Below are 230,686 nucleotides of genomic sequence, written 5' to 3'. Positions count from 1 at the left end.
GCGGGTTGTTCTTCTCGCCGTAATCTACGCTCAAATCAAACATTGGGTCATAAACCGTACGGTACTGCTCTGGTTTCACCGCTGTTTTCACAATTGCATCGATTTCTTCATCGCTCGGCCAGATATCTTTTAACGTCACTGGGTTGCCATTTTTGTCCAACCCAAGCACATCTTTTTCAATATCAAAGCGAATCGAACCTGCTATTGCGTAAGCAACAACTAACGGTGGTGACGCTAAGAATGCTTGTTTGGCGTGCGGATGAATACGGCCGTCAAAGTTTCGGTTACCCGAAAGTACTGCCGTGGCGTATAAATCGCGCTTGATAATTTCATCTTTAATTTTCGGGTCTAATGCACCGCTCATGCCGTTACAGGTAGTACAGGCAAAGCCAACCACGCCAAATCCTAAGGTTTCTAGTTCAGGCAATAACTCGGCATCTTCCAGATACATTTTTACCGTTTTCGAACCCGGCGCCAGCGACGTTTTCACCCATGGCTTGCGCGTCAAACCTAACTTGTTTGCATTGCGTGCAATCAAGCCTGCCGCAATCATATTGCGCGGGTTACTGGTGTTGGTACAGCTGGTAATTGCAGCAATAATAACCGCACCGTCAGGCATGGTGCCGTCCGTCGGCTTATCATAATCGGCAGCAATACCACGCGAGCTAAGCTCTGAAGCGGGTAATAACGCATGCGGGTTTGATGGGCCTGCCAGGTTACGTTCAACTTTTGACAAATCAAACGTTAGCACGCGTTCGTATTTGGCCCCAGTCATGCTGTCAGCCCATAATCCGGTGTGCTTCGCATACTTCTCAACCAGCTCAACCTGCTTGTCATCACGACCGGTGAGTTTCAAATAGTCGATGGTTTGCTGGTCAATGTAGAACATCGCAGCCGTTGCGCCATATTCCGGCGTCATGTTGGAGATAGTTGCTCTATCACCCACTGACAAGGCATCGGCGCCCGCACCGTAAAACTCGAGGTAGGCACCAACAACGCGCTCTTTACGCAAGAAATGGGTAATCGCAAGCACTAAATCGGTACTTGTAATACCTGGCTTCAGTTTGCCAGTTAGTTCAACGCCAATGATATCTGGTAAGCGCATGTATGACGCACGGCCAAGCATGACGCTTTCGGCTTCTAAACCGCCTACACCCACAGAAATAACGCCCAAGGCGTCAACCATTGGGGTGTGGCTATCGGTACCTACACAGGTGTCTGGAAAGGCCACGTTGTCACGTATTTGCACCACCGGCGACATTTTTTCCAAATTAATTTGGTGCATAATGCCGTTGCCTGGAGGTATCACATCTACGTTTTTAAAGGCTGTTTTAGTCCAGTTGATAAAGTGAAAACGGTCGTCATTGCGACGGTCTTCAATTTCGCGGTTCTTTTCGAATGCATCTTTATCAAAACCAGCATGTTCAACCGCCAACGAGTGATCAACGATTAACTGAGTTGGTACCACTGGGTTTACTTTGGCAGGGTCACCACCTTTGTCCGCAATGGCGTCACGTAAACCGGCTAAGTCAACTAAAGCGGTTTGGCCTAAAATGTCATGGCATACCACACGGGCTGGGTACCATGGGAAATCAAGGTCACTGCGACGCTCAATAATTTGCGTTAAGCTAGCAGTTAAATCTTCAGGGTTGCAACGACGTACAAGCTGCTCTGCTAGAACTTTTGATGTGTATGGCAGGCCGTCATAAGCACCTGGTTTAATGGCTTCTACCGCGGCACGTGTATCAAAATACTCAAGTGTGGTGCCCGGGAGCTGTTTACGAAATTCAGAATTCATAACTGTCCCCTTCTATTCATTAACAAAGAGGCACCGAAGTGCCTCTTTTTCATCTGCTTAACGGTCTTCTAAAGCAGGTACAGGACGCGGTTCTGGGCCTGTATAATCCGCGCTTGGGCGAATAATACGGTTATTTGCACGTTGCTCTTTAACGTGCGCTGTCCAACCGCTAACACGTGACATCACGAAAATTGGGGTAAACAATTTGGTCGGAATGCCCATGTAGTGATACGCCGATGCATGGAAGAAATCCGCATTTGGGAATAATTTCTTCTCGCGCCACATGACTTCTTCACAACGTACAGATACATCATACAAACGGCTGTCGCCAAATTCTTGACCGAGCTTTTCAGACCAAGCTTTGATGATGTCATTGCGTGGGTCGAATTCACGATACACAGCATGACCAAAGCCCATGATTTTTTCTTTACGCTCAAGCATGCTCATTAAGGTCTGCTCAGCATCGTCGGCGTCTTTCATGTTTTCAATCAATTCCATCGCCGCTTCATTTGCGCCGCCATGCAATGGCCCACGCAACGAGCCAATCGCGCCAGTTACGCATGAGAAAATGTCTGACAGCGTTGACGCACAAACACGCGCCGTAAACGTTGACGCATTGAACTCGTGCTCTGCATATAAAATCAGTGATGTATTCATCACGTCAGTGTGCAGCTTAGACGGTGCTTTATCATGCAACAAATGCAAGAAGTGTGCGCCAATTGAATCATCATCAGTTTGCGTTTCAATACGCTTACCGTCATGAGTAAAGCGGTACCAGTACAACAAGATGCTTGGGAATGCAGCGAGCATGCGCTCAATTTTTGCATCCGCTTGGCTAAAGTCTTCTTCTGGCTCAAGGTTACCTAAGAACGAACAGCCGGTACGCATCACATCCATTGGGTGCGCGTCAGCTGGAATGCGCTCTAAAACATCTTTTAATTCTTGTGGTAAGCCACGCTGTTGCTTCAGGCGCGCTTTAAACTGCGCTAACTGATCTTTGGTTGGTAATTCGCCTTGCGCTAATAAATATGCAACTTCTTCAAAGCTTACTTTGTCGGCTAACTCTTTGATGTCATACCCTGAATAGGTTAAGCCAGAACCGCTTTTACCTACTGTACATAATGCTGTTTCGCCAGCTACTTGTCCGCGTAAACCCGCGCCTGTTAATTTCTTATCCGACATATTAACTCCTAGTCATTAAAACCCGTGTTTCGTGCGCTTCGCTTTTCGTCCGCGATGCTGATAGTACGCTGCGCTATTCGAACAGTGCGAAGCACGCACGAACAGCGTAGCGAACGAATAACGAAAAACGCTCTTATTTTTTAAACAATTGATCAAGCTTATCTTCAAATGCGTGGTAATTCAGAAAATCGTACAATTCCGCACGCGTTTGCATACTATCGACCACATCTTTTTGATGCCCTTTCGTTAGAATGCTTTCATAAACATTGAGTGCTGCTTTATTCATGGCACGGAATGCGCTCAACGGGTACAACACCAATTCGATGCCCACTTCGGCAAGCTCATCTTTGCTAAATAATGGTGTAGCACCAAACTCAGTAATGTTAGCAAGCACTGGTACATTCAAGGCATCGGTAAACGCTTTATAGTCTTCCAGGGTGTGCACAGCTTCTGCGAAAATGGCATCAGCACCCGCGTCAACACAAGCCTGAGCACGCGCGATTGCAGCTTCCAGACCTTCCTGTTGAAATGCATCAGTGCGCGCCATGATAAAAAATTGGTCATCAATACGAGCATCTACTGCAGCCTTAACACGGTCGACCATTTCTACTTGAGAAACAATTTCTTTGTTCGGACGGTGGCCGCAACGCTTTTGCGCGACCTGATCTTCAATATGGAAACCTGCGGCGCCAGCACGGGTCATTTCTTTGACTGTGCGCGCAATGTTAAACGCCCCACCCCAGCCCGTATCGGCATCAACCAGCAAAGGCACATCGGTAGCGGCGGTAATGCGACGAATGTCTTCACACACGTCATTCAAAGATGTCATGCCTAAATCAGGCAAGCCAAACGAGGCATTGGCAACGCCGGCACCTGACAAGTATAGCGCTTGATGCCCTACACGATCAGCCATCATGGCGGTGTAGGCATTGATTGTACCCACTATTTGCAAAGGCTTATTGTCGGCAATGGCCTGGCGAAACTTTGCGCCAGCACTATGAATTTGTGTCATGTTACTTCCCCAATTGTTGCAGTTTTAATTCAATATTGCCGCGCGACGCAGCAATGTGACGGCGCATCAACAGATCCGCCAATTCACCATCACGGCTCGCGATGGCATTAATAATTGCTTTGTGTTCGTCAAATGCACGCGACACTCGCGGCCCATTCATTCCCAATTGCACGCGGTACATGCGCACCAAAAAATACAGCTCGTCGCACAACATATTAATCAGATAGGGATTTTTACTACCTAGAATGATTCGGTAATGAAAATCTAAATCCCCGGCTTCTTGATAATAACTCTCGCCTTCACGCACGCGTTGTGAGGTTAAATGTTGGTCCAGCAACTCCCGCAACTGGTTAACTTCATGCTCATCCATGTTCTCAGCGGCTAATCGACACGCTAATCCCTCCAGTTCCTCACGGATCTGATATAATGCTTTTAAACCGTCAGCCGATAGTGTTACAACACGCGCGCCAGCATTTGGAATGCGCTCAATTAAGTGACAACGTTCTAAGCGTGCCATGGCCTCACGCAATGGCGCACGGCTTACATCAAATTTGCGCGCAAGCTCAGGCTCACTGATTTTGCTGCCCGCCGCAATTTCGCCCTCGACAATGGCGCGTTGCATTTCAAGCAATAGGCGGTCGGACGATGTTACCGGCGAGCGCCATAAAGGGCTCTGAAGTATTTCTGCCATGATTGTCGACATGTTTAAGTGATAAACAGCATTTTACGAGGAATATAACCAAATTCCAAGCGCCAAACGGATTTTATTGTCGACAATCAATAAATGAACCGCTTGACATGTCCCAACGTACTCATAAAAAAACACCTTTAAGGCGCGTATGACCGAGCTGCTCAATACATTTCTTGACTTTGGCCAAGCACATCAAAGCTTGGTTGCAGGCCATCATAATTTTGCATTAGTACTACTTTCATACCTTGTCGCCTTACTGGGCGTTTACACCTCGTTACTCACCCTCACACGAGCAAGTTCTTATCGCCAGCCAAAATTTCGAAGAATTTGGATATTCGTAAGCGCGTGCATTGCCGGCATTACGGTTTGGAGTATGCACTTTATTGGTATGATTGCTTTTCAGATTCCCGTGACTATCAAACATCATATTGGCATAACACTGGTTTCTGTGCTGCCAGCTATTCTTGCAAATTGGTATGCCTTGGGCACTCAGGTGAAAGTGGATGCCCCTTTTCAGGCTGGTTTAATCAAGACAGTTTTCGCCGGCTTAATCCTAGGCCTCGGCATTGGCGCTATGCATTACATTGGCATGGCTGCTATGCAATTTAATGGCGTGCTGTTATACGATGTGCGCTGGTTTATTAAGTCGATTATTGTCGCGTTATTACTTGGCACCATAGCCATGCTCACCTATCGTGCTATGGCACAGTGGGCGCAACGCACAGAGCTTGAGCGACTGTTCAGCAGACTATTTCCTGCTGCTGTTATCGCACTTGCCATCAGTGCGATGCACTACACCGCGATGTTTGCCGCGCGCTTTTATGCCACACCCAATACCAACGCAGCCCATCAGCACGATGATTGGCTCGCCTATATCATTGGTATGGCCGCTATGCTGGCTGCAGTCACCGCTGTGATAGGTACCATGGTCGATAAACGCCTCTACACGCAGGCTAAATCGCAAAAAGCCGCCGATAAAATAATCCATAATCTGGCGACCCAAGACAATTTAACAGGCTTAGCAAACAGGCAAATGTTACTCGACCGATTACAGCAACTTACCGGTTACTATTTCGCGTTGGCAATTTTTGATCTAGATAAGTTTAAGGCGCTAAATAATACCTATGGTGCAAGCTACGGCGACTTAATGCTGCAACAAGTAGCAAAACGCCTGCGTAATGTATTAGCCACCGAAACCAGCTCATCAAGTTTCGTTTCACGTCTTGGGGGGAATGAGTTTGCCGTCATTTTGCCTTGCTCACATGAAACTGATGTCGCCGCCTCAGAAAATACAATTTTGCTATTGATAAAAGATATCCAAAGGCAATTGGAACAATCTTATCAGTTGGGTCACTTCACCCATCTTTCTACGGTTTCAGTAGGAATCACACGATTTAGTGCAGGCTCCGATGCAGACACCATTTTAGGCCAAGCTAGCTTGGCACTGGCCCACGCAAAAAACGATCATCATCACAGTGGCATTGAAATTTTCCGCACTGAATTTGCTGAGCAGGCGACACAACGCATAAGCTTAGAGCAAGATCTTCGGCTGGCGATTGAGAAACAAGAACTGCAGCTTTACGTGCAGGTTCAAGTAAATAGCGCCGATCAGGTGGTCGGTGCTGAAGCCCTACTACGGTGGCAACACCCCAAACATGGATTCATTTCGCCAGCCGAATTTATTCCGTTAGCCGAAGAAACTGGCTTGATTATTCCGTTGGGGCATTTAATCATTGAACAAGCCTGCGAAATATTAAATAACTGGCAACAGCAACCAGAAACTCAACAGCTTACCTTGGCGGTGAACGTTAGCGGGCGTCAATTCCAACAACCCGACTTTGTTCAAGGGCTGCTCGCACAAATCAAGTATCACGGTATTCAACCTCATTTACTGAAGTTGGAAGTCACAGAGAGTGTCATGTTGCACGATGTTGATTTAGTCGCTGATAAAATGAATGAACTGCAAAAAATTGGGGTGCATTTTGCGATTGATGATTTCGGTACCGGTTACTCGTCAATGGCTTACTTGGCAGAACTTCCGTTCGAAACGTTAAAAATCGACTTGAGCTTCATACGCGACATGCTCACGCAACCATCCATGGCATCTATTGTGCGCGCAATGATTCAATTGGCGCATAGTCTTGATTTGAAGATTATTGCTGAAGGTGTCGAAACGCAGGCGCAACGCGACTATTTATCTGCGCATGGCTGTGACCTTTATCAAGGCTACCTATTTGGACGCCCCTTACCCGCCCACGATTTTCTTAGCAGTATCAGTTAGCACCGTAAACACTCACGTGCAGCTGATTTTGGCCGTCATACTGCACGTTAAATCCAATCGTTGATTTTTCCTTATTGGCGAATATGTCAGTGGTAACCACGGTTGCAGCACAGAGCACCTCGCCAGTTACGTAATTGGTTCGCAACGTACTGATATGCTCTATGTGAATCGCTTTGTTTGCCACGGCTCTAGCCCCAATGGCCTGCATAAGCGCTGAGCGTGCCTGACTCGTTTCGCAGGCAGGGTGTATGTCACCGCAGCCGGCAAGCAAGATACTGTTAGCGCATGCAAATAGAACAACTGAACGATGCAATAGAACCTCCGTGATACCCGTAACTCAAGTAAAAGAGGAGTCCCTTCCTGACCACCTTTCCCTGACTTATCTATCGGGAGATAGATAACTTTTGGTTAACATTTGATTATGAACATTGACTTTAGGCAAGAATAGGACTCTTCTCGCCGAAACGCAATATAACATTCGCTTATGCAGGTTAATTTAAATCGTCAGGTTCGATCAGCTGTCTGGATTTTTTTGTTCCAATTCTTTAACTGCAGTGCTGGTGAAATCATTATTCAAAAACACATCATTCAGAATGGTTTGTTCCATGAAGCTGCGGGTGCCTGACTTTGTGGGGAACCGCACAATTAAGTGAATTTCACCGGCGGCGGGCACCGAGATGGTCACACGAGGATCAGCCGATGGCACATCAATACCTCGGTGATCACTCATGCGCTGCATATAGCGCCGTGCTTGCTCAACATAATCGGAGCAGTGGCGATTGGCAGCTTCCAGAAGGGCTTGTTGCGCTGCATGCCAGTTGTCTTCTCGCTTAAACGGCACAGTAAATACGTGCAACACAAAGTCATGCGTATAACTTTCGTTGGTCACAGGCTCGGATACAAATAGCGAATTGGGTATCGAGATCATGCGTCCCGTGCGCTGATGCGAATGTTTGCCCGGCCCTACTTCCAATATCGTTGTTGTTAGTAAATTTTGGTCAATCACATCACCGCGAAAGTCTTTAATTTGGATTCGGTCACCAATACTAAATGCGCTGCCGCTTGATTTAACAAGGCTACCGGTTAAGCACATGATGAGTTCTTTCGTGGCAACGACGAATGCCACCGCAATGGCAACAATTCCCAGTGCTAATGTACGCAGTTCTTCTGCCCAGATGAGCATGAGACCAACCACCATCAGCAATAACAATGCATTACGAGTGTGAACAAACCAACGCCGACGCAAATCAGTTGAACGGACACTTTTACGAATAAATTTGGCAAGAATTGCACGCGCGATAACAATCGCAGCAATCAAGATCAGGGTCGAGATAACGGGTCGCAACAATTGCTCCGAAAATTGAAACTCGCTGAACAAATTCGTGAGTGAATCCGTATACATAGTTATATTTGTTCCCTATTCAATGCGTGGTGACTCATCATACATCAGATTACAAATTATGGTGCCCGCTGCTCGAGTAAATTTGATGTATATGCTATCTTTTATAGCCCAACAAGAGGAGTAACTGTATGTCTCTAAAAAATATTTTAGTAAGTAGTTTTATTTCAGCTGGTCTTATCATGAGTGTCGCACACGCTGACACTTGGCAGCTTGACAGTGACAACTCGGAACTCAACTTTGTTTCAGTTAAGAATGATCATGTTGCTGAAGTGCATCGTTTTACTGAACTTCAGGGTGAATGGAAAAACAACACCGTTACCATCGAAATTCCAGTTGTAAGTTTAGACACGCAAATTCCTATTCGTAACGAACGTATGCTTGAGCACCTGTTTAACTCAAACGAATATCCTATTGTAAGTGCGAAAGCAACACTTGAAGACACCGTACTACTCGACATGCCAGTTGGTGGAACCATGCCACTGTCAGCCGATATGATGGTTTACATTGCTGGCGACTCTGACACGGTAAGCGCACACATGCAGGTAACGCGCATTAGCGAAAATCGTTTTTTGGCCACCACAACACAACCGATCATTATCAACACAAGTGCGTTCAGCTTAGTTAGCGGTATTGATAAGTTGCGTGAAATTGCAGGGTTAGCGCGGATTGATTATGCAGTTCCGGTTACCTTTAGTGTGCAGTTTAGCCGTTAATGCAAACTGATTTGACTATTCGCCAGGCACGAGCGGCTGACGTGCCTCAGCTTGAAGCTCTTGAGCGCGAAACGTACGCGCTTGAGGGCTACCCGACTGCGCTATTTTACCAAGCCATCGCACAGTGGCCCGAGTTTACTACTGTTGCAACTCAAACGAATCGCGTGTTGGGGTATTTATTGGCTGCACCTGGCACCAACGATGAGCTTTGGATCATGTCGTTACTGATTGACACAAGGGCTCGCGGTCAAGGTATAGGTGCACTGTTGGTCAGGCATCTGATAGACCACATCAATCAATCGCCGAATCAGTTTAAACACCTAAAGCTAAGCGTTTCACCAACCAATCTGGCAGCGATAGCGCTGTATAAAAAAATGGGGTTTTCGAAACAGAGTCTAATCGATGACTTCTTGGGCCCTGGTGAACCTAGATTGATCATGCGTTACTAAGTGTGTTGACCTTGTAAATACATCTCCCCTATAGTGTCCCGACAGAAATTCGTGAAAATTAACCAGGACATTATTTCAATTGTCGAAGGTTCGGATTAATCCACTCGTTGTTTCCGCAACGCTTTTTACTGCACTAGTCGCTACTTTAACGATTGGTGTTTTAGGCTTGTTGATGAACGCCGTGGTTGAACCGCAAAGTCTATTCGACCAAATGTTATCCAACAATTCGTCCCTTATTTGTATTGCCATAAGCTTTGCTATTGCTGGGCTCTTATTTAAAAAACGAGTGCTACAATTTATCGGTAGTGGCGTTATTATTGTGGCAGCGTTACACAGTTTGTTGGTAGCTACGGACCTTTATAAAATACTCTTCATGCCCTGGCTCGCTGAGCTTGAGGCTGCTATTTATCCCGCCATGATCGTATTATTTATCGTTCTTGGCATCATGCTCGCATTAAATCCACAACACCCTATTCAACGCATTTGGTTGCGCGTTACAGCCGCACTTGTAACCATATCGGCGCTAGTCATGCTAGCTGTCCATACCAGCCCGAACGGCTTCATGTGGTTGGGTCCGCACCCTGATATAACCAGCGTTGCAGCGGTACTTATTTTCATTCTGGGTGGTGGCTACAGCTTACTTGCCCAGCAAGATAATCCGGTAGCAGTACTACCGAGTAAACAAGCGATGATCATTGGCTTTGTCGCGGTATTTCTTACCAGTTCTGTTTGGTACCTGATGGGTTACTCAAGCCTGAAAAATATTCAGGCTCAAGCGGAAATCGAAGTAACACGGCTCGCTTCAGCCCGTGCCACTATGGCTATGGTCAATGTCCAATTAATGGAAAGGATGACAGAACGCTGGGAAGTTGCCGCAGAGAATGGGTTCGATTTTGATCGCCGAGCCGATGTGCAGGCTTACCTACGCGATATTCCGCATTTACTGAGTCTCTCTGCATTGGATAGCAATAAAGGTACAATATGGCAAGAGCACCGCGCTGACAGCAAAATACCGAGTTTACAGGTGTTGGCTGATCCTGAGGTACAGCAATGGCTTGAGCAGCATCATATTGACACCAACTTTATCATTCCTGAATTGCACTTTGTGCACACTGATCTATCCGCTGTAGCATTAATGATTCTCCCAGTTGCTGACGTGGTAGATAACGTACGTTACCTAATTGCAGTGTTTGACTTAGATACGATGCTGAATCCGGCAACTCGACTCACCAACGATCGAATCAAAGTTTATACCCGTTTATCACCCCATGCCGAACGTAGTTTCGACATCAATAAACCGCCACATGAGAACGAATTAATCTTAGCGAGCAGTGAACTGCAAATATCCCATGGCCCACGGTTAGAGTTAACCGCAACGTTATATGATTTTTCGGAGTTATCCTGGGCCGCCAACATGCGAACTGCGATTGTTGCCTTAGGGCTATTGTTTAGTTTAGCTTTCGTTTTAATGTTTGAGCAAAATAAAGCATTACGCCATCACAGTCAGCGCATTGCGCTCAGTCAGCGTAAAATTCGCAAACAGCGTCAAGCACTTTCGATTAACGAGCAACGCTACAAAAGCTTGTTTAGTCACCACCCAGATCCGGTGTTTTCACTGGACCGAGACGGTCACTTTACACACGTCAATGATGCCTTCTGTAAACAGTTGGAGGTAACGCGCAAAGATGTTCTTAACATGCACTTCAATGCATTTTTAAGCGATGAGCAGTGTACCCGCATACAACCTATTTTTGAGCAGGTTATTACTGAGTTAAGTAGTCAGCGTTACGATGCGATTGTCACCACACATACATCTCATACACCAAAAGTATTTAATATCACCAATTTGCCAATCGTTATTGGTGGTGAAGTGATCGGTACCTTTGGCATCGGCAAAGACATCACGCAAGTACAGCAGCAAGCTGAACAATTAGCCTATCAAGCAAATCATGACGGTTTAACGGGTCTGTTTAATCGTGCAGCATTTGAGCGTGGACTCAGCACTATGCTTGCTCAACAACGGCAATTGAACGACGATAACCTGCTTGCCGTTCTATTTGTTGATTTGGACGGTTTTAAACCGGTTAACGACAGTTTAGGCCTAAAAATTGGTGATGAGATTTTGCAGCACGTTGCCGCGAGACTTCAAGCCTGTATCAAGGAACCGAACATATTAGCGCGCTTTAGCGGCGATGAATTTGTCATAGCGGTTAACCATTTAACCAACCAAGCGCAGGTTGAAGGCTTTATACAGCAAATTATGGCGTCGATTGATGAACCTTATACTGTTGGCGAACACAAGATTTATTTAACCGCTAGTATTGGCGTGACATTGTCTAAACGAACAGTAAAAAATGCCCTGTCATTGATTCAGCAAGCTGATATTGCAATGTCTCAAGCTAAGCTACAAGGTCGCAACCATTATCAGTTTTACACCGAGCAGCGGAAATCCATGTCGCAATCGGACATATTACTGCGCAGCCAACTGCAACAAGCTATCGATGCCGAAAGTCTTAAATTGTATTACCAGCCCATCGTTGATTTATCCAACGACAAAATCGTTGCAGTTGAAGCACTGATGCGTTGGACATTGGAAGACGGTACCGCTATTTCACCGGTTGAGTTTATTCCTTTGGCCGAGGCTACTGGACAAATCATTCCAGCCGGGCGCTGGGCTTTAAAGCAAGCTTGTAAAGATATTCACGAACTGCATGCCTTAGGCATAGAACGTGTTGCCGTAAACTTATCGGCGTTACAATTTCACCGTGCTAACTTCTTTGAACAAGTAGAAGCTACCTTAGCTGAAACCGACACCCCTACCGATATGATCGAGCTCGAATTAACTGAAAGTATCTTGATGGAGAATACCTCGAACGCCATCACTGTGCTGGAACGGATGCGTGAAATCGGTATCGGTGTATCCATTGACGACTTTGGTACGGGCTTCTCGGGGCTGAGTTATTTAAAAACCTTACCGGTAAGTAAATTAAAAATAGACCGCGCCTTTATCAAGGAGCTGTCAGATTCTTCAAGTGACCGTGCAATCACTCAAGGCATTATTAATATGGCTCGCCAGGTTGGCTTGGAAGTTGTCGCTGAAGGTGTCGAAACACCTGAACAGCTTGCTCTTTTGAAAGACTTCGGCTGTGGCTTCGGGCAAGGCTTTTACTTTGCCCGTCCGATGCCACTTGCCGATTTAATCCAGTTCTTAAAAACGCGCGGTTAGTTCAAGCGTTGCTTTAACTCGAAGGTTTTAAATCCTCGTCATGCTGTTCAAGATCCCACGGTAAACTCCCTGGAGATATATGCATGAACTGCAAGTAATTTTCAAACTGGTTAATCACGTCGTTGATAATATCATTCGGTTCATAACCATAGAGATCATAAGCCTGCCCGCCCTGCCGCAAGAAAACTTCCGCACGGTAATATTCCGCGTCCGATTTATCACGCTTATCGTTTATCGCAAACTGCGGACGCTGATAAGCGCGCATGCGAACTTCATAACTGAACTCAACTTCATCTTGACGACGAATCGTAAGCACCGCACGAACATGATCAGGCTCATAGTCTGCTGTCGCGTCCCATTTATTTCCACCTAGTTCTTTCGACACGTCGTTTAAACAGTCCATAACGGTGTGTTCGATAAAGTCGCGAACCTCTTTTTGACGCGGAAAATCAACGACGCCCGCCAAACGTTTTTTCCAATACGAAGGCCCTGCATGAACTCCGCGTCGATGTGTACGCATCGCCGTTTTTAAGCTGGCGTATTGGTGCCCTTCAATGACCAAAGCGCGCCACATACCGAATGCGGCGATCAAAATTATTACCGCAAACGGCAATGCACTTGCTATGGATGCCGTCTGCAAGGCGCCTAAGCCGCCAGCTAATAACAGAACGCCGGCAACAACACCCTCGGCAGTGGCCCAAAATACGCGTTGCCATACAGGCGTTTCCGACACTCCACCAGAGGCCAACGAGTCAATCACCAATGAGCCTGAATCTGATGAGGTTACAAAGAAGGTCACAATTAGAATAACCGTTGCAATGGAAAGGAAGTTGGTCCATGGCAAGCGTTCGTACAACTTAAATAATGCAATGGCTTCATCATTTTGAACTTCACTGATTAACGCGGTATAGCCTTCATTCATAATGAGACTCAAGGCCGTATCACCAAACACACTAAACCAAAAGAATGTAAACATGGTGGGTACGAACATGACGCCAAATACGAACTGGCGAATGGTGCGCCCACGGCTTATTTTGGCGATAAACAAACCAACAAACGGCGCCCAAGCAATCGTCCAACCAAAAATGAATAGTGTCCAGTTACCAATCCAGTCACTGCGTGAGTACGCCTGCAGATTAAACGTGCGCTCAACAATGTTATTTAGGTACGAGCCAGTATTTTGAAGAAATGTTTCAAGTATATGAACAGTCGGCCCCGCGAAAAATACAAAAAATAGCAATAACAACACTAACGTCATGTTTACGTAGGATAATCGCTTTATACCCTTATCCAAGCCTGCCACAACAGACATGATGGCAAATACCGTAATAACCGCAATGGCAATAATCTGAACTGTGCTGCTTATTGGTATTTCTGGCCACAGATAATGCAAGCCAGCGTTAATCTGGATAACTGAAAGCCCAAGCGTTGTGGCGATACCAAACATGGTGCCCAAAATAGCAAAGGTATCTACCGCATGCCCAGCTGGGCCATGTATTTTCTCACCGATAAGCGGATACAAAGTTGAGCGCATCGACAAGGGTAAGCCATGACGGAAGGAGAAATATGCCAGCACTAAACCGACCAAGCCGTAAATAGCCCAAATATGGAAGCCCCAATGAAAATAAGCAATCTGCATGGCCTGTTTAGCTGAGTCGACCGTTTCGGCAGCACCAACAGGTGGGCTTGCATAATGCAGTACGGGCTCAGCAACGCCAAAAAATAACAACGCAATACCGTAGCCCGCAGAAAATAGCATCGCAAACCAAGCGGGAAAACTGTATTCAGGTTCCGCATGATCAGGCCCTAGTTTTATTCGCCCCCATTTGGATACCGCAACACCGACAATAAAAACGAGGAAAATTGCTACGGCCAACATATAAAACCAACCAAAGTCTTTGGTTATCCATGCTAAGACCTGACTGAACAACTCCCCTGCTAGCTCAGGATTGCTTAAAGTACCAATAACAAGTAGCGCAATAACCGCCACGGCCGGAAAGAAAACCGGTGCCAATATGGCGGAGTTCCATTTCGCTTTTTCGCTCGACATGCGTGCTCACTCCTTTATAAATTGTTATTTAACCCTATGCGTTAAGAGGAAAAATTTCAAATTAGCGGCAACTCTGGTAGCCTGTTTTCAAATCAATCGGAGCAACTACCCCCATGTTTCACCGTATCGCTGGCCCAGCTGCCGCTGTTTGTGTTTATTTCCTCACGCATTCTATTTTTGCAATGCCCGCTGCAGCTGCATGGACATTAGCGACAACCGTATGGGTTGCATGGTGGTGGATTTCTGAAACCATTGCCCTACCGGCTACCTCGCTATTGCCCTTCGTATTGTTACCTTTAGGCGGTATTTCCAGTGTAAACGAAGTGTCCGGCGCCCTCGGCAACCCGATAATCTTGCTGTTTATGGCCGCCTTCATGTTAGCTAAAGCCGTTGAAATGAGTGGTGTTCATAAACGTATTGCGCTGGGTTTAGTGCGAAAACTGGGTAACAGTAGCGCCAGGCGCATGGTTTTTGCCTTTATGATTGCTACTGCTTTTTTGTCGATGTGGATCTCAAATACCGCGGCGGTTTTAGCCTTATTACCCGTAGCTTTAGCCTTGGCTGATGCCAGTACTGATCAAAAATTCCAACGTGCACTCCTGCTCGGACTCGCTTATTCGGCGTCGGTTGGCGGTATTGCCACGTTAATCGGCACACCGCCTAATTTAATCTTCGCATCGGTGTATGAAAGTTATACTGGAGCAAGCTTTGGCTTTACCCGCTGGATGCAAGTGGGACTACCATTGGTTGTGGTGGGTATTCCTTTGATGGCGTGGTGGTTAACCCGTGGTCTTAAAACTCAAGAAATGCTAAAAATAGCCGAAAGTGGCCCAATACGCAGCGCTGAAAAGCGTGTCTTGATGGTTTTTGGTACGGTGATTGTGCTGTGGATGACCCGCACCGCGCCATTTGGCGGCTGGTCTGAAGTTTTAGGCTTAGGTGGTATGGGCGACGCCACCGTTGCTTTTATTGGCGTGCTGGCTTTATTTGTATGGCGTGATGCCGAGGGGACGCCATTGCTTGAATGGCGTGATGCGGTAAATATTCCCTGGGGCATTCTGTTATTGTTTGCCGGCGGTATTGCCCTTGCACAAGGATTTGTTAGTAGTGGTTTAAGCAACATTATCGGCGACGCCCTGGTTGGACTTGGTGGCTTACCAACGTGGTTGTTGGTATTTTGCTTAGCTATCTCAGTAAGCCTGTTAACTGAAGTGACCTCGAACACGGCAACAGCAACCTTGCTGATGCCCGTTCTGGCCGCGGCTGCCGGAGCGCTTGAGTTACCACCGGAAATGCTCATGATTCCAGCGGCTATCGCCTGCAGCTGTGCTTTCTGTCTACCGGTAGCAACACCACCGAACTCAATCGTCTTTGCCGCTGAGCGCATTACCATCAAAACTATGGTGCGTGAAGGCATGGTGCTCAACCTGCTCATGGCAGTGGTTACCACCGTGATTGTTATGCTGTTTGTTTAACGTCTTTTACACGTTATCCAAATGCAACACGCCCATGTAGGCCGCAATATTTACGTCATATGAGGTGGTTTGCTTCAAATAGTCCGACATAGCCTCTAGCGCATCAGGTTCACCATGCACTAAATGCACTTGAAGGTCTGGTGGTAGCTTCGAACTCGCCAACCAATCACCAATTTCTTTGTAATCAGCATGCCCGGAAAGTCCATCTAAGCGACGGATACGGGCTTTAACGGGTAACCATTCACCATGCACTTTAATGTGCTCCACACCCTGCTCCATTTTCGCACCGCGCGTACCGCCAGCCTGATGGCCGGAAAATAGTACTGTGGCCCGATGATCACCCAACCAGTGTTTAAAATGGTGCAAAATACGCCCCCCGGTAGCCATGCCGCTTCCGGCAATAATAATATGAGGCCCAGTTTGCTTGGCGATTGCTTTTGAGTCTTCAACATGTGACGTATAGATAACAGCTTTTTCCGCAGCCTGACATTGGGCATCTGAAAGCCGATGAAACTCATGATAGTCGGCATAAATGTCCGAGGCTTTTATTGCCATGGGGCTATCGAGAAAAATCGGCATTCGCGGTACCTTGCGTTCCGCCATTAATGTCACCAGCATGTGCTGCAACAGTTGCGCTCGCCCCACCGCAAAACTCGGTATCAGCAATACACCACCGCCTGCTGCGGTTTCATTCACCACATCAGCTAATTGTTCCCAAGGGTCGTCTTCAACGTGACGCCGGTCGCCATAGGTAGACTCCAGCAAGAGCACATCAACTGCCGGCAATGGCGCAGGTGGCTTCATCAATATGTCATGGGGTCGGCCAATATCGCCACTAAAACCAATACGCTGGCCCTTGTGCTCCGCTATAACACTGGCAGCCCCTAAAATATGGCCAACAGGATTAAGATAGAAGGTAATATCGCCAACTTTGAATTGTTTATTAAAATCAATAGTTTGAATCAATTTTAGCGCCGCTACCGCAGTTGCTTCATCATACAAAGCTTCCGGATTCTCATGTCGGCTGAGTTTATGCCGGTAGTAAAATTTCGCGTCTTCTTCCTGAATTTTTCCGCTGTCCGGCCACAGTAACCCGCACAGCCTGGCCGTTGCATGATGTGTAAACACAGGGCCGCGGTACCCATGGCGATACAACACTGGAATAAATCCAGAATGATCAAGGTGAGCATGTGTCAGAACAACAGCGTCAACATCCTGTATGCCCATGGGTAAGGGTTGCCAATTGCGGCGGCGCAACCACTTATAACCTTGGAATAAACCACAATCCACCAACACCCGCGTGGTATCAGTTTCAAGCAAATATTTTGATCCTGTAACGGTTTCACAACCGCCTAAAAATGTCAGATGCATGAACAGCTCCTTGTGCTTTGTCCATTAAAGCAGCCAGTCGATAGGGAGTAACGCTAACGTACGCATGCCTAAGCGTCGCCACCACGATACACCGGGTTCCTTGTTATACCGGGTAATTCTTGGGCCTAATCGTTCTTCCCAGTATAGCTTGTCATTCTCATCAAGCTGCACACGGTACGCGTAATTTGGTATGGTGTTTTCAAAGGCCTGATCAATTTGCTTGGCCAGCGCCTCGTTATGAATAACGAAGCCCAGTTCAGTATTTAGCTTTAGAGACCGCGGGTCGAAGTTGAATGAGCCGAAAAATACGCGCTCTTTATCCACGCTGAAGGTTTTGGCATGCAAACTTGACGCCGCCCCGCCAAATCGTTCTTTACCTTTTAGACGCTGCCGCCGCAACTTTCGCTCTTGTTTACGCGCCAACGGTGAAACCTTTTGCACCTCATAGAGCGTAATACCTGCTTTGAGTAATGTCTTCCGCCATTTCGCATAGCCCGCATGCACAACGGCCACATCCGTAGCTTCCAATGCGTTGGTTAGAATCGTGATTGCAACCCCACGCTGAGCCATTGCACACAAATGTGCAACGCCAGCTTGAGTTGGCACAAAATAAGGCGATACCAGCCGCACACAACTTTGAGGATCACCGATAACTTGCTGCAACTGATAGCCAAGCAGCTGTTTTTGTTGCGCAAGCCCCAAGGTTTTATTGGGGTTATCAGTAACCAGCTGCACATCGGCCCAGACGAATTTTATTTGCTGATTTAGGAAATTTTGTACGAAGGGTAATTTACGTACGGCTTCAATATAACGCTGCGCGTTCGGATCAGATTCTAGCGCGCTGGCTCTGTCTTCAAGTGCAGTAAGACTTTGCGGCGTTGAAAGCGTAAATAATTCCGACAAGGGCGTTGCTGACACACTATTCCAATAATTTTCAAATTCTGTATTCGCATCGTCAACTACGGGACCAATCATCAACGCGTCTAGATCTGCAAAAATTATAGCGTCGTGGGCGCCAAAATATTCATCGCCAATATTTCGCCCGCCGCTAATTAACATCTGCTTATCAGCGATGAATACTTTGTTGTGCATGCGTTTATTAATGCGAGTGAAATCAGCAAGATAATTGATAAACCGAGGCCAACGAAGTCGCAGTGGGTTATAAAGCCGAACATCAATATTAGGGTGGCTTTGCAGCCCAATTAGCGCAGCATCGAGGCCCTCAGTATTGTGGTCATCCAGTAGCAAGCGTACTTGAACGCCCCGCTCCGCCGCCTCACGCAGCGCCTCAAACAGCAAGGTACCGGTACGATCATTGCGCCAAATATAATATTGAATATCTAAACTGAATTGAGCATGGCGCGCCATCACCACGCGCGCCGCAAAAGCTTCTCGGGCGTTGATTAATGGTAGCACACCACTTTGCTGCGGATGCTGCGCTAACAGTGGGGTGATGACATCAGAAAATTGACCTTCTGGCACCTCGGTCATGAGTTATCGGTATCTTCCTTGTTGCTATCGTTTTGTTCCGGTTCATTGTCTTCGGGACTCAATGCACCTACACACAGCCGACAGTCTCCGGTATCTGCAACTGAGCTTTCAACATAGCGTAGCTTATGCCGCGACCGACCGCGATTTGCTGACACCTGATACACCCGCTGACGTTCTTCTTCAGGAGTTAACTTCGTATCTTTATCATCGGCGTTGCTCATGCTCACTCTCCTAAAGCTTTGGCTCGCTCAGCACGCTCTGATTCAGTATGTTCAAGGGTCCAACCATGTAACTGCTCCTGAACAATCTGAGCGAGCACATCAATATGACCGGGCTCAGCATTTAACGCTGGAATATACGCGTAGTCTTTGCCACCCGCTTCCATAAAGTATTCCCGGTTTTCTTCACCAATCTCTTCGATAGTTTCCAAACAATCAGAACTAAACCCTGGGCAGACCACCTGAATACGTTTCACACCCTGCCCAGGCAGCGCCTTCAGAGTTGCGTCCGTATAAGGCTGCAACCATTCTTCACGGCCGAAACGTGACTGAAAGGTAGTGACGTATTCATGTTTTTGCAAGCCCAACTGCTCGGCAATCAAACGTGACGTTTTGTGACACTCGCAGTGATACGGGTCGCCTTGATGCAAGTATCGAAGTGGTACGCCATGATACGAAAGAATCAGCTTCTCTGGCTTACCGTGGGTTTCCCAGAATTGTTTAATACTTTGTGCTACGGCCGCAATATACGCAGAATGATCATGGTAATGACTAACAAACCGGAAGTCTGGTAACCAACGGCGTTTATTGAAATCGGCACTGATTGCATCAAAGGTTGACCCGGTGGTTGCGGCTGAATATTGCGGATAGAGCGGCAATACCACAAGCTTGCGTGCACCCGCATCAAATAATTCTTGCAAGCCCGAAGCAATAGACGGGTTACCATAACGCATTGCATATTTCACCACCACATCGTCGCCATAACGTTCAGCGAGTTTGGCCTGAAGTGCTTGCTGCTGATCTTTGGTATGAAACTGCAATGGTGATCCACGTTCAGTCCAAACCGTTTTATATGCAGCAGCTGAACGGCGTGGGCGAATGCGCAAAATAACCCCATTCAAAATCAACCACCAAAGCAATCGCGGCACTTCAACCACGCGTGGATCAGATAAAAACTCCCTTAAATACCTACGCAACGCCGGTGTTTCTGGGGCATCTGGTGTACCTAGGTTGGTAATCAAAACACCAATTCGATCCGTTTGAGCATGGCTAAATTTGGGGCTACCTTGATAGCGCATCGATATCTACTCCATTAAGTGACGCCCTATTTCGGGGCTTTTATGTCCACAACGTTATCTTATTGCGAATTTCGCCAGTTGCGACCCATTCGCGCAACTGATCGGCCATCCGTTGACCCTGATCAACGGCTTGCTGCCAATATTTAAAGCGCTCGGCAACACTGAGTTTGGAAAAGTCGGTTCGATCTGGAATTTTTCCATATGGCAACGACGCTATAAATTCGGGTGAAGGTGATATTAAGATCACATTTGGCCATTTCGTACCATTGGTTCTGCGCCATTTGAGACTTTTATCGAACCAACCCGGCACCACTTGATGATAAAAATGTGGATAGAGCACCAGACCATTCACTTGTGATAAATCCACATCAAAATGATAATCCGTGATACCGCCGTCACGATACATGCCTGCCGGTGCACCAGGTATATCACGAACCCCCTCTAGCACCATAGGAATAGACCCCGTTGCTAACAACGCAGACTTAAAGTTCTCAGCGGTTAATGTGGCTTTTAACGTGGGAATATCAACCCAGTTCTTAGCGAATCCCACATCCGAGTTCGGATGATGGAAAATGACGCGATCATAAAAATGGCCTAACCATCTGCGATTCACCGCATTCATCGCGGCCGCCCCCAGCAACCCAGCAAGTTGACGTTTTCCATTCACTGCGGATAGCCCGCGACAACGCGTCACTATCCAATGATGGCGAAACTTATCCTGCTCTAATATCGTCGGCACTACGTTATCGGGAATGTATTCGTGCAGTAACTTGATTGCTTCATCAGTAATCTCGCGCACATCCGGTTTTTCGCTGTAGGTTTGTTTGCGATACAAACGACAAAAAAGGTCACTCGCCGCCACCGGATCAGCTTGCCCGAGGCTGGCAAATCGCCAAGCTCCAGCCGAAGTTCCTAGCAGATCTAAGGGTTGCTTACGCTGCGTAAAAAAATCGCCGAACAAGTACCGATCAAGGCCCTGCAAGACAAACCATTTAGGCCCACCGGAAGCACCCAGCAACAAACCGATATCATCCGCATTTAAGCCATTTTCTTGAACATGAAGCCAAGCTTGGCGCCCAGCCTTGATCCTCAACCAATCGGTTGTCATTGTCGTCATAATCCCTGTCGGTACCAAGTGTTACATACTTTGAGTATATCGAAAAAGCAGCTCTGAAACAGCTGTTGTCGCCTCGATTGTACCAATCTGATATGCTTGCGCACTATACATTATGAACAGGCAATTGAGAGACAAAATGAAAGTCATTTCCTTCAATATTAATGGCATCCGCGCTCGCCTTCATCAGCTTGAAGCGCTTATCGAAAAACATAACCCTGACGTTATCGGCTTGCAGGAAACCAAAGTTCATGATGAGCAGTTTCCTCTCGCTGATGTGCAAGCCTTGGGTTACCACGTTATCTTTCACGGTCAAAAAGGTCATTACGGCGTCGCATTGTTGAGTAAAAAGCCTTTGGAAAACCCAACATTTGGCTTCCCCAACGATGGCGAAGAAGCCCAGCGCCGCATGATTATGGGTGACTTTGTTACCGATGCGGGCGAACGGATTCGTGTACTTAATGGTTATTTTCCACAAGGTGAAAGTCGTGACCATCCGTTAAAATTTCCAGCCAAAGAAAAGTTTTACGCTGATTTAATGAATTATCTGAATAGCGAGCTGGATAGCGAACAACCGGTAATCGTCATGGGCGATGTAAATATTTCCCATCAAGACTGCGATATTGGTATTGGTGAAGACAACGCAAAACGCTGGCTGCGCACTGGTAAATGCAGCTTTCTGCCCGAGGAGCGTGTTTGGTTAAATACCCTACTCGACTGGGGCTTGGTGGATACTTACCGCCAACATTATCCAGAGGTGACGGACAGATTTAGTTGGTTTGACTACCGTTCACGTGGTTTTGATGACAACCGTGGACTACGAATTGATTTAATTCTAGCCACACCGAAGCTCGCGACACTCTGTACTGATACCGGTATTGATTATGACCTACGGGGCATTGAAAAACCTTCTGATCATGCGCCAATTTGGAGCACCTTCTCAATTTAATAGTCTTAGCTAACAACCTTTGCCGCCCGACATTAGTGCTCGTCTGGCGGCAATTCCTTCAATGCTTTTCTTAATATCTTACCCAAGTGCATATAAGTAGGCTGCGGATGCGGCTGCACCTTTAGTTTGGAAGCTAAATCACTATACCAGTGCTTAAGTCGCGCATCGAGCTTGGTATTAGCGCGCCGCCCCAACCAAAACCAGCCCTGAAATGGCAACGATAACAGAAATAAAGATGTTACCAGAGCCTGCGGCAACATCACTGTTCCCTGCCATTGCCATTGCACAGCTAAATTCAACACCGCTATGACAGGCATCCACCGCGCTGCGAATGCAACGGCTGGAATAACGCGTGTTTCTGTCATTGCGGCAACCACTGCGTGCCGTGGCCAAACGTGCGCATAGTGTTGACCGTCTTTCAAAAGCTTCCAAAAACTCATAAATTTACGACTCGTTGTTCGTTATTCAACCAAGAATGTTTGTTTATACTTTTCAATACCTTACCGACTTCACGGCAGCTAACCCACAGAGTTATCCACATAAATTGTGGAGAATTCACAGCAGCTTTGACACAATGTTTAAATAAACTGAACAGACCAAGAGAATTCAAACTTTATGACTATCGCTGTATATGGCATTCCAAATTGCGACACGGTGCGCAAAGCACGTAAGTGGCTTGAGCAACAGCAAGTTGATTTTACCTTCCATGATGTTCGCACAACCCCAGTACCACCAGAGACATTGTTTGCTTGGCTGACTCAGTTAGGACAAGATACTGTGATTAACAAGCGCAGTACAGCATGGCGTCAATTAAGCGAAGCTCAACAACAAATTTCGAATGCGGATCAGGCTGTTAAACTGTTGCAGCTACATCCGACGTTGATGAAACGGCCTTTATTAGATGTGCACGGCCAATTCATTGCAGGATTCAATGAAACGAAGTGGCAAAACGCTTTGGAGCAACGTTAGTGGAAACGATTGAACTGGCTTGTGAGCTCATCAAACGCCCGTCGGTAACCCCCAATGATGAAGGTTGTCAGCAATTGCTTGGGGAACGCCTTGCTAAGATAGGCTTTAAGCTGGAAAGCTTGGTCTTTGACGACACCACCAACCTGTGGGCGCGACGCGGCGACAGTGGGCCAGTTTTTTGCTTTGCCGGCCATACCGATGTGGTTCCTGCGGGCGCTGAACATGCCTGGATCTACCCGCCATTTTCAGCCACACGCAAAGATGGCTATATTTTCGGGCGTGGCGCCGCCGATATGAAAGGTAGCTTGGCGGCTATGGTCGTTGCCACTGAACGATTTGTCGCAAATCATCCGGATCATCAGGGCAGCATTGCATTTTTAATCACCAGTGATGAAGAAGGCCCCTTCATCAATGGCACACCGAAAGTTATCGAAACGCTCGAAGCACGCGAAGAAAAAATCACTTGGTGCCTCGTGGGCGAACCTTCTAGCACGGCCGAACTTGGCGATGTGGTAAAAATAGGCCGACGCGGAAGCCTTACCGGCGATTTGACCGTGTTTGGTATACAAGGTCACGTTGCTTATCCACATTTAGCTGAGAACCCTGTCCACAATGCGGCACCAGCATTAGCTGAGCTAGCACAACAAAGCTGGGATGAAGGCAATAGTTCGTTTCCGCCAACCAGCTTTCAAATTTCAAACGTTCAGGCCGGCACAGGTGCCGGCAATGTGATTCCGGGTGAAATGCATGTGCAATTTAATTTTCGATTTAGCACCGAATCAACCGCGGAACAGTTAAAGCAGCGGGTGGTAACAGTACTGGACAACCATCAGTTAGACTACTCGGTGCAGTGGAAGCTTAACGGCGATCCGTTTTTAACTCAATCTGGCGCACTGGTAGAAGCAACTGTGAACGCAATTGCGGAGTACACCGGAAGGCTGCCAGAATTATCAACTGCGGGCGGCACCTCGGACGGCCGTTTTATTGCTCCCACGGGCGCACAGGTCATTGAACTGGGGCCGATAAATGCAACCATCCATAAAGTTAACGAATGCGTCAGCGAAGCTGACCTCGAAACGCTAACTCGGATGTACGAAAAGGTGCTTGAAAACTTACTATGTTAAAACCAGCAGAATTGTGTGGTATTGCTAACAGCCATGTAAAACAAGTAACGGGCGAACGCGAAGGCGTTTGCTTGCAACCGAGCGTGGCTGACGCATACCTCGCAATGCGCGACGCGGCTTCGGCCGATGGGATACATCTAGCAATTGCCTCTGCTTTTCGTGATTTTGAACGCCAACGCGCTATTTGGAATCGCAAGTTTAATGGCGACGCCCCTTTGTATAATGACCGAGGTGAATTATTAGACACGAATCAACTCTCAACCGGTGAAAAAATTGAGGCTATTTTAACCTGGTCAGCGCTACCGGGAGCGAGCCGACATCATTGGGGAACTGATTTTGATGTTTACGACCCTACACCTTTTAGTAGTGGCGAGCGAAAACTCGAACTGATTCCGGCTGAATATGACCTTAATGGTCCGTGTTATTCGCTTCACCAGTGGCTAATAAAGCATGCACGTGACTTTGGCTTTTTCTTTCCGTATGCACGCTATCAAGGAGGGGTTGCAGCAGAGCCGTGGCATCTGAGTCATCAAACGCTTGCAAGTGAAGCTCAAGGCGCTTTAAACACTGAAGTATTGCATCAACTCATCGACCAGCACGATATTGCCGGTAAAGCCTATCTACAAGAGCAGCTTAGTGATATAAAGGCGCGATTCATCGATGCAATTTGTAGCGCTGACATTACCGCAGGTGACATATGGTTTGGTTAATGATTTTACTGGGTGTAGGCATCATTATTGGCAATTTGATGTTACTTAAACATACCGCACATATAAAAATGCCGTCGCTGAAAGATCATCAGCAACGGCACCAAGAACAAGAAGAAAAAGACAAAGATAAATGGTCAGACGATTAAAGTGGCACACCTAAACGTGCAGCCACTTCTTCGTACGCTTCAACCACACCGCCTAAGCCTTGACGGAAACGATCTTTATCAAGCTTCTTACGTGTTTCTTTATCCCATAAACGGCATCCGTCTGGGCTAAATTCATCGCCAAGTACAATATTACCGTCGCCATCCACACCAAATTCAAGTTTGAAATCGACCAATAACATACCCGCATCATCGAACAGCTTGAGTAGCACATCGTTAACTTTAAACGTCAGCGCTTTCATTTGTGCTAACTGTTCAGCGGTCGCCCACCCAAAACTAATCGCTAATGATTCATTAATAAGTGGATCATGCAGTGCATCATTCTTTAAAAACTGCTCAAACGTTGGCGGATTGAGTGCCTGCCCTTCGGTAACACCAAGGCGACGCACCAAAGAACCCGCTGCAAAGTTACGAATCACACATTCGACTGGAATCATATCCAGCTTTTTGACTAAGGTTTCAGTTTCGCTTAACACTTGATCAAGTTGAGTTGGGATGCCTGCTGCCTCCAGCTTGGCCATAATAAAGTTGTTAAACTTATTATTCACCATACCTTTGCGTTCCAGCTGCTCAACTTTTTCGCCATCAAATGCCGACGTATCGTTGCGGAACTGAAGAATTAACCGCTCGGGGTTGTCCGTGGTAAACACGGTTTTGGCTTTTCCCCGATATAATTCAGTACGTTTTTCCATGAGCAGCGTTATCTCCGAACAGTTAGCGATTAAAAGTGCGTCTATTATAAGCCACTTTGGGTGCGAATTTCAGCAGCAAATGGTGCAAAAATTTCCAGTACCTTATCTGCTTCGATAGCTTTGTTATCACGGAATAACGTGATTGACGTGCGGCTACGATCGCCTGTTACTTTCACTTCATAGTCGCCATTAGGTAACGCAAGCTTGCCTTCAGAGCTATTACCCCAAAATAAGAAGCCTGATTCTTCTGAATTGTACGTTGTATAGTAGCGCCCAGTTTGCTGGTTAAAGTCATTTACCTCAAAACCAAGTTCTGGCAGCACTTCTTGCATCAGTGCCCATGTGTAACTAAAGCTTGCACCAATCATGATGCTGGCATAACCATCTTCATCGAAGCCCATATCAATCACTACAGAGCCATCATCGTCAATATCCGCAACACCTTTTTGTTGCGTAATACCGATTTCGCTGATCACTGTGTTGAGTACTTTGGCAGCGGCTTCGCGATCCTGAAAATTTAAATAATTAGCACTGATAGTTACGTCGTTATTACTCACAATTTTGCGATCACTAACAGTACTGACTAACGCCGTAGTACGGCCATGCTCAGCTGTGTCCAATGCAATTTTAACTTTACGGCTAACCGCGACTTCAATTTCTTCTTCGCCGTAGGTAAATGAGTCGGTTAACCAATCCGTAACCACGAATTGCTTTTCAACCTGTTGATCAAGACTCACACCGCGTGTGCGAAGAGCTTGCAAAACACCCTGCCAAACATATTGCTCAACGTCTGACATGCCTTCTAACTCATCGAAAAATACCCGAACCTGGGTTTCATTTTCTTCAACCCGGCTGCCTTCTGCCACCGGCCATACCAACGTTGGTGCTAAAATAGGTACATTCTTACCAATCGGAGCTTTTTTCTCGGCATCCGGAATCGCATAGCGGTTCGTTAACGCAGGTAATTGCTTGTTTGGCGCAGGTTGAATTTGAGTATCTGTTTGTAATTTCGTGTAGTCGAATTTACCTTCAGCTTGCTCTTTGGGCGTAAAACTACAAGCACTAACCAGCACTGTTGTGGCGCCGGCTAGTACAATTAAATTAAATTTCATTATGACTCCGCTCTAGATTAAACCTGCTTGTTTTAATGTTTGTTCGATGTGTTGTTGCTGCGGAAGTTCCGGCTCAAGCATCGGTAATCGATAATTAGCTTCTAATTTCCCCATCAGAGCGAGTGCCCATTTCACCGGAATCGGATTCGATTGCACGAACATAGCTTCGTGAATACTGGCTATTTCAGCATCAAGTGCTTTCGCAGTTGAAGCATCTCCAGCGGTCGCCGCAGCGACCATAGCTTTCATTTTCTCTGGAACAACGTTGGCTGTTACACTAATCACACCGTGACCACCCTGCAGCATGAATTCGCAACCAGTGGGATCATCGCCACTCAGTAAAATAAAATCGTCACCGCATAGCTTTTTCAACTGAATAATCCGTGACACTTCGCCAGTAGCTTCTTTAATGCCGACGATATTTGGTATTTCAGCTAGCTCTGCGACTTGTTCGGGCAAAATATCCGACGCTGTTCGTCCCGGTACATTATACAACAACTGCGGCAAGTCAGACGCCTCGGCACACGCGCGATAATGTGCTATCAGGCCGCGTTGCGAAGGTTTATTGTAATAAGGGTTTACATTAAGAAAGCCTTGTATCGGAAGTGTGCTCATTCGCTCTGTCAAGAACACCGCTTCAGCAGTCGCGTTCGAGCCATTTCCGGCAATCACACCAATGCGGCCCGCAGCGATTTCTGCAACTGCCGACACCACCATAATATGCTCGTCGTGACTCATTGTTGCCGACTCACCGGTGGTACCCATCGCCACAATTGCATCAGTTCCGGCTTCACAATGCCAGTTTACCAACGCCTCAAGCGCGTTAAAGTCGACATTGCCTTGTTGGGTAAAGGGTGTCACTAACGCGACAATACTACCTGTTAACATACTGCCCCCAAAATTAATCTCTGTTCCAATGGTACTTTTACCGTCCGGCAATGACAAGGCTGTCAGTATCTTTGCTTCCAACCAGCGCTTCTTTTATGATGGCTGCCTTGTAGTTATTTATTCACACGCGTTGTATGGAGCGATTATGAATACATTAAAAGCTGGCGATAAAGCACCACAATTTACCTTACCCGATGCCAATAATAACGACGTGGCATTGGCAACCTTGTTGCAACAAGGCCGAGTACTCGTTTATTTCTATCCTAAAGCAATGACGCCTGGTTGCACTGTACAAGCACAACAACTGCGCGATCATCAGCAGCAATTGAGTGACCATGGTGTTCAAGTTGTCGGTATAAGTACTGACGAACCCAAGCGCCTCGCTAAATTTACTGAACGCGACCAGCTCAATTTCACTTTACTAGGCGATGTCGATCATCAAGTCGCTGAAGCTTTTGGTGTCTGGGGCCTCAAAAAATTCATGGGCCGCGAATATGATGGCTTGCACCGCATTAGCTTTTTAATCAACCAAGACGGTAGCATTGCCCATGTATTCGACAAATTTAAGACCAAAGACCATCATCAGGTGGTACTTGATTATCTAGCACAAGCTTAATCTGTTATTTGTTGCGGTTCCGTTGGTGTAGGCGGTAACTCTGGTTTTGACGATAAAGCTGTAAACACAGCCTTGACCAAACTTGCCAACGGAATCGCGAAAAATACGCCCCAGAACCCCCATATACCACCAAAAACGAGCACCGCGCCAATAATATAGACAGGGTTCAAGTTAACTACTTCAGAAAATAATAGCGGAACCAAGAGGTTTCCATCCAATGCTTGAATGATTAAATAAACGATCATCACCCAAGCGAACATGCCGGTCCAACCGAATTGAAATAACGCGACCAAAAACACGGGTATCGTCACAACCGCAGCGCCAATGTAAGGAATAAGTACTGAAAAGCCGACCAATACAGCTAGCAGCACCGCGTAGCGCAAATCAAAAAATGCAAAACATAAGTAGGTAAATACGCCAACCACGAATACTTCAACCGCTTTGCCGCGAATGTAATTCATGATTTGCATATTCATTTCATCACTAACTTGAGCAATTAAACGTCGATTGGTGGGTAAAATTCGATTGAGATGCCGCAGTAACTGCTGTTTATCTTTCAACATGAAAAACACCAACAGCGGTACAATAATTAAATAAATCAATAACGCCATGATGCCAATTATGCGACTAACTGACTGACTCAAAAGATTTTCGCCAAACAGGAGCGCCCGGTCCGTGGTGGTTTGAATAAAGTGATTTATGTTGTCCTGACTGATGTATTCAGGAAACATTTCAGGCAATCGGTTCAGCAGAACTTTCACCTGTGCAAACATTTGCGGTAACTCCGCCACCAAAGCAACCGACTGTTGCCAAATAACTGGCATTAGGAACAGCATCAACACTACGATGAGCGCAACAAAGCTCATGAAAGCTATACCTACTGCGCTTAACCGCGGTAAGCCAGCTCTGACCATACGTTGTACAGGCCACTCCAGCAGATAGGCCAGTACCAAGGCAACTAAAATCGGCGCCAAAATATCGCTAAACAAGATAATTAGCGCGAACGTCAGAAGTAGCAATAAAAACAACGTTACCGCATCAGGGTCTGAAAATTTGCGGTTGTACCATTGTTTTAAATAATCAAACATACGCGGCGGCTCCAAGAAGTTGGGTAAAAACATTGCATGCTACCCATAGATACCACATCATAGCTTTGAACGTAGAAGAGTTACAGTGTTGCACCATTAAAACGGGAACCTTTTCACAATTTTATACTCTTAGCATCAGGTTATTTAGGCGCGAACGATGAAGCAGTTATTGGGAAAATTTGCCGCAGTTGCACTCGGTGTAAGTATTGCACTTAGTTCAAGCAGTTATGCTCAGGAGCGCTTACCAGAAATTGGTACAGCCGGTGCTTCGGTCATGACTATTGAACGTGAACGCATATATGGCGATATGTATATGCGTCAATTGCGCGCTATGGCGCCACTCGTTAATGATCCAGTGCTTGACGAATACTTACGCGATCTGGGTTCACGCATGGTTCGTGAAGCTGACGGCGTGCGTTTCCCGTTCAACTTTTTCTGGGTTAACCAAAGTGAAATCAATGCCTTTGCTTTTTTTGGTGGCTACGTTGGTGTTCATACTGGTTTAATTTCTGAAGCGCGTACCGAATCTGAACTTGCCGCCGTGCTTGCGCATGAAGTTGCACACGTATCTCAACGGCACCTGGTGCGCAATATGGAGCGCATGTCGAATTCCTCGCCCACAACCATGGCTGCAATGCTCGGTGCCGTTATTCTTGCTGTGATTAATCCTCAGCTCGGCATGGCTGCATTAACAGGCACCATAGGCGTTTCGCAGCAGATGCAAATTAATTACACGCGCCAGTTTGAACAAGAAGCGGATCGTGTTGGTCTGAGCATCCTTGCGCGTTCAGGCTTTGACCCGATGGGTTCGCCCGACTTTTTCGGTCGTTTGACCGAAAAGTATCGCTATATGTCGCGCCCACCCGAAATTTTACTAACCCACCCGTACAGTGAAAATCGACTGGCCGATATGCGCACCCGCGCTGAGTCTATGCCGACCCCCGTAGTACGCGACCCAACGTCATTTTTATTAGCAAAATACCGAATTGAAGCGCGGTACATAAAATCGCTCAGTGAAGTTGAGCTGCGCCGACAAATTGATGATGCCGAAAACCCACTAATCAAGAAGGCAGCCCAATATGCGCTCGCTATTGTACTGCTCGATAATCGACGTGCTGAAGAGGCAGAAACAATATTGGCCCCTTTATTAAAGGCTGAGCCCCTCAATACATTTTACATCGACGTACAAACCGATGTTCTATTGGCGCAGTCGCGTAACGATGACGCGTTAGCGCTGCTTGAGAATGCCTACATACGGCAACCAAACGAACAGACCATTACGATAAACTTTGCCAATGCGGCGGTGGAAAGTAAGAAATATGAATTAGCGATTGCTTTATTGCGTGATTATTTACAAAAAAATGAAAACCATGTGCTCGCACTTGATCTGCTTGGTACCGCATACCGACTAAATGGAAACATCAGTGCCATGCATGAAACCCAAGCTGAATTGGCAGCCTTGCATGGCGCCTTTGATCAGGCTATTGATCACCTACACAAGGCGCACAAACAAAGTGGTCTGGAGCTCGAGCGGCGGCGGTTACAAGCGCGTATTGAGCAGCTCATGTCACAAAAGCAACTGTTACAAAGCCTCAATTCTTAACTTTGATTCGCTTCTACTCGTGTTCAAGTTTGGTTGCTGCAGCTAAGCTCGATATCGTTTGTTCGCCCAACAGTGGCCCTTTTACTTCACCTTCCGGCGTTATCACATAAGTTGCTGGAAGCATATTCGGCTGTGGGAAAGGCAGTGCTGGTAACGGCTCGTTTTGAATTAGCGGAAACTGTATTTCGTATTCTTCGCGAAGCTTGGCTAATGCTGCGTTATCTAAACCATCAAAACTCACACCAAACAATTTAACCTTGTCGCCGTACTCCTCATGGAATTCATTCAGTTCAGGCAACTCACGTAAACAAGGCGCGCACCATTCTGCAAAATAGTTCACCACTACATAGTTACCCTGCAGCTGTTCCCACGAATGTGCACCGGCCGTATCTGTGTGGAAGTCTGGCGCAGGCTGACAACCAACTACAAACACCACCGAGGCTAGTAAAACAACTGGCAAAAATCGACAACGCATAGACTTTCCCTTAAGCTATTGCTTTATTTTCTGGAGGATTCTAAGCCATGGCATCGGTAACGATTTACCACAACCCACGCTGCTCAAAAAGCCGCCAAACATTGCAATTACTGGAACAACACAACATTCAACCAACCATTGTTGAATATCTCAAATCTCCACCTAGTTTGACAGAATTACAAACCTTGGTAAAACAGTTAGGCTGTGTTTCTGCGCGAGAATTGATTCGTTCCAAAGAAGAGGCTTATAAAGCGCTAGATTTAGCTAATGAAACGGATGAAGCCAAGCTACTGCAGGCTATGGTAGACAATCCAAAGTTAATTGAGCGTCCAATTGTTGTGGTTGGTGATCAAGCGCGTTTGGGCCGTCCACCCGAGGCTGTTCTTGAGATTATCGAAGCATGACGCCTAAAGTTTTAATTCTCTATTACAGCCGCAATGGTGCGACACAACAGTTGGCGGACGCTATCGCCACTGGGGTGCAACAGGCACGAGGCGACGCTCTATTGCGAACTGTCTCCGGTGGTGGTGAACCAGCGAGCAGTCGCGACCTAAACATTGAGGTCGACGACCTCACCCTGTGTGATGGTTTGATTATGGGTAGCCCCGTGCGCTTCGGCCACATGGCCAGTAGCCTTCAACAATTTTGGGAACAAACTAGCGCCACGTGGCTCAAGGGCCAATTGCAAGGTAAGCCCGCTGCAGTATTTACATCAGGTAGCAGTATGCACAGCGGTCAAGAATCAACCTTGCTGGCAATGGGTGTTCCTTTACTGCATCACGGCATGATGTTATGCGGTATCCCCTACACTGAACCGGCTATTCAGCAAACTACAACGGGCGGCTCACCCTATGGTGCAAGTCATGTTGAACACGGGCAAGGTATTAAGTTAAGTACGCACGAATATCAAGCGGCAGTGGCACTTGGCAAGCGCGTCACGCACGCTGCGCGCGCACTAATTACTGAACGCGAGCAAGGAAATTTATGAACCCTGAAGAGTCCACCAAGAACATTCGATTTTTAGCGTTGGCAAGCTACATTGGTTTGTTAGTTCTTATGATTATCTGGCAAGTTTGGTGTCAAACTGACAGTGAATTCAGTTTAGGTTTTCGCGTAGGTCTTTGGGTTGTGCCATTGCTTTTTGCACTGCCTGGCATGTTGCGTGGTAAACCCTACACCTATGCTTGGGCCAACTTCATTCTGATGTGGTATTACCTGCATAGCTTAACGGTTCTTTATGTTGCGCCAGCAGATAGAGGCTTTGCTATTGCAGAACTTGTATTAACTACAGGCGCCTTCGTAGGTTGCACCTGGTATGCGCGTCGTCAAGGTCGCGCACTCGGCCTAGGCCTGAAGAAGCTTAAAAAAGAAGATTAAATAGCCAATACATCTTTGACAAACGGAATCGTCAGGCGGCGTTTTGCTGCAATTGAGGCCCGATCTAATCGGGCCAAGCAGTTCATCAGTCCACGCATGTCGCGACCAAGTCGTTGCACCATAAATTGCGCTGTTTCATCACCTAAGTTCAAACCAAAAGTCTTAGCGCGACGTTGCAAGGCCTGTGCTTTATTTTCGTCGCTTAATGGTTTGACCTGCAATGCAACCCCCCACTGTAAGCGCGAATGCACATCAGCGATAGCAACGTGCAATGCGCTTGGCGCACTATGCGCAGTCACTATAATAACGCCTGTGCCGTAATCTTTGACGCGGTTTAGTAACGCAAACAATTCCAAACACCAGTTTTCGTTATCTGCAATCGCATCCACGTCATCCAAACACAACAGCGGGTAATGTTCTAAACCGTGTAACACCTGCGGCTGCATCTGATGTTTGAGTTCAGCAAGCGGCAGGTACATTGCCGGTTGGGTGGTTTGCGCACACAATGCGTGCAGTAAATGGCTTTTGCCAACGCCAGCACCACCCCACAAGTAAATTAAGCCCTGCTGTTGCTGCTGCAGCACCTGAACTAACTCAACATTGTCGCCGCACACATAGGTTGCAAACGTTTCGTCATCAGGTAACTGCACCGCCAACGGCAGTTGCGCTATCGAACTCAAGATTTGCTCCATCGATACACTGGCGTTTCGAATTCTGCGCGTTGGTCCATATTGATAGGCTCAAATGCCCTATTAATATCAATGGCCTGCATGATCTGGGCAGCATCGGTTTGAATGAACAGCTCAAACTCAGCTTCATGCGCACCATATTCGAGCAATTGCACGCGTGTCACAGATGGCAATGCAAGTAGCAGCTCTTCGGCCTTCAGCACATCCATAAACTGAGTGAGTTCACGAACCTTGATTCGCCATTGCCCTGCCATCGCGGCATTTGTACCAATACGATAGCGTTTTGAAATTTGCTGGGTAATATCAGCAACCACTAAGTGCCCGAGTTCACTCTTGTTCATCGCTGAAACCACACCGCGCCAGCGAATATCACCTAATTTAAGTGTCCAATCGAGCATCCACGTGTCATCGGTAACCGCCCGGTCTGCCTGATATGCGCGCGCCACAACCACACCATCGGTATCATATCGGCTACTTGCGAAATCAATACGGTCATCAAACCTTGCCCATACGTCAACGACCGACAAGCTCATGGTATCGTTTAAGTCCAACAATGGAAGCTTAATTGGTAAACCTCGGTTTTCTGCTGTTTTTCGCAGCGTATCAATTAATGCACGCGCGTCTCCGGCACCGAGAAGATTGCGCTGCAAATCTTCATTTTCTTCCACAATCCAAAATAATAATTCTGGGCGTAAGCTACTCCAAATGCCCGAGCCAGCCTCTTGAATTACGCGATCAATTTGGGGTTGATCAAACTGCACCCATAAGTGCAATGCTTCGCCTTCTTGTTGATAACCGTACTGAACAACAAAATTACGCACATTTTGCAATGCAAGCTCCACTGACGAGTGCTCAAGTACAGTATCGTCGCCTGAAACCTTCAATAAAGTGTCAGTGAGAGCCTGGCGCAAGCCTTCGCTACGCTCACCCACAGTTTGGCTGGTTACAGGCACTCGGGCTTGATACAACTGTTTAAGGTCCACTGCAGCCTGCACGGGTTTCAACGCACACGCAAGCAGCAGAGCACTGATTAAAATTACAACTTTTGGCGTTCGCATAGCCACCTCATAGCAACATCTTGTGCTCATCATAAACAGCCGTTTGCAGCGTAGCAAGTAACAAGCTGTGGATAACCTCTTGGCGTTTCCGTATTTCTGGCAACGTGATAAACTTGCGCGTAAACATACCGCATAAATTCAAGGATTGCTCATTATGCTGAAGCAACAATTGCGAGCCATCAGTTCATTGCTCACCAGTATTACACTTATTGGTATCTGCACCGGCATGACCAGCACCTTGTTGAGTTTACGTGCGACAATTGAGAATTTCGGCACGCTGACGACTGGTATTATCATGTCAGCGTACTTCATCGGCTTTTTGTTTGGTACCAGCCGCGCCCCGAAAGACATTCGCCGCGTAGGTTATATTCGAGCATTTGGTGGCCTTGCAGCGCTCGCGGCAGCATCCATTTTAATTCAAGCGATTTGGGTTGACCCTATTGTTTGGTTCGTTATGCGGTTTTTAACGGGCTTTGCCATTTCAGCAATATTCGTGATTGTTGAAAGTTGGCTAAATACCATGGCTGACAACAAAAACCGGGGTACCTTGCTCTCCGTTTATCTGGTTCTAATATATGGCGGTTTGGTTGCTGGGCAACTTATTCTGGGTATTACCGATCCGGCTGGGTTTGTTGCTTTCGCCTTGGTGGCACTACTCATCAACTTCGCACTTATTCCTATTTTAATTAGTGTTACCGTTGAACCAACCACCCATGAATCGCGCAAAGTACCAATTCGCAGCTTATTGCAGTTGGTGCCTTTAGGCATGGTCAACGCATTCATCATGCAGGCTTGTTACGCCATGTTTTACGGTATTGGCCCCATGTACGCCACGTATATTGGGTTGTCGGTGGCCCAAGTATCTTACTTCATGGCCGCCTTTATTCTTGGTGGTATGTTAGCTCAAGCGCCAATCGGTCTGCTGTCTGATCGCATTGACCGGCGCATTATGATGGCAGGCTGTGCTGGCACTGCTGCAATTATGGCCTTTATCCTGTCACAGCTTGATGCTTCTGGCGCTTGGCTGATATATGTCTGTGTCACCTTATTCGGCGCCTGTGCTTTGCCCTTGTACTCACTGGGCATGGCACATACCAATGACTATCTGGAAAAAGACCAAATGGTTGGCGCCACCGGTGCCATCATAAAGGTTGGCGGCATCGGTTCAATAATTGGTGCGCCAGCGGTTGCAGCACTCATGCAGTTTGGTGCAGTAAACTACTTCTTCTTGCTGATTATGGTTATGACCAGCTTTGTGTGCGCCTACTCACTGTATCGGATTACCAAACGCCCCAAAGCCGGCGACCAGTCACACAGTGCATACGCCATGTTGGGGCCAACACAGACTTCCGATGAGCTACTAACAACCCTTGCGGATGAGCAGGCTCACATAATCGAGGAAGAAGAGGCTGAAGCGGAATCGCAACAGCCTAATGCAAGTGCCTAAGCCTGCAGCCAACTAGTAACCAGTTGCTGCGCTTGTTCGGCAAGTTCATCAAGATGGGCTTCACTGACAAAGCTTTCACAATAAATTTTATAAACCGGCTCTGTCCCTGAAGGGCGAGCCGCAAACCACCCGTTAGCAGTCGTCACTTTAACACCACCAATAATGGCGTCATTGGCCGGCGCTTTCGTCATTATTGCGGTCACTTCATCACCCGCTAATTCAGTCAATTTAAGTTTATAACCACGAATGCCGGCAAATCCTGCATTCATTTCGGGCGACGACGTGACATCAATTCGGCGATAATAAGCGGTGCCATATTGCTCGCACAAACCATCATAATATTGGCTTGGATTCTTACCTGATTTGGCACAAATTTCAGCGGCCAACAAGGCCATAATAATGCCGTCTTTATCGGTCGACCACGGCTGCCCTTTTTTATCAAGGAAACTGGCTCCGGCACTTTCTTCGCCACCAAATGCAGTGGTTCCAGCAAAAAGTTCTGGCGCGAACCATTTAAATCCAACAGGCATTTCACGCAGTGGACGCTGGTAGTTATTTACCACCCGATCAATCATTGCACTTGAAACCAAGGTTTTACCAATTGCTAAATCTTGTGACCACTGCCGATGACTGCATAAATAATCAATGGCCACTGCGAGATAATGGTTTGGATTCATCAAGCCATGTGTCGGGGTAACAATGCCATGGCGATCATAATCAGGATCGTTGCCTAACGCGATGTCATAATCATTTCTTAATTTCACCAAGCTCGCCATAGCGTATGGCGATGAGCAATCCATACGAATTTTGCCGTCTTTGTCGAGCGTCATGAATCTAAAACTGGCATCAACATCAGCATTATGAACGTCAATATTTAACTTATAATGTTCAGCAATTAGCGCCCAGTAACTGGCCCCTGCACCGCCCATAGCATCGACACCGATACGTAGGTTCGCTGCGGCTATCGCAGACATATCAATTACGTCATCCAGACTCTCGATATAGTCCTTACGCCAATCGACTTGCTTCAGTTTGTCGCTGGCTCGTGCTTCTGCGTACGTCACCGCGTTAACACCCATCAACTGCGATGATAACAGCGCGTTGGCGTATTTTTCGATAGTTCGCGTTGCGCTTGTATCGGCTGGCCCCCCATGCGGTGGGTTGTATTTGAAGCCACCGTCAGTAGGCGGGTTATGAGACGGTGTTATGACCACTCCATCACACAAGCCTTCGCTTCGGTTGCGGTTATAGCGCAATATCGCATGGCTGATCACAGGGGTCGGCGTATAACCATCATCAGTTTGAATGTGTACTTCAATGCCGTTGCCAATAAAAACTTCCAGCGCTGTCATATAAGCAGCTTCTGACAATGCATGGGTATCACGCCCCAGCAACAAGGGCCCAGTAATACCTTGTTCCTCACGATAGGCAACCAAAGCTTGGCTAATTGCTAGAATGTGAGCTTCGTTAAACGAACTATCAAAAGCACAGCCACGATGACCTGAAGTTCCAAACTTCACTTTCTGAGCGCGGTTGCGCGGGTCAACTTCATTCACGAAATAGGCGCTTACTAGCTGCGCAATGTTGGTTAAATCAGTGGCAACAGCCGGTTGTCCGGCACGTGGATGCAAAGCCATTATAGAAAGTCCCTTATTTTTTCAGCTTGTTCCTGCGAATAGCCCAATTCCTGCGCAACTTGCGTCAGCATCGATTTTTTCCGCGTGGTATTGTTATTCGTCACAACGAAATATGGTGCATCAGGAATTTGTTTTGGATTTGTACTTGTGCCAGAAGCCTCAAGTTCGGCTTCCGTTTTGGCAAAATACTGACGATCACGTCCGCTAATGTGCAGTACGCTGTCAAATTGATTGGCGTGGCATTTGTACAGCATGCTCAAAATGTAGAGAAAGCGTGCCACAATACTGCGTTGCCCAGCAAGGTCTGCACGGGTCATCACATCAAAGATAGTGCGGCCGGTTATTCCTGAACTGGTTTCTTCATCCATTGCCTCTGGAATTGCTATCACCGGTTGCCCCGTAGCAACTTCAGCAGCAGACAAGCCAAGCAAGCGGCGTAATATGGCCGAAGCACTTTCACCGATATGTTGTGTGTGGCTAGCAATATAGCGGTATAATTCGTCATCTATTTCAATGCGTTTGGTCATCACCCGATCACTTTTTGTTAGCGTTTAGTTTAGCTTTTGATTTAAACAAGGGTTGGTGCTTTAAGACACATGTTCTGCACGCTATTATACCCAAGCACACGCTAGGGTACAGGAAATCAATATGAGCACAGCACAGATTCTTAACTATGAAGTTCTTGGCAGCGGCGAGCCAGTAGTTTTATTGCACGGATTATTCGGCGATTTGGATAACCTTAAAGGGCTAGGTCGCGATTTAAGCGCTGATTTTCAAGTCATCCTAGTTGATGCACGTAATCATGGCGATTCATTTCATAGTGACCACATGAATTACGCCGATATGGCGAAGGATTTGGCGGCAACGCTCGATGCGCTAAAGATTAAATCTGCGCATATTGTCGGGCATTCCATGGGCGGTAAAGTTGCGATGGAGTTCGCACTAACCTACCCTGACCGTGCGCGTAGTGTTATTGCGGCAGATATTTCGCCCGTGGCTTACGATCCAAAACATCGACACATACTCGATGCTTTGAAAGCAATCGATTTGAGTAAGGTTAGCAATCGCGCGGATGCCGATAAGCAACTAGCGCAGCACATTGACACGCGCGGTGTTCGGCAATTTCTATTAAAAAACCTTAACCGAGAAGATGGCCACTACACATGGCGCATTAATTTGGACACCCTAAACAGCTGTTATGAAGAAATATCGGGAGCGGTACGGCAAGGCAACTATGATGGCCCGATATTGTTTATTAAAGGTGGCGATTCGGACTATTTAGCCACATCCCATACCGATGAAATTAAGGGGCGATTTAATAACGTAGACGTAAAAATTATTGAAGGAACAGGCCATTGGCTTCACGCCGAAAAACCACGCATTTTCAACCGGCTGGCGCGCGCCTTCATTGAGAATCATTCTCGCACCTAAGCACGCAGCATGCTATACTCTGCGTTCTTTTGAAATCATATAAACAACCTTACATCGGGTGTTGCTGTTATGCTGTCAGAACATTATGAATTGATTGAAACCTTAGGTACCAACTTTGCTATTGCAATATTATTTGTACTTATTGGGTTAGCAATTCAAGATGTTTTAATAAAAGGCGATGTTCCCAAGTTTGGTCGTTGGTTTGTTTGGTTAGTTCTATTTTTAGGATGCGCTGGCTTTATTGCGAAAGGCATTATTCAAGCATTCTGGGAAGCAGGTCTTTAATTCTCTAGAGCAGGTAGTACGATTCTATGGCAAGTGTAGGTATATTTTTCGGTAGCGACACGGGAAACACTGAAGCTGTCGCGCAGATGATCCAAAAAGATTTAGGCAAGCATCTAATCGACGTATTTGATATCGCAAAATCAAGCAAAGAAGACATCGCGTCGTATGATTTGCTCATGTTTGGCATCCCTACTTGGTATTACGGTGAAGCCCAATGTGACTGGGATGATTTTTTCCCTGAACTCGAAGAAATAGACTTCAATAACAAATTGATTGCTATCTTCGGTTGCGGTGATCAAGAAGATTACTCTGAATACTTTTTAGATGCCATGGGCACTATCCGTGATATTGTTGAAGCACGTGGCGGTATCATCATTGGTCACTGGCCAACAGATGGCTATGAGTTTGACGCATCACGCGCTTTAGTAGATGACAACCATTTTGTAGGCTTGGGAATTGATGAAGACCGTCAACCTGAGTTAACCAAAGAACGTGTACAGAAGTGGTGTGCACAAATTCGTGATGAAATGGGCTTAGACCAGTTAGGCTAAGCGTTAATAAACCACTCACAGCGAAGATATCATGAGCAGCAAAGACGAATTACAACTAAAAAAAGCAGGCCTTAAGGTCACGTCGCCGCGGATTAAGGTTCTCGAGATTTTGAAGAACCCAAACAATCAGCATATTAGTGCTGAAGACGTGTATAAAATCTTACTTGAGAACAACGAAGAAATTGGTCTTGCAACAGTTTATCGTGTACTCAACCAATTTGATGACGCTGGAATTGTAAGTCGGCACCATTTTGAAGGCGGTCGTTCCGTGTTCGAATTAAGCGCGAAAGATCACCATGATCATCTCGTTTGCTTAACTTGTGGCCACGTATTTGAGTTTGAAGACGACGTCATCGAGCAGCGCCAGTTGCAGGTTGCCGAAGCCAATAATATCAAACTTACCAATCACAGTTTGTACCTTTACGGCGAATGCAAAACCCCTGAAACCTGTGTCAATAATTTAGAAGCTGACTAGTTAATAAACGCGATCATCATGTCGCGTTTTAGTCTACTTCTGACCACACCACACAGTTTCGCCCGTCCCGTTTACCGCGATACAACGCTTCATCAGCACGGTGTAACACATCATCGCGGGTGTCTTGCGGGGTTAGCATTGTCATGCCAATCGTTGCAGTTACTTGGTAGCTTTCACCGTTATAGCAAAAAGCCAGCTCACTAATTAGCTGACGAATTGCGTTCAAGCGGCGTTTCGCATCTGCACCTTCAACACGATGCAGCAATAACGCGAACTCTTCTCCACCGATACGCGCAAACACATCACCAGGTCGTAACTGTTGGTTAATAAACGCAGATACAGTTTTCAACACCAAATCGCCCTCAGCGTGGCCGTATTGATCGTTGATAATTTTAAAGTAATCGATATCGACAATCGCGACGCAGATTCGAGATGCGGATACAATTGATTTTAGCTCACGCTCTAGGCTGGCAATAAAGAACCGACGATTGTTCACTTTTGTCAATTCATCGGTCATGTTCAAGCGCTCCAGCTCACGCTGGTAAAGCTTTTGCTCGGTCACGTCACGAACGGTCCCGATCATCACATCCTGACTGTCATCACCCCGAAAACCGGCTAATTCATGCACCCATCGAACTTCACCATCGGGCCGCACAATACGATGTTCCACGTCATGAACACCGGTATCACGCGCACGTTCCATACTGGCTGTTACTGCTTGAAGGTCATCTGGATAGATAGCGCGATCAAACACCTCAATCGTTGGCTTTACCTTATCCTTATCCAAACCATAGATACGATAAATTTCATCGGACCAAGCCAAGTCTCCATTTGTAAGGTCGGCACGCCAGTAACCAATCTTGCCAAGCTCCTGCGCTTTTTCTAAGGTGATTTTACTTTCCAGTAGCTCCAGCTCAAGCTCTTTATCTGAAGTCGTATCAACAATCTGCCCATACCATCGAACCACGCCTGACACATCATCGCGCTCAGGAACGGCATAACCCGTTAACCAGCGCTCACTATCCTCTTTCATCAAACGGTATTCGCAGAACCAATCATTGAGCGACTTAGCCGACTCTAAGATGCTGTGTTGAACTTTGCTTATATCATCTGGATGGATCAGGCTAAAGAGCACACTCGCATCATCACGAATTTGTTCTGGCGAAACACCTGCGATATCGGTGATTCCTTCACTGGAATAGGGAAAGCGCATGCTGCCGTCTGGATAAAGCTCAAATTCATAGATAACGCCGGGAATGGTGCGGGTTATCTTGCGCAGCCGTTGACTTGATTCAACCATGTCGTTCACATCAAGCCAAGATCCAACAATTTTTTTTGCATCTCCATCGGCTTTTATACTCACTACGGTGCCGATGTCACGAATCCAATGCCAACTGCCGTCGGCAAATCGAACTCGAAACTCCACTTCAAAATAGCGGTTTTTACCAGCGAGATATTGTTTGAACTGCTTTTTAGCACTCTGGCGATCGTCAGGGTGTATAATCTTGAGTACTTCATCGAAAGTCAGCGTTAGTTCAGGATTCCATTTAAGCCCAAGTAATGCAGCAAAATATTGATTCACTGAAAGCTTACCGGTAGCTACGCACAGTTCCCAAACGCCAATATTCGACTTCTCAACCACGGTCTCTAAGCAATATAGCCGCTCTCGCAGTTGGGCTGCGGTGAGTTTACTATAGCGTTCAGTCACATCCTTCGTTGACATTAAAAAATCCCTAGTAGCATTGCACTACGAGGGATTTTGTCATGCTCACTATGGGTAAAGCAACCTTGCACGTCTTCGTTAACACTGTTATGCAGCTGCTTCACTTTCAGACCAAGTATCGCGCAAGCCAACGGTTTGATTGAATACGAGGTTGCCTTCATGGCTATCCTGACTGTCCGCACAAAAATAACCAATACGCTCAAACTGATACGCTTTTTCAGGCACCGCAGTGGCTAAACTTGGCTCAACAAAGCCATGTTTAATTTGCAATGAATCTGGGTTCAACGTGCTGAAAAAATCTTCTTCAGCACCAGGATTAGGCACTTGGAATAAACGATCGTACAAGCGGAATTCACATGGCACAGCATGCGCTGCTGCAACCCAATGAATCACGCCTTTTACTTTACGGCCATCAGCTGGGTCAGTTCCCAAGGTTTCCGGATCATAGGTGCAGTAAATGGCGGTAATGTTGCCTTCAGCGTCTTTATCAACACGTTCGGCTTTAATTACATACGCATTGCGTAAGCGCACTTCTTTACCGAGTACTAAACGCTTGTATTTTTTATTAGCTTCTTCACGAAAATCTTCACGTTCAATCAAAATTTCGCGAGCGAACGGCACTTGGCGCGTACCCATGGCTTCATTATTCGGATGGTTTGGCGCATTGAGCTGTTGCTCATGCTCTTCCGGATAATTTTCAATGACCAAACGCACAGGATCGAGAACTGCCATCGCACGCGGCGCATCTTGGTTGAGTTCATCGCGAATACAGGCTTCAAGCATACTCATTTCAACCTGATTATCCATTTTGGTTACGCCAATGCGGTGGCAAAACTCACGCACCGATGCCGGCGTATACCCGCGACGACGCATGCCCGCAATAGTTGGCATACGCGGATCGTCCCAGCCACTCACCTTGCCTTCTTCCACCAGTAAATGAAGCTTACGCTTACTCATCACAGTGTACTGCAAGTTTAAACGTGAAAATTCAATTTGCTGTGGATGACAGTCAATGCTGATGTTATCCAGTACCCAGTCATACAAACGACGGTTGTCCTGGAACTCAAGCGTACACAATGAATGCGTGATACCTTCAATCGCATCCGAAATACAGTGCGTGAAGTCATACATGGGGTATACACACCATTTATCACCCGTTTGATGATGGTGTGCAAAACGTACACGGTAAATTACCGGATCACGCATACACATGAATGGTGAACTCATATCAATCTTGGCACGCAAACACACTTCACCTTCTTGGTATTTGCCCGCTGTCATGTCAGCAAATATCTTAAGGTTCTCTTCTATTGCAGTGTCACGGTATGGGCTGTTCTTGCCCGGCTCTTTTAAGGTGCCGCGCAGTTCGCGCATTGTTTCCTGACTTGAAAAGTCGCAGTACGCCAAGCCTTTTTCAATCAACTCAACTGCGTAGGCGTGCAACCGGTCAAAGTAATCCGACGAATAACGCGGCTTACCTTCCCAGCTATAACCTAACCATTTCACATCGGCTTGAATTGAATTTACATAGTCGACTTTTTCTTTCAGTGGATTGGTATCGTCGAAGCGCAGATTGCACGTTCCATGGTAGTCTTGCGCAATACCGAAGTTCAGCACAATGGACTTAGCATGACCTATATGCAAAAAACCATTTGGCTCTGGTGGAAAGCGCGTGTGCACCATTTGATGCTTACCATTGGCAAGATCTTGGTCGATAATTTGGCGGATAAAATTACTGCGCGGCGCGTTTGCTGCCATGTCTGCGGCCATGGATACCTGTACTCCAATTCTAATTCGATAAAGTGGTCGCTATGATCGCAGTTTCTGCCAGACTGCGCAAGGCCTATACGCTCAGGTTAAAAAACCGATAGGCTTGCTTCACTTCCTCTTGGGCGTCGCTTAATTCGGTGCGTACAAAGCGAATTTGAGTGCCTGCAGTTGCTTGCGCAAGTGCCATTCGCGCGGACCAACTCAACACACCTATTTTCGGATAGCCACCAAGTGTCTGGCAATCATTGAGCATAATGATTGGCTGTCCATCTGGCGGAACCTGAATAGCCCCAATAGGCAGTGGTTCAGAAATGATTTCGCCATGCGACCAGTTTAGCGGCTGTTCAGTATGTAACCGAACACCCATACGGTCTTGCTTGGCAGTAACCGCAAAAGTTTGCTCGAAGAACTTTGCTATTTCGGTGTCAGAAAATTGCTCATGCTGAGCAATCGGAATGACTCCAAGTTCAAGGATTGAGGTGGCCGATATGCGCGGAATAAGCACGTGTTTGGGGCGTCGGTGGGCAATCACTTGCTGCGGTGCAAACTCGCCAACACTTAACGTGTCGCCGCATTTTAAGGGCTGTCCATCACCTTGTAAGCCCCCTAACCCATCACGCATCACTGTCGCGACCGAGCCAAGCACCTGTTTAGCTCGAATACCACCAGCTACCGCCAAGTAACTTCGCAGCCCGCGCGGAGGTGCCGCAATGGTCACTGTATCGCCTTTTGCAACAGGGAATACCTGCCAGGTAGGTTGCGGCTGATGGTTTTTGGTCACCACAACTGGCGCACCGCACACCACCCAAAAGCCAGCGTTCAACGCGGTTGCGGTTAAGTCGCCTAGCGTGATTTCTAGCTGCGCGGCAGTCGGTTTATTGCTGAGCAACTTATTGCCCCACAAAAATGCGCGCTCATCAATTGGACCACCACGCGTGATGCCTTGTGCAAGTTGCCCAAGCCGCCCCCAGTCTTGCAGCGTCGTCAGTAGGCCAGGCTGATCAATTTGCAGGCCAGGTTTCGATGACGTAAGCCACTTATCCATGTCAGTCATTCGTACGCTCTCTCGCCTGTTGTTCAAGCTGGTCGTACTCAGCGCGACTAATCGGTATAAATTTCACTTGATCACCCGCTTGCATGGCCAATCCAGTCTCAAACTGCCAACCGGCAACCCGACCAATGAGGTTCCAGCCGCCAGGCGACTGACGCGGATAAATCGCCGTTTGCTGATTAGCCATGGCAACACTGCCGGCCGGCACTTTCGTTCGCGGTGTACTTTGGCGCGGCACCTGCAAGCCTTCAGCAACATCGCCGAGGTACGCAAACCCCGGTGCAAATCCGATGGTATAAACATGGTAGGTAGGCGCACTATGGCGTTCGATAATTACCGATGGGCTCAGACCAGTTAATTCACTTACGCGAGGTAAGTCCATCCCGAGCTCAGCATCGTAGCAGACTTTAAACTCATGCAAAGTGCCTGTGTGCGCAAGTTCCTGATCAGAGGCCCCATGCAATTGTTTATTCAGAAAACGTTCAACAGCTGCATACTCGGTCGTTTGCACATCGTAGACAACCATTAATGTATGATAAGCGGCAACCACATCAACGAGCCACGGAGGATTGCTGGCCAAAATGCTTGCACGCAAGGCGTGCACACGTTGATTAATGGTTTTATCTACGTGAGCTTCAAATACCACCATCGCCGCATCAACTGCGGCCACTTCGACACGGGCTTGCACCTTCACGCCTCTAACAACGCTTGGCGGATTGCCACCACAGTTGCAATAGACTCTGGATTGTCTCCGTGCACACAGAGTGTATCGGGCACCAATGTTAATGCTGAACCATCTGCAGCGGTAATTGACTGTCCGCGCGCGAACTTAATCGCTTGCGCAAGAATCTCATCACGCTTCGTAAGAACTGCATCAGCATAGTTGCGCGAGCGTAAACTACCATCCGCTTCATAACGTCTATCCGCGAAAGCTTCAAAACATAAACTCACCTGATGCTCTGCGGCAATCCGTTGCTGAACACTGTTATCAGCCTTGGCTAGTGTTAGTAAATACAACGCACGTTGCTGTGACTTCTCAAATCGGCTTTGATTGACTTCTGCCATCACGCGGCACACCAACTCAAACAATTCTTGATCGCGCTGCATATCGTTATACAGCGCGCCATGGGGCTTCACATAGCTCAGCTCAGCGCCAGCATGGTCGCAGAGCGCCTGCATTGCCCCAATTTGATAATGCAAAATAGCCTTTAATTCCGGGGCACTGAAATGCAAGGTGCGGCGCCCGAAGCCTGCTAAATCAGGATAGGCAGGGTGCGCCCCTATAGTTACATCGTGCTCTAGGGCTAAGTTAATGGTTTGGGCCATAATTGCTGGCCCGCCAGCATGAAATCCACAGGCGATATTAGCCATATCAATATGCGGCATCACGGCGCTATCATCGCCCATGGTCCAAGCCGCAAAGCTCTCGCCCATGTCACAATTCAGTTTAATCATGGCTTCTTATCGACCGCTTCCTTTGCCTTTTCGCTTGAGCGAGCTCCAGTAAACCGTGCGTAGCTGTATGCAAACAAATACATGCCAACACCAATACTACTTATCGAGAGCGGCACAATCACTAACCCGGACACTTGATGTGCACCATACACAGCCGCACTGCCCGTTAAGCCGAGCGTAACCAGTGAAGCTGCCACGAAAGTCATCGGCTCCAACCACTTGATCAAGACCGTACCACCTAACAGGTTCACCAATGCGCCTAAAATAACTCCCCACGCAAGCGGTACGCCAAGTTTGTACCAACCCAACTGCCAATCGATAATAACTGTCCACAACTGTTGTTCCGTTGCATTGTAAAACAATAAGCCGACAAGGCCGGCCAAAATAACTAATCGTGTCGTTACTGACATAGTGTTTCCTTAGCTCCAAGGGCTATAGCATTAACCACGATAGCAAGGCGATAATGGCCGCAATTACAGGCACCCAAAAAATCGGCGATTGATACCATTTTAATACAGGTTGTTGAAACGGTTGTTGGCTAGCTTCTCGTTGCGGCTCTGGCCGCTTTTGCCGAAGTAACCACACCGCGCCAACAATCAGCAAAACGACACCTAATTGACGATAACTTGACACCGTTTCGCCCGCTGGTGCTAAAACGGCTAATAAAACCCCCGCTATGATTATTGCGAGAGCACTGATTCGTGTTGCACTAGTTGTTTTCATTTTTGTGCGTTTGCCCCTGTTTTTTTTCTTTTCGCCAGGCTATGAAAAACCATACCCAGCCCACTAATTGCATGACGACTCCCACCAAAATGGTGGTAAGATTTTGTTCCCAAACGCCGCTTAACATGGCGGCGAAGCCAATCACAGCTAACAGCAAAGGATAAATCATTTTTATCTCCTTGAGGTGTACATACACCTTACTGAAATCTCTCGCGCTACGGAAGTACTCTTCTATTATATTCGACTATTGTATGGGGCGATGCCATACTGCTTGCAAGCATGTATGCGTCTTTTAAAATAGCGGAATCATGAGGTGGCTATGACCCGATCAGCTCAGGAAACAACCATTGAAACCTGTGAGTCTGAACACTTGCAACACGACGCAAGTGTACATTCATCGCTGCAGCGCCAACTCACACCGCAACTATTGATTCATCGGATACTGCCACAGCGTGCCATCCGCATGATTGGTCCCTGGTGCTTTTTGGACCATTTCGGCCCAGTTGCTCCGGCCGACTATCGCAAATTTGATATTCCACCACATCCGCATATTGGCTTGCAAACTATTACCTGGCTATTCTCAGGTCAATTGTTGCACCAAGATAGTCTAGGTTACGAACAGCCATTACGCAGCGGTCAACTCAACTTAATGACCGCAGGGCGCGGAATTAGTCATGCTGAAGTTGCTGATCATAATCCCGATCAACCGCTGCATGGGCTGCAATTATGGTGCGCGCTTCCTCCAGAGCATGAACAAACGGAGCCGCGATTTGACCATTATCAGCAGGTGCCAAAATTCAGTATTGGCGACTGTACTGCAACCCTTATTATTGGGTCCTATGTGGCGAATGATAGACGCTGGACCAGCCCTGCATTAAGTTTTAGCCCAGCACTTGCGCTGATGCTCAGTACACCGCGCGTCACCGCTGTTGAAGTTCACCTTGATCGTGACTTTGAGTACGGAATTTATGTCGTTCGAGGACAAATTGAATTGCTTGATAAAACAGTTCGGGCGCATCAACTTATCAGTCTAGGCAGCAGTCGACGCCATCTTGTCATTGAGCTGAGCGCCGATACAGAAATTCTTATGCTTGGCGGTGAAGCGTTCGAACAGCCGGTTAAAATGTGGTGGAATTTTGTCAGTGCATCGCAACAACGGGTTGAACAAGCTCAAAGTGATTGGGACGCAGGCCACGAACGCTTCGGGCAAGTCAGCCACTACACAAGTAAAAAGGCTACGTAATGGGACTTATTCGCGCAATACGAAATTTTACACGCCGCCTTGGTTTGTGGTTTTTAGCAGCTGGAATTACGCTCGCTGTGCTGTTTACGGCAGTTTTAATTTACAAGTTCACAGTGTTTGAGCCTGATCCACCAACGGTTGCCAATTGCCAGTCCATACAATTAATGACTACGGCCGACAATGCTGCGGAAATTCAAGTGCATCAGTGTCAACGAGGGTCGAACAAAGCGGCTTGGAAAGGCTACGAGGTATGGTTATACGAGCCATCAACCAATGATTGGCTACGTATCGCTACTGCAGAACAGCGGGATTGTTTAAGTGTGTCGTGGCAGCGTCCAGGCGAACTGGTGATTCATCACGGTCATAGCCGCGGCGATTTAAATATCGCGAAAAGCTCGGTTATCTATCGTGACGCTAACAGTATGCCAAATACCATTAGCGTCACCACACAACGCGAAGATGACTGCCCGCTTTAACCGAGCTTCATCACCCACTTCAATGGTAAACGCTTCATCAAAAATCCGATTAAAGCCCACGGCCAAGTCGGTACGTACGCTTGCACCGGTTCCTTTTCGATAGCTTTGACTAATTTTCGGCAACCGGTTTCGGTGTCAATCATAAACGGTGTATTTTTAACTTTCTCATTAATTTCTGACCGTATGTAGCCCGGCAGAATCGCGCTAACTTTAATCGGTGACTTGGATTTAATCAAATCAGCCCGAATACCTTCGGTTAATGCTAACAACCCGGCTTTGGTTGCTGCATAAACGGTCATTGCACGCGGCATACCGCGTAGCGCACTAATGGAGCTAATGGTAACCAAATGGCCACTATTTTGGGCACGAAAAATTTCCAAAGCAGCTTCGCATTGGGCAAGTGCTGCCACAAAATTGGTTTGCGCCGTTTGCACGTTGGCATGAAAATAACCGGTGCCTAGTGATGCTCCCTTGCCCATACCCGCGTTAACGATAACCCGGTCGAGCGTTCCGAATTCGGCTTGAAATTCCTTAAAAACCCGGAATACCTCTTCGTGTTGATTCACATCCAGCGCTTTTACGCTGATTTGTATGTCTGGGTAGCGTTGTTCGAGTTCTTGTTTGAGCGCATCGAGCCGCTCGGTGCGCCGCGCGCACAGCGCCAGATTACGGCCATGCTTGGCAAACTCACGCGCCATTCCCTCACCGAGACCTGAACTCGCGCCTGTTATAAGAATAGTTTTGCGCATTGGGTTATCCTTGTTTCATTAATTTACGGGCTCGCCACTGCAAGTAATTCACCAAAAACCAAAAGTTCTTAAAGGCTGGATTACGAGTTTGCTTGTGGTAATAACGGTAATAGATTTGCTGCGCAATAGCGCTAAGACGGAACAGCCCAAAAACTTCGTAAAAGCGAAAGTCTGCCACATTAACGCCCATTTTCTCGCAGTAATAATCAATCACTTGTTGGCGTGTCAACATGCCCGGCAAATGCGTGGGTTGACGCCGTGTCGAACGCGCTATTCGGTCATCGTCTGCTTGTATCCAGTAGGCTAGGCTATTGCCTAAATCCATTAACGGATTGCCTAGTGTTGCCAACTCCCAATCCAATACACCAATAATTCGGGTCGGATCATCAGCATCCAACACAAGGTTATCGAATCGAAAATCATTATGTGTCATACAGATGGATTCTTGCTTTGGCATATTTTTGGCAAGCCAACGAATAATTTTCTTTCCGGACGGCACGTTCCAGGTCTTAGCTTTTACATAACGTTCACTCCAACCCGTTACCTGACGCTCTGTATAACCCGCCCCTTTGGCTAAATTAGTTAATCCAGCCGCTTCAATATCAACCTGATGCAATTCAATCAGCACATTCAGCGCATTTAAACAAAGCTGCCGTGTTTGTGGTTCGTTTAGCTTTAGGTCTCGCGGCATATTCTTACGCGGAATAATGCCAGCCACCCTATCCATGATGTAAAACTCAGCACCAATGACGGATTCATCGTCGGTGTAAAGGTGCATCTTGGGTACGTAGGGGAAAACTGGCTTTAACGCCTTCTGCAGTCGGTACTCCCGCCCCATGTCGTGAGCTGATTTGGCCTTAGTACCTGCCGGTGGTCGGCGTAAAATAAGATCGGCGTTGTCAAATTCCAGCCGATAGGTCCAATTAGACGCGCCACCACTATATTGGGTGACCCTCATGGTGCCCTTTAACTCGGGTAACTGTTCACGCAGCCACTGGCTGAGTTGTTGTTCAGGCAGTTGTTCGCCAGCACGTACTGCACCAGCCTTATCTTCAAATCTTGCTCCCGCGTTCGCCACCTAAGCCTCCCGATACTTGGCTAGTTCAACTTTAGCAATAGTGGCGCGGTGAACTGCGTCTGGGCCATCAGCAATACGGAGCGCGCGAGCCATCGCATACAATGCGGTTAACGGCGTATCTTGGCTCATGCCAGCACCACCATAGAGTTGAATGGCTTCATCAACAACTTTCTGCAAGACGTTCGGTGCGGCAACCTTAATTGCCGAAATTTCGGCCAACGCCTTCATCGCACCAACTTGATCAATTTTCCACGCTGCATAAAAAGTCAGTAAGCGCGCCTGATCGATTGCAATACGCATGTCGGCTACACGCTCAAGGTTACCGTGCAATTGTAATAATGGTTTGCCAAACGCGATACGATCCTGTCCTCTGCGCATGTAGAGTTGCAAAGCTTTCTCTGCGGCTCCCAAAGCTCGCATACAATGATGAATACGACCCGGCCCAAGCCGCCCTTGCGCAATTTTAAACCCATCACCTAAAGCACCAATCACATTGGTTTTTGGTACCCGAACATTTTCAAACAACACCTCACCATGACCATAGGGTGCATCGTACTCGCCAAATGCAGGCAACATACGTTCTATTGTTACACCTGGCGTATCCAATGGTACCAGCACCATGGAGTGACGTTGATGTTTCGGTGCATCAGCATCAGTAAGCCCCATAACTATCGCGAACTTTGCATTGGGATGCCCTAATCCTGTTGACCACCACTTACGGCCGCAAATAACGACATCATCGCCGTCCGCCACAATACTCGCTTGCATGTTGGTCGCATCAGATGATGCAACATCTGGTTCCGTCATACAGAAAACAGAGCGGATTTCTCCGTTTAAAAGCGGCGTCAGCCATGTCTGTTTCTGGTGTGCACTACCAAAATGGTACAGCACTTCCATGTTCCCCGTATCCGGTGCATTACAATTGAATATTTCCGGTGCAATGATGCTGTGCCCCATAACTTCAGCAAGCGGCGCATAGTCGAGTGTGGACAAGCCAGCACCAAGTTCAGCATCGGGCAGAAATAGATTCCACAGGCCTGCTTCTTTTGCTTTCTCTTTTAAGTCTTCAATAAGTGGCGCCACCTGCCAGTCGCGCCAATTGCCATCAGGATTCAGCCGACGGTTTTCCTTGTGGTAATTCGCTTCTACCGGCTCAATATGCTCGTGCATAAAAGCAATAAGCTGCTTGCGGAATTTCAGTGTATTGTCACTTGGGGTAAAATCCATAACGGTGCCCTACTTAAGTCGCGGTTGCGAAATTATTTAAACAACTGTTTGAATGATTGTAGTGAGTTAGCTTGAAAATAAAAGCCTTTATATCGTATTTAACGAACGTTGTGCCGTAGCAGGCAAGCGCTCTGCAAGAAAATCAATGAATACGCGAACAGCAGGAAGCAATCCCCGCCGATATGGATACACCATGTGCATAATTCCCATCGGTAGTGACCAGTCTGGAAGAACACGTTCTAGCAAGCCGTCTTCGACCGCTTGTTTACCCAAGTAGTTGGGCAGTGAGACAATACCTAAGCCATCTATCGCGGCTTCACGTAAAACGATCATGTCGTCTGTGATTAGCCGCGGGCGAAAACTAACTGTTAACTTTTCTCCGTGCTGAGAAGTCATATCATACCTGTAACGACCGCTGGTGTAGTGCAAGCTCAAATGGGGAAAATTAACCAAATCAAGAGGATGTCGAAGAGGTTTTGTGATCTTGGCTACGTCACCTCGATTGGGGCTACGATAAAGCGTACCAGGAGCGTCAGCAAGCGGCCGCGCTATCAATGATGAGTCCTCGATAAATGGCCGCACTCGCAAGGCAACATCAACGCCTTCATCGATTAAATTAACTGGGCGATTGGTGACCATTAAATTGATTCGTACGTCCGGGTAGAGCGACATGAACTCGGGCAGCAGGTGTACCAACATGCTCTGGCTAATCGCATAGGGCGAACTTACATGAATATCACCACGGGGAGTTTCCTGAACCATTTGCGTCACCTGTTGAGCCGCTTCTGCTGCGGCTACCATAGTTTCGCAATGCACCAAGAAGGCCTGCCCAATATCAGTTAACTTCAGTCCGCGGGTGCTCCGATGCAATAATCGCACCCCCTGCTGATCTTCAAGTTCAGTCAACCGCCGGCTTACCGTTGATTTCGGCATATTTAATTCCCGGGCACCAGCACTGACACTTCCTGCCGCAATCACCCGTGCAAAAATTAAGTAATTGGTTAAATCTGGTATCGCCATAGTCACCTCACAATCGTTCCATATATGGAACATCAGTTCCCAATATAACCATCTACCGACATAAATGGAACACTCGTACAATGTGTCTATGAAATTGAATAGCACAGCGCACCCATTTTGAGAGGTTTTTATGAATATCTTGCATCTTGATTCAGGTATTTTTGTCGACCAATCGGTCAGTCGTAAACTCAGTCGTGATATTGTCACGCACTTAAGCCAAAGTAGCAGCGTCAAAGTTACGCATCGTGATCTGGTAACCAATGCGGTACCACACCTTGATGCGGAAACATTAATGGACGGTGAGAATTTACTAAGCGCCGAGCTTATTAAAGAAATCCAAGTCGCAGATATCTTAGTTATTGGCGCACCTATGTATAATTTCACCATACCAACTCAACTCAAAGCTTGGCTGGATCGCGTGCTCAAAGCAGGTGTTACCTTCAAATACACTGAGCAAGGCGCAGTTGGACTTTTAACTGGAAAAACCGCTTACATTGCATCAGGTCGAGGTGGCATTTATAGCCAAGGTGACGCCGCAGCACTTGATCATCAAGAAAGCTACTTGCGCAACGCCTTAGCATTTATTGGCATCACAGATGTGCATGTTGTTCGTGCTGAAGGCCTCAACATGGGTGATGAACCGCGCCAAAAAGCATTGTCTGAAGCTGAGGAAGCTATTGCTCAGTTGTAGTAAACCGTTATCCTTTCTTTGACCATCCCGACGGTCTTTGGCGCACCTCTTCGGTGCGCTTTTTTTTATTCTTGCTGCAAATAGCGTAGCAGTGCTGCTTGCCTATCAACCGTGGATTGCCGCAGGGCCCCTTCGTAAAGCGCAATGATCGCGCTGCATAATAAACGTGGTGAGTTAATGTACTGTTCGGGAGCATCAAGAACCGAAAGATATTCTGGATTGCGTTGCTCAAGCTGTATAAGTACCGATTCAAACAGTATAGGTGCCGTATCGGTTGGGCTGCGGTAGTCTGGTCGCAACTGAGTACGCTCAATGAGTTTTATCACGGCATTTTCATGTGCATCAATCAGGTTAGTTGGCAACATACTCTCCACGTCAGCGCCCTCTTCACCATCTGCACGCCACTGCGGATAAATATACTTCACGCAATGCCGTGGTTCTAGATAATTTAAATAATTGAGAATATCAACCGTCGCCTGCCAATAGCCCACTAACTCAGTATCAGGCGCTTGCTGTAAATGCTCGGGTTGCCAATTAGTCTTAACATCACCAAACGCATTGGTTGACGCAAATCGCTCGCTAGGCACCAATTCATCCACCACCCGCGCATCCAATAACTCTAACTGGCCCGGATACCAAATATCAGCGCCGGCCACTCTCACTGCTTGCCTGATAAAACTTTCCGATACACCATGGCGCCGATAAATTCGTTTAAACTCGTCATTCAACTGAGCCACATCGTTGCCATCAACCGACTGTAATGAGGCACTATGAAAGCCCAGAATGCCGCGCTTGCCTAAGTATCGCTTCGCGCCCCCCATAAAAGCTATGGTGCATGCACTAGAGCACTCACTGGGACTATACGTATTTAGATTGTGCTGCTGAATCAGTTGATACAACCGCACACCTTCACTAATTCGTCCGCCTTTTGAATTTAAATGAATCACTTCAACGTTTGGGTAGCGTTCAAGTAAGGCCTGCACACTATCCGCAGTACCAAACGGTAAACTGCCTATTAGCTCTAATTCAGTACCCTGATTTAATATACGCAATTCAAACGTACCGAGTGACTCCCCGTTTGCTAATAAGCCGAACCCTTCTTGCAGTTGCCCAACACCAAACTGATTAAAGTCGAAAACGGCTCTTACAGTAGCAATAACCACCATAATGCGCGCCGCATTAGCCCATATAGTGCGCCCACCACGTGACGTGTGATACCGCGCTGAGCGCCAAATACCAACAAGTTGCCAGAGCGTAACGAGCAGAGCAAGACCGCAGAGCAGTATTAACACACCACCATAAAAACTGGTATTAACTGAAAGTATCGTCAGTAATTTATCGACAAGAAAGATGACCAACGAAAGCAGTAATGTGACACCAACGCCGATAACCCAATAAGCAAAGCCTAGTGAAAAGTCTCCCTGCCAATGCTCTTTAATAAGGTTTCTTATCGGTGCCAGCATAATTACCAAGTCCTTAACGCCTAAAAGCGAGAATCATTCTCGCAAGGAATACCATTGTGGTTGTCATCAAGTTCGGTGTTGGGGCAAAAGTGCATAAAATATTCAGCCTCCTCGCGAGAGGTCATTTGGGGGCAATAACGACGACCATCACAATGGAATTCAGGCTTTTTGTGGAGTACCTGACCTTGCACGGATTGTACAAGTTCACCCAACAGGCCCGACCGATTTTCCGGTTGCGGTTTCTGGGCTTCGTAATAATTCCATACAGCAAGGACTAGCGCAGCAAGTAGTATTATTTTTTTCATGGGGAGCACCTTATTGATTTAACACTCACACCACTTTTGTTATGAAGTAATACTAGACAACTGTTTTATAATTTACAATTTTATAATAATCATAGAGCAAATTAGATATTTTTGTATCGACATTATATCAAATAATATATCTAGCGGGGTTTGTTTTTCCAAGACACGATTAAGATGCCGCCAATAATTAGCGATGCGGCTATAACTAACTGACGTGTAAACAGTTCACCTGCGAATAGTACACCACCATAGGCTGCAATAAGCGGAACAGAAAGTTGACCTATCGCCGCTGTGGTAACGGATAGACGCGGCAAAACCAAATACCACACCGCATACCCCAAGCCTGAAGTCACCGCGCCCGACAAAACGGCTAACAGAATGCCCTCTGAAGTAACCGCAGCATAGGGTAAGGTAAATAATAACGCGACAATCACAATGGGAGCCGCACGCACAAAGTTATAGGTTGTGTCGGCTAACGGGTTAGCACGACCACGGCCATGCAATGAATAAAACCCCCATGCACTACCCGCCATGATCATGGTTACAGACGCCAATAATGAGTCGGGGACGCTGATTGTCGGGGCAACCAAATACGCCAGCCCACCAAACGCAATAATGCAACCGACCCATTCAGTCTTCGTCAGCAAAACCCCACGGCTTATATTGACGCCCAGCATGGTCAACTGTACAGCCGCAAACAATACCAAAGCGCCGAACCCCGTTTGCAACTCAACATATGCGTATGAAAATGCGATGGCGTAGACACTTAGCATGAGTGCGCCCCACCAACTGCCTTTCGTCGTCATGGTGCGTTCGGATTTTGCGGTGCGCCTTCGTAGCACTGTGAGTAGTAACCACAAGGTGATGGCACCACTTAAAATTCGAATGATGATAAACGAAGCAGGATCAATAGCCGGTTCCAATAGTGCGTAGCGTGCAATAACCGAATTTCCTGCAAACGCAAATAAAGCAATTAAGAATAGCGCAGCTGTTTTCATCATTGACCTTTCGAGGTTGCGATAATTGGACTGTAGATACAAAAAAGCCGCTCAACTTGAGCGGCTTTCATCGTATCAAAACTGAGCTTACCAGCCAGTTTTTTCGCGCAATGCTTTACCGATATCGGCCAAGCTACGCACAGTTTTCACACCAGCAGCTTCAAGGGCAGCAAACTTTTCGTCTGCAGTACCTTTACCACCAGAAATGATGGCACCAGCGTGGCCCATGCGTTTACCTGGAGGAGCTGTAACACCTGCAATGTAAGAAACAACAGGCTTAGTGACGTGATCTTTGATGTATTCCGCAGCTTCTTCTTCTGCAGTACCACCAATTTCACCAATCATCACGATCGCTTCAGTTTCAGGATCTTTTTCGAATAATTCGAGAATATCGATGAAGTTAGAACCTGGGATTGGATCGCCACCGATACCAACACAGCTTGACTGACCAAAACCTTCGTCAGTAGTCTGCTTCACGGCTTCATACGTCAAAGTACCTGAACGCGACACGATACCCACTTTACCTTTCTTATGGATATGGCCTGGCATGATACCAATTTTGCACTCGTCAGGTGTGATAACGCCTGGGCAGTTTGGACCGATCATGCGCACGCCTTTGTGCGTTAGATATTCTTTCACATACAGCATGTCCAAAGTAGGAATGCCTTCAGTGATACAAACGATAAGCTCGATACCTGAATCTGCAGCTTCAATGATTGAATCTTTACAGAAAGGTGCTGGAACGTAGATAACTGATGCAGTAGCACCTGTTGCTTCTACAGCTTCACGCACAGTGTTGAATACTGGTAAACCAAGGTGCGTTTGACCGCCTTTACCTGGAGTTACACCGCCAACCATTTGCGTGCCGTATGCAATCGCTTGCTCAGAGTGAAAAGTACCCTGGCCACCAGTGAAACCCTGGCAGATTACTTTGGTATTTTTATCGATCAAGATAGACATTATTGACCTCCTGCCGCAGCAACCACTTTATCAGCAGCGTCAGACAAGCTCTCTGCTGCGATAATGTTCAGGCCACTTTCTGCTAATTTCTGACGACCTAATTCAGCATTGTTACCTTCAAGGCGAACAACCACTGGAACTTTCACGCCAACTTCTTCTACTGCGCCCATAATACCTTCTGCGATCATGTCGCAACGTACAATGCCGCCGAAAATGTTAACGAGCACAGCTTTTACCGCGCTGTCAGACAGGATGATTTTGAACGCTTCAGTAACACGTTCTTTGGTTGCGCCGCCGCCAACATCAAGGAAGTTAGCTGGTTCGCCACCGGCAAGTTTAACGATATCCATAGTACCCATCGCCAAACCTGCACCGTTAACCATACAACCGATGTTGCCATCAAGTGCTACGTAGTTCAGTTCCCACTTAGCAGCTTGCGCTTCGCGCTCGTCTTCTTGCGAAGGATCGTGCATTTCACGGATTTTTGGCTGACGGTATAACGCGTTGCTATCGATATTGATTTTACCGTCTAGGCAATGCAAGTTGCCTTCGTCAGTAATAACTAGCGGGTTGATTTCTAACAGTGCGAAATCATACTGTTCGAACATTTTCGCTAAGCCCAAAAAGATTTTAGTAAATTGTTTAACTTGGTCTGGGTTCAAACCCAATTTAAAACCAAGCTCACGACCTTGATATGGCTGAGCGCCTACAGTTGGGTCGATAATTGCCTTAAGAATCTTTTCAGGGGTTTCTTCAGCAACTTTTTCGATTTCAACACCACCTTCGGTTGACGCCATGAACACGATTTTACGCGTTGCACGGTCAACAACTGCGCCTAAGTACAGTTCTGAAGCGATATCAGTAAGGCTTTCTACCAAGATTTTAGCAACCGGCTGACCGTTTGCATCTGTTTGATAGGTAACCAAGTTTTTACCTAACCAATTGTTCGCGAAATCGCGAACTTCATCGTGGCTAGATACGAGTTTAACACCGCCCGCTTTACCGCGACCGCCTGCGTGTACTTGAGCCTTAACAACCCAACGATCACCGCCAATTTTTTTGGCAGCTTCAACGGCTTCGTCTGCAGTGTCTACTGCAAAGCCTTCAGATACTGGCAATCCGAACTCTCTAAAGAGTTGTTTAGCCTGATACTCATGCAAATTCATGATGATCTTCCGATTCGTTTGAACAACAAAAGCAGCTTCGTGCTGCTTACCCGAAAATTCGCGCGTATTTTACAGTTTTGCGCGCAAAAAAGACAGCTGCCGGTACAATTGTTACCCAATTGCAACACAGCAGCTGTGCAATATGTTAAAGGTCCAGCAACAAACGCTGCGGATCTTCTAACAACTCTTTGATGGTAACCAAGAAACCAACAGATTCTTTACCATCAACGATGCGGTGGTCATAAGACAACGCTAAATACATCATTGGTAGAATCTCAACTTTTCCGTCCACGGCCATTGGGCGATCTTGGATTTTATGCATGCCCAAGATAGCGCTTTGTGGTGGATTCAAAATTGGTGTTGAAAGCAATGAACCAAATACACCACCGTTGGTGATAGTGAAGTTGCCACCTTGCATATCGTCCATGGTCAATTTGCCGTCACGGCCTTTAATAGCCAAGTCACGGATACCATTTTCAATTTCAGCGATGCTCATCTTGTCTGAGTCACGCAATACTGGCGTTACCAGTCCACGTGGCGTAGAAACTGCAATGCTGATATCGAAATAGTTGTGATAAACAATGTCATCACCGTCAATTGACGCATTCACTTCTGGGAACCGCTTCAGCGCTTCAGTTACGGCTTTCACGTAGAAGCCCATAAAACCTAAACGCGTGTCATGACGTTTTTCAAATTCGTCTTTGTACTTCGAACGCAAATCCATGATTGGCTTCATGTTCACTTCATTGAACGTGGTCAACATGGCTGTTGCGTTTTTAGCTTCAAGCAAACGCTTAGCGATTGTTTTACGTAACCGCGTCATTGGTACACGTTTCTGATCACGGTCACCCGCTACAGGCGCTGGTGCACTTGCAGCTTTCGCCGGCTCAGCTTTCTTAGAACCTTCCTTCAGATGCTTTTCTACATCTTCTTTGGTGACGCGACCGCCTTTACCAGTGCCTTTTACGTCAGACACTTTCAAACTGTTTTCAGCCAGCATACGGCGTACCGCTGGGCCTGCAACTTCACTGTCGCCTTCATCACTTGATTCTTCTTTGCTTTCGCTTGACGACTCTTTTGCCGACTCGCTTGAATCAGCAGAAGCACCCGCTTCAACAATACCGATAACGTCATCAGCACCAACATTGGCGCCTTCTTCATGCTTGATTTCAACCAGCACACCGTCAGCAGGAGCAACAACTTCGAGCACAACTTTGTCGGTTTCGATATCAACTAAGTTTTGATCACGTGTTACAGCATCACCGGCTTTTACGTGCCAAGTCGCAATTGTTGCATCAGCAACAGACTCCGGTAACTGCGGCACCTTAACTTCAAGCTTTTCGCCTGAACCTGAGGCTTTCTTCGCAGCCGGCTTATCGGCTTTCTTGCTGTCTTCTTTATCATCAGCTTTTGCTTCTGACTTTTTGTCTGACTTGTCGTCTGACTTCTTGTCTTCGGCTTTGTCCGCGCCTGCACCGTCACCTTTTTCAAGTTTACCGATAACTTCTTCAGCACCTACTGTTGCGCCTTCTTCCGCGATGATTTCGCCGATTACGCCATCATCAGGAGCAACCACTTCCAACACCACTTTGTCGGTTTCGATATCAACCAGATTTTGGTCGCGCGATACTTTGTCACCTGGCTTCACATGCCAAGTAGCAACTGTTGCATCAGCAACAGATTCAGGGAGTTGTGGAACTTTAATATCAATAGCCATGGTCAATTATCACCTATTTAATGGTTAGCGCGTCATCGACTAATTTTTGTTGCTGTTTGTTATGCTCAGACAAATAACCCACTGCCGGTGCCGCCGAAGCTTCGCGACCTGCATAAGTTAAATCTGCGCCTTTCGGAAGGGCCGCACGGAAGTTGTGCTGACTGCTGTACCAAGCTCCTTGGTTCTGCGGTTCTTCCTGACACCAAACAAAATCTTTCACATGCTGATAATCTTTCATGATTTCAGCAACTTCATCCGCAGGGAACGGATACAATTGTTCAATACGAATAATTGCAACGTCCTCTTGCTCACGTTTACGCCGCTCTTGCAGCAAGTCGTAATAGACCTTACCCGAGCAGATTATCACGCGTTTTACCTTCTTCGGCGTTAGCGAATCGACTTCTGCAATCGCATTCTGGAAGACGCCTGTGGTCAACTCATCAAGGTTTGAAACCGCTAATGGGTGACGTAACAGTGATTTCGGAGTCATAACAATGAGCGGACGACGAACCGGACGCAAATGTTGACGACGAATCATATGAAATACTTGCGCCGGGGTGGTTGGCACACACACTGACCAGTTATGGTCAGCTGACAACTGCAGGAACCGCTCTAAGCGCGCAGAACTGTGTTCAGGCCCTTGCCCTTCATAACCATGCGGCAGTAACAGGGTTAAGCCACACAGCCGGCCCCACTTCTGTTCGCCAGAACTTAAGAACTGATCGATGACAACCTGGGCGCCGTTGACGAAGTCACCAAACTGCGCTTCCCACATCACCATCGAGTTTGGTTCAGCAGTCGCATAGCCATACTCAAATGCAACCACAGCGGCTTCTGACAATACCGAGTCATACAATTCGATTTGGCCTTGGCCTTCTCGAATATTGTTTAACGGCATGTAGGTCGCTGCATCTTTTTGGTTGTGTAACACCGCGTGACGATGGAAAAAGGTACCACGACCGCTGTCTTGACCGGTAAGGCGAATGTGCACACCCTCGTCAACCAAACTTGCGTAGGCGAGGTTTTCCGCAAAGCCCCAATCAGCAGCTTTGTCGCCTTTCGCCATTTTCATACGCTCATCGTATACTTTTTGTACACGCGAGTGCAATTTATGCTCTTTAGGCACAGTGCTCATTGCTTTACCGAGCTTTTCAACTTCTTGTCGACTAATTTTCGCGTCGTAGGCTACATCCCAATCTTGCCCAATGTATGGCGACCAGTCAGACGAGTGGCTCTTCATTTCACGCCATTCGTCCACCACAATTTCGCCTTTATCGAGCGCATCGCGATAATCACTGACAAAAGTTTCAATATCTGATTCAGCAACAACATTCGCTTGCTGCAAGCGTTCAGCATAGATAGCACGCGCTACAGGGCGTTTCTTAACCTTGCTATACATAAGTGGCTGCGTTGCACTTGGCTCGTCAGCTTCGTTGTGGCCGTGACGACGGTAACAAACCAAATCAATCATTACGTCGCGCTTAAATGTATTGCGATAGTCCAATGCCAATTGAGTGACGAAGACAACCGCTTCTGGATCATCAGCGTTAACGTGGAAAATTGGCGCCTGTACCATTTTAGCAATATCAGTACAGTACTGAGTCGAGCGCGTATCTTCACGTTTCGACGTGGTAAAACCAACTTGGTTGTTGATAACGATACGAATCGAACCACCAACTTGATAGGCACGCGTCTGTGACATGTTAAAGGTTTCTTGCACGATACCTTGTCCGGCAATCGCTGAATCGCCATGAATGGTTATCGGTAAAACCTTAGCGCCTGTTTTATCCCCAAGACGATCCATACGAGCGCGCACAGAGCCCATAACTACTGGGTTAACAATCTCTAAATGCGATGGGTTAAAGGCTAACGCCAAATGCACATCGCCACCTGAAGTGGCGAAATCTGACGAGAAACCCGAATGATATTTCACATCACCCGAGCCTTTATTATTAATGTGTTTACCGGCAAACTCGTCGAACAAGTCCTGTGGTTTTTTACCCAGAACGTTGACCAAAACATTCAATCGGCCACGGTGTGCCATACCGATAACGACTTCTTTACCACCTTGCTCGCCAGCGCGGCTAATTAGCGCCTTAAGCATAGGTATTAAGCTATCACCACCTTCCAACGAGAATCGTTTGGCGCCCGGGAATTTCGACCCTAAATACTTTTCAAGGCCATCCGCCGCAACAAGCTCTTTTAAAATCTTCTTCTGCTGATCAGATTTAAATTCTGGACGACCACGTACGCCCTCAAGACGTTCCTGGATCCAACGTTTTTCTTCAGTCGAAACAATGTGCATGTACTCTGCACCGATTGAGCCACAGTAAATGCTGTTTAGCAGCTCATATATTTCGCCCAACTTCATGTTCTCTTGGCCGACAGCCAAGGAACCGACGTTGAATTCTTTATCGAATTCGTCTTTAGAAAGCTCGTGATGTTCAAGCGACAAATCAGGTACTGATTCTTGCTTCCATAAATCGAGTGGATCAAGGTTTGCGTGCTGATGACCACGGAAGCGGTACGCGTTAATCAGCTGCAAGACTTTTACTTGTTTTTGATCGGGAGCTCCCGCAGTTACTGTACCTGCTTGCTTTAACTTGTTTTTTGCAAGCGTACGGAACTGTTCACGAACTGCGCTATGCTTCGTGTCCGTACCAGCGCCTTCGCGCGGCAGTTGATCAAAGAAGTTGCGCCACTCATCACTGACCGCTGTCGGATCGTCGAGATATAACTCGAACAATTCCTCAACATAGGCCATGTTACCACCAGCCAGGTGGGAGGATTCTAGCCAGGCTTGCATTACGCCATCTTGCATCGCTGTTCCTTCACACTCGTTTTATAAAAAAATAGCCATCCAAGCTGGATGGCTATTTCGATACAGCTCGGCCACTACTATAGCAAATCTGCGCGACTTAATTAAATCGCGCGATTCAATAGCATGGATTTGATGTTACCAATAGCCTTCGTCGGGTTCAGCCCTTTCGGACATACGTTGACACAGTTCATGATGCCATGGCAGCGGAAAACACTGAACGCATCATCAAGCTCATCAAGACGCTCTTCTGTGGCTGTATCGCGGCTATCGATAAGGAATCGATAAGCGTTCAACAAACCAGCAGGGCCAATGAACTTGTCTGGGTTCCACCAGAACGAAGGGCATGATGTTGAACAGCATGCACAAAGAATACACTCGTACAATCCATCCAACTTCGCGCGATCTTCCGTCGACTGCAAACGCTCACGTGCTGGTGGCGTTTTGTCGTCGTTGATCAAGTACGGTTTAATTTTTTCGTACTGCGTGTAGAACTGACTCATATCAACAATCAAGTCACGAATAACAGGAAGGCCTGGCAACGGGCGTACCACAATCTTCTTGTCACCACCTTTGAGGGCTGACAAAGGCGTGATACAAGCCAAGCCATTTTTGCCATTCATGTTCAGACCATCCGAACCACACACGCCTTCGCGGCATGAGCGACGGAATGCCAGAGTTGGGTCTTGTTCTTTTAACAGCAATAACAAGTCCAGCACCATCATGTCGCGATTTTTTTCCACCTCAACGGTGTACTCTTTCATGTAGGGTGCGTTATCAACATCTGGGTTGTAACGATAAACTGAAATATTCAACTTCTTCATCGTTGTCACCTAACCTTAGTAAGTCCGCGCTTTCGGCGGGAATGCTTCACGCAGTTTTGGCTGCATATTCACTTCGCGTTTTACCACTGAATCATCTTCTGGACGATACACAGAGTGCACCAACCAGTTTTCATCATCACGGTCTGGGAAATCTGCACGGCTATGCGCGCCACGACTCTCAGTACGGAAGTTCGCTGCTACTGCAGTTGAATACGCAGTTTCCATCAAGTTATCTAACTCTAAACACTCAATACGCTGCGTGTTGAATTCTTTACTGGTGTCGTCCAAACGTGCATTTTGCAGGCGTTCACGGATTTTCTTCAGTTCTTCCAAACCTTCCGCCATCGCTTTACCTTCACGGAATACCGAGAAGTTTAGCTGCATGCACTTCTGTAAATCTTTCTTGATTTGAACTGGGTCTTCACCGTCTTTATTATTTTCCCAACGGCGAACACGAGCCAGAGCAGCATCGATGTCGTCTTGACGCGCTTCTTTAGCATCACCAAGTGCAGCCATTGCGTCAGCTAAATGCAGACCTGTTGCACGACCAAACACCACCAAATCAAGCAGTGAGTTACCGCCAAGTCGGTTCGCACCGTGAACAGATACACAAGCGATTTCACCACAAGCAAATAAGCCGTGAATTGGCGTTGCATTGCCGTCAGCATCTATTTGTAACGCCTGACCATTTACGTCAGTCGGAATACCACCCATCATATAGTGACAGGTTGGGATAACTGGAATTGGTTCTTCAGCTGGATCAACGTGAGCAAAGGTTTTCGCCAAGTCACAAACGCCAGGTAAGCGACTTTCAAGAACGTCACGACCTAAGTGATCAAGTTTCAGTTTCAAGTGTGGCCCAAGTGGACCATCGCAACCACGGCCTTCGCGGATTTCGGTCATCATTGAACGCGCAACAACGTCACGCGATGCTAAGTCTTTCGCGTTCGGTGCATAACGTTCCATGAAGCGCTCACCATCTTTATTTAAGAGGTAACCACCTTCACCACGGCAACCTTCGGTGACCAAAGTACCCGCACCAGCGATACCGGTTGGGTGGAATTGCCACATTTCCATATCTTGTACTGGCACGCCAGCACGCAACGCCATACCAACGCCGTCGCCGGTATTAATGTGTGCGTTTGTGGTTGATGCGAAGATACGACCAGCACCGCCAGTAGCAAGAACAACGGCTTTCGCTTTTACGTAAAAGATTTCGCCGGTTTCAATGTTCAGTGTTGTTACACCAACAATTGCGCCGTCTTCGTTTTTAACCAAATCGAGTGCATACCACTCAGAGAATACGGTGGTTTTGTTCTTCACGTTTTGCTGATACAGCAAATGCAACAAAGCATGACCGGTACGGTCGGCTGCGGCAGCTGTACGTGCTGCTTGCTCGCCGCCAAATGCTTTTGATTGACCGCCAAATGGACGTTGATAAACGCGGCCGTCTTCAAAACGAGAAAATGGCAAACCCATATTTTCCAGTTCTAAAATAGCTTCAGGACCGGTCTTACACATATACTCGATGGCGTCTTGGTCACCGATGTAGTCTGACCCTTTTACAGTGTCAAACATGTGCCATTCCCAGTTATCTTCATGGGCATTGCCCAAAGCAACGGTGATACCACCTTGCGCAGAAACTGTATGAGAACGGGTTGGGAATACTTTAGACATCAAGGCACACGTCATGCCTGATTGAGAGATTTGTAAGGCCGCGCGCATACCAGCGCCACCAGCGCCGATTACAACGGCGTCAAATTCAAGTGTTTGTACGCTCACTTAGACACCCTCCACCGGCCACACAACCAGTAAACCGGCTAACCAGTAAACGATTAATGCGACACATACTGCATATTGAAGAAAAGCTCGTAAGCCAGTTTTTTTGACGTAGTCAGTCAGCACTTGGAAGATTCCGATCCAGCCGTGAATCAAAATAGCTGTTAACGCCAACATGGTGAAAATCTTCATACCCAAATGCGCAAACAGATTGGTCCATGAAGCGTAAGTTATTACGTCGGCAGAAACCAAAAAGCTCACCATGAAAATGCTATATAAAGCTAAAATAATGGCGGACGCGCGTAGCAAAATAAAGTCGTGGCTACCGCTACGGCCGAATGTTGAAGCTGCCTTTACCATAACCATACCCCTGCTAATACCGAAAGAATGATTGCTAGCGCGAACACCACTTTTGCACTAACTCGACCTGAGTCAAGTTCTTCAAAGTAGCCCATGTCCATAAACATGTGACGTACCCCAGCGAGTAAGTGATAGCCGAGTGCGCTCATGATGCCCCAGGCAATAAACTTAGCGATAAAGCCAGTTAATAAGCCATGCACCAAGTCGAAACCTTCAGCGGATTTAAGTGAGATAGCTAGTGCCCACACCAAAAATCCAACGCCAACCAACATAATGACGCCGGAAATACGGTGAAGAATTGAGCTAATGGCTGCAGCCGGGAAGCTGATAGTATTTAAGTCTAAATTTACAGGTCTTTGTTTTTTCACGATTGTTGTGCCTTAACGAAAAGCATTGTTAACATGCTCGGAACTTCAAACATCCTCGTCTATTCCTGACGGCGAGAGGACCCTGTGAGATCGCCGCCAAAGTATATAAGCCATAGTAATGAATTACAATTCCTTAGCGGCCTGTTTCGATTAAAAACGTAAATTAATTATCAATAGATCAAGCCAATAAAATCCAGCGTTGAATAACAATTCTACCTTAGTCGCATACAACGGGGTCGTATAAGCGCGTATAACACTGATTGGCTAATTTTTAATTCCGAACTATGTCATCCAACTTTAACGAAATTTCGTAAAGCTGATGTGTTAAACTGACTAGCTCGATCAATAAAATGATTGATGTGTGTCAGCACATTCGATCGGTTTAAACAGCCGTTTGAATTGACATTAACGGTTAAGATCAAGTAAATTCTATCGCCCTTTTAGTGATGAAGCAGACTCAAACAAGGAGATTTCCTTATGGCTGATCGTAAAGCCACCCTGCAGATTGACGGCCAATCCATTGAATTGCCAGTATTATCTGGTACAGCCGGCTATGATGTAATTGACGTGCGTACTTTAGGCAAGCATGGTTTCTTCACCTTTGACCCTGGTTTCTTAGCCACTGGCTCATGCGAATCAAAGATTACCTACATTGATGGTGAAAACGGCGTTCTTCTGCATCGCGGATATCCAATTGATCAGCTTGCGACTCAAGCGGATTATCTCGAAGTATGTTATATGCTGCTGCATGGCGAAGCGCCAAACGAAGAAGAATACGCAAAATTCAAGCAAACAATCACCAAGCACACCATGGTGCATCAAGGCTTGCATAACTTCTTTAACGGTTTCCGCCGCGACGCGCACCCAATGGCAATGCTGTGTGCTGTCACTGGTGCTTTATCGTCGTTTTATCACGATGATTTAGACATTCATGATGAAAAACAGCGCTTACGTAGCGGCTATCGCCTGATTGCGAAAATGCCAACTATTGCTGCCATGGCTTATAAATTCAGCATCGGTCAGCCATTTGTGTATCCGCGTAACGACTTAAGTTACTCAGAAAACTTCCTGAACATGATGTTCTCAGTACCTGCTGAAAACTATAAGATTAGTCCAACTGTTGCGAAAGCCATGGATCGTATCTTTACCTTACATGCTGACCACGAGCAAAATGCATCCACATCAACAGTTCGCTTAGCCGGTTCTTCGGGTGCCAACCCTTATGCCTGTATTGCTGCTGGTGTTGCGTCTTTATGGGGTCCTGCTCACGGCGGCGCGAACGAAGCTTGTTTGCGTATGCTGAAAGAAATCGGTTCAGTTGAAAACATTCCTAAGTACATCGACAAAGCAAAAGACAAAAACGATCCGTTCCGTCTTATGGGCTTCGGTCACCGTGTTTACAAGAACTTTGACCCACGTGCAACCGTGATGCGTGACAGCGCGCATGAAGTGTTGAAAGAACTTAAAATCAACGACCCATTACTTGATGTGGCAATGGAACTTGAGCGTATTGCGCTTGAAGACCCATACTTTGTTGAGAAGAAACTCTATCCAAACGTTGATTTCTACTCAGGTATCATTTTGAAAGCAATTGGTATTCCAACCAACATGTTTACGGTAATCTTCGCATTATCGCGTACTGTTGGCTGGATTTCACATTGGCACGAAATGATGGGCGAATCGAACCAGAAAATTGGTCGCCCACGTCAGCTATATACCGGTGAGTCAAAACGCGACTTCAAACCATTGAAGCGTTAATTTCACCAATAATTAGCAAAAAGCACTCTTCGGAGTGCTTTTTTTTTTATTTTTTTCACCACTCAACTTTTCCTCTTCTGTGCACATCTAAAACACATACCTCTCATATAAGTCTTTAAATTAAGGGGTTTATCGTTACTTTTTATACACAGGTTAGTTTTGGCACGAAAGCTGCATAAGCTATGGGTACTATAAATTAATAACTAACGTTTGATGACTATCGGGATCACACACATGAACACGCAAATTTCGATTACACGCCCACTCACTGCCACCGTTTTGGTAGCTTGGTTAGCTTTAACTACAGCAGCTTGCAGCGATGCTGGAGCCGCTAGCGAGCAATCCGAAAAACCTGAGGTTGCGCGTATACCTGTCGCAACTCAAATGGTTAAAACTGGCGACATCACCTCCAGCTTTAAGACCACCGCGACCTTGGAAGCACGCGATGAAGCCGACGTGACTAGCAAGGCCAACGGTATTGTCGAAACTATTCTGGTTGAAGAAGGTGATTACGTAGAGCAAGGACAATTGCTAGCTCGTATCCGTGACGACGAATACCGCATTCACGTTGCGCAAGCACGTGCAGAGCTTAGCTCTATTCAACAAGAACTGAAACGCGTTAAGGATATGGCCGAGCGCGACATGATTAGCGCCGATGCGTATGACAAACTACGCTTTCAAGCAGATATGCTGCAAGCAAAATATGACATGGCGGCGCTCAACTTGGCTGAAACTGATATCCGTGCCCCAATTAGTGGTTACATTGCGAAACGCTATGTAAAACCCGGCAACCTTGTGCGTCAATACGAACAACAAAAGCTATTTCATGTGGTGGCACTTGATCAATTGCAAGGTAACGTCTATTTGCCTGAGCGCGAATTACAACACGTAAAAGTGGGCCAAACTGCGCAGTTGCAATTAAGTGCACTTCCTAACTCCACTGTAAATGCCGTAGTCGCTCGGATAAGTCCTGTCATCGATACGCAGTCTGGCACCTTTAAAGTTGTACTGAACGTTGCAAACCCTGATAACACACTCAAAGCTGGCATGTTTGCGCATGTAAATCTAAATTATGCGACCCACAGCAACACGCTCACCGTGCCAAGGTATGCCGTACAAAGCCTTGATAATCAGCACAGTGTATTTACCGTTGATGCGGAAGGTGTGGCTCACAAAGTTGACGTAAAAATTGGCTTTGAAGACGAGTCAAACTTAGAGATTATTAGTGGTTTAAAAGCAGGTGACGCCATAGTCATTAGCGGCCAAGCGAACTTAAAAGACGCGGCCTTGGTTGAAGTTATTCGTAGCGAACAGCAATCATGAGTATGGTACGTTTAGCCGTGAAGCGGCCTGTCACAATCGCCATGCTTACCTTGGCAGTCATTCTATTCGGAATGGTATCACTGGGGCGTATTCCAGTCACTTTGCTGCCTGATTTAGCCTATCCAACACTCACTGTGCGTACCGATTATCCCGGCGGTGCGCCAAATGAAGTGGAGCAATTGGTAAGTAAACCCATTGAAGAAAACCTTGGCACCGTAAAGGGTATTCGTCGCATTGAGTCGATTTCTCGTGCAGGACAAAGCGACGTATTGTTGGAATTTAGCTGGGGCACGGATATGGACATGGCGAGCTTAGACGTTCGCGAAAAGCTCGACTGGGTGGAGCTGCCTTTAGATCTGGAAAAGCCGGTGTTGTTGCGTTTTAATCCCAGTGAAGAACCGGTCTATCGGTTAGCGCTTGGCTTCACTGACGGTAATCAATCGATTGAGTCATTAAAGCGGTTACGTACCTACGCCGAAGAAGAATTAAAACGTCAACTAGAGAGTATTGAAGGTGTTGCTTCTGTGCGCCTTGGTGGCGGGCTTGAAGACGAAATTCAAGTTTTAGTCAACGAGCGCCAAGCGGCTGCATTAAAAATTCCAATGACGCTCATTATGGAGCGCTTACGTGAAGAAAATATTAATTTGTCGGGTGGCCGAATTGAAGCCGACCGCGCCGAATTTTTAGTCCGCACATTAAATCAATTCGAAAACCTCGATGACATTCGCAATATCTATTTAACCACACGCAATGACCGCCCTATTGTTTTAAAAGACATTGCTGTCGTTGAGAATAGTTATAAGGAACGTGATTCGATTAGTCGTATTGCCGGAATGGAGGCAGTTGAAGTATCGCTCTATAAAGAAGGTGATGCCAACACGGTTCATGTTTCGAAAGCCATTCAGGCGCATCTGCACCAGCTGCAGCAAGCCAAACTGATTCCCGATGAATATTCTATCAAACCCATATACGACCAAGCTGTATTTATTAGCGCTGCGATAGCTGAAGTGCGCGATGCCGCTATTATGGGCGGGCTGCTAGCAATGGTTATCATTTACTTGTTCTTACAGCGGGTATGGCCAACTGTCATTATTAGTTTGGCAATTCCAATTTCAATTATTGCCACCTTCAATCTGCTGTATGGCTATCAAGTATCGCTGAATATGATGTCGCTGGGCGGTATTGCACTGGCCGTAGGTATGCTGGTCGATAACGCTATTGTGGTGCTTGAGAATATTGCGCGCCATAATCAGGATAAATCGGCGGATGTTGCTGCAGAGCTTGGCACAACGGAAGTAGCAGGTGCGATTACAGCTTCTACTTTAACCACCATGGCAGTATTCTTCCCGTTAGTTTTCGTTGAAGGCATTGCTGGACAGTTATTTCGTGATCAAGCACTCACGGTAACTTTCGCCCTTGCGGCGTCATTGGTGGTGGCGCTGACCTTAATTCCGATGCTTTCGAGTCGCACCAAAAGCACTGCAGCGCTTTCGCCGATACCCGCGCAACCCTACGCAACCGGCTGGCGATTCTGGGCTCGTGTGCCCGTTTACTTGGTATTTCGGTGGATACCGCTGGCGTTAGCGACTGTCTTTATCGGTCTATGGCGCCTGCTAGCTAAGCTATTTTACTTAGTCACTAATCCATTATTACGCGCCTTTGATAAGCTCTATACGCTATTAGCAAGCGGCTACGAACGGTTATTGGCCATAGCACTGCGTCGCGCAGCCGCCACCCTCAGCGTGATTTTACTGGTTGCTGCAGGCTGTTATGCCTTGCTACCACAATTGCCGGTCGCCCTGCTGCCTAACATGGCTCAAGGTGAATTTTATGTGGAAGTTGAACTCCAGCCAGGCGCAACCATTTTCGAAACTGATTCAGTACTGAATGCACTCGGTGATGTGATTGCCAGCAATGACGAACTCAATGCGAATGTTGATCGCTATTACACCATTGCCGGCACTGGCAGCTTGCTCAATGCCGCACCAGGTCAAAGCGGCAACCAATGGGGCCGACTCAATATCGTAATGGCGTCGAGCGCAACAGCGGAACAACAACAGGCACTTCAGTCTGAGTTGCGTTCAGCCGTGCAAAAGATGCCCGGCGTTATGGCGAAATTCGGCACCCCCGAATTATTCAGCTTTGCTAGCCCGGTAACAATTGAACTTACCGGTTACGACCTAAACCTGTTACAGCAAGCGGCCCAGCAATTAGGTAACGAGTTTGAACAACACCCCCGCTTTACCGACATCCGCGTGAATATGACCGACGGACAACCGGAATTAGCGATTTATTTTGACCATGCGAAATTGAGCCAATACGGCTTAACCAGCGCCGAGGTTTCCGAGTTGATCGCAACCAAAATTGGCGGCCGCGTAGCAAGTCAGTTTAGCCTTGATGACCGTAAAATTGACATTTTGGTACGTAGTCAGGCCACTGACAGAAATTCGTTGCGCGACTTACAGCAACTCATCATTAATCCGGGTGCTGGCCGCGAGATATCATTACGGGCGGTTGCTGACGTGGTACCTGTGGTTGGGCCCAGTGAAATCACTCGCGTTGATCAGCAACGCACTGCTGTTGTGGAAGCTAATTTAAGCTATGGCGACCTTGGTGCGGCAGTTGCGGAAGCCCAGCAGATTTTGGATGACACGCAGTTGCCTCTCACCATTAGCGGCCGTGTGGCTGGTCAAAATGAAGACATGCAGCGCTCATTTACCTCATTGCAGTTTGCTTTAGTACTGGCGGTATTTTTAGTCTATTTAGTTATGGCCTCTCAGTTTGAGTCGTTACTACACCCATTGTTCATTTTATTCACAGTGCCTTTGGCAGGTGCGGGCTCTATTCTTGGCCTCTATCTTGTTGGCACCGAGCTCAGCATTATAGTATTTATTGGGCTTATCATGCTGGCAGGTATCGTGGTGAACAACGCTATTGTGTTGGTCGATAGAATCAACCAGTTGCGCAGCGAAGGCCGCGACCGTTATGAAGCAATTTATACCGCCGCACAGCAGCGCTTACGACCTATTCTAATGACCATGCTTACCACCGTACTTGGCTTATTGCCGCTGGCTATTGGCCTCGGTGAAGGTGCAGAGATAAGAGCACCAATGGCCATTAGTGTTATTGCTGGTCTATTGTTCTCAACCTTGTTGACCCTGTTGTTTATCCCATGCTTGTACCTACTCGTTGATCGCAAGCAGATAGCGCATAACAATCCGGAGAACGCTGCATGAACGCTGCACAGATAGGTTCGGTGTTAGCGCGGTTTGCGCTGCGCCGCCCCGTTACAACCTGCATGGTATTTTTGTCAATGCTGCTGCTAGGTGCAATTAGCTCGCGCTTACTGCCACTGGAAAAATTTCCTGGCATCGAAATTCCTGAAATTGTTGTTCAGGTTGCCTACCCTAACTCAACGCCAGCGGAAGTAGAACGCCTCATTACACGGCCACTTGAAGAGGCGCTGGCGACTTTAAGCAATGTTAGCCGCATGCGCTCAACCTCTACCTCAGATAATGCTCAGGTTTTATTGCAGTTTGAATGGGGCCAAGATATCAAAACTAAGAGCATTGAAGCGCGTGAAAAAGTGGATGCCGTAAAGCATTTACTGCCGGACGATGTTGACCGAATTGTGGTGTTTCAGTTCAATACCGAAGATATGCCGGTTTTTCAGTTACGCATAAGTAGCCAACGTGATTTATCGAACGCATACGACCTACTGGATCGCAGCCTGCGTAGGCCTATCGAACGCGTTGAGGGCGTGTCAAGGGTAACGCTATACGGTGTTGAACCACAACAAATTGTGATTCGGCTTGACCAAGCAGCGCTACTCGCCCACCAACTTGCCGCAGCCGACATTACCAAGCTGTTGCAACAAGCTAATTTTTCATTAACCGCAGGCTTCATTGAAAACGAGCATGAGCGAATTCTGGTAAACCCAGTCGGTGAATTTCAAGACGAATATTCTATCGGTAACTTTCCACTTCGACCCGGTTTGAAGTTGCGAGATATCGCTACTATTGGACGTGAGATGCCGCGTAAAATTGACGGCCGCCATTTGGATCAGCGTTATGCGATTGGCATGGAGGTATTTAAGGAATCAAGCGCCAATCTTGTTGACGTGTCAGCGCGTGTCATGAAAGTGGTGGAGCAAATTCGCACCGACCCGCAGTTTAACGGCATCAATCTCTACATTATGGACGATACCGCTGACGGTGTAACCACATCACTGAGTGACTTAGTTAGTGCTGGGTTACTCGGTGCCTTTCTATCGTTTTTAGTCTTGTATGGATTCTTGCGTAATTTAACCACCACACTTGTGGTCGTGCTCAGTGTACCTATTGCTATATGCATTGCGTTGGGTGGTATGTACTTCCTGGGCTATTCGCTTAACGTACTATCGCTCATGGGGCTCATGCTGGCGGTCGGTATGCTCGTGGATAACGCTGTAGTTATCACCGAAAGCATTCAACACGAACGCGAGCAAGGGGCTGATGGTGAATCCGCAACCATTCAGGGTGTCGGTAATGTGTCACTTGCTGTTATCGCGGGCACGCTCACCACGGCAATTGTGTTTTTACCGAATATTTTTGGTAAAAAGACTGACATAACAATCTTCCTCGAGCATACCGCCGTTGCAATTTGTTTGTCGTTGTTGGCATCGCTATTGCTCTCACAAACGCTGGTGCCACTACTAATTACCCGCTTAAGTAAGTTTACGAAAGGCAAATTAAAGCCGGTAAAACAACCCAAGCGCTATCGTAAGATTCTAGAATGGAGCTGGCGTCATCCAAACTGGACGGGGGTTATTGCACTGTTGTTACTGGGAAGTATTGTGATTCCATTTGCTGGTGTTAGCGGCGACGAGGGCCCACAAGGTTTTAATGATCGTTTATTTATTTCCTACAACCTTCACACGCAGTACAGTCTCAGCGAAGTTGAAGATGAAGTGACACAACTCGAAAATTATTTATACAAAAATAAAGATAACTTCGATATCGACGCCGTTTACAGCTATTACACGCCAAATTACGCAATTTCGACGCTTCTCCTTAAAGGGGATCGGAACGAGAAGATAGCGGATCTCATGGAGCGAATCCGCAAAGACATGCCGACCTTACTGCGCAGTGATCCCAAGTTTGGGTTCGGTGGCGGTCGTGAAGGCGTGCGCGTTAGTTTGAGTGGTCAGTCAACAGATGTATTGCAACGTATAGCAGTGGACTTATTGCCGAAGCTTGCCGCTATTGAAGGGCTCACCGACGTTCAAACCGAGATGGATACAGGTCAATTCGAATTAGTCATTAAAATTGACCGTCAACGCGTGCATCAACTCGGCTTAAGTTCAGCAGACGTTGCGCGCACGGTTGCCACAGCATTGCGCGGCCAACGTCTACGTTCGTATCGTGGCGATCCGAATGGTGAGATTGATCTGCGTGTCGCGTTTGATAAAGATCTTGAAACGTCGATCACTGCCCTTGAGAACCTGCCTATCTTACAAAGCAATGGACGCGTGATTGCATTAAAAGATGTGGCCCGGTTAACCAAGCAACCGCGGTTGAGTCAAATCCGTCGTACCGATCGCAGAACCTCGTTAAATATCGACGCCAACCTAAACGAGTTAACAACCAGCGAGGCACGCGAAGTAATCACCAAGGTTATGGATCAAGTTGAACTGCCACAGGGATACTTGTGGAGCCTAGATGGTAGTTTCCAACGGCAACAAGAGAACGAAAGCGTTATGCTCGTCAATACGTTGCTGGCGGTAGCGCTTATCTATATTGTAATGGCCGCATTGTTTGAGTCATTGCTGTTACCCACCGCCGTCATCACGTCGTTGCTGTTCTCGATTGTTGGGGTGTTCTGGGCGCTGTTACTCACGGGCCAGTCGATTTCCATTATGGCCATGATTGGTATCTTAATTTTGATGGGAATTGTAGTGAACAACGGTATTGTGCTCGTTGATCGCATCAACCAGCTGTTGGACCAAGGCGCTAGCTTAGAGCGAGCAATTATTGATGGCAGTGTAAGCCGTTTGCGGCCAATACTCATGACCGTAGCAACCACGGTTCTTGGCCTATTACCGTTAGCCTTCGGCACCACGCAAATTGGTGGCGATGGCCCACCCTACGCACCGATGGCTATTTCCATTATTGGCGGGTTACTATTTTCAACACTAACCAGTTTGTTCTTAGTACCTTATGCATATGCCCGACTACTCGGAATGCGGCAGCGCTGGAGCAATTTGCGCCAGCGCGCCAGCCAACAAGTTAGTCGGATACTGCCAAGTTAGCACGTTCAAGGTCGGCTGGCGTATCAATGCCAGCCGGCGGCAACGCTATAGCTTCGGCCACATGAATGCGTTCGCCGTACCATAATACGCGTAATTGCTCGAGTGATTCGATTTTCTCAAGCGGGCTTGGTTCCCACTCGATATACCGCCACACAAATCCGGCTCGATAAGCATAGATACCAATGTGGCGCCGATAGTCAGCAAACTCACCTAAGCGGTTCTGGGCAAGACCATCGCGCTCATAAGGTATCGGCGCGCGGCTGAAGTATAATGCATAGCCATTCACATCGGTTACAACCTTCACTGCGTGCGGACTTTGCACTTCGTCAAGTGATTCAATTGGCACTGCCAGTGTGGCCATCTGTGCCACTTTTTGGTTAGCAAGGTTGTCGGCAACTTGACGGATAATCTCGGGTGGAATAAACGGTTCGTCACCTTGCACGTTTACTACCACCTGATCATCTGCAATCGCAAGATAGTCAATAACCTCAGCGATGCGTTCGGTGCCCGAGTTATGATGGGCTGAGGTCATCATTGCCCGCCCACCAAAAGCTTCAACTGCATCAATAATACGCTGGTCATCAGTTGCAACAATAACTTCGGCAGCGCCCGCTGCCGCTGCACGTTCGTACACCCGTTGAATCATGGTTTTGTTACCAATCATCGCCAACGGCTTACCGGGCAAGCGCGACGATGCATAGCGCGCTGGAATAACTACCGTAAAGCTCATGAGGGTATTTTCTCCAACTCTTCATGACTTATTTCACGTGCTTCGTGACTCAACAACATAGGTATGTCATTGCGCACAGGAAACGCCAATCGATCACCTCGGCACACTAACTCACTCTGGTCGCGTACCCAAACTAGTTTTCCCTTACACAATGGGCAGGCCAAAATCGCGAGCGTTCGTTCATCAACTGCCATAATTACTCCTTGTTGGACACATTTTGCAGACAAGTCTGAAATTGTTGCCAAAAACCATCTTCAAAATTAGCTGAAACTGGCAAATAGAACCAGTTATCTTGGGCAAAGGCTTGGCATTTAGCCGCGTCTTTTTCTGTCATAAGAACATTGTTCGCAGGGTCTATACCGGCGAAATCGGCGGCACTAAACGGATGGTGATCGGCATATTCATAGGTTTCAGTTACAGTCACTCCAGCTTGCTTCAGCGTATTAAAGAAACGTTGCGGATTGCCGATACCGGCGACGGCAATGGATTCACCTTGCGGCACGGACACTTCCTGTTGATCGCGCACCCGTCGCCAATTGCCTGGTTGTAATAAAAAACGCCAACCATATCGCGTTTCAGAACCACCGTTTTGCACCACAATATCGGCTTGCGTTAAGCGCTGTTTGGGTTCACGAAGCGGCCCCAACGGCAGTCTCCAGCCATTACCCAAACCGCGTTCGCCATCAATAACGATAATTTCAATGTCTCGGGCTAAGCGGTAATGCTGCAATCCATCATCACTAATTATTAGATTAACCTGCGGGGTGTTTTTTAACAGCGTGGTAATGGCTTGTTCACGATTCGGGCTAACAACTATAGGCACGCCGGTGCGTTGCGCTAGCAACTTAGGCTCATCGCCCACAACTTCAGCCCGTGACGTAGCTGTTACCTGCTGCGGAAATGGGCCTTGACCGCCATAGCCACGCGAAATAATTGCCGGTGAATAGCCATTTTGCTGGGCCCATTTCACCACAGTTTCGGTAACTGGAGTTTTGCCCGTGCCGCCGACACTAATATTGCCAATTATAACCACAGGCACCGGAGCTCGGTATGTTGGTAGAACGCCAATGCGGTATAACGCTCGGCGTAGCCAGCTCAAAGCAATGAAAACAATCATTAACGGCCATAAAATAATCAACCGAAAATCGAGACCAGAACGATACCAGGCTCGCTGCCAGAACATTAGAGATCGGCTCCACTAAACTGCAAACTGTAGAGTTGGTAATAGGCACCTTGCTTTTCGAGTAAGGTTTGATGGTCACCGCGTTCCAGTATTTTGCCCTCTTCCATCACCAATATTTCGTCAGCACTTTCAATAGTGGACAAGCGGTGGGCAATCACTATCGACGTGCGATTCTGTTGCAATTGGCTCAATGCCTTTTGAATGTGGCGCTCTGACTCTGTATCCAGCGCTGAAGTTGCTTCATCAAGAATCAAAATTGGTGCGTCACGCAACAAAGCTCTTGCAATGGCTATCCGCTGCCGTTGTCCGCCCGATAACATCACCCCGTTTTCACCCACCATAGTGTCCAAACCCAAGGGCAGATTGTCAGTAAATTCGGTAATAAATGCTTGCTCAGCAACCTCGCGAATGCGCGCGTCACTAACATCGCCATGCGCACCATAAGCAATATTGTTAGCAATACTGTCATTAAACAAGGTGACATGCTGCGAAACGAGAGCAAATTGACGGCGCAAACATTTTAGTTTGTAGTCATAAATATCAACACCATCGAGGTAAATCTTGCCCCCCTGTGGTGCATAAAACCGAGTAAGAAGATTAGAAATTGTGGACTTACCGCTACCTGAGCGGCCAACTAACGCAAGAATTTTACCCGGTTTCACTTCAAAGTTAACATGGTCAAGCGCTGGCGATTCAGCTTCGTCATATGTAAAGGTGACATCTTCGAAGCGAATATTGCCCTGCGCTTTCTCCACAGAATAGGTTCCAGCATTCGGTTCAGGCTCTTCATCAAGCACTTCAAAAATACTTTGTGCCGCAGCAATACCTCGTTGAAAGTCACTGTTCACGGTTGTCAGTTGTTTTAGTGGTCGCAGCAACATAATCATAGAGGTTAATAAGGTGGTAAATGCACCCGCTGACAGTTGTTCCAGCATATCGGGGAAGCTGGCTAAAATAAGCACCATGGACAAGCTAAACGACGCAATCAGCTGAATAATCGAGGTGCTTACTGTCTGTGCATTAATCAGTTTCATATTTTGATTGCGGGTGACATTATTAATGTCGCGAAAACGTTTCGATTCACGCTTCTGCCCTTCATACATCACGACAACTTTATGGCCATTGAGCATCTGCTCGGCCGTGGTCGTCACATTTCCCATAGCGGTTTGAATGCGCCGCGAAACCTGACGAAAGCGCTTCGACACAACCGAAACCACTTTCGCAATTAGCGGGCCGACAACCAAGAACACTAACGACAATTCCCAACTGATGTAAAACATCAAACCCAACAAACCAATGACGAATGCACCTTCGCGAATCAACACTAGAATGGCACGCGAACTTGCTTCGGCGACTTGTTGTGTGGTGTAGGTGATTTTTGAGAGTAAATCACCGGTTGAATGCCGGTCATGGAATGACACCGGCAGCTTCATCATGTGGTCAAACAACTGTTGCCTTAATGTGGTAATGACACGAAAGCCTACCCAATTCAGCAAATAGGTTGAGATGAAGTTAAACGCCCCACGCGTGATAAATACCAAGGGCACGAAAATAGCGCCGTAAATAAGAATGGTCGGGTCTTGTTCCGTTAAACCATCATCAATCAGAGTTTCTATTTGCGAGAAGAAGAATGTATCAACTGCCGCGTAGCCAATCATGGCAAACACTGAAAAGATAAAGGCCGCACGATACGGTTTTATGTAACCTATTAAGCGGCGAAACGTTCGCTTCTTTAGGGTTTCAGAGATGTTTTCAGAAATGGTTTCAGAGCTCATGCAAGTCTTAATAAGTTCAACAATAACTGCATTCTAACCGTTTTAATGGGCTACTGGCTAGTTATCCGCGTCAAACCATGCTCGATGTGCTGCTGCCCAAGGTTGTACCACCTGCCACCCGGACTTACTCAGCGCGATATTCACTTGACCACCTGCCGCTGTATCAAAGAGTTTGACACCCAAATCCCGCAGCCGCTTTCTAACCGGTTCGGCAACCATGCCATAGGCATTATTTCGACCACGACTTGCCACGGCGATATAGGGCTGCACAGCGCGCAAAAAATAATCCTCACTGGAGCTGTTGCTGCCATGATGCGCCAACACTAAAATATCGGCGCTCACGTCTGCCGCATGTGCGAGCAACTGTCGTTCAGCGCGCTTACTGATATCACCCGGTATCAGAATCCGTGTTCCGTTTACTTCCAATAGGAGAACGCATGAGTCATCGTTGTTCACGTTCTCAGTGACTTCGCGTGGATGCAACGTGGACCAACGCACTTTCCCCCAAATTCCAGTTTGCCCGGCGGCGCACGGAGTGCCTTGCCCGCTTCCGTACCAACGTAGGTGCGGGAATATAGCGCGAATTGCTTTGGCGCCACCTTGATGATCGTTATCGGTATGGCTTACAAATGCGAGTTCTGGAGTCAGTCGGTGGTGGCGCAAAAATGGTAAAATAGCACGTTCCGCCATGTTACCGCCCAGCTCCCAATCAGCGCCAGTGTCAACCAACAGAGCGCGACTACCTTGGGCAACAACAATGGCGGAACCTTGATCAACATCCAAAACATAAAAATTTACCGCAGTATCTAAAGCGTGTAACTGCCGCGCAATGAGCAATCCAGCAATGAATACAGAGCTTGCCACAAGTTTCCAACGGTTACGCCACGGCAATAGCCAAGCAATCAGTAATACCGCTAACCAACTTATTGAGCCACTCATATGATCGGGTAGCCACTGCCAAGGCGATCGTGCAATAGTCTCTAGAGTCGGCTCTGCCAGGTTTAACGGCCATTCCGCCAACCGAAATAGCCAAACAGCAACAATATCTTGCTGTAATGAAAGCACCAGTAATGCCAATAGACTCAAGGGCAACATCCACATAGCAATTACCGGAACCATCACCATGTTGGTTAGCGGCGCAAGTACCGGCAAGCCGCCAAACCACAACGCTGTTAACGGCCACAGGGCCAAGGTTAGTACCACTTCTAATCGCCACAATGCGCGTATCGCGTGCCATCGTCCACGAATGATAGGCCAGCGCCAATGCATCAATAAAATTGTGGCCACGGCACCAACACTCAACCAAAAGCCGGGTTGCAGTATCGCCATGGGTTCAACGACAACAACAACTGCTGCAGCGCGCAGCAATACCCGTGACGGTGGGGTGTGTAGCGCATGGTATTTATGCAGCATCACCACCGAAAACATCGCAAATGCACGCAGTGTTGCCGTGGCAAAACCAGCTAGCCACGCATATGCGAAGGCAGCCAACAGCGCCAAAACGGTACCTGCGACCCAACTGTTATGACGTTCTCGCCGGCTTCTGCTGCGCCCCAAGCGCGCGCTAAACCGTCTACTGAAAAGTAATATGCCACCAGCCACCAAGCTTAAGTGTAAACCGGAAATGGCTATGAGATGAGCCAACCCGGTACGTTGATAAGTTAGCCATTGATCGGGCGAAAGTGCTTGACGTTCCCCCAGGGTAAGAGCGAGTAAAATACCAAACTGCTGGAATTGTTCGCGGTATGTGTTCAGTTGATTAAACAGCCGCTGCCTGTAGCTTGGTTCGCCTTGCACATAGTGACCGCTTCGAATACTTCCCAATGCGTGAATACCGCGACTCACTAAATAGCGATGATAAAGAAAACTACCGTCATTGCGAATACCTTGCGGATGTTTTAGGCGCGCTTGAAAACGCCAGACCGTACCAGCCTGTGGCGGAGTAACAGCGTCTGCAGGAGGCTCATACCAGTTGAGCCGTATCGAGGGGGTTCGAAAGAGTTTTGCCGGTAATGCTGCACCCTCTATGTGAACAACATCCCCCTCCACACGCCAGAATTTATCGCGGACTTGCGTTATACCCGTTATCGCGACCTCAACGGACAATGTTTTGCCAAAATTAGCTGGCAAAATTTGTGCTGATTGATGCAAATAAGCGTTGCCACTGCCCCACCCAATGCCGCACAATACACAGCCTATAACTGTCGCATAACGTCGTATTGACTGAAATTGCCAAGCAATGAGCACGACTAAAGTCGCAGCGACCAGCCATTGCTCGATAGCCAATGGCTTGCTAAAACTAAATGATAGGGCATAGCCTAACAGTGCTGCGCACAACCACCTATCCATGGACGTTGTACCTGTTTTGATGAATTAAATTCGACCAGAACTAAACGGATAAAACATGCCACGAAAGTTTATTCAACGCATCATGCCAAATCATGAAACTGTGAGAAACAGCCGTAGCCTTCAGGTTTTCGGTAAGTTGCTGCACGATGCAAACTTGTGGCATCTTAATCGGCGCTCTGCAGCAGGTGGTTTCGCTGTTGGTTTGTTTTGTGCCTTTATTCCAGTGCCCTTTCAAATGGTACTGGCGGCAGCGGCCGCAATTCCCTTTCGCGTTAACTTACCGCTTTCGGTAGCCTTGGTGTGGGTCTCGAACCCTATCACCATGCCAGTGCTTTTTTACTTTTGCTATCTTATTGGCACATGGCTACTCGGGCAGCCCTCACAAGCTTTTGCCTTTGAGCTGTCTTGGCAGTGGCTTGGACATAGTATCACCACCATCGGGCCCGCATTCTTACTAGGCTGCCTGATTATGGCCATTGTCAGCAGCTTAGTTGGTTATTTCACCATAAGCTTGCTGTGGCGCCAGTCGGTTGTCAGCGCATGGCGCGAGCGCGCGCAACGAATGCTTGAAAAGGCCAAGCAGCATAACTCAAAGCATTAATTTAGCCGCTAACTGCTTGCACTATTTCGGTTTTTGCCGCACGCCATGCTGGATACAGCGTTGCTAAAACGCTCATCAACACGGCCACCGCCGCAACCAAAAGCACATCAAACCATTGCAGTTGCACCGGAATTTGATTGATAAAATACACGTCGCTTGCCAGCAACGTTTCACCACTAAACCATTGCACCAAACTCATTAAATCAGGCAAGGCAATAGTGAGTAATAAGCCGGCAATTACGCCCAGCACTACACCAAACAAACCGTTCTGCACCCCCTGCCAAACAAATACTTGCATGATTTTCTTCGAGCGTAAGCCCATGGTAGCCAATATACCAATATGCCGCTGTTTTTCCTGAACTGTCATAATCAGGGTCGACACAATATTAAAGCAAGCCACAGCTAACACTAAAACCAACACCAAATACATGACCACCCTTACCAATTGAATATCGCGATATAAATGCCCTTGCGCGCGCATCCAACTGTCTAAATAAACGTATTCTTGTATCTGACTGCCTAATTCGTTCGCAACACGCTGCGCCTGGAGCACATTCGTCAAACTTAATTCAACGGCGGTTGTTCCTGTCTTGATACCAACCATTTCCCGTGCGGTATCCAGCGCCACATAAGCAAATTGATGATCAACTTGACCGCCAAAATTAAAGAAACCGAGCACCTGTAAACGCGTTCGTTTGGGCTCGCGGAAGTTACCATTTTGGGCGACCAACAAAATAATCGAATCGCCAGCCTCAACCTTAAGTTTTTTACCGAGCTGGGACCCCAGTATGACGCCTTTCGGAGTGCTTTGTAAGGCTTGCCACGTTGACTCATCCGTATAACTTTCTATTGATTGAGGTTGGCTGGTATCAATGCCTTGCACCTGCACACCGGTGAATTGGGCGCCTTGTTGAACCATGCCTTGCGTACGAATAACGCGTTTTGCGCTAATCACCTGTGGATGTGCCAAGCTGATATCAATGATTTTCTGAGCATCGTCAAGCTGACTATCAACGGCGGTAAATTCAACGTGCGGGATGAGACTCAAAAAACGCTCTTGCAACACCTTCTCAAAACCATTCATCACGCTTAACCCGGCAATAAAGACCATGCAGCCGAGTGCAATTCCAAGCGTTGACGATGCTGAAATAAATGACACAAAACCGCTGCGCTCTCTGCGTTTGCGAAAGCGTCTTGCCAATTGCCATGTGAGATTCCATGGCTGCATCATTTGCTTTGTTCCGGAGGCACAAGCTGCCCATGATGCAACGTTAATGTACGTGGCAATTGCGCTGCCAAAGACTGATCATGCGTAACAATGACAAACGCTGTGGTTAATTCACGGTTTAATTCTTGTAACAGCTCAACGATTTGAATGGCTGTTGTATCATCAAGATTACCTGTCGGTTCATCGGCGAGCACTAACCGCGGCCCATTGACCAGCGCCCGCGCGATGGCTACGCGTTGACGCTCACCACCAGATAACTCTGCTGGGCGATGATTCATTCGCTCGCTTAACCCGACGCGCTGAAGCAATTCCTGCGCCCGCGCTTCTGCAGCAGCCCCACTAACGCCCGCAATCAATTGCGGCATGGCAACATTTTCCAAGGCTGAAAACTCGGGTAACAAATGATGGAATTGGTAGATAAAACCCAATTCTTGATTGCGCCAGTCTGCAAGCGTATTTGCGGACCAATTCTGAATCGGTTCGCCTGCAAATAACACGTCGCCAGAAGTGGGTTTATCAAGCCCCCCCATACAATGCAATAAGGTACTTTTCCCCGAGCCAGAACTGCCAACAATGGCCAGCATTTCACCTGATTCAATAGCAAGATCAACGTGTTGTAACACCCGCAATTCGCGGTCACCGTCTTGATAAACACGGGATAATTGGCGGCATTCCATCAACATTCTGTGCAATCCTTGTATTATTCGTAGCGTAACGCTTCGGCAGGCAATATTTGACTCGCTCGCCAAGCAGGATAAAAGGTCGCCAACAAGGTCAGCAACATCGCTGCCAGTACAATTGTAATAATTTGCTCTGACTGCATCAGCACCGGGAGGCCTGCTTGCCCGGTAAAGCTCAGGTCAACGTGCAACGCTGACAGAATTTCATTCACGTAACTCGCGCCCGTAACCCCGAGTAGCAAGCCCACTAACGCACCTACCACACCGTTAGCTAACCCTTGAATCATAAACATTAAATACAAATGACCGCGGCGCATCCCCATAGTTTGCAAAATAGCGATATCGGAGCGTTTGTCTTGAATCACCATCATTAATGCGGAAACTATATTGAACGCCGCCACAGCTATAATGAGACCTAACATGAGTCCGACCATTCGCTTTTCCATGCTTACCGCATCAAACAACTCACCATACTGTTCACGCCAGGTATGCGTCGTTAATGTACTGTCTAAATGGGCTTTTAGCTGCGGCTCAGCGGTCAGTGCGTTAAATGGGTCGTTAAAGTAGAAGCGTAACGCAGAAACATGCCCTTGCGGTAATCTCAAAAGTCGTGCGGCATCGGCACCATGCATGATAAGCAATTGTCTATCGGCTTCTGATTGCATCGCGACAATACCGGCCACGGAAAACTGACGTTGCGCAGGCATCAGCCCCAATGGCGTATAAATGCCGCCAGCAGCAGCGATAACGCGTATCGAATCGCCCGGCCAAACGTCAAGTTGTTGTGCCAGGGTTTGCCCTAGCACCACACTGTAACTGCCCTCTTGAAGCGCGTTCAAGCTGCCATAAAGAATATTATCATTGAGCGGCTGAAATTGTTCACGCGCGTCGGCAGCATCGGGAAACAAGCCTTGAATGTATACTGGTCGTAACTGACCACTGCTTTGCACCACACCGGCGCTGCCCACCTGAGGCACCAAAGCACGCTGGCCGGGTAACATCGGAATCCTGGCGGCCAATTGCTGCCAATCCGAAATACCAGCACTACTCTTTGAGGTAATTGTTAATTGGGGTACAACGCCTAAAATACGTTGCTTGAGCTGAGCTTCAAAGCCATTCATAACCGAACTAACAATAATTAACGCTGCAACACCGATAAGAATTCCAGCAAGGGCAAATCGATTAATAAATCGAGTAAACCGATTCCCATGACGGGCTCGGCTATATCGTATTCCCAAAAATAAAGCAGCTGGCTTAAACATGTGTGTCCTAAATAACTCATTGCTAAATAGCTCGCGCAGCAAGCATAAAGAAAACTGACGACTGATCCAAGCGTCAAGTTGCGGTATACTTCAATGCATACAATGAAACGCAGTAGAGAATTCAAAAACTCATGACCAAAGCGTCTATTCTAACGCCACCAAAACCCGCGAATGCAACTCGAGACATAACCTGGCAAAACCTTGCTGGAAGCAGTGTTGCGCTTGCGCTTGGGCAACTCATTGAACAACATGACGGGCCGGTACTGGTCGTCACGCCGGACGCTCCGCAAGCCCATCGTCTCGAACATGAAGTGCAATATTTCACGCCAACCTGGCGCCAGCAAGTAATGGTGTTTCCTGATTGGGAAACGTTGCCCTACGACAGTTTTTCACCGCATCAGGATATTATTTCAGAGCGTTTGAGTGTGCTTGCACGCCTGCCGGATATGCAACGTGGCGCACTGATTGTGTCGTTAAATACATTAATGCACCGTATTGCTCCCACTAACTATGTTGCGGGGCAAGCTGTTCAGGTTAATAAGGGGCAAAAACTGGACATCCATGGCCTGCGTCAGCGCCTTGAACGCGCCGGCTATCGGCACGTTGCCCAGGTAATGGAACATGGTGAATTCTGCGTACGCGGTTCCTTGCTAGATTTATTTCCAATGGGGAGTTCGCAGCCCTATCGCATTGATTTTTTTGACGACGAAGTTGATTCAATTCGCATATTTGACCCAGACACACAGTTATCCTCGGCAGAAATTGACGCAATCAACTTATTGCCGGCGCACGAATTCCCGACCTCGCCAGCAGCGATTGATGCGTTCCGCGCGCGTTACCGCGACATGTTTGACGCGTCGAACTCCCGTGACTCAGTTTATTATCAAGTTTCGAATCAACAGTTCCCAGGCGGCGTCGAATATTACTTGCCGCTATTTTTTGAACAAACTGCAAGCTTGTTTGATTACTTACCGGATAACACCCTGCTGGTTTCGTTTGGCGATCTACAAGGCAGCCTTGACCAACTCTGGCACGATATCAATCAACGCTATGAGCAACGTCGCTATGACCCGCTGCGGCCATTAGTTCCGCCCGCACAACTGTTTTTATCCGCTGATCAGGTACACGGTGCATTTAAGGCCATGCCACGTATTCGTGCCATGGTACCCGATGGAAAACCGCAGCCTGGCCCGCAGCATTTCAAAACTGATAGTTTGGGCGAAATTGCAGTTAATCATCAATTAAAAAACCCTCTCGAGAGTTTACAAAAGCGCTTGCAACAAGCGTTCGCTGAGAAACAGCGCGTGCTGTTTTTGGTGGAGTCGGCTGGACGCCGCGAAACCTTAAGGGAATTATTGGCGCCGCTGCAGTTGCGCTTAGCTGAATTTGACCAGTTTGATGACTTTATAGCGAGCACAGACACCTGCGGCATTAGTGTTAGCCCAATTATTAATTCGTTTGCTCTGCTTGACCAAAAATTACTGGTCATTACCGAAACCGAATTATTAGGTCAACGCATTGCCCAGCGCCGTCGTCGTGACCAAAAAGCAACTGTCAGTGCTGAAAATATGGTGCGTAACTTAGCAGAGTTGCGCATTGGCCAACCGGTTGTTCATATTGATCATGGCGTTGGCCGGTATCAAGGTTTGCAAACCTTGGACACAGGAGGCGTCACTACCGAGTTTGTGACTATCGAATATGCCAGTGGCAGTAAGCTTTATGTGCCGGTAGCAGCGCTGCATGTATTGAGCCGCTACAGTGGTGGTGAGGAAGCCTCAGCGCCACTGCACAAACTGGGCAATGACCAATGGGAGAAAGCGAAGCGCAAAGCGGCTGAAAAAATTCGCGATGTTGCAGCAGAACTGCTCGATGTGTATGCCCGACGCGAAGCTAAACCCGGTTACGCCTATCATCTTGATACTGAAGAATACCAGCGCTTTGCTAATAGTTTCCCGTTTGAAGAAACCGATGATCAGCAAGCGGCAATTACTGGCGTACTTGCCGATATGCAGTCTGACCGAGCAATGGACCGTTTGGTGTGTGGTGACGTAGGTTTCGGTAAAACCGAGGTTGCCATGCGTGCCGCTTTTGTGGCGGTTAGTGATGCGAAACAAGTCGCTGTATTAGTACCCACAACCTTATTAGCGCAACAGCATTTTGAAAACTTTAAAGACCGTTTCGCAGATTGGCCGATTCGCGTTGAAGTTTTATCACGATTTAAAACTGGCAAGCAAACACAAAAGATTTTAGAAGATCTCGCGCAAGGCAAAATTGATTTGGTGATTGGTACGCATAAACTGCTGAGCGCCGACGTAAAGTTCAAAGATCTTGGTCTGTTAATTGTTGACGAGGAACACCGCTTTGGGGTGCGCCAAAAAGAAGCCGTAAAACGCTTACGTGCGGACATTGATATTTTAACGCTTACTGCAACCCCAATTCCACGCACATTAAATATGGCCATGCATGGCGTGCGCGATTTATCCATTATCGCCACCCCACCTGCCAAGCGCTTAGCAGTTAAAACCTTTGTACGTGAGTATGATGAACCAACAATTCGTGAGGCCGTGTTGCGTGAAATACTACGTGGCGGGCAAGTTTACTTCCTGCACAATAATGTTGAAACCATCGAGAAAACTGCGGCGACCATAGCAGCCTTAGTTCCTGAAGCGCGAGTGACTGTGGCGCACGGGCAAATGCGTGAACGCGATCTTGAGCGCATTATGTCCGATTTTTACCATCAACGTTATAACGTACTGGTTTGCACAACGATTGTGGAAACCGGCATTGATGTGCCAACCGCCAATACCATCATTATGGATCGCGCGGATCATCTGGGCCTTGCACAAATGCATCAACTGCGCGGCCGAGTTGGCCGTTCGCACCATCAAGCATACGCATACCTGTTAACGCCAAATCCGAAACGCATGACTAAAGACGCTATGAAACGCCTAGAAGCGATTTCCCAACTTGAAGACCTAGGAGCAGGTTTCATGTTGGCGACGCACGACCTGGAAATTCGTGGTGCTGGTGAATTACTTGGTGATGACCAAAGTGGACAAATTGAAACCATTGGCTTCACGCTCTATATGGAAATGCTGGAACAAGCAGTGAAAGCATTACGTGAAGGGAAGCAGCCCGCTCTTGATCAGTTACTTAAAGCACAAACAGAAATTGATCTTCGCGTGCCAGCATTATTACCGGAAACCTACATCGCCGATGTAAATACGCGCTTAAGCCTCTATAAACGCATTGCGAGTAGTGACGATGTGCAAAGCTTGCATGAAATTCAGGTTGAACTGATTGACCGCTTTGGCCTTCTACCCGATGCAGTTAAAAACCTGGTACGGGTAACTGAACTGCGTAATCGAGCCGGCACGCTGGGAATTCGAAAAATAGACGGTGGCCCGCAGAGTATTAACATCGAGTTTGCCGATGACACGCGCGTTTCACCGCAAATTTTGATTGGTTTAATTCAATCTCAACCGGATGAATACCGCCTTGACGGCCCTAATCGTTTACGTATTCTTCGTAAAATAGAAGATACTCAAGGTCGTCTGAAACTGGTAGAGTCGTTATTAGACGAGTTTGCACGAGGATAATTATGACTGCTTGGTTGCGTACGAGCCTAATCGCATTTGGTTTAGCTATTCCTGCCGCCGGTTTCGCTCAGGAAAACCCTGAAGATTGGCGTTGGTTTGAGGTTGAGGTGTTGGTGTTTAAGCACACCGAAGTTCCTGATATCGAAGAATTCCCTTGGCACCCTCCTCGCCAGGTGGAAGTAGCCAATGACCCTCTTTCAGAGTTTTATGCACCAAATTTTTACGGCATGCTTCATGATATTCCAAAGTGCCCTGATTTGGAGCAGGAACTTCAAGTACGCCCCGTGTTCTGTGCCCAAGCCAAAGAGCTCGATCCGTTCGCTGAACCTTGGTATCAACCAGCGCGAATTTTAAGTGGATTTAAACATGCGCCGGCAACTGTAATTAACGGTTTTGGTGGCGACATGACGCAGTCGACCGGTCCGTATCTCATGGCGGAAACTGCGCACACCTTTAATGATTTTCGTGAACAGCTAGAACGTCGAAATGTTGGCACGCCGTTGCTGCATTTAACCTATCGAATTCCGGTTTTTAACCGCAGCGCCAATAATAAAGTTCGCTTATTCGGTGGCCGTAACTTTGGCCAAAGCTTCTTACCAAGCGGATACGAACAGCCACCTTTAGCTCACCTTGAAGCCATTGATGATAATAGCGACCGTGAACCACAGTTATTTGAAGAGCTCGAAATACTGTTAGATCAGGTTAATCAGAACGCGCTGAATTTGAGTTATCGTGATCACCGCACTCCAAATCCACCACCACTGCTGCCAGAACGAGAGCACTCTGAGCGCCCAACACCGGTATGGGAACTGGATGGTACTTTGCATATCTACTTGGTTGGTAACTATTTGCATATCGACAGTGACCTAGAATTGCGATCCCCTCAAAAAGTGCGTTTCAATCAACGCGAACTGCCAGCGCAGCTCGAACAAGCATTGCAAGTGGAACGAATCACTTCACAATTTTTGCGTAGCTATCGACTGAACCAGTTACGTCGCGTGATCAGCCATGAAACCCATTACTTTGATCACCCGCAACTCGGTTTGGTGGTCCAAATTCGCCGCACTGACTTATCGGCGCGACGCTAGCTACGCTAAGTACAAGCATAGGAATTGCTATGGAAAAGTACGAAGAACTGCTGCTTGCACTGAGAAAGGTAATACGTGCAACAGATTTGTACTCAAAACAGTTGAACAAATTAACGGGGCTAACTGCCCCGCAATTATTGATTCTAAGAGAAATTGCGGCAGCGCCGGGCGGTATTACAGCCAGTTCAGTTGCCCAAAATATTACCTTGAGTCCGGCTACGGTGAGCAATGTGATCGATCGGTTAGAGCATCGCGAACTGATTCACCGCGAGCGCAGCACGCAGGATAGACGCCGCGTTGTTTTATCACTAACGCCAACGGGCCGAGCGCGTCTTGCCGAAGCGCCGCGCCCGCTACAAGAAGATTTTATTCATAAATTTCAGGCGCTCGCTGATTGGGAACAATCGCAGTTAGTGGCTGGAATGCAACGAATAGCTGCCATGATGGATGCGGAGCGACTCGATGCCGCAAACGTACTTGAAGTAGGAACCTATGAACAAAAAAAATATCGTACGCGCAAGCCTAAGTAGCCTCTCGATACTGGTACTTGCCAGTTGCGCTCAAGTAGCGCCATCACCAATTTGCTTAAGCGACGTTACCCCGATTAATCAAATACAAGGTACCAGTGCAACATCAAACTTAGTTGGCCAGCAAGTCACTACCCGAGGCGTGGTAAGCGCTGCATGGCAGAGTTCCGACGCGCTGGGTGGCTACTTTATTCAAAGCTTAGCAACTGACACTGATGACAATAAAATGACATCCGAAGGCCTGTTCGTGTCGGCTGAGAATACCTCATTGTCTATGGATATTGGGCAATTGGCGTATGTCACCGGCACCATTCGCGAACACAACGGTCTCACGCAAATTGACGCTGTCACTGACTTCGCTGCTTGCGACAGCAACCTAACGGTAGAACCCACTCAGTTTGAATTGCCGGTTGCCAATTTTGAGCAGTTCGAAGCGCTTGAAGGCATGCTGCTGTCGTTAACGCAGTCATTAACGGTAAATGGACATTATCAATTGCTTCGTCATGGTCAGTTCGATGTTGCACCGCATCGTTTGTACACCCCAACCCAACATGTTGAACCGGGTGAGCCTGCTCGTAAGCGTGCGCTGGAGAATAAACTAGCTCGGCTTATTATCGATGACAACCAAGCACCAAACCCTGATGAAATCAAAATTCCAGCACCTAGGCTTAGTGCTGACAATAGCTTACGCAGTGGTGATACCATCGGGCCAGTATCAGGTATATTAAGCGAGTTTCGTGGCGATTATCGGCTACAACCCACTTCAACCATCGAAGTGATTAAAACCAACAGTCGACCGCAACCACCGCAAAACCCAGCAACGAATACTATAAGAGTGGCAGCATTCAATGTGCTTAATTATTTTAACGGCGAGGGCCGTGAAAAATCATTTCCAACTGAACGAGGGGCAAAAACTGCGGAAGAATTTGCTCGTCAGCATCAAAAGATTATCGCGGCGCTCAGTCAATTAAATGCCGATGTGATTGGCTTAATGGAAATTGAAAACGACGGCTACGACAGTCGCAGTGCAATTCACGAGCTAACCGATGCCTTAGTAAAGGCCACGGGGCACCCATGGCGTTTTATTCAGGCCGACCAAGACCGCTTCGGTAGTGACGCAATTACTAACGGCTTAATTTACCGTAGCGACAAGGTTCGCCCTGAAGGACAGCCGCTAACAATTAATCAAGCACCTTTTGGGCAACGTAGTCGGCTTCCGCTCATTCAACGTTTCGTGCCCTACAACACCGTCGAAAATCTAGTGATTGCGGTCAATCATTTTAAGTCTAAAGGCAGCTGCCCAAGTGATCGTAACGATGCTAACGCGAATCAGAACGACGGCCAGGCGTGTTGGAATCAAGCGCGCACAGCGTCATCGCAACTGCTAGCTGACTTCATGGATAATCATCCCGATTTAAAACGCCATTCGTTGCGGGTGCTCATGGGCGATTTCAATGCTTATGCACAAGAAGATCCGATTCAGACATTATTAAAACGTGGTTATTACAATCGGATAGATTACTTTAACCCACAAGGTTACAGCTATGTCTATGACGCTCAAGCCGGCAGCCTTGACCATCTATTGGTTTCGTCCGGTCTCACCGCGCGTGTGGTCAATCAAGCTATTTGGTCGATAAATGCTGATGAGCCGACTCTATTGCAATACAATAACGCGAATAAAAATCCAAACTGGTATGCCCCGTCGCCGTATCGTGCATCAGACCATGACCCGGTATATGCGGACATCCAGTTTTAAATCTAACTAATTAAACTATTGGCAGCGGGATGAACCGTCATACCGCTGTCATTTTTGCCGCGTAAAATATCAAAAACTTATAATTAAATGGATAACATTTATGTTGTTACGTGTAACTACGGTCATGACGATGGCCACGCTCGTATTATCAGGTTGTGCCGCTAACTCAAATCCCGATAAACAAGAAGCCTCTGCGCAACCCAATTCAGCACCAAATATTATCTTTATGATTGGTGACGGCATGGGGTTTGAATATATTTCCGCTTATCGTTACGCCATGAGCGAGATTGGTTCTGAACATTTAGCATCGACGCCTTTTGACGACCTCTTGGTTGGCGCTGCAACTACCTATCCGGACGATAGCACTTGGGTTACCGATTCAGCCGCGAGTGCGACAGCGCTAGCCACTGGCCATAAGAGCTACAATGGTGCAATTGGCATCGATGCACAAAAACTACCGCAACAAACGCTCATGGAGCTAGCGCGTAGTAAAGGCTGGTCGACTGGCGCGGTTGCCACGGTGCAAGTTAACCACGCAACACCGGCAAGTTTCTTTACCCATCATCCATCGCGCAGCCTCTACAATGCCATTGCGGATTCCTATGCCCAGCAAGTCGCTGACGGCGGATGGAGTTTCGATGTCTTACTTGGCGGTGGTTACGACTATTTTAATCGTGACGACATGAATTGGCTGCCGCAGTTAGAGCAACAAGGCATGACTGTGGTCACGGAAATGGATCAGCTCGATGCGGTTCAAACAACACCCGTGCTAGGCTTGTTCGCCCCCACTGCACTGCCTTTTGCTATTGATGACGAACCAGAGCGCTTAGCCAACATGACCCAACACGCGCTTCGCACGCTAACGCACAAATCAGCACAAACCGGTAAACCGTTCGCATTGATGGTTGAAGGCAGTATGATTGATTGGTGTGGGCATGCGAATGATATTGCCTGTGCGGTGCATGAAATGGCTGACTTTGCCGCGGCCGTGCAAGTGGTGCGTGATTATATGCAGCAACATCCGAATACTTTGTTGGTGATTACAGCTGATCATTCCACCGGTGGCCTAACACTTGGGCAAGGTGGTGAGTATGCGTGGTATTCCGAGAAGGTGATGGGCATCAACCAGTCACTTGAAGTGATGGCGACTGCCCTGCTCGATTTACCCAAGTCGCAGTGGCGCGAATATTTAGCACCACGTTTAAACCTTGAGTTAACCGAGCAACAATGGCAACAAATCGAGGCAATTACCGTTAGCTCCGAATTGAAAGGTCGAAGCCGACTCGCTCCAATTCGTAACGTGTTGGTTCATATAATCAGCGAACACACCCGCACCGGGTGGACCACTACCGGACACACCGCTGTAGATGTTCCGGTAATGGCATCAGGCCCGGGCGCTGACGCGTTTAAAGGTTATATCGATAACACCGATATCGCCCAAGCCCTATTAAAGCTGGTGCGTTAAGCGCACCAGCCAAGCTCATTGGCCCGTTGTTGGGCCAATGCAGGCACATCGGTTTTAACAAAATGATGATGCAATATCTGCACGCCAAGCATATGGTTAATTACTGCATCGAGCTGCACTTTTTCATCAATCGGCACAGCATCAGACTCATGTTTTTCAAACGTACGCTGCACTTCAGCATAGTCCAGCAAACCCGCTTCTTTAACTGCTTTTTCTGACAAAAACTGTTCAGCCAGTTTTAACACTGCCTGCCATTTTTTCGGATCGGTATGCGCTGGAGGCGCCATAAACGCAAACTTCTCACGTTTGTACAAAATTTCCGGCAACAAGCCTTTCATGGCTTCACGTAGCACATATTTTTCCTTGTTGCCTTTAATGCGCAAGTGCGGTGGCACGGTAAAGGCATACTCGGCTAGGTGATGATCCAAAAATGGCGGCCGAGCTTCCATCGAATTCGCCATATCGACACGATCGCCGCCCCAGGTCAAAATCTGCCCTTCAAGCATGGTCTTTATCCAAACATATTGCGCTCTATCTAGCGGATGACGCCCTTTTAGCATCGCTTCATCCAAGGTGTCCGCAATTGCTTTACCCGCATCATAGTCATCGAGTTCCGCACGGCGTTCCTCATTGATTAACGGCAATGCTGTATCAGCACACGACAACCAAGGCTGCACGCAGCTCGGGGTAAAGCCCATCTTTGCGTTAAACGCGGCACTCACAAACTCTTCACGGGCCAACATGGCGCCCTTAAACAGCTTGTTATTTTTCTCCAGCAATTCCTGCCAGGCTTTACGTTCACTGTCGGGCAGATGATCGAGGCCATGTAAAAACATGTCTTTACGAAAAGCCGGATAGCCTGCAAACAGTTCGTCCGAACCTTCGCCCGTTAAAACTACTTTATAGCCCACATCATGCACCTGCTGGCTCATGAGGTACTTTGCCACGCCAAGCGTGTTGTAGATGGTGCGCTCCGTATGCCATATCGTTTTAACAAAGTGGTCATACAAATCATCAGCTTTCAATCGCATGATGTGATGATCAGCCCCGGTTGCTTCAGCCATTTCTTGCGCTATGGGGGTTTCATCATAGTCATTGGAATCAAAGCCGATGGTAAACGCTTTTACTGAGGTTTGCGTAGCCGCTGCCGATAGGCCCAAAATAGCGCAAGAATCAATTCCTCCGGACAAATAGCATCCTACGGGTACATCTGCGGTTAAACGGTGTTGAACCGCTTCTAGAAGGTGTTTACGCACACCGTCAATGTATTGCTGTTCATCAACATCATCACCGGGGTATTCATGTTCAAGTGGAAAGTTAACATCCCAGTATTTTTGCTCGCTGAGTTCAAGCTGGTCTGCCTTACGCACAACTTTCACCACATGCCCTGGCGCAACTTGTTTGATCCCTTCAAATGCGGTTGAGCCCGGCACCATCACTTGAATAAGTTGATGGTACAAACCTTCGGATGAAAACTTACGCTGCACCGCCGGATGCGCAAACAGCACCTTCAGCTCAGAACCAAATACCACACCCTCAGGTGTTTCGGTGTAATAAAGAGGTTTGATACCGAAGCGGTCACGCACCAAGTACATGGCATCTTGTTGGGTATCGTATAAGCCAAATGCGAACTCTCCACGTAAGTGCTTTAAAGTTTCGTCCAAGCCTTCACGTTCATACAAATGCAAAACGATTTCTGAATCGCTTTTGGTGCGAAACCGTGCGCCTCGCGCCGTCAAGTCAGCTCGGATTCGCTTGAAGTCATAAAATTCACCATTATGCGCTAGCAATAAGTTGCCGCTATCGTTCACAAATGGTTGGCGCGCACGATCTTCATCCAAATCAATAATCGATAAGCGCGCATGACTAAATCCAACACCGGAGTTTGGCATTACATGGTAACCAAACCCATCAGGGCCGCGATGGTGCATAATCGCTGCCATATTCACTAAGGTTTGCGGATCAGGCTGTTGGCCTGTATTACGATTAAAAATTCCTGCAATTCCACACATACTTCTGGGTCCTTGTTCTATACGACGTCAATGACACGCTCTGCACGTTCTACCATGCATGTCAGTAGGGCCATGCGTAAAAATACCGCACCGCGCGCTTGGCTGAAATACCAGTTGTGCGCAGTATGGTCGAGGTCTGTTGCGAGTTCTTCGCCCCGCGCTAGCGGGTGCAAAATAATTGCATTTTCTTTTAACGGTGAATTCGCGGTCAGGTGAAATGCACTGCCGTAGGTATTGAACGTATCGCCTTCCCAAGAAATCGCATTGATGTACACAACGTCAAGCGTCGGGAGTATCGACTCAAGTTCGGTACTGGTTGTGATTTTAATACCCCGCGCTTCCAATTTTTCGCGCTGCCCCGCACCAAATAAATCGGCCGTGCTCGCTTCATCATGAATAATCACCAACTCGTCAACTGCATGGGGAAACACTGACAAGCACTTTAAAAAACTGCGTACGGTACGCATTTTATTCGGAACCCCGATAACACCTATACGAATCTTGCTGTTATTGGCTGGGTCGACCAGTTCCGGTCGCCATTTAAAAATAGCGTACATATCTGACAACGCCTGCGTCGGATGCTCATCGGCGCCGTTGCCAGCATTAATAATTGGAATGCGTAAAGCGTCCATCATTTCAAATAGCGAACTTTCATGATTGTCGCGCAACACGACGCAGTCGCCGTAGTTGTTGAACATTTCTGCCACGTCAGCCAGGCATTCACCTTTAGCTATACCCGTGGTTGAGCGATCAGTAATCGACATAATGTCACCACCCAACCGATGCCACGCACTTTCAAACGAAAGTCGTGTGCGGGTACTTGGCTCATAAAAAGCACTAATTAAAATCTTATTTTGTAACGGAGAACTAAACCGCTTTGGATTGCTTTCGATTTTCGCCGCTAACCGAAACAGTTGTTTCATTGTGTCTTGATCAAATTGATCACCCGAAACAATATGCTGGTTCGCCAACTTAACCAAAAAGTCGCCGTCTTCCTGGATAACGCGTAGCAAGGCTTTCGGATGGGCATCGCCATACACGTCGGGCCGCTCACGTTCAAATGAGACATCATTCACATTCATAAGTGTGTTACCAAAGTTGTTTAGAAAATAAATCTTTAAGCCATAGCGTAAGTAAAATTACTGGCGCTATCGCTGCTAAAATTAAGCAAATCATCACCAAGGCACTAAAGCCGGTTAAACCAAGCATTACGATGACTCCTGTAATAACTGCCAGTCAAAACGCTGTTTACTGCGCCATAGTCCAACAGCGCAGACGATTGCAGAAATGATGCAAGACGTTAGTGCAGCAACGTAGAACCCAATCGCAAAGTAACCCACTAGGCCCAACACTGTGCCGCTCGCCATTGCCAACGCCGCGTAACGACCGCATAACTTCGGTTGGTATAACCCCAGCACAATTGGAAAGATCGTGCTGGCAACAAAAGCGCCGGCAAAATTTAAAAGCGCGCCCAACGTTGCAATCTGAGGCAAACAGAACACCCAAGTAACAACACCAATTCCGGCAATGCAGTACCGATTAAAACGGAATAAATCGCGATCTTTCGCAGTTGGACGTAATTTCTTATGGTAAATGTCGCGTGTTACCAAGTCAGATGTCGCAGCCAGCAATGAATCAAGGCTAGACGCTAACGCGGAAAAAACCACAATAAAGACAACAATAGCACCAACCTTACCGAGCACTTCAGCGGCCACCATGGGTCCCACCATATCGGCACTGGGCGGGAAAATTCCAAGTTGGGGAGCAGCTAAGGCAATGAACCCAGTTACAATAGGTATGGGCAACCATAAAAAGCCACCCAGTAAGAATGCTTTGAATGCTACTTTACCCTTAAACGCAAGTGCCCGTGACCACCAGACGTTTGAATGAAAAATTTCACCCAAGCCAAAGAAAATATTGTTGAAAAGAAACATCACCGCGGCTGGAAATAACAAATCCAAAAGTTTCGGGTGATTATTTGTCAGTTCGCCGTGGATGCTTTCTAAGCTAACCGTATCAATTAAGAACCACGCAATAGCCACTACACCAACAATAATAATCAAGGCTTGAATAAAGTCGGTGGCGATAACGGCACGTAACCCGCCAAACAAGGTATACCCAACGCAGATGATAAGAATTGCGGTCATGCCAATATGGTAATCAAGCCCACTTAACGCTTGCAGTAGAATACCGCCAGCCATGCCTAAGCTGATTAACCAGCCAAACGCATAAACCACCGAGATAATGATAAACACCCACCATGCACCTTGACCAAAGCGTAAGCGGATAAAATCACCCGAGGTGTAACCATTGGGCATTAACCGCTTTATTCGCGCAGCCAGCGGCGCAAATAAGATTAATCCAAGCGCGGCAAAGGAATAGCCAACCATACCCCAAATGCCAAATTGATAAGTTAGTTGCGGTGCTACTAGGGTGGTATTACTGGTCACCCAAGTTGCCATTGCGGTTGCGGCAGCAAGAGCAAAACCAACATTACGCCCCGCTAGAGCAAAGTCTTCATGAGTTTTATTCGAGCGCCCTAAGTACCACCCAAACACAATCCAAATTAGGCCAAAAATAACCACCAAGGCCAATCCGAGCGAACTATTGAGGGCAAAGTCTGTTGTTTCAGTCATCGTTGCGACTCCGTTGATGGTTGGTCCATATGAGTCCAGCAAGAAAAATGAATACGACTAATCCGACCGAAAATAGTCCAATGGCTTGCCATAACGGATAGTGATCCACGCGCACTTTTACAACGTTACTTAACTGAGTTGAGTTAGCTTGGGGATGGCTGTCACTGCGTAAACGGAAAAAATGTTCGCCGTTACTAAACCCTGACAAGGTCATGCGATCAAAATCACCGAACCACGGATAGGTCCGCACTACCTTGGTGAATTTGGGGTCAGTCGAATACTCGACCCATAAAGCTTGGCGTGGTGCGTCAGAGAGTTTTAATACAAAATAGCCTTCGCGACTTTCAGAGGGGGCTGACAGCACCGGCAATTCGCCTTGTGCCGATAAAACATAGGCAGAGGCGGGTCGCGCATTCAGCGTGATCAACAAAAACAGAGCGATGTATACTGCGAACCTAATTAGGTTTGGCACTATTCCTTCCTGTAGCCCTTTGTGTCTAGGCTACCAAGTGAGGAAAATCATTTCAACTTAAGGTATGCTCACAATCACTGCAGTTTAGGGAATGTTATGCCTCAAATTTATTTGTGTACGATGGGTGCAAACCTCGCGCCCGAAACAAACTTTGCCAAAGCGCGTGAACAAATCGCACGATATGGCCGCGCGCATTATTCGCGTGCGATATATACGCGCCCAGTGGCGATGAAAAGTGATTTAGATTTCTTAAACGCATTGTTTTTGCTTGAGACTGACCTTGATTCTGATACTTTAAAACTGCACTTTAACGCCATAGAAATTAATCTAGGCCGCGACCGAAAAGACCCCTTAAGTAGCCAAAAAGACCGCCCAATGGATATAGATATTTTGGGGAGTCTTACGCATAAAGATATCTGGCAGCTCGTGCCAAGTTACCTTGAATCAGTTATTCCAACGTTAAAACCTATGGCAAACAATCTGCAGCAACAATTGGACTTCCAGCATGACTAATTCTACAAAAACAGTTCTTATTACTGGCGCAGGCCGTCGCTTTGGACTTGCACTCGCGCACGCCATGCTGGATGAAGGTTATCAAGTCATTGCGCACTACAACACGTCAAAAGACGGTGTTGCTGAATTAGAAAGCCGTGGTGCTGTTTCCGTGCAGGCTAACCTAGCCGACCTAGCGCAAGTACATCAGCTCATTGATTCAGTGCAACAGCGCGTTTCGCAACTCGATTTATTGGTAAACAACGCGTCGTGTTTTTTCGAAAACGCGCGCATTGACGCAAGTGACGAAAACTTAACGGCCGTGTTGAATGTGCACACGGCAGCGCCCTACTTGCTGATCAATCGTCTCCACAAACAATTAGCTGCGACAAATGGCAATGTCATTAATATTACAGATATTTATGTAGACAGCCCGTCGACTGATTATGTTGCTTACTGTGCGGCAAAAGCCGGTCTTGCCAGCCTTACATTGTCCTTTGCCAAAAAATTAGCCCCAGCTGTGCGCGTTAACGCAATTCAGCCAGGGCCTATTCTTTTTCTACCAGAGCACGACAGCGCTCACCGCCAAAAAGTGTTAGCTGAGACGCCGCTCAACATTGAAGGCGGATTGGAGCCAATGATTGCAACGGTGCGTTTTTTACGCGACAACCCGTTCATCACTGGCGAATCCATCAAAGTCGACGGCGGCCGAGCACTAACAATTTAGGCCGCTAACATCTGCCGCAGCACATAGTGCAAGATACCACCGCTGCGGTAGTACTCCAGTTCATTACCAGTATCAATACGGCATTTCACGTCGAACGTAACGGTTGAACCGTCTGCCTTTTTGGCATGCACCTTCAGCAACTGCCCAGGTTTCAGGTCATCGTTAAGTCCGGTGATACTAATTTGCTCATCACCTGTTAAGCCATGAGCTTGCACGCCTTCACCATCGGTAAATTGCAGCGGTAAGACGCCCATACCTACCAAGTTTGAGCGATGAATACGTTCAAAACTTTCAGCAATCACCGCTTTTACGCCCAATAGTGTAGTGCCCTTAGCAGCCCAGTCACGACTTGAACCCGTGCCATATTCCTTACCCGCAAGCACCACCAATGGCATGCCTTCTTGCTGATACTGCATGGCGGCATCATAAATAGGCATTTCTTTGCCGCTTGGTACATGGCGCGTAAAGCCACCTTCAACACCATCTAACATTTGGTTTTTAATACGAATATTGGCGAAAGTACCACGCATCATAACTTCATGATTACCGCGTCGTGAACCGTAGGAGTTGAATTCGTCAACGGGCACACCATTTTCTTGCAGATATTTGCCTGCTGGCGAGTCCGGCTTAATGGAGCCCGCTGGCGAAATGTGATCCGTCGTGATCGAGTCCGCAAATACCGCCAGCACACGGGCATCTTTTAAGTCACTCAAAGCAGGCAGTGGCTTGTCGATACCGATGAAATATGGTGGATTCTTGACGTAGGTCGAATCATCGCTCCAGCTATAGGTTTCTCCTTCACCAACTGGAATCGCACGCCATTCTTCGTCACCTTTAAATACTTCGCCGTACTCCTTGCTGAACATTGCGCCGTCAACAAACCGCACCGCATCTGCAATTTCTTTATTGCTTGGCCAAATATCTTTCAGAAACACTGGATTGCCTTGCTTGTCAGTGCCAATCGCATCTTTAGTCAGGTCAATACGTGTGGTACCGGCCAAGGCATAAGCAACAACTAAAGGCGGCGACGCAAGCCAGTTGGCTTTTACGTCCTGATGAATACGGCCTTCAAAGTTGCGGTTACCAGAGAGCACCGATGACACGGTGAGATTACCCTCGCGAATTGCATCAGTGATTTCATCAGGCAAAGGTCCCGAGTTGCCAATACACGTGGTGCAACCGTACCCAACCAAGTTAAATCCTAATTTATCTAAATACTGGGTTAACTCCGCTTTGGCTAAGTAATCTGTGACAACCTTGGAGCCTGGTGCCAATGACGATTTTACCCAAGGTTTTCGGTTTAGGCCCTTTTCAAGAGCTTTTTTAGCAATTAAACCAGCAGCCATCATGACGCTTGGGTTCGACGTGTTGGTACACGACGTAATTGCAGCAATGACCACATCGCCATGCGATAACTCAAAGTCCTTGCCCTTCACAGCAATACTTTTTTCTTTTTCATCTGACTGACCGTTGGTTTCTAAAAACAAATCAAAGGCCGAACCTAATTGTGCCATCGCCACGCGGTCTTGCGGGCGCTTCGGACCTGCCAGTGATGCTTCCACTGTGCTCAAATCAAGTTCCAACGAATCTGTAAACACTGGCTCTTGGTCAGAGTCACGCCACATACCTTGGGCTTTCGAATAGGCTTCAACCAAATCGATTGTATCTTGGTCACGACCTGACAGCTCAAGATAACGAAGTGTTTCTTGGTCAACAGGGAAGAAGCCGCAAGTAGCACCGTATTCTGGTGCCATGTTACCGATAGTTGCCCTGTCCGCTAATGGCAAGTTATCGAGACCTGGGCCATAGAACTCAACGAATTTACCAACCACACCATGCTTACGCAGCATCTGAGTTACCGTTAGTACTAAGTCGGTAGCTGTTAGCCCTTCAGCCAGCTTGCCTGTCATACGGAAACCAACCACTTCAGGAATCAGCATCGAAACTGGCTGACCCAACATGGCCGCTTCAGCTTCAATGCCGCCAACACCCCAACCCAATACACCCAAACCGTTAATCATGGTGGTGTGCGAATCGGTACCTACCAAGGTGTCAGGCATCACATAGGTTTTACCGTCTTGATCTTTAGTCCACGCCACTTTGGCTAAGTATTCTAAATTCACTTGGTGACAAATACCGGTGCCAGGCGGTACCACGCGGAAGTTTTCAAAGGCATTTTGGCCCCAACGCAAAAATTGGTAGCGCTCAAAATTGCGCTCCATTTCAATTTTAACATTCTGTTTAAACGCTTCCGGCGTGGCGTATTTATCCACCATAACCGAGTGGTCAATGACCAAATCGACGGCTGACAGCGGGTTGATTTGATTTGGGTTCTGCCCTGCTTTTGCAACGGCATCGCGCATTGCGGCTAAATCAACCACCGCAGGTACCCCAGTAAAGTCCTGCATCAGTACACGCGCAGGACGGTATTGAATTTCACGATCAGATTTTTTGTGTTTAAGCCATTTAGCGACGGCTTCAATATCCGTGTGGGTTACGGTACTGCCATCTTCGTTGCGCAGCAGATTTTCGAGTAATACTTTCATCGATGTCGGCAATTTATTAACGTCACCGATACCTTTCAAATGCTCGGCAGCTTTAGGGAGGCTGTGATAATGATAGGTTTTGCCATTTACTTCTAATGTGCTTAACGTTTTCAAGCTGTCGGTGCTCGACATAGCTTAACTCCTTTTTCAAACGATACATGCTCTAAGCTTAGACACAAAATAGTGGTTCAGCCATAGCGCCAATTTATATTCACTATGGGTATTGTGGAAGCAAAGATCAACCAAGTAACGTATTGATACATCATAATATTGATCAGAAAAACTGACATTTGAATGCCACTATTCGTAAATTTCGTCTGGCATGGTATAACAGAGTGTCTACTGTAATGGGAACCACAAATCAGCATGCCACATCGAAAACTAGAGGCCTTTGAGGCGCTTGGACAATACATGGATTTACTGTTGGACGCCATTTGTGTGGTTAATCCCGACGGCGAATTTATTTACGTCAGCGCTGGTGCTGAACGTGTTTTCGGTTACAAGCCTGAAGAAATGATCGGTCAATCGATGTTTGCGTTCATGCACCCAGATGACCACGAGCGCACCCGTTTAACCGCCGCCGAAATTATGAGTGGTGCCGGTAAAGTTGATTTTGAAAATCGTTACATTCGTAAAAATGGCGACTTAGCGACCATATTGTGGTCTGCTCGTTACTCGCCTAATGACGATATTCGTATTGCTGTTGCGCGCGACATCACGGCGCAACGGCGCGTTGAAATTGAACGGCAGCAATTGTTTGACCGTTTGGAGCGTCTTGCGTTGTACGATCCTCTGACCCAACTACCGAACCGCAATTACTTTTACCAACGAACCATTCAGGCGCTAACACTGCATAGCGATATTGGTGTTGTGTACATTGATTTGAACCATTTCAAAGAAATCAACGACCAATATGGGCATGCCATTGGCGATCAGGTATTACATGCGGCTGCCCAACGCCTACTCAAATCGGTACGCAGTCATGATACGGTTGCTCGCATTGGCGGTGATGAGTTTGTCCTGTTACTTGAGCGGGTGCAAACTGCTGAGGACGCTCATAAAATCGCAGAAAAGATTTTGGCGGCCTTCGATGCTCCCATCGAACTAACGAGCTGTTCCAACCAGTTTCAAGTTGGTGCCAGTATTGGCATTGCACTCTCCACTCGTCATGGCTGCGATATTGAGCTGTTATTGCTGCAAGCAGACAATGCGATGTACAAAGCCAAGCAGCAGCGCGATAAAAACATTGTTATCGCCTCGTAAAGTGACTCTTGTGTACGTCAAACGAGGCCTTATAATAGCGCTGATCAGACCAGATAGGGTCGTTAAGTGATGAATGATTCGAAGGAACAACAATGAGCCAGGTATTGGACGATCTACTCAACTTATTAAAGCTAGAAACCATTGAACAGGGCCTTTATCGCGGCCAAAGCCAAGACTTAGGTTTTGGTGCTGTGTTTGGCGGGCAGGTTATTGGACAGGCTCTATCTGCAGCAAAAGAAACCTTACCCGAAGACCGCAAAGTGCATTCACTGCACACCTACTTTTTGCGACCTGGTGATGCGCATAAACCAATTGTTTATGATGTCGAAAACATTCGCGACGGCAAGAGCTTCTCTACGCGCCGTGTGCAAGCCATTCAATTCGGCAAGCCCATCTTTTATATGACCGCGTCATTTCAAATTGAAGAACCTGGCTTTGAGCATCAAGACACCATGCCGGACGTTCCAGGGCCTGAAGGTTTAGTTTCTGATATTGATATCTATCGCGAGCACGCTGAACTTATTCCGGAATCAATCCGCAATAAGTTTATTTCTGAAAAGCCCATAGAAATGCGCTTTGTAACGGCTAATAATCCATTTAAACCAAAGATTGATGCGCCGCGACGCTATGTTTGGTTACGCGCCAACGGCGACATGCCCAATGACTCGCGCGTGCATAAATATTTGTTGGCTTATGCGTCAGACTTCAATTTCTTGCCAACAGCCTTGCAGCCGCATGGATTCAGCTTTGCGCAACCTAACATCCAAATGGCAACCATTGACCATTCCATGTGGTTTCATAAAGATTTCCGCATGGACGATTGGTTGCTCTATGCGATTGATAGCCCAGTGGCAACGGGTGCGCGCGGCTTGGTGCGCGGCCAAATATTTAGCCGCGACGGCACGTTAGTTGCGTCCACCATGCAAGAAGGTGTGGTACGCAAACACGAACGTTTAACCAAGTGAGAAAAAGAAGCCCGCGATAGCCGCACTCATCATGTTCGCAAGGGTTGCAGCAAGTAATGCTTTCATCCCTAAACGCGCAATATCATGACGGCGGCTAGGCGCCATTCCACCGAGTCCACCCAGTAAAATAGCAATCGACGAGAAGTTCGCAAAGCCACACAGCACAAAGGTTATAATTACTTGACTATGCATACTCAATTGGTCTTTGTAGTTAACGAAGTCGAGATACGCCACAAATTCGTTAATAACCAGTTTTTGACCAATAAAACTACCCGCCAGTTGTGCTTCATCCCAACTTACACCTAAGACATAAGCAACCGGCTGAAAGATATAACCGAACAATTGTTGTAAGGATAAATCCGGATAGCCAAACCAGCCCCCAACCCAACCAAATAAACCGTTAATCAATGCAATTAAAGCAACAAAGGCAATCAACATGGCGCCAACATTTATAGCCAGCTGAACACCGCTTGAAGCGCCCGAAGCTGCCGCATCAATAACGTTAACTGCACGGTCTTCAACTTCTACAGCATCATTATTATCACCGGTTGAACCGGCGATAATATTTTCAATATCTTCACGCGGCTTTTCAATTTCAGGGATAATCATTTTAGCCATGAGCAGGCCCGCTGGAGCCGCCATGAAGCTTGCTGCAATCAGGTACTTCAACTCAACGCCTACACCCGCATAACCGGCAAGTACTGAGCCTGATACCGAAGCCATACCGCCAACCATTACCGCGAACAGCTCAGAACGCGTCATACTCGCAATAAACGGGCGAACCATCATTGGCGCTTCAGTTTGACCAACAAATACGTTCGCAGCAGCGGACATCGACTCTGGACGACTGCTGCCGATAATTTTTTGTAGCGAGCCACCGAGAATCCGAATAATCCATTTCATAATGCCGAGGTAATAAAGTACGGAGATTAATGATGAGAAAAAAACAATAACGCTAAGCACCTGAATAGCAAATACAAAGCCAAATTCAGCGGAGGCTAAGCCACCGAACATGAATTGGATACCTGCATTGGTAAAGGCAATAATCTTTGCGACGCCAGATGCCACAGCAAACAAAACGTCTTGCCCGAAAGGCACATACAACACAAAAGCCCCAAGAATAACTTGAAAGGCAAAAGCGCCGCCTACGGTTCGCCATCGAATCTGCTTGCGATTGGATGAAAAGGCATAAGCAACCAATAAAATGATGGCGATTCCAAGAAAACTATTCATAAATTATAAGCCGTTATTGTTTTTGTTATTCCGCCAATAATTGACGAATTTTCGATTTGATCAAGTCGATTGCAATTTCATTCTGACCACCTCGTGTTACCACAAGATCAGCAAATTGCTTCGACGGAAGAATAAATTCAAAAAATGCCGGACGCACAGTTTCTTGATATTGCTCAGCAACAGATTGAATGGTACGCCCCCGCTCTTCAACATCCCGGGTCATACGCCGCAATAAGCAAACGTCCAACGGTGTATCCATAAATACTGAAATATCGAATAACTGTCGTAATTTTGGATCGTGGAGCAGCAATATGCCTTCCACCATAATCACTTTGCCGGGGTTAATTTTTATCGTGTCTTGCAATCGCGTATGCGTTTTATAGCTATATTGCGGCATTTCAACAGGCTCGCCACGGCGTAATTGCTCTAAATGTTGTACCAGCAATTCATGTTCAAAAGCCGACGGGTGATCATAGTTTGTTAACTGACGCTGTTCAAAGCTCATATGACTTTGATCGCGGTAATAAGCATCTTCTGCAAGAATCGCAATACCATGCCCGCCTAACTCAGCGACCAATTCCTGATAAACGGTTGATGCGAATAAGCTCTTACCTGATGCTGATGCGCCAGCAATGGCGATTATGGTTGTTTTTCCCACACTTAACTTCTTTCAGTTGCCCGACAACAGGCGGCAATTATCATCGATTAGGCGGCTAATTGGAAGTATTGTAAACCCCTGACCAATCTTGTTACATTTTGTCACTAACAAAACATGTTCCTATTTCACAAGCTTCGCTATGATGACTTTCGTTACAATTTCATAACGCAATAAAAAATACGGGAACATGAATATGTTATTTCGTCACACTCTTACGGCAGTTGCCGTTGCCTCTGTTCTACTTGCGGGTTGTCAAAGCACCGCTGAACAAACAAGCCAATCAACAATAGCTGCGCAACAGCTGCCTGCAGTTAACATTGATTATCAAAGTTTCACGCTCGACAATGGCTTACGTGTTGTTGTGCATGAAGATCGCAAAGCACCAATCGTTGCAGTTAACGTTTGGTATGCGGTCGGTTCTAAAGATGAGAGCGAAGGCCAAACTGGTTTCGCACATCTATTTGAACATTTGATGTTTAACGGTACTGAGAACTACGACGACGAATATTTCGGCCCGTTTGAGCGCGCTGGCGCAACGGATATGAACGGCACCACCAATAGCGATCGTACTAATTACTTCCAAAACGTCCCAACGCCGGCTCTCGACATGGCTTTGTGGATGGAATCTGACCGCATGGGCCACTTGCTTGGTGCAGTGACTCAAGAGAAACTTGATGAGCAGCGCGGCGTTGTGCAAAACGAAAAACGTCAAGGCGAAGCGCAACCGTACGGTCGTGTATTTGGCTATTTAGCTGAACAAACCTTCCCTGAAGGTCACCCATATTCGTGGTCGGTTATTGGCTCAATGGAAGATTTGAATGCAGCGTCACTAGACGACGTGCATCAGTGGTTTAACGATTATTATGGTGCAGCGAATGCCGTTGTTGTTTTAGCTGGTGATATCGATGTAGAAACTGCCAAGGCAAAAATGGAAAAGTACTTCGGTCACATAGCTCCAGGCAAACCATTACAGAAACTGGAAAGCTGGGTTGCTAAGCGCACTGGCACGAAGCGTGCAACCATGGAAGACAATGTTCCTGCCTCGCGTGTTTATAAATTATGGAACACCGCGGAAATGGGCACGGCTGATTCTACTTACTTACAACTGCTAACCAATATTTTAGCCAGCGGCAAGAACTCACGTTTGTATCAGCGGTTAGTGCACGAAGAACAGATTGCCAGCATGGTGTCAGGCTTCCAGTACGAACGTACCTTGGCAGGCCAGTTCTTTGTCATTGCGGACGCGAAGCCAGGTGTTGAACTGGAGCGTATCGAGGCAGTTATTGATGAAGAGCTTGCTAAAATTATTGCTGAGGGCCCTACTGCCGAAGAATTAGCGCGCGTTAAATTCTCTGAAGTTGCAAATTACATCCGTGGTATTGAGCGTATTGGCGGCTTTGGTGGTAAATCAGATTTACTTGCTGCTGGTGAAGTTTATCAGGGCGATCCAGGCTTTTATGAAACCGCTTTTGAGCAACTCCGCAACGCAACACCACGTGATCTGCAAGCTGTTGCACAGCGCTGGTTAAGCGACGGTGCTTTTGTTTTGAACGTAGTTCCGCAACCGAAATTCACCACAGCCGAAGCGCAAGCTGACCGCTCTGAGTTACCTAAGGTTGGCGACTTACCGAAACTAGAGCTACCAGCTCTTAGCACGTTCACCTTGTCTAACGGCCTTGAAGTTGCTTTGGCTGAACGTCATGACGTTCCAACAGTGCAAATGGCACTGGTGTTTGACAGTGGCTATGCGTCAGATTTCGGTGGTAAAGTCGGTACTGCCAGCTTTGCGATGAGCATGTTACGTGAAGGCACCAGTAGCCGCACGTCGCAAGATATAGCTGAACAATTGGAAAGCTTAGGCACCAATCTATCAACCAGCGCTAGCATTGATTCTTCGCGGGTTTCTATGGACAGCTTAGTTTCAAACTTAGCACCAAGCCTTGATATCTTTGCAGACGTTATCGAAAATGCAGCATTTGCAACCGACGAAATTGAGCGTAAGCGTGGCAACTGGATAGAAAGCATCAAGAAAGAAAAAGCGTCACCGACCAGCCAAGCAATTCGTATTTTGCCTGGACTAATCTTCGGTGAAAAACACGCCTATGGCGTTCCATTGACAGGTTCAGGTACCGAACAGTCAATTACCTCGCTTTCGCGCGAAGACTTAATCAGCTACCGCGATACTTGGTTACGTCCAGATAACGCTCGCTTAGTGATTGTTGGTGCAACAACCGAGGCAGAAATTAAACCTCTGCTTGAGGAAGCTTTGAATGATTGGCAAGCACCTGCCACACCAAAGCCCACCAAGCAATTCACTACTTTAGCCAAGCAAGAAAGCCCACGTGTGTTTATCATTGATCAGCCAGGAACCCCTCAGTCAACAATTCTAGCGGGCCATTTAGCACCGTCTGATCGTGTTGAAAATGCAGACGTTCTGGATGTAACCAATACCATTTTAGGTGGCAGTTTCACTAGCCGTATGAACATGAACCTGCGTGAAGATAAAGGTTGGTCATACGGTGCTCGCACCATTTGGGCTGGTTACGATCAAGCCGGTATGTTCTTTACTTTGGCGCCAGTACAAACTGATAAAACCAAAGAATCCATTCAAGAAATCTTGAAAGAATTGAACCAATACCAGACTAATAAACCGGCAACGGCTGCTGAACTTGAAAAAGTTCAAATGAACAAGACCGCTAAATTGCCAGGCGCTTACGAAACCAAAGCAGCGTTGTTAAGCGCGGTTGTGGATACGTTAGGCAAAGGCAAAGATATGCAGTGGCTGGAAACCTATGGTGAACGTGTCAATGCAATCGATGTCGAAGATGTGCAAAATACCGCAACATCATTCATTGATACCGAAAGCTTAACTTGGGTCATCATTGGTGATGCAGCCCAAATAGCTGACGACGTGCGTTCACTAAACCTCGGTGAAGTGACCATGCTCGACAGCGATGGTAACCCACTGTAATTGTTTATTCTGCATGTAAGTGTATTAGCCGCTCTTAGGAGCGGCTTTTTTTTGAGCTTTTTCCAATTTATGTGCGTAGCAGTTACACTAAGCTCTCAACACTGAACCATAAAGGAAGTAACTATGGAAATGATCAAAACACGTGCGGCAGTTGCATGGGCTCCAGGCGAGCCGCTATCAATTGAAGAAGTTGATCTGATGCCACCCCAGAAAGGTGAAGTTTTGGTGCGCATCGTCGCAACGGGTGTTTGTCATACAGATGCCTACACATTATCAGGCGCTGACCCTGAAGGCGTATTCCCCGCCATTCTCGGGCATGAAGGCGGTGGTATTGTAGAAGCGGTCGGTGAAGGTGTTACTTCAGTGGAAGTTGGCGACCATGTTATTCCTCTTTACACACCAGAATGTGGTGAGTGTAAATTTTGCACATCAGGTAAAACAAACCTCTGCCAAGCGATTCGTAGCACCCAAGGCAAAGGCCTGATGCCAGATGGCACCACCCGCTTTTCTAAGAATGGCAAACCCATTTACCATTACATGGGTACCTCAACTTTTGCAGAACATACGGTTGTGCCAGAAATAGCTCTTGCTAAAGTGAGCAAAGAAGCCCCACTCGAAGAAGTGTGTCTATTAGGTTGTGGTGTCACCACCGGTATGGGTGCAGTCATGAATACTGCCAAAGTACAGCCGGGTGACACTGTTGCCGTTTTCGGGTTAGGAGGTATCGGGCTTTCAGTCATCATTGGTGCCGTTATGGCCAAAGCCAGCCGTATTATCGCAGTCGATATTAATGAATCTAAGTTTGATATTGCCAAGCAGCTGGGTGCAACTGAGTGCATCAACCCCAACGATTATGACAAGCCCATTCAAGAAGTTATTGTCGACATGACCGACGGTGGCGTCGATTTTTCTTTTGAATGTATTGGCAACGTAAAAGTAATGCGCTCAGCTTTAGAGTGCTGTCACAAAGGCTGGGGCGAATCGGTAATCATTGGTGTTGCCGGTGCCGGTGAAGAAATTTCAACCCGTCCATTCCAATTGGTCACAGGCCGTGTATGGCGTGGCAGTGCGTTTGGTGGCGTTAAAGGCCGCAGCCAATTACCCGATTACGTGCAACGCTACCTTGACGGTGAATTTAAATTGAGTACGTTTATTACCCACACTATGGGCTTAGACGATATTAACAAGGCGTTTGACCTCATGCATGAAGGTAAATCGATTCGTTCGGTTATTCATTATGATAAATAAGATTAACGAAACCAAGGCATTTGGCGGGCGCCAAATTCGTTTTGAGCACAGTTCAAACACGCTGAATTGCACCATGCAGTTCAGTGTGTTTTTACCACCTCAGGCGGAAACCAGCAAAGTTCCGGCCCTTTATTGGCTATCAGGCTTAACCTGTACCGATGAGAACTTTAGCAGCAAAGCTGGTGCCCAACGCGTTGCCGCTGAGTTGGGTATTGCGCTAATTATTCCAGACACAAGCCCCCGCGGTGAAGATGTTCCTGATGACAGCGATGGCGCCTATGACTTTGGCCTCGGGGCTGGCTTCTATGTCAATGCAACCCAGCAACCGTGGGCCAAAAATTATCGCATGTATGACTACATCGTTGATGAACTGCGAGAACTGGTCGAAAGTGAGCTGCCATTAAGCAATGAACGCAGTATCAGTGGTCATTCAATGGGTGGACACGGTGCCTTAGTCATGGCACTACGCAACCCCAGCCTTTATCGCAGTGTGTCAGCATTTTCTCCTATTTGTCACCCTAGTCAGTGCCCGTGGGGAGAAAAGGCTTTCAGTGGCTATTTAGGCAATGATAAGCAAGCGTGGTTGGACTATGACGCCACCGAACTATTGCTTAAGCTAAAACAGTCACCTCCACTACTTGTATCCCAAGGCGAGGCTGATAATTTCCTAGCGGAACAGTTGCGCCCAGATGATCTGGCCGCGGCTATTCGTCAAACCGGTGTGCACGGAACCATTAAGCGCGTTGAAGGATATGACCATAGCTATTATTTCATCGCCAGCTTTATTGAAGAACACGTGCGTTTTCACGCCAAGTATCTCGTTAACTCATTAAACTAAAACGAAAATAAAACTGGTCAAAAAATCTGCTCCTTGCTAAGGTGAAATTTACCCATTTCGGTCGTTTACCGAATACTATGCGAGTTAACCCGACAAGGAGCAGTTTATGTCACCACGTCGAACTGCCGCCGCCATTGCATTTCTCTATCTCATACTTGGCTATGTCTGGATTAGTTTTTCAGATCGCTTTGTCTTAACCTTGGCTGCTGAGTCGCATTATCTAACCGAGCTACAAACCTACAAAGGTTGGGCTTACGTTACCGTGACAGCAATTTTGCTGTATCTACTTGCACACAGGGCGCTGCAGCGCGAGCGTAACTTATCGGAACGCGATGGCTTAACTTTATTGTTAAATCGCCACATGTTCGAACGTGAACTTCAAAGCGAACTAACCTACGCCGATGACAACGAACAAAATTTAATTGTTATTATTTTCAACATTGATGGATTCAAACAAATCAACAGCCATGTGAATCTAGAGGCCGGTGATAAGTTCCTGATTGCGGTTGCTGGTGTCTTAAAGGAATCGTGCCATCAGCAGCAGGCATTAATTGCGCGCTTTGGCGGCGACGAATTTGCCCTCGCCCTGCCAGACGCCCGTTGGCCGGATGCTGCGCTGCCGTTGTTGCAAAAAATACAGCACCGAATTAATCAACTGCGTGTTGCGGAAATTCCCGAACTTAGTTTCACATCCAGCGCAGGTATTGCATTGTATCCGCGCGATGGGCTTAGCGCTGAAAAGTTAATTGATGCATCAACTCTCGCACTGGATGAGGCTAAAACAAACGAACGTGGAAGTTATAAGCTTTTTAATGCGGAGCTAAGCCAAGTAATGTCAAGCCGAGCTCGGCTGTTGCTTGACTTAAAATTGGCCCTTGATCACAACGAGCTAACCGTTGTCTATCAACCTCAATTTTGTAGTCGAGAAAACCGCATGACGGGTGTCGAGGTTCTCGTTCGGTGGCATCATCCTGAGCGTGGAATGATTCCGCCGAGTGAATTTATCCCGTTAGCTGAGCAACATGGCTTAATTTGCGGTATTACGGACTTTGTAATGCGCACCGCGATACATGAGCTGACACAAACCGGCCTCTTATATCGTGATATCCAACGCGTATCCTTTAATGTTTCCGCAGCTGATTTTAACGGCGAAGAAAGCTGTGAGCGCTTTATTGCAAACCTTTCTGAACTACCTGGTGATTGGTCCGTCATTGAATTGGAGCTGACTGAAAGCGCAGCCTTGTTGAATTTGGAAGGGGTTAAACAGGTTCTGAGTGTACTAAATCAAAGAGGTGTGCAGGTATCACTGGATGATTTTGGTACAGGCTATTCTTCGTTGAACACCTTGCGCTTGCTGCCAATTCAAGAAGTAAAAATCGATCAAAGCTTTGTCCGAGATATCATGCAAAATAAGCAGGATGCCAAGCTGGTTCGCACTATTCTGGCTATGGCAAAGGCTTTAGACTTAAGGGTAGTTGCTGAAGGTGTTGAAACGCACGCACAAGCGAATTACTTAATGAGTGCCGGTTGCGAAGAGCTGCAGGGGTTTCTGTATGCCCGCCCAATGGCGATTGATAATTTAATTACCTTTATTGGTAATCTCAAACAGCAGAAACGTGCGCAATCTTAATCTGATTTTTGCCCTTCTGCTTCGCTTCGTACATGGCCTTATCTGCAACCCGCAATATGCTGGCTACATCATAACTAAGATTGGCATCGCCGCAATGGCATACCCCCATCGAAAGCGTAACAGGCCAATGATGTTCTGCAAATTCCTGCACTAGCATTTTGCGCACGCGTTCCAGCACATGCATAGCGTCTTCGAGCGAAGCGCCAGGATGGATCGTAGCAAACTCATCGCCGCCAACGCGTGCGACCAAATCGCTCGCGCGGCAACCGGCCTTAACCACGTGGGCAACTTGTTGCAACACCTCATCACCGATTTCGTGACCATAGGTGTCATTAATGATTTTAAAATCGTCTAAATCAATGAAACAAACAGCAAACTGTCGCTCTTGGGTACGCAATAATTCAATATCGCGCTCTAATTCTTCTACAAATGCACGGCGATTGGCGAGCCCGGTCAGGTGATCAGTAAGCGCCAACACGCGTTCTTGCTCCAATTCACGGCGAATCTTATCCTCTGTCAGTTTACTTGACGTGGAATCACGTACAAAAGCAATGGCGAATGGTTCGCCGTCAAACTCGACATGGCTTAACATGATTTCCACGTGAAGCATGGTGCCGTCATTGCGCCGGCCCAAAAACTCAAAACCTTTACCCATCGGCCGATTTTCAGCACGACTAAAAAAGCCTGCAACGTGCTTTTCATGAGTGACATGAGACGATTCGGGTAACAAAATATCCAGTTTTTTCCCTACTAGCTCACGGCGTTGCTGATAGCCAAACATAGTCACAAGCATACTGTTGACCAGAACCAATTCACTGGAACGATTGATAATAAGCGCGGCATCAGGGATTACTTCAAGCAATTCGGCTATGGTGCGGTGTGTCTTCATGATTTCCGTTTATTTTTATACATCTTACTATCAGCACTGTGAATCAGTGCATCTAATGTTTTTCCGTTGGCTGGGAACAGCGCATAACCTAAACTCGCGGATACATTGATGTCCTCTGACTTATAACGAATTGGCGCCGCGATAACTTCAGCTAATTTTTCACATTGCTGTGCAACAACTTGTTCATTGTCGATACCCATCAACACAACCAAAAATTCATCACCACCAATACGGGCCACAGTGTCCGTTGCGCGGGTGTGAGTCAGCATGCGTTGTGCCAACGATTTTAACACCAAATCCCCTGCTTGATGACCAAAATCATCATTAATTCGTTTAAACCGATCGATATCAATCACAACTACTGCAAACGGCGTCGGATGCCGATCATACAGTTGAACTAAGGTTTGCAGTCGCTCCATAACCATGCGGCGATTGGAAACATTGGTCAGTGGATCAAGCATCGCTTCGCCGTATGATGTTCGGTACCAAACAAACAATGTAAAAAGCATAATATATAAAGCGATAACATAAGGGTATCCGATTAATCGAACTCGCTGACGTTCCCATAGGCCACCTTTTTGGCTGGCTTCCGCAGCCAAAGCAATTATCCAGTAACCATTTGGAAAACGTACCCGTTCCTTAAAATCAGCATTATCGAAAACACCTTGTGTGCCCAAGAACACGTCGCCATCAGCGCCTTTACCGTCGCGCCCTTGCAACGCGATTTTGTACTTTTCCATGAGCGCATCAATACCAACTGCTTGAAACAATACATTGATATCAATTACGACGGCAACCACTCCCCAGTATTTATCGATACCATTTTCGTGACTGAAAATTGGAATTCGATAGATAACACCCTGCCCGCCTTGCAGCAAGTTAACGGGGCCAGCCAAGATAGCTTTTTGGGTTTCCTGAGCAAGCTGAACAACTTCACGCTGTTCTGGAATTTCGTCATAGTTATACCCGATAATGATCTCATTGCCAGTTAACGGATAAACGAAAGAAATAATATTATTGGGTGCTATGGCAAGGTTACGTATGATGGGATTGTCGTCAACTACGGTTTGAGCAGGACCATGCCAGTCTGCACTATCGCTGTTTGGATGAGATGTTAGATAACTTGCTACGCCCCAAGCGCCGTAGATTGCGGCATTAAGTTCAGATTCAAGGTCGGCTCGCAGTGCCGTAAACTCAGATTGTAATTCGCTAAGCTGTTGATCTCGCACGCGATCTTTATTAAGAGCGTGAAAGTACTCAACTGCAATTAAAGCCAGCAGTAACGAACTGAGCACCGCAATAATAAAAGCAATTCTTCGCGCTTTCGTGGTGAACACATAGACTCCAAAAAAAAATCACTGACACCCCACTAAACATATACGAATGGAGATTATTCGCAACTTAAAACTTACAATACAAAGTAGCCGTGACTGGAATAATTCATTTAGCGACTTTACACTGAATGCATTCAAATTTTTTAGGAAACTACATGGAACTCAAAGATGCAACGTTTATTGCATTGATATTAGTTGGCATTCCTGGCTGTGCTACATATGGTTCTATCGATAATCAATCTCAGACTGAGCACGTTACGCCACATAATTACTCCCTAGCCAATTATACTGCGGAACACTCTCGTTCAGATGACATCACTATTGTACTGGCATTTTCAGGCGGCGGCAGCCGTGCTGCTGCATTGTCCTACGGGGTTCTGGAAGGTTTGCGCGATACGAAGTTGCATTTAGGCAACCGCGAAGTCCGGCTCCTAGACGAGGTTGACCTTATTACATCTGTGTCAGGTGGAAGCTTTACAGCTGCCTATTACGGCTTATATGGTGATGAAATATTCACCAATTTTGAAGGCGATTTTCTGCGCCGCGATTACGTTTCGGAATGGCTTGATGGTATTGCCAGCCCACTACTTTGGTTTTCTAATCAGGGGCGAACTGACATCGCCACCCGTATTTATGAGGAACGCCTATTTAAAGGAGCAACCTTTTCTGACTTAAATCAGCGTAACGGCCCTTTAGTACTCATCAATGCGTCAGACCTTGGCGGCGGAGTGCGTTTTTCGTTTGTACAAGAATATTTCGATTTACTCTGTTCTAATATTGCTTCATATCCAATCGCTCGGGCTGTAACAGCGTCTTCAGCCGTGCCTGTAATGCTCAATCCCGTTGTTTTGAAAAATCATAAAGGCTGCTATAACCCAGCCCAGAACTACTTGGAAAAATTGGATGAAAAACAAATTAAAGAAGCAAAATTGTCACCGCACTTAATCGACACCTTGCAAGCACTTCGCAGTTATAAAGACCGAGACGAGCGTAAATTTATTCATCTCGTTGACGGTGGCATTACAGATAACCTTGGGTTGATGGCGTTTTATGAATTAGTCGAAATTGGCGGTGGTATCGCTAACTTTATGGAAACTATTGGCAGTAGACCTTCAAAGCGTCTTGTCATTATTTCTATCAACGCATCGACCAAGCCACGTTATAACATTGAACACACCAACCGAATAGCAGATATTGAGCCGATAATCAGCGCCGTCACCGACACACAATTACATCGCTATAATTCGGCAACTATCAGTTTAATACGCCGTAGCATGGAACGCTGGTCAGAAGAGCTTTCGACGTATTGGGAACCAATCGAGCCATTCTTTATAGAAATAAGCTTTGACGGTATTAAAGAAGAGCAGCGCCGCGTGTTTTTTAATCAAATACCGACGAACTTATCGTTAAGTAAAGAGCAAGCAGACGAGTTGATTAGAGCAGGTGTTGAGCTCTTGCAGCACAACACCGAGTTCCAACGTCTATTGAATGACCTTGAGGGCGACGAGTAGTAAATGCCAACAAATCTACTGATTACTTAATCGTTTGCCAAACGAAATTGCATAAGCTGCTGAGCGAATCGGTAACACCGGATCGTCGCTGGGCTGAATTCCTGGCGCAACGCGGTTGGGATCAAAATTAATCGGCGTACAGGCATCGCCACCAACCTGAGTAATTGTTACGCGACCTACATTTACTTTTTCACGATCGTTCGGCCACAGTATTGATGGGTCATTGGTTGGGTCATTCTCTTGACCAATTGTCCATTCCCAAGCAAAACTTATCTGTCCCTCTTCCTCCAAACGCTTCTCAAGACGTTCAACGAGAAAACTTGACGGCAGCGACTCAATATCATGCTCGGTTAAGTACTCGTGACCACCATCAGGAACTAGCTGCCACCGAAACTTTTCACGTTGTTGGTCATGTGTATTTGCCCAAAACGCATGAATGCCATAATAATCAGTACTGGTGTATTCCGCCGAAGGCGTGCGTCCTTTATTCCATTCTATTGAGCGCAGCATTGACGGATTTGCTTGAAAATACTTTTCTAAATCTTCACGCGTGGCTTCGCCGCGCATCAGTTTGACATTCCATTGTAGTAAGCCCAAAAAGTGATTCGGTGTGCTCCCGGAAAATAACGGTGACGTTAAACCTGCGAGTGTATGTTTCTGATTGTTAGCAAGATCAAATTGAATACCAATCCCGCGTGGGCCCTTACGCTCATCAGCTTCAGGATTGCCTCCTCCCATCGAAAACCGGATTGTTACGGGCAACGACACGTTATCGAATAATGGCGACGCGAAACGCTTCTGTGCTTCATCCGTTGGCGTAAAAATACCTGCCGCGCAAACACCTCTAGCATGCCCCTTGCGAACACCGGGGTGTTCGCCATTCAACTCTTTAAATACCGCAATAAAGTCTTGTGCGGTTGCCGATGCAGGCACTGCGTAGCGATTTTCATCTTGTTGGAATGCCAGCACTGATGTGCTCGTTAATGCGGTCATTACAGACAATAGAGCAGTGAGTCGATATTTCATGGGTTATCTCAATTATTAAAATGGAAAAATTCTAACCCAATGTTACGTGCGCTATCACTCTGTCGATCAACGTGATTACTGATTTTGATTGGATTCTTCTGCTGTTGCCTTTTTTATAAAGAAAACAGCATAGAAAACACACATTCCAATCACGATTGCTAATCCGCTGAACGAAAAAAAGATAACTGGGTCAGTAAAGAGCTCGCGTAACAGGTTCATAACCTTACTCCGTATATGGTTTATGGGAGTATGTTAGTAAATCTGTAGCTTTGAATATTGATTTAAATCAATATTTAGCTTTCTGCGAGGGGGCTAAATATAAACGGGTTGTCGTTATGTAGCCATTTATGAATTGCAGCATAAAAACATCACCATAGTCCTGTTCGCTAAGCTCGACGTGGTTGCCGCCAGCTAATCTTACAAGTTCCGGCACGGTATTACTATGCCCAACAATCAACGCATTTTGCTGCTGTTCAAGTACACTCTTTATTAGGGCTTCACTATCGCCAGCAGCATAAGTTGTGATAGCAACATCTAACATCTCGGCCGTGGGTTTTGCAGTTTGTTGCGCACGCTGATATTTGGTGGCATAGACATGTTCCAAATCAACATGCTTTAGTAAATGGGCTAAATGAATCGCGCGCTGTTGCCCCTGCACAGACAATTCTGGGTCAGGCTTATCAGGCACTTTTTCCGCGTGCCGAACAATGAATAAGGTCATAACTTTGGTGGGCTCCGCCATAACTGGGCCTCCAAGACAAAACAATAAAACGGCGAGACAGACATTCTTCATATTTAATCTGACGCTTTCTTTTCAAGTTGCATGGCGACAATTGCTACTACGGTAAATAATTCATCATTTAAGTCTTCCGTTTGCATCTCTACCTGGTGTTTGTCGCGAATGGAAATCAACTTTTCCGAAGCTTTCGCAAGCAACTTGTCATTGTGATGAATCGTAAACGCTAAATCGAGTAAATTGCCTTTAAACTCAGCGCCATCATAAGGCCCGCCGATTACCCAGTATTCGCGCTTAAGCGAGAAGAACTTGCGCTGCAAAACCATATCTCCAAGTTGCCCACTCACCAAAAATGTAGGGCGAATGGCTAATCGTTTATGGCGTATTTGCATGAGCTCCTGATCAGCATTGTTGTAAATTCGCCAGCGGCGCCGTAGCAATGCAAACTCACCTTTTGCGTAGTAACACAGAGCACCGTTCGTGTCCGTAATATCAATACGGCCGAAGAGCGAAACAATTCGTGTGGAAACAATCAAACCCCGAACCATGGTTGCCTCTTTCTTATTGTTTTTGTAATTATTTGACAAAGAGTGCCATATATTTAGTTATTTAGGTAGCGGTACAGCTTTAACCGCTCATGTTCCGGTGTACTTATGTCACCAATTTTCGTGAAGTTTAGCTTTGATAACAAGTTGATGGATGCTTGGTTGTTCGGATTGACAATTGCATCGACAATTCTCACCCCTTTTTGTCCGGTTAAATAACTAAGCATCAGGAATGCCGCCTGCCTAGCTATCCCCCTTCCCCTAGCACTTTTTAATAAGGCATAACCCAAATCAATGTTTTCCAGAAATTCGCGTTTTAAAACACTAATAACACCCATCGAGCGACCGTCATCCAAAGCACGAATCACCCAAAGCCCCAAATAATCAGGCTGCTTGAGCACCCCATTCTCAAGATAGGCTTGTGTTTGCGCTTCAGTACGAACGCCACGATCGCCAATGTTGGTAATAAAATCTGGATCATTGAGCAGCTCTAATAGAAAGCCAACATCGTTCAAAGATACTTTTTGCAAAATGATTTTATCGCTTTTTAGCGTCAATAAATCAGAATTAAGCCCCATACCACTCCCATTAATACCAATGCAAAAAACACGGCCGCCGAAGCAATGTCTTTGGCGCGCCCACTTAGCTCATGAAGCTCAGGCCCAACACGATCAACAACAGCCTCGATTGCTGAGTTTAACAGCTCCGTAATCACCAAAATAAACAAGGTTAGTATCAGTACAAGACGTTCAATCAACGTTGCATCAATGACCAGCGCAATTGGCACCAATATTAAGCACAACAGCGCCTCTTGCCTAAAAGCAGCTTCGTATGTCCATGCCAACCTTATTCCACGCATTGAATTAAATGTGGCATGAATTATTCGGTCAATTCCTGTTTTATTCGCTTTCATATAAACCCTCTGTGCACAATAAAACTTTAATTTATCAGCTCTTTCTTAAGCCTTCCTTAAGGTTTCACTGATAGCTTGTACCGAGTAGAGCTTTGAGGTTTAAGTTAATGGTACGAGCAATAAAACAAGGTACAACAAATTTTATCCCCGTGGCGCTGTTTGTTGTGAGCAGCTTGCTTATGCTAAGTCTATTTCGCTTCGGTTATTTTATTTTATACACCGAACGCGTTCTTGAAGCGATGAATCCACTTGAATTTTTCTTGTTGGGAATACGTGCCGACTTTATTCAAATTGGCTACTACACGCTTATTCCATTGTTACTCTTCCCGTTCTGTAATTTCCCTAAAATACATCAAATTTGGCTCAAGTTTTCAGTGGTGTGGTTTAGTGTCTGCTTTGTTTTGCTATTTTTTATGGAAATTTCTACGCCCGCGTTTTTGGCACAATACGATACGCGCCCGAACCGCCTGTATTTTGAATACCTGCTGTATCCTAAAGAAGTATTTTCCACGCTTTGGAATGGTTTTCGTGGTTGGCTAATTCTAGGCGTTATCGCCAGTGGCTTGGTCATCTATACCGTTTATAAGTTATCAAAAACGATGCATAAACGGTTAGCTCAACAAACCACCCACCACGGTATGGCCTGGTTAATCCTGCCTGTTCTTCTGGTTTTTACCGTTATGGGAATACGTTCAACATTAGCGCACCGGCCTGCCAACCCTGCATTCTTTGCGGTTTCGAGTGACGCTATGGTGAACGCGTTAATATTAAACTCGAGCTATACACTGGCTTATGCAGTGTATAACTTAAAACATGAAGACAAGGCCAACCGAGTATATGGGCAGTTAAGCGATGCTGAAGTGATAGCAACAATTACTGCAGAAGAGTACCTAAAATCAACCAATTTCCCGTTCGAAAAATATCCAACGGTGCACTTCCAAACAGCCTCGAACAAACACGAAAAACCACTCAATATCGTCATTATTTTAGAAGAAAGTTTAGGTGCAACCTTCGTGGAGTCGCTTGGCGGATTGCCAGTTACACCAAATATCGAACGGTTAAAAACCCAAGGCTGGTGGTTTGAAAACCTCTACGCTACAGGTACCCGATCGGTTCGTGGCATCGAAGCCGTCGTGTCTGGTTTTTTACCATCGCGCGCACGCAGCACGGTTAAACTGTCGGATTCACAGCGTTATTTCTTTACGATCGCAGATGCTCTGAAGCGCCAAGGCTACACCACCGAATTTATTTACGGCGGTGAATCGCATTTCGACAACATGGCTGCGTTTTTCACCGGCAATGGGTTTTCTAACATTATTGATCAAGATGAATTCAGCAATCCTGTATTTGAGGGCAGTTGGGGCGTTAGCGATCAAGACTTACTTACCATGCTGCATGAGCGACTCATTGTGCAACAGAATTCATCGCAACCTTCTTTCACCTTGGCGTTCACCTCGTCCAATCATGAACCCTTTGAGTTCCCTGATAACCAAATAGCCCTGACTGAACAACCCAAACAAACCGTCAATAATGCGGTTAAATATGCTGATTATGCATTGGGCCAGTTCTTCGATACCGCCATGCGCAGCGACTATTGGAAAAATACGTTATTTTTGGTGGTTGCTGACCATGACACGCGTGTTTATGGGAATGATTTAGTTCCCATTCAGAAATTTCATATTCCTGGCCTCATCCTTGGTGGTGACATAAACCCACGGGTTATCGATACCGTAACCAGCCAAATCGATTTAACGCCAACACTGCTCTCATTAGCTGGTGTAAGTGCTTATGTGCCAACTCTGGGTCAGGACTTGAGCAACCCTGAAATTCCTCCAGCGAATCGTGCCATGATGCAATTTGGCGACAGTTATGGCTGGCTGCAGGGTGATCAGCTAACCGTTCTAACAACCAACGGCGAGCGGCATCAATATAAGTATCAAAGAGACAGCAAAGAGTTACTGCCCTCGCATCAACCTCTTGCCGATAAGCAGATTAGACGTATTCAAGCATTTGCTATGGCGCCTTCGGTGCTCTATCAAAGTCACGCTTACTATGTTCCTACTACCGATTAATTTCATTAGAAAATTGCTTTTACAGAAGGTTATGCCATTCTAAACCAATGACTTAACTAATGAGTGGCAGCGGAATGGCAACGTGCTGGCAGCGTTTAATCGTCAGTTTTCTTGTGTGCTGTGGGGGATTACCCCTCGCACCCTTTGCTGCACCGGCAGAATTAACTTTTGTTGGGTCGAAATTTTATCCGCCGCTGCAATGGCTTGATGAAAACAATCAGCCGCAAGGTTTTATTGTTGAACTCGAGCAGTCACTTGCCAAAGAGGGTGGTTTTTTACTTACGCAAACCCTATTACCTTGGAACGAAGCGCTGCAGGCAGTGCGAACGGGACGAGCCCATGCAGTTGCTCTGATTCCCTCCGAACCCCGCAGTGAATATTTCGATTTTTCTGAACCCTTTTATTACGTTGCCCACGGCATTTTCTCGCGAGTAGGTGATATTCAATATGGTAACTACATGCAGCTTGAAGGTAAAAAGGTTGCCGTAGCGGCCGGTGCTTTTGCCGAACAGCAACTCCGCGACAGTGGGTATCACTTTGAACTGATAAGCGCTGATGATGAGTTGCATTGTTTACAATTGGTCGACAACCAAACCGCAGACGCTTGTATTGAGGTGACCACAACATCGCGCCATTTAATTACCAATAACGATTTAAACGTTGCACTTTCAAGCCCACCTTTTTGGCCGCAGTCTTACGCATTCGGTGTGCGTAAGGGAGACAAAGAACTATTAGCGCTTATCAACAAGCAGCTTGCAATGATTCAAGTCAACGGCACTTATCAGAACGTTTATCAAAGGTGGGTTGCTCAACTTGAATGGCAAGAACGCACCTTTGCAAGTAACCTCAAAGCACTCGGCTGGCTGCTGTTTGGGGTTGTTAGCATTGCTGCGGTGGGCTTTGGTTGGAGTTATGCTTTAAAAAAGCAAGTTGCGCTGAAAACCTTCCGCATTCATCAAGAGCTTAGAGCGCGCAAGGTATTGCAAAAACGTCTTCACTTCTTGGCCAAACATGAAGTAATCACAGGACTATATAATCGACCTGCTTTCACCGAGTTGTTAGATAAACAAATTAAAACACACCCCGAAGACCATCCTACGGTGGTGGTTATACGCATCGTAAATATAGACTCTATTACGTCGGTATTTGGTTATGACATTACCACCGACTTACTGATTGAATTCTCGGAACGACTCAATAAACAAGGGTTCAAATATGCAGCCCATTTCGGCGTTGGCTTATTCGCTGCTGTCGCGAACGCTGAATTAAGCACCGAGGCAATCATTGATCTCGCTTCGCAACCACTTGAATTCAAGTCTATTGATTTCGAGCCATTGCTCGCTTTTGGACTTATCCGAAACTCACATGTTGATACAATACAATCAAGAGATGCACAAGAGCTATTGCGTCAGGCTTTAACTGCCGTTTCAGTGTCACAAAAAGAACATAAGCTCTGGGTTGAGTACTCACCCGGTTTAGAGCCTAACGCTGATGATTTGCGGTTGTTAAAAGACTTTCACCAGTATGGTACCCGGGATTTTTTCCTACATTATCAACCTAAGCTAACGCTCAAAACAAACACCGTTCTCGGTGCAGAAGCCCTGGTACGTTGGCAACACCCGACTCTAGGGGTTGTTTCGCCAAGTAAATTTATTCCATTAATGGAAGAATCGGGTCTTGTTACACAAGTTACCCGTTGGGTTATTACCGAAACGATTGCCATGATGAAACGCCATCAGTTATGTCAAAAAGGTATAGTTATCAGTGTTAATGTATCAACACGTGACTTAACCGAACTTGGTTTTGTGCGGTTTGTACAAGATATCGTGACCGATATTGATCCGAAATGCCTGCAATTTGAAATCACAGAAACAGGCTTAATTGATGATTCAGAGCGCGCATTGTACGTACTGAGTAAAATGAACGAGCTTGGAATTAGCTGTTCAGTCGATGACTTCGGCACGGGTAACTCCTCGCTTTCTTATTTGAGCAAATTCCCGGTTGCCGAAATAAAACTCGACCGAAGCTATGTATTTGATATCGCAGAAAACGACCGTAACTATCAGATAGTGCGTTCATCGATAGAACTGGCACACATGTTGGGAATATCGGTCACTGCGGAAGGGGTTGAGGACATTGCCACCATTGATGTGCTGCGCGAATTAAATTGTGAAACCATTCAAGGTTTTGTTATTTCGCGTCCAATATCCGAAGATGAAATTGTCGAAATGTTTTTAAGAGAAATTAAGATTTAATTACGTACGAAGACTAACTGCCAACCAAGCCCCAGTGTTTTGCAGTACGCTTCAAAGCTTCCACATTTTCTGAAGCTAACAGCTGAATCGGCGTTTGAGAAAAATGATTGGTTAGCCCAAGTTCCTGCTTAAGCCACGCAACCATCGCTTCGCCTGAATGTATCGTTTTAGCCCCATCGAAATAATCTGAAATCTGCTGGGCAATCAACGGAAAATGCGTGCAACCCAGCAGCACAACATCTGGTTTTTCTAATGCTGAAAAATAATGATGCATTGTTTCCCGCAATATTGGGCCATCAAATAAAGCTTCTTCAACAATGGGTACAAACAATGGCGTGGCAATTGCGTCAACACAGTTAAACCCCAACGCGTGAATTCGTTGCTGGTAAGCGTCCGAGTTAATCGTTGAACGTGTCGCGATAATTAATATACGTGCATCTTTATCAATGCCTTCAAGCTGTTGCAAGGCCAGCACGCCGGGTTCGAGTACCCCGTAAACGGGCTTGTTCGACTGTTGCTGCATTGCCGCCAGTGCAGTCACACTCACGGTGTTACAGGCCACGACTAAACAATCAACATCGGTACCATTAAAGAACTCAACCGCTTCAAGCGCATAGCGTGTGACAGTATTCTTATCTTTGTTGCCATAGGGCACACGCGCAGTATCGCCATAATAGAGCAGCTCACTAAAACAGCCACTTTGCTGTAACGAACGCGCTACGGTTAAACCGCCAACTCCACTATCAAACACCCCTACTTTCACGCATTTACTCCCCATTTTATGCGGCAGATAAAATACGTGTCTTCGCGCGCAAACTCAACCTCTATAGCGAGTTGTTGGGCAAGATTTTGCACAATACTTAAACCAAGGCCTGAACCGTCAATGTCCAGTTGTTTACCACGGTAAAAACGCTCAGTGAGGCGCTCCAATTCTAATGGATGATCAGTAGGCAGTTTATTTTTTACCTCAAGTATCTGAGCAGAATATGAGATTGAAATGGTTGTATTCGGTGGCGAATACTTAACGGCATTGTCGATTATGTTAGCAAGTAAGACGCGCCAGTAACTTGGGTGACTTTCATGCATGATCCGATCAGGCAGGTTAACGCCAAAGGTGATTCCCTTTTGTTCAGCAAGTTGATAACTGTCGGCGATAATTTGCCGCACTTCACGGGCAATGTTGACGGGTTCAGAACCAACTTGGGTTAATTCAGCTTTTGAGAGCATCAATAAACTCTCAACTAATTTCACCAACCGCTCAGTACTTATTAGTAAGCGCTCTATTTGCTGTTTTTCTATTGCGTCCTTACTGACCAATAGATTCTGCAAACTTGCTTTCAAAGCGGCTAACGGCGTGCGCAATTCGTGGGCGGCGTCAGCGGAAAAACGCTTCTCACGAACAAAGGTTTGCTCTATCCGCGCTAAATAATGATTCAGTGCCTGTTTAACCAGCACCACTTCTTCATCTTCGTTGCTTTGTTCAAATGGGCTATAGTCATCGGTACGACGGTGACGAAGCGCGGCAGCTAAACGCCTAAAGCTAGCGAAACTCTGATTAATCGTCCACCAGCCTAACCACAACATCAACGGCAACAGCAACAGCACCGGAACCAATGTATCCACCGCCAAATCGGTTCTCAATTCAGACCGAAAACTATCCTCTTGCAGCAGCAATATCTGATAGTTGCCGTCTGGCGTTTGCATCCCGAAGCTGTGCCAAAGCGTTGCAGCTATTACGAATTCATTAAAGCCGGACTGATACGGTAATGCCCTGTGGTCTGGCGCGCCTTGCGTGCGCATGCTCCAGTCTTGGTTGATGCGTTCAATTCGATACGCAAGTTTTTCTTCGTATTCATGTTCGCTAACCGACTGCAAAACTTGATGCGCCGGCTGGGTAAGCTCAGTGCGATTCACTGGCAATAATGCCGCAAGTGTTTTTGCTTGCTGGACCATTTCAGCATCAAACAACTCATCAACTTCATGACTTACTTCATAATAAATCCACGTGGCTGAGAGGCCTGAACTGACTAAGTAAACAACGGAAACGGTAATCAATATTCGTCGTCGTATCGATTTGAATTTTGCACCAAACGCCTTAATTATTTGCATGTTAAGCGGTATCCAACGCCACGAATGGTTTCAATCCATTCTTTATGGCCCAGCTTTTTACGTAGGTTTGATACATGCACTTCCAACGCATTGCTTTCAACTTCAGTCTCAGCTTGAAACACCGCAGATTCTAGGCGATCACGGCTATGCACGCGCTCAGGTGCTGACATCAATGCTTTTAAAAGCTCAAACTCACGACGCGATAAATTGATTGTCTGGCCTTCAGCTTCAACCTCACGCGTATTGATATTGAGCTTTAATGCGCCCACCACCAAATCTGACGACACATAACCACGCTGACGCCTCACCAAAGCGCGTAGTCGTGCGGCTAGTTCGTTCATATCAAACGGCTTGGTCATGTAGTCATCGGCACCCAAATCTAAATGAGTGACTTTGTCATGGGCCTGATCACGCGCAGTTAAAATCAGAATAGGCAGCACTACTCCCCGCTTTCGGCTCCCCGCTAATATCCGTGAGCCTTCTAAATCCGGCAGCCCGAGATCAAGTACCATGGCATCATATTGATGATGATTCAGCTCGCTGATTGCCGCGGCACCAGTGCGCACCCAATGCACACTGAACTCGCGGTCTGCTAAGCCAAGCTGTACCGCTTGCCCAAGCAATGAATCATCTTCAACCAATAACACCTGCATCTAGTTCACCTTAGTGGCAATTTTTTCCATTAAAGCCTGAATTTCTTGCCGACGCTTTTCATCAGCCAGCGGACGTTCAGGGCGCGGCGGCGCTTGCAATGCATGCTCTGCCGCAATTTTAGCGCCTTGATAATCGCCCTGCTCATATAGATAGTCGGCGTAAAAGTAGTTCGGGTCAATACCATCCGGATTGATTGCTAAAGCTTTCATCAGCAACTCCCCTGCTTTCTTATCATCGCCAAATCCTAACGGCCAACCTGGCACTTTGTAGTACAGTGTTCCTAAGCTACCGTACGCCGAACCATCCAAGGCTTCAGGGTTAAGTTTTAGAGCATGCTCCAGTGACTTACGAGCTTTTTTTGCCAGCCCAAGCGCACCTAAGCCGCCTTTGGCGCCAGCATAAGTACTTTGAATGATTCCGCGCCAAACATAAGCTTCTGCATTATCGGGCTCTTTTTCTATCCAGGCATTGGCTTCAGCCAGAAGCGCGTCAAAAGCTTTCTCTTGCTCATCATCTTGCAAGGTATAATTTACCTCAGCCCAGCGTTTTTGAATGTGCAAAAGCTGCTCAGAGTCAGTTGCCAAGGCCTGGGCGCTGCCCAGAGCAGAAAACGATAATGCGATAGATAAAATTAAAGTGTGTGCTTTCATTGCGGATACTCCTGAGATAGTTTCTTCAATATTGCGCGAGGCTTCTTCATACTGCTGTCGACCATGCTCGGCAATAATCCATTCATTCGTGCGAACAGCTTTTCCGGCCAGCCCAAGGTTTGATTGCGGCGACCCGTTGCAATTTGGTTGATAATTTGGCGCGCGACCCACGCCGGTGAATCTTCTTTGGTTTTCAATAGTTTGTTCATCGCACTCATCAAACCTTGATTCATGGATGTACGTATTGCGCGCGGCGCACAGTAAAACACCTTAATTCCGTGTTCGCCAAGTTCACGCTGCAACGCTTGGGTAAAGCCGCGCAGACCAAATTTGGATGCGCTGTACAGAGCTTGGCCTGGGTAACCAATAGCGCCAAACACAGAACCAATATTCATAATCCAGCCGTCAACATCAGGCAGTAACGGCATAATTGTCCGGCAACTCAGCATAGGAACAATCAAGTTGGTTTGAACCACCCGCTCAATGCTCTCGCTGGTTGTTTGAGAAAACAGTCCAACCTGCGTGATAGCAGCATTATTGATCAGGCCAGTTACAGGATGCTGATGTTGTGCTTGCACATAAGTCGCAAGCTTTTCGGTAAAGTCTGGGGCAAGTAAATCAACAGCCAGAGAGGGCTGCTGCAAGTGTTCTGCAAGTGCACTAAGTGTTTCCTGATTGCGCCCGATCAAGGTAACGCGCGCACCCATAGCGCTGAGTTGACGTGCAAGTTCAGCCCCCAAACCGCCGGTAGCACCGGTCAGTACTACATGTTGTTTGGCCCATGAAAAATGTTTCATGAGGCTAACTCCGGTATCGCACGGAACATATCGCCGTACAGACGGTAAACGTGCCGCGCCGTGCTAATAATTGCCCGCTGTGACGCTTCATCGCTCACCTTGTTCATAAGCAATTCAAAGAACTGCACATGGTCTTGGTCAAGGTCACCATGTGAAAGCAGGTAGCTAAAGGCCGAATCAGGCAGTTTCAACTTGGTTTGAATCTGCCGTGCAGCTTGGGTTGCCAGTTTTACGCTAGTTCCTTCAAGCACGTGCGCCATCCCGAAGAATGCCGTAGCGTGTACATCGTCAATTTGATGATAAACCAACGCGACCATTGCCGCGGTTGTTGTGTGTGGCTCACTTTCTACAATGGCTTGTGGGTCAATTCCGGTGGTCTTTAAGTCATTTAATATCCAACGTTCGTGGCCGTATTCTTCATTAATGTATTCAATTATCGCTTTACGCAGCCATTCCTGATTGCCGGCAATACGACTGCCTGAGCGCATGAGCAACGGCGTTGTGTGCTTCACATGATGATAAGCTTGCGTTAGAAACGCTTGATACTCGGCCAGCGTAATATCACCTGATAGCGCGCGCTGTATGATGGGTGCACCTAATAAGTAGCGCTGCTCGCGTTCAGTTTCACTGCAAAGCTGATCGAAAAAAGTCATAGTTATTACCTCAAACACATGAATTGATAGGGGTTAATAAATGCTGATAGGCTTGCGCGATGGTATTACGGCGCAACCGACCTGTTCCTGTAAGCTGTTCATTATCCAAACTGAATTCATCATAAATTAGATGCCAAGCTTGCAACTGTGCATAATCTGGAAGTTGCTGATTAACAGCAGCAACAACCTCTGCTATACGTTCCGCTGCTGTTGCACTCGGTTTTCGGCTCACGATTAACGCAGTCAACAAGCGCTCCTCACCACCAAACACTGCAGCCTGGAGCACTTCTGGGTGCATCATTAGCAGGCCTTCAAGCCACTCTGGATCAACATTGCGACCAAAACTAGTTACAATAGTATTCTTCTTACGGCCTAAAATTTTTAAGTTGCCCACGGGGTCAATTTCGCCAAAGTCGCCGGTTAATATCTCTTGTGGATACCAAGAACTTGGTTGGTTGAGGTAACCCAGCATGCAGTTACCTTTAACGACAACCTCGCCATTTCGAATTGCAACATCAGCGTGACTAAGAGGCTGCCCTACAGTGCCCATTACTGGAGCTTTTGGTTGGTTAAAGGCCACCACAGAGCCGAATTCAGACAAGCCGTAGCCTTGCACCAACGGCAAATTCAGTAATTGCGCAGCATGCTCAAGTGTGTCTGGCAATCGCGCCCCACCTACTGCCAGCAACTTAAACTGATTGGCTGAAATTGCCCCCATTTGGCTGCCTGCAACAATCGCTGCAGCTAACCCCGGTGTTAAAATTAAACTCTCAGGCTGAAATGTATTTAGCGCTTGAAAGAAAACAGGTAAGTCGAGTGACGATGAGCCACTTAGCCCAAGCACGCGGTTTGCAGCAAGCTGCACTTCATGGCCCAACCAGAGGCTCAAATAAACCCCAGCGACATTCTCGAGTAACACCGCTAATGGCATAATTGTCAGGTGCCTTGTTACCGCAACTTCGCTGAGTCGATCAGCCAGCGCCGTTACCGTATTCAGTAGGTTGTCAGCCGACAAACAAACGCCTTTGGGTGAACCGGTACTGCCCGAGGTGTAAGTGATTTTCACCGTGCCATTCGGTAATTCGGGACTATTATCTGAAGCTAAAATAATACTATCGGTTTCATTGATGAGTACTTGCGCCCCGCTATCTCGCAACAAATCACTGCGCTGCTGCGCCGTGAAGAATGGCGGTACCGGAACCACAACACGCCCCGCAAACAGCAATGCAAGATCATGAACCACCCACCGAATACTATTTGATGCCTCTAAAGCAAAGCGCTGCTCAGGTTGTTGTTTATAGTGCTCAATGAGTTCGTCCAGCACGGCGATAAGTTCGCTGTAACTGAGAGATTGCTCATGCTCGTGCAAAGCTACTTGGTCTGGATTCAGGATGGCATGCTGGTGTAAGCGCTGATAGAAACGTATCAACATGCCATTGCCTTTATGTGTGTTTGCCCCTGATGGGTCCAACCGGCCAATACGCGTGGTTGATGTTGGTTGTAATCGCCCCACAGGTCGTGCAGCTCAATTGGTAACGCAGACTGCGTAGCATCGGCCAAATAGCTCAAGGCTATACCTGAGCGTTCGAGTTTTAGCTGAAGATAACGGGTTGCGGTAAATACCACGGCGCTACGCTGATGCACTTCAAGCGCGTGAACGATTGCGGCAAATAACGTGGGTAAATAAACCGCCGAGATTGCCGCCATAGAGCCAACCTCAGCAATTTCATCCCGCTTTGGCATGGGCAGACCAGCAATATCATGTGAAGTAAGGGGTTTATTTAAATAGCACTCAGAGAATAGCGTGCGTTGCTCAGCAAATTGTAAGCCACATGCAGCAACCAATTGATTGTGGTCGCTAACGGCTATAAGCGTATCGGGCAACTGACTTAGGCATGCTTTGAAGCTCAACCAATAGCGCTCGCAAATAAATTGCTCCACTTGAGCACGCCGCGGATGGCTCTTGGTTATCAATTCATACTGCATGATACGTTCCTTCAGCGGCAGTTACCGCGTTTAGTTTTCATGCAGCTAAGATAGTTTTAATTACTTAAGGAAAGCTTAACGTACTGAGGGAATATCTGTAGTAGCGAGAACTTGAAAAGTTCCCGCTACTATCATTCAGGCGAGTAATAGTGGACTATTTTTCCATTGCCGCGAGAACATCGCGTACAAAATCATGCTCACTAAACCCTTGCTGTCCGGCCATATCATAACCACGACGCACAACAACAAGATTTTTACTCGGGATAATCACGAGGTATTGGCCGCGATTGCCACGCGCGGCAATGGTGTCATTCGGGAGTTCAGGAAAGCGTTCATTGTACAGCCACCACTGCGCACCATAACCGGGCGCACCTTCATTCGGTTGTGCCGGCGCAGGTGTACTAATATAGGCTAACCAGTTTTCCGGTAATAAGCGCTCACCTTGCCAGATACCGTTTTGTAGATGGAGCACCCCCAGTCGCGCTAGATCACGCGCGGTTGTCCATACCTGTGATGACATAATAAAATCATCATTCCAATCGGTCTCAAGAAATGTATGTTGCATACCAATCTTGTTAAGCAACGCTTCATAGGGGAATTTTAGAAAGTCTTCGCTATTGCCAAAACTCTCTCGCACCGCCCGCATCGCTAACATCGTATCGTTATTCGCATACTTCCAACGCGAACCTGGTTGCACTTCAAGTGCCGTCGTTACAGCCGTATCGACGACACGTCCACCACCCATATATACACGATCGGTACGATTGCCGGCAGCGTTACTATCTAAGCCTGAAGCCATGTGCAGCAAATGTTCAAGCGTAATATGGCGGCGCGGATCAAGTGTTGATTGCCAATTTGCGATGGTTGCCGGTGCGTTGACCTTCACATCACGATGCAATACTGCTGCACCAACAACGCTTGCCGCTATACTCTTGGCAACCGACCAAGTTCTCTGCGAAGTTTCTGGCGAAAAGCCGTCAAGGTAATGCTCAGCTATGATTTTATCGGAGGTTGCAATCAATATGGCTGTGGTACGCGCGCCGGAACCATAATGCTTTGAAAATCCTTTTATTATCACGTCATCAAGATCTAAATTACCAGTGACCTCATTGACCGGTTGGCGAGTCTGCCACGGTTCGCCATTGTCTTTCTCCAGCGCGGTTTCTGCGAACGGACGCGATACCTTATTGGCATCCGCTAACGTTGCTCCGACCGGAAGATCGACACAGCCTAAACGTGCTCGCCATACTGAAATTCGCTCACGCTGACCATCATCGTACGCCACACGCACCAGTTTGTTTTCACGATCAATATCTGCCTTCATTGCCGCAACTTTACCGGCCACCAATGGATAAATACCAGAGAGCTCGTGCTCGCGTATCGCGTCCTCAGACTTGTTGGCATTAAATATGGCACTGCAGGTGTATCCTGCAACATAACCTGCCGCATAACTATTGATAGTTGTTTCATCTTCTTGCCCTTGCGCTGCCCCAACGACCAACGTTAAGGGAAGAACAAACGAAGATAGGATGCGCTTGCGCATAAGCATTCCTCTTTATCTATTTACTCTGCGTGAATATGTCCGCGACCGAATTTATAGTCAATGGTTAAAATAAAGTGTTGCAGCACATCATAACCAATTAAGCCATCAACACGCACGCTACCAACACGGGTATTTAACTCAGCTTCGGCTTCGCCGAACTTCGCATTAACGCCGGCTTCAGGTACCGTAATACCCACATTCTCGAGTAAAAATGGACCAAAACCTAACGTTGGAATGCGGAAAAACTCGACATTCCCTGTTGTATTCACACCTTGTGAAATACCCTGTGTTAACGGGAACTGTGTTAGCCAACCGTTATTTTCTGCCACTTCACGACTCAAATAAACGCCGCTGGTACTGCCGGTATCGAGAATCAGCCACACCTCAGTGTCGCCGTTTAAATCGACTTTCACAATCGGATCACCAATGCCACGTCGAGGCCGCATGGGTAGATTTTTAACCTTGTCCATACCAATCGAGTCATGATCAATAAACCGCATACGACTATTTGGGTAATCGAACTGCAACACGAATTGCTCAAGTACAGGCGAACCTAAAATAATCGCCGTATCTTCGCCGCCAAAATTGAGCCCAACATAATCTAATGCCAGGCTTTGACCGAACATATCGGTTTTAACGTCACGGTAAGCAATGCGCTCTTTCGTACCGTGTGCGCCTTGAACTTTAATTTTACCGCGGTGCTTCTTTGGATTAAGCCCATGCTTTTCTATAAACGCCTGATTAATCCCATTAATATTGGCACCTGAATCCATAATGGCCCAGCCTTCAACACCTTCAACTTGAACTTTGACACGAATATGGCCGCTGTCATGTTCGAAAGGTATCCATGCTGAAACACCAGCCATTGCCGACGCTGAAAATATGAAACTGATTATGATTAGTAGCTTACGCACAATACAACTCCTTTTGTTATTTGAATATCTTGGGGCTTGTTAATAAAAAATCAGCGCGAAAATAGTTTGTCTTTTAAGCGACGGTTTGCGGTACGTAAGCGCGCTGACAGAGTATCTTTTTTATAACGCCCTTTTTCTTCGTGCCGAATTATCGAAACCTGTTTTATCGGGCGTGGTGTGCCATGCGTACCCAATATCCAACGGAAAGCTCGGTCTTCATAAGTTTTCACCCAGCGTTCTTGCGGCTGTTGATAGCAATTAATCTGCTCGCAGTAACCATATTTACGGGCGGCATCGCCATGTACAATTTGAACGGCACCGGTGGCTTTTTCGAAGGTGTGGTGCTTAAACTTTTGTGGAACCAGCACCGACAAATCAACCCCAAACTTTTTCACCTTGCTTTTACACGAGTTCAGCAACGCATCGTTTTTACATAGCAATGCCGTGCGCCGGACATGTTCAGGAAACACCAAAATAGAACGTTCTTTTGAAAGTTGTTTCTGCAACGAACTGCAGGTTTCCGGGCCGAAAATAACATCGCAATCCGTAAACCAAATCCAGTCAGCGCGCGTGCTTTTAGCAGCTTGATTGCGTCCAATGGCGCGGCGTAACAAACTTGTTTTGGGTAATGGTTGGAAATTCCAGCGAATATTATTTACGTCAAGCTGCTTATAGTGTGCAATCAGTTCCACCGTTTTAGTGTCTGACTCGTTGTAGAACCCTGTGTAAATTATTTCGAAGTCTTCGGGCGGATAGTCGACCAATGATTGCAATTGAAAGGCCAGTAGATGAGAGTATTGCCAACAGTGGGAAACAACTTCAAAGGTATTTAGCGGCTTCGGGTTATGATTTATGAATGGGTCATTTGGTGTTGGGTAGAACCACCGCGCCGGCACATAGCCGGATGCCGCGAAGCGAAGGAAAAATTCCAAGCTCGAGTTCATCATTGTTGGTAAGCTCATAACGTCAGCCCTATTTTAATTATTATTATTGTAATAGTGATAGTTTGCTTAGAAATTTAACCCTAGAGTAACTCGCCGTACCTGAAAAGAAAAAGTTTGTTAAAAATACGAAATTCAACTTAAGGCTCTCTTGCAACCATGTCAATTGTTAAAGTAATTCAGTATCATCTACTTCGTAAATACAAATCACTGGCTGGTATCTACCTCAAACGTAATGCCGACAAATTAATTGCCGCGCGTTGGAAGCAACAGCAGGGACACTTTCAGCGCACTCCGAACGGCATCAATGAAACCTTAATGCTGAATCTAACTTCTTTTCCAGCGCGCTTCGCTACGTTGCATCTAACTTTGAAGTCGCTGCTATTACAGAATACCCAGTTTGACCAACTGAACTTATGGCTCTATCAGGAAGACATCGCTCAGCTACCCAGTTCCGTTACAGAGTTAACCCAACACGGTTTAACCATACTCCCTGTAGCTAAAGACATACGTTCGTATAAAAAGCTTATTCCCGCGTTGCAACAGTTTCCGGATGCATTTCATGTTACCGCCGACGATGACATCTACTACCGCGAAAACTGGCTGCACGAGCTGACGCGTAATTATCACGGCGACAACTCTGAAATTCTCTGCTGGCGTGCGCACCGCATTATGATCGATAAACGCACCAAGCAAGTGCTGCCCTACCGTAAGTGGGAACCTAAAACAGAAGTGCGCGGGCCTGACCCTTTGTTATTTTTCACCAGTGGCGGTGGTGTGTTGTTTCCGCCGGGGTGTCTTGGCGAGCAAGCCATCAATAGTGAACTAGCCCACCAACTCGCGCCCTACGCCGATGACTTGTGGTGGTATTTTATGGCTAGAATTAATGAATGCACTATTCGCCGTGTGGGTGACAACCCCAAGTTAATCACTTGGAAAGGTAGTAAAGGCGAATCATTGTGGACCTTCAATAAGCAAGAAACTGGCGGCAACGACCACCAGTTCGCACAGTTAAATGCATATTTTGGCGTGTTTAAGTAATCGCGCCTTATAGCCGCGCAATCTAGTATATAACGTTTTGAAATTGCTCATTGGGTACCTTCTGCGTTGTAATACGGCCTCACAACGACTCATCGAGAGGTTCATATGCGCGAGATTGTCATTATTCACGAAAACGAAGAATGGTTGGTGCCGTTGCGCGAAGAATTCAAGCAACGCGGCGTTAGCGCAACCGAATGGTTTTTAGATACCGGCGTGGTGCCATTTACTGAGCAACCTCAAGACGCTGTTTACTACAATCGCATGAGTGCCTCATCGCATACCCGTGGACACCGTTTCGCGCCGGAATACACCCGTGCTGTGCTGACTTGGCTGGAAAGCCACAACCGCAAAGTTGTCAACGACACCCGCGCATTAGCACTGGAAGTTTGCAAGCTTTCGCAATACGCAGCCTTGCAACGGGCGGGCCTTCGTGTTCCCCAAACCCACGCAGTCATTGGTCAGCAACATCTTGTCAGCGCCGCCAAAGCATTCAATCAATGGCCATTAATACTTAAACCAAATCGCGGCGGCAAAGGGTTAGGCGTTCAACGCTTTAATTCACTGGACGAACTGGCGCGTTACCTAGATAACAATGCGCTTGAAGCACCACTCGATGGCACTTGGCTGTTACAGGAATACATTCAGCCCAAACAACCATTTATTACGCGCGCTGAATTTGTCGGCCAAAAATTTGTTTATACGGTTCAGGTAAATACCGAAGATGGCTTTGAACTCTGCCCAGCCGACAGCTGCAGCATTGAAGATCAGTTTTGCCCAACCGATCAACAGTCACAGAAGTTTTCGATAACCCAGCGTTTTGAAGACCATGCAATTATTGCACAGCTCGAGCGGTTCTTACGCGACAGCGGTATTGATGTGGCTGGTATCGAGTTTATTGAAAATGATCAGGGTGAGCTTTTCGTTTACGACGTAAATACCAACACCAATTACAACCAAGGGGCCGAACAACGCGCTGAGGTTTCGCACTCCGGTATGGGTGCATTGGCTGAATATCTAATTGGATTGGCACAAACCAGTTAACTCGTGCTCGAAACGATGCCGACTTAGCGAGCGCTAAGTCGGCACACGTGGAATCAGTCGTCTTGACCGCCCTGGCGCTTCACAAACTGTGACTTCAACATCATGTCGCCTGCACCATCGACTTTACAATCGATGTCATGATCACCATCAACAAAGCGCTTAATCACCGCCTTTGTGCCTACTTTCAATACCAATGACGAGCCTTTCACCTTCAGGTCTTTAATCAAGGTTACCTTATCGCCTTCTGCCAACGGCGTGCCATTGGCGTCTTTCACCTGAACAGCATCGTCTTCAACAACTTCATTCGGGTTCCACTCATGGCCGCATTCAGGACAAATCAACAGCGCTTGGTCTTCGTACACATAGCTTGAATCACATTTGGGGCAATTAGGTAGGCTCATGATTTCACTTCTTAATTATAAATAGCGGTTAACAATGGCGTGATCATAGCGTTTTAGCGCAGAAAATAGAATCCTTACGCGGCAGCCAACCTGTTACGCGATGGAAAACTGGCCAATCTGAACTAGACTTAATACTACCTAGGATATGAAATTCAAATGCAACTCAATCGAGTTGAGGAGGCGCTATGAACTTAGACGCTATATTAAGAGATCCATCGGCTGCCTACGAAAAACCTGACGACATTTTGAACGACAGCAATCTGAGCTACGATGAGAAGCTAGAAGTTCTAGAGCAATGGGAATATGACGCACTTGAGCTTCAAGTTGCCACCGATGAAAATATGCCCGGCGCGAAAGAAGTGCCCTTAGATGACATTCTTGCAGCCAAGAAAAAGCTGACAACAAAAAAGCCGCTCAAATGAGCGGCTTTTTATTGGTATTGGTGGAGCTGGCGTTAGCCAATAGAAACATGTAAATATATGTTTTTTTTTATGTTTATATAAACACATTATAAAAAATCCCCCCTTAATACCCCCATGCTTCCCGAACTATCTTTAATGAGTGTTATCCGTTATTCGACCTTATGTATCAGTCAAAACCTATGATAGATTGTTTCATGCTTATTAAATATTTTGAGTTTAAAGTTTAACAGGGAAAATCACATGAGCGATAGTACTCAGGAAACAAGATCAATAAACGACCTTATCAAACTCATTGAAGGCGGTAAGTTAGTTCTACCCGAATTTCAAAGAGATTTTAAGTGGCCGGAAGACAAAACCTGTACTCTTTTCGACTCTATTAATAAGAACCTTTTCATAGGCTCATTAATTCTGTCCAAACCAAAATTCGATTTAGCTTGCAAAGGGTTTGACCTTAGACCACGAGGCTCAAAAAAGCACAAACCAAAACCTGAAGAGTATCAGCAAGGTAGATTTGACAGAGATGATGTCTACACTTTGCTTGATGGGCAACAACGCACCACTTCAATTTACAGAGCGATCAAAGGCATAGATAAAGTCTATTACTGCTTTCAAGACATAGATACTCTGATGTCAGGTGATCTCTATGAAACAGAGCCAAGACTAAAAATAACAGCTGGAATTGAGGAGTACATAGACTTTGTGGATTTGAAAGAGCCGAAGGATGAACGCCTTTCTGTCTGCTTATCAGATCTTTACGAACACGTTGACTCAGCGGAAGAAGACTTCTTAATTGAACTTATCGAACCTCAACTTGAAGCACTTGCTTGGGATAGTGAACAGAAGAAGATAGCAAAGCGGTTTGCGGTAAAACTTTTTAGTGACTTTAAAACTGATATCCTGAAAAAAGAAAAGCTCCTTTCTGTGCAACTACTTGATATGCCTTTAGAAAAGTTCTGCCTTTTCTTCGAGCGAAGTAATTCTCAGGGTATGAACCTGTCGTTTGTTGATATCGTGAATGCTAAAGTATATATCGATTTTAAGCTCTCTGAAGCCATATCTGAAGCACAAGCTAACAATCAATTTTTCCACGAAAAGTTGGTTGATCCGCTCGTTAGATATATAAACTACCTTGCGGTAGGAGAAGTTACAAAGGATTCAATATTAAGGAACATCAAAGGCACTAATTTCAATGACCATTGGAAAACGTGTGTAGACGATATCGAGTATATCCAGAAGTGGCTTAGTGATAATAGATGGGTTTTCAAAGTGAAAACAATGCCTTATGTGACAATGCTTTTACCGTTCTTAAGCTTTTACCAAAATCTACCTAACAAGGAGTTTTCACAAGCGAGTGAAAAACAAATGGAACAGCTCAAATTTTGGTTTTTTGGCTCACTTCTAGATAATCGGTACGCTGGAGGAGGACACGGCTCTACAAACGTAGTGATAAAGAAAGACTGTGACCTCCTCAAAAAACTAGCGCGGGGCGTTGATATAGATAAAGATTATTGGTCTCGTTTCAAAATTGATACTGACTTTGAAACGTACAAAAGAATGGACAATGCGAGAAGCGCGGCATTCACGGGGCTCCTGTTTTATATTTGGCATAAATCTCCGTTTAAAAGTTTAGAGAACAGCACTACTGTTTCGTTAACTAACAAAGTAGATGTCCACCACATATTCCCAATCAAGTATGTTAAAAGTCAATTTGGCCCTAGTAGCGACGAGTTCGATTTTCTAGATTCTGTTCTGAACAAGATTTTAATAAATAAAATTTCTAATATAAAAATCGGTGGTAAATCGCCAAGCGAGTACCTATCAGAGATAAAACAAACGTCAAACGCCAATGTTGAGAAATCACTTGATAGCCACGCGGTACCATTAGGAGCTGAGCTTGTTTCCGGCCAATACGACGGTAAATACCTAGAGTTTTTAGAAGAGCGTTTTTCAGCATTAAGCAAGCACCTGAATGAAATTAAACAAGCCGGAGTAAGATTATCTAAAGGTAAGTATGAAAATGTTTGGCAAAACCAATAAGACTACAATCGGTCCATCCTTTGCCATGTTTCGATAGCTAAGTCGACTTTTTGATACTGGGGGCATTCCATTTTTCTCCAAATAATCAAAGCTAAAAACTCTGAAATAAAAGCAAACTGGGGCATACAACCCTTATGAGTTCAACTCAGCAAAATTTCTATTCATATCTTTTTAAGTACCCAGCGTTACTACCTTAGCGCTATGACGCTACCTAACGATGCCGTTGGTGTTCTTGTAAAGGCGGCAACCTCGAGCCTTTCACAGTGCATTAGTTCCGATCTTAATACCAATGTCCTAACCAATTTTAGTGCCGCCGAAACATACAGGCGGATAAAAGGAGCTTCGCCAAAAATTTCCCCCTTGGTTTCGGTAGAATTGAAACACGTAAATATGACCGGGGTGCAATTCTCTAATACGATTAATAATCAACCTCGCTTTCTTGCTCAATTTAGTGATTTCTCGTTTCTACGTATTCCTTTCAAGTATAGACAGACACGCTTGTTTATGTTTTCAAACCTGATGAAGAGGAAATCTAAGGTCCGCGGTGCCAAGTCCAAGCCTGACCCTTAACGGCGACAATCCGCTCCAAGGTATCAGATATTTGACCGCTAGTGTTTCGGGCCATGATAAAACTCTTTTTTCTTGCAAAACGTGATTTTGAGTAGTTAAGAGGGTATAAAGGGGGAAATTCGCCGTTTTTGTTTGCGGGCTTGCGTGTTTCCATTATTGTATTTTGAGAACGTGTTTACTCTTGTACGGTGCTACTCATGCACAATGACGTAATTGTCAGAATTAAATGAATCTGTATTTGGGTAGCTTTAAGTTACAAAGTTGGCACAATAAAAAATAGGGATGTTTTTATAATGAGTCGTTGGCAAGATAAATTTAATAGTCACCCTTTCCAGACAATCTGGGCGCAAATTTCGGATAAAACCGATAACCTTACAGTGGACGATGATTCTATCGAGTCAAACGTGGAAGAAATAGCTAGACTAAAAAAGGTTGTTTCCTTTATTTCGAGTCTTCTTAACGCAATAGACCCCGACCTTGTCCCACTCAAAACTTGGCAGAATTTTCACGGACAGTGCCAACCTTGTCTTAATGAAATCACGGCTTATGAGTCAAACCGCAACATTCAGCACATCACAAATGCAAATGACAACCATTTAGATAACTTGCTAACATACCTGCGCCCTTATGTCGTAAGTCCTGACAAAGCAACAATAGCCGCAACTAAGGCATTGAAGGATTATTCAAAGACGATTTCTAGCGGCTTGACTGAGTTCAAAAATCATTCACTTCAATATTACAAAGAATTCAAAGCCTATTCCGACGAGCTTAGAGACCTTAAAATCGGATTTATAAAGCAATTTGAAAGTCTAGATGCTACTCATCAAAAAGTTGACTCTCTCAGAGTAAAATATTTCGATGGCACAGAAGAAGAAGAAGCGATCGACTCAAAGGTTAACGAAATGGTCTCAAATTTAGAGGACTATTACACCGAAATTAGTGAGTATTATAAGGAATTACTGGAAAGTGGTAGTGACTCCATTTCAAATAAAATTAAAGTCACTAAAGATATCGCTAGTGAATCTTCAGAAAAAATATCAGAGTTACTATTGCAAACTGAAAAACAACTCAAAGAACTAAAATCATTCTATACTCGCGTTGTTGGTGCTGAGGATGAGGATGGAAATGTATCAGGTGGTCTGCAAGAAGAATTAAACAGTCGTAAAGAAGCCCTCGATAACTTCAAAAAAGAACAAGAAATTAAATATAAGACTCTTAACGAACAAATAGAAAGCTTATTACCTGGAGCAACAAGTGCTGGCTTAGCGACAGCATATAGAGCTATGCGAAAGTCCTTTAGCCAACCAATTAAACAGTACTCAAATCTTTTTTACGTATCTGTTGCGATTCTTACAGTCATCGCTTTTATCTCGACCGTTGATACTTTTTGGACAGATACCGAAATATTTAAATTTGTTGATGTCTCGAATATGAGTAACTTACTTAGTAATTTAACCTACAAGTTACCTATAATTTTACCTGTATTGTGGCTCGCTTTGTTTGCCTCAAGACGCAGGAATGAAGCTCAGCGCTTGCAGCAAGAATATGCTCATAAAGAAGCTCTCGCAAAATCTTATCAAAGTTTTAAAGACCAAATCGATAACCTAAAAGACGGTAAAAAAGAAGAGCTACTTGAACAGCTTTTAGCTGCAGCTATAGGTGCGGTTGCAGCTAATGCTTCTGAATCGTTGGATCGTAAACACAACGAGGAAACACCAATTCATCTGGGCCTCGATACAACTGTTAGCCAGTTAGAAAAGTTAAGAGGAATTTTTAAATGAATTACCTAGTGTTTTGAAAGTTATTTGTAGTTAATTATCAGCGTCTAAAATAGAATTCTTAGTGTAAATTCAGAGTCCATCTTCTTACATGTGGTAAAAAATAATTGCAGGAAAGTTTGCAGAATACATTCAATTTTGTAACTTCCTTATTGCCAGAGTTCGTAGTATGCCCTTTTGTAGGGAACAATTATTCGTAGGATTAATAAAGTGCTTACGTTAATTTTGGGGGGGGGATTGCGAAATAATGCCTCTATCACTAAAGACTGTCGAACGTAATAACACATATCAAGGTTAGTTGAAGTATTAAAAAACTAGACTAGATTTCAAGCTGACCAGAGCAATTTAGCTCGGGTTGCACGTAGCCTGATTGCGAGGAATACCAAATGAGCATTAAAACGGGTCCAAAGCCCAAAGCAGAATCTACTGGCAAGACTGATAAACGACAACGAGTCACACCTGAAAATAAAACTAAGCATCCGTCTTTAAAGAAACATGAGCATAAAAAGTAACGAGTATGCTGGAAACAAAAAAGCCGCTCAAATGAGCGGCTTTTTATTGGTATTGGTGGAGCTGGCGGGAGTTGAACCCGCGTCCGTAATACCTACATCCTCGGTCCTACATGCTTAGTCAGTCTTTTAATTAATCACCAAGTCGCCGACAGACAGGCTACTTAAGGTGACGATCCCGATTGGTTTTAACGCTTTGGCTACGGGCGAAGCCTCCACGCGAGTTTGCTTTAGGGTGAACCGACTGATCCTAGTCTCACAAACAAAGCGCTAGGGGTCGGGCACAGCGGGTTATTAAGCCGCTAGAGCGTAGTTGTCGTCGTTTGCAACTATTAGGTTGAGGCTTTTTACGAGGCCAGCCTCACCTCGGCATGCACCTTGGGTTTCGTGTATCCCGTCGAATCCAAATCAGCCCCAAGTACTGTTTCAGTCTACACCTATATGGTGCCGTTGTCAGCTATTTCAAGCACAACACAAATAATAATTACTAACCACAACAACCGGAAATATCCGTCAACTCGCCCCGCTTCACCTTGCGTGCGTCGCCAATAATGCGTGTTGCGGAGTGCGCTACAAACAAAGCTATCACCAGTGCAATCAGCAGGTCAGGCCAAGCTTGTTGCTGCGAGCTAACCAGCAACGCAGAGAAAATCACACCGGCATTCATTAGCATGTCATTACGAGAACAAATCCAGCTGGCACGAATGTTAATATCGCCGTTACGCGAACTATACAGCAAAAGAAAACATGCAACATTTACCACCAAGGCCAAGGTGGCAATCGACAACATAGTGTCAGCATCGGGGTTACTTCCCACAACATAACGTTTTATAACATCAATAATCACAAGGCTGGCTAAAGACAGTTGTAGAATACCATTTAGTAACGCGGCATTGGCTTTATAACGTAACGCTTTACCCACAGCATATAGGCTAACTGAATAAACCAAAGCGTCGGCTAACATATCAAGAGAATCTGCGATGAGACCGCTTGATTCAGCTATCCAGCCTGCCACAAATTCCACCACAAACATAATGGCGTTCAAAACCAACACGGTCCACAATAACTGGCGCTGTTTCTTATCTAACTTTTGTTGTTCTGATGAGATACCACAACATTCCGTCATGCCAAACCCCGCCTAAAAATTTAAAGCAGAATTCTACCACAAACGTCGTACCGCAAAAAATCTACGCCATAAAAAAGCCCGCGTTAAAACGCGGGCTTTCGTGCGACAAGAGCATTGGTTATTGCCACTCAACCAACAAGTCGACACCTGAATAGGCCTGGTAGCCCTGAATACTTACGTACCAGCGCCCGCTGCCAGGATTATCAATGGCACAGGTTTCGTTGTTGCCTGAACGGTACGGACGGCAGTCATAGCTTGACTCAGTTGGCTGTGAGCCCTGACGAACATACAAGTCAGCATCACCAGTACCGCCTGACATGGTCACATTCAAACTTGTCATGCCTGCTGGCAAATCAACATAGTAATGTGTCCATGAGCCGGTTGCACCAGATAGGTCGGTTGCTGAAGCAGAACCTCCTTCACCGCCACCACTAGTTGGCTCGGTAAACGACCCAGTCAGGTTCACGCCTGAGAAGCTTGAATAAGCGCGTACCATCACATGGTAGGTACCTGCTTGTACGTTCGAAATGGTACAGGTTTCAGTATTACCACCAAGATAAGGTCGGCAGTCATAGGTTGATGTAGTTGGCTGTGAGCCAAAGCGCACATACAAATCGGCATCGCCCGAACCGCCGTTCATATTAAAGCTTAAGTCAGTTGCGCCCGCAGGAACATCTAAAGTGTAGTAAAGCGCGTCACCCGTTGATGCGGCTAGGTTAGAAACCGTTGCGCCATTACTCAACTCATTGTTAGCGGGTGGTTCTTGGCCACCGCCGCCGGCACAACCATTTGCTGCAATGTAATCAACAGCATCTTTTGTTTGCACCAAACCGTAACCGAAGCGCACGTCGCGCCCTGCAGCCCCTAAATCTTCTGCTGTGGCATTTAATGCATCACGAATTTGCTGCGCACTACAACTTGGATGGTGTGACCATACTAATGCTGCAACACCCGCTACGTGAGGCGATGCCATAGAAGTTCCGCTCATGGTGCCATAGTTGCCTTGGCTTCCGGTACCTTCTGGGTATGTAGATAAAACATCAACACCCGGCGCAGCAATCTCAACTTGGCTATTTTTCTGTGAGAATGACGCCAGAGACTTACTGCTATCAAGTGCCGCAACCGACATAACCGCATTGTAAGAAGCTGGGTAAGACAATGCATCCGTAGAGCTGTAGGCAGAACCGTCGTTACCAGCAGCAGCTATTAATAGCACGCCTTGGTTAAACAGGTTCTGCATAGCATTGGCCTCGGTTTGACTTGCGCCACCGCCGCCTAAGCTCATATTCACTACATCTGAGCCGTTGTCAGCACAGGTTTCAATCGCTGCGACCAATGAAGACGAGTAACCCCACCCGCTTGAATTAAACACTTTCACAATGTGCATGTTTGGATTACTACCAATCACACCACGAACGCCTAATCCGTTGTTTAATGCTGCAATGGTACCCGCAACATGGGTGCCGTGTGGGCCGCCTTGGTCGTACCAATTGCCAGTGCCACTGTCGTTTGTACCATTGATGGTATCAAAACGTGTACCCATGTCTTCGTGCGGCAGGTCTAGCCCCGAGTCAATCACACAGATTTTCTTACCACCAGCGGCCGCTGATGCGACACTGTCGTCAACTTGATCAGCTTGAACCATACCAATACCGTAAGGTACGGTTTGCGCCATTAACCGGCGTTTCTGGTCCACTTCAATGTATTCAACGTTCGGATTCTTTTCGAATCGTTTCTTGTCTTTCTCGCTCATTTCCGCGGCAATAGCCAAGTTATGACGCATGCTCACTTTAACTTTACCACCAGCCTTCTCAACCATACTACGCGCATGAGCCAAAGCTAGCTCAGAGCGACCACGACTGTTGGCTTTATTCACAGCTTTGCTATTTTCTTTAAATTTTATTATATAGCGCTGTGATTGCACTGAATCAGCTTGTTGAACTGCTTGTAATGGTTGAGCTTTAGAGTGGTCAGGAGGCTGCGCTACGGCTGCAGAAATAGACACTGCCAACGCGGACAGCGTAAGGATACTTAGTTTTTTCATGCTGTATTATCTCTTTTAGTTTTTATTCATTGGCTTGTTGCAAGCCAGTGATACACAGCAGCGGCGGGATACAACGTTTGGCTGCAAGAACTGGTGGTTAAAAACACACCAGTTATCACAATCTAACAAAGCTTCAGGAGCTTACGAATACATACAAAGTTAAGCAAGTGTAAAGGTAAGTAAATCAATCAATTAGTGTTTTGGCCGGCTCAATACAACAGCAGCCTTTTGCTTACGCTTGCCGAAGCCAAACGCGCGGCGAAAGGTGGCTAATGGAATCGGTAAATATTGCCGTTCAGCAGCCGATTGCCACGGTAAACTATCTTGGTCTGGGTCATTAATGTACACATAGTGATCGTCAGCGGCGCAAATAAGTACCCAATGCGGCGCTTTGCTTTCGTCAAAAACGTAGGTACTAATCAAGGCGACCACTAATTTACCTTCGCCAAGATCACGCAGCAGCTTCGCTAATGGATAATCACCGACAATAATTGGCACATTAGCTGCCTTTAGCGCAGCTATGTCGGACTCTTGAATGCGCGCCATAATTTGCTTTTTATCGGCGCTGCGCACTGAATCTAATAGCAAGGGGCCTTTTTCACTCACATGCAACTGAACCGTTAAACCACGTTTGAATGCAGCACGCGCTAAGCCATGTGGGCCGCAACCACCATGTCCCGAGGTCATAAAAATGGTGGTGGCTTCCCGCCAAATCTCGAGCTCTTCATGATGTGGGTCATGGCAAGGAATATCAAAATAGGCCATGGCCATTAATAAGCTGGCTGGGCCACAGGTAAATTCCGTGGTTTGAGTACGGTACGGCACCAGGCGCTGATTTTCGTTATCAAGCTCGTTAAATTCAAAGCGCGGCAACAACTTTTGCAGCACCAATGCGTCACTGTCGTCCTCGTAGTATTCAGGCCGAATCTCCATGTCGTAATAACCAGCATGGTGATACATTTTTAACGCCGCAAAGTTATCAATTTTTACTTCTAGACGCATAAACAGGCAGTGCTTTTCATCGGCTGCCGTTTCAGCTGCATCAAGCAACATTCGGCCGATGCCACAGCGCCGAAACTCAGGGTCAACAGCAAGTGAATAAAGGCGTGCCAGCTCGGTTGCTTGACGATACAGCACAATAAAATAGCCAACCACGCGCCCTTCAAATTTGGCAACTCTGAAATCGCCAATGTGTTGATCAATAAAGCGTTTGAAGCTACGACGGCTTATTCGGTCGGTTACGAAGCTACGAATTTCTAACTGTTCGAGCTCGTCCAAATCATTACGATTCGCGGCAACGAGTTCAATTTGGTTCAAGCTAAGTTGCATTGCACTGCCATAGCGTGGCTTTCACGCAAATAAGAAATGAACGTCTATTATAATCTTAAATGTGAATGAAAAAACAACTATCTGCAATCAATACGCTATCGCGCAAAGCGACCGAAAGTGTTAAACTTGCGCGCAAATTTTTTGCCCGAGCTGAGGACCCACCCGTGAGCAATGATAAACCATCTTTAAGTTACAAAGACGCTGGTGTCGATATCGACGCAGGTAATGCCCTAGTTGAACGTATCAAAGGTGTTACCAAACGCACCAAGCGCCCCGAAGTAATGGGTAGCATTGGCGGATTCGGTGCATTGTGTGAGTTGCCAACCAAGTACAAACAGCCTGTTTTAGTTTCTGGTACGGATGGCGTGGGTACCAAATTACGTTTGGCAATCGACTTGAAAAAGCACGATACCGTGGGCATCGACTTGGTTGCCATGTGTGTGAATGACCTCATTGTGCAAGGCGCAGAGCCGTTGTTTTTCCTCGACTACTACGCTACCGGCAAACTCGACATTGATGTTGCTGCAGATGTAGTAACCGGCATTGGCGAAGGCTGTGTGCAAGCTGGCTGCGCTTTAATAGGTGGTGAAACTGCTGAAATGCCAGGCATGTACGAGCATGGCGATTATGACATTGCTGGTTTTTGTGTCGGCGTTGTTGAAAAAGAACAAATCATTGACGGCACCAAAGTTGCTCCGGGTGATGCCTTGGTAGCCCTTGGTTCTTCTGGCCCGCATTCAAACGGTTATTCGTTGGTTCGCAAAATTCTTGAAGTAAGCGGCGTTAACCCAAGCGAAGAAATGCTTGATGGTAAGCCACTTGCTGAACACCTGTTAGCACCGACCAAGATTTACGTGAAGTCAGTACTGGCGTTACTGGAACAGTGTGACGTGCATGCCATTTCCCACATTACCGGTGGTGGCTTCTGGGAAAACATTCCACGCGTACTGCCTGAATCAGCCAAAGCCGTTGTTGATGATAGCAGCTGGGAGTGGCCGTTGGTGTTTAACTGGTTACAACACAACGGTAACGTCACCACCAAAGAAATGTACCGCACTTTCAATTGCGGCGTTGGCTTAATCATTGCCATGCCGAATGAACAAGCTGAACGCGCGGTTGCCCTATTGCGTGAACATGGTGAAGACGCATGGGTTATTGGCCAAGTGGCAGCACGTAGCGGCGATGAAGCGCAGGTTGAAATTCATTCATGAAGCGTATTGTCGTTTTAATCAGTGGTTCTGGCACCAACATGCAGGCAATTATTGACGCCTGCCAAGCCGGTAAAATTGCTGGTGAAGTGGTTGCTGTTATCAGTAACAAAGCTGGTGTAGCTGGGCTTGAGAAAGCCCAAGCTGCAGGCGTACCAACCGCTGTGCTCTCGCACAAAGACTTCGATTCGCGTGAAGCCTATGACCAAGAACTGCAACAGCTGATTGACGGCTATACGCCAGATTTGATTGTGTTGGCAGGCTTTATGCGCATTCTTACACCTGACTTTACCCGCCATTACCATGGTCGGATGCTCAACATCCACCCTTCGCTACTGCCTAAATACAAAGGGATAAACACCCACCAACGCGCTTTAGATGCGGGCGACACTGAACACGGTGTCAGTGTCCACTTTGTGACTGAAGAGCTTGACGGTGGCCCGGTGATTCTGCAAGCCACCATTCCGGTATTTGACGGTGACACGGCAGCGGACTTGCAGGCGCGTGTACACACGCAAGAGCACGCCATTTATCCACTGGTAGTAAGTTGGTTCTGCAAAGGCCGTTTGCGTTTAACCACAAACGGCGCTGAGTTGGATGAGCAACCGTTAGGGCCGTCAGGTTACGCGGCTGACTAATTAATATGGCTTAGCTGGAGTGTGGCAACCTCGTCACCGTCTTCACGCTGAGCCATTTTCACTAATACGTAGTCTAAATCTGGCGCAAACCAATAATCGGTTTCGCGACTGGAGTTTTCGCGCACCCGCCCAACTTTAATCGCTTCAACAGCGCCATAAGGCAATTGCAGCTGTTCGGTTCCGGTTCGACGAAAGGTTAGCTCTTCAGCCTGCCCTTTTTCATCAAGCACAAAATAAACAAATGAATCATTTTTTGAATGCTGCAAATCAAGGCGCAATTGTTCAATACTCGCCGCTTCATCCATGACGTACTTACTGGCGTCAATCGGCAAAGTTTGCTTGGATTCATTGTTTATGATCACCTTATTGGCATGATCAAAAGTCCCACTAAAGCCTTTATTGCGCCCAGTTCCTGAGCGTTTATAGTCAAATGTATGTGACTTTACCTGGCCATTATCCACGGTGAATTCAGACCAAAACCGGCGCCGATCAGATAAAAATAATAACGAAATTTCAGTTTCTGTGTACAAACTGTAGGTACCATCGTTTAAAGACACACGACGCAGCGCTTCACCATAATTGCTGCCTCCACGTTGCACTTCGTAGCGTGTTTCATAGGTGCTCAACTCAGCTGCCTGCACGGCACTCGTTGCTGCAACCAATACACACACAAAACCAATAAACTGAATAACTTTCATAGATATTCCTATCGTTGTTCATAATCCAGAATGGATTCTATTTCGTTAAGACATACAACACGAAGTAAAGTTTAAACATTTTGATAAAGAATAGTCGTTCGCTCACCGCTTTTTCCCTTGAAAAATGTGATCAAACCGACTACCCTCAACGTAACTATTACTGGTCAGACCTGTTATTGAAACAACGGAGTTAAGTAACATGAGTATTGCCTTATGGGTTATCGCTACCCTACTCGTTTTGGGTGGTTTTTTGTATTATCGCAGTTCGCTGCTCATTACGAGCATCGGCCTAGTTGGTCTATTCGCCATTGGTAGCTGGTTCGACATTGTCGGCCCTGTACTGTGGGTACTGTTGGCGGTGGTTTTGCTGCCACTAAATATTACTGCTTTTCGTCGTGGCGTTTTAACAAAAGGAATTTTGGGTGCATACCGTAAAGTTATGCCAGAAATTTCAGAAACTGAGAAAGACGCAATTGACGCGGGTACCACATGGTGGGAAGGCGAATTATTCCGTGGTGCACCTGCTTGGAAAAAACTTCACAGCATTCAAAAAGCAGAATTAAGCGCTGAAGAAAAAGCATTCTTAGAAGGACCATGTGAAGAACTCTGCAAAATGATGAACGATTGGGAAGCTACCCATGAACTTGCAGACATGCCTGAGCACGTGTGGCAATACCTTAAAGATCATAAGTTCTTCGCCATGATCATTAAGAAAGAATACGGTGGCTTAGAATTCTCAGCTTATGCGCAATCGCGTGTGCTGCAGAAAGTTGCTGGGGTCAGCACAATTTTAGCATCAACCATTGGTGTGCCAAATTCTTTAGGCCCAGGTGAGTTGCTGCAACATTACGGCACCAAAGAACAAAAAGACCATTACCTGCCTCGTTTGGCCAAGGGTTTGGAAATTCCATGTTTTGCCCTGACTAGCCCAGAAGCTGGTTCAGATGCAGGCTCAATTCCAGATACTGGTGTGATCTGCAAAGGCGAATGGGAAGGCAAGGAAATTGTCGGTATCCGATTAAACTTTGACAAGCGCTATATTACCCTCGCGCCTGTCGCGACTGTACTTGGTTTGGCATTTAAATTGTCTGACCCAGATAAATTACTCGGTGACAAAGAAGAATTAGGCATTACAGCGGCACTGATTCCGCACGATACCAAAGGCGTTGAAACCGGCCGTCGTCATTTCCCGCTAAATGTACCGTTCCAAAATGGTCCAGTACGCGGAAAAGATGTATTTGTGCCGCTCGACTACATTATTGGCGGCCCGAAAATGGCCGGTAAAGGCTGGCGTATGCTGGTTGAATGTTTATCGGTTGGCCGTGCTATCACCTTGCCTTCAAACAGCGCGGGCGGTGTTAAATCAATCGCGTTAGCAACTGGCGCATATTCATACATTCGCCGTCAATTCCGCTTACCTATTGGTAAAATGGAAGGTGTGCAAGAAGCATTAGCACGATTGGGCGGCAATGCTTATTTAATGGATGCGGTAACCAGCTTCTCCACCAAAGGCATCGATCTTGGAGAAAAACCATCAGTAATTTCTGCAATCGCCAAATACCACATGACCGAAAAACTTCGTCAGTGCATGGACGACGCCATGGACATTCATGGTGGTAAAGGTATTTGTTTAGGCCCAAACAACTATTTAGGCCGTGGCTACCAAGGCGTGCCCGTTGCAATCACCGTAGAAGGCGCGAATATTTTAACGCGTAACCTGATGATTTATGGTCAAGGCGCGATTCGTTGTCACCCTTATGTTCTTGAAGAAATGCTGTCTTCGGCAGAAACCAATGCTGCAGGCTTGAAGCGTTTTGATAAAGCAATTTGGGGCCATATTGGCTTCGGTATGAGTAACTTTGTGCGCTCACTGGTGCTTGGTTTAGGCTTTTGGCGCTTCACCAGCTCACCATACAGCGACAGCACAGCGCAATACTACAAGCAAATGAACCGCTTCAGCGCCAACTTGGCATTGTTGTCAGACGTTGCCATGGGCGTACTTGGTGGGTCACTGAAGCGTAAGCAGCGTATTTCTGCGCGCCTCGGCGACATGTTGAGCTACTTGTTCATTGCTTCGGCAACCCTAAAACGCTTCGAAGACGAAGGCCGTCAGAAAGACGACTTGCCGTTGCTGCATTGGGCCCTGCAAGACACCTTGTACAAACTACAAGAGAGTCAGCTTGCATTGCTGGACAACTTTGGCGCCGTGGGCACCACCATGAAAGTTGTGATGTATCCGTTTGGTCGAATTGTGAAACGTCCTTCTGATCGTCTAGACAGTAAAGTAGCTAAAATCTTACTTAAACCAAACGCCAGCCGTGAACGTTTAGGTCAAGGTCAATTCTTATCACCGGAAGGTCAATTCGGTTATTTAGAGCAAACACTGCGTGACATCATCGAAGCAGAGCCGCTGTTCGACCGAGTCCGTAAAGCTGCTGATGACCGTCGCATGCCGTTCATGTTCCTTGACCAGGTTGCCGCGAAAGGCAAAGAACTTGGTGTACTGAGTGACGATGAAATTGAATTACTTCGCCGCGCAGAACAAGGCCGGTTGCGTGTGATTAACGTGGACGATTTCGCCCATGAAGATCTGATTGCAGGCAAGCATGCACGTGAGGTGGCTCTAGCAAGCGTTAAAAAGCAAGATAGCGCGGCATAACAGCCAGTTATCCTGAATCAAAGGCCAATCCTCGCGATTGGCCTTTTTTATGTGTACAATCCTGCCCTTGTCCGACTAAAACGATACTAAAAACAGGAGCTGGAATTGCATGACGCAAGCCTCATCATCAGCTGAAAAGCGCGGCGCATTTACGCGTTTTCTCGATACCGTCGAATGGCTCGGTAACCTACTGCCTCACCCCATTACCTTATTCGCTCTGTTCGCGTTAGGTATTATATTTTTAAGTGGCGTAGCCGGATATTTCGGTTTAAGCGCCCAAGACCCTCGTCCAGGTGGCGAATTGATTGAAGTCGTCAGCCTACTAAATGCCGAAGGCCTACAACGCATCGTTACTGGCTTAGTGACCAACTTCACCGGGTTCACGCCGTTAGGTACCGTGTTGGTAGCCTTACTGGGTGTGGGTATTGCTGAACGCTCTGGTATGCTTTCTGCCGCCATGCGTGGTTTGGTTATGAACGCACACCCACGCGCAGTAACCGTTGCGGTTGTGTTCGCAGGTGTCGTGTCCAACACTGCTGCTGAACTTGGCTACGTGGTTTTGGTGCCACTTTCGGCAATGATTTTCCATTCCTTAGGGCGTCACCCATTGGCCGGCCTTGCTGCTGCATTCTCCGGCGTATCGGCTGGCTACAGTGCCAACTTGCTTATCGGAACCGTTGACCCATTATTGGCCGGTATCACCACCAAAGCTGCCAATATCATTGACCCTGAATATTATGTTGGGCCTGAAGCGAACTGGTATTTCATGTTCATTTCAACGTTCCTGATTGCCATAATGGGTACCTTCGTAACTGAAAAAATCGTAGAGCCAAAACTTGGTAAATACGATCCCAAAGAAGCCAGCATCAACCTCAGCGAGCAAAAAATTGAATCACTCAGTTCAATTGAGAAGAAGGGCTTAATTGGCGCCGGTTTGAGCTTTTTATTACTGGGTATTTTACTGGCCCTCACCATAGTTCCAGAATGGGGTATTTTACGTAACCCTGAAACCGGAGAAGTTGCTGGCTCCCCATTCCTAAAAGGTATTGTGGCGTTTATTTTTATTACCTTTGCTGTTCCGGGCTATGTATATGGCCGTATCACCAAGGTAATGCGTAGCGACCGTGATGTAATTGACGCCATGTCGGAAAGCATGAGCACCATGGGCATGTACATTGTGTTGGTGTTCTTTGCGGCGCAATTCGTTGCATTCTTTGGCTGGACCAACTTTGGCAGTATTTTAGCGATAAAAGGCGCAACCTTTTTGCAGGAAGTGGGCCTCACCGGACCATCGGTATTCATCCTGTTTATTCTGATGTGCGCTTTTGTAAACCTCATGCTGGGGTCTGCGTCGGCACAATGGGCCATTACCGCACCAATTTTTGTGCCTATGTTAATGCTGATCGGTTATGCCCCAGAAGTGATTCAAGCGGCATATCGTATTGGTGACTCAGTGACCAATATCATTACCCCAATGATGAGTTATTTCGGCTTAATCTTGGCGGTGGCGGTACGCTATAAGAAAGACACAGGCATAGGCACCATGATTGCCATGATGCTGCCATACTCAATCATGTTCTTACTGGGTTGGGCGAGCTTGTTCTTCTTGTGGGTGTTCGCATTTGATATGCCGGTTGGTATCAACACACCAACCTATTACACCCCTTAAGAATCATTAAAGATCAGCGGCCAATGGCTCTTCTCGTCGAAGCAGGCGGTAAATAATTACCGCCGTCAGGCCGCATGATCCCATAACAAATAACATCGCAAGCGGGTGATAGTGCCCAAACACACTGACTAGTGCAGAAATAATCCCCGCAATCAGGAACTGTAAACTACCTGTCACTGCAGATGCTGAGCCAGCGCGTTCTTGCTGCTCAGCAAGCGCGCCTGCCATAGCATTTGGAAAAACCATACCCAAGGTACTTACGTATAAGAATAATGGCACCAGCACGCCAATAAGCCCAAAATCATTCCAGCCTGCGGTTATCAGCATCAACGAAATAATGCCCAGAATCGGGAGTGACTTGTTCAGTATCTTGCGTGAATCACGGCGGCGTAGAATCCATGCATTAAATTGTGCCATACCGATAATCCCAACCGCATTAGCGCCAAATAACCAACTGTAATGGGTTGGTGAGAGGCCAAAATGCTCAATAAACACAAGCGGTGACGCGGTAATGTAGGCAAACAACCCCGACTGCGCGATACCGCCACTTAGGGAGTAACGCAAAAAGCTTGGGTCTTTCAATACGCTCCAATAAATCGGTAGGCTGGAGCGAATGCGAACTGCAGTATTGGGTAACCGTGTTTCAGGTAAACGCACATGCACAATTGCAAGGCAAGCGACGGCTAAAGCCGCAACAATCACGAATATTGCCTGCCAGCCGAAGGCCGCGGTGACATACGCGCCAGCCAGCGGCGCTAAAATAGGCGCAATCCCCATCACGAGAATCAAAAAGCTAAATACCTGCGCCGATGCTTGTGGCGTGTAGAGATCGCGCACCATAGCGCGGGCTATAACCAACCCCGCACACGAGCCAATAGCTTGCAAAAATCGCAGAACAATGAGGCTTTCAAGGTTCGGCGCAAAAGCACAGGCAATGGAGGTAATAATATAAAGCACCAGCCCGAAATAGAGCGGCGGCTTGCGGCCAAATCGGTCTGAGGCGGTGCCGTACAGCAACTGGCCGATGAATAAACCAAGGAAGAATGATGTTAACGACAGTTCAACCCGATTTGATTCAATTGAGAAGCTTTCCGCAATATCGCCGAACGCAGGCAAGTACATATCAATCGACAGTGGCCCGAACGCCGTTAGCAGCGCCAGAACAACCACGGTTAAATCAAATCGTGCGGTATCCGAAATCTTGTATATTGTCATTACTCGGCCGCTGTATAGCTAATTGTGCTATGCGCATCTGGCCGTTTTATTGTTTTTATTTTGCGGGCCCAATCCACAAACGATTGCGCATAGTTGACGTAGGTATCGGTACTACGGCCGTCAGCGGAAATGTCCGCTAACAACGCCCATCCGTCGTTACCAGCAGCCAAAAAGCTATTGGTTACCATGGTATACGTCTGTGACATTTGTATAGGTTGCCAACCGGTTGGTGTTTCTACCTCAAGTTGACTCACACGTTCACCATTAACGGCTGCCATATTCACGGCGAAGCGAATGCCTGCGCCATGCGGATACGCACCATCGGAACCGCCCGCAGAAATGGCATAAGCAAGCGCTTGCTCCAGCACCTGCTTCACTTCCTGGCCTGTGATCTGCATTTCAACCAAGGTGTTCGCAAACGGCAGCAAACTGTATACGTCCGCCACCGTGAGCTCACCGGTAATTATTTCACGACGCACGCCGCCGCCGTTTTGCAATGCAAAATCAGCTTGAGGTGCGCTCGCCAGAAAGGCTTCTGCAACAACCCGGTGCGCATCAGACTGCCGACCGGCACCGCACTCAGGGTTCGTCAACGGCCCCATGCGGCGCAAGCAAAGGCGTTCCTCTACTTGTGCAATGACTTGCTGGGTCAACACATCAATTTCTTCTTGGTAATGCTCTAATTGCTCTAAAACTGCAGGATGCTCAGCAACCGCCGCAAACTGCGCTAACGAGCCAACTTGGTCTGGCGCATTCTCGGCAACCAGAAAGTGTGACTGGCCGCCACAATCAGCAACGCTATTGCCATCAAACGACACCGTTAGCTCGCCGACAACTTGGCTGTATTGCCATGCGTGCGCCACACAGACCAGATCCCCTTCAGCATTGGTTACTTGCATTGGGTACGGGCCAACACTTGGTAATCCATATCGACTGTAGTCACCCATTAGCGTGTGGGAATCACCACCAATAATAAAGTCTACTGCAGGTAGCTTTTCAGCAAGTTTAAGGTCATTTCGATATTGAATGTGTGTGAGTAAGCCAATCTTCTCAATACCAAGCCCACGCAATTCGTCAATGTAGTATTTGGCCGTTTCATATTCGTCAGCAAACAACGTGGTTTTATCGGGCTGCGATGAATTTTTGGTTTTAACGGCAATGTCCAAGCCAATCAAACCAATGCGTTCGCCACCAACTTTATACACCGCATACGGCTTAAAGCTGTCCCAACGGGTTTTGGGAGTCAGTGGCGAAGCCCCAACTTCCGGCTCAACGTTCGCGCCTAATACCACGGTGCCACAGGCACTCATGCTTAACGCTTCCAGAAACCGCTTCAGGCCAGCGTCGCCGTTATCAAATTCATGATTCCCTAATGCCAGCGCATCGAAACACACAAGATTCATCAGTGCCGCGTCTGCCGCGCCATCAAACAACGTGTAAAATAACGTGCCAGTAATCGCGTCACCGGCATGCAGCGTTAATACGTTTTCCTGGCGTGTTCGAATCGCTTCAATTTGAGTGGCTACACGGGCAAATCCGCCCGTTTCAACAGCGAACGTTTCGCCGTTGACATTAATGGCCGTACGTTGCATCGGTAATAAGTGCGAATGGTGATCATTAATGTGAGCAACCGTTAGTTGAAACGGCTGCGGTTCTGAAAGTTGCGCGCAACTCGCCAGTATAATACTGCTTAAAAGGGTTAACGCTAAACGTTTCATCACCATTCCTTCACCTAGTTATTCGTTACTTCACTAAACCAATTTCGCGCAATCGCTCCATCAGGTAATCATCGGAACTAATGGGATCAAATTTTTGCGGGTTAGCATCTGTTATACAGCTTTCCAATGGCGTTATCATGACATCTGGATTGAAATGCAAGAAAAACGGAATGGAATAGCGTGATTTATGACTATAGGGTTCTGGCGGATTTACCACGCGGTGCGTAGTCGACGGCAACACGCCATTGGTCATGCGCTGCAACATATCGCCCACATTACAGATGATTGCGCCCTCAATGATGGTTACTGGAATCCATGAACCGTCTTTTGCGAGTACTTCGAGGCCGGGTTCACGTGAGCCAACCAACAATGTCAGTACATTAATGTCCTCATGCGCTCCAGCGCGCACTGACGGTGTACCTTCATCAATAATTGGTGGGTAATGCAATGGGCGTAAAATCGAGTTACCCAAGTTCACTTTATCGTTGAAGAAGTCTCGTGGCTGCTTCAAATAAACCGCTAACGCTTCAAGCACCTGCAAACCCAGCGCATCGAGTGCTTCGTAGAGTTTTAAGATTTTACCTTTGAATTCAGGGAGCTCCTGCGGCCAAATATTCGGCTTAAGTTGAGAAAATGGCGGCTCGCCCTCAATTTCACGGCCAACATGCCAAAATTCCTTCAAATCCACGTGTTTGGCATCTTTGGCAATCTCGGTTCCAAATGGCGTATAGCCTCGCGCACCGCCGCCACCAGGTATGTGATATTGCTTTTTGACTGATTCGGGCAACGCAAACAATTCACGACAAATATCTAATGCATTATCGATAAGCTGCTGATCAATACCGTGCTTTGTCAAAGCAACAAAACCATTGCTTTCATAGCCTTCGCCTACATGTTGTGCAAAAGCATTAAAGTCTTCGCCATACAGGCTCATATCAATATGCGGAATGGATTTCATGGATGTTGTTTCCCAAGGAATGAATTCATACAAAATAGGCGCATATGCTAAGTAGTTTAGCTTGTCTAAACAAGGGTAAATCTTGCGTAAACCGCCTTTTGCTTACAATTTTAAGTTGCTACCGTCTCATGCAGATTCTAGCAAAAAGTGAGGGAAATCACGATGAAATTGCAACAAAGCGTTCTTTGCGCGACTCTGTTTGCGTCAAGCTTAGTCTTAACCGGCACCGCAGCAGCTCAAAGTCAGCAAAATCAAACACAACAACACCGTTACTCTGCATACAATTATGCCAGCGTCGGCGTTGCTGATCATGATGGCGGCGATAGCATTGTGGTTGAGGGTTCTTATGAATTTAAAAGCCCATATTTTGTCAGCGGTTACTATCGCAATTTCGATAATAACGCAGGTAGCAGCGCAGATTCACTGAGTGTGAAGCTCGGTCGCTACTTTTGGCTTAACAACGGTTTGACGGCCGATGTCGGCGCGCGTGTCGGTCGTGTTGACTTTGGTCCTGTCGACAGCAACTTCTGGGGCGTTGAAGCGAACCTGCGTCAACGCGTTGATCAATTTGAGTTTTATGGCGGTCTCGGTTGGGTTGATTACACCGATGCAGGCTCAGACAATCAATACCAGTTTGGCGTTAATTACTACATCGACTCCAACCTTTCGGTAGGGGTTGGGTATCAAGACAGTGAATATGGCGATGGTGTTCGCTTCCGTGGTAGTTATCACTTCTAATTAATTCAGGTATGCTGTGGCTCATTGACGGTTGTGTTGGAGACCTGTGATGCCACAGCTACCTAGTTTTATCCAAATGTATCGCGATTTAGTCGCGATACCATCTGTTTCATGTCTGGATCCCAGCTGGGATACCAGCAATAAAGAAGTTATCGAAAAGCTTGCCGGATGGCTGGAAAGTCTCGGGTTTCAAATCGACGTGCATGAACTCGACCGCCAACCCGGTAAATACAATCTGCTTGCGCACTATGTGCCAGACGGCATGACACAAGGCGGTTTATTGCTAGCAGGGCACACCGACACCGTGCCATGGGATGAAGGCCGCTGGACACATGACCCATTTAAGCTACGCGAAGAAAACGGCCGCTTATATGGCCTAGGCACTGCCGATATGAAAGGCTTTTTCGCGTTTGTGATTGAAGCGCTGCGTCGTATCGACCTGCGCACGTTAAAAAAGCCACTGTATATTTTGGCAACAGCCGATGAAGAGACAACCATGGCTGGCGCCCGCGAGCTTGACGCCTTTGGCCATCTCAAACCTGATTTTGCAATCATTGGTGAACCCACATCAATGACACCCGTGATCATGCATAAGGGTCATCTAACCGAGTCAGTTCGCGTTACTGGCAAGTCAGGACACAGCTCAAACCCTGCTGCAGGTATAAATGCAATTGAAGTTATGCATGATGTCATTACGCAACTGCGCAGCGTGCAAAACGATTTCCGTAAGCGTTATCAGGATGATTCGTTCGAAGTACCCTACCCAACACTTAACTTCGGCGCAATTCACGGTGGCGATGCCGCCAACAGAATCTGTGCTTGTTGCGAACTGCATCTCGACATGCGCCCGTTGCCAGGCATGAACATCGACGAACTCTATGGCGTGATTGACGAGCGCTTAATTGAAGTGAAGGCGAAATACCCTGGCGCTATCTGTTTAGAACATATGCATGAGCCCATTCCAGGCTATCGCTGTGACCCTGAATCTGAAATAGTACAGTTAGCCCAAGGCTTAACGGGTAATCCTCCAGAGCCTGCCAATTACTGCACTGAGGCGCCTTTCGTGCAGGCGTTAGGTTGCCAAACTATCATTATGGGTCCCGGCAATATCGCCCAAGCCCACCAACCCGATGAATTTATTCAAATCGACGAAATTGCGCCAGCCCAAAGTCAGTTGCGCGACCTTATTCGTTCGGTGTGCTTGTAGCGGCCAGCAACCGCGCTACCGGCCCAAAACTTTTTCGGTGAATGCTACAAGGCCCATGAACTTGCAAAGCTTCTAAGTGGGCCTTGGTTGGGTACGCTTTATGTTTGGCGAAGTCATAATCGGGATACAGGGCATGCCATTCAAACATTTGCCGATCGCGCTCAACCTTGGCCAATATCGATGCGGCACCAATACAGGCCTCTAAAGCATCACCACCCACTATAGCCTCGGCAGGCACGTTTAAGTTCGGTAGCTTATTGCCATCCACTAAGACTTTACTGGGTGCAACAGGCAAAGCTTCTACGGCACGCTTCATCGCCAACAATGAGGCCTGCAGAATATTTATCTGGTCAATTTCGTCCGCATCACATTGCGCAATCGACCAATACAACGCCTTTTCTTTAATTTCCAGACTCAACGCTTCACGCTTTTTCTCTGAAAGTTTTTTAGAATCCGTTATGCCGTCAATAGGTTGAGCTGGGTCTAAAATCACCGCTGCTGCAACCACAGGACCGGCTATAGGCCCCCGCCCTGCTTCATCTGTTCCACAAATCATCTGTTTCATCTTGTAGTTGTTGTGTATTGTTACCTTATGATACTTTCGTCTTAATCATAATAACAATACAACAAGGGGTTTCCTCATGAGTGGTTCGCAAGAATCGTCCACTTTGCTTAATCGCATACTCGATAAAGTCGAGAAGGTGGGTAACAAACTTCCTGATCCAGCGGTGATGTTTTTTGGTCTTCTAATTATCGTTTGGATATTCAGCTTTTTACTATCTGGTGTTCAATTTGATGCTATACACCCGTTAACCGGCGAAAATGTGGGTATCAATAACCTACTTGCTGGCGATGAAATGGCCGACTTCTTGGCTAATATGGTGGGCACTTTTATGGGGTTTGCGCCACTTGGCGTGGTCTTAGTCGCTATGCTCGGTGTTGGTGTAGCCGAGCGCAGTGGCTTTATTAATGTCGCCATTAAGCTCATGTTGAATGTCACCCCTAAATTGTTACTAACGCCGGTACTTATTCTGGTTGCCATTGTTAGTCACACCGCAGTTGATGCTGGCTATGTGCTGGTTATTCCATTGGGTGGCGTTATATTCTTTGCCGCTGGCCGGCATCCTTTGGCGGGTATCGCAGCTGCATTCGCGGGTGTATCGGGTGGTTTTAGTGCCAACTTTGTACCCTCAGCAATCGACCCCTTACTGCAAGGGTTTACGCAAAGCGCTGCACAAATTCTAGACCCTGCCATACAGCTCAATCCGCTTAATAACTATTTCTTCACTGCGGCCTCGTCAATTGTGGTTGTGCTAGTTGGTTGGTACCTAACTGACCGTGTCATAGAGCCACGTTTGCAGAAAAATGCCACCATTGATGGCGATCAAGAAGATATGCCGGTACTTGATGACGTTACATCGCGTGACCGCAAAGCATTCTATGCGGGCGTTTTGACCATGGTTGTTGGCTTGGTTGCATTGTATTTTGCTGCAACGACTGAAAACACTCCGTTGGCTGATCCAACCGGCGAACTGGCATCGTTTACAGCACCTCTGATGCAAATGATTGTGCCGCTAATTTTCCTGCTGTTTATTATTCCAGGCATTGTGCACGGCTTCATTTCGGGTAGCTTCAAGAATTCACAAGACGTGATTAGCGCAATGACCAAGTCGATGTCAGATATGTCGTACTACATGGTTATGGCGTTCTTCTGTGCCCTGTTTATTAAAGCTTTTGGTGATTCGAACTTAGGCACTTTGCTGTCAATTAAAGGCGCACAGTTCTTAAGCTCGTTGCAGTTAACGGGCGGCGTAACCATGGTCGGAATGATCATCCTCGTTGCCTTCATTAACTTATTCGTTGGTTCTGCCTCAGCAAAATGGGCGCTTATCTCACCAATTTTCGTACCTATGCTTATGCAACTCGGTTATTCACCTGATTTAACCCAAGCGGCCTACCGTGTCGGTGATTCAATCAGTAATATCATTACCCCCTTGTTGCCATACTTCCCACTCGTTGTGCTGTATTGCCAGCGGTATGTGAAAGGCACAGGTATTGGTTCGTTGGTCGCAATGATGTTGCCATTTACCTTTAGCTTATTAATTATTTGGTCAGCATTTTTAATTATCTACTGGATGATTGGTATTCCGTTGGGCTTCCAATCAAACTACATGTATCCAGCGGGTTAATTCGATGACCTACTTTCAAGGTAAAACCGTATGGTTAACCGGTGCTTCTTCTGGCATCGGTTTAGCCATGGCTCAGCAGCTTGCCGCTGCGGGTGCACATTTAATTCTCACTTCGCGTCGTCACGACGCTTTAGAGCAGGTGCGCAAAGAACTTGCTCACCCGGAGCGTCATCAAGTTTTGGCGTTGGATTTAAGTCAGCCTGAACTGGCTGCGCAAACCGCCGAACAAGCATTGGGCGATCAAGTCATCGATATCTTGATCAACAATGCAGGTGTATCGCAGCGCTCGCTTATTCTAGACACAGACATGGCCGTTTATCGTCAACTCATGGAAATCGATTATTTCGGTGTCATTGCACTGACCAAATTAGTTCTACCACGCATGGTAGAACGCCGAGCTGGGCAGATTGTTACGGTTTCCAGTGTAGCGGGTAAAGTCGGCACCAAGCTGCGTAGCGGGTATAACGGTGCGAAATTTGGTGTTATCGGCTTTATGGATGCCTTACGCGCTGAGATGACCCAATATGGATTGATTGCCACCTCCATTTTACCGGGATTCATCAACACGCAAGTTGCTCACAACTCGCTAACGGGTGACGGTTCGGCATTAGGGCACGGAGACCCCGATAATGCGGGCGGTATTTCGGCTGAAGAGTGCGCCCGTAAATCACTTGAGGCTATCGCCAAAGGTAAAGCGGAAGTGGTGGTAGGTTCCGGGATGTCAAAACTTGCACCATTTTTGCAACGATTTTTCCCAGGCTTGGTGCGTAGAATTATTGCTAATCGCTAATTCGTCGCAGCACTCAGCTCTCACCGTAGCCGCGAACAATGCGGTTACGGCCCTGACTTTTCGCTTCATAAAGAGCACGATCGGCCTGTTTAAGTAGTTGTGCAGCGCTTATTTTCGGTAATAATTCTGTGATACCAATACTCACCGTAACACGTGCGCTGGCGTCCACGTTATTGAAGCGCATCGCCTCAATACCTGCACGAATGCGTTCAACAACCTGATTCGCTTCTTCTATCGAAGTTTGCGGGAAGATAATTGCAAATTCCTCACCACCCCATCGTGCAACGTGGTCAACTTCACGCACAGAGTCGGCGATGAAATGAGCTACTTGCTTCAGAATGATATCGCCTCCCGCATGCAAAAACTGATCATTAATTTGTTTGAAAAAGTCCAAATCAAGCAAGGCTATCGTTAACGGTGTATCGTGACGCTCGCTATTTCGCACTTCGCGGTCAAGTTGCTGATCAAACGCTCGTCGGTTTGCTAGGCCCGTTAATGAGTCCTGCAATGCCAGCGCTTCCAATTCTTTGGTTTGTTCTCGTACCATCGTCTGCAAACGTGCGCGTGTGTTCTTTAAACTGCGAATGCGAATATGCACCAAAGTGCTCGTTAACGTCATCATTGCGAGAACCGAGATAAACCAGAACCAGGGCTTCTGGTAAAAATAGGCGGCTTTAGTAAATTTAAAATCCGTTGCGGCCGACCAATCTCCGCCGGGATAACGGGTGCGCACTGAAAAAGTGTATTGGCCCGGCGGTAGCGCAGTATATTCAGTCTGTAAGGTATCTCCGCGGTCAATCCAACGCTGGTCAAATCCTATCATTCGCACCTGGTATTCAATATGCTCAGGCATGTGATAACCCAAACCTACGTATTGAAACGCTATCCGCGTATTATCTGGAGCAAGGGTATCGTTCCAAGCAAGTTTGCCTGCGTCTGAACTCACCGACTCAATAACTGCTGCGGGCGATACAACCGCATGTTCTTCTACCAATTCAGGGTTTACTTTAATAGCGCCCATTGCCGACGCAAACCAAATGTGACCGTTGCCATCAATCGTTGAAGCAGGACCTCCGGTAGTTAACTGCCGACTTACCATACCGTCGGCTTCGGTAAATAACTTATAGCTCACCTGCTCTAGCTCTTGGTTTAACCACGCACTTAACTCCCCGTGGGATATGCGCAGTACGCCTCGAGAGCCGCCCAGCCAGAGGTTGTTTTGAGCATCAAAGTCGATAGTGAAATGCTTATCGAAGGGTAAGCCTTGGTCGCGGGATAGCCAACGCCAGTCGTTCTCTTGAATCGATCGTGTAATTACGCCATGAGCGGTTGCCAACCATATTCGGTTAGCATGAACAGTACCCGCGAAAATATTTCGTGCCTCGGTGAACAATGCGAGATCAATAGGTTCGGGCTGCCACTTAGCTTCAACCTCTAACGGCGCGAAGTAGCTTAACGCATTGGTTGAGCCTACCCATAATCCACCATCGCGGTCTTCGGTGATGGACGTTACAAAATCTGACGCCATACCATCTGCTTTGGTATAGCGCTTTACAACCCGCAACGCATTTTTTGTTTCTTCTGCAACGAAAAGCCCGTCAGGAGTGCCCACTAAAATGTAGGGGCTATTTGCTAAAGGCTTAACGACACGAATCTCGTTACCAATTAAGCCATTTTTACGACTTAATTGGGCCGTTACATTGCCGTCTGTAAGTTGCAGAACCCCTTCTGTATAAGAGCCGATATAAACAACCGACGGGTTCGTAGTTGCAGGAACAATACTTAATACCGAAAGCGCTTCTAGTAATGGGTGGGAGTTTACGGGTTCGAAACCATTTGATGTTTGTCGGCTAAGTCCGTCATTTGTGCCGACCCAAATATTGCCTTGAGCATCGGTGTTAACTGAACGTACATACGCGCCATGTAATCCATGGTTCGGCGTATAGCTGGTAAATAGCGCTTTTCGTAACTGAGCAAAACCACCATGTGTAGAAACCCAAATATTGTCTTCCCGATCACGGAAGATATCCAGCACGTGCGAGTTAGGTAGTCCATCCTGAATACTTATCCATTCCTGGGTCGTATTACAAATGCGTCCTAAACCGTATTCAAAGGTTCCTACCCATAAACAGCCGTCCGCCCCTTCTTTAATTTCGGTAATCGGCCCACGAATAGGTTGCGGCCAAACATTGAAGTTTTTCTCCTGTGGGCGTTGGTAGAATAAACCGTCGTCGCTTGCAACTAACATCACTCCATTCGAAATCATTCGTATGGCACGTACCTGCGAGCTTGGAATAGAGCTTTCTTGAATAAATCGATCAGTTTCGGCGTCCCAATATGCCAAACCCTCGCGCGTGCCAACCCAAATTCTAGCCGCGCGATTCGCGGTTTTTTCTGAGCGATACAGGCGAAAAGCGGCAACATCAGGTAAACCATCAGCGACGGTATAGTGCCGGTGATTACCATCAGCACTGACACGATAAACACCCGCTCCAGTTGCTGTCCACATTTGATTATTGCTATCAACCACAGTTTCAAAAACGTATGCTGAACCAACCTTATAAGGCTGCCAGGTGTCACCGTCAAAGGTCACTAAGCCACCGCGAGGGCCAGCTACAATGATATCGTTGGTATTCGGATTAATCGTAATATCAAGTGCACCAGCTTCCGGCATTTTGGTTACATCGATATCGTCAAATACCGTAAAATCACGGCCGTTGTAACGAACAGGACCTTCCCAAGTCGCCAGCCATAAATACCCTTCTTCAGATTGTGTAATACGATTTACCGAGTTGTGTGGTAAGCCATCGCGCGTTGTCCATGAGCGCAATGCATATTCGTTCAAAGGTTTTTCGGGTATGGGGCGAGCGAGTATGTCGTTTACATTTTGGGCAAACGATGCAGGATAAAAAAACAGGCAATAGTACGCAATAACTGCATACATTGAAGTAGGCCATCTAAACCAAGTTAATGCGCTAGTCATTGCCATATTTTTATAATTATAGGTTAGTCACATTCAGCTAGAAGTTTCTCAAAAGGTACTACTGCTAACGCCTCGAGCTCCGGCTTGGCAAAATAATAGCCTTGGAATAAATTCAAGCCAAGACCCCGTAAACAATCAAGTTCTTCTTTCGTTTCTACACCCTCGGCAAGCACTTGGGTGCCTTGCAGGCGACACTGTTGCATGACCTCGACAATAACATCTTGCTTTGCTCGGTGTTGCTCAATATTACGAACAAGTTCCATGTCGAGCTTCAATATGTCCGGCCTCAAATCAGTTAGCCAATCAAGCCGGGCAAAACCAGAACCATAATCATCAATCGCTGTTTTGAAGCCACGTTTTGCGTAGCTGCTAAAAATGTCTTGTAAATGATCTTTATCGAGTATTTGTTCGCTTTCAGTTACTTCGAAGACTAACTTCGTCATATCAAATTGGTACAAATCGGCGGCTTCAATAGTCGCTTTAATACAGGTTTCAGGATTATAAACAGCATTGGGTAAGAAGTTGATATTTAAATAAGTATCACAGCCTAAACGGGCTGCCGTTTCAATCGCTTTAACCCGACAAGCTTGATCAAAATAGTAACGGTTATCTTCGTTGATACGCTCAAACACCCAGCCCGCACCTTGCCCTTCAGGGCCCCGCACCAAAGCTTCGTATGAAATCACCCGCTTTTTATCGAAATCAACGATAGGCTGAAAGGCCATGCGAATTTCAAAACCTAGTGACTGGCCGCTGAGACAGTCCATGCAAGTTTGCTGTTTGATTGAATCCGGAAAATCCATGTGTTACCTATTTCGAAATTTAAACCAGTATTCAATTATCGACATAAAGACGCAAGCCTTTAGTAAAAACATACAAAAAAACATAAAAAAAAGGTCAGCAATGCTGACCTTTTTTTAGCTCAAATTTAACCATCAAAAAATTAGCTCATATGCACTAACATGCTGGTTGGGTCTTCCAAAAACTCTTGCCACAGTTTATTAAAGCGGGCGATGGTGCCACCATCAATAATACGATGGTCGCCCGACCAGCTTGCCGTCATCATTTTGCGCGCCACAACATTACCTTGCGCGTCAAAACGTGGCAGTTCTTGCACTTTACCCAGTGCAACAATCGCTGCCTCTGGCTTGTTGATAATTGGTGTAGCAACGGTTCCGCCAATAACTCCGATGTTCGAGATAGAAATTGTTCCACCTTTCATATCTTCTTGGGCAACGCGCCCTTCACGAGCCGCTTGCGTTAACCGCGTCACTTCCTGCGCTACCTCGATGATACTCTTATTTTGTACCTGTTTTACATTAGGCACCAACAATCCAATTTTGGTATCAACTGCCATACCAATATTGTGGTCATCGAAGTACGTAATTTCAGTGCAGTCATCATTAACCTGCGCATTCATAACAGGGAATTCTTTGAGTGCCAACGATAACGCTTTGATAAAGAATGGCATCATGGTGATGCGAATCCCCTTATCGGCATAGCGTTCTTTCAATTGCTTCTGTAGCGCAATAACGTTGGTTAAATCGAATTCATCAGCATAAGTAAAGTGCGGAATGGTGCTTACCGACTTCATCATTTGCTTCGCCATGGCAGCCTTCACACCACGAATCGGTTCCACACGAGTATTGCCCGTTGCAGACGTGGTGCTCGATGTTGCCGCTGAGTCTGCTTTGCGCGTTACGGTTTCGCTTGATTGTTCGCCACTGGCAAAAGCTTCAACGTCTTCTTTCATGACGCGGCCTTTAGCTCCAGATCCTGCCACCTTGCTCAAATCAACGTCCAATTCGCGCGCACGGCGCCGCACTGCTGGACTAGCAATGGCCTTACCCTGACGCGCAGGCTCAGGCGCTTCTGTCGAACCTGTGGCTGGTTTACTAACCGCGACTTCAGATGAATCCTGTTTAGCGTTTACAGCGCCAGAAGACGACGTATCTGAACTCGCCCCACCCGCTACTCGAACCGCAAACAATGGCTCATGCACTTTGGCAATGTCACCTTGCTTGTAATAAAGCTTTTCAACCACGCCTGTTTCTTTGGCTGGAATTTGCACCAAGGCTTTATCAGTCATCACATCAACCACAGCCTGGTCTTCTTCAACGGTGTCGCCTTCTTTCACCTGCCATTCAACAATTTCACATTCAACAATACCCTCGCCAATGTCTGGCAGAATAAAGTCTGTAACCGTTGAACCTGAGGCTTCGGTTTTAGCTTCCGGTTGCTCTTTTTGCGCGGTTTCTTTCGCGCCTTCAGTAGCGACAGTACCAGCGTTGTCACTACCAGAGTCAATCGCAAATAATGGCTCATGCACCTTGGCAATGTCACCTTTTGCATAGTACAACTTGGCAACAACACCATCTTCTTTCGCTGGAATCTGCACCAACGCTTTGTCGGTCATGACATCAACTACGGCCTGGTCTTCCTTAATGGTGTCGCCTTCTTTGACCAACCACTCGACGATTTCGCATTCGACAATACCTTCGCCGATGTCTGGTAAGATAAAATCTTTACTCATGTCATGGGCCTCTTAGTAGGTCATCGAAGCTTTAATCGCTTCGTAAACTTTCAGGTGATCAACAAAATATTCTTTTTCGTGGCTTAATGGATACGGAGTATCTAAGCCGCACACCCGGGCAATCGGCGACTCAAGGTACAAGAAGCATTCTTCTTGGATTGTTGAGGCCACTTCGCTGGCAAAACCGGCGGTAATTGGTGCTTCTTGCGTGACAACTAAACGCCCTGTTTTGCGCACAGACGCGGCAACGGTTTCAACATCCCAAGGCAAAATACTGACTAAGTCGATAATTTCACAATCAATGCCGTCTTTCGCTGCAAGTTCCGCGGCTTTCTCGGCCATTTCAACCTGAGCACCCCACGCCAGCAAGGTAATGTCTTTACCTTCTTTAACGATATCCGCTTTACCAAGCTCTAGCGTGTACTCTTCTTCTGGCACTTCGCCAACCGATGCACGGTAAAGGCGTTTTGGCTCCATAAATAACACTGGATTCTTATCAAAAACTGCACTGAGCAATAACCCTTTAGCCATGTATGGGTTGCGTGGCATGACAATTTTCAAGCCTGGTGTATGCGCAAAATAGGCTTCTGGAGATTGCGAGTGGTAGTGTCCCCCCGCTATGCCGCCGCCGTAAGGCGTACGAATCGTCAATCCACCCACGTTAAACTCGTTACCTGAGCGGTAACGGAATTTTGCAGACTCATTTACGATTTGGTCAAACGCCGGGAAGATATAATCGCCGAACTGAATTTCTGCAACTGCATAGCTACCTTGCGAAGCTAAACCATTGGCAAAGCCAATAATACCTTGCTCAACTAGCGGCGTATTAAAGTTACGGTGGCGCCCATACTTTTCGGTCAACCCTGACGTAGCGCGAAACACACCACCAAAGGAACCGGTATCTTCACCAAAGCTGTAAACTTTTTCACTTTTTGCCATCGCAATATCAAGTGCATTATTGATGGCTTGTAACAGGTTCATCTTGGCCATTACTTCTCACCTCCGTCAATACGCGACGCTGTTTTCGGATAAGCATCCGGGTATTTGCGAATATGCGCTTTAAGCGCCTCAAGTTGTTGCTTGAGGTGTTTCGGAGGCGTGTCGTATACGTCATTGATAATTTCATCAATATGCGGCACAGGAACCGTTTCAGCTGACTTCAAAGCTGCCAATACGGCTGCTTTTTTACTGTCGTAATTTTCTTGCGCTTGCGCTTCGGTGATCCACTCTTGCTTCTGCAACCACTTCTGGAAGCGAACAACAGGATCTTTTGCACGCCACGCATCTTCTTCTTCACGAGTACGGTAACCGGTTGGGTCGTCTGACGTGGAATGCCCTGCCATACGGTAGCTCATACCCTCAATTAGCACGGGCTCATTCTCTTCAACAGCAAGTTTACGTGCCAACAACGTAGCTTGATAAACTGCAAACAAGTCGTTGCCATCAACGCGAATCGTTTTCATGCCATAGGCAACTCCGCGCGGAGCAATGCCGTCGCCAGCATATTGCTCGCCTTGTGAAGGCGTAGAAATTGCATAGCCGTTATTACGGCAGAAGAATATTGCTGGAACCTTATAAACTGCTGCCATGTTTAATGCTGCATGGAAGTCGCCCTCTGAGGCGGCGCCTTCACCGAAATAGCAGATGGTGCATTTACCTGACTTTTCCATTTTCTGGCCATATGCGTAGCCAGTCGCTTGTGGAATTTGCGTTGCCAAAGGCGATGCAATGGTCATGAAGTTTAAATCCGCACAACCATAATGCACAGGCATCTGACGGCCTTTACCGAGGTCGCGCTCATTAGAGAACAACTGGTTCATGAACTGCTCAACCGTGAACCCACGGAACGCTAATGCGCCCTGCTCACGATATTGGCCCATGATCATGTCGCCATCATCAAGTGCTGCTGCAGAGCCGATACTCGCAGCTTCTTCACCGAGTGAAGACAAATAGAAGCTGATACGCCCTTGGCGCTGCGCTGCAATCATGCGCTCGTCAAGAATGCGGATAAATTGCATCGTGTCGAAAATCTTTAACGCTAAGTCTTTGTCCATTGCTGGAGCTTCAGCGCCTTTACGAATCGTGCCATCCTCTGCGAGGATTTGGAACATTGGAATTTTCAACGCCGAACCGTCTAAAAACTCCGGTTTGGTCACGATGTCCAACTGATGTTGTTTATCTTTCGCCATAACTTTCTCGTTCTAAGAAAAATTGCGCACACTTTACCTTTACGTCAACTGACATGCAAACAGCGTGCATCATAAAAACACAAAATCAGACCAGTTCTAATTTATCGAGAGGCACCGGAACAACAGTCAACAAAGCACGTTGTCCAATTGCCACATCGGCATTTGGAAATATAATTCGCTCGCCTGCCTGCTCAACCCTATATTCGGTGTCGCCGTCGGTTGCTAGCAGGTACCCTTGCTCAAACTCTGTGAAATTCGCGACATCGTCTGGGAAGTTTAAACGAAAGTTTTGCTGAGTCCGATCAATGGTACGGCATACATCGTACACATGATGGCGCGCGCCATTAAATGCCGGCAGTTCAAGTTCATTTGTACTAATAAGTTTACGGAACATAGCGTCCGCAGCAGCAAATCGCGTCATATCATTTTCGCCAAACGGGCGAACCTTTCCTAACTCAACTGTAAACGCATCCGCATTGTGCGCGCGAACGCTGTAATAACTGAATGTTGTTGTCGGAGCTTGATTCAACAAGATGGTGTCGATACCGCATTGCGCCAAAAAGGTTAATTGCTCCTTTTTGTAAGGTGCCCCATGGGAAAATGGGTAAACCGCAAATTTTTCATGAGCAGAGTCTCGAATCGCCGTATGAAGATCATAATGGAATCGTTGCTTTTGCTTATAAAAACGCGTTACGTACTGCTCGATCTTTTCCGCGCGCTGATGCTCTTGCGTGGAGCCTTTGCGGTGCGCTCCGCTAAACAGTCGATTCATATTTATATCGACAAAGCGTGTGCCATTCACAATAGCAGCAGGGTTTGCAATCAGAAATAATGTGCGCTGTTTAACCTGAAATTTGCCCGCAAAAATGTCATGCAACATATCTCGGACCATTTCAATTGGCGCCGTCTCGTCACCATGCACGGCGCACGAAATAATCACGTCCTTGCCCTGTGGTTCGTCTGGCTCAATCACCACCACACCCGCATCCCAAAACTCAACATGCCCACCAATAACTGGCTGCTGAGTGCCTATGAGACACTCACCTTCGTAGGGGCCTAAGACGGGCGGCAGATCATTAATTTGCTGACCTAACTCGTTAAAATATGTGGCGATTGTCCACTTCAATACATCAAGTGTCACTGCGAATCTCCATTTTCTTTAATCGGACCTGGCTCCCACCCTTTCGTGGCCAGCAATGCGCGTAAAACCTTTGAACGGTATTCACGGCGATATAACACAAGCACTACAATTGCGGTGGAGCAAATAAATAGATACGGATGAATGAACCAACAGAAAAAGGCTAAAGCGAAATAGTACGCGCGCAAGCCATTATTATACTCATGCCCTGCTTGATCGATGACTTTGGCCGTTTGCCGCGCGAACACTTCGCGTTGCTCATCATCAAAGTCAGTTGACCGGTATTGGGGGGCTGCCCCCATAAGCACTGAAACAAAGCCAAACTGACGAATAGACCAAGTGAATTTAAAAAAAGCAAACACAAACATCAACGCCAACACTGCTAGCTTAAACTGCACTTTGTCAGGCGATGTATCCGCTGTATAAGGAATAGAGCGCAGTACTTCCACAACTTTATCGGCTGACGCCAACAGTGTTAGCACACCGGCTAACACCAGTACGGTAGACGAGGCAAAGAATGTTACTGTGCGCTCCACATTACCTAGTAGAGCAGCATCAGCAATTTGGTGTTCTTTGCGCGTTAACGTGCGCATCCAGTCGATACGAAGTTGGCGCAAAATATGGGATAGACTATAGGTAGAACGGGCTCGGATTCGAGCAAACTGCGTGTAGGTGAACCACACAGTCACGAAAAACACTAATGCGACAATGTCGATGAGCGCCAAATTCATGTATGACCTTCCTATGCATACAAGGCTAGCAGCACAATTGCTGCTAGCTCATATTAGTTTAAGGTCAATAGTTTAACATTATGTGACGGAATTGTGTTGTTCTGATTTCGGTTCAGGTGGCTTCGCGAGACCATACCAACTCAACATGGTTTTCATGCCCCGGCGCGTATCGTTAAGTATCAGGTACAAGCATGGCACCAGCAATAATGTAATAACTGTTGCGAACAAAATACCGAACGCTAACGAAATCGCCATTGGAATAACGATTTTGGCTTGTAAGCTCTTTTCCAACACGATGGGCAGTAAGCCAAAGAACGTGGTTAACGAGGTCAGTATAATGGCCCGAAACCGCGCAACCCCAGCCTCGGCAACCGCTTTACGTAGGCTTTCACCTTCCGAACGGGCTCGGTTCACGTAGTCCACCATAACCAGTGAGTCGTTAACCACAACCCCCGCCAACGCTATGATACCGAACAAACTCAAAATCGATATCGGCATGCCTAAAACCCAGTGCCCAACAACCGCACCAATCATACCGAATGGTATAACCGACATAATGATGAGTGGCTGGCTGTAGGACTTCAACGGAATTGCCATCAATGCGTAAATCGCAAACAACGCCAACAGGAACCCAATCGCAAGTGAGTTTGTTGCTTCAGCTTCATCTTGCGATGCGCCTTCGAGCTGGAAACCAACCGAAGGATAGCGATCTAAAATTGGTTGAATTTTGTCCTCACGAACCTGCCGTACAATATCAAATGGTTGAACTTTATCCTTGTCGACACGGGCTCGAACGTTTACCGAACGTTCCCGATTGATACGGGTTATGGTGTTATAGCCTTTCGCAAAACGTATATCGGCAAGTTCTGTAAATGGTATCAGTGAACCGTCAGCAGTGCGTAATTTCATGTCTTCGAGGTTACCGACCGACTGACGCTCCGATAACGGATAGCGAACCATAACCTTCACTTCTTCGTCATCACGCTGAAGACGCTGCGCCTCGGCACCATAGAACGCATAGCGAACTTGATTCGCGAGCTCTTGTAGGGTGATACCCATTGCGGTTGCCAGAGGTTTTAGCTCAAGAATAATTTCATCATTCCCTTCGCCAAAGGTGTCTTCAATGTCGAACACACCATCGAATTGCCCCAAGTCTTGCTTCAGTATGGTTGCTGCAGCGGCCAGCTCTTCCAGGTTATCACCTGTCAGTTGGAATTCGACGTCAAAACCGCCGCCGCCACCAATGCTACCTTGAAAATTCAACGCCTTAACACCAGCCATATCCGGCGTCGATTCACGCCAATTATTAATTATGGCGAAACCGTCCAAGTTTCTATTTTCACCTTTTTCTAATTCGGCAAAAACTGTTCCGCTGGTGGTACCGTTCATCCAAATATTGGTGTGCTTAACGATATTATCGCCATTATCAGCTTCTGCTTCAGCGTCAACGTTCATCAACGACTCTTCAATACGCTGCAAAGTACGAATGGTTGATTCTTCTGAAGCGCCAGGCTGCATTTCAACGCGTGCCTGAATAAAGTCACTTGGAATGTTCGGGAAGAACACCCAACGCACCGTTCCGCCAGCGATGAGGCCAACGGCAAGAATGAACAAACCAACAAAAGAGGCAAGTGTGGTATAGCGGTAATGCAAACACTTCTTCAAAAATGGTTGATAGTAAGTTTTTGCAAAGTAAAGCAAACCACCAGATATCTTATTTCGAACTCGCTGAAAGCCATTTTGTTTCTGCAATTTGTCTTTCGAAAACTTCATCTTGGCGATGTGCGCCGGCAAAATAAATTTGGACTCAATCAACGAGAAGGCCAAGCAAAGAATAACCACCCAAGCGATCGACTCCCAAATTGCCCCCATACCACCTTCAACCATTAGCATCGGAATAAAGGCGACCATAGTGGTCAACACCCCGAACGTGGCTGGCATAGCAACTTTCTTAGCGCCAATAACAACGTTATCAACTGACTTGCCATTCTTTTCAATTTCCGAATACGCACTCTCGCCGATGACTATGGCATCGTCGACCACTATCCCCAGTACTAATATGAAGCCGAACAAAGAAATCATATTAATCGAGATATCGAACATAGGTAATGGCATCAGCGCAATGGTTCCTAAGAAACAAAGCGGAATACCAATCATGACCCAAAATGCCAATCGTAACTGGAGGAACAAGGCCAGCATAATAAATACCAGCGCACCACCGAACAACATGTTGTCGATCATCAAGTCCAGACGGTCATTCAAGTAGTAGGAAGAATCCCCCCAGTGCGCTATCTCAACCTGTGGTGGCAACTCCTTTTGTTTACGTTCAACGTAGCTGCGAACCACTTCGGCTATTTTTAAATCATTCTGATCGCCGACCGAATCAACCCGAACAAAGGTTGCTGATGCACCATCGAAACGCGTAAAGCGGCGGCGCTCAATAAATGCATCCTGCACTTTAGCAATATCACCAAGCGTTAAACGCGTTCCATCCGGCCGGTTAATCAGAACTATTTTTTCAAATTCGTCACCCACATAAGCTTGATTGTTCGCGCGTAGTAAAATATCACCATTCGGAGTACGGATTGAGCCACCCGCAACGTCAAGCGAAGTGCCGCGAACTGCGGCCACAATTTCTTGGAAGGTTAAATTGTAACGCTGTAAATCCGCTTCAGAAATTTCGACCGAAATTTCGTAATCACGCGCCCCAACCACCTCGACTTTGGTGATACCACCAATATTTTTCAGGTCGTCTCGAATCGTTTTAGCAAGTTCTTTTTGCGGCCCTTCTTCGAGCTCACCAAAAACACTAATCCAGATAACTTGTCGCTGCGGACGTATCCGATAAATATTCGGCTTTTCAATCTGCTGTGGAAAGCTAGGGATAGCATCGATGAGCATCTTCACCTCATCCATCACCACCTGCACGTCGTAGCCGCTTTCCACTTCGATGGAAACGGAACCATTGCCTTCTCGCGCCGTTGAGGTAACTCGCTCAATACCGTTTACATCTTCAATCGCATCTTCTATACGAACCAAGACGCCTTGCTCAACTTCTTGTGGCGCAGCGCCCGGGAACGGAACTTGCACACTAATAATATTCAATTCAATCTCTGGGAACATTTGCTTGCGCACCTGCCCCGTCATGAAAATACCGGTAATAATTATCAACGCCATCAGCAGGTTGGCAGCAACAGTATTATTTGCCCACCACGCGATGATGCCCTTTTTGGGATCGATATCGTATTGGCTCATTCGTTGCTTCCTGTTACTTCAGCGGTTTTTGAATCTGGTGTTTCTTGCTGTTCGATAATAGGATCACCCGGAATACGAACCTTCATGCTCGGCAGCGCATTGGATAGCTGAGTTAATACGACAATATCGCCCGCGTTTAAGCCCTCGTTGATGACCACGTAATTCGCTTCAGCGCGCATAACATTTACGTCGCGTTTTTGAATTCGACGCTCTTCGTCCACCACCCATAATTTGTCATCTATTGATAACGCGTAGCGCGGTACACGATACACTTGTTGCGCTTCGATACCATCGATAACCAATTGAACAAAACGCCCAAATCGCAATGGCACTTCATGAATTTCTGACTCTTGGTTGTACGGGTCTTCAACCTCGACAACGCCATAAATGACGCGGCTATTACTATCTAAGATGCCTTCGCTGCGAACCAAACTTCCGCGCCAAGTATAGGCCGTTCCAGCAACATCGCTGGTCAGCATAACTTGCGGGTAAGCGCCTTCATGACCCGATTCAGGCAAGTCTATGTATGCAAGATCGCGATCACTCAGCGGTACTCGAACCTCAGCCACTTCTGAACCGTACAGCAAACCCACTTGGGTGTTCACTGACACAAACTGACCAATATCGACATTTTTATTCTGCAAAATACCATCGTATGGCGCACGAACAGTAGTTCGATCAAGATCACGTTCTGCCTTTGCGACTGCGGCTTCTGCGGACTGAACTGCCGCAACAGCACTTGCTACCTGAGGTTCACGAATACCCAGTGCAGGAATCTCGCCCATTTGCAACGATTCCCACTCTTCTTTCGCAACTTGAGCGCGAGCACTCTCTTCGGCGAGTCCAGCCTTCGCTTGTGCTAAAGAGGCTTTGGCAGTTTGCAGCGCAACGCGATAGTCAGCGGTATCAATCTGTAATAACACTTCACCTTTTTTGAAAAAGCCCCCGTTCACGAAATTATCGGCAACCTCGGTGATTTGACCGCTTACCTGTGTAACTAGGTTGGTCATATGCTTAGGTTTCACGTTACCCTGACCTGACACCTTAAAACGCACTGTCTCAGGTTGCACTTCTAATACGTCGACAAGCACTGGTGGTCGTTCATTGGAGCGCTCAGGAGGTTGCGGGCGCAAGGTGATCATCGCCACCAACAAGAGAATAGCGACAAAAAGAATAAGAGGTGGTAATAAAGCGCGTTTTTTAAATGCCATGACGTCTCGGTTCCATGAATGAGTCTTTCGCAAAAAATAAATTTTTCAGTCTCTAGTATGACGAAGTCTGCAGTAATCCGTTAGTAACAATGTGTTAGCAGTTGTAAACAAACTTAGTTATCCGTTTAATAAATAACTCTCACCAGCCTCAATAGCTCTTGGCCCACCGGCAAGCAGCACCACATCGTCGTGTTGTAACGCAAAGTCACCGTGTACCTCGGAGAACTCTTGATCGCCACGGCGTACTGACTTGATCTGCAAGTTTAGGTCGTCAAGAGCCAGATCAATTAGTTTTTTACCGCACGCAAACGCATTTTGAGGCAACGCAACAGCGTGTAAGAACTGCAGCCGGTCGAGCTTCTCCGGGTCCATATCCGTAGTTTCACCTGGGTAGAAGCCATGCATGTCACCATAATGTGACCGACGTGCTTGATCTAAACGGGACAGAATTTTTCGTATTGGAATACCAGAACGACTTAAAATTTGGGACACCAACATCAGGCTCGCTTCTAAAGTATCCGGAACAACCTGCGTTGCTCCCGCGTCCATCATCGCTTTTAGGCGCATATCGTCGCGACTACGTACGATAATCTCGGCATGCTCATTGATATGACGAATTGCTTTTAACACATCGAGTGCTCGCTCATCATCAGCGAAACTAATAATGATCAATTCAGCTTCATCTGCATGCACGGCTTGCAGAATATCGCGCCTTACGGCATTACCAAAAAACACTTTTGAGCCGCCCGCAACAGCTTCTTGCACACGTTTCGCGTCGTGATCGATAGCGAGATAATCAATCCCTTCGTTGGTGAGAAAGCGCGCAACGGTCTGGCCGACACGACCGAAGCCCAAAATGAGTACGCGTGAGCGCTCATCGTGTGGCTGCGGCAACCCCACGCCATCGTCTTCTTCCTTTTTACGTAAGATGAAATCGACGACATTACGGCATCGTTGAATAACCAGCGGCGTAAGCGCCATACCAAACACACCTACCCCAACCAGCATCGATGCGACGCTCGCTTCGAGCAATTGGAAACTTAATGCCAACGATGCGAGAACAAAGCCAAACTCGCCCATCTGGAACAACATTAAACCGGCGCCCCACGCATCTTCTTTGCGCTCATCCATAAACCCAGCTAACGCGCGCACCACAACCAACTTTATAAGGCCAACAGCAATAACGATTGCGATAATCCAATGCAAGTTCGCGACAAACACATTAAAGTCTAACTGCATGCCCACGGTAATAAAAAATAACCCCATCAGGATATCTCTAAAGGGTCGGATATCTGCTTCCAGCTGATGCTTATACTTGCTCTCGCCCAACATCATTCCCGCCAAAAACGCACCGAGAGCCATCGATAAACCAAATAAATGCGTCATCCCCCCTGCAACAAGGGCTACTAACAGCGTTGCCAGAACAAACAACTCGTCAGTTCGTAACTTTGCTATCTCTCGAAAAACATGCGGTAACACCCATTTACCAATGGCCATCAGCACAATAACAACACCCGTGCCTTTTAGTAGTGCATAGCCAAGACTCTCCCACATTGATATATCGCTGTTTGAGGCGAGTAGCGGAATAATAATCAACATAGGTACTACGGCAATATCCTGAAACAACAGCACCGCAACCGTCAGTTGGCCCTTCTTTGAGGTTAATTGCGACGACTCGCCAAGTTGTTTGATAACAACAGCTGTTGAAGACAGGGCCAAGGTACAGCCAACAATAAACGCTGTGCTCCAGTCGTTAACAAAGAAAACAGCTAAAAAGGCGAATAACGCAGTACACAGCACAACTTGTCCGGCCCCAAGGCCAAATACTTGGCCACGCATGGCAATCATTTTTGGCAGAGAGAATTCAAGGCCAAGAGAAAATAGCAACAACACCACACCGAGCTCGGCGACAAAATGATACTCATCAGGATCGGATATCCAAGCCAGTACATCTGGCCCCGCAACAATACCGGCAACAAGGTAGGCCAAAATAGCTGGCAGTTTGATTTTTCGAAATGCCCAAACCAGCAAAACGGCTATTGCGAGTAGTAAGAGTATGTCCGTAAATCCGCTATTCACTGTTATTCCCTTAGCCGATAAAGCCCAACACAAATCAATGATAAGCCTATCAGAGTGGTTACTTGAATGGTTTCACCAAGTATAAAATAGATTAAGATCAAAGATATGAAAGGGCTCAAAAATATTAAGGTAGAAATTTGAGCTGTTTTGGTGGCTAATCGCATGGCTGTAAGCCACAAAAAGAAGGTCACCCCCATCTCAAACAGCCCCACATAGACTCCTGCCCAAAGCCCAGCCCACGGGATAGACCAATTGGTTGATGTGTCAAAAATCAATGCGTTAGCACCATTAAATAGAACCAACCAAATGCTGCCCCAAAAAAAACACCAAAACAACGCGGGTATGGGTTTATCTGTATTTTTGGTATTCATTAACCAGTAGCTGGCCCACAACAAGGTACTGAATAGAGCAAGGCCAATACCCGTCCAGTTCGTTTGACTAAAATCCCAAGCGCCGCCGGTGGCAATTAAAAATACCCCAGCATACGCCAGTAACATGGCCAGTAATTCTTTGCGTGTTAGCGATTGCTTCAAAAATGGCACGGCTAACAACGACATGGTAATCGCCCAAGTATAGTTGATAGCCTGAGCTTGCTGTGCTGGCAACTGATCGTAAGCAGCAAATAGAACCCAATAGTACGCGGCGGGATTAATAAATCCTTGGCAAATATAGAACCCTGCACGCGAGCGCCCTACGTGAATGGCCTCACGCCAACGCTGCTGTATGGTCAGAATTATTGCAAAGGTTATTAGGCTGGTAAGGGCAGCAATGCTAAGTAATTGCAACGGGCTCAGGTAACGCAGCGCCAGCTTGAATGCTGTCGCCACTGTTGACCACAGCAACACTGCGGCCAATGCATAGAGAATCGCTTTGCGCTGATCCATGGTCTTCCTTGCAAGCGTTAAACCGAGCTAGCTAGGTTGCTCAGTTAAAGTTAATAAACGATCTTTATTATCGGCGGTGTGCCGAGTCACCTTGCAATGCCCCCACCGAACTTCTGGGCGCGCGTCATTTGTGGTCAGTAGCATTTGCGTGCGTAATTGCTCAAGCTGCGCATAAGACGGGATTTGTGCACCACAAACCTGCAACCAATAACGCAAGGCACCGCGTTGAAGGTCGGCTGAAGCGTTTTGCAGCCAATGCGTAGCTAACCGGTGTTCAGCATCAATGTGCGGCGCGACCCGATCACGCAACAATTGCTCAAGCAAATGCTGAGTTTCGGCACATAACTGTGCGCTTCGCAAAACCGAATTACCAAACTGGGGCCAGCGTTTTTCTAATTTAGGAATCACTTCATGGCGCAAATAATTCCGCTCAATACTGATATCGTAATTGGTATCGTCTTCAATCCAGTGCAACTGCTGAGCACGGGCGTAAGCATAGATATCTTGTTTACTGATATCCAACAACGGACGAAACCAAGTCTGTTCATTTTTTCGGCTAACCGCTGCCATTGCAGCCAGTCCTTTGGGTCCGGCGCCGCGTTTTAGTTGCAATAGAAAAGTTTCGATTTGATCATTCCGGTGCTGGCCTAGCAAGAATATAGCGTTAGCATCGCCAAGCGCTTCTAAACGTCGATAGCGCGCCTCGCGCCCAGCAGCCTCTTTACTTACCCGAGCTCCGGTTGCTACCGGCAGTAGTTCGCAAATCATCGGGAACTCTCGGCGCTCACAGTCGGCTTGAAGTCCTTTAGCCCAGGTTGCCGAGCTAGGATGGAATGAATGATCAAGATGAATCGCTAAGTAGCGGTAATTTGGAAACTCTTGTCGAAATCGATCAAGCAAATCCAACACCGTCTGTGAGTCCGCGCCGCCACCTAAACAGGCTACAACTTGCTGGTTAGCGGCTAAATTTAAGGCCAATAATCGTTCTTTAAATAACGAATAAAGGGGAGCAGTGTCAGCACTGTCCCCTTTATTTATTTGGCGAGTTGTCGCATTGTTCAACGCGAATCACTCCACTTAACAGTAACCAAATGACATCAACTTTTGGTAACGTTGCTCAAGGCGAGCTGCACTATCTAAATTAACCAGTGCGTCCAAATCGGCAATCAATTGCTTCTTCAAACGTCGCGCCATTTCTTCGTGATCACGGTGCGCGCCGCCAATTGGCTCAGCAATGATGGAATCGATCAAACCCAATTCCTTCGAACGCTGAGCGGTAACACCCATAGCTTCCGCCGCTAACGGCGCTTTTTCTGCACTCTTCCAGAGAATTGACGCACAGCCCTCTGGTGAAATCACCGAGTAGGTTGAGTACTGCAGCATGTTAACGCGGTCGCCAACACCTATCGCTAATGCACCACCGGAACCGCCTTCACCAATTACAGTACAGACAATTGGCGTATTTAAACGCGACATAACCTTTAAATTACGAGCAATAGCTTCAGACTGGCCGCGTTCTTCGGCACCGATACCCGGATATGCCCCTGGCGTATCAATAAAGGTAATAATTGGCATTTTAAAGCGCTCTGCCATTTCCATCAGACGCATCGCTTTGCGATACCCTTCAGGTTTAGGCATGCCAAAATTGCGGCGAATTTTTTCTTTTGTTTCACGCCCTTTTTGATGCCCGATAATCATCACCGGAGTGCCATCAAGGCGCGCTGTACCAGCTACGATTGCTTCATCGTTGGCAAAAGTTCTGTCACCGGCTAACTCATCAAAATCATCAAAAATGTACTTGATGTAGTCAAGTGTGTATGGACGTAACGGATGGCGTGCCAATTGCGCGACTTGCCATGCACCCAAATCACCGAAGATTTTTTCGACGAGTTGTTCACGTTTCTCTTGCAGCTTCGTAATTTCCTCTTCGAGTGAAATATCAAAGTTGCCTTTTGCGCCAACTGCTTTTAATTCTTCGATTTGCGCCTGCAGTTCTGCGATAGGCTGCTCAAAATCTAAAAATTTAAGACTCATTATGGCTCCCATTTGCCACTAAAATTCGAGTTCAACCGCTTTATTTCCAAAGCGCTGTTGCAACTCATACAACAATTCATCGGTTGGGGTCACATACCATTCTGTGGCCGCCACATATTCTGCCGTTAAATCCGGGCGCACATAACGGATGTGCAGCGGGCATGAGCCCTGCTTGAATGGTTCTAACAACTGTGTAAGTTGCGTTAAACCATGCCCTTCTAATTGCTCTTGTCGAAGTGTGAGGCGAAGCGTTTTTGCGTATTGCTCACGCATTCCGACAATGGTCATCACTTCACGTGCCGTCATTGTATTGGCAGAGGAGTAATCATCAAAGCTGACCTCTCCTTTTACCACTAAAATTTGGTCTTTTTCGAGCAAGTGCTGAAAATTTTCATAATCTTTAGCAAAAAATCGTACATCAAACCGCGCTGTTTTATCATGCAGCGTCACAATAGCCCAGCGATGATTTTGTCGGTTTAACATGGTACGTACGTCAACAACTAACCCTGCTACCGTTGTTGTTTGATCACGCCCCGTTGGCCGCACATTCGCTAACACCGCTGGCACATAGTTTTTTAATTCAGCACGATACCGATTTACCGGATGTCCCGTTAAGTATAGCCCAAGCGTTTCACGTTCGCCTTCTAACCACATTCCTTCGGGCCAAGGGGCAACCTGAACGAACTCATGTTCAATTTGAACATCATCGGAGGCCGTGGTCAGTACGCCAAACAAATCGCTCTGTCCGATCGCTTCAGCACGTGCATGTTGCTCTGCCTGGCGCATGGCTTTTTCTAGTGTAGCCATAATGGTAGCCCGATGTGGGCCCAACGAGTCCATCGCGCCAGCTTTTATAAGCTTTTCCAAGACACGTCGGTTGAGCTTTTTGAGGTCAACACGGCAACAGAAATCGAATAAATCGGTGAACGGCCCTTCTTCACGTGCGGCCAGTATTGCCTCAATCGGGCCTTCGCCAACACCTTTTATCGCGCCAATTCCATACACAATCGACTGTTCTGCATCAACGGTAAACTTATACTGGCCCCGGTTCACGTCCGGAGGAAGTAATTTAATCCCCATATTTTCGCATTCATCAACCAAGGTGACGATTTTATCCGTGTTATCCATATCTGCGGACATAACCGCTGCCATAAACTCAGCTGGATAATGTGTTTTCATCCACAAGGTTTGATACGAAACTAACGCATAAGCTGCGGAATGCGATTTGTTAAAGCCGTAACCGGCAAACTTTTCGACCAAGTCGAATATCTTAATTGCCAACTCACCGTCAATGCCATTTTTACGCGCACCTTCCTCAAAGACCGCACGCTGTTTCGCCATTTCTTCGGGCTTCTTTTTACCCATTGCTCGGCGCAACAAGTCAGCGCCGCCCAACGAATAGCCAGCGAGTACCTGTGCAATCTGCATGACCTGTTCTTGGTATAAAATAACGCCGTAGGTTGGCTCCAGAATAGGCTTTAGTAATTCGTGCTGATAGTCTTTATCAGGATACGAAATTGCTTCGCGGCCGTGCTTACGGTCAATGAAGTTGTCAACCATGCCCGATTGCAGTGGACCCGGACGAAACAGAGCCACCAATGCGATAATGTCTTCAAAACTATCAGGCAACAGCTTTTTAATCAGTTGCTTCATGCCGGCGGATTCAAGCTGGAATACTGCTGTAGTTGCACCCTTTTTAAGTAACGAGAAACAACGTGGATCATCCAAAGGAATGTGATTAATGTCGATGGACTCTTGACCATCACGCTGGCGATTGGCATTCACCATATCTAGGGCCCACTGAATAATAGTCAGTGTACGTAGCCCCAAAAAGTCAAATTTCACTAGCCCTGCAGCTTCAACATCGTTCTTATCGAATTGTGTAACCGGTTGCTTGCCTTCGTCATCACAGTAAAGCGGGGAAAAGTCTGTGATACGTTCCGGTGCTATAACAACACCGCCCGCATGTTTACCTGCATTACGCGTAACCCCTTCGAGAATACGAGCCATGTCGATGATTTCACGCACGTCATCATCTTGCTCATACATTTCGACGATGCGAGGTTCTATTTCAAAGGCTTTTTCAAGTGTCATACCCGGATCTCCGGGGACTAACTTGGTGATTTTATCAACAAAGCCGTAGGGGTGGCCCAGCACGCGACCAACATCACGAATTGAGGCTTTTGCTGCCATCGTTCCAAACGTGATGATTTGCGACACAGCTTCACGACCGTAAAGCTCGGCAACATGGTCAATCACTTCATCGCGACGATCCATACAAAAATCGATATCGAAATCGGGCATCGATACCCGCTCAGGGTTCAAGAACCGTTCGAAAAGCAAATCAAGTTCTAATGGGTCAAGATCGGTAATTTTAAGCGCGTAGGCAACCAATGAGCCTGCACCGGAACCACGCCCCGGACCCACTGGAATATTATTATCTTTTGACCACTGAATGAATTCCATGACGATCAAGAAATAACCGGGAAAACCCATTTGGTTAATAACATCCAGTTCAATCTTAAGGCGTTCATCGTAAGGAGCACGATTCAGCTGGCGTTGTTCCGGGTCAGGAAATAAAACCTGTAAGCGTTGCTCCAAACCTTCAATAGATTTTTTAACCAGAAAGTCTTCGGTGGTCATACCGCCAGTTGGGAATTCAGGCAATACGTGCTTATCGAGAGTGACCGTGACATTACATCGCTTAGCTATTTCGACAGTGTTTGCTAATGCTTCTGGAATGTCGCTAAACAACTCAAGCATTTCGTCGGCGCTTTTTAAGTACTGCTCAGGGCTGTATTTTTTCGGGCGACGCTTGTCATCCAGGGTATAACCGTCAGATACAGCAACACGCACCTCATGCGCATTGAAGTCTTCAGCGCGCAAGAACATGACTTCATTGGTCGCAACAACCGGCACGTCACTTTCCGCTGCTAACGCAACCGCTGCATGCAAATATTCGTCTTCACCGGGGCGACCGGTTCGCAGTAACTCAAGATAGAAACGATCGGTAAAGTGTTGTTGATAGAACGCTAACAGCTCACGCGCTTCGTCCGCTCGATTTTGTAGTAACTTACGGCCAATGTCGCCTTCGCGGCCACCTGACAGAAGCAACAAACCACGCTGATGATCAACAAGCCATTCTTTATTGACACAAGGCTTGCCAGCACGATGCCCCGCTAAATAGCCGCGGCTAATCAATTGCGTCAATTGTTGATAGCCGTCATTGTTCATTGCTAAAGCAGTTAACCGAAAAGGCTCATCTTGTGAGTCCGCGGTCCAGCCTTCTGGCAGCACCCAGAGATCGCAGCCGACAATTGGCTTTAACCCCTGGTCATGGGTCGTCCGATAAAAACGAACTAAGCCACACATATTCATTTGGTCAGTTAATGCCAACGCAGGCATGCCCTTCGCTGCGGTGGCTTCACAAATAGGCTTAACCTTTGCGAGACCATCCATCATCGAAAAGTCACTGTGGACACGTAGATGAATAAATTGGGGCTGTTTGCTCACTTCGCTCATGCGTTTATTTCATACACTCATAAATGATTATCTGGTTATTGTGCCGCATGCATCACGCTATGTCATGTAGTGATTGTGACCTTTTGAATTGGCTGTAAAATTTGCGTGAAAACTGACTAAATGTTCAATAGTTGTTATAGTATTTTTCTAGGCTAGCCACTACGTCGGGGTTTTATGTCACGCGCAGGGTTTATTCACTACGATAATACCGAAAAGCTACTGCAAGTAGGTGGTGAGTGGACACTTGAGCACTACATCGCGCTTAACCGCGCAATTCAACAACTACCACCCGCGCCTGAAACCACAACGCTAGATTGTTCTGAGTTAAGTAAAATCGACTTCAACACAGCCAGCTTATTAGCCGATTACCTTGGCAGTCCGCAACTTGGTAAACTACTGCAGCTCGCGCAAGGACTCACAACTGACCAACGGGATATTTTTACCAGCGCAGTACAAGCAGCCCAAACCACCGAGCTCTATGCCGCAAAACCATCATTTTCCGCGGTCGGTTTGATAGCCCAACTTGGCCAAAACGTGAGCAATCAAATTCATCAACTGCTACTACTCCTTAACTTTATTGGTGATTTAGTACTCACGTGTTTAACGGTTCTAGTTCGCCCATCCCGATGGCGCATCACCGCATGGTTTTACCACATGCAGCAGGCAGGCTTAGCGGCTATTCCTATTGTCAGTTTGATGGCTTTTTTAGTGGGTGCCGTGGTTGCTTTTTTAGGGGCAACGGTACTGACTGAGTTTGGCGCCACCATTTATACCGTCGATCTCGTTGCCTTCGGTTTTATGCGTGAACTGGGTGTATTACTTGCAGCTATCTTGCTGGCAGGCCGAACGGCGAGCTCTTTTACTGCCCAGATTGGCGCTATGAAAGTTAATGAAGAGCTCGATGCCATGCGCGTGGAGCAGTTGGACCCCATTGAGCTACTCGTTATACCACGTCTATTGGCTCTGCTGGTTATGTTGCCGCTGTTAGGTTTTGTTTCGATTTTAGCCGGCTTAGTCGGTGGTGCGGCTGTTGCGGTTGGCAGTCTGGATATTTCGTGGAACCAATACCTGTCCATTCTAAATGAAGTGCCGATACGCCACTTTTGGGTAGGTATGAGCAAAGCCCCGTTTTTTGCCGTGGTGATTGCAATTATTGGTTGCTTAGAGGGGTTTAAAGTTGGCAATAGTGCGCGCTCTATCGGTCAGCACACAACGTCAAGCGTAGTACAGGCACTGTTTGCTGTAATCCTGCTCGACGCCATTGCGGCCTTATTCTTCATGGAGATGAATTGGTGATTAAGTCAGCCGAGACAATTTTATCCATGCGCCAAATCTGCAACCGATTTGGCGATCAGGTGGTGCATGAAAATCTTGATCTCGACGTACACCGAGGTGAAATAATCGGCCTAGTGGGTGGCTCTGGTGCCGGCAAGTCCGTCTTGCTGCGAACTGCTATTGGTCTGCATAAACCGAACTCCGGTAAAATTGTACTTAATGCGTCACCCATTGGGGTGTTGTTCCAACATGGCGCCTTGTTTTCTTCAATGACCGTTGCAGAAAATGTCGCCCTACCTTTGATAGAGCACACGCGTTTGAGTCGAGCACAAGCATTGCATCTGGCGCAAATTAAACTGGCCTTGGTTGGGCTCAATCAACACGCTGGCGAACAATATCCCGCCGAATTGTCCGGCGGCATGGTAAAACGCGCAGCACTAGCACGTGCTTTAATTCGCGAGCCTGACATTGTATTTTTAGATGAACCGACAGCCGGGCTCGACCCGCTCAATGCCGCTGCATTTGATAGTTTGATAAAAACGCTATCAAAAGCACTTGGCTTAACGGTTGTTCTGGTTACGCATGATCTCGACACACTTTATGCAATTTGTGACCGTATTGCGGTGCTTGCTGATAAACGTATCGTCGCCATAGATACCGTTGCAAAGGTGGCAGCGAACCCTGATTCATGGATTCAGTCCTATTTCCATGGTCCACGTGGACGCGCTGCGGCGCACGCCGCTCGCAAGGAGGATTAACCGATGGAAACTAAAGCACACCATATTATCGTTGGCGTGTTAACACTCACCCTACTGCTAGGTGCACTTGCATTTGTACTCTGGCTAACTAAGGCTGACTCCGAGCACGCTTACAAGGAATACGACGTACTTTTCAAGGAGCCTGTTTCAGGGCTAACCATTGCCAGTCCAGTGCAATTCAACGGGATTAACGTTGGTGAAGTTACCCGCCTTAGCTTAGATAAAAACGATGCGCGGGTGGTGCGTGCCCGTATTCAAATCAATGCCGAAACGCCTGTAACTCAGGCAACTGTAGCGAGCTTGTCGCTGTTAAATATTACCGGCGCCAGCGGCATTGCTTTAGAACAAAGTGTCGCACAAAGCCCACCAATTTATAACGGTGAAGGTATACCAGAAATCATTGCCGAGCCTTCGCAGTTGACGCAATTGCGGCTTAGCACCGAGGAGCTCTTTGTTAACGTAAGCCAAATGATCAGCAACGCAAATCGATTGTTTTCAGACACCAATATGCAATCGATCGAGTCTATCCTTACCAATGTCGATACCTTCAGTACCGAATTGGCACAACAGTCCAGCAGTATCGCCAGCGTTCTTGATAACTTGCAGGCCAGTACCAAACAATTAAACGATTCATTGGTTTCACTTGAAGAAGAAGTTTCAAAGCGCAGCGAACCCTTATTTGATAAGGCCGATCAGACGTTAAATAATCTGGCCAGTGCGAGTGCTGAACTCAATCAGTTAATCAGCCAGAATCGAGGGAATATTGATGCTGGAATGGCGGGCATTGCCGAAGTGGGTCCAACGCTAATAGAGCTGCAACGCACCTTGCAGCGTTTAAATGCCATCGCCGCCAAGTTTGAAGGCGAACAAGTGCGGGAGTATCAACCATGAATAAAAAATTTGGTTTCGCCATTATCGCAGTTATTTTGCTTACGCCAGGTTGCAGTATTTTACCTGAGTCTAAGCCCATTGATTTTTATAGGTTACAGCCAGCACAAGTGAGTAATTCTACTACCGTGTTAAAGCGAAAAATCAGCGTAGCAGAGCCTGAGCTAGCTGATATGCTGCAACTTGAACGTATTTTACGCGTGGCTAATAACGGTAGTATTGTGGCTTACTCCGACGCTCGGTGGAGCGCACCTATTGCGTTAGTGTGGCAAAATTGGCTGCTTGATGCCTTGTGGCGTGACGCACGCTTTGACGACATCAGTTCACGGCAACAGGGTTTAGATGCGCAATGGCAAGTAGCTGGTCGCCTGCAAGCCTTCCACATCATCGAATCAACGGCAGGCGCGCGCGCTACGGTGCGATTCGATGCACAACTTATCGATATAAAGAATCGCCAATTAACCGCGAGCAAAAGTTTTCAAGCTGAGGTGACGTTGAATGATTCTTCTGCATCCAGTGCTGTAGAGGCTTTAGGGCGCGCCAGCGAACAAGTCGGTGTGGATTTATTGAGTTGGCTCGCTGAGCCCCATTGAATTGGGCTCAGCAAGTTATTTGAGTTATTCGAAACTGCCTACAAAGGCTTGTATACCTTCTTGTTTTAGCGCATCCAGTGCTTCATCGAGAGCTTCTTGATCGGTTTCAAATTTATCTTCCCACACCGTCGAGTTATTACCTTCGTCAACAATTTCAAGAACCCAACCACTGTCTTCAGTACGGTAGATATCAATTTCAACTTTATGTCCGTCATCCGTGTATTCGCGGCACAATGGGCTCTGAATATATTCTACTTGGTCAGTCATATTTATTCCTCAAAAGGGTAAGTACCGCAGCGTCGTGTAATAGTCTATCACCTCACGATTACGCTTACCCATCGTTTAGCTATAAAAAAACCGAGGCAAACAGCCTCGGTTTTTCACATTCTACTTAAACAGACTTACAAACTAGCCAATGTGCTGTTCAAAGTCGCTGACGGACGCATGGCCTTATCAACTAACTCTGGGTTTGGCTGGAAGTATCCGCCGATTTCAACAGGGTGACCATGCACACTGTTAAGCTCTTCAACAATTTTCGCTTCGTTTTCATTGAGCAGTTTAGCCAACTTACCAAAACGCTCAGCCAACGCCTTATCTTTGCTTTGCGCCGCCAATGCTTCTGCCCAGTACATGCCCAGATAGAAGTGGCTGCCACGGTTATCGATTTGGCCTAGCTTGCGTGCTGGCGATTTGTTGTTTTCAAGGAATTTTGACGTTGCAGCATCCAGAGCATCCGCTAAAATCTGCGCACGGTCATTGTTATTACGCTGAGCTAAGTGCTCCAACGACGCCGCTAATGCTAAGAATTCGCCAAGTGAATCCCAACGTAAGTAATTTTCTTCAACGAATTGCTGTACGTGCTTCGGTGCGGAACCCCCCGCACCCGTCTCGAACAAACCACCACCGTTCATCAATGGCACAATTGACAACATCTTCGCCGACGTACCCAGTTCTAAAATTGGGAACAAATCAGTTAAGTAGTCACGCAATACGTTACCAGTAACTGAAATGGTGTCTTTGCCTTCTTTGACGCGTGCTAGCGTATGCGTAGTCGCTTCAGTTGGAGCCATAATACGAAGGTCAAGACCCTCAGTATCATGATCTTTCAGATACGCATTAACTTTCTTGATCAATTCAGCGTCGTGTGCGCGGTTCTCATCTAGCCAGAACACAGCAGGCATACCGCTTAAACGTGAACGATTAACCGCCAGCTTCACCCAGTCACGAATTGGTGCATCTTTAACCTGGCACATACGCCAGATATCACCTTTTTCGACATCGTGTGAAAATACTGTTTCGCCAGCTTTGTTTAACACAACAACTGTACCTTCAGCTGGAATTTCAAACGTTTTATCGTGCGAGCCGTATTCTTCAGCTTTTTGCGCCATCAAACCGACATTTGGTACGGTGCCCATGGTTGCCGGATCAAACGCACCATTGTCTTTACAAAAGTCGATAGTGGCTTGATAAACACCTGCATAGCAACGATCTGGAATCATGGCTTTAGTTTCTTGGGTTTTGCCCTGGCGATCCCACATGGTGCCGCCATCGCGAATCATTGCAGGCATTGATGCATCAATAATTACGTCGCTAGGCACGTGCAAGTTGGTAATGCCTTTGTCTGAATTAACCATCGCTAATTCAGGCTGTTTGTCATAAACCGCTTGAATATCTGCTTCAATTTCAGCGCGCTGATCTGCTGGAAGGTCGGCAATTTTCGTCAACACATCACCGAAACCATTGGTTGCGTCAACGCCGAGCTTATTAAATACATCTGCGTGTTTTGTGAAAACGTCAGCGAAGTAAACTTTGACTGCATGACCAAACATGATTGGGTCAGAAACCTTCATCATGGTTGCTTTTAAGTGCAGTGATAACAAAATCCCCTGCTCTTTAGCCGCTGCAGTTTCTTTGGCAAAGAATGCCTGGAGCTGCGATGCACTCATGCGCGCAGCATCAACAACTTCACCTGCTAATACTTTGACGGAGTCTTTAAGTATGGTTTGGCCTGCCGGTGTGTTTAACACAACTTTTAAGTCATCGGCTTGTGCAAACGTTGCCGATTGTTCGCTGCTGTAGAAATCGCCGTCGCTCATGTGTGCAACGTGCGTTCGTGAGTCTTTACTCCAAGCACCCATACGGTGTGGATGTTTCTTTGCGAAGTTTTTCACTGAAGTTGGCGCGCGACGATCAGAGTTACCTTCGCGCAACACAGGGTTTACTGCAGAACCTTTGATTTTGTCATAACGAGATTTAACATCACGCTCTTCGTCGGTTTTTGCTTCCATAGGATAATTTGGAAGTTTATAACCTTGTTCCTGCAACTCCTTTATCGCAGCCATCAGCTGCGGAATAGATGCACTGATGTTCGGCAACTTAATGATATTAGCTTCAGGTGTTTTCGCCAACTCGCCCAGTTCGGCAAGGGCATCATTGATGCGCTGCTCTTGCGTTAAATACTCCGGGAAACTCGCAATAATACGACCCGCTAAACTGATGTCGCGGGTTTCCACGGACACGCCTGCCGCATCGGTAAAAGCACGAATAATTGGCAACAACGAATACGTCGCTAAACGCGGAGCTTCATCAGTTTCAGTGTAAATAATCTTTGAACTATCAGTCGACATAGTGATTCCTATTCATTAGTTCAGGACAGAAAAAAGTGGCCCGAATTATAGCAGGATATGGCCTGAATCACTAGCGCTTGGTGGTTAATCGATCACAATGTTGTTAAGCAATTCATCAACTAAGAAGTGACACTGCTGATAAATATCAAACAAATCGCCATGCCCTTCTAGCGGTTTTTTCATCGCTAAATCATATTCAAATTGTTGCACTTCTTGCAGGTATTTCCCCAGCTCGCCTTCGTCATTCAATACTGCAGAGCGAACCGATTCAGAAACATTTAAGTCAGCAAGAAATGTTTGTTTTTCAATACCTAAAAGAACCTCGGAGCCTGACAAAAGGCCAACTAAGAAGGCCGGCCCTGGTAACCGATTGAACGGGTCTTTCTTACGTGCCAATTCGCTACACATGTAAGCGCGGGTCAGTATTAACTTCGTTTTTTCCGGTGCCTGCCCTTTTACCGCCACAATTAACAACACCCACTTACGCAGCGGTTCAAGGCCTAATAACATAACCACTTCTTTTAACGACTCAATTTTGCGAGTCAATCCGTAATATGGGCTGTTAGCGATTCGCAAGAGGTTAACCACCAATACGGGGTCGGTTTGCAGCGCAGCAACTATCTCATAAAGTTCAGGGTCTTCTGCAAATAACTGATTGATAACCAGCGTGAGTTGCGTTGCAGCTGCGGATGGCACGCGCCGGCCTTCAACAGCTGTTGGTCGGGCAAGAAAGTAGCCTTGAAAGAGGTCAAAGCCTAATTCCTGATATTTTTGCAGTGTTGTTTCATCTTCAATGCGTTCGGCAAGCCATAGTACATCAAGATGTTGGAGTTCTTGATAGCGCTGCTTAGCTACATCAAATGGGGTTCTTTCAATATCAACTTTGATGATCGTGGCGAGATCGAGTAAGGGTTTCCAACCTTCTTGAAATTCAAAATCATCCAGTGCAAATCGAAATCCTTTCGCTACCCAACGCTTAATTGCTTCAACAATTTCATCATTTGGTTCAATCCGCTCAACCAGTTCGACAATTACATGTTCTGGCGCTAAAGGTAGAAATAGCCCAGATAGTAGAAATTCAGTTGAAACATTCACACACACCGGTAATTTGATGTGCTCAACGTACTCTAAGAGACCTGTGCACAGGTTATAAAGTACTTCACTTGTCGCGACACTATCACCGACTTCAAATGCCGTAATCCCCGTTTCATGACGATAAAGAAGCTCATGCGCATAAATATGACCGTCGCAATCGTAAATGGGTTGTGAAGCAAACAAAATCTCTGGCATCCCTGTACTCTCTGTCGCACAAATTTTACCACCCTGTATATCAAAAAAAGGGGGACAGAGCTAGCTCTGTCCCCCTTTAACAGTGTAATCACGTATTAATCGATTTTAGGTGTCGTCAAACCGCGACGCTCGAGTAATGCCTCGCCAGTTGGCTCTTGGCCACGGAAGTCAATGTACTGTTGCATTGGGTCTTTGCTGTTCCCTTTCGACAAAATAGTGTCACGGAATTTCTGACCATTTTCTAAAGTTAAACCGCCCTGCTCTTGCATGTATTTAAACGCGTCTGCAGCAAGAATTTCTGACCACATGTACGCGTAATAACCGGCTGAATAACCGCCAGCAAATACGTGTGCAAAGAAGGTTGATTTGTAACGCGGTGGAACTGCGTCAATAGCCACACCGTTACGCTCGAGTGCAGCAGCTTCAAATGCCGCAACATCTTCAATGCTGGCTGCAGCTTCTGGCGATAAGGTATGATACTCAAAATCAAGCAATGCTGAAGCTATATACTCTAACGTGTCATAACCCATGTTAAAGTTCTTCGCCGCTAACACTTTATCCAATAATTCTTTTGGCATTTTTTCGCCAGTTTCATAATGCTTCGCAAAGTTATTTAAAACTTTTTCATTCAGCATCCAGTCTTCCTGGAAGGTTGACGGGAACTCAACATAGTCGCGCGATACTGATGTACCAGCAAGTGACGGGTACATTACGTCTGAGAACATGCCGTGCAAGCCATGGCCCATTTCATGGAACATGGTGCTTACTTCATCAAAGCTCAGGAAGGTTGGACCTTCAGCGGCCAATTTGATGTTTTGATTGTTCAGAATCACTGGTTTTTTGTCGAGTAAGTTAGACTGGCTTACAAACGAGCTCATCCAAGCGCCACCGCGTTTTCCGTCACGTGTGAACCAGTCACCGTAAAACAGACCAAGCGTTTCGCCGTCGATATCTTTTACTTCATAAACGCGAATGTTATCGGCATATGTTGGAATATCATCACGTTGTTCAAAAGTGATACCGAACAATTGGTTCATGGCGAAGAACACACCATCTTCAACAACACGATTAAATTCGAAGTATTTTTTAACTTCTTCAGAATCTAGCGCGTATTTCTCGGCACGAACTTTCTCAGCGTAATACGCCCAATCCCAAGGTTGCACGTCAAAATCACCGCCTTCGCGGTCAATCATGGCTTGGATTTCTGCTTTTTCGGCTTCAACGTTGCTGACCACTGCTGGAACCAAGTCGCGCAACATGTCTTGTGCTGCTTCAGGGCTGCCAGCCATGCTGTTCTCAAGCACGTAGTCACCCCAGCTGTCATAGCCAAGCAACTGTGCTTTTTCGGCACGCAACTGTGCTAAACGTTTCACCAAAGGACGGTTGTCGGTTTCGGTGTTACCTGTGCCACGGTATGCAGAAGCTTCCCAAACGCGTTGGCGAAGTTCACGATTTTCCAGTGACGAAAGAATCGGTTGACGGGTGGTATTGGTAATAGAAATTGCATATTTACCATCATGGCCGGCTGAAGTCGCTGCGTCTGCAAGCTGCTGAATTTCAGCATCGCTCAAACCAGCTAGTTGTGCTTTATCATCGACAACAATCATGTTTTCTTTTGCCAAAGCCATCAGGTTACGCTGAAACTCTGTGGTCAAAGACGAAACTTCGGAGTTAATCTCACGAATTTTGCCTTTCGCTTCTTCGTTTAATTGGGCACCAGCTCGAACAAAACCTTTGTAGGTATCTTCAACCAAACGGAGTGCTTCGCCGTCAAGACCTTCACGGTTGTCATATACCGCTTTCACACGAGCAAATAGCTCAGGGTTCAACGAGATATTATCGCTATGCGCGGCCATTTTTGGTGCTAACTCACCCTGTAAGGCGCGGGTATCGTCATTACCATTTGAACCAGCTACGTTATAGAAAACTGATGCAACACGGCTTAGCAATGCACCTGCGCGCTCCATGGCTACAATGGTATTCTCAAATGTTGGAGCTTCTGGGTTGCTTGCGATTGCTTCAATTTCTTTCGCGTGCTCTTCCATACCTGCTTCAAATGCTGGCATGTAATGCTCAAATTTGATTTGAGTGAAATCTGGCGCATTGTAAGGCAGTGTGCTTTCGGCGTAGAAAGGATTGCTTTGATTAAATGCTGAGTTTTGAGCTTGCTCGGTTTGAGCAGTTTCATTGACTTGCTGAGTTGCGTCTTTATCAGAACAGGCTGCGACCGTCAGTGCCGCGCCAATAGCAACAGCGATAAGGCTCTTGCGCATAGTTATTCTCCCTTGTGTGAATTTAACCTTACTAATGTACTCTTCAAGGAAGTTCGGCTCAAGAGCCGTTCATGGCACAATTGTAACAATTTGCCCCAAGTTTGCTGCAGTTCGGCTAAATCTTGCGCAAGGATATATTTTTTCAGGTCATTAATTTGAGAATACGGGCGTTGAAGGATTTGATATGAGGGAGTTTATTACTTAAGAGATGGCGGAGCGGACGGGACTCGAACCCGCGACCCCCGGCGTGACAGGCCGGTATTCTAACCAACTGAACTACCGCTCCGCAGCGGTATAAAACCTACATTTCAGGAAAGTGGCGGAGCGGACGGGACTCGAACCCGCGACCCCCGGCGTGACAGGCCGGTATTCTAACCAACTGAACTACCGCTCCGCTTTCCTGATTCTGAGTTTCCCGGATGGGTCCCCCTGAATGCGGAGCGAATATTACGAGCGCGTGCTACTATCGTCAACCTTTTTTTTCAACTTTTGAATCGTTTGCATGAAAAACAAGCAAAACGGCTCAAAACTCGATACTCTAAGACCAGAGCGCGTTATCGATTATCTTTATCCGATCGCAATGTGCTTGCTCTTCATCCTGTGTTGCCCGAACAATTTTAAGCGCAACTTTTTGCTCAACTCGAGTCCACCCTGTGGACTGTTCACCCTGACTTCCTTTCAAATTTGCAGCCAGCTCGAGTTTGGTTTGCCCACCGGTCATCATCAGGTATACATCGGCAAGCAACTCGGCGTCTAATAATGCGCCGTGAAAGGTTCGGTTCGAGTTATCGATTCCATAGGCGCGACATAACGCATCCAAGTTATTCTTCTGGCCGGGTCGCATTTCTCGCGCCAGCATCAGGGTGTCTAACACAGTACAGTAATCGGTGGTTTTACCGGTGCCGTCACGTAACAATGCAAACTCGTGATCCATAAAGCCAACATCGAACGCGGCGTTATGAATGACTAGTTCGGCGCCGTTGATGAAATCAAGAAATTCAGCGGCTATTTGCGAAAAAACCGGCTTATCTTCCAAAAACTCATTTGTAATTCCATGCACTTCGATTGCTTCTTGTTCAACAACCCGCTGTGGATTGATGTAAGCATGGAAGGTACGGCCTGTTGGCTTACGTCCGATAACCTCAAGCGCACCGATTTCAATGATTCGGTGACCTTGAGCTGGGTCGAGGCCTGTCGTTTCGGTATCTAATATTATTTGCCGCATGTTGGTTGCTCGTTAATCGTTAATCGTTAATCGTTAATCGTTAATCGTTAATCGTTAATCGTATTAGTGTGTCTGTTTTTGCCGACAACGACAAGCTCCGCAATCGAATAGCCTTCAAAAGAAAATTTCTGCTAGACTGGCCGTCCTTCAACGAATAACTAATAACGATTAACGAACAACGAGTATCAACTATGAAGCAAGTACACATCTATACCGACGGCTCTTGCCTTGGTAATCCTGGGCCTGGCGGCTATGGTGTCGTGATTGAGTATGGGAAGCATCATAAAGAGTTAGCCCAAGGCTACCAATTAACCACAAATAACCGTATGGAAATGCTTGCAGCGATTAAAGGTTTAGAGGCTTTAACGCGTGGGTGTGATGTGGTAGTTACCACAGATAGTCAGTATTTACGCCAAGGTATACAAAGCTGGATACATAATTGGAAAAAAAACGGATGGCGTACAGCCAATCGAAAGCCGGTTAAAAACGCCGATCTCTGGCAAGCACTCGATGACGCCACGAAGCGGCACACGATACGTTGGGATTGGGTCAGAGGTCATGACGGACATCCGCAAAATGAGCGTTGCGATGAATTAGCCCGTATCGCCGCAAGCGGAAACGACTTACTTGAGGATACAGGCTTTAATCCAGAAACTTAATTATTCGCCAGCAACTTGCGGATACTTAGCTTCTTCCCAAGCCTGCATTCCGCCAACAACAGAAATAACTTTCGCCTTATCAAACCCCATGCGTGCCAATGACTCTGCCGCTAACGCTGAGCGCCCTCCGGAGCGGCAAATCAAATAAAGTGGCTCTGCAGCAATACGCTGCAGCGCATCGTCATAGCCAGCTACAGCTGGGTGTTGATTAATCTGCATTTCTAACACACCACGCGGCATGTTGACGGCTTGGCGAATGTGCCCTGCGGCGAATTCGCCTGGCTCGCGTACATCAATAACCCGTGCACCTTCGGCAATTTTTTGCTGCAATTCATGCACATCAACTTCACTAACATTACTTCGTGCTTGCGCACACAATTCTTGTGAACTTAACATCAACAACTCCTATTTTTCAGTTCAACACATGAGTTACTTTACGCGATTCGCAATAGGTAGACCATTCATCTGCGGTTTCATTCGCTTCTTTACACGCATTACAGTTAGTGGAAACTCCCTTTTTCTCGCAACAATGTAATACATGCTATTAAGTTGTGGGATAAACCGTGTAATGCCCGCCAACCCAAAATCAGCGCGGGTAGTTCTTGCTATCAAAAGTGTGGGTGCAACGTACCCTGCATCCATAATCTCAAAATTAAGCAGCGACAACCAGTCGGTAATGCGGGCTTTACTAAAATAGCGACCACTCCATGGCGGTTGCTTTGTGTTTCCGGGCCAGCAACCCGTTACTACCGACGGGCTATAAGGGTTGAACCCAGCAATAAGTAGATAGCCGTCCGCAATAAGGCTGCGGCTCATTTCCCTAAGCACTTGATGCGGATCGCGTTCAAACTCGAGCTGCCCAATCATCACCACAGCATCAAGAGCATTCTCTGCAAATGGCCAGTACTCAAGCTCAGCAAGAATGTTACTCTCACCATGTTGGGCTGCCGAAAATTGATGGCGTACCCGCAATTCAGGTAACTCTAACTCTTTCGCCAAGTGCCCAACGCGAGCTAAATAATAACCAAATATTTTTGCACTGTAGGGCGCGAAAACATGGCTCAATTGCTGTTGCATCCAGATGCCATGAGGCAGCTGTTGCCAGCTTGTTGGGCCATCATTCGCGCTTTCTCGACGCGCAGGCGTTAACATCATCGCTTGCCCCCTTTATAATCAGCACCTATAAAGGTGTTATGAATCGTACTTAAAAGCAAACTGGTGATTTCATGCATATTTCAGCAATTCCTGCATTTGATGATAACTATATTTGGGCTATCCAAATGTACAAGGGTAGCGATGCCATCATTGTTGACCCAGGTGACGACCAGCCCGTGCGTGAATGGCTGCGTCAACATGACGTAAAAATTTCAGCATTTTTTATCACCCACCATCATTGGGACCATACTAACGGCTTACTGCCATTACTGAAAGATTATCCTGTTCCTGTCTATGGCCCACGCGGCAGCGATATTAAAGGCGTTACACACCGGCTAGGGCACCTTGAACGCTTTACACCAATTGGCGGTGAACGTGAATTCACCGTGTTCGAAACGCCGGGACATACACTTGACCACATTTGTTTTTACACACATGGTCACGCATTTGTTGGTGATACATTATTCTCAGCCGGTTGTGGCCGCATGTTTGAAGGCACTCCAGAGCAATTTCACAATTCTTTACAGTGCTTAGCTGAACTCCCTGACAATACCAACGTCTATTGTGCTCATGAGTACACAGCTGCAAATATAGAGTTTGCGTTAACCGCAGAACCAAATAATGCAGCTATAAGTCAATACAGTGAACAGGTTAAGCAACTAAGAGCTCATGGGCTGAAAACCTTACCAAGTACTATAGGGTTAGAAAAACAAATAAATCCATTTTTACGGGCCATCTCCACTGAGCAATTTGCGAAGTTACGGCAGTGGAAAGACCAATTTTAATCCCGTAAACTGCAAGCACTTTCGAGTTTTGGAATAACGTACATGAAAAAATGGTTAGCATTAGCAATCTCAACCAGTCTGATTACCGGCTGTTCTTTAACACCCTGGAGCGACGCGCCAGCAGATTCCGAAGTTGCGGTTATCACCGTGCCCGAAAATCCAGTCGCTGAACCGGAAGAAGTTGCGAGCGAACCAACCGACGCCGAGTCGCAGATTGAAGAAGAAGTTGCTGTCACTGAGATTACACCTCAGCAGGAAGCTGATCTGTGGCAGCGCATTCGTCGTCAGCTAACCTTTAAAGCACCCGAGCTGCCTCGTTTAGTAAGTCAACGCAATTGGTACATGAAAAATCCCCGCTACATGGAGCGTGTTGCCACCCGTGCCCAACCTTTCATGTACTTGATTGTTGACGAAATTGAGCGGCGTGGCATGCCACTTGAGTTGGCATTGTTACCGATTGTAGAAAGTGCGTTTGACCCTTTTGCGTACTCTCATGGCCGTGCTGCTGGCGTATGGCAGTTTATTCCCGGAACAGCGCGCCATTATGGTCTTGAAATAAATTGGTGGTATGACGGCCGCCGTGATGTTTACGCGGCAACACATGCTGCGCTCGATTATTTGGATGCATTGCAAAAACGTTTTGATGGCGATTGGTTGCATGCGTTAGCCGCATACAACTCAGGCGAGGGTCGGGTTGCAAACGCCATTCGAAAGAACAAGCGAGCTGGTAAACCAACCGACTTCTGGTCACTCGACCTACCCCGTGAAACCCGCGCTTATGTACCGAAATTACTTGCCTTAGCTGATATTTTAAAAAATCGTGAAGACTACGCAAAACATTGGTTACCTATCGAAAACAAACCGTATTTAGCGGTTGTTAATGCACACAGCCAGATCGATTTGGCCAAAGCGGCAGAAATGGCCGAGCTTGATCTGGACACCCTGCATCACTTTAATTCTGCATATAACCGATGGGCAACAGATCCTGTTGGTCCGCACCGTTTGTTGTTACCGATAGAGCATGCCGAAAAGCTCCAAGCTTGGCTTGAAACCGCAGACAGCAAAGAGCTGGTTCAATGGACGCGCCACAAGGTGAAGTCTGGTGAAAGTTTGTTGGTTATTGCTAAGCAGTATCACACAACGGCGACAGCCATACAGCGCGCCAACAATATCAATGGGCACATTATTCGTACGGGCGATTTTCTCTTGGTTCCGGTAGCAACCCGAGATCTGGATGATTACAATCTATCGGCTGAACAACGTTTGGTCTCTAAACAATCGCAATCGCGCGGTGCATATAAGGTTGAACATGATGTAGTTCGTGGGGATACGCTGTGGGATATCAGTCGTGAATATAACGTCAACCTGCGTAGTCTAGCGAGCTGGAATGGCATGGCACCGACTGACCCATTACGTCCCGGCAAGACACTCGTGGTTTGGCTGCCGCAATCAGAGAAGCCTTCGGGCGTTGTGCGTAGCCTCAATTACAAAGTACGCTCTGGCGACTCCCTAGCGCTTATTGCGTCGCGGTTTAGTGTAACCATAACCGACATTGAAAAGTGGAACCAAATAAGCCGTCAGAACTATTTACAACCGGGCCAACAACTCAAGCTCTATGTTGATGTAACCCGGTTGAATACGCAGTCGTAAGCCAATTCATCAATTGAGCAGGTCGAGCAATTCGGCCTCGCTCAATACCGGCACACCCAGTTGCTCTGCTTTCGCGAGTTTTGAGCCCGCATTGTCACCAGCAATCACTGCAGTCGTTTTTGCCGACACACTTCCTGATACTTTGGCTCCGCGCGCCTGCAAAGCCTGTTTTGCATCATCTCGTGTCATTTGGCTCAATGTTCCGGTCAATACATAGGTATTACCAGCCAGTGTTGCCTCGCTGGCCGCCAGCTTCTCAACCGCAGGCCATGTAATTCCCAGTTCAATCAGTTGGTCGATAACTTGTTGGTTATGGGGCTCACGGAAAAATTGAAAAATATGGTTGGCAACAATCTCACCAACGTCACTGACTTGCACAAGTTCGTCCATAGTGGCGCCAGCAATTGCCGACAAGTCACCAAAATGAGCCGCTAGATTGGCCGCAGTTGCCTCACCCACTTCACGAATACCGAGGCCAAATAGGAAGCGCGGTAACGTAGTCTTTTTACTTACGGCAATTGCAGCAATGATTTTTTCGGCTGACTTCTCACCCATTCGAGGCAAGTGAGCCAGTTCACGCGAACGCAATCGGTACAAATCAGCAGGCGACTTAATCCATTCACGCTCAACCAGTTGCTCAATAAGCTTGTCACCTAGCCCATCGATATCCATGGCTTTGCGTGAAGCAAAATGTTTGATTGCTTCGCGACGCTGCGCGGCGCAAATAAGTCCCCCTGTGCAGCGAGCTACAGCCTCACCTTCAACGCGTTCAATATGAGAATCGCAAATTGGGCATCTTTGCGGGAATTCAATCTTCTGGTTGTGCTCTGACCGACGTTCATGAACGACTTGTACTACTTGAGGAATAACATCTCCCGCTCGGCGAACAATAACTGTATCGCCAATTCGAATGTCTAACCGTTCAATTTCATCAGCATTATGCAGTGTCGCGTTGGACACCACCACGCCGCCGACTGCAACGGGCTCTAGTCGCGCTACCGGCGTGATTGCGCCAGTTCTGCCAACTTGAAAATCAACGCCGCGAATAATGGTTAGCTCTTCTTGAGCGGGAAACTTCCAAGCGATAGCCCACCTTGGTGCGCGCGACACGAAGCCAAGATCATCCTGCTGCGCAATTGAATTAACTTTTAACACAATGCCGTCAATTTCGTAACGCAGGCTGTTTCTGCGATTCAATATGTCGTCATAATAGGCTTTACAGTCGGTTGGCTTGCTTACCACTTTTACTTCATTGCTAATTGGTAAACCCCAGGTAGTTAGCTGCTGTAAGCGATCAAAATGTGTCACTGCCAAATCACAATCATCGCTCACCACACCCATACTATAAGCGTAAAAGTGCAACGGTCGTTTTGCCGTAATATGTGAGTCGAGCTGTCGTAAACTACCCGCCGCTGCATTACGCGGGTTTGCAAAAACCTTCTCGCCTGCTGCTAACGCACGCTCATTGTATTGCTCAAAAGCATGGGTTGGCATAAACACTTCACCACGCACTTCTAACCGGCGCGGAAAGTTGCCCGAAAGTTGCAACGGTACATTGCGAATAGTACGAACATTTGCGGTAATATCCTCACCGGTTTGTCCGTCGCCACGAGTGGCCGCACGCACCAATGAACCGTCTTCATATAATATACTAACTGCCGCGCCATCAAGCTTTGGTTCACAACAAAACGCAATATCAGATGCACTATCAAGACGCTCTGTGACACGATGCACAAACGCATCAAACTCCGTCTCGGCAAAAGCGTTATCAAGGCTTAGCATGGGGGTTTCATGGGTAACTTGTGTAAACGCATCAAGCGCCTGACCACCGACCTTTTGCGTTGGCGAGTCATCACTTTTCAACTCAGGATGAGCATGCTCGAGCTCCGCTAGTTCACGAAACAATCGATCATACTCTGCATCAGGCACGGACGGTTGATCGAGTTCATAATATTCGCGATTGTATCGGGTCAATAACTCGCGCAATTCTGCAACCCGCAACGCTGCTTTGGGTTGCAATGCGGGTTGATCATTAAATAAATCTTTGGTCATAGGATTAGGTATGTTTTATTAGGCGTTTACGCTCAAATTCGCGGATGCGCTGGTGGATATGCTGAACGGCTTGCCGCGTCAATGGGTTTCGGTGCTCATCAAGCACCTGCCCGCGCCCAATTGCATTGGCGAGCTTAACGGCCGCATTGTGCATCATCGTAAAGGCTTGCAATGAGTTGCTTTTAATTGGTAGTGCCAAAAACAATGCAACACCATCTGTTTGGAAGGTTTCGATAGTATCGATGTTAAAGCTGCCCGGATTAAACATGTTGGCAAGACTAAACAGCACGGAGCCATTACCGGCCGTATCAACGTGGCGATGGAAAATATCAAAGTCACCGAATTTAAAGCCAAGCTCAGTCATTTGCTGCAACAACACGGCACCCTGTATGTCACCCGTTACATGCAATACGATAACTTCTTCGGGTTCTTCATTAAGAATCGGCTCGTCGTCACTGCGTTCAAGCGGAAGATCCATACTTTGTTGCGCAGGTTGCAACGGTTCCTCTACTGTTTTTGATGCGGCAGCTGCAACCGTCTTCCGAGGCGCAGGCTTGCGCTCGGGAGCTTCTGCTGCCTCGACTTTCATTTCCGGTATTTCGATATCAGAATCATCGGCAGTTGCACGAATTGGGGGCGCTGGTTGCTGTCTCTGCTCGGATTCATCTGAACCTGCTGGTGTAGTCTCTGGCGCGACCTGTTGCGACGAGGTTCGTTTAACCACCCGCACAGTGCCTACACCATCATCATCGAAGCCATTCGAACTCGCCTGCCGACGCTTTTTCTCGATAGCCTCGACACGTTCGCGCTGGAGCCTTTCGTTGCGGCGAATGGTCCAAACACCGTGACCCACAATCGCGGCGATTAGCACTAACCCGATGATACTAAAAACAATCTGCATCGTACTCATAACATGCTACTCACTTGCTAATTCGTTATTATTTTTAGGACGCTTCTGTGAGCGCCACTGCTTCATCGATATCAACCGCGACCAGTCTCGACACCCCAGCCTCCTGCATGGTCACCCCAGCCAAGTGCGATGCCATTTCCATAGCCACTTTGTTGTGACTAATGTAAATAAATTGCACCGTGACCGACATTTCTTCAACCAAGCGGCAAAAACGTCCAACGTTAGCATCATCCAATGGCGCATCCACTTCATCAAGTAAACAAAATGGTGCCGGATTCAAACGAAAGATTGCAAACACTAATGATAAAGCCGTTAAAGCTTTTTCACCACCCGAAAGCAGATGAATTGTGCTGTTTTTCTTACCTGGCGGGCGAGCCATAATGGTTACACCAGTTTCCAGCAAATCATCATCGGTAAGATCTAAATATGCACTGCCGCCACCAAACACCTTAGGAAACAGCTCCTGTAACCCGGCATTCACGGCATCGTAGGTTGCTCTAAAACGCTGCCGTGTTTCTTTGTCAATTTTACGTATCGCGCTTTCAAGCGTTTCTAATGAGGCCGAGAGGTCTTCATTTTGCTGATCCAAATACTGCTTCCGCTCCGCTAACGTTTCTGCTTCATCAATTGCTGCAAGATTTATCGCGCCAAGGCGTTGTATTGCATTTTGTAAACGTTCCAGCTCAGCTTGCCAAGCTTTTTCATTCGCATCTTCAGAGAGTTGTTCAAGCACTGGTTTCAGCGGTTGCTGCATTTCTTGCAATACCGCTAACACGTTGCGCGTGCGTTCCTGCAGTGCAGCGAGCTCCATCTGACTACTTTGAAGTTTTGCTCTTACTTTTTCAATTTGCCCCTGAACACCTTGGGAACCTGAACTTATCTCACGAATCTGTGCTTCTTGCTCGCTTAATTTATTGGCCCATTCCCGGCGCTCTTCGTCCACTTGCTCACGACTTTGAATAAGTTCCTCCAGCTGCAACGCAAGCACCTCGAGCTCTTCCTGAGCATCACTATCAGGTGCATCCAGCAGAGCTAACTGCTCTAGCGCTTGCTGACGTTGCTGTTGTACGCGACTGACCAGCGTTTGATGGTGCGTCAATTGCGATTCTATTTGCTGAAGCTGCATCGTAAGTTGTTGCACTTGATTCTGTGCTGAGTTCATTGATTCGCGTGCGTGTTGTCGTGACGTTTGCAGCGCCGTGCGGCGTTGTTGCCATTCAATTTCATCTTCACCGGTTTGCTGCAACTCAATGGTTTCGGCTTGAGCATGCAATGTTTCGCTTTCTAGCTGTAACCGCTCTAATTGCTCTTGCCATTCAGTTCTCTGCAACGCAATAGCATTCTGCTTTTCTGTTAATTTTTCACGTTGCTGCTGGTGCCATGAAAGTTTGTCGGTGAGGCTGGCATGCTGTGCTTGAATATCACTCAATTGTTCACGCACTGCGTCACGATTGAGTTGCTGCTCAGAAATTGCTTGCTTTAACTGGTCTTGCTCAGCAACTAATTCGGCCAGTTTTACCTCTAACTGCCGAAGCGCTTCCTGCGTTTGTGCTAACTCATGTTGCTGCGCCAATTGGCTATCGCCGGGATCAATGCTCGCGGCTTGATAACCTTCTGCAGTCCATAACTGTCCGGCTGCAGAAATCTGCGCCATATTTGCTTCAGTTAGGTTTGCAGCATGCAGCTTGTCATCAATGCATTCAAGCTGCTGCAACACCGGCCATTGTTGCAACGGCCCTTCAACAAAACGCGCTAAACTGCGCTCCGGGGGCGCCTTACTGGCAAGCACAACCAACTGCGCACCGAGTTGTTGCGGCCAGTCCTTCGGCTGGCTCGCAAGAACCCATGCGTCCATCCAATTGCTGGCAACCTGCTCGGCGGCATATTGCCAGCTTCGCTCAACCTGAAGTAGATCACGAACTTGCCCCAATGTTTCAATACCTTGCTGATCAAGCCAAGCCTTTACAGCCTGAGGCCAGTCTTTGGCTTGGGCAGCTTCGAGTAAGTGCTCCAATGAACTTTGACGCCCAATTAGACGTTGCTGTTCCATTTGCAAGGTCTCGCGCTGCTGTTGCACGTTACTTAATTTCGATTGGGATGCTGCTAACCCCTGTTCTATTAACGTTATTTCATGCTGCAATCGCTCGCGCTGCGACTTCAATTGTTCAACTTGTTGTTGTAAATCGGTATTGACCAGCTCATTTTGTTGCTGCTTAATCTCGTCTAGCTCAATGGCGGTGCGCTGCAAATCGTCCTGAACGCGTTGCTGTTGATGCTCAATGCGCTGCTGTTTCAGTTGCACTTGCTGCAACTGTTCACGCTGACGTTGCTGTACGTCTAAATGGCGTTGATAATCATCCTGCCACTGCAACCAAGCTGCTTCGTCTGCTTCAAACCGTGCAGTTGCTTCGTCTAAAGCAAGTTCCGCAATTTCTTGTTCGGGCAGAAGCTGTTGCCGCTGTGCTTCAAGTTCTTGCCGTTGCTCATCATCGGCCGCCAATGTTTGTTCATGCTGAGCCAGTTCTGCCTGCAGCTGACCTTGGCGTTGCTCACGTTGCTGTTGCTGCTGGCGGTGCGACTGCAGCTCATGCTCGGTACGCGTGATGTCATTACCCAATTGATAATAAAGCTGCTGCACCTGATCAAGCTTCTGCTTGGTTTCTTCAGCCAATTCACGCAACTCAATGGTACCGCGCTCACTGCCACGTTGCTCAGCCAGCCACCGTTCAAGCTCTGTTTCATATTCGCGAATTGTGGTTCGAATACTCTCGGCCTGTTGCTCTTGTGCAAGCCAGCGCAAGGCTTGAAGTTCGGCTTTGAACTTGCGCTCCTGGGCTTTAAGTTCTTTATAACGGCGGGCGGCTGACGCCTGGCGTTGCAACTTATCCAGCTGCGTACCTAATTCGTCGCGCACATCATTCAATCGGTCAAGATTGTCACGGGTATGTTGCATGCGGTTTTCAGTTTCGCGGCGACGCTCTTTATATTTTGAGATGCCAGCAGCTTCTTCAAGAAAAACACGCAGCTCTTGCGGTTTAGACTCAATAAGTCGCGAAATCATGCCTTGTTCAATAATGGCATAACTACGCGGCCCAAGCCCGGTACCTAGGAATAAATCGGTGATATCCCGACGTCTGCATTTGCTATTATTAAGGAAGTAGTCGGAGCGGCCATCACGCGTAACGAGTCGTTTAACCGAAATTTCAGCGTAATTGGCGTATTCCCCCTGAATACGGCCGGAAGAATTATCAAAAACCAATTCAACACTGGCCTGTGAAACTGGCTTGCGCGAGTTTGAACCATTAAAAATGACATCGGTCATGGCATCGCCACGAAGGTTTTTCGCCGAGCTCTCACCAAGAACCCAGCGTACCGCATCTATGACGTTCGACTTACCACAACCGTTCGGCCCAACAACACACGTCATTTGGTGTGGGAATGGCACTTTGGTTGGGTCGACAAACGATTTGAAACCGACCAATTTAATGTGTTTTAGGCGCATTTATAATCGTTGTGAGTTCGCTACCAGTTGAAGAAACATCCAGTGTTTTACTGTCCGTTCGACATTAGCAGATAATTGGAAATTTTGTAATAGCTTTACACGTTCTAGAATGGTTAACTAAGCCTTACATTTTCAAGCAAATTTTAACACTTTACCACGCTATACTTTAGTACCGTAAAAGTACCGTAAAGATGTAAGAAAACATTAGAATTTAGGTGGAAAGATATGCCCGTTTACAGTGAATTCGGCGGTAGTTATATCGCCCGCGGTTTCGAGCTCGCTTTTCAAAAAGGCGTTCGCCGTTATGTACTCATTCCGTTGAGTATCAATATTCTATTATTTAGCTTTGCTATCTACGCAACGTTTCACTACACCACACAGTGGGTTGGCCAGCTAATGGCCTGGTTGCCCGATTATTTAGCGTGGTTAGAACTGTTACTGTGGCCATTAATTGTCATCGGTATCGTACTCATATTTGCGCTTACTTTCACGAGCGTAGCGAACATTATCGCATCGCCATTTAACAGTTTGCTGGCAGAAAAAGTAGAATTTAAATTAACGGGTAGCGCTCCGGCAGACGGCGGAGTATCAGGCATGATACGCGATATCCCGCGCATCATTGGGCGTGAATTTCAAAAAATTCTGTATTTCATACCACGTATTTTAGGCTTCGGTCTATTGCTGATATTCGTACCGGTGCTGGGGCAACTATTGTGGTTCTTATTTGGCGGTTGGATGATGACAATTCAATACGCAGATTATCCTTTTGATAACCACAAAGTACCTTTTCGAACCATGCGTGCTGAATTATGGCAGCGCTCTGGGAAAAGCCTTTCCTTTGGTTGTATTGTGGCGTTACTGGCCAGCATTCCATTGGTCAATTTGGTCATGATTCCTGTTGCTGTTTGCGGCGCTACAGCCATGTGGGTCGATCACATAAAATATGCGACAAATGGGGGTAGCAATCATTCGTTAACCTGATTATCATTTCCGTTATGCAACAAAACATTTACCAAACATTATGATAAAAAAAGGATTACTTAGCTTAGCTTTGGTACTTCCCCTGTTCGGAGGTGCTTCGGAGCGGACAAGTCATCATGAAATCACTTGGGCGGCTACGATTTCACCACCTTTTCACATTGTTAGCGGCCCCTTAGCGCAGCAAGGGGTTTGTGATGCTTTTGTTGATGCTTTGATTGATGCGATGCCTACCTCCAAGCACAAAATTGAGCGCTTACCGAGATTACGTATAGGCATGCTGTGGCAGCAGGAAAAGAATCTTTGTTATCCATGCATGATTCACCGGCAAGAAGAACAGAGCCTCATTGAGTATTCTGATCCGACTTATACGTATCCATCGCATGGCATTATTACTCGCCCTGAGCTCGTTGCTGAGCTCACGTCAAAATATGGTAATCCAGTTGATTTAAAAGCAATGCTTTCCGATCAATCTTATCGGTTTGGTCAACCCGTGGGGCGTTTGTACGGTAAATTACAGCCTCTTCTCGATGAACACTTAATTGGCACATCACAACATACAGACCTAGCTGGTGAAACTGCAAACACCAGCATGATGTCGATGATTTTAGGCAATCGTCTTGATTTCACCATTGATTACCCGATGCTAAAACGCTTTTATGAAGCAACTGGAGGTCGTAACCTCGCGTTTTTACCGATAGCTCAATTGGCTGGTGAAGAGGTCATTGGTGCTGTTGCTTGTACACGCAACAGTTGGGGAGCAGACACCATTAAGCGCATTAACCAAATAATCCCAACTGTGCAAAACAACCCTAAATTTCAACAAGCACAAAAAACCTGGTTGCAACCAGAATAGGCAACGTTAAATCAGCCGTGGTATAATTCGCGTTTTAACGCAAACTGCGAGCGCATGAATGACTGTCGAAAACTTCCACCCCTCTAAAGCCCCGAATGAAGCGGCACGTATTGGCTTTGTTAGTTTAGGTTGCCCTAAAAACTTGGTCGATTCTGAGCGAATCCTGACCCAATTGCGTACTGAGGGCTACGATATCGTTAACAGCTACGATAATGCCGACATGGTCATTGTAAATACCTGTGGATTCATAGATTCCGCAGTGCAAGAGTCTTTAGATGCGATTGGCGAAGCGTTAAATGAAAATGGCAAAGTTATCGTTACCGGCTGCCTTGGCGCAAAGGACGACGAAATTCGTGAAGTACACCCTAATGTGCTGGCGATTACCGGCCCGCATGCTTACGAAGAAGTTATGGGGCACGTTCATAAATATGTGCCGCAACCACAGCACATTCCTTTTGAAAATCTGGTTCCCGACACGGGTGTCAAACTGACACCGCGTCACTTTGCGTACCTAAAAATCTCGGAAGGCTGCAACCACCGTTGTACCTTTTGTATTATTCCATCCATGCGCGGCGACCTCGTTAGCCGCCCTATTGGTGATGTGCTAAGTGAAGCACAACGCCTCGCAAATGCGGGGGTTAAAGAGCTGTTGGTCATATCTCAAGATACCAGCGCCTATGGCGTGGACGTAAAGCATAAAACTGGATTCTGGGATGGCAAGCCAGTTAAAACAAGCATGCAGGCACTTTGTGAAGCGCTCGGCGAACTGGGTATTTGGGTTCGTCTTCACTACGTGTATCCGTATCCAAGCGTTGATGACGTGATTCCATTGATGGCCGCAGGTAAATTACTGCCATATCTTGATATTCCACTGCAGCATGCCAACAAACGTATCCTGCGCATGATGAAGCGCCCAGGCTCCGCAGAGCGGACGCTTGAACGCATTCAAAAGTGGCGCGAAGTTTGCCCGGATTTAACTATTCGCAGCACCTTTATTGTAGGTTTCCCTGGTGAAACTGAAGAAGAATTTGAAGAGTTGCTGCAGTTTTTACGTGAAGCGCAACTCGACCGAGTCGGTTGCTTTACGTATTCCGATGTTGAAGGTGCAAAGGCAAATGAACTGCCTGACCCAGTGCCAGAAGACGTAAAGCAAGCACGTTACGCGCGCTTTATGGAAGTGCAGCAAGAAATTAGTGCCGCGCGTCTGCAAGCAAAAATTGGCCGCACATTAACCGTTCTTATCGACGAAGTTGATGAAGAAGGTGCGATTGGTCGCAGCTACGCAGATGCACCGGAAATTGACGGTTTGGTGTACTTAAACGGTGAATTAAACGTTCAGCCTGGCGATACAGTTGAAGTTGAAATTGAACACGCCGATGAGTACGACTTGTGGGGCTCAGTGGTACGCTAACAAGAGCTTTAAAAAACAGGTGGCGCTAAACGCAGCGCCACCTATTATTCTTGGTCTTATTCGTCGTCGTTTTCCGTTTCATTATTATTGAGTAATTTGCTATCAATTTGTTTGGACGATTGCACACCCAGCTTTCTGAAGTTCTCAACCCGCCCTACTAAATTGCCCCGGCCTGTCGATAATTTGTTCATCGCACCGTCATAGTGTTTTCTTACGCTGTCTATCGCATTCCCCACTTTTTGCATGTCTTCAATGAAGCCGACAAACTTGTCATAAAGTTTGGTCGCCTCCGTTGCAATAATCTGCGCGTTTTGATTTTGGTATTCATATTGCCAAATATTATTCACTGTACGCAGCGCCACCAGCAAGTTGGTTGGGCTCACCAACATAATGTTGTTGTCTAGCGCCAAACGAATTAATTCAGGTTCGCGATCAACTGCCAACAGAAATGCCGGTTCAATTGGAATAAACATCAACACATAATCAAGCGTACGGACACTCTCCAGTTGTTGATAGTTCTTTTTCCCTAGCCCTTTAATATGATTACGCAACGAACTCACGTGTTCAGCTAGTGCAGCCTCTCGAGCGGCGTCATCGTCACTGTTGAAGTAACGCTCATAGGCCACCAATGATACCTTAGAGTCAATCACCACATCTTTGTCATTGGGTAAGTGAACAACCACGTCGGGTTTAAAGCTTTTGCCATCTTCATCACGGTGGTGCGACTGGGTTTCATATTCGTTCCCTTCACGCAAACCGGATTGACTCAATATTCTATCGAGCACCACTTCGCCCCAATTGCCTTGGGCTTTAGTATCACCTTTTAAAGCCCGTGTGAGTGCTTCAGCTTCCGCGGCCATTTGCTTGTTCAACTCACGTAATGTATTCACCTGAGTCGTCAGTTCCGAACGTTGTTTTAGCTCTTCTGTATGCTGCTGCGTTACTTGGCTTTTAAAGGCTTCAAGTTGCTGTTTGAACGGGGCTAACGTGGTTTCTAAAGTTTGCTTGCTATTGGCTTGCAACCGCTCCGATTTTTGCTCAAAAATCTGCTGAGCCAAACGTTCGAACTCGTTTTTTAACCGCTCTTCGCTGGCTTCAAGAAGCTTTTGTTTCTCTTCCGCACTTTGTAATTTTGCACTCAGCTCTGCGCGCGCCCCGGCCAGTTCTGCCTGTAAGTCGCTACGCTGCTGTTGTGTCTGCTGTAGCTGCGTCTCGGCACGCTGTAAGCGCTGTTCATAATCACTGCGCACGAGCTCTGCTTGCTCACGCAATTGTTGCAGTTGGCTTTCCAAAAATGCTTGTTGTTGCTCAGCTTCTTGGTGTTTCGCTTTCACACGTGGCGTAACTAATAGCCACGCCACGCCGAACCCAACTATAGCGGACGCTACCGCGCCCGCCGCTAACTGCCACAATTCGAGATTAAGCATCTGCTGCTTCCAATTTTACCCGCCAAATTGCTGGGCCGGTTTCGTGAGCGTTTTCGCCAGTGCTATCCACTGCCACGGTGACTGGCATATCTTCAACTTCAAATTCATAAATAGCTTCCATGCCGAGATCTTCAAATGCAACAACACGTGCCTTCTTAATGGCTTTTGCAACCAAGTATGCTGCACCACCAACGGCCATCAAATAAACCGCTTTATGTTGCTTAATGCTCTCAACCGTTTCAGGGCCGCGTTCAGCTTTACCGATCATGCCAAGAATACCGGTTTTATCCAGCATCAAGTCGGTGAATTTATCCATCCGCGTCGCGGTTGTCGGCCCCGCAGGTCCCACAACCTCATCACCCACAGGATCAACAGGTCCAACGTAATAGATAAATTTATTGGTGAAATCAACTGGCAATGATTCGCCATTATCGAGCATATCTTTGATGCGTTTATGCGCAGCATCTCGGCCGGTTAACATCTTACCTGACAACAACACGGTTTCACCGGTCTTCCACGTCTCGATGTCAGCTTGGGTGACGGTGTCCAAGTTCACTCGGCGTGCATCATCACCTAATTCAAAGGTGATATCTGGCCAGTCGTCTAACTTCGGTGGTTGAAGGTCAGCAGGGCCTGAGCCATCAAGTACGAAGTGTGCATGTCGCGTTGCTGCACAGTTTGGAATTAAGGTAACCGGTTTTGACGCCGCATGCGTTGGTGCGGTTTTTATTTTCACATCCATAACCGTGGTCACGCCGCCAAGGCCTTGTGCACCGATGCCCAGCTTATTCACGCGGTGATAAATTTCCAAACGCAATTCTTCTTCGGCGTTCTGCGCACCACGGTCTAGTAGCTCTTGTATATCGACAGGATCCATCAACGCTTCTTTCGCAAGTACAGCAGATTTTTCGGCAGTACCGCCGATGCCTAATCCAATCATGCCAGGCGGACACCAACCAGCACCCAGTTTTGGCATTGTTTCAACAACCCAGTCGGCAATATTGTCACTTGGGTTGAGCATGGCCATCTTCGATTTATTCTCAGAACCACCACCTTTTGCCGCAATCATGACTTCAATGTTGGCACCCGGCACCATATCAATATGTACCACTGCAGGCGTGTTATCGCCGGTATTCTTGCGCTTGCCTGCTGGGTCAGCAACAATGGATGCACGCAATGGGTTGTCGGCGTTCATATAAGCACGACGGGTGCCCTCATCAACCATTTGCTGCACGGTAAGATCGGTTTTATCCCACTGCACGCCCATACCAACTTTCACAAAGCACGTTACAATCCCCGTATCCTGACAGATTGGGCGATGTCCTTGCGCTGACATGCGAGAATTCGTCAGTACTTGTGCAATCGCATTTTTTGCAGCTTCACTCTGTTCACGGTGGTAAGCTTTTTCGAGCGCTTGCACGAAATCTAGCGGGTGGTAATAAGAAATATACTGCAGCGCATCTTCAATGCTTTCAATAAAATCAGCCTGACGAATAATAGCCATGAATACCTCGAGTTTTGACTGGGTTCGATTTCCAGAGGGTAACGTTAAGTTGACGCTATGATAGCGTTTTGTGGGCGCGCTGACCAGTTTCCTGCACGCCTTAAAAAGGTACTTTATGATATGCTGACACGTAGATACACAGGGGAGATTTATTGTGCCTTTAGTTGCGGTTAAGTTACCTATTTCAGCACCCTTAGCTGAGCTTTTTGAGCGTTGCGCTAATGAACCATGGGCGTTGCTGCTTGATAGTTGCAATAGCGCAGCGGCCAAGTGGGATTTCGTTTTCCGCCAACCGCTGTTTACGGTCACTTGTGCTGAAAACTGGCCCCAACAGCTCGAACAGGCGATGGCGTCAGTGCCTGATTATAAAGGCCCTGAGCATTTGCCATTCCAGGGAGGCATTGCGGGCGCATGGAGTTACGATGCAGGGCGGGCGCTCGAAAAGTTACCCGATATTGCAGCGCACGATATTCAACTGCCGGAAATTGCCGTTGGTGTATATACCCAAGCATTAATGCAGAATCGGCACACTGGCGAAACTTGGCTGCTCGCGCCTGAGCCAGAGCTGTCAACACTGCAGGATTTTTGGCAACAACCTGTTACGCAACGCACCACATTACCAAACTTTAAATTACTAACCCCATGGCAAAGTAATATGACCGCGGTTGATTACGCCGATAAGTTCAGTCGCATTCAAAGCTATTTGTTGGCAGGGGATTGTTACCAAGTAAACTTGGCGCAACGGTTTAGCGCACTCTTTGAAGGGAGTACCTGGCAAGCCTATCAGCGTTTACGAGAAAATAATAACGCGCCGTTTTCCGCCTATTTCAAGCTTCAGCAAGGTGCCCTACTGTCTTTGTCACCTGAACGTTTTTTGGCGATTGATGCATCTGGCAAGGTAGAAACCAAACCGATTAAAGGCACACGCCCTCGCGCAGACGATGCGCAAGAGGATGCCGCCCTAGCCGCTGCCTTGCGCAATTCGAGCAAGGACCGTGCAGAAAACGTCATGATCGTTGACTTATTACGCAATGACCTAAGTCGACTTTGTCAGCCGGGCTCGGTTCACGTACCCAAACTGTTTGCCATTGAATCATACCCCGCAGTACATCACTTAGTCAGTACCGTAGTGGGTCAACTCGACTCGGCACAGCAAGGCATAGCACTGCTTGCTGAGTGCTTCCCCGGTGGGTCAATTACTGGCGCCCCAAAAATTAGGGCAATGGAAATTATCGACGAGCTCGAGCCGCATCGTCGTAGCTATTACTGCGGCAGTTTTGGTTACTTTTCCAAGCATGGTAATGCTGACACCAATATTGCAATTCGAACACTCGTTGCCAGCCAAGATGATAGCGATCATGGCACCATTCACTGTTGGGCTGGCGGTGGTTTAGTGGCCGATTCTGAATGCGCCGCAGAGCTGCAGGAAACTCGCGATAAAGTGGCACGTATATTACCTGTTTTGGCAGAACCTGAATTCGGTGGACCTCAGCATGACGCGTGATGAATTTTTACATCGGTTTCAGTTGCATCCAGCGCCATTGGTTAAGCGCCCGATGATGAAACGCTTGCGCCCTGCTGCAGTGCTGATTGCATTGCTAGAACGCGACAAAGAGTTGCATGTAGTACTTACGCAGCGTAGCGCTCAGTTGCGGCATCATGCTGGCCAAATTAGCTTTCCCGGTGGTCGGCAAGAGCCCCATGACCGTGATTTGTACGACACTGCTGTGCGTGAAGCCCAAGAAGAAATTGGCTTGCATCCGAATGACATTCAATTAGTCGGACAACTGCAAGATTACCCAGTTATTAGTAATTTTTTGATTCGCCCTTATGTGGTCCTGATCAACCCGCGTGCGCCTTTTGTGCGCGAACAACGTGAAGTGGCCGAAATATTCACCGTGCCTTTACGCGAAGTTTTGCACCAACACAAACATTATGTTTACCGACTGCAGCGCTTTGTTTACGATCAGGTATACTTCATCCCATATCAGCAGCGAAATATTTGGGGTGCCACAGCAGGAATTTTGCGTGAACTGGCTGATCACGTGTATCCTGAAAGGCAATTAATCTATCGCCCTTTAAATGACTAATGGAAACTAAGAAATTTTATGATCAGTGTTTTTGATATATATAAAGTTGGAATTGGTCCTTCAAGTTCGCACACCGTGGGCCCAATGCGCGCCGCTTACGAATTCTTGCAAGCGGCAGATAAAGCTGTCGGTTTAAGCAAAGCTGACGGTATTGCTATTGAATTATTTGGCTCACTTGGTCAAACCGGTAAAGGGCATGGTACAGGCAAGGCCGTCATTTTAGGCTTGGCTGGCGAGTTACCGGAAACCGTTGACACCACAACTGTCGATGACTTCTTAAAAAGCACTTATGAAAGCCAAAAATTGAACCTATTAGGTCAACATGAAGTTCACTTCCCTCGCGAAGGTGCCATCGTGTTCCATCGGCGTAAAACCATGCCACGCCATGCAAATGCCATGGAGTTAAGACTCTACCAAGGCGATGAGGTGATTTATAAAGACCTCTATTACTCAATCGGTGGTGGATTCATTGTTCGCGATGCGGACTTTGAAGAAACGCTCGAAGAAGTTATTGAGCAGTCGAGTAAGCCAATCCCTTACCCGTTTGATAGTTGTGATGAGTTACTTAAACATTGCAATGAACACGGTATGCGTATCAGCTCGCTTATGTTGGCGAATGAAAAAGTATTTCGCAGTGAAGCGGACATTCGCAAAGGGCTAATGCATATCTGGAAAACCATGGATGATTGCATCGATTGCGGCATTCGTACCGAAGGTATTTTACCCGGAGGTCTAAAAGTTCGCCGCCGCGCACCGGGGCTCTATCAACGGCTTAAAAATGAGCGAACTTCTGACCCAATGCAAGCAATGGACTGGGTTGATTTATTTGCCCTTGCCGTAAACGAAGAGAATGCCGCGGGTGGCCGCGTGGTTACCGCACCAACCAACGGTGCTGCGGGTATCATTCCTGCAGTTATGAAGTATGCCGATAAGTTTATCGCGCCACTTGATGAAGAAACCATTGTTCGCTTTTTACTTACTTCTGCGGCGATTGCCATTTTATACAAGAAAAATGCTTCTATTTCAGGCGCCGAGGTTGGTTGTCAAGGCGAAGTGGGCGTTGCTTGCTCAATGGCTGCCGGCGCACTAGCCGAACTCATGGGCGGCAATGTAAGTTCCGTTGAGAACGCCGCTGAGATAGGTATGGAGCATAATTTAGGCTTAACCTGCGACCCTGTTGGCGGCTTGGTTCAAGTTCCATGTATTGAACGCAACGCCATGGGCTCGATTAAAGCCATTAACGCCGCGCGCTTAGCTTTACGCGGTAGCGGTGATCATAAGGTATCGCTCGATAAAGTTATCAAAACCATGTGGGATACTGGTAACGATATGAAAACCAAATACAAAGAAACCGCTCGTGGCGGTCTCGCGGTGAACATTATCGAGTGCTAGACGTGGTCGCACTGCCCACCTTTCAAAGGGTGGGCAGTTCAATCCCCTTAAATAATCGATCTATTTCTTCTTGTGATTTCTTCGCTATCGCGTCATCAACGCGAGATCGTGTCAGGTGCGGTGCAAACCCTTCAAGAAAATCATACATATAACTTCTTAAAAAGGTGCCTTTGCGAAAACCTATTTTAGTGGTGCTTGGCGCAAACAGATGCTCGGCAGGAATGGTTTTTAAATCAGCATCATAACTTGCATCAATCGCCATACTGGCAACAACACCAACACCAAGCCCCATACGCACATAGGTCTTTATTACATCCGCATCGGTGGCTGTGAATACCACATTGGGTTTAATACCCGCTTCGTTGAAAGCTCGGTCCAACTCTGAACGGCCGGTAAACCCGTGTACATAGGTAACTATCGGGTATTGCCCTAAATCAGTAATACTGACGTTATCAAGTTTCCCCAATGGATGATCGGGTGGCGCAATAATAGAGCGATTCCAGTGATAACAAGGCAACATAATCAAATCTTGATACAAGTGCAGCGCTTCCGTTGCAATTGCGAAGTCGGCTTTACCTTTTGCGGCTGCTTCACTGATTTGTTCCGGTGAGCCTTGATGCATATGCAATGTAACGCTTGGGTAGCGCTGCATAAAATCTTTGATCATGGTTGGTAATGCGTAGCGCGCTTGCGTGTGTGTTGTCGCAATATTTAATTTACCTTGATCAGGCTGCGTATACTCACCCGCCACCGAACGGATTGCTTCCACTTGGGACAGAATTTGACGCGCAATACCAATCACTTCCTGGCCAGCCGAGGTCACCTTGGTAAGATGCTTACCGCTACGCTCGAAGATTTGCACACCCAGTTCGTCTTCCAGCATGCGCACCTGTTTACTAATCCCTGGCTGGGAGGTATATAAACTATCAGCGGTCGCCGAAACATTGAGATTATGATTTAATACTTCGACAATATAACGCAGCTGTTGCAACTTCATTGAATTATCCAACATTGATTACTTATGCCAAAAATATATAACACCTACGCTATTTATTCCAAGTTGAATTTGAGGTAATTGTGAGCAGCTTAGAAGACCAATTGAAAAATCTCGGATTTAAAGCATCAGAGAATCATGACCATGAGGCAGGCGAAGCAGCCGCAAGCCCGCTTGACACTTCCCAACCTGTCCGCATTCAGCGGCAAACCAAAGGGCGCAAAGGCAAAGGGGTTACAGTACTTTTTGATTTGCCTGATAGTCCCGAGTTACTCGCTGAATATGCTTCTGCGTTACGTAAAACCTGTGGTGTAGGCGGTGCCGTAAAAGACGGAACCATTGAATTACAAGGTGACCAACGCGACAAAGCAAAAAAATGGCTGGAACAACGTGGTTTCAAGGCGAAATTCGCAGGCGGTTAAAACGAATACTTAAATGAAACTGTTCGCGTAGCTTGATCCCAGTTTAAATCAGTTGTCATTTGGCGCAGTAATTCGAGCCCGCGACCATAGCTTTGGGTTAAATCGTGATTGTCATCCAAAAGCGCAGCACCTGTTCCACTATCCGATACTTGAATCGATAGCTGCTTGAGCTTGGTATCAAAGGTAACCTGTATTCGAATTTCGCCTTCAGTAAGCTCTAGCAAGCGTTCTTGGCGTAACTGATAATATTCTGCAAACCCATCGGGATCGTGCTTTAGCGTTGAGTCTAAGCCCAATAAACCATGCTCTAGGGCATTGTTAAATGCTTCTGCTAAAAATAAGTAGATTGTGGTTCGATGACGGCGTAAGTATGGCAACTGACTTAGTGCTGAGAGAATATGGCCCACGGGGTCAATTGTGCTCAAGTGCTCAGGCTTCAACAGCACATCAAAACTGAAGGGTAGTCCGAACTGATCCGGCTCCGGCGTAGCTTCGCCAAGTCCTGTAGGTAAGCACGTTAGAATCGCCAACGAGAGGTCATCATGCAGTGGTGTTTCCCCCCTAAAGTGCTCGAGTTCTTCAACCAATTTTGAAAAATCTTGGGTGCGGGGATACTTACTCAGCAGTACTTCTAATGCATCCGAGCCTAAAAACTTCTGTTGATGGCCCAATAATTCGGTAACACCGTCTGTGAATAGCGCGATTGAACTGTTTGGTGGTGCTCGGAATGTTCCCACACGGCTATCAAACTCATCGTCATCAATAACTCCCAACGCCATATGAGCCGGTGGAAGGCGTTTTAAAATAATTCCCTGTTGATCAAACAACAATGCCGGTGGCATGCCGCCGTTCCAATAAGTAACGCGTTCACCATTGGCTGAAAGTTCTAGCAAGAACGCGGCGCAAAACATGTCGTTCGGCAACAAACGATTCATTCGAAAGTTAAATTCGGTAACCATTTCAGCAACTGAAACACCACGGTCGGCCATGGCAAAAAATGCCTGAGAAAGCGGTAAAGCGCCAGTTGCCGGCGCTAGGCCATGCCCGGTGAAGTCTGCCATAAGCATATAAATGTTGCCCAACGGTCCTGGTGATATGAGGCAGAGATCACCGTTGAACTTTGATACTGGGGTTAAATAGGTATGTACGTGTTTGAAGTCGAGGTAATTGCGACTCAAAGCATTTTGGAAAATATGCTCGACCAATTGATGTTCACGCTCTACCCGGGCTTTATGCCAAGCTAGAGAATGTTTCATGGCATCAAGCTGTGTATGCGTGTCTTGCAGGCGCTGGAGAATATTAATACGTGCGCTTAATAGTTCTGCTGGAGCCGGCCACAATAATACATCGGTCATCTGGCCAGCATACTTGGCAAGCAAACTCGCTGTGTTACTAACAAGCAATGCTACGGGATAGCTGCGGCCCAGCAACGCCCCGACTTTAGAGCTAAGTTCAGCTTCACCATCGATAAGCAGCAGAACCGGGTGTTGCGGCAACTCGGCTAACCCTAAAAAGGTTTCAGGTGTGTACCAAGACAATTCAAACTCACCATGCTGTTCAAGTTTGCTTGCTACTGTTTGCGCAAATACCGAACCGTCGCCAACAATACATAAAGATGCTGTTGACGATGCCGGTTCAACGAACGTATCCATATTAGTTATTCAATCACAAATAGCTTATCAAAACGGGAAATGTCTAGAATACTTCTTACTTCAGGCCGACAGTTAATAATGTGAATTCCTTTAACCGACTTACCCAATGATTTGCGCATATTTAACAACATACCGAGTGCAGAACTATCTAAATACTCAGTTTCACGCAGATCAATAAAAACCGTTGGTTGTTGATCGCCTACGTTACCGTACGCCTGTCGAAACTCCTGTACGAGCCCAAAATCAAATTTCCCTTTTATAGCGATGATGAGCTCTTTGCCGTCGTTGGCAAACTGGCGGTATAGTGGCATAGTAAATTCCCTCATTGATTCATGACCCTCAAATACTGCCAATTGCTGAGCATTAACACAATAGTTACTTTTGCGACTTTTGCCAAAACATAAAGAAAAGCCAGACTTTTTGTCTGGCTTTTAATAAAGACTGATTATATCGGTATTTTATTCAGGTTTTTGACGATACTTCTCATACAGCTGGTTATGACGATTGTTAAGGTCAACTTCAGCGCCATCAATGAACATCATCTGCACATCTTGCCCTAATTGATCCATTACATCGCCTTGCGAAACAAATAGCGATGCATTTTTACCAACATCAAGCGAGCCAATTTGATCAGCTACACCCATAACCTCTGCAGGCTTAATCGTAATAGCCGCCAGTGCTTGATCTTTATCAAGACCAAATGCCACAGCATTACCCGCTGCAAAAGCTAGGTTTCGAATGTCCCACCAGCCCGTTGAATAAGCGATTGAAAAATCAACGCCTGCGGCAGCCAGTGCAGCTGGGGTTGAATACGCTTGATCATACGCTTCATCATGGCGGGTTGGTAAACCATAGGGTTCGCCATAAACAACGGTAACGTCATTCGCAGCAAGTTTATCTGCAATACGCCACGCATCACGCGCGCCGACAAGCACAAGGTCGAAGCCCCACTCACTTGCAAACTCCATGGCAGCATCCATTTGACGTTTATCATGCGCATGAACAAATAGCTTACTTGAACCATCAAATAAGCCGGTCATGGCTTCCCAACGTACATCAGTGCCATTTAGCTTGTTCGCTTGTTTCGCATCAAAATAAGCCTTGGCATCTGTGAAAGCTGCTTTAAGTTTGCTTAGGTTTTCAGCGTTTTCTTTACGCTGTTCTTCTGGTGAGCGACGTTCCCACCATGACGTGTTCAAACCAACGCGTGGCCAGTTGACATGCACACCAACATTAAGCGCTTCGGCAGCATCCTCGTAAGTCCAACCGTCGGTTTGTAGCAAACTTGAACGGCCCGCAATTAAATTATCTTGCGGCACAATTTCGGCATGGGTAATCCCATTGTACCGAATGGTTGGGATAACTTCAGAGTCTGGATTATAGGCCGTATGCCCACTTACCTCAGGCGTGATTTGTCCCACTTCGCTGGTATCGTTTGTTGCACGTACAGCACCAAGCTCAATCAAACCAAGCGTTGTATCGAGAGCGACTAAACCCGGATAAACTTGTTTGCCACTTACGTCGATAACGCGAGCGTTTTCGGGTACCGACAAATTGGCGCCAATGGCGGTGATTTTACCGTTTTCAAATAACAAATCGGTATCTTGCATCACACCATTTGTTACTGTGTGTAAAGTACCGCCTTGCAGCAGAATCGGCTGCTCTTGTGCTTTGCCGGGTACCATGTCATTCGCAACGACTGCTGCACTTAGGCTGGCAGCAACAACGGCTGTTAGTAACTTTTTCATAGCTGCTCTCCTTCATGTGCGTGAGCATGAACAGTAAATTGATCGCTCCAAACGTCATGGTTGTCTTCACAATGCCATGTTGGTTGCGGCTTCTTATAACCCTCACCGTTACCATTACGAGCGCTTTCTGGGCTACTCAGGATCTTCTGAACTAACTGTTGCTTCTCAGTTTCCAATTGCCCACGTAGTTGCATGTCACGCTCACGATCAAAGTATTTACGCGCATTGATCCAGGTTTGCTCAACCGACGAATAGGCACTCAGAGGGTGTCCATTCCAGATGACGAAATCTGCATGCTTGCCTTCTTTGATGCTACCAACATACTCATCAACTTTCAGTTGCTTAGCTGGGTTCAAAGTGATCATCTTCAAGGCTTCGTGCTCTGACATACCACAGTAAGTAACTGATTTTGCCGCCTCAGTATTTAAGCGACGCTGTAAATCGTTACTGTCCGAATTAATACTGGTGAGCACACCTTTTTCAGCCATTAAGCAGGCATTCTGTGGAATCGCATCATACACTTCGAATTTAAACGCCCACCAATCAGCAAACGTTGATGCACCGGCACCATGTTTTGCCATTTCAGAAGCAACTTTGTAGCCTTCTAAAATATGCGTAAACGTGGTTAGTGTGAAATTAAACTCTTCAGCTAAACGAATTAACATGAGGATTTCAGATTGCACATACGAATGTGCATGCACAAAACGCTGACGCTCAATAATTTCCAACAACGTGGTTAAGCGATAGTCAGGGCGTGGCGCAGCTGTTTTAGCTTTCTCACTACGACTGAGCTTATTGTAAGCGTCCATCCGCTGCTTGTATTCACGTGCTGCGGTAAAACCATCGCGCATTACGGCTTCAACACCCATACGGGTTTGCGGATAGCGTACCGTAAACGTTGTGCCCCAATTACTTTGTTTAACGTTTTCACCTAAGGCAAATTTAATGCTTGGCGGTGCCGCATCAAATTTCATGGTGTTCGCATCACCACCCCAACGCAGTTTAATTACTTGCGCCTGGCCACCAACAGGGTTGGCCGAGCCATGTAACAACTGTGCCATGGTTGTACCACCCGCGAGTGAACGGTATACGTGAATGTCGTCTGGGTTCACCACATCACCAATACGAACCTCAGAAGTAATCGCTTCTGAACCTTCATTCACGCCACCTTCGATAGCGATGTGAGAATGCTCATCAATGATTCCTGGTGTTACATGCTTACCCGTTCCATCAATCACTGTATAACCTGACGGCGTACGCAGATCTTGTCCCACTTTATAGAACTCACCATTGCGAATCAGCACGTCAGCATTCTCAAGAATGCCCGCTTCATCGGCGGTCCAAACTGTTGCATTTTTAATGTGCACATTTTGGCGCTCAGGCAAGCCATCGAGGCCATAAGCCACGTTCGGGAAGGTTAAACGGCTTACATAAGCTTCTTTAGCTTTGGCTTCCTCTGAGGTCTCAGTTGCGGCTTCGGTGCGCTGAGCTGTCAGCGGCAGCTCGCGACCATCTGGCGCAATTGCAACCCCGGTGTAACCATCTGCTGACGCTTGCTCAATACGCATCCGCCAAGCCCCTTCAAGACCAGCAAAACCAGCATCAACTACAAAGTCTAACGTGGCTTCACTGCGGTTCGCATCACGGATTTTCTTACCGTTAAATTCACCCGATACTTTTTTACCGTCTTTAAGCACAAGTTCCGCTTGTTGATTGGCGACCGTAACCTTCAGCGTGCCGCCAAAATCGGCTTGATGCATTGGCTCTAGCTCAACTTGCTTACCCTGTAACCATACTGATTTGATGGTGCCATTGGTAAACAAATCGCCTTTGGCGATAACGAAGTCTGCCATATAACCAGGTACTAACTTACCAGCTTTATCAGCAACACCTGCAATGGTTGCTGGCACCGTTGTTAATGCAGCAAGTGCTTTATCTTCATTCAACCCGTGCTGCACTGCACGACGTAGGTTGGGCCAAAAGTCATCAGCCTTTTTCAACTGATGTAAGGTGAATGAAAAATCGATGTCGGCTTGCGCAAGTGCTGCAGCATTTCCTGGCGCTCGCTCCCAGTGACGTAAATCAGCAAGACTAACGTCAAGATGATCATCCACACCATTAACTTCTGGAGCAGCTGGAAAATCTAACGGAAGAATAATTGACGAGTTGGTATTTTTAATTGCATCTAAACGCGCATATTCATAGCCCGAACCTAAAAAGGTAACCGGTACATTGAAATTAGATAGCACGTCGCTTGCCCGCAACAAAGAACGGTCGTCCGTTACTTTGAACACTAAACCCGTTTGTTCAATGTCGCCAAGTTCCGCCAGTGCAGCATTGTATTCCACTGGGCCGTTATAGGTATCTTTGCCATACGCTTGCTCATACCAATTTGCATCGGATAAAGTCTGGCGAATCAGTGCAATTGAGCCCATCAATGACGACGGGTATTGTTGCAGTGACGAGCCTTTATCAAATGAACCAAAGTGACGTGCTGTCGGATTGTAAACCGCATTATTTGCGATTGTATCTGCCAGCGATACAGTGACCGCCTGCCCTTGGAAGATACCGTCTAAACGAGCACTTTGAACTGCTGTGAAGCCCTGCTCAATGTAATCTTTGGCCGACTTCTGATCAGTTGCAAACTTATCCACCCAGTTTACTTGTGAATGAATAGCGTCGTTAGCTGCGTTACCACCTTCGCGTTTATTATTATATTGCGGTGTGGTGCTGCGATACGGTGCGCGCTCCGGCTTTTCAACCGCCGGCACCCCGTAGTTGCTATATGCATCAATAAAACCCGGATAAATTGTATGACCACTTACATCAATAACACGCGCGCCTTCTGGGGCACGATTATTGCCTGATACAGAGATTACTTTACCGTTATTTATAACCAACGTAGCATTTTCCAGTTTTTTGCCTGGCTCTGTCACGATGGTGGCATTTTGCAATGCTATAAATGTTGATGAATTATCATGTAATCCGCGCACTGGCGTCGTTTGCGATGCAGCTGCTACCAATGGTAGTGCAGCGCAAACGGCTAGTGCCAGCTTACTGAGATGCTTCGTCCCGTTCATCTGGTTCCCCTTTTATGATTTTTACGGTTATCATGGTCACATTACTGGGGAACGATGACACTGCGCAATCCATTTAGGGATGAAAGGCGTATTGCAGTCGTTAAACAACACAATAAGGGGAACAACATGAAGTTAGCAATCAACTTACTCGCAGTGGTCATATTAGGTGTCTCCGCAAGTGCAACAGCTCAGCACGCATTCAATGATGCAGACAAAGCTGTCGAGTACCGTCAAAAAGCCCTATCGATTATGCAAAATAACTTTGCGCTAATGGGTGACATGGTTAAAGGCGATATTGCCTTTGACAGCGTCATTTTCAATGAACGTGCGAACGACTTTGCTGCGCTTGCAAGCATCCCTTGGATTGGCTTCAGCCAAGAAGGCGCTATGCCTGGCAATAATACGGATGCCTTACCGGCAATTTGGGATAACTGGGACGACTTTGTGGAACGTGCCGATCAGCTTCAGAAGGATGCGCAAGCATTGCAACAAGCAGCCGCCAGTGGTGATGAAAGTGCTATTCGTGGCGCCTTTTTAACCGCAGCTAAGAACTGCAAAGGCTGCCACGATCAATACAAAGATTAATTAATCCACACATAAAACGCGGCAGCTAGAATGGCTGCCGCGACTATCGCAATAATACCAGAAACAAGTTTAGGCGCTTTCACGCCAGCACGTTTGCCATGAAACATCGCGGCAGTTAAATTAACACCGCGCAGCTGATACAGCGCGATAGCAATCACATGCAGCGCAATAAATATCACCAGTACATTAAAACTGATTTCATGAATCTCGCTGAACACCTCGCTGGCGTCAGCTCCCACAACACTGGCTAACGGGCCTGAATAAATAATATCGTCACTTGAAAATAAACCGGTACCAAATTGCACGGCAAGCAAGCTTAATATAATCACGACTGCCCACCCCCCAGCTGCGTTGTGTGTATTGGTTGGCTTATAGTCGCCTGCCTTAAATTCTTGCAGATGGCGTGAAACCGCTTTGGGCCCTTTTAAAAAACGGGAAAATCGTGCTGACTCGCTGCCGAAAAAGCCCCACGCTATACGTGTTACAACCAAAGCACCAAGCACACCAGCCAATTGTAAATGCCTATCCATGTAGCCCTCTTCGGCGGTGTACCACATCAACACAACTAGAATCACCATCAGCCAATGACTTAGACGAACAAAACTATCCCAAATTTTTACCCGTTGCATTCTGTTGCTTCCTTCTGTTCAAATGGGTGCCTATGTAAGCCCAGTATAGGATATTAAAATGAGTTCTACGCCGAACAAAGTATTAATAGTCGATGACGATTTCATTTCACTCGAAGTACTCAAAGCGATGGTTCGACAGTACCCTGTTGAAATCATCACCGCACAAACGGGCCATGAAGCGATAACGGCTGCAGTCGAACACAGGCCAACACTCATTCTGCTTGATCATGAATTACCCGATATTGACGGTATCGATGTATATTGCCAAATCGTGGAGAAATTAGGCAGCGAAACCCCGAATACCGCAATGGTAACTGGCCATCAACATGATGATTTTGCCGAGCGTTGCAGTGCTGCTGGAATAAATACCCAGCTCCACAAACCCGTTAAACCGCAAGAATTAGCTGATTTGTTGCGCATCGCCAGCGGTGTCTAATAACCGTTGGCTTTCACTTAAGAAGCGTTGTGCAAACTCACCAAAGTAGTCGCGCACATCCCCAAACCGCTGAACGAAATCAGTTTTCCCGCGTTGCTCAAGCTCTTCAAGTAAAGTATCAAAAAGTTGAACGTAGCGGCGTAGCATTTGAAAGTTATGTGGATCTGACAAAATAATATCCGCATACAAATTTGCATCTTGTGCAAACAGCCGCCCTACCATCATTAACTCCAGCCGATATATCGGCGAGCTAAGGTCCAGTAACTGTTGAACATCAACACGCTCTTGCGCGAGATGGGCGCCATAAACAAACGTCGATAGATGGCGCAGAACTTGAACGAACGACATGGCCTTATCATGTTCTTGTGCATCGATCTGTTTAACCTGCGCCCCCCAGCGTTGAATGCTTTGCAGCAACCATTGATAATTGTCTTCATCACGGCCATGGCAGGCAACCATAAGCTGTTTGGCTAAGGTAGCTTGCTGAGGCCCAAACATGGGGTGCAGACCAACCACAGGCCCACTATGCTTGGCGAGCATTGCTTCGAGTGGCTGCTGCTTAATGCTGGTAACATCTGCCAAGATACAACTCGGTGGTAACGTGGGTAATTGGGTGATGACATCCACTGTTACCGCAACCGGTACCGATACTAAAACAAGATCTGCTAGTGAACAGTAGGCTTCGGCTAACGCCCAATCGCCGGTGTCGATGACATTTACCGTTGCACCGGCTGATTCAAATAACCGCACAAACAACCGCCCCAAGGCACCCGCACCACCAACAACGACCACATTTTTATCTTGCAGGTGAACGTCAGCGGCTTGTTGCTGCTGATAAGACTCACGAATTACACGGCGCAAAACATCTTCAATAAGTTCCGGCGAAAGCCCCATCGCTGCCGCTTGCTGACGTCGCTGTTCCAACATCATAGCTTCACGTTCAGGAACATAAAGTGGCTGCCCTAAATTGCGCTTTACCACGCCAACTTGAGCCGCTAACTCACGTCGTTGTAGCAACACACGAACTAACTCGCTGTCGGTTTCATCAATGCGATAACGCAGCATTTCGAGTTCTTTTTCGGGATCAGACATAGCAGCAGCTCCAACAGCGAGATATTCGATTCATATAGCGCATTTGTACCATAAAAAAACCCGCCAGCGGCGGGTTTTTTCGGAATAAGCTTAATGCTTATTAAGATAGCTTTTCGCGGATACGTGCAGATTTACCTGAACGCTCACGAAGGTAGTAAAGCTTAGCACGACGAACCGCACCTTTACGCTTCACAACAATACTATCAATAATTGGGCTATGTACTTGGAAAGTACGTTCAACGCCTTCACCGTTCGAAATTTTACGAACAGTTAACGCACTGTGTAGACCACGATTACGTTTTGCGATAACCACGCCTTCAAATGCCTGAACACGCTCACGGTTACCTTCAACAACCTTAACATTGATGACCACTGTATCACCCGGCGCGTACGCTGGAAGGTCAGTTTTTAATTGCTCATCTTCGATCGCTTTGATCAAATTTTGACTTACTTTTGCCATGTTAGCCTCACTTGCCTAGATTAACTACCCGAACCTGTATCAGAAGCATCTTGATGTTGCTGAATAAAATCATCCAATAACTGCTTCTGCTCGTCAGTCAGAGCTAGGTGTTTCAATAATTCAGGGCGGCGCAACCAAGTTCTCCCGAGGGACTGTTGCAAGCGCCACTTGCGTATATTTTCATGGTTACCGCTGAGTAAAACAGCAGGAACCGACTCACCATCTAAGATTTCTGGTCGTGTATAGTGCGGACAATCTAGCAAACCATCGGCAAATGAGTCTTCGCTAGCCGAGTCTTGATGTCCAAGCACACCTGGAATCAATCTTGCTACCGCGTCTATCATCACCATGGCCGGCAACTCGCCACCACTTAACACGTAATCTCCAATCGACCATTCTTCATCAACATGTCGCGCAATTACACGCTCATCGATGCCTTCATAACGACCGGCGATTAAAATGAGCTTGTCATACTGCGCCAATTCTTGAGCGCCTGTATGATCAAGCTTGCGACCTTGAGGTGACATATAAATCACCTTGGTATCAGCACCGAGCTGTTGTTTGGCTGTTGCAATCGCATCAGTGAGCGGTTGCACCATCATCAACATCCCTGGACCTCCGCCATAAGGGCGGTCGTCAACAGTGCGGTGACGGTCATGGGTAAAATCGCGCGGATTTATCAGCTGAATATCCAGTAATCCATCTCGCACGGCCCGGCCGGTCACACCATTGTCGGTTATAGCCTGAAACATTTCAGGAAAAAGGCTTATCACCCCAACCTGCAATTTATCAGCCATTAAAAGTCCGACGGCCAATCCACAACAATGCTTTTGTTTTCCATGTCGACTTTCTGAATGTATTGACTCTGAATAAACGGAATCAAACGCTCAGAGCGACCAAATGCATCGTTGCTGTTCGCTTTCACCACCATTACATCATTCGATGCAGTGGCCATTAACTGATCAACGACTCCCATGTTATAACCGTCAGTATTGACGACAGTCATACCAATCAAATCGCGCCAGTAAAACTCATCCTTTGGCAATTCAGGTAGTAGCGCCGCACTAATCACAATTTCCGCACCTGTTAATAAGTGTGCTTGTTCGCGATCTTGTACGCCTGCTAACTTCGCAATCAGTCCTTTATTGTGTCGACGCCATTCTTCGACTTGAACTGGTTGCTCCTTGCCTTGTAAAACAAGTTGCCAAGGGGTGTAATCAAAAATGGCTTCCTGATCATCAGTGAAGCTTTGAACTTTTATCCAGCCTTTTACGCCATATACTGCGCCAAGTTGACCCACAACGACGGTTTCAGCAGGATTATTCATAGCCACCTAACTTCAGAAATATAATTCTATTAAGCCGCGCTACGCGCGTCTTTTACCAGCTTCGATACACGATCAGACAAAGCAGCACCGTTTGATACCCAATGATCAACACGCGCTAAGTCGATACGGATCTTTTCTTCCTGGCCGCGAGCGACTGGGTTGAAGAAGCCTACATTTTCAATAAAACGACCGTCGCGGGCATTGCGACTGTCAGTAACTACCATCTGGTAGAATGGGCGTTTTTTAGCGCCACCACGTTGTAAACGAATGGTTACCATTACGTTCCTCGATACAGTTTCAAATGTTAAGTAAATAAAAAAGTCTCCGACCGGGGTCGAAGAGGTCGTGGAATTTACCCGAAAATTAGTCCGAATGCAAGTTTTTACTAGCGTTTCGGGAACATTCCTGGTGGCATTTTACCACCCATTCCGCCAAGGCCGCGCATCATCTTCGCCATACCGCCGCCTTTCATTTTCTTCATCATTTTTTGCATTTGCATAAATTGCTTCAGCATTTTATTCACGTCTTGTACCTGAGTGCCTGAGCCTGCAGCAATACGACGTTTTCGCGAACCTTTGATTAAATCGGGATGTTCGCGTTCTTTGCGGGTCATTGAGTTGATGATAGCTTCCATACGAACGGTGAGCTTGTCATCCAGCTGCCCCTTCATTTGCGCCGACATCTGTCCCATACCAGGCAACTTATCCATTAAGCCCATCATGCCACCCA

At 46.9% G+C, this 230,686-nt stretch carries 200 protein-coding genes, 2 tRNA genes and 1 other RNA gene (2 of these 203 only partly in view); 74 read left to right on the top strand and 129 right to left on the bottom strand.

Annotated elements, in window-relative coordinates; all coding sequences use genetic code 11:
• The 4 genes from acnD to ACN0UY_RS01560 form a co-directional block, all read right to left on the bottom strand.
• Window positions 1-1,798 carry the 5' portion of a Fe/S-dependent 2-methylisocitrate dehydratase AcnD gene (gene acnD, locus ACN0UY_RS01575; protein WP_417665068.1) on the bottom strand. Its footprint begins 800 nt before the window's first position, so the window shows 1,798 of its 2,598 coding nt (coding positions 1-1,798); it begins with the start codon at window positions 1,796-1,798; the stop codon falls past the left edge of the window.
• A 57-nt stretch (window positions 1,799-1,855) separates the two neighbouring features.
• Entirely contained in the window at window positions 1,856-2,980 is a 1,125-nt protein-coding gene (gene prpC, locus ACN0UY_RS01570; RefSeq protein WP_417665067.1) for a bifunctional 2-methylcitrate synthase/citrate synthase, read from the bottom strand.
• A 133-nt stretch (window positions 2,981-3,113) separates the two neighbouring features.
• Window positions 3,114-3,992, bottom strand: coding sequence for a methylisocitrate lyase (prpB, locus tag ACN0UY_RS01565; RefSeq protein WP_417665066.1), 879 nt, complete (start codon window positions 3,990-3,992; stop codon window positions 3,114-3,116).
• Between the two features lies 1 nt (window position 3,993).
• Window positions 3,994-4,683 carry a GntR family transcriptional regulator gene (locus ACN0UY_RS01560; protein ID WP_417665065.1) on the bottom strand — a complete coding sequence of 230 codons (690 nt, stop codon included), beginning with the start codon at window positions 4,681-4,683 and terminating at the stop codon, window positions 3,994-3,996.
• Between the two features lie 148 nt (window positions 4,684-4,831).
• Between ACN0UY_RS01560 and ACN0UY_RS01555 the strand changes: the two genes are divergently transcribed.
• Window positions 4,832-6,964, top strand: a complete 2,133-nt coding sequence (locus tag ACN0UY_RS01555) for a putative bifunctional diguanylate cyclase/phosphodiesterase (protein ID WP_417665064.1) — start codon at window positions 4,832-4,834, stop codon at window positions 6,962-6,964.
• On the opposite strand, the gene ACN0UY_RS01550 is transcribed toward ACN0UY_RS01555, so the two are convergent.
• Window positions 6,957-7,277, bottom strand: a complete 321-nt coding sequence (locus ACN0UY_RS01550; protein ID WP_417665063.1) for a hypothetical protein — start codon at window positions 7,275-7,277, stop codon at window positions 6,957-6,959. The two genes, ACN0UY_RS01555 and ACN0UY_RS01550, sit on opposite strands and share 8 nt — an antisense overlap.
• Before the next feature lie 201 nt (window positions 7,278-7,478).
• A complete protein-coding gene (locus ACN0UY_RS01545; protein ID WP_417665062.1) occupies window positions 7,479-8,366 on the bottom strand; it encodes a mechanosensitive ion channel domain-containing protein in 888 nt (295 codons plus the stop codon).
• 128 nt (window positions 8,367-8,494) lie between these two features.
• On the opposite strand from ACN0UY_RS01545, the gene ACN0UY_RS01540 reads away from it, so the two are divergent.
• From ACN0UY_RS01540 to ACN0UY_RS01530, 3 genes are all read left to right on the top strand, one after another.
• Window positions 8,495-9,079: a YceI family protein gene (locus ACN0UY_RS01540; RefSeq protein WP_417665061.1), complete on the top strand. Its 585-nt coding sequence runs from the start codon at window positions 8,495-8,497 to the stop codon at window positions 9,077-9,079.
• Entirely contained in the window at window positions 9,079-9,528 is a 450-nt protein-coding gene (locus ACN0UY_RS01535) for a GNAT family N-acetyltransferase (RefSeq protein ID WP_417665060.1), read from the top strand. Before ACN0UY_RS01540 ends, ACN0UY_RS01535 begins: the two co-directional genes overlap by 1 nt.
• A gap of 79 nt (window positions 9,529-9,607) precedes the next feature.
• Window positions 9,608-12,754, top strand: coding sequence for a putative bifunctional diguanylate cyclase/phosphodiesterase (locus ACN0UY_RS01530; protein ID WP_417665059.1), 3,147 nt, complete (start codon window positions 9,608-9,610; stop codon window positions 12,752-12,754).
• Between the two features lie 13 nt (window positions 12,755-12,767).
• Here ACN0UY_RS01530 and ACN0UY_RS01525 read toward each other — a convergent pair whose 3' ends face one another.
• Entirely contained in the window at window positions 12,768-14,804 is a 2,037-nt protein-coding gene (locus ACN0UY_RS01525) for a BCCT family transporter (protein WP_417665058.1), read from the bottom strand.
• 113 nt (window positions 14,805-14,917) lie between these two features.
• On the opposite strand from ACN0UY_RS01525, the gene ACN0UY_RS01520 reads away from it, so the two are divergent.
• Window positions 14,918-16,279 (top strand): SLC13 family permease, encoded by a 1,362-nt coding sequence (locus ACN0UY_RS01520; RefSeq protein WP_417665057.1) that lies wholly within the window; start codon window positions 14,918-14,920, stop codon window positions 16,277-16,279.
• A 6-nt stretch (window positions 16,280-16,285) separates the two neighbouring features.
• Here the strand turns inward: ACN0UY_RS01520 and ACN0UY_RS01515 are convergent, their stop codons facing one another.
• The 5 genes from ACN0UY_RS01515 to ACN0UY_RS01495 are packed head-to-tail and all read right to left on the bottom strand — an operon-like array spanning window position 16,286 to window position 21,546.
• Entirely contained in the window at window positions 16,286-17,650 is a 1,365-nt protein-coding gene (locus ACN0UY_RS01515) for an MBL fold metallo-hydrolase RNA specificity domain-containing protein (protein WP_417665056.1), read from the bottom strand.
• Between the two features lie 24 nt (window positions 17,651-17,674).
• A complete protein-coding gene (locus tag ACN0UY_RS01510) occupies window positions 17,675-19,141 on the bottom strand; it encodes a phospholipase D family protein (protein WP_417665055.1) in 1,467 nt (488 codons plus the stop codon).
• A complete protein-coding gene (locus tag ACN0UY_RS01505) occupies window positions 19,138-19,362 on the bottom strand; it encodes a hypothetical protein (RefSeq protein WP_417665054.1) in 225 nt (74 codons plus the stop codon). Before ACN0UY_RS01505 ends, ACN0UY_RS01510 begins: the two co-directional genes overlap by 4 nt.
• 2 nt (window positions 19,363-19,364) lie before the next feature.
• Window positions 19,365-20,438, bottom strand: coding sequence for a ferrochelatase (gene hemH / locus ACN0UY_RS01500; RefSeq protein ID WP_417665053.1), 1,074 nt, complete (start codon window positions 20,436-20,438; stop codon window positions 19,365-19,367).
• 40 nt (window positions 20,439-20,478) lie between these two features.
• Complete coding sequence (locus ACN0UY_RS01495; RefSeq protein ID WP_417665052.1) at window positions 20,479-21,546, bottom strand: alpha/beta hydrolase; 1,068 nt, start codon at window positions 21,544-21,546, stop codon at window positions 20,479-20,481.
• A 145-nt stretch (window positions 21,547-21,691) separates the two neighbouring features.
• Here ACN0UY_RS01495 and xthA point away from each other — a divergent pair, with 145 nt between their 5' ends.
• Entirely contained in the window at window positions 21,692-22,501 is an 810-nt protein-coding gene (gene xthA, locus ACN0UY_RS01490; protein WP_417665051.1) for an exodeoxyribonuclease III, read from the top strand.
• A gap of 32 nt (window positions 22,502-22,533) precedes the next feature.
• On the opposite strand, the gene yfbV is transcribed toward xthA, so the two are convergent.
• On the bottom strand, window positions 22,534-22,941 hold the full coding sequence (gene yfbV / locus ACN0UY_RS01485; protein WP_417665050.1) for a terminus macrodomain insulation protein YfbV: 408 nt from the start codon (window positions 22,939-22,941) through the stop codon (window positions 22,534-22,536).
• 175 nt (window positions 22,942-23,116) lie between these two features.
• Between yfbV and ACN0UY_RS01480 the strand changes: the two genes are divergently transcribed.
• Genes ACN0UY_RS01480 through ACN0UY_RS01465 form a run of 4 tightly spaced genes read left to right on the top strand, consistent with a single transcriptional unit; the run spans window position 23,117 to window position 25,450 of the window.
• Entirely contained in the window at window positions 23,117-23,470 is a 354-nt protein-coding gene (locus ACN0UY_RS01480; RefSeq protein WP_417665049.1) for an arsenate reductase, read from the top strand.
• A complete protein-coding gene (gene dapE, locus ACN0UY_RS01475; RefSeq protein WP_417665048.1) occupies window positions 23,443-24,594 on the top strand; it encodes a succinyl-diaminopimelate desuccinylase in 1,152 nt (383 codons plus the stop codon). Before ACN0UY_RS01480 ends, dapE begins: the two co-directional genes overlap by 28 nt.
• On the top strand, window positions 24,588-25,304 hold the full coding sequence (locus ACN0UY_RS01470) for a M15 family metallopeptidase (protein WP_417665047.1): 717 nt from the start codon (window positions 24,588-24,590) through the stop codon (window positions 25,302-25,304). The genes dapE and ACN0UY_RS01470 overlap by 7 nt, the downstream gene beginning before the upstream one ends.
• The gene (locus ACN0UY_RS01465) at window positions 25,292-25,450 is read left to right on the top strand and encodes a DUF2897 family protein (protein ID WP_417665046.1); all 159 of its coding nucleotides are present in this window, start codon (window positions 25,292-25,294) and stop codon (window positions 25,448-25,450) included. The genes ACN0UY_RS01470 and ACN0UY_RS01465 overlap by 13 nt, the downstream gene beginning before the upstream one ends.
• Here ACN0UY_RS01465 and purC read toward each other — a convergent pair.
• Genes purC through dapA form a run of 3 tightly spaced genes read right to left on the bottom strand, consistent with a single transcriptional unit; the run spans window position 25,447 to window position 28,160 of the window.
• Window positions 25,447-26,160, bottom strand: a complete 714-nt coding sequence (gene purC / locus ACN0UY_RS01460; protein ID WP_417665045.1) for a phosphoribosylaminoimidazolesuccinocarboxamide synthase — start codon at window positions 26,158-26,160, stop codon at window positions 25,447-25,449. The genes ACN0UY_RS01465 and purC overlap by 4 nt on opposite strands.
• 44 nt (window positions 26,161-26,204) lie before the next feature.
• On the bottom strand, window positions 26,205-27,272 hold the full coding sequence (bamC, locus tag ACN0UY_RS01455) for an outer membrane protein assembly factor BamC (protein ID WP_417665044.1): 1,068 nt from the start codon (window positions 27,270-27,272) through the stop codon (window positions 26,205-26,207).
• A gap of 12 nt (window positions 27,273-27,284) precedes the next feature.
• Window positions 27,285-28,160, bottom strand: a complete 876-nt coding sequence (gene dapA / locus ACN0UY_RS01450) for a 4-hydroxy-tetrahydrodipicolinate synthase (protein WP_417665043.1) — start codon at window positions 28,158-28,160, stop codon at window positions 27,285-27,287.
• Window positions 28,161-28,305: 145 nt separating this feature from the next.
• On the opposite strand from dapA, the gene bcp reads away from it, so the two are divergent.
• Window positions 28,306-28,776 (top strand): thioredoxin-dependent thiol peroxidase, encoded by a 471-nt coding sequence (bcp, locus tag ACN0UY_RS01445; RefSeq protein WP_417665042.1) that lies wholly within the window; start codon window positions 28,306-28,308, stop codon window positions 28,774-28,776.
• Here bcp and ACN0UY_RS01440 read toward each other — a convergent pair.
• Window positions 28,773-29,864 (bottom strand): AI-2E family transporter, encoded by a 1,092-nt coding sequence (locus ACN0UY_RS01440; protein ID WP_417665041.1) that lies wholly within the window; start codon window positions 29,862-29,864, stop codon window positions 28,773-28,775. The genes bcp and ACN0UY_RS01440 overlap by 4 nt on opposite strands.
• 157 nt (window positions 29,865-30,021) lie before the next feature.
• Between ACN0UY_RS01440 and ACN0UY_RS01435 the strand changes: the two genes are divergently transcribed.
• Window positions 30,022-31,467, top strand: a complete 1,446-nt coding sequence (locus ACN0UY_RS01435; protein WP_417665040.1) for a M48 family metalloprotease — start codon at window positions 30,022-30,024, stop codon at window positions 31,465-31,467.
• A gap of 13 nt (window positions 31,468-31,480) precedes the next feature.
• Here the strand turns inward: ACN0UY_RS01435 and ACN0UY_RS01430 are convergent, their stop codons facing one another.
• Window positions 31,481-31,942, bottom strand: coding sequence for a TlpA family protein disulfide reductase (locus ACN0UY_RS01430; protein ID WP_417665039.1), 462 nt, complete (start codon window positions 31,940-31,942; stop codon window positions 31,481-31,483).
• Between the two features lie 47 nt (window positions 31,943-31,989).
• Here ACN0UY_RS01430 and arsC point away from each other — a divergent pair, with 47 nt between their 5' ends.
• The 3 genes from arsC to ACN0UY_RS01415 are packed head-to-tail and all read left to right on the top strand — an operon-like array spanning window position 31,990 to window position 33,319.
• Window positions 31,990-32,346, top strand: a complete 357-nt coding sequence (gene arsC, locus ACN0UY_RS01425; protein WP_417665038.1) for an arsenate reductase (glutaredoxin) — start codon at window positions 31,990-31,992, stop codon at window positions 32,344-32,346.
• Window positions 32,343-32,930 (top strand): flavodoxin family protein, encoded by a 588-nt coding sequence (locus ACN0UY_RS01420; RefSeq protein WP_417665037.1) that lies wholly within the window; start codon window positions 32,343-32,345, stop codon window positions 32,928-32,930. The genes arsC and ACN0UY_RS01420 overlap by 4 nt, the downstream gene beginning before the upstream one ends.
• Window positions 32,927-33,319 carry a DUF2069 domain-containing protein gene (locus ACN0UY_RS01415; RefSeq protein WP_128351840.1) on the top strand — a complete coding sequence of 131 codons (393 nt, stop codon included), beginning with the start codon at window positions 32,927-32,929 and terminating at the stop codon, window positions 33,317-33,319. The genes ACN0UY_RS01420 and ACN0UY_RS01415 overlap by 4 nt, the downstream gene beginning before the upstream one ends.
• On the opposite strand, the gene hda is transcribed toward ACN0UY_RS01415, so the two are convergent.
• Together hda and ACN0UY_RS01405 are read right to left on the bottom strand one after the other, a co-directional pair.
• Entirely contained in the window at window positions 33,316-33,999 is a 684-nt protein-coding gene (gene hda / locus ACN0UY_RS01410; protein WP_417665036.1) for a DnaA regulatory inactivator Hda, read from the bottom strand. The genes ACN0UY_RS01415 and hda overlap by 4 nt on opposite strands.
• A complete protein-coding gene (locus tag ACN0UY_RS01405; protein WP_417665035.1) occupies window positions 33,996-35,066 on the bottom strand; it encodes a DUF2066 domain-containing protein in 1,071 nt (356 codons plus the stop codon). The genes hda and ACN0UY_RS01405 overlap by 4 nt, the downstream gene beginning before the upstream one ends.
• A 154-nt stretch (window positions 35,067-35,220) precedes the next feature.
• Between ACN0UY_RS01405 and ACN0UY_RS01400 the strand changes: the two genes are divergently transcribed.
• Entirely contained in the window at window positions 35,221-36,513 is a 1,293-nt protein-coding gene (locus ACN0UY_RS01400) for an MFS transporter (RefSeq protein ID WP_417665034.1), read from the top strand.
• On the opposite strand, the gene pgm is transcribed toward ACN0UY_RS01400, so the two are convergent.
• Together pgm and seqA are read right to left on the bottom strand one after the other, a co-directional pair.
• Window positions 36,510-38,150 (bottom strand): phosphoglucomutase (alpha-D-glucose-1,6-bisphosphate-dependent), encoded by a 1,641-nt coding sequence (pgm, locus tag ACN0UY_RS01395; RefSeq protein ID WP_417665033.1) that lies wholly within the window; start codon window positions 38,148-38,150, stop codon window positions 36,510-36,512. The genes ACN0UY_RS01400 and pgm overlap by 4 nt on opposite strands.
• Window positions 38,150-38,677, bottom strand: coding sequence for a replication initiation negative regulator SeqA (seqA, locus tag ACN0UY_RS01390; protein ID WP_417665032.1), 528 nt, complete (start codon window positions 38,675-38,677; stop codon window positions 38,150-38,152). Before seqA ends, pgm begins: the two co-directional genes overlap by 1 nt.
• A 121-nt stretch (window positions 38,678-38,798) precedes the next feature.
• Between seqA and ACN0UY_RS01385 the strand changes: the two genes are divergently transcribed.
• The 4 genes from ACN0UY_RS01385 (at window position 38,799) to fur (ending at window position 40,892) form a co-directional block, all read left to right on the top strand.
• The gene (locus ACN0UY_RS01385) at window positions 38,799-39,581 is read left to right on the top strand and encodes an alpha/beta fold hydrolase (RefSeq protein ID WP_417665031.1); all 783 of its coding nucleotides are present in this window, start codon (window positions 38,799-38,801) and stop codon (window positions 39,579-39,581) included.
• Window positions 39,582-39,650: 69 nt separating this feature from the next.
• Window positions 39,651-39,866 (top strand): DUF2788 domain-containing protein, encoded by a 216-nt coding sequence (locus ACN0UY_RS01380; protein WP_417665030.1) that lies wholly within the window; start codon window positions 39,651-39,653, stop codon window positions 39,864-39,866.
• Between the two features lie 26 nt (window positions 39,867-39,892).
• Window positions 39,893-40,417, top strand: a complete 525-nt coding sequence (fldA, locus tag ACN0UY_RS01375; RefSeq protein ID WP_128351848.1) for a flavodoxin FldA — start codon at window positions 39,893-39,895, stop codon at window positions 40,415-40,417.
• 31 nt (window positions 40,418-40,448) lie between these two features.
• Window positions 40,449-40,892, top strand: coding sequence for a ferric iron uptake transcriptional regulator (gene fur, locus ACN0UY_RS01370; RefSeq protein ID WP_417665029.1), 444 nt, complete (start codon window positions 40,449-40,451; stop codon window positions 40,890-40,892).
• 28 nt (window positions 40,893-40,920) lie between these two features.
• On the opposite strand, the gene ACN0UY_RS01365 is transcribed toward fur, so the two are convergent.
• From ACN0UY_RS01365 to ACN0UY_RS01330, 8 genes are all read right to left on the bottom strand, one after another.
• Window positions 40,921-42,615: a PAS domain-containing protein gene (locus ACN0UY_RS01365; protein ID WP_417665028.1), complete on the bottom strand. Its 1,695-nt coding sequence runs from the start codon at window positions 42,613-42,615 to the stop codon at window positions 40,921-40,923.
• An 87-nt stretch (window positions 42,616-42,702) separates the two neighbouring features.
• On the bottom strand, window positions 42,703-44,373 hold the full coding sequence (gene glnS, locus ACN0UY_RS01360) for a glutamine--tRNA ligase (RefSeq protein WP_417665893.1): 1,671 nt from the start codon (window positions 44,371-44,373) through the stop codon (window positions 42,703-42,705).
• 85 nt (window positions 44,374-44,458) lie between these two features.
• The gene (locus tag ACN0UY_RS01355) at window positions 44,459-45,430 is read right to left on the bottom strand and encodes a biotin-dependent carboxyltransferase family protein (RefSeq protein WP_417665027.1); all 972 of its coding nucleotides are present in this window, start codon (window positions 45,428-45,430) and stop codon (window positions 44,459-44,461) included.
• Between the two features lies 1 nt (window position 45,431).
• Entirely contained in the window at window positions 45,432-46,124 is a 693-nt protein-coding gene (pxpB, locus tag ACN0UY_RS01350) for a 5-oxoprolinase subunit PxpB (RefSeq protein ID WP_417665026.1), read from the bottom strand.
• A gap of 2 nt (window positions 46,125-46,126) precedes the next feature.
• On the bottom strand, window positions 46,127-46,891 hold the full coding sequence (locus ACN0UY_RS01345; RefSeq protein WP_417665025.1) for a 5-oxoprolinase subunit PxpA: 765 nt from the start codon (window positions 46,889-46,891) through the stop codon (window positions 46,127-46,129).
• Window positions 46,888-47,301: a hypothetical protein gene (locus tag ACN0UY_RS01340; protein ID WP_417665024.1), complete on the bottom strand. Its 414-nt coding sequence runs from the start codon at window positions 47,299-47,301 to the stop codon at window positions 46,888-46,890. Before ACN0UY_RS01340 ends, ACN0UY_RS01345 begins: the two co-directional genes overlap by 4 nt.
• Before the next feature lie 22 nt (window positions 47,302-47,323).
• Window positions 47,324-47,614, bottom strand: a complete 291-nt coding sequence (locus ACN0UY_RS01335; RefSeq protein WP_417665023.1) for a hypothetical protein — start codon at window positions 47,612-47,614, stop codon at window positions 47,324-47,326.
• Window positions 47,601-47,783 carry a hypothetical protein gene (locus tag ACN0UY_RS01330; RefSeq protein WP_417665022.1) on the bottom strand — a complete coding sequence of 61 codons (183 nt, stop codon included), beginning with the start codon at window positions 47,781-47,783 and terminating at the stop codon, window positions 47,601-47,603. Before ACN0UY_RS01330 ends, ACN0UY_RS01335 begins: the two co-directional genes overlap by 14 nt.
• A gap of 150 nt (window positions 47,784-47,933) precedes the next feature.
• Here ACN0UY_RS01330 and ACN0UY_RS01325 point away from each other — a divergent pair, with 150 nt between their 5' ends.
• Together ACN0UY_RS01325 and ACN0UY_RS01320 are read left to right on the top strand one after the other, a co-directional pair.
• Window positions 47,934-48,857 carry a pirin family protein gene (locus ACN0UY_RS01325; protein ID WP_417665021.1) on the top strand — a complete coding sequence of 308 codons (924 nt, stop codon included), beginning with the start codon at window positions 47,934-47,936 and terminating at the stop codon, window positions 48,855-48,857.
• Window positions 48,857-49,333, top strand: a complete 477-nt coding sequence (locus ACN0UY_RS01320) for a hypothetical protein (RefSeq protein WP_417665020.1) — start codon at window positions 48,857-48,859, stop codon at window positions 49,331-49,333. The genes ACN0UY_RS01325 and ACN0UY_RS01320 overlap by 1 nt, the downstream gene beginning before the upstream one ends.
• Here ACN0UY_RS01320 and ACN0UY_RS01315 read toward each other — a convergent pair.
• From ACN0UY_RS01315 to ACN0UY_RS01300, 4 genes are all read right to left on the bottom strand, one after another.
• Window positions 49,330-50,082, bottom strand: coding sequence for an SDR family oxidoreductase (locus ACN0UY_RS01315; protein ID WP_417665019.1), 753 nt, complete (start codon window positions 50,080-50,082; stop codon window positions 49,330-49,332). The two genes, ACN0UY_RS01320 and ACN0UY_RS01315, sit on opposite strands and share 4 nt — an antisense overlap.
• Window positions 50,083-50,086: 4 nt before the next feature.
• Window positions 50,087-51,160, bottom strand: coding sequence for a phosphotransferase family protein (locus ACN0UY_RS01310; RefSeq protein ID WP_417665018.1), 1,074 nt, complete (start codon window positions 51,158-51,160; stop codon window positions 50,087-50,089).
• Window positions 51,161-52,387, bottom strand: a complete 1,227-nt coding sequence (locus ACN0UY_RS01305; protein WP_417665017.1) for an acyl-CoA dehydrogenase family protein — start codon at window positions 52,385-52,387, stop codon at window positions 51,161-51,163. It lies immediately after the preceding gene.
• Window positions 52,388-52,474: 87 nt separating this feature from the next.
• The gene (locus ACN0UY_RS01300; protein ID WP_417665016.1) at window positions 52,475-53,407 is read right to left on the bottom strand and encodes a LysR family transcriptional regulator; all 933 of its coding nucleotides are present in this window, start codon (window positions 53,405-53,407) and stop codon (window positions 52,475-52,477) included.
• A gap of 130 nt (window positions 53,408-53,537) precedes the next feature.
• Between ACN0UY_RS01300 and ACN0UY_RS01295 the strand changes: the two genes are divergently transcribed.
• Complete coding sequence (locus tag ACN0UY_RS01295) at window positions 53,538-54,098, top strand: FMN-dependent NADH-azoreductase (protein ID WP_417665015.1); 561 nt, start codon at window positions 53,538-53,540, stop codon at window positions 54,096-54,098.
• Between the two features lie 65 nt (window positions 54,099-54,163).
• On the opposite strand, the gene ACN0UY_RS01290 is transcribed toward ACN0UY_RS01295, so the two are convergent.
• The 11 genes from ACN0UY_RS01290 to sdhC all read right to left on the bottom strand — a co-directional run bounded on the left by ACN0UY_RS01290 (window position 54,164) and on the right by sdhC (window position 66,856).
• A complete protein-coding gene (locus ACN0UY_RS01290) occupies window positions 54,164-55,561 on the bottom strand; it encodes a hypothetical protein (protein WP_417665014.1) in 1,398 nt (465 codons plus the stop codon).
• Between the two features lie 20 nt (window positions 55,562-55,581).
• Window positions 55,582-55,866 (bottom strand): excalibur calcium-binding domain-containing protein, encoded by a 285-nt coding sequence (locus ACN0UY_RS01285; RefSeq protein WP_417665013.1) that lies wholly within the window; start codon window positions 55,864-55,866, stop codon window positions 55,582-55,584.
• Between the two features lie 140 nt (window positions 55,867-56,006).
• Entirely contained in the window at window positions 56,007-56,867 is an 861-nt protein-coding gene (locus ACN0UY_RS01280) for a DMT family transporter (RefSeq protein WP_417665012.1), read from the bottom strand.
• Window positions 56,868-56,951: 84 nt separating this feature from the next.
• A complete protein-coding gene (gene sucD, locus ACN0UY_RS01275) occupies window positions 56,952-57,824 on the bottom strand; it encodes a succinate--CoA ligase subunit alpha (protein ID WP_128351866.1) in 873 nt (290 codons plus the stop codon).
• Window positions 57,824-58,990, bottom strand: a complete 1,167-nt coding sequence (gene sucC / locus ACN0UY_RS01270; RefSeq protein WP_417658890.1) for an ADP-forming succinate--CoA ligase subunit beta — start codon at window positions 58,988-58,990, stop codon at window positions 57,824-57,826. Before sucC ends, sucD begins: the two co-directional genes overlap by 1 nt.
• Before the next feature lie 145 nt (window positions 58,991-59,135).
• The gene (odhB, locus tag ACN0UY_RS01265) at window positions 59,136-60,707 is read right to left on the bottom strand and encodes a 2-oxoglutarate dehydrogenase complex dihydrolipoyllysine-residue succinyltransferase (RefSeq protein WP_417665011.1); all 1,572 of its coding nucleotides are present in this window, start codon (window positions 60,705-60,707) and stop codon (window positions 59,136-59,138) included.
• Between the two features lie 13 nt (window positions 60,708-60,720).
• Window positions 60,721-63,528, bottom strand: a complete 2,808-nt coding sequence (sucA, locus tag ACN0UY_RS01260; protein ID WP_417665010.1) for a 2-oxoglutarate dehydrogenase E1 component — start codon at window positions 63,526-63,528, stop codon at window positions 60,721-60,723.
• A gap of 101 nt (window positions 63,529-63,629) precedes the next feature.
• Window positions 63,630-64,349 (bottom strand): succinate dehydrogenase iron-sulfur subunit, encoded by a 720-nt coding sequence (locus ACN0UY_RS01255; protein ID WP_417665009.1) that lies wholly within the window; start codon window positions 64,347-64,349, stop codon window positions 63,630-63,632.
• A 15-nt stretch (window positions 64,350-64,364) separates the two neighbouring features.
• Window positions 64,365-66,131, bottom strand: a complete 1,767-nt coding sequence (gene sdhA / locus ACN0UY_RS01250; RefSeq protein ID WP_339877652.1) for a succinate dehydrogenase flavoprotein subunit — start codon at window positions 66,129-66,131, stop codon at window positions 64,365-64,367.
• Window positions 66,132-66,488 (bottom strand): succinate dehydrogenase, hydrophobic membrane anchor protein, encoded by a 357-nt coding sequence (gene sdhD, locus ACN0UY_RS01245; protein ID WP_339877650.1) that lies wholly within the window; start codon window positions 66,486-66,488, stop codon window positions 66,132-66,134.
• Window positions 66,482-66,856 carry a succinate dehydrogenase, cytochrome b556 subunit gene (sdhC, locus tag ACN0UY_RS01240; RefSeq protein WP_417665008.1) on the bottom strand — a complete coding sequence of 125 codons (375 nt, stop codon included), beginning with the start codon at window positions 66,854-66,856 and terminating at the stop codon, window positions 66,482-66,484. Before sdhC ends, sdhD begins: the two co-directional genes overlap by 7 nt.
• 477 nt (window positions 66,857-67,333) lie before the next feature.
• Here sdhC and ACN0UY_RS01235 point away from each other — a divergent pair, with 477 nt between their 5' ends.
• The 4 genes from ACN0UY_RS01235 (at window position 67,334) to ACN0UY_RS01220 (ending at window position 76,226) form a co-directional block, all read left to right on the top strand.
• Window positions 67,334-68,614, top strand: a complete 1,281-nt coding sequence (locus tag ACN0UY_RS01235; RefSeq protein ID WP_417665007.1) for a citrate synthase — start codon at window positions 67,334-67,336, stop codon at window positions 68,612-68,614.
• Between the two features lie 234 nt (window positions 68,615-68,848).
• The gene (locus ACN0UY_RS01230; RefSeq protein WP_417665006.1) at window positions 68,849-69,937 is read left to right on the top strand and encodes an efflux RND transporter periplasmic adaptor subunit; all 1,089 of its coding nucleotides are present in this window, start codon (window positions 68,849-68,851) and stop codon (window positions 69,935-69,937) included.
• A complete protein-coding gene (locus ACN0UY_RS01225; protein WP_417665005.1) occupies window positions 69,934-73,173 on the top strand; it encodes an efflux RND transporter permease subunit in 3,240 nt (1,079 codons plus the stop codon). The genes ACN0UY_RS01230 and ACN0UY_RS01225 overlap by 4 nt, the downstream gene beginning before the upstream one ends.
• On the top strand, window positions 73,170-76,226 hold the full coding sequence (locus tag ACN0UY_RS01220; protein WP_417665004.1) for an efflux RND transporter permease subunit: 3,057 nt from the start codon (window positions 73,170-73,172) through the stop codon (window positions 76,224-76,226). The genes ACN0UY_RS01225 and ACN0UY_RS01220 overlap by 4 nt, the downstream gene beginning before the upstream one ends.
• Here the strand turns inward: ACN0UY_RS01220 and kdsB are convergent.
• The 5 genes from kdsB to ACN0UY_RS01195 are packed head-to-tail and all read right to left on the bottom strand — an operon-like array spanning window position 76,204 to window position 82,263.
• The gene (kdsB, locus tag ACN0UY_RS01215) at window positions 76,204-76,956 is read right to left on the bottom strand and encodes a 3-deoxy-manno-octulosonate cytidylyltransferase (RefSeq protein ID WP_417665003.1); all 753 of its coding nucleotides are present in this window, start codon (window positions 76,954-76,956) and stop codon (window positions 76,204-76,206) included. The genes ACN0UY_RS01220 and kdsB overlap by 23 nt on opposite strands.
• Complete coding sequence (locus tag ACN0UY_RS01210; RefSeq protein WP_417658898.1) at window positions 76,953-77,150, bottom strand: Trm112 family protein; 198 nt, start codon at window positions 77,148-77,150, stop codon at window positions 76,953-76,955. The genes kdsB and ACN0UY_RS01210 overlap by 4 nt, the downstream gene beginning before the upstream one ends.
• A 2-nt stretch (window positions 77,151-77,152) precedes the next feature.
• The gene (gene lpxK / locus ACN0UY_RS01205; protein WP_417665002.1) at window positions 77,153-78,139 is read right to left on the bottom strand and encodes a tetraacyldisaccharide 4'-kinase; all 987 of its coding nucleotides are present in this window, start codon (window positions 78,137-78,139) and stop codon (window positions 77,153-77,155) included.
• Window positions 78,139-79,914 carry a lipid A export permease/ATP-binding protein MsbA gene (msbA, locus tag ACN0UY_RS01200; RefSeq protein WP_417665001.1) on the bottom strand — a complete coding sequence of 592 codons (1,776 nt, stop codon included), beginning with the start codon at window positions 79,912-79,914 and terminating at the stop codon, window positions 78,139-78,141. Before msbA ends, lpxK begins: the two co-directional genes overlap by 1 nt.
• A gap of 57 nt (window positions 79,915-79,971) precedes the next feature.
• Complete coding sequence (locus ACN0UY_RS01195) at window positions 79,972-82,263, bottom strand: DNA internalization-related competence protein ComEC/Rec2 (protein ID WP_417665000.1); 2,292 nt, start codon at window positions 82,261-82,263, stop codon at window positions 79,972-79,974.
• Between the two features lie 55 nt (window positions 82,264-82,318).
• Between ACN0UY_RS01195 and ACN0UY_RS01190 the strand changes: the two genes are divergently transcribed.
• Window positions 82,319-82,864 carry a DUF2062 domain-containing protein gene (locus ACN0UY_RS01190; RefSeq protein WP_417664999.1) on the top strand — a complete coding sequence of 182 codons (546 nt, stop codon included), beginning with the start codon at window positions 82,319-82,321 and terminating at the stop codon, window positions 82,862-82,864.
• 1 nt (window position 82,865) lies between these two features.
• Here the strand turns inward: ACN0UY_RS01190 and ACN0UY_RS01185 are convergent, their stop codons facing one another.
• From ACN0UY_RS01185 to ACN0UY_RS01175, 3 genes are read right to left on the bottom strand one after another with little or no spacing between them, the layout of a single operon-like run.
• Entirely contained in the window at window positions 82,866-84,095 is a 1,230-nt protein-coding gene (locus ACN0UY_RS01185) for a lipoprotein-releasing ABC transporter permease subunit (protein WP_417664998.1), read from the bottom strand.
• Complete coding sequence (lolD, locus tag ACN0UY_RS01180; protein ID WP_417664997.1) at window positions 84,092-84,775, bottom strand: lipoprotein-releasing ABC transporter ATP-binding protein LolD; 684 nt, start codon at window positions 84,773-84,775, stop codon at window positions 84,092-84,094. Before lolD ends, ACN0UY_RS01185 begins: the two co-directional genes overlap by 4 nt.
• 17 nt (window positions 84,776-84,792) lie before the next feature.
• Window positions 84,793-86,034, bottom strand: a complete 1,242-nt coding sequence (locus tag ACN0UY_RS01175) for a lipoprotein-releasing ABC transporter permease subunit (RefSeq protein WP_417664996.1) — start codon at window positions 86,032-86,034, stop codon at window positions 84,793-84,795.
• Between the two features lie 131 nt (window positions 86,035-86,165).
• Here ACN0UY_RS01175 and mfd point away from each other — a divergent pair, with 131 nt between their 5' ends.
• From mfd to ACN0UY_RS01150, 5 genes are all read left to right on the top strand, one after another.
• Window positions 86,166-89,633, top strand: a complete 3,468-nt coding sequence (gene mfd / locus ACN0UY_RS01170) for a transcription-repair coupling factor (protein WP_417664995.1) — start codon at window positions 86,166-86,168, stop codon at window positions 89,631-89,633.
• Window positions 89,634-89,635: 2 nt separating this feature from the next.
• Window positions 89,636-90,721, top strand: a complete 1,086-nt coding sequence (locus tag ACN0UY_RS01165) for a CsiV family protein (protein ID WP_417664994.1) — start codon at window positions 89,636-89,638, stop codon at window positions 90,719-90,721.
• A gap of 29 nt (window positions 90,722-90,750) precedes the next feature.
• Complete coding sequence (locus tag ACN0UY_RS01160) at window positions 90,751-91,251, top strand: MarR family winged helix-turn-helix transcriptional regulator (RefSeq protein WP_417664993.1); 501 nt, start codon at window positions 90,751-90,753, stop codon at window positions 91,249-91,251.
• Window positions 91,214-93,004 carry an ExeM/NucH family extracellular endonuclease gene (locus tag ACN0UY_RS01155; protein WP_417664992.1) on the top strand — a complete coding sequence of 597 codons (1,791 nt, stop codon included), beginning with the start codon at window positions 91,214-91,216 and terminating at the stop codon, window positions 93,002-93,004. The genes ACN0UY_RS01160 and ACN0UY_RS01155 overlap by 38 nt, the downstream gene beginning before the upstream one ends.
• Window positions 93,005-93,104: 100 nt before the next feature.
• Complete coding sequence (locus ACN0UY_RS01150) at window positions 93,105-94,469, top strand: alkaline phosphatase (RefSeq protein ID WP_417664991.1); 1,365 nt, start codon at window positions 93,105-93,107, stop codon at window positions 94,467-94,469.
• Here the strand turns inward: ACN0UY_RS01150 and asnB are convergent.
• From asnB to ACN0UY_RS01130, 4 genes are all read right to left on the bottom strand, one after another.
• Window positions 94,466-96,481, bottom strand: coding sequence for an asparagine synthase (glutamine-hydrolyzing) (gene asnB / locus ACN0UY_RS01145; protein WP_417664990.1), 2,016 nt, complete (start codon window positions 96,479-96,481; stop codon window positions 94,466-94,468). The genes ACN0UY_RS01150 and asnB overlap by 4 nt on opposite strands.
• Before the next feature lie 17 nt (window positions 96,482-96,498).
• Window positions 96,499-97,563 (bottom strand): aspartate/ornithine carbamoyltransferase family protein, encoded by a 1,065-nt coding sequence (locus tag ACN0UY_RS01140; protein WP_417664989.1) that lies wholly within the window; start codon window positions 97,561-97,563, stop codon window positions 96,499-96,501.
• A gap of 126 nt (window positions 97,564-97,689) precedes the next feature.
• Complete coding sequence (locus ACN0UY_RS01135) at window positions 97,690-99,117, bottom strand: sodium:solute symporter family protein (protein ID WP_417664988.1); 1,428 nt, start codon at window positions 99,115-99,117, stop codon at window positions 97,690-97,692.
• Window positions 99,110-99,589: a hypothetical protein gene (locus ACN0UY_RS01130; RefSeq protein WP_417664987.1), complete on the bottom strand. Its 480-nt coding sequence runs from the start codon at window positions 99,587-99,589 to the stop codon at window positions 99,110-99,112. The genes ACN0UY_RS01135 and ACN0UY_RS01130 overlap by 8 nt, the downstream gene beginning before the upstream one ends.
• A gap of 96 nt (window positions 99,590-99,685) precedes the next feature.
• Between ACN0UY_RS01130 and ACN0UY_RS01125 the strand changes: the two genes are divergently transcribed.
• Together ACN0UY_RS01125 and ACN0UY_RS01120 are read left to right on the top strand one after the other, a co-directional pair.
• Window positions 99,686-100,102 carry a 2-amino-4-hydroxy-6-hydroxymethyldihydropteridine diphosphokinase gene (locus ACN0UY_RS01125; RefSeq protein ID WP_417664986.1) on the top strand — a complete coding sequence of 139 codons (417 nt, stop codon included), beginning with the start codon at window positions 99,686-99,688 and terminating at the stop codon, window positions 100,100-100,102.
• A complete protein-coding gene (locus tag ACN0UY_RS01120) occupies window positions 100,095-100,808 on the top strand; it encodes an SDR family oxidoreductase (RefSeq protein WP_417664985.1) in 714 nt (237 codons plus the stop codon). The genes ACN0UY_RS01125 and ACN0UY_RS01120 overlap by 8 nt, the downstream gene beginning before the upstream one ends.
• Here ACN0UY_RS01120 and acnA read toward each other — a convergent pair.
• Window positions 100,805-103,486 carry an aconitate hydratase AcnA gene (gene acnA / locus ACN0UY_RS01115; protein ID WP_417664984.1) on the bottom strand — a complete coding sequence of 894 codons (2,682 nt, stop codon included), beginning with the start codon at window positions 103,484-103,486 and terminating at the stop codon, window positions 100,805-100,807. The two genes, ACN0UY_RS01120 and acnA, sit on opposite strands and share 4 nt — an antisense overlap.
• 234 nt (window positions 103,487-103,720) lie before the next feature.
• Between acnA and ACN0UY_RS01110 the strand changes: the two genes are divergently transcribed.
• Window positions 103,721-104,617, top strand: a complete 897-nt coding sequence (locus tag ACN0UY_RS01110) for a diguanylate cyclase domain-containing protein (RefSeq protein ID WP_417664983.1) — start codon at window positions 103,721-103,723, stop codon at window positions 104,615-104,617.
• Window positions 104,618-104,709: 92 nt separating this feature from the next.
• Window positions 104,710-105,582 (top strand): acyl-CoA thioesterase II, encoded by an 873-nt coding sequence (gene tesB, locus ACN0UY_RS01105; RefSeq protein ID WP_417664982.1) that lies wholly within the window; start codon window positions 104,710-104,712, stop codon window positions 105,580-105,582.
• Here the strand turns inward: tesB and ACN0UY_RS01100 are convergent.
• Both ACN0UY_RS01100 and udk read right to left on the bottom strand, forming a co-directional pair.
• On the bottom strand, window positions 105,571-106,815 hold the full coding sequence (locus ACN0UY_RS01100; protein WP_417664981.1) for a NupC/NupG family nucleoside CNT transporter: 1,245 nt from the start codon (window positions 106,813-106,815) through the stop codon (window positions 105,571-105,573). The two genes, tesB and ACN0UY_RS01100, sit on opposite strands and share 12 nt — an antisense overlap.
• A 25-nt stretch (window positions 106,816-106,840) precedes the next feature.
• Window positions 106,841-107,473 carry a uridine kinase gene (gene udk / locus ACN0UY_RS01095; protein ID WP_417664980.1) on the bottom strand — a complete coding sequence of 211 codons (633 nt, stop codon included), beginning with the start codon at window positions 107,471-107,473 and terminating at the stop codon, window positions 106,841-106,843.
• 193 nt (window positions 107,474-107,666) lie between these two features.
• Here udk and ACN0UY_RS01090 point away from each other — a divergent pair, with 193 nt between their 5' ends.
• The 4 genes from ACN0UY_RS01090 (at window position 107,667) to ACN0UY_RS01075 (ending at window position 114,160) form a co-directional block, all read left to right on the top strand.
• Window positions 107,667-110,444 (top strand): M16 family metallopeptidase, encoded by a 2,778-nt coding sequence (locus tag ACN0UY_RS01090; RefSeq protein WP_417664979.1) that lies wholly within the window; start codon window positions 107,667-107,669, stop codon window positions 110,442-110,444.
• Window positions 110,445-110,567: 123 nt separating this feature from the next.
• Window positions 110,568-111,692 carry an S-(hydroxymethyl)glutathione dehydrogenase/class III alcohol dehydrogenase gene (locus tag ACN0UY_RS01085; RefSeq protein ID WP_417664978.1) on the top strand — a complete coding sequence of 375 codons (1,125 nt, stop codon included), beginning with the start codon at window positions 110,568-110,570 and terminating at the stop codon, window positions 111,690-111,692.
• A complete protein-coding gene (gene fghA, locus ACN0UY_RS01080; RefSeq protein ID WP_417665892.1) occupies window positions 111,685-112,530 on the top strand; it encodes an S-formylglutathione hydrolase in 846 nt (281 codons plus the stop codon). Before ACN0UY_RS01085 ends, fghA begins: the two co-directional genes overlap by 8 nt.
• A 106-nt stretch (window positions 112,531-112,636) precedes the next feature.
• Window positions 112,637-114,160 carry a putative bifunctional diguanylate cyclase/phosphodiesterase gene (locus ACN0UY_RS01075; RefSeq protein ID WP_417664977.1) on the top strand — a complete coding sequence of 508 codons (1,524 nt, stop codon included), beginning with the start codon at window positions 112,637-112,639 and terminating at the stop codon, window positions 114,158-114,160.
• Here the strand turns inward: ACN0UY_RS01075 and ACN0UY_RS01070 are convergent.
• A complete protein-coding gene (locus tag ACN0UY_RS01070; protein WP_417664976.1) occupies window positions 114,132-115,049 on the bottom strand; it encodes a diguanylate cyclase in 918 nt (305 codons plus the stop codon). The genes ACN0UY_RS01075 and ACN0UY_RS01070 overlap by 29 nt on opposite strands.
• Entirely contained in the window at window positions 115,046-116,386 is a 1,341-nt protein-coding gene (locus ACN0UY_RS01065) for a diguanylate cyclase domain-containing protein (protein WP_417664975.1), read from the bottom strand. The genes ACN0UY_RS01070 and ACN0UY_RS01065 overlap by 4 nt, the downstream gene beginning before the upstream one ends.
• Window positions 116,387-116,538: 152 nt before the next feature.
• Here ACN0UY_RS01065 and ACN0UY_RS01060 point away from each other — a divergent pair, with 152 nt between their 5' ends.
• Window positions 116,539-117,894 carry a patatin-like phospholipase family protein gene (locus ACN0UY_RS01060; RefSeq protein WP_417664974.1) on the top strand — a complete coding sequence of 452 codons (1,356 nt, stop codon included), beginning with the start codon at window positions 116,539-116,541 and terminating at the stop codon, window positions 117,892-117,894.
• Between the two features lie 15 nt (window positions 117,895-117,909).
• Here the strand turns inward: ACN0UY_RS01060 and ACN0UY_RS01055 are convergent, their stop codons facing one another.
• The 6 genes from ACN0UY_RS01055 to ACN0UY_RS01030 form a co-directional block, all read right to left on the bottom strand.
• The gene (locus ACN0UY_RS01055; protein ID WP_417664973.1) at window positions 117,910-118,920 is read right to left on the bottom strand and encodes a catalase; all 1,011 of its coding nucleotides are present in this window, start codon (window positions 118,918-118,920) and stop codon (window positions 117,910-117,912) included.
• A gap of 75 nt (window positions 118,921-118,995) precedes the next feature.
• Window positions 118,996-119,139 carry a DUF3149 domain-containing protein gene (locus tag ACN0UY_RS01050; protein ID WP_417664972.1) on the bottom strand — a complete coding sequence of 48 codons (144 nt, stop codon included), beginning with the start codon at window positions 119,137-119,139 and terminating at the stop codon, window positions 118,996-118,998.
• A gap of 67 nt (window positions 119,140-119,206) precedes the next feature.
• Window positions 119,207-119,662 carry a SixA phosphatase family protein gene (locus ACN0UY_RS01045; RefSeq protein ID WP_417664971.1) on the bottom strand — a complete coding sequence of 152 codons (456 nt, stop codon included), beginning with the start codon at window positions 119,660-119,662 and terminating at the stop codon, window positions 119,207-119,209.
• A 53-nt stretch (window positions 119,663-119,715) separates the two neighbouring features.
• Window positions 119,716-120,204 carry an LURP-one-related/scramblase family protein gene (locus ACN0UY_RS01040; RefSeq protein ID WP_417664970.1) on the bottom strand — a complete coding sequence of 163 codons (489 nt, stop codon included), beginning with the start codon at window positions 120,202-120,204 and terminating at the stop codon, window positions 119,716-119,718.
• Window positions 120,205-120,257: 53 nt separating this feature from the next.
• A complete protein-coding gene (locus tag ACN0UY_RS01035; protein ID WP_417664969.1) occupies window positions 120,258-120,779 on the bottom strand; it encodes a GNAT family N-acetyltransferase in 522 nt (173 codons plus the stop codon).
• Window positions 120,755-121,114, bottom strand: coding sequence for a diacylglycerol kinase (locus ACN0UY_RS01030; RefSeq protein WP_417664968.1), 360 nt, complete (start codon window positions 121,112-121,114; stop codon window positions 120,755-120,757). Before ACN0UY_RS01030 ends, ACN0UY_RS01035 begins: the two co-directional genes overlap by 25 nt.
• A 179-nt stretch (window positions 121,115-121,293) precedes the next feature.
• Between ACN0UY_RS01030 and ACN0UY_RS01025 the strand changes: the two genes are divergently transcribed.
• A complete protein-coding gene (locus ACN0UY_RS01025; protein WP_417664967.1) occupies window positions 121,294-123,186 on the top strand; it encodes an LTA synthase family protein in 1,893 nt (630 codons plus the stop codon).
• Window positions 123,187-123,245: 59 nt separating this feature from the next.
• Window positions 123,246-125,441 carry an EAL domain-containing protein gene (locus tag ACN0UY_RS01020; protein WP_417664966.1) on the top strand — a complete coding sequence of 732 codons (2,196 nt, stop codon included), beginning with the start codon at window positions 123,246-123,248 and terminating at the stop codon, window positions 125,439-125,441.
• Between the two features lie 13 nt (window positions 125,442-125,454).
• Here ACN0UY_RS01020 and murI read toward each other — a convergent pair whose 3' ends face one another.
• From murI to ACN0UY_RS00965, 11 genes are all read right to left on the bottom strand, one after another.
• Window positions 125,455-126,204, bottom strand: coding sequence for a glutamate racemase (murI, locus tag ACN0UY_RS01015; protein ID WP_417664965.1), 750 nt, complete (start codon window positions 126,202-126,204; stop codon window positions 125,455-125,457).
• Complete coding sequence (locus ACN0UY_RS01010; RefSeq protein WP_417664964.1) at window positions 126,201-127,550, bottom strand: histidine kinase dimerization/phospho-acceptor domain-containing protein; 1,350 nt, start codon at window positions 127,548-127,550, stop codon at window positions 126,201-126,203. The genes murI and ACN0UY_RS01010 overlap by 4 nt, the downstream gene beginning before the upstream one ends.
• Window positions 127,541-128,203: a winged helix-turn-helix domain-containing protein gene (locus ACN0UY_RS01005; RefSeq protein ID WP_417664963.1), complete on the bottom strand. Its 663-nt coding sequence runs from the start codon at window positions 128,201-128,203 to the stop codon at window positions 127,541-127,543. Before ACN0UY_RS01005 ends, ACN0UY_RS01010 begins: the two co-directional genes overlap by 10 nt.
• Entirely contained in the window at window positions 128,204-128,854 is a 651-nt protein-coding gene (locus tag ACN0UY_RS01000) for a tetratricopeptide repeat protein (RefSeq protein WP_417664962.1), read from the bottom strand.
• Window positions 128,851-129,651 (bottom strand): SDR family oxidoreductase, encoded by an 801-nt coding sequence (locus tag ACN0UY_RS00995; protein WP_417664961.1) that lies wholly within the window; start codon window positions 129,649-129,651, stop codon window positions 128,851-128,853. Before ACN0UY_RS00995 ends, ACN0UY_RS01000 begins: the two co-directional genes overlap by 4 nt.
• Complete coding sequence (locus ACN0UY_RS00990; RefSeq protein ID WP_417664960.1) at window positions 129,648-130,304, bottom strand: TenA family transcriptional regulator; 657 nt, start codon at window positions 130,302-130,304, stop codon at window positions 129,648-129,650. The genes ACN0UY_RS00995 and ACN0UY_RS00990 overlap by 4 nt, the downstream gene beginning before the upstream one ends.
• Window positions 130,305-130,314: 10 nt before the next feature.
• Complete coding sequence (locus tag ACN0UY_RS00985) at window positions 130,315-131,736, bottom strand: AMP-binding protein (RefSeq protein WP_417664959.1); 1,422 nt, start codon at window positions 131,734-131,736, stop codon at window positions 130,315-130,317.
• Window positions 131,730-132,290 (bottom strand): thermostable hemolysin, encoded by a 561-nt coding sequence (locus tag ACN0UY_RS00980; RefSeq protein ID WP_417664958.1) that lies wholly within the window; start codon window positions 132,288-132,290, stop codon window positions 131,730-131,732. The genes ACN0UY_RS00985 and ACN0UY_RS00980 overlap by 7 nt, the downstream gene beginning before the upstream one ends.
• 154 nt (window positions 132,291-132,444) lie before the next feature.
• Window positions 132,445-133,833 carry a serine hydrolase domain-containing protein gene (locus ACN0UY_RS00975; protein WP_417664957.1) on the bottom strand — a complete coding sequence of 463 codons (1,389 nt, stop codon included), beginning with the start codon at window positions 133,831-133,833 and terminating at the stop codon, window positions 132,445-132,447.
• Between the two features lie 20 nt (window positions 133,834-133,853).
• Entirely contained in the window at window positions 133,854-134,747 is an 894-nt protein-coding gene (locus ACN0UY_RS00970; RefSeq protein WP_417664956.1) for an aspartyl protease family protein, read from the bottom strand.
• Between the two features lie 50 nt (window positions 134,748-134,797).
• Window positions 134,798-135,709 (bottom strand): glycosyltransferase, encoded by a 912-nt coding sequence (locus ACN0UY_RS00965; protein ID WP_417664955.1) that lies wholly within the window; start codon window positions 135,707-135,709, stop codon window positions 134,798-134,800.
• Between the two features lie 138 nt (window positions 135,710-135,847).
• Here ACN0UY_RS00965 and ACN0UY_RS00960 point away from each other — a divergent pair, with 138 nt between their 5' ends.
• On the top strand, window positions 135,848-136,729 hold the full coding sequence (locus ACN0UY_RS00960; RefSeq protein WP_417664954.1) for a hypothetical protein: 882 nt from the start codon (window positions 135,848-135,850) through the stop codon (window positions 136,727-136,729).
• A gap of 105 nt (window positions 136,730-136,834) precedes the next feature.
• Window positions 136,835-137,770 carry an ATP-grasp domain-containing protein gene (locus ACN0UY_RS00955; RefSeq protein ID WP_417664953.1) on the top strand — a complete coding sequence of 312 codons (936 nt, stop codon included), beginning with the start codon at window positions 136,835-136,837 and terminating at the stop codon, window positions 137,768-137,770.
• A 53-nt stretch (window positions 137,771-137,823) separates the two neighbouring features.
• Here ACN0UY_RS00955 and ACN0UY_RS00950 read toward each other — a convergent pair whose 3' ends face one another.
• On the bottom strand, window positions 137,824-138,171 hold the full coding sequence (locus ACN0UY_RS00950) for a zinc ribbon domain-containing protein YjdM (RefSeq protein WP_417664952.1): 348 nt from the start codon (window positions 138,169-138,171) through the stop codon (window positions 137,824-137,826).
• A 185-nt stretch (window positions 138,172-138,356) separates the two neighbouring features.
• On the opposite strand from ACN0UY_RS00950, the gene ACN0UY_RS00945 reads away from it, so the two are divergent.
• The 4 genes from ACN0UY_RS00945 (at window position 138,357) to ACN0UY_RS00930 (ending at window position 143,490) form a co-directional block, all read left to right on the top strand.
• Window positions 138,357-138,593, top strand: a complete 237-nt coding sequence (locus tag ACN0UY_RS00945; protein ID WP_417664951.1) for a hypothetical protein — start codon at window positions 138,357-138,359, stop codon at window positions 138,591-138,593.
• Between the two features lie 240 nt (window positions 138,594-138,833).
• Window positions 138,834-140,630, top strand: a complete 1,797-nt coding sequence (locus tag ACN0UY_RS00940) for a GmrSD restriction endonuclease domain-containing protein (RefSeq protein ID WP_417664950.1) — start codon at window positions 138,834-138,836, stop codon at window positions 140,628-140,630.
• Window positions 140,631-141,493: 863 nt separating this feature from the next.
• Window positions 141,494-142,981: a hypothetical protein gene (locus ACN0UY_RS00935; protein ID WP_417664949.1), complete on the top strand. Its 1,488-nt coding sequence runs from the start codon at window positions 141,494-141,496 to the stop codon at window positions 142,979-142,981.
• Window positions 142,982-143,364: 383 nt separating this feature from the next.
• Complete coding sequence (locus ACN0UY_RS00930) at window positions 143,365-143,490, top strand: hypothetical protein (protein ID WP_417664948.1); 126 nt, start codon at window positions 143,365-143,367, stop codon at window positions 143,488-143,490.
• A 53-nt stretch (window positions 143,491-143,543) separates the two neighbouring features.
• On the opposite strand, the gene ssrA is transcribed toward ACN0UY_RS00930, so the two are convergent.
• The 4 genes from ssrA to ACN0UY_RS00910 all read right to left on the bottom strand — a co-directional run bounded on the left by ssrA (window position 143,544) and on the right by ACN0UY_RS00910 (window position 147,986).
• Window positions 143,544-143,903, bottom strand: a transfer-messenger RNA (tmRNA) gene (gene ssrA / locus ACN0UY_RS00925).
• 71 nt (window positions 143,904-143,974) lie between these two features.
• Window positions 143,975-144,613, bottom strand: coding sequence for a cation transporter (locus tag ACN0UY_RS00920; protein WP_417664947.1), 639 nt, complete (start codon window positions 144,611-144,613; stop codon window positions 143,975-143,977).
• A gap of 118 nt (window positions 144,614-144,731) precedes the next feature.
• A complete protein-coding gene (locus ACN0UY_RS00915) occupies window positions 144,732-146,657 on the bottom strand; it encodes a S8 family serine peptidase (RefSeq protein WP_417664946.1) in 1,926 nt (641 codons plus the stop codon).
• 192 nt (window positions 146,658-146,849) lie between these two features.
• Window positions 146,850-147,986 carry a peptidase C39 family protein gene (locus tag ACN0UY_RS00910; protein WP_417664945.1) on the bottom strand — a complete coding sequence of 379 codons (1,137 nt, stop codon included), beginning with the start codon at window positions 147,984-147,986 and terminating at the stop codon, window positions 146,850-146,852.
• A 164-nt stretch (window positions 147,987-148,150) separates the two neighbouring features.
• On the opposite strand from ACN0UY_RS00910, the gene purM reads away from it, so the two are divergent.
• Together purM and purN are read left to right on the top strand one after the other, a co-directional pair.
• Entirely contained in the window at window positions 148,151-149,197 is a 1,047-nt protein-coding gene (gene purM, locus ACN0UY_RS00905; RefSeq protein WP_417664944.1) for a phosphoribosylformylglycinamidine cyclo-ligase, read from the top strand.
• Entirely contained in the window at window positions 149,194-149,832 is a 639-nt protein-coding gene (purN, locus tag ACN0UY_RS00900; RefSeq protein WP_417664943.1) for a phosphoribosylglycinamide formyltransferase, read from the top strand. Before purM ends, purN begins: the two co-directional genes overlap by 4 nt.
• Here purN and ACN0UY_RS00895 read toward each other — a convergent pair.
• Window positions 149,829-150,530 carry a DUF3108 domain-containing protein gene (locus ACN0UY_RS00895; protein WP_417664942.1) on the bottom strand — a complete coding sequence of 234 codons (702 nt, stop codon included), beginning with the start codon at window positions 150,528-150,530 and terminating at the stop codon, window positions 149,829-149,831. The two genes, purN and ACN0UY_RS00895, sit on opposite strands and share 4 nt — an antisense overlap.
• A 199-nt stretch (window positions 150,531-150,729) precedes the next feature.
• Between ACN0UY_RS00895 and fadE the strand changes: the two genes are divergently transcribed.
• Both fadE and ACN0UY_RS00885 read left to right on the top strand, forming a co-directional pair.
• A complete protein-coding gene (fadE, locus tag ACN0UY_RS00890; RefSeq protein WP_417664941.1) occupies window positions 150,730-153,189 on the top strand; it encodes an acyl-CoA dehydrogenase FadE in 2,460 nt (819 codons plus the stop codon).
• Window positions 153,190-153,298: 109 nt separating this feature from the next.
• Window positions 153,299-154,858 carry an AbgT family transporter gene (locus ACN0UY_RS00885; RefSeq protein WP_417664940.1) on the top strand — a complete coding sequence of 520 codons (1,560 nt, stop codon included), beginning with the start codon at window positions 153,299-153,301 and terminating at the stop codon, window positions 154,856-154,858.
• Between the two features lie 6 nt (window positions 154,859-154,864).
• Here ACN0UY_RS00885 and ACN0UY_RS00880 read toward each other — a convergent pair whose 3' ends face one another.
• From ACN0UY_RS00880 to ACN0UY_RS00870, 3 genes are read right to left on the bottom strand one after another with little or no spacing between them, the layout of a single operon-like run.
• A complete protein-coding gene (locus ACN0UY_RS00880) occupies window positions 154,865-156,073 on the bottom strand; it encodes a multidrug effflux MFS transporter (RefSeq protein ID WP_417664939.1) in 1,209 nt (402 codons plus the stop codon).
• Window positions 156,073-157,791 (bottom strand): bifunctional metallophosphatase/5'-nucleotidase, encoded by a 1,719-nt coding sequence (locus ACN0UY_RS00875; protein WP_417664938.1) that lies wholly within the window; start codon window positions 157,789-157,791, stop codon window positions 156,073-156,075. The genes ACN0UY_RS00880 and ACN0UY_RS00875 overlap by 1 nt, the downstream gene beginning before the upstream one ends.
• A gap of 25 nt (window positions 157,792-157,816) precedes the next feature.
• On the bottom strand, window positions 157,817-158,749 hold the full coding sequence (locus ACN0UY_RS00870; RefSeq protein WP_417664937.1) for an isopenicillin N synthase family dioxygenase: 933 nt from the start codon (window positions 158,747-158,749) through the stop codon (window positions 157,817-157,819).
• Between the two features lie 162 nt (window positions 158,750-158,911).
• Between ACN0UY_RS00870 and ACN0UY_RS00865 the strand changes: the two genes are divergently transcribed.
• Window positions 158,912-159,487 (top strand): hypothetical protein, encoded by a 576-nt coding sequence (locus ACN0UY_RS00865; RefSeq protein ID WP_417664936.1) that lies wholly within the window; start codon window positions 158,912-158,914, stop codon window positions 159,485-159,487.
• A 49-nt stretch (window positions 159,488-159,536) separates the two neighbouring features.
• Window positions 159,537-160,694, top strand: a complete 1,158-nt coding sequence (argE, locus tag ACN0UY_RS00860; protein ID WP_417664935.1) for an acetylornithine deacetylase — start codon at window positions 159,537-159,539, stop codon at window positions 160,692-160,694.
• On the opposite strand, the gene rnhB is transcribed toward argE, so the two are convergent.
• Complete coding sequence (rnhB, locus tag ACN0UY_RS00855) at window positions 160,672-161,259, bottom strand: ribonuclease HII (protein WP_417664934.1); 588 nt, start codon at window positions 161,257-161,259, stop codon at window positions 160,672-160,674. The two genes, argE and rnhB, sit on opposite strands and share 23 nt — an antisense overlap.
• Window positions 161,260-161,335: 76 nt before the next feature.
• On the opposite strand from rnhB, the gene ACN0UY_RS00850 reads away from it, so the two are divergent.
• On the top strand, window positions 161,336-162,883 hold the full coding sequence (locus ACN0UY_RS00850) for an AbgT family transporter (RefSeq protein WP_417664933.1): 1,548 nt from the start codon (window positions 161,336-161,338) through the stop codon (window positions 162,881-162,883).
• 4 nt (window positions 162,884-162,887) lie between these two features.
• Window positions 162,888-163,673, top strand: coding sequence for an SDR family oxidoreductase (locus ACN0UY_RS00845; protein ID WP_417664932.1), 786 nt, complete (start codon window positions 162,888-162,890; stop codon window positions 163,671-163,673).
• A gap of 13 nt (window positions 163,674-163,686) precedes the next feature.
• Here the strand turns inward: ACN0UY_RS00845 and ACN0UY_RS00840 are convergent, their stop codons facing one another.
• The 14 genes from ACN0UY_RS00840 to dnaE form a co-directional block, all read right to left on the bottom strand.
• Entirely contained in the window at window positions 163,687-166,656 is a 2,970-nt protein-coding gene (locus ACN0UY_RS00840; protein ID WP_417664931.1) for a diguanylate cyclase, read from the bottom strand.
• Between the two features lie 23 nt (window positions 166,657-166,679).
• Window positions 166,680-167,459, bottom strand: a complete 780-nt coding sequence (locus ACN0UY_RS00835) for an EAL domain-containing protein (RefSeq protein WP_417664930.1) — start codon at window positions 167,457-167,459, stop codon at window positions 166,680-166,682.
• 140 nt (window positions 167,460-167,599) lie between these two features.
• Window positions 167,600-169,189, bottom strand: a complete 1,590-nt coding sequence (locus tag ACN0UY_RS00830) for a dihydrolipoyllysine-residue acetyltransferase (protein WP_417664929.1) — start codon at window positions 169,187-169,189, stop codon at window positions 167,600-167,602.
• 12 nt (window positions 169,190-169,201) lie between these two features.
• A complete protein-coding gene (locus tag ACN0UY_RS00825; protein ID WP_417664928.1) occupies window positions 169,202-170,179 on the bottom strand; it encodes an alpha-ketoacid dehydrogenase subunit beta in 978 nt (325 codons plus the stop codon).
• The gene (locus ACN0UY_RS00820; protein ID WP_417664927.1) at window positions 170,179-171,378 is read right to left on the bottom strand and encodes a thiamine pyrophosphate-dependent dehydrogenase E1 component subunit alpha; all 1,200 of its coding nucleotides are present in this window, start codon (window positions 171,376-171,378) and stop codon (window positions 170,179-170,181) included. The genes ACN0UY_RS00825 and ACN0UY_RS00820 overlap by 1 nt, the downstream gene beginning before the upstream one ends.
• 85 nt (window positions 171,379-171,463) lie before the next feature.
• Complete coding sequence (astE, locus tag ACN0UY_RS00815; RefSeq protein ID WP_417664926.1) at window positions 171,464-172,519, bottom strand: succinylglutamate desuccinylase; 1,056 nt, start codon at window positions 172,517-172,519, stop codon at window positions 171,464-171,466.
• The gene (locus tag ACN0UY_RS00810) at window positions 172,516-173,247 is read right to left on the bottom strand and encodes a DUF599 domain-containing protein (RefSeq protein ID WP_128351949.1); all 732 of its coding nucleotides are present in this window, start codon (window positions 173,245-173,247) and stop codon (window positions 172,516-172,518) included. Before ACN0UY_RS00810 ends, astE begins: the two co-directional genes overlap by 4 nt.
• Before the next feature lie 78 nt (window positions 173,248-173,325).
• Entirely contained in the window at window positions 173,326-176,502 is a 3,177-nt protein-coding gene (locus ACN0UY_RS00805; RefSeq protein WP_417664925.1) for an efflux RND transporter permease subunit, read from the bottom strand.
• Window positions 176,499-177,713: an efflux RND transporter periplasmic adaptor subunit gene (locus tag ACN0UY_RS00800; protein WP_417664924.1), complete on the bottom strand. Its 1,215-nt coding sequence runs from the start codon at window positions 177,711-177,713 to the stop codon at window positions 176,499-176,501. Before ACN0UY_RS00800 ends, ACN0UY_RS00805 begins: the two co-directional genes overlap by 4 nt.
• Before the next feature lie 117 nt (window positions 177,714-177,830).
• Entirely contained in the window at window positions 177,831-179,792 is a 1,962-nt protein-coding gene (locus tag ACN0UY_RS00795; RefSeq protein WP_417664923.1) for a cation:proton antiporter, read from the bottom strand.
• Between the two features lie 2 nt (window positions 179,793-179,794).
• Window positions 179,795-180,676 carry a DMT family transporter gene (locus tag ACN0UY_RS00790; RefSeq protein ID WP_417664922.1) on the bottom strand — a complete coding sequence of 294 codons (882 nt, stop codon included), beginning with the start codon at window positions 180,674-180,676 and terminating at the stop codon, window positions 179,795-179,797.
• A gap of 27 nt (window positions 180,677-180,703) precedes the next feature.
• Entirely contained in the window at window positions 180,704-181,654 is a 951-nt protein-coding gene (gene tilS, locus ACN0UY_RS00785; protein WP_417664921.1) for a tRNA lysidine(34) synthetase TilS, read from the bottom strand.
• Between the two features lie 99 nt (window positions 181,655-181,753).
• Window positions 181,754-182,710 (bottom strand): acetyl-CoA carboxylase carboxyl transferase subunit alpha, encoded by a 957-nt coding sequence (gene accA / locus ACN0UY_RS00780; RefSeq protein WP_417664920.1) that lies wholly within the window; start codon window positions 182,708-182,710, stop codon window positions 181,754-181,756.
• A gap of 18 nt (window positions 182,711-182,728) precedes the next feature.
• Complete coding sequence (gene dnaE, locus ACN0UY_RS00775; RefSeq protein ID WP_417664919.1) at window positions 182,729-186,232, bottom strand: DNA polymerase III subunit alpha; 3,504 nt, start codon at window positions 186,230-186,232, stop codon at window positions 182,729-182,731.
• 174 nt (window positions 186,233-186,406) lie between these two features.
• Here dnaE and ACN0UY_RS00770 point away from each other — a divergent pair, with 174 nt between their 5' ends.
• From ACN0UY_RS00770 to ACN0UY_RS00755, 4 genes are read left to right on the top strand one after another with little or no spacing between them, the layout of a single operon-like run.
• Window positions 186,407-187,528: an MlaE family ABC transporter permease gene (locus tag ACN0UY_RS00770; protein ID WP_417664918.1), complete on the top strand. Its 1,122-nt coding sequence runs from the start codon at window positions 186,407-186,409 to the stop codon at window positions 187,526-187,528.
• Window positions 187,525-188,265, top strand: a complete 741-nt coding sequence (locus ACN0UY_RS00765) for an ABC transporter ATP-binding protein (RefSeq protein WP_417664917.1) — start codon at window positions 187,525-187,527, stop codon at window positions 188,263-188,265. Before ACN0UY_RS00770 ends, ACN0UY_RS00765 begins: the two co-directional genes overlap by 4 nt.
• 3 nt (window positions 188,266-188,268) lie before the next feature.
• Window positions 188,269-189,156, top strand: coding sequence for an MlaD family protein (locus ACN0UY_RS00760; RefSeq protein ID WP_417664916.1), 888 nt, complete (start codon window positions 188,269-188,271; stop codon window positions 189,154-189,156).
• Window positions 189,153-189,746, top strand: a complete 594-nt coding sequence (locus ACN0UY_RS00755; RefSeq protein WP_417664915.1) for an ABC-type transport auxiliary lipoprotein family protein — start codon at window positions 189,153-189,155, stop codon at window positions 189,744-189,746. The genes ACN0UY_RS00760 and ACN0UY_RS00755 overlap by 4 nt, the downstream gene beginning before the upstream one ends.
• Window positions 189,747-189,770: 24 nt before the next feature.
• On the opposite strand, the gene ACN0UY_RS00750 is transcribed toward ACN0UY_RS00755, so the two are convergent.
• From ACN0UY_RS00750 to dnaQ, 7 genes are all read right to left on the bottom strand, one after another.
• A complete protein-coding gene (locus ACN0UY_RS00750) occupies window positions 189,771-190,013 on the bottom strand; it encodes a hypothetical protein (protein ID WP_128351960.1) in 243 nt (80 codons plus the stop codon).
• Window positions 190,014-190,147: 134 nt separating this feature from the next.
• On the bottom strand, window positions 190,148-192,373 hold the full coding sequence (locus ACN0UY_RS00745; protein ID WP_417664914.1) for an NADP-dependent isocitrate dehydrogenase: 2,226 nt from the start codon (window positions 192,371-192,373) through the stop codon (window positions 190,148-190,150).
• 84 nt (window positions 192,374-192,457) lie between these two features.
• Complete coding sequence (locus ACN0UY_RS00740; RefSeq protein ID WP_417664913.1) at window positions 192,458-193,663, bottom strand: EAL and HDOD domain-containing protein; 1,206 nt, start codon at window positions 193,661-193,663, stop codon at window positions 192,458-192,460.
• Between the two features lie 95 nt (window positions 193,664-193,758).
• The gene (locus ACN0UY_RS00735) at window positions 193,759-195,936 is read right to left on the bottom strand and encodes a M3 family metallopeptidase (RefSeq protein WP_417664912.1); all 2,178 of its coding nucleotides are present in this window, start codon (window positions 195,934-195,936) and stop codon (window positions 193,759-193,761) included.
• Between the two features lie 209 nt (window positions 195,937-196,145).
• Window positions 196,146-196,222 (bottom strand) — tRNA-Asp (locus ACN0UY_RS00730).
• A gap of 31 nt (window positions 196,223-196,253) precedes the next feature.
• Window positions 196,254-196,330 (bottom strand) — tRNA-Asp (locus ACN0UY_RS00725).
• A gap of 144 nt (window positions 196,331-196,474) precedes the next feature.
• Complete coding sequence (gene dnaQ / locus ACN0UY_RS00720; RefSeq protein WP_417664911.1) at window positions 196,475-197,161, bottom strand: DNA polymerase III subunit epsilon; 687 nt, start codon at window positions 197,159-197,161, stop codon at window positions 196,475-196,477.
• A gap of 191 nt (window positions 197,162-197,352) precedes the next feature.
• Between dnaQ and rnhA the strand changes: the two genes are divergently transcribed.
• Window positions 197,353-197,820, top strand: coding sequence for a ribonuclease HI (gene rnhA / locus ACN0UY_RS00715; protein WP_417664910.1), 468 nt, complete (start codon window positions 197,353-197,355; stop codon window positions 197,818-197,820).
• Here rnhA and ACN0UY_RS00710 read toward each other — a convergent pair whose 3' ends face one another.
• Both ACN0UY_RS00710 and ACN0UY_RS00705 read right to left on the bottom strand, forming a co-directional pair.
• A complete protein-coding gene (locus ACN0UY_RS00710) occupies window positions 197,821-198,216 on the bottom strand; it encodes a rhodanese-like domain-containing protein (protein ID WP_128351966.1) in 396 nt (131 codons plus the stop codon).
• Window positions 198,217-198,249: 33 nt separating this feature from the next.
• Window positions 198,250-198,975, bottom strand: a complete 726-nt coding sequence (locus tag ACN0UY_RS00705; RefSeq protein WP_417664909.1) for a methyltransferase domain-containing protein — start codon at window positions 198,973-198,975, stop codon at window positions 198,250-198,252.
• 71 nt (window positions 198,976-199,046) lie between these two features.
• On the opposite strand from ACN0UY_RS00705, the gene gloB reads away from it, so the two are divergent.
• A complete protein-coding gene (gene gloB / locus ACN0UY_RS00700; RefSeq protein ID WP_417664908.1) occupies window positions 199,047-199,760 on the top strand; it encodes a hydroxyacylglutathione hydrolase in 714 nt (237 codons plus the stop codon).
• A 42-nt stretch (window positions 199,761-199,802) separates the two neighbouring features.
• Window positions 199,803-201,410 (top strand): LysM peptidoglycan-binding domain-containing protein, encoded by a 1,608-nt coding sequence (locus ACN0UY_RS00695; protein ID WP_417664907.1) that lies wholly within the window; start codon window positions 199,803-199,805, stop codon window positions 201,408-201,410.
• A gap of 9 nt (window positions 201,411-201,419) precedes the next feature.
• On the opposite strand, the gene ligA is transcribed toward ACN0UY_RS00695, so the two are convergent.
• Genes ligA through smc form a run of 3 tightly spaced genes read right to left on the bottom strand, consistent with a single transcriptional unit; the run spans window position 201,420 to window position 207,874 of the window.
• Window positions 201,420-203,462, bottom strand: a complete 2,043-nt coding sequence (gene ligA / locus ACN0UY_RS00690; protein ID WP_417664906.1) for an NAD-dependent DNA ligase LigA — start codon at window positions 203,460-203,462, stop codon at window positions 201,420-201,422.
• A 4-nt stretch (window positions 203,463-203,466) separates the two neighbouring features.
• On the bottom strand, window positions 203,467-204,372 hold the full coding sequence (zipA, locus tag ACN0UY_RS00685; RefSeq protein ID WP_417664905.1) for a cell division protein ZipA: 906 nt from the start codon (window positions 204,370-204,372) through the stop codon (window positions 203,467-203,469).
• Window positions 204,373-204,406: 34 nt separating this feature from the next.
• Window positions 204,407-207,874, bottom strand: coding sequence for a chromosome segregation protein SMC (gene smc / locus ACN0UY_RS00680; protein ID WP_417664904.1), 3,468 nt, complete (start codon window positions 207,872-207,874; stop codon window positions 204,407-204,409).
• A gap of 225 nt (window positions 207,875-208,099) precedes the next feature.
• On the opposite strand from smc, the gene cysZ reads away from it, so the two are divergent.
• Genes cysZ through rimO form a run of 3 tightly spaced genes read left to right on the top strand, consistent with a single transcriptional unit; the run spans window position 208,100 to window position 211,119 of the window.
• Window positions 208,100-208,855 carry a sulfate transporter CysZ gene (cysZ, locus tag ACN0UY_RS00675; RefSeq protein ID WP_417664903.1) on the top strand — a complete coding sequence of 252 codons (756 nt, stop codon included), beginning with the start codon at window positions 208,100-208,102 and terminating at the stop codon, window positions 208,853-208,855.
• 40 nt (window positions 208,856-208,895) lie between these two features.
• Window positions 208,896-209,708, top strand: coding sequence for a hypothetical protein (locus tag ACN0UY_RS00670; RefSeq protein WP_417664902.1), 813 nt, complete (start codon window positions 208,896-208,898; stop codon window positions 209,706-209,708).
• 58 nt (window positions 209,709-209,766) lie between these two features.
• Window positions 209,767-211,119, top strand: a complete 1,353-nt coding sequence (rimO, locus tag ACN0UY_RS00665; RefSeq protein ID WP_417664901.1) for a 30S ribosomal protein S12 methylthiotransferase RimO — start codon at window positions 209,767-209,769, stop codon at window positions 211,117-211,119.
• Window positions 211,120-211,175: 56 nt separating this feature from the next.
• Here rimO and rmuC read toward each other — a convergent pair whose 3' ends face one another.
• The gene (gene rmuC / locus ACN0UY_RS00660) at window positions 211,176-212,546 is read right to left on the bottom strand and encodes a DNA recombination protein RmuC (protein WP_417664900.1); all 1,371 of its coding nucleotides are present in this window, start codon (window positions 212,544-212,546) and stop codon (window positions 211,176-211,178) included.
• Complete coding sequence (locus ACN0UY_RS00655; protein WP_128351977.1) at window positions 212,539-214,050, bottom strand: fumarate hydratase; 1,512 nt, start codon at window positions 214,048-214,050, stop codon at window positions 212,539-212,541. Before ACN0UY_RS00655 ends, rmuC begins: the two co-directional genes overlap by 8 nt.
• 154 nt (window positions 214,051-214,204) lie before the next feature.
• Between ACN0UY_RS00655 and pabB the strand changes: the two genes are divergently transcribed.
• From pabB to ACN0UY_RS00640, 3 genes are read left to right on the top strand one after another with little or no spacing between them, the layout of a single operon-like run.
• A complete protein-coding gene (gene pabB, locus ACN0UY_RS00650; protein WP_417664899.1) occupies window positions 214,205-215,554 on the top strand; it encodes an aminodeoxychorismate synthase component I in 1,350 nt (449 codons plus the stop codon).
• Window positions 215,544-216,140, top strand: coding sequence for a CoA pyrophosphatase (locus ACN0UY_RS00645; protein ID WP_417664898.1), 597 nt, complete (start codon window positions 215,544-215,546; stop codon window positions 216,138-216,140). Before pabB ends, ACN0UY_RS00645 begins: the two co-directional genes overlap by 11 nt.
• 18 nt (window positions 216,141-216,158) lie before the next feature.
• Complete coding sequence (locus ACN0UY_RS00640) at window positions 216,159-217,532, top strand: L-serine ammonia-lyase (RefSeq protein WP_417664897.1); 1,374 nt, start codon at window positions 216,159-216,161, stop codon at window positions 217,530-217,532.
• 22 nt (window positions 217,533-217,554) lie between these two features.
• Here the strand turns inward: ACN0UY_RS00640 and cysB are convergent, their stop codons facing one another.
• A complete protein-coding gene (gene cysB / locus ACN0UY_RS00635; RefSeq protein WP_417664896.1) occupies window positions 217,555-218,529 on the bottom strand; it encodes an HTH-type transcriptional regulator CysB in 975 nt (324 codons plus the stop codon).
• Between the two features lie 80 nt (window positions 218,530-218,609).
• Here cysB and ACN0UY_RS00630 point away from each other — a divergent pair, with 80 nt between their 5' ends.
• Window positions 218,610-218,948, top strand: coding sequence for a translation initiation factor (locus ACN0UY_RS00630; protein ID WP_417664895.1), 339 nt, complete (start codon window positions 218,610-218,612; stop codon window positions 218,946-218,948).
• On the opposite strand, the gene ACN0UY_RS00625 is transcribed toward ACN0UY_RS00630, so the two are convergent.
• From ACN0UY_RS00625 to ACN0UY_RS00610, 4 genes are all read right to left on the bottom strand, one after another.
• A complete protein-coding gene (locus tag ACN0UY_RS00625; protein ID WP_417664894.1) occupies window positions 218,945-220,600 on the bottom strand; it encodes a SpoIIE family protein phosphatase in 1,656 nt (551 codons plus the stop codon). The genes ACN0UY_RS00630 and ACN0UY_RS00625 overlap by 4 nt on opposite strands.
• Before the next feature lie 5 nt (window positions 220,601-220,605).
• Window positions 220,606-220,911, bottom strand: coding sequence for an STAS domain-containing protein (locus tag ACN0UY_RS00620; RefSeq protein WP_417664893.1), 306 nt, complete (start codon window positions 220,909-220,911; stop codon window positions 220,606-220,608).
• 147 nt (window positions 220,912-221,058) lie between these two features.
• Window positions 221,059-222,348: an amidohydrolase family protein gene (locus ACN0UY_RS00615; protein ID WP_417664892.1), complete on the bottom strand. Its 1,290-nt coding sequence runs from the start codon at window positions 222,346-222,348 to the stop codon at window positions 221,059-221,061.
• Window positions 222,345-225,428 (bottom strand): amidohydrolase family protein, encoded by a 3,084-nt coding sequence (locus tag ACN0UY_RS00610; protein WP_417664891.1) that lies wholly within the window; start codon window positions 225,426-225,428, stop codon window positions 222,345-222,347. Before ACN0UY_RS00610 ends, ACN0UY_RS00615 begins: the two co-directional genes overlap by 4 nt.
• 126 nt (window positions 225,429-225,554) lie before the next feature.
• Here ACN0UY_RS00610 and ACN0UY_RS00605 point away from each other — a divergent pair, with 126 nt between their 5' ends.
• Window positions 225,555-226,013: a c-type cytochrome gene (locus tag ACN0UY_RS00605; protein WP_417664890.1), complete on the top strand. Its 459-nt coding sequence runs from the start codon at window positions 225,555-225,557 to the stop codon at window positions 226,011-226,013.
• On the opposite strand, the gene ACN0UY_RS00600 is transcribed toward ACN0UY_RS00605, so the two are convergent.
• On the bottom strand, window positions 226,010-226,642 hold the full coding sequence (locus ACN0UY_RS00600; RefSeq protein ID WP_417664889.1) for a cytochrome b/b6 domain-containing protein: 633 nt from the start codon (window positions 226,640-226,642) through the stop codon (window positions 226,010-226,012). The genes ACN0UY_RS00605 and ACN0UY_RS00600 overlap by 4 nt on opposite strands.
• A gap of 58 nt (window positions 226,643-226,700) precedes the next feature.
• Between ACN0UY_RS00600 and ACN0UY_RS00595 the strand changes: the two genes are divergently transcribed.
• Entirely contained in the window at window positions 226,701-227,078 is a 378-nt protein-coding gene (locus tag ACN0UY_RS00595) for a response regulator (protein WP_417664888.1), read from the top strand.
• Here ACN0UY_RS00595 and tyrA read toward each other — a convergent pair.
• The 6 genes from tyrA to ffh form a co-directional block, all read right to left on the bottom strand.
• Entirely contained in the window at window positions 227,043-228,170 is a 1,128-nt protein-coding gene (gene tyrA / locus ACN0UY_RS00590; protein WP_417664887.1) for a bifunctional chorismate mutase/prephenate dehydrogenase, read from the bottom strand. The genes ACN0UY_RS00595 and tyrA overlap by 36 nt on opposite strands.
• Before the next feature lie 100 nt (window positions 228,171-228,270).
• Window positions 228,271-228,630: a 50S ribosomal protein L19 gene (gene rplS / locus ACN0UY_RS00585; RefSeq protein ID WP_128351991.1), complete on the bottom strand. Its 360-nt coding sequence runs from the start codon at window positions 228,628-228,630 to the stop codon at window positions 228,271-228,273.
• Window positions 228,631-228,650: 20 nt separating this feature from the next.
• On the bottom strand, window positions 228,651-229,427 hold the full coding sequence (trmD, locus tag ACN0UY_RS00580; RefSeq protein WP_417664886.1) for a tRNA (guanosine(37)-N1)-methyltransferase TrmD: 777 nt from the start codon (window positions 229,425-229,427) through the stop codon (window positions 228,651-228,653).
• Window positions 229,427-229,957 carry a ribosome maturation factor RimM gene (gene rimM, locus ACN0UY_RS00575; protein ID WP_128351992.1) on the bottom strand — a complete coding sequence of 177 codons (531 nt, stop codon included), beginning with the start codon at window positions 229,955-229,957 and terminating at the stop codon, window positions 229,427-229,429. The genes trmD and rimM overlap by 1 nt, the downstream gene beginning before the upstream one ends.
• Before the next feature lie 29 nt (window positions 229,958-229,986).
• Window positions 229,987-230,235 carry a 30S ribosomal protein S16 gene (gene rpsP / locus ACN0UY_RS00570; protein WP_128351993.1) on the bottom strand — a complete coding sequence of 83 codons (249 nt, stop codon included), beginning with the start codon at window positions 230,233-230,235 and terminating at the stop codon, window positions 229,987-229,989.
• 107 nt (window positions 230,236-230,342) lie between these two features.
• On the bottom strand, window positions 230,343-230,686 hold the 3' end of the coding sequence (ffh, locus tag ACN0UY_RS00565) for a signal recognition particle protein (protein WP_417664885.1). Its footprint extends 1,030 nt past the window's final position; only the last 344 of its 1,374 coding nucleotides appear in the window; its start codon lies off the right edge, out of view — the gene reads right to left on this strand; it ends in the stop codon at window positions 230,343-230,345.

Source organism: Pseudidiomarina sp. (genome assembly GCF_048268165.1).
Taxonomy (GTDB): domain Bacteria; phylum Pseudomonadota; class Gammaproteobacteria; order Enterobacterales; family Alteromonadaceae; genus Pseudidiomarina.
This window is presented reverse-complemented; position numbering and strand designations above follow the sequence as displayed.

Coding starts and splice junctions, on each gene's coding strand:
- ACN0UY_RS01110 (WP_417664983.1), top strand. CDS start 103,721: ATGCCACATCGAAAACTAGAGGCCTTTGAGGCGCTTGGACAATACATG.
- ACN0UY_RS01075 (WP_417664977.1), top strand. CDS start 112,637: ATGTCACCACGTCGAACTGCCGCCGCCATTGCATTTCTCTATCTCATA.
- accA (WP_417664920.1), bottom strand. CDS start 182,710: ATGAGTCTTAAATTTTTAGATTTTGAGCAGCCTATCGCAGAACTGCAG.
- ACN0UY_RS01330 (WP_417665022.1), bottom strand. CDS start 47,783: ATGATTTATCCTTTGCTGTTAGCTGTGATTGGCTTCGCCGCCATGTTA.
- ACN0UY_RS01400 (WP_417665034.1), top strand. CDS start 35,221: ATGCTGAAGCAACAATTGCGAGCCATCAGTTCATTGCTCACCAGTATT.
- ACN0UY_RS01495 (WP_417665052.1), bottom strand. CDS start 21,546: ATGACAACCGATTGGTTGAGGATCAAGGCTGGGCGCCAAGCTTGGCTT.
- ACN0UY_RS00705 (WP_417664909.1), bottom strand. CDS start 198,975: ATGATGTTAACGCCTGCGCGTCGAGAAAGCGCGAATGATGGCCCAACA.
- ACN0UY_RS00980 (WP_417664958.1), bottom strand. CDS start 132,290: ATGCAGTATGAATTGATAACCAAGAGCCATCCGCGGCGTGCTCAAGTG.
- ACN0UY_RS01405 (WP_417665035.1), bottom strand. CDS start 35,066: ATGCGAACGCCAAAAGTTGTAATTTTAATCAGTGCTCTGCTGCTTGCG.
- ACN0UY_RS01515 (WP_417665056.1), bottom strand. CDS start 17,650: ATGCATCTGACATTTTTAGGCGGTTGTGAAACCGTTACAGGATCAAAA.
- ACN0UY_RS01300 (WP_417665016.1), bottom strand. CDS start 53,407: ATGGCGATACCAGATTTAACCAATTACTTAATTTTTGCACGGGTGATT.
- ACN0UY_RS00985 (WP_417664959.1), bottom strand. CDS start 131,736: ATGTTGATACGTTTCTATCAGCGCTTACACCAGCATGCCATCCTGAAT.
- ACN0UY_RS00640 (WP_417664897.1), top strand. CDS start 216,159: ATGATCAGTGTTTTTGATATATATAAAGTTGGAATTGGTCCTTCAAGT.
- argE (WP_417664935.1), top strand. CDS start 159,537: ATGCCACAGCTACCTAGTTTTATCCAAATGTATCGCGATTTAGTCGCG.
- ACN0UY_RS01465 (WP_417665046.1), top strand. CDS start 25,292: ATGGTTTGGTTAATGATTTTACTGGGTGTAGGCATCATTATTGGCAAT.
- ACN0UY_RS01150 (WP_417664991.1), top strand. CDS start 93,105: ATGTTGTTACGTGTAACTACGGTCATGACGATGGCCACGCTCGTATTA.
- hemH (WP_417665053.1), bottom strand. CDS start 20,438: ATGCGCTATCAAGGTAGCCCCAAATTTAGCCATGCTCAAACGGATCGA.
- ACN0UY_RS00655 (WP_128351977.1), bottom strand. CDS start 214,050: ATGGCTATTATTCGTCAGGCTGATTTTATTGAAAGCATTGAAGATGCG.
- ACN0UY_RS00915 (WP_417664946.1), bottom strand. CDS start 146,657: ATGAAAAAACTAAGTATCCTTACGCTGTCCGCGTTGGCAGTGTCTATT.
- ACN0UY_RS01060 (WP_417664974.1), top strand. CDS start 116,539: ATGGAACTCAAAGATGCAACGTTTATTGCATTGATATTAGTTGGCATT.
- ACN0UY_RS01195 (WP_417665000.1), bottom strand. CDS start 82,263: ATGGATAGGTGGTTGTGCGCAGCACTGTTAGGCTATGCCCTATCATTT.
- glnS (WP_417665893.1), bottom strand. CDS start 44,373: ATGGCAGCAAACGCGCCGCGCAGTAATTTTATCCGCCAAATTATCGAC.
- ACN0UY_RS01560 (WP_417665065.1), bottom strand. CDS start 4,683: ATGGCAGAAATACTTCAGAGCCCTTTATGGCGCTCGCCGGTAACATCG.
- rimM (WP_128351992.1), bottom strand. CDS start 229,957: ATGAATAATCCTGCTGAAACCGTCGTTGTGGGTCAACTTGGCGCAGTA.
- ACN0UY_RS00920 (WP_417664947.1), bottom strand. CDS start 144,613: ATGACGGAATGTTGTGGTATCTCATCAGAACAACAAAAGTTAGATAAG.
- ACN0UY_RS00790 (WP_417664922.1), bottom strand. CDS start 180,676: ATGGATCAGCGCAAAGCGATTCTCTATGCATTGGCCGCAGTGTTGCTG.
- ACN0UY_RS01435 (WP_417665040.1), top strand. CDS start 30,022: ATGAAGCAGTTATTGGGAAAATTTGCCGCAGTTGCACTCGGTGTAAGT.
- ACN0UY_RS01045 (WP_417664971.1), bottom strand. CDS start 119,662: ATGGCGGAGCCCACCAAAGTTATGACCTTATTCATTGTTCGGCACGCG.
- ACN0UY_RS01100 (WP_417664981.1), bottom strand. CDS start 106,815: ATGAATAGTTTTCTTGGAATCGCCATCATTTTATTGGTTGCTTATGCC.
- yfbV (WP_417665050.1), bottom strand. CDS start 22,941: ATGAGTTTTTGGAAGCTTTTGAAAGACGGTCAACACTATGCGCACGTT.
- rmuC (WP_417664900.1), bottom strand. CDS start 212,546: ATGCTTAATCTCGAATTGTGGCAGTTAGCGGCGGGCGCGGTAGCGTCC.
- smc (WP_417664904.1), bottom strand. CDS start 207,874: ATGCGCCTAAAACACATTAAATTGGTCGGTTTCAAATCGTTTGTCGAC.
- asnB (WP_417664990.1), bottom strand. CDS start 96,481: ATGTGTGGAATTGCAGGAATTTTTAATCGTAATACAGGCCAACAGCCT.
- ACN0UY_RS00850 (WP_417664933.1), top strand. CDS start 161,336: ATGAGTGGTTCGCAAGAATCGTCCACTTTGCTTAATCGCATACTCGAT.
- prpC (WP_417665067.1), bottom strand. CDS start 2,980: ATGTCGGATAAGAAATTAACAGGCGCGGGTTTACGCGGACAAGTAGCT.
- ACN0UY_RS01040 (WP_417664970.1), bottom strand. CDS start 120,204: ATGGTTCGGGGTTTGATTGTTTCCACACGAATTGTTTCGCTCTTCGGC.
- trmD (WP_417664886.1), bottom strand. CDS start 229,427: ATGGCTGATAAATTGCAGGTTGGGGTGATAAGCCTTTTTCCTGAAATG.
- ACN0UY_RS01155 (WP_417664992.1), top strand. CDS start 91,214: ATGAACAAAAAAAATATCGTACGCGCAAGCCTAAGTAGCCTCTCGATA.
- rpsP (WP_128351993.1), bottom strand. CDS start 230,235: ATGGTAACCATTCGTTTACAACGTGGTGGCGCTAAAAAACGCCCATTC.
- cysZ (WP_417664903.1), top strand. CDS start 208,100: ATGCCCGTTTACAGTGAATTCGGCGGTAGTTATATCGCCCGCGGTTTC.
- pgm (WP_417665033.1), bottom strand. CDS start 38,150: ATGGCTTTGCATCCACGTGCCGGACAACCGGCTGTTGCCACTGATTTA.
- ACN0UY_RS00625 (WP_417664894.1), bottom strand. CDS start 220,600: ATGGATACGTTCGTTGAACCGGCATCGTCAACAGCATCTTTATGTATT.
- sdhD (WP_339877650.1), bottom strand. CDS start 66,488: ATGGTAAAGGCAGCTTCAACATTCGGCCGTAGCGGTAGCCACGACTTT.
- ACN0UY_RS01505 (WP_417665054.1), bottom strand. CDS start 19,362: ATGAGCAACGCCGATGATAAAGATACGAAGTTAACTCCTGAAGAAGAA.
- odhB (WP_417665011.1), bottom strand. CDS start 60,707: ATGGCTATTGATATTAAAGTTCCACAACTCCCTGAATCTGTTGCTGAT.
- ACN0UY_RS01190 (WP_417664999.1), top strand. CDS start 82,319: ATGCCACGAAAGTTTATTCAACGCATCATGCCAAATCATGAAACTGTG.
- kdsB (WP_417665003.1), bottom strand. CDS start 76,956: ATGAGCTTTACGGTAGTTATTCCAGCGCGCTATGCATCGTCGCGCTTG.
- ACN0UY_RS01010 (WP_417664964.1), bottom strand. CDS start 127,550: ATGCAAATAATTAAGGCGTTTGGTGCAAAATTCAAATCGATACGACGA.
- ACN0UY_RS00885 (WP_417664940.1), top strand. CDS start 153,299: ATGACGCAAGCCTCATCATCAGCTGAAAAGCGCGGCGCATTTACGCGT.
- ACN0UY_RS00975 (WP_417664957.1), bottom strand. CDS start 133,833: ATGCGCAAGCGCATCCTATCTTCGTTTGTTCTTCCCTTAACGTTGGTC.
- fur (WP_417665029.1), top strand. CDS start 40,449: ATGAGCAGCAAAGACGAATTACAACTAAAAAAAGCAGGCCTTAAGGTC.
- ACN0UY_RS00695 (WP_417664907.1), top strand. CDS start 199,803: ATGAAAAAATGGTTAGCATTAGCAATCTCAACCAGTCTGATTACCGGC.
- arsC (WP_417665038.1), top strand. CDS start 31,990: ATGGCATCGGTAACGATTTACCACAACCCACGCTGCTCAAAAAGCCGC.
- ACN0UY_RS01000 (WP_417664962.1), bottom strand. CDS start 128,854: ATGAAAGCACACACTTTAATTTTATCTATCGCATTATCGTTTTCTGCT.
- ACN0UY_RS00825 (WP_417664928.1), bottom strand. CDS start 170,179: ATGGCCAAGATGAACCTGTTACAAGCCATCAATAATGCACTTGATATT.
- rnhB (WP_417664934.1), bottom strand. CDS start 161,259: ATGAAACAGATGATTTGTGGAACAGATGAAGCAGGGCGGGGGCCTATA.
- ACN0UY_RS00670 (WP_417664902.1), top strand. CDS start 208,896: ATGATAAAAAAAGGATTACTTAGCTTAGCTTTGGTACTTCCCCTGTTC.
- ACN0UY_RS01415 (WP_128351840.1), top strand. CDS start 32,927: ATGAACCCTGAAGAGTCCACCAAGAACATTCGATTTTTAGCGTTGGCA.
- ACN0UY_RS01135 (WP_417664988.1), bottom strand. CDS start 99,117: ATGACTGAAACAACAGACTTTGCCCTCAATAGTTCGCTCGGATTGGCC.
- lolD (WP_417664997.1), bottom strand. CDS start 84,775: ATGTTGATGGAATGCCGCCAATTATCCCGTGTTTATCAAGACGGTGAC.
- ACN0UY_RS00835 (WP_417664930.1), bottom strand. CDS start 167,459: ATGGATTTTCCGGATTCAATCAAACAGCAAACTTGCATGGACTGTCTC.
- ACN0UY_RS01280 (WP_417665012.1), bottom strand. CDS start 56,867: ATGATGAAAACAGCTGCGCTATTCTTAATTGCTTTATTTGCGTTTGCA.
- ACN0UY_RS01225 (WP_417665005.1), top strand. CDS start 69,934: ATGAGTATGGTACGTTTAGCCGTGAAGCGGCCTGTCACAATCGCCATG.
- ACN0UY_RS00755 (WP_417664915.1), top strand. CDS start 189,153: ATGAATAAAAAATTTGGTTTCGCCATTATCGCAGTTATTTTGCTTACG.
- ACN0UY_RS00945 (WP_417664951.1), top strand. CDS start 138,357: ATGAACTTAGACGCTATATTAAGAGATCCATCGGCTGCCTACGAAAAA.
- ACN0UY_RS01285 (WP_417665013.1), bottom strand. CDS start 55,866: ATGAAAAAAATAATACTACTTGCTGCGCTAGTCCTTGCTGTATGGAAT.
- ACN0UY_RS01235 (WP_417665007.1), top strand. CDS start 67,334: ATGGCTGATCGTAAAGCCACCCTGCAGATTGACGGCCAATCCATTGAA.
- ACN0UY_RS00770 (WP_417664918.1), top strand. CDS start 186,407: ATGTCACGCGCAGGGTTTATTCACTACGATAATACCGAAAAGCTACTG.
- ACN0UY_RS00820 (WP_417664927.1), bottom strand. CDS start 171,378: ATGGCGAAAGATAAACAACATCAGTTGGACATCGTGACCAAACCGGAG.
- ACN0UY_RS01545 (WP_417665062.1), bottom strand. CDS start 8,366: ATGTATACGGATTCACTCACGAATTTGTTCAGCGAGTTTCAATTTTCG.
- ACN0UY_RS01160 (WP_417664993.1), top strand. CDS start 90,751: ATGGAAAAGTACGAAGAACTGCTGCTTGCACTGAGAAAGGTAATACGT.
- lpxK (WP_417665002.1), bottom strand. CDS start 78,139: ATGTTCTGGCAGCGAGCCTGGTATCGTTCTGGTCTCGATTTTCGGTTG.
- ACN0UY_RS01430 (WP_417665039.1), bottom strand. CDS start 31,942: ATGCGTTGTCGATTTTTGCCAGTTGTTTTACTAGCCTCGGTGGTGTTT.
- ACN0UY_RS01320 (WP_417665020.1), top strand. CDS start 48,857: ATGGGACTTATTCGCGCAATACGAAATTTTACACGCCGCCTTGGTTTG.
- ACN0UY_RS01340 (WP_417665024.1), bottom strand. CDS start 47,301: ATGTCAGTAACGACACGATTAGTTATTTTGGCCGGCCTTGTCGGCTTA.
- mfd (WP_417664995.1), top strand. CDS start 86,166: ATGACCAAAGCGTCTATTCTAACGCCACCAAAACCCGCGAATGCAACT.
- ACN0UY_RS01025 (WP_417664967.1), top strand. CDS start 121,294: ATGCTAAGTCTATTTCGCTTCGGTTATTTTATTTTATACACCGAACGC.
- purN (WP_417664943.1), top strand. CDS start 149,194: ATGAAGCGTATTGTCGTTTTAATCAGTGGTTCTGGCACCAACATGCAG.
- ACN0UY_RS00595 (WP_417664888.1), top strand. CDS start 226,701: ATGAGTTCTACGCCGAACAAAGTATTAATAGTCGATGACGATTTCATT.
- ACN0UY_RS01030 (WP_417664968.1), bottom strand. CDS start 121,114: ATGAAAGCGAATAAAACAGGAATTGACCGAATAATTCATGCCACATTT.
- ACN0UY_RS01385 (WP_417665031.1), top strand. CDS start 38,799: ATGAGCACAGCACAGATTCTTAACTATGAAGTTCTTGGCAGCGGCGAG.
- ACN0UY_RS01210 (WP_417658898.1), bottom strand. CDS start 77,150: ATGGCAGTTGATGAACGAACGCTCGCGATTTTGGCCTGCCCATTGTGT.
- ACN0UY_RS01510 (WP_417665055.1), bottom strand. CDS start 19,141: ATGACCGAGGTGCCAGAAGGTCAATTTTCTGATGTCATCACCCCACTG.
- ACN0UY_RS00865 (WP_417664936.1), top strand. CDS start 158,912: ATGAAATTGCAACAAAGCGTTCTTTGCGCGACTCTGTTTGCGTCAAGC.
- ACN0UY_RS01005 (WP_417664963.1), bottom strand. CDS start 128,203: ATGCAGGTGTTATTGGTTGAAGATGATTCATTGCTTGGGCAAGCGGTA.
- ACN0UY_RS00965 (WP_417664955.1), bottom strand. CDS start 135,709: ATGAGCTTACCAACAATGATGAACTCGAGCTTGGAATTTTTCCTTCGC.
- ACN0UY_RS01335 (WP_417665023.1), bottom strand. CDS start 47,614: ATGAAAACAACTAGTGCAACACGAATCAGTGCTCTCGCAATAATCATA.
- ACN0UY_RS00910 (WP_417664945.1), bottom strand. CDS start 147,986: ATGCAACTTAGCTTGAACCAAATTGAACTCGTTGCCGCGAATCGTAAT.
- ACN0UY_RS00930 (WP_417664948.1), top strand. CDS start 143,365: ATGAGCATTAAAACGGGTCCAAAGCCCAAAGCAGAATCTACTGGCAAG.
- ACN0UY_RS01315 (WP_417665019.1), bottom strand. CDS start 50,082: ATGCGCAAAACTATTCTTATAACAGGCGCGAGTTCAGGTCTCGGTGAG.
- ACN0UY_RS01325 (WP_417665021.1), top strand. CDS start 47,934: ATGACCCGATCAGCTCAGGAAACAACCATTGAAACCTGTGAGTCTGAA.
- ACN0UY_RS00955 (WP_417664953.1), top strand. CDS start 136,835: ATGCGCGAGATTGTCATTATTCACGAAAACGAAGAATGGTTGGTGCCG.
- ACN0UY_RS01290 (WP_417665014.1), bottom strand. CDS start 55,561: ATGCTGGCACCGATAAGAAACCTTATTAAAGAGCATTGGCAGGGAGAC.
- bamC (WP_417665044.1), bottom strand. CDS start 27,272: ATGAAATTTAATTTAATTGTACTAGCCGGCGCCACAACAGTGCTGGTT.
- ACN0UY_RS00845 (WP_417664932.1), top strand. CDS start 162,888: ATGACCTACTTTCAAGGTAAAACCGTATGGTTAACCGGTGCTTCTTCT.
- ACN0UY_RS01175 (WP_417664996.1), bottom strand. CDS start 86,034: ATGTTTAAGCCAGCTGCTTTATTTTTGGGAATACGATATAGCCGAGCC.
- xthA (WP_417665051.1), top strand. CDS start 21,692: ATGAAAGTCATTTCCTTCAATATTAATGGCATCCGCGCTCGCCTTCAT.
- ACN0UY_RS01365 (WP_417665028.1), bottom strand. CDS start 42,615: ATGTCAACGAAGGATGTGACTGAACGCTATAGTAAACTCACCGCAGCC.
- sucC (WP_417658890.1), bottom strand. CDS start 58,990: ATGAATTTGCATGAGTATCAGGCTAAACAACTCTTTAGAGAGTTCGGA.
- ACN0UY_RS00895 (WP_417664942.1), bottom strand. CDS start 150,530: ATGAAAGTTATTCAGTTTATTGGTTTTGTGTGTGTATTGGTTGCAGCA.
- cysB (WP_417664896.1), bottom strand. CDS start 218,529: ATGAAGTTGCAACAGCTGCGTTATATTGTCGAAGTATTAAATCATAAT.
- fadE (WP_417664941.1), top strand. CDS start 150,730: ATGAGTATTGCCTTATGGGTTATCGCTACCCTACTCGTTTTGGGTGGT.
- ACN0UY_RS01035 (WP_417664969.1), bottom strand. CDS start 120,779: ATGGGGCTTAATTCTGATTTATTGACGCTAAAAAGCGATAAAATCATT.
- ACN0UY_RS00875 (WP_417664938.1), bottom strand. CDS start 157,791: ATGAAACGTTTAGCGTTAACCCTTTTAAGCAGTATTATACTGGCGAGT.
- ACN0UY_RS00800 (WP_417664924.1), bottom strand. CDS start 177,713: ATGGCATTTAAAAAACGCGCTTTATTACCACCTCTTATTCTTTTTGTC.
- msbA (WP_417665001.1), bottom strand. CDS start 79,914: ATGAGCTCTGAAACCATTTCTGAAAACATCTCTGAAACCCTAAAGAAG.
- zipA (WP_417664905.1), bottom strand. CDS start 204,372: ATGAGTACGATGCAGATTGTTTTTAGTATCATCGGGTTAGTGCTAATC.
- ACN0UY_RS01085 (WP_417664978.1), top strand. CDS start 110,568: ATGGAAATGATCAAAACACGTGCGGCAGTTGCATGGGCTCCAGGCGAG.
- ACN0UY_RS01305 (WP_417665017.1), bottom strand. CDS start 52,387: ATGGATTTTACCCCAAGTGACAATACACTGAAATTCCGCAAGCAGCTT.
- ACN0UY_RS01125 (WP_417664986.1), top strand. CDS start 99,686: ATGCCTCAAATTTATTTGTGTACGATGGGTGCAAACCTCGCGCCCGAA.
- seqA (WP_417665032.1), bottom strand. CDS start 38,677: ATGACCAAACGCATTGAAATAGATGACGAATTATACCGCTATATTGCT.
- ACN0UY_RS01120 (WP_417664985.1), top strand. CDS start 100,095: ATGACTAATTCTACAAAAACAGTTCTTATTACTGGCGCAGGCCGTCGC.
- sucA (WP_417665010.1), bottom strand. CDS start 63,528: ATGCAAGATGGCGTAATGCAAGCCTGGCTAGAATCCTCCCACCTGGCT.
- fldA (WP_128351848.1), top strand. CDS start 39,893: ATGGCAAGTGTAGGTATATTTTTCGGTAGCGACACGGGAAACACTGAA.
- ACN0UY_RS00830 (WP_417664929.1), bottom strand. CDS start 169,189: ATGAGTAAAGATTTTATCTTACCAGACATCGGCGAAGGTATTGTCGAA.
- ACN0UY_RS01355 (WP_417665027.1), bottom strand. CDS start 45,430: ATGGATAAGTGGCTTACGTCATCGAAACCTGGCCTGCAAATTGATCAG.
- tyrA (WP_417664887.1), bottom strand. CDS start 228,170: ATGTCTGATCCCGAAAAAGAACTCGAAATGCTGCGTTATCGCATTGAT.
- purC (WP_417665045.1), bottom strand. CDS start 26,160: ATGGAAAAACGTACTGAATTATATCGGGGAAAAGCCAAAACCGTGTTT.
- gloB (WP_417664908.1), top strand. CDS start 199,047: ATGCATATTTCAGCAATTCCTGCATTTGATGATAACTATATTTGGGCT.
- ACN0UY_RS01440 (WP_417665041.1), bottom strand. CDS start 29,864: ATGTTTGATTATTTAAAACAATGGTACAACCGCAAATTTTCAGACCCT.
- rimO (WP_417664901.1), top strand. CDS start 209,767: ATGACTGTCGAAAACTTCCACCCCTCTAAAGCCCCGAATGAAGCGGCA.
- dnaQ (WP_417664911.1), bottom strand. CDS start 197,161: ATGCGGCAAATAATATTAGATACCGAAACGACAGGCCTCGACCCAGCT.
- acnA (WP_417664984.1), bottom strand. CDS start 103,486: ATGTCGAGCACCGACAGCTTGAAAACGTTAAGCACATTAGAAGTAAAT.
- prpB (WP_417665066.1), bottom strand. CDS start 3,992: ATGACACAAATTCATAGTGCTGGCGCAAAGTTTCGCCAGGCCATTGCC.
- bcp (WP_417665042.1), top strand. CDS start 28,306: ATGAATACATTAAAAGCTGGCGATAAAGCACCACAATTTACCTTACCC.
- ACN0UY_RS01090 (WP_417664979.1), top strand. CDS start 107,667: ATGTTATTTCGTCACACTCTTACGGCAGTTGCCGTTGCCTCTGTTCTA.
- ACN0UY_RS00950 (WP_417664952.1), bottom strand. CDS start 138,171: ATGAGCCTACCTAATTGCCCCAAATGTGATTCAAGCTATGTGTACGAA.
- ACN0UY_RS01220 (WP_417665004.1), top strand. CDS start 73,170: ATGAACGCTGCACAGATAGGTTCGGTGTTAGCGCGGTTTGCGCTGCGC.
- ACN0UY_RS00740 (WP_417664913.1), bottom strand. CDS start 193,663: ATGCCAGAGATTTTGTTTGCTTCACAACCCATTTACGATTGCGACGGT.
- ACN0UY_RS01140 (WP_417664989.1), bottom strand. CDS start 97,563: ATGAATGTGAATGATGTCTCATTTGAACGTGAGCGGCCCGACGTGTAT.
- ACN0UY_RS00750 (WP_128351960.1), bottom strand. CDS start 190,013: ATGACTGACCAAGTAGAATATATTCAGAGCCCATTGTGCCGCGAATAC.
- ACN0UY_RS00760 (WP_417664916.1), top strand. CDS start 188,269: ATGGAAACTAAAGCACACCATATTATCGTTGGCGTGTTAACACTCACC.
- ACN0UY_RS01020 (WP_417664966.1), top strand. CDS start 123,246: ATGAGTGGCAGCGGAATGGCAACGTGCTGGCAGCGTTTAATCGTCAGT.
- ACN0UY_RS00990 (WP_417664960.1), bottom strand. CDS start 130,304: ATGACTTTTTTCGATCAGCTTTGCAGTGAAACTGAACGCGAGCAGCGC.
- ACN0UY_RS01480 (WP_417665049.1), top strand. CDS start 23,117: ATGACTATCGCTGTATATGGCATTCCAAATTGCGACACGGTGCGCAAA.
- ACN0UY_RS00605 (WP_417664890.1), top strand. CDS start 225,555: ATGAAGTTAGCAATCAACTTACTCGCAGTGGTCATATTAGGTGTCTCC.
- ACN0UY_RS00805 (WP_417664925.1), bottom strand. CDS start 176,502: ATGAGCCAATACGATATCGATCCCAAAAAGGGCATCATCGCGTGGTGG.
- ACN0UY_RS00940 (WP_417664950.1), top strand. CDS start 138,834: ATGAGCGATAGTACTCAGGAAACAAGATCAATAAACGACCTTATCAAA.
- ACN0UY_RS01345 (WP_417665025.1), bottom strand. CDS start 46,891: ATGATTAAACTGAATTGTGACATGGGCGAGAGCTTTGCGGCTTGGACC.
- ACN0UY_RS00710 (WP_128351966.1), bottom strand. CDS start 198,216: ATGTTAAGTTCACAAGAATTGTGTGCGCAAGCACGAAGTAATGTTAGT.
- dapA (WP_417665043.1), bottom strand. CDS start 28,160: ATGTTAACAGGTAGTATTGTCGCGTTAGTGACACCCTTTACCCAACAA.
- ACN0UY_RS01535 (WP_417665060.1), top strand. CDS start 9,079: ATGCAAACTGATTTGACTATTCGCCAGGCACGAGCGGCTGACGTGCCT.
- ACN0UY_RS01255 (WP_417665009.1), bottom strand. CDS start 64,349: ATGAAGAAGTTGAATATTTCAGTTTATCGTTACAACCCAGATGTTGAT.
- ACN0UY_RS01525 (WP_417665058.1), bottom strand. CDS start 14,804: ATGTCGAGCGAAAAAGCGAAATGGAACTCCGCCATATTGGCACCGGTT.
- tesB (WP_417664982.1), top strand. CDS start 104,710: ATGAGCCAGGTATTGGACGATCTACTCAACTTATTAAAGCTAGAAACC.
- ACN0UY_RS00935 (WP_417664949.1), top strand. CDS start 141,494: ATGAGTCGTTGGCAAGATAAATTTAATAGTCACCCTTTCCAGACAATC.
- ACN0UY_RS00840 (WP_417664931.1), bottom strand. CDS start 166,656: ATGACTAGCGCATTAACTTGGTTTAGATGGCCTACTTCAATGTATGCA.
- rplS (WP_128351991.1), bottom strand. CDS start 228,630: ATGGCAAAAGTAAGTCAAAATTTGATCAAAGCGATCGAAGATGAGCAA.
- ACN0UY_RS01520 (WP_417665057.1), top strand. CDS start 14,918: ATGTTTCACCGTATCGCTGGCCCAGCTGCCGCTGTTTGTGTTTATTTC.
- ACN0UY_RS01295 (WP_417665015.1), top strand. CDS start 53,538: ATGAATATCTTGCATCTTGATTCAGGTATTTTTGTCGACCAATCGGTC.
- ACN0UY_RS00995 (WP_417664961.1), bottom strand. CDS start 129,651: ATGAAACATTTTTCATGGGCCAAACAACATGTAGTACTGACCGGTGCT.
- ACN0UY_RS01420 (WP_417665037.1), top strand. CDS start 32,343: ATGACGCCTAAAGTTTTAATTCTCTATTACAGCCGCAATGGTGCGACA.
- ligA (WP_417664906.1), bottom strand. CDS start 203,462: ATGACCAAAGATTTATTTAATGATCAACCCGCATTGCAACCCAAAGCA.
- ACN0UY_RS01540 (WP_417665061.1), top strand. CDS start 8,495: ATGTCTCTAAAAAATATTTTAGTAAGTAGTTTTATTTCAGCTGGTCTT.
- ACN0UY_RS01380 (WP_417665030.1), top strand. CDS start 39,651: ATGCTGTCAGAACATTATGAATTGATTGAAACCTTAGGTACCAACTTT.
- ACN0UY_RS01050 (WP_417664972.1), bottom strand. CDS start 119,139: ATGAACCTGTTACGCGAGCTCTTTACTGACCCAGTTATCTTTTTTTCG.
- ACN0UY_RS01185 (WP_417664998.1), bottom strand. CDS start 84,095: ATGATGCAGCCATGGAATCTCACATGGCAATTGGCAAGACGCTTTCGC.
- ACN0UY_RS00615 (WP_417664892.1), bottom strand. CDS start 222,348: ATGAAAAAGTTACTAACAGCCGTTGTTGCTGCCAGCCTAAGTGCAGCA.
- ACN0UY_RS00870 (WP_417664937.1), bottom strand. CDS start 158,749: ATGAAATCCATTCCGCATATTGATATGAGCCTGTATGGCGAAGACTTT.
- ACN0UY_RS01555 (WP_417665064.1), top strand. CDS start 4,832: ATGACCGAGCTGCTCAATACATTTCTTGACTTTGGCCAAGCACATCAA.
- ACN0UY_RS01230 (WP_417665006.1), top strand. CDS start 68,849: ATGAACACGCAAATTTCGATTACACGCCCACTCACTGCCACCGTTTTG.
- ACN0UY_RS01070 (WP_417664976.1), bottom strand. CDS start 115,049: ATGAAGACACACCGCACCATAGCCGAATTGCTTGAAGTAATCCCTGAT.
- ACN0UY_RS00880 (WP_417664939.1), bottom strand. CDS start 156,073: ATGACAATATACAAGATTTCGGATACCGCACGATTTGATTTAACCGTG.
- ACN0UY_RS01055 (WP_417664973.1), bottom strand. CDS start 118,920: ATGAAATATCGACTCACTGCTCTATTGTCTGTAATGACCGCATTAACG.
- ACN0UY_RS00745 (WP_417664914.1), bottom strand. CDS start 192,373: ATGTCGACTGATAGTTCAAAGATTATTTACACTGAAACTGATGAAGCT.
- ACN0UY_RS00620 (WP_417664893.1), bottom strand. CDS start 220,911: ATGCCACTATACCGCCAGTTTGCCAACGACGGCAAAGAGCTCATCATC.
- ACN0UY_RS00960 (WP_417664954.1), top strand. CDS start 135,848: ATGTCAATTGTTAAAGTAATTCAGTATCATCTACTTCGTAAATACAAA.
- dnaE (WP_417664919.1), bottom strand. CDS start 186,232: ATGAGCGAAGTGAGCAAACAGCCCCAATTTATTCATCTACGTGTCCAC.
- sucD (WP_128351866.1), bottom strand. CDS start 57,824: ATGTCTATCTTGATCGATAAAAATACCAAAGTAATCTGCCAGGGTTTC.
- ACN0UY_RS01165 (WP_417664994.1), top strand. CDS start 89,636: ATGACTGCTTGGTTGCGTACGAGCCTAATCGCATTTGGTTTAGCTATT.
- ACN0UY_RS00610 (WP_417664891.1), bottom strand. CDS start 225,428: ATGAACGGGACGAAGCATCTCAGTAAGCTGGCACTAGCCGTTTGCGCT.
- rnhA (WP_417664910.1), top strand. CDS start 197,353: ATGAAGCAAGTACACATCTATACCGACGGCTCTTGCCTTGGTAATCCT.
- ACN0UY_RS00810 (WP_128351949.1), bottom strand. CDS start 173,247: ATGAATTTGGCGCTCATCGACATTGTCGCATTAGTGTTTTTCGTGACT.
- ACN0UY_RS01470 (WP_417665047.1), top strand. CDS start 24,588: ATGTTAAAACCAGCAGAATTGTGTGGTATTGCTAACAGCCATGTAAAA.
- ACN0UY_RS00645 (WP_417664898.1), top strand. CDS start 215,544: ATGACGCGTGATGAATTTTTACATCGGTTTCAGTTGCATCCAGCGCCA.
- ACN0UY_RS00600 (WP_417664889.1), bottom strand. CDS start 226,642: ATGCAACGGGTAAAAATTTGGGATAGTTTTGTTCGTCTAAGTCATTGG.
- ACN0UY_RS00735 (WP_417664912.1), bottom strand. CDS start 195,936: ATGCGCAAGAGCCTTATCGCTGTTGCTATTGGCGCGGCACTGACGGTC.